The 162807-nt window shown below is 41.7% G+C and carries 150 protein-coding genes, 4 tRNA genes, 2 rRNA genes and 2 pseudogenes; 56 read left to right on the top strand and 102 right to left on the bottom strand.

All coding sequences use genetic code 11. The features are described 5' to 3' along the window. Window positions 1–103 precede the first annotated feature (103 nt). The 6 genes from F909_RS01525 to F909_RS01550 all read right to left on the bottom strand — a co-directional run bounded on the left by F909_RS01525 (window position 104) and on the right by F909_RS01550 (window position 7363). Window positions 104–179: transfer RNA gene (locus F909_RS01525), tRNA-Ala, on the bottom strand. A 36-nt stretch (window positions 180–215) separates the two neighbouring features. After that, window positions 216–292 (bottom strand) — tRNA-Ile (locus F909_RS01530). A 59-nt stretch (window positions 293–351) separates the two neighbouring features. Further along, window positions 352–1889: ribosomal RNA gene (locus tag F909_RS01535) — 16S ribosomal RNA — on the bottom strand. A gap of 704 nt (window positions 1890–2593) precedes the next feature. Further along, on the bottom strand, window positions 2594–4570 hold the full coding sequence (locus F909_RS01540; RefSeq protein WP_005154502.1) for a BCCT family transporter: 1977 nt from the start codon (window positions 4568–4570) through the stop codon (window positions 2594–2596). A 220-nt stretch (window positions 4571–4790) separates the two neighbouring features. Continuing rightward, window positions 4791–6014, bottom strand: a complete 1224-nt coding sequence (locus F909_RS01545; protein WP_005154501.1) for a CaiB/BaiF CoA transferase family protein — start codon at window positions 6012–6014, stop codon at window positions 4791–4793. Window positions 6015–6154: 140 nt separating this feature from the next. Continuing rightward, complete coding sequence (locus tag F909_RS01550) at window positions 6155–7363, bottom strand: acyl-CoA dehydrogenase (protein ID WP_005154498.1); 1209 nt, start codon at window positions 7361–7363, stop codon at window positions 6155–6157. 229 nt (window positions 7364–7592) lie between these two features. Here F909_RS01550 and F909_RS01555 point away from each other — a divergent pair, with 229 nt between their 5' ends. Then, the gene (locus tag F909_RS01555) at window positions 7593–8549 is read left to right on the top strand and encodes a LysR family transcriptional regulator (RefSeq protein WP_005154497.1); all 957 of its coding nucleotides are present in this window, start codon (window positions 7593–7595) and stop codon (window positions 8547–8549) included. On the opposite strand, the gene F909_RS01560 is transcribed toward F909_RS01555, so the two are convergent. Both F909_RS01560 and F909_RS01565 read right to left on the bottom strand, forming a co-directional pair. Further along, the gene (locus F909_RS01560; protein ID WP_005154496.1) at window positions 8543–9226 is read right to left on the bottom strand and encodes an ion channel; all 684 of its coding nucleotides are present in this window, start codon (window positions 9224–9226) and stop codon (window positions 8543–8545) included. The genes F909_RS01555 and F909_RS01560 overlap by 7 nt on opposite strands. A gap of 45 nt (window positions 9227–9271) precedes the next feature. After that, complete coding sequence (locus F909_RS01565) at window positions 9272–9868, bottom strand: TetR/AcrR family transcriptional regulator (protein WP_005154495.1); 597 nt, start codon at window positions 9866–9868, stop codon at window positions 9272–9274. Between the two features lie 85 nt (window positions 9869–9953). On the opposite strand from F909_RS01565, the gene F909_RS01570 reads away from it, so the two are divergent. Then, window positions 9954–11162 (top strand): oxygenase MpaB family protein, encoded by a 1209-nt coding sequence (locus F909_RS01570; protein WP_005154494.1) that lies wholly within the window; start codon window positions 9954–9956, stop codon window positions 11160–11162. 50 nt (window positions 11163–11212) lie between these two features. Here the strand turns inward: F909_RS01570 and F909_RS01575 are convergent, their stop codons facing one another. Together F909_RS01575 and F909_RS01580 are read right to left on the bottom strand one after the other, a co-directional pair. Next, window positions 11213–12928 carry a cation acetate symporter gene (locus F909_RS01575; protein ID WP_032878307.1) on the bottom strand — a complete coding sequence of 572 codons (1716 nt, stop codon included), beginning with the start codon at window positions 12926–12928 and terminating at the stop codon, window positions 11213–11215. A 1-nt stretch (window position 12929) separates the two neighbouring features. Then, a complete protein-coding gene (locus tag F909_RS01580) occupies window positions 12930–13262 on the bottom strand; it encodes a DUF485 domain-containing protein (RefSeq protein WP_004656466.1) in 333 nt (110 codons plus the stop codon). 186 nt (window positions 13263–13448) lie between these two features. Between F909_RS01580 and F909_RS01585 the strand changes: the two genes are divergently transcribed. Next, window positions 13449–16943: a hybrid sensor histidine kinase/response regulator gene (locus tag F909_RS01585; protein WP_171067367.1), complete on the top strand. Its 3495-nt coding sequence runs from the start codon at window positions 13449–13451 to the stop codon at window positions 16941–16943. 315 nt (window positions 16944–17258) lie between these two features. Further along, window positions 17259–18020 (top strand): hypothetical protein, encoded by a 762-nt coding sequence (locus F909_RS01590; protein ID WP_005154491.1) that lies wholly within the window; start codon window positions 17259–17261, stop codon window positions 18018–18020. Between the two features lie 48 nt (window positions 18021–18068). Here the strand turns inward: F909_RS01590 and F909_RS01595 are convergent, their stop codons facing one another. The 3 genes from F909_RS01595 to def all read right to left on the bottom strand — a co-directional run bounded on the left by F909_RS01595 (window position 18069) and on the right by def (window position 21226). After that, the gene (locus tag F909_RS01595; protein WP_005154487.1) at window positions 18069–20165 is read right to left on the bottom strand and encodes a TonB-dependent copper receptor; all 2097 of its coding nucleotides are present in this window, start codon (window positions 20163–20165) and stop codon (window positions 18069–18071) included. A 73-nt stretch (window positions 20166–20238) separates the two neighbouring features. Further along, window positions 20239–20676, bottom strand: a complete 438-nt coding sequence (locus tag F909_RS01600) for a DUF2946 family protein (RefSeq protein ID WP_005154486.1) — start codon at window positions 20674–20676, stop codon at window positions 20239–20241. Window positions 20677–20695: 19 nt separating this feature from the next. After that, the gene (gene def, locus F909_RS01605; protein WP_005154485.1) at window positions 20696–21226 is read right to left on the bottom strand and encodes a peptide deformylase; all 531 of its coding nucleotides are present in this window, start codon (window positions 21224–21226) and stop codon (window positions 20696–20698) included. Window positions 21227–21350: 124 nt separating this feature from the next. Between def and F909_RS01610 the strand changes: the two genes are divergently transcribed. From F909_RS01610 to F909_RS01620, 3 genes are read left to right on the top strand one after another with little or no spacing between them, the layout of a single operon-like run. Beyond that, window positions 21351–22499 (top strand): LysM peptidoglycan-binding domain-containing protein, encoded by a 1149-nt coding sequence (locus tag F909_RS01610; RefSeq protein WP_005154483.1) that lies wholly within the window; start codon window positions 21351–21353, stop codon window positions 22497–22499. 10 nt (window positions 22500–22509) lie between these two features. After that, entirely contained in the window at window positions 22510–23640 is a 1131-nt protein-coding gene (gene dprA / locus F909_RS01615) for a DNA-processing protein DprA (protein WP_005154482.1), read from the top strand. A gap of 36 nt (window positions 23641–23676) precedes the next feature. Beyond that, window positions 23677–24246 (top strand): L-threonylcarbamoyladenylate synthase type 1 TsaC, encoded by a 570-nt coding sequence (locus tag F909_RS01620; protein WP_005154479.1) that lies wholly within the window; start codon window positions 23677–23679, stop codon window positions 24244–24246. 394 nt (window positions 24247–24640) lie between these two features. Here F909_RS01620 and F909_RS01625 read toward each other — a convergent pair whose 3' ends face one another. Together F909_RS01625 and F909_RS01630 are read right to left on the bottom strand one after the other, a co-directional pair. Further along, entirely contained in the window at window positions 24641–25561 is a 921-nt protein-coding gene (locus tag F909_RS01625; RefSeq protein WP_005154477.1) for a DMT family transporter, read from the bottom strand. A 103-nt stretch (window positions 25562–25664) separates the two neighbouring features. Beyond that, the gene (locus F909_RS01630) at window positions 25665–26318 is read right to left on the bottom strand and encodes a TetR/AcrR family transcriptional regulator (RefSeq protein WP_416202071.1); all 654 of its coding nucleotides are present in this window, start codon (window positions 26316–26318) and stop codon (window positions 25665–25667) included. Window positions 26319–26454: 136 nt separating this feature from the next. Here F909_RS01630 and F909_RS01635 point away from each other — a divergent pair, with 136 nt between their 5' ends. The 5 genes and pseudogenes from F909_RS01635 (at window position 26455) to F909_RS01655 (ending at window position 31386) form a co-directional block, all read left to right on the top strand. After that, window positions 26455–27681, top strand: coding sequence for an MFS transporter (locus tag F909_RS01635; protein ID WP_005154473.1), 1227 nt, complete (start codon window positions 26455–26457; stop codon window positions 27679–27681). 260 nt (window positions 27682–27941) lie between these two features. Continuing rightward, window positions 27942–29156 (top strand): MFS transporter, encoded by a 1215-nt coding sequence (locus F909_RS01640; protein WP_005154471.1) that lies wholly within the window; start codon window positions 27942–27944, stop codon window positions 29154–29156. A 14-nt stretch (window positions 29157–29170) separates the two neighbouring features. Beyond that, window positions 29171–29944: pseudogene (locus F909_RS01645) on the top strand (AraC family transcriptional regulator). 118 nt (window positions 29945–30062) lie between these two features. Further along, on the top strand, window positions 30063–30608 hold the full coding sequence (locus tag F909_RS01650) for a glutathione peroxidase (protein WP_004801991.1): 546 nt from the start codon (window positions 30063–30065) through the stop codon (window positions 30606–30608). A gap of 172 nt (window positions 30609–30780) precedes the next feature. Further along, window positions 30781–31386, top strand: coding sequence for a hypothetical protein (locus F909_RS01655; RefSeq protein WP_005154464.1), 606 nt, complete (start codon window positions 30781–30783; stop codon window positions 31384–31386). A 104-nt stretch (window positions 31387–31490) separates the two neighbouring features. Here F909_RS01655 and F909_RS01660 read toward each other — a convergent pair whose 3' ends face one another. The 10 genes from F909_RS01660 to F909_RS01705 form a co-directional block, all read right to left on the bottom strand. Next, window positions 31491–31910: a F0F1 ATP synthase subunit epsilon gene (locus F909_RS01660; RefSeq protein WP_005154462.1), complete on the bottom strand. Its 420-nt coding sequence runs from the start codon at window positions 31908–31910 to the stop codon at window positions 31491–31493. Between the two features lie 27 nt (window positions 31911–31937). After that, a complete protein-coding gene (atpD, locus tag F909_RS01665) occupies window positions 31938–33332 on the bottom strand; it encodes a F0F1 ATP synthase subunit beta (protein ID WP_004801985.1) in 1395 nt (464 codons plus the stop codon). 27 nt (window positions 33333–33359) lie between these two features. Next, entirely contained in the window at window positions 33360–34229 is an 870-nt protein-coding gene (gene atpG, locus F909_RS01670) for a F0F1 ATP synthase subunit gamma (protein WP_005154453.1), read from the bottom strand. An 89-nt stretch (window positions 34230–34318) separates the two neighbouring features. Further along, window positions 34319–35863: a F0F1 ATP synthase subunit alpha gene (atpA, locus tag F909_RS01675; protein WP_004801981.1), complete on the bottom strand. Its 1545-nt coding sequence runs from the start codon at window positions 35861–35863 to the stop codon at window positions 34319–34321. A 42-nt stretch (window positions 35864–35905) separates the two neighbouring features. Continuing rightward, window positions 35906–36442, bottom strand: coding sequence for a F0F1 ATP synthase subunit delta (locus F909_RS01680; protein ID WP_005154452.1), 537 nt, complete (start codon window positions 36440–36442; stop codon window positions 35906–35908). Window positions 36443–36453: 11 nt separating this feature from the next. Beyond that, the gene (locus F909_RS01685) at window positions 36454–36924 is read right to left on the bottom strand and encodes a F0F1 ATP synthase subunit B (protein WP_005154451.1); all 471 of its coding nucleotides are present in this window, start codon (window positions 36922–36924) and stop codon (window positions 36454–36456) included. A gap of 39 nt (window positions 36925–36963) precedes the next feature. Continuing rightward, window positions 36964–37209 (bottom strand): F0F1 ATP synthase subunit C, encoded by a 246-nt coding sequence (gene atpE / locus F909_RS01690; RefSeq protein WP_000424060.1) that lies wholly within the window; start codon window positions 37207–37209, stop codon window positions 36964–36966. An 82-nt stretch (window positions 37210–37291) separates the two neighbouring features. Continuing rightward, window positions 37292–38167, bottom strand: a complete 876-nt coding sequence (gene atpB, locus F909_RS01695; protein ID WP_004801976.1) for a F0F1 ATP synthase subunit A — start codon at window positions 38165–38167, stop codon at window positions 37292–37294. Between the two features lie 99 nt (window positions 38168–38266). After that, the gene (locus tag F909_RS01700; protein ID WP_005154449.1) at window positions 38267–38665 is read right to left on the bottom strand and encodes an ATP synthase subunit I; all 399 of its coding nucleotides are present in this window, start codon (window positions 38663–38665) and stop codon (window positions 38267–38269) included. Between the two features lie 170 nt (window positions 38666–38835). After that, window positions 38836–39675: a metal ABC transporter substrate-binding protein gene (locus tag F909_RS01705; protein ID WP_005154448.1), complete on the bottom strand. Its 840-nt coding sequence runs from the start codon at window positions 39673–39675 to the stop codon at window positions 38836–38838. 220 nt (window positions 39676–39895) lie between these two features. On the opposite strand from F909_RS01705, the gene F909_RS01710 reads away from it, so the two are divergent. The 3 genes from F909_RS01710 to znuB are packed head-to-tail and all read left to right on the top strand — an operon-like array spanning window position 39896 to window position 41967. Then, the gene (locus F909_RS01710; protein WP_004801969.1) at window positions 39896–40393 is read left to right on the top strand and encodes a transcriptional repressor; all 498 of its coding nucleotides are present in this window, start codon (window positions 39896–39898) and stop codon (window positions 40391–40393) included. Continuing rightward, window positions 40366–41154 (top strand): zinc ABC transporter ATP-binding protein ZnuC, encoded by a 789-nt coding sequence (gene znuC / locus F909_RS01715; protein ID WP_005154446.1) that lies wholly within the window; start codon window positions 40366–40368, stop codon window positions 41152–41154. Before F909_RS01710 ends, znuC begins: the two co-directional genes overlap by 28 nt. Window positions 41155–41157: 3 nt before the next feature. Then, window positions 41158–41967 (top strand): zinc ABC transporter permease subunit ZnuB, encoded by an 810-nt coding sequence (gene znuB, locus F909_RS01720; RefSeq protein WP_005154444.1) that lies wholly within the window; start codon window positions 41158–41160, stop codon window positions 41965–41967. A 9-nt stretch (window positions 41968–41976) separates the two neighbouring features. Here the strand turns inward: znuB and F909_RS01725 are convergent, their stop codons facing one another. Continuing rightward, entirely contained in the window at window positions 41977–42600 is a 624-nt protein-coding gene (locus F909_RS01725) for a LysE family transporter (protein WP_005154443.1), read from the bottom strand. 158 nt (window positions 42601–42758) lie between these two features. Between F909_RS01725 and F909_RS01730 the strand changes: the two genes are divergently transcribed. The 3 genes from F909_RS01730 to F909_RS01740 all read left to right on the top strand — a co-directional run bounded on the left by F909_RS01730 (window position 42759) and on the right by F909_RS01740 (window position 46407). Continuing rightward, window positions 42759–43679 carry a Dyp-type peroxidase gene (locus tag F909_RS01730; protein WP_005154442.1) on the top strand — a complete coding sequence of 307 codons (921 nt, stop codon included), beginning with the start codon at window positions 42759–42761 and terminating at the stop codon, window positions 43677–43679. Window positions 43680–43851: 172 nt separating this feature from the next. After that, window positions 43852–45654, top strand: a complete 1803-nt coding sequence (gene argS, locus F909_RS01735; protein ID WP_005154441.1) for an arginine--tRNA ligase — start codon at window positions 43852–43854, stop codon at window positions 45652–45654. A gap of 141 nt (window positions 45655–45795) precedes the next feature. After that, complete coding sequence (locus F909_RS01740; RefSeq protein ID WP_005154440.1) at window positions 45796–46407, top strand: SPOR domain-containing protein; 612 nt, start codon at window positions 45796–45798, stop codon at window positions 46405–46407. 50 nt (window positions 46408–46457) lie between these two features. Here F909_RS01740 and F909_RS01745 read toward each other — a convergent pair whose 3' ends face one another. From F909_RS01745 to guaA, 8 genes are all read right to left on the bottom strand, one after another. Beyond that, a complete protein-coding gene (locus F909_RS01745) occupies window positions 46458–47111 on the bottom strand; it encodes a glutathione S-transferase family protein (RefSeq protein WP_005154439.1) in 654 nt (217 codons plus the stop codon). 97 nt (window positions 47112–47208) lie between these two features. Beyond that, a complete protein-coding gene (locus tag F909_RS01750; RefSeq protein WP_005154438.1) occupies window positions 47209–47607 on the bottom strand; it encodes an OsmC family protein in 399 nt (132 codons plus the stop codon). Further along, window positions 47604–48551 carry a pirin family protein gene (locus tag F909_RS01755; RefSeq protein ID WP_005154435.1) on the bottom strand — a complete coding sequence of 316 codons (948 nt, stop codon included), beginning with the start codon at window positions 48549–48551 and terminating at the stop codon, window positions 47604–47606. The genes F909_RS01750 and F909_RS01755 overlap by 4 nt, the downstream gene beginning before the upstream one ends. A gap of 169 nt (window positions 48552–48720) precedes the next feature. Continuing rightward, window positions 48721–48990: a DUF2798 domain-containing protein gene (locus tag F909_RS01760; protein ID WP_005154426.1), complete on the bottom strand. Its 270-nt coding sequence runs from the start codon at window positions 48988–48990 to the stop codon at window positions 48721–48723. A 51-nt stretch (window positions 48991–49041) separates the two neighbouring features. After that, window positions 49042–49338: a DUF3861 domain-containing protein gene (locus F909_RS01765; protein WP_005154423.1), complete on the bottom strand. Its 297-nt coding sequence runs from the start codon at window positions 49336–49338 to the stop codon at window positions 49042–49044. A gap of 145 nt (window positions 49339–49483) precedes the next feature. Then, entirely contained in the window at window positions 49484–50011 is a 528-nt protein-coding gene (locus F909_RS01770) for a PadR family transcriptional regulator (RefSeq protein WP_005154421.1), read from the bottom strand. A 172-nt stretch (window positions 50012–50183) separates the two neighbouring features. Further along, on the bottom strand, window positions 50184–51101 hold the full coding sequence (locus F909_RS01775) for a restriction endonuclease (RefSeq protein WP_005154417.1): 918 nt from the start codon (window positions 51099–51101) through the stop codon (window positions 50184–50186). Window positions 51102–51346: 245 nt separating this feature from the next. Continuing rightward, window positions 51347–52915, bottom strand: a complete 1569-nt coding sequence (guaA, locus tag F909_RS01780; protein WP_005154414.1) for a glutamine-hydrolyzing GMP synthase — start codon at window positions 52913–52915, stop codon at window positions 51347–51349. 444 nt (window positions 52916–53359) lie between these two features. Between guaA and F909_RS01785 the strand changes: the two genes are divergently transcribed. Then, window positions 53360–54586, top strand: a complete 1227-nt coding sequence (locus tag F909_RS01785) for a DUF445 family protein (RefSeq protein WP_171067187.1) — start codon at window positions 53360–53362, stop codon at window positions 54584–54586. 49 nt (window positions 54587–54635) lie between these two features. On the opposite strand, the gene F909_RS01790 is transcribed toward F909_RS01785, so the two are convergent. Both F909_RS01790 and F909_RS01795 read right to left on the bottom strand, forming a co-directional pair. Continuing rightward, entirely contained in the window at window positions 54636–55007 is a 372-nt protein-coding gene (locus tag F909_RS01790; RefSeq protein WP_005154410.1) for a NirD/YgiW/YdeI family stress tolerance protein, read from the bottom strand. Between the two features lie 145 nt (window positions 55008–55152). Further along, window positions 55153–55569 (bottom strand): DoxX family protein, encoded by a 417-nt coding sequence (locus F909_RS01795; RefSeq protein WP_005154409.1) that lies wholly within the window; start codon window positions 55567–55569, stop codon window positions 55153–55155. Between the two features lie 241 nt (window positions 55570–55810). Between F909_RS01795 and F909_RS01800 the strand changes: the two genes are divergently transcribed. Beyond that, on the top strand, window positions 55811–56449 hold the full coding sequence (locus tag F909_RS01800) for a DedA family protein (RefSeq protein WP_005154407.1): 639 nt from the start codon (window positions 55811–55813) through the stop codon (window positions 56447–56449). 9 nt (window positions 56450–56458) lie between these two features. On the opposite strand, the pseudogene F909_RS0120450 reads toward F909_RS01800, so the two are convergent. The 5 genes and pseudogenes from F909_RS0120450 to F909_RS01820 all read right to left on the bottom strand — a co-directional run bounded on the left by F909_RS0120450 (window position 56459) and on the right by F909_RS01820 (window position 59293). Further along, window positions 56459–57049, bottom strand: a pseudogene (locus F909_RS0120450) (LysE family translocator). A gap of 209 nt (window positions 57050–57258) precedes the next feature. Beyond that, entirely contained in the window at window positions 57259–57648 is a 390-nt protein-coding gene (locus F909_RS01805) for a hypothetical protein (RefSeq protein WP_005154404.1), read from the bottom strand. A 9-nt stretch (window positions 57649–57657) separates the two neighbouring features. Then, a complete protein-coding gene (locus F909_RS01810) occupies window positions 57658–58500 on the bottom strand; it encodes a ParA family protein (protein ID WP_004801912.1) in 843 nt (280 codons plus the stop codon). A gap of 82 nt (window positions 58501–58582) precedes the next feature. Then, on the bottom strand, window positions 58583–58975 hold the full coding sequence (locus F909_RS01815) for a SirB2 family protein (RefSeq protein WP_005154403.1): 393 nt from the start codon (window positions 58973–58975) through the stop codon (window positions 58583–58585). A gap of 9 nt (window positions 58976–58984) precedes the next feature. After that, window positions 58985–59293, bottom strand: a complete 309-nt coding sequence (locus F909_RS01820) for a BolA family protein (RefSeq protein WP_005154402.1) — start codon at window positions 59291–59293, stop codon at window positions 58985–58987. A 190-nt stretch (window positions 59294–59483) separates the two neighbouring features. Here F909_RS01820 and F909_RS01825 point away from each other — a divergent pair. Both F909_RS01825 and F909_RS01830 read left to right on the top strand, forming a co-directional pair. After that, window positions 59484–59556, top strand: a tRNA-Gly gene (locus F909_RS01825). 41 nt (window positions 59557–59597) lie between these two features. After that, window positions 59598–59673: transfer RNA gene (locus tag F909_RS01830), tRNA-Gly, on the top strand. 95 nt (window positions 59674–59768) lie between these two features. On the opposite strand, the gene F909_RS01835 is transcribed toward F909_RS01830, so the two are convergent. The 4 genes from F909_RS01835 to F909_RS01850 all read right to left on the bottom strand — a co-directional run bounded on the left by F909_RS01835 (window position 59769) and on the right by F909_RS01850 (window position 64975). Continuing rightward, on the bottom strand, window positions 59769–60605 hold the full coding sequence (locus F909_RS01835) for a TorF family putative porin (RefSeq protein WP_005154401.1): 837 nt from the start codon (window positions 60603–60605) through the stop codon (window positions 59769–59771). A gap of 200 nt (window positions 60606–60805) precedes the next feature. Then, the gene (locus tag F909_RS01840; protein ID WP_005154400.1) at window positions 60806–62206 is read right to left on the bottom strand and encodes an aminotransferase; all 1401 of its coding nucleotides are present in this window, start codon (window positions 62204–62206) and stop codon (window positions 60806–60808) included. 28 nt (window positions 62207–62234) lie between these two features. After that, window positions 62235–63638: an APC family permease gene (locus F909_RS01845; RefSeq protein WP_005154399.1), complete on the bottom strand. Its 1404-nt coding sequence runs from the start codon at window positions 63636–63638 to the stop codon at window positions 62235–62237. 47 nt (window positions 63639–63685) lie between these two features. Next, window positions 63686–64975, bottom strand: a complete 1290-nt coding sequence (locus F909_RS01850) for a flavin-containing monooxygenase (RefSeq protein WP_005154398.1) — start codon at window positions 64973–64975, stop codon at window positions 63686–63688. 387 nt (window positions 64976–65362) lie between these two features. Between F909_RS01850 and F909_RS01855 the strand changes: the two genes are divergently transcribed. From F909_RS01855 to F909_RS01875, 5 genes are all read left to right on the top strand, one after another. Further along, window positions 65363–65776 (top strand): RidA family protein, encoded by a 414-nt coding sequence (locus tag F909_RS01855; protein WP_005154397.1) that lies wholly within the window; start codon window positions 65363–65365, stop codon window positions 65774–65776. A 14-nt stretch (window positions 65777–65790) separates the two neighbouring features. Then, on the top strand, window positions 65791–66462 hold the full coding sequence (locus F909_RS01860) for a DUF1028 domain-containing protein (RefSeq protein ID WP_005154396.1): 672 nt from the start codon (window positions 65791–65793) through the stop codon (window positions 66460–66462). Between the two features lie 35 nt (window positions 66463–66497). Further along, the gene (locus F909_RS01865) at window positions 66498–67484 is read left to right on the top strand and encodes a LysR family transcriptional regulator (protein ID WP_005154392.1); all 987 of its coding nucleotides are present in this window, start codon (window positions 66498–66500) and stop codon (window positions 67482–67484) included. Further along, window positions 67477–68619 (top strand): acetylornithine deacetylase, encoded by a 1143-nt coding sequence (gene argE / locus F909_RS01870; protein WP_005154391.1) that lies wholly within the window; start codon window positions 67477–67479, stop codon window positions 68617–68619. The genes F909_RS01865 and argE overlap by 8 nt, the downstream gene beginning before the upstream one ends. A 161-nt stretch (window positions 68620–68780) precedes the next feature. Beyond that, window positions 68781–70262, top strand: coding sequence for an aldehyde dehydrogenase (locus F909_RS01875; protein WP_005154389.1), 1482 nt, complete (start codon window positions 68781–68783; stop codon window positions 70260–70262). 127 nt (window positions 70263–70389) lie between these two features. Here F909_RS01875 and F909_RS01880 read toward each other — a convergent pair whose 3' ends face one another. The 7 genes from F909_RS01880 to F909_RS01910 form a co-directional block, all read right to left on the bottom strand. After that, entirely contained in the window at window positions 70390–71751 is a 1362-nt protein-coding gene (locus F909_RS01880; RefSeq protein ID WP_005154386.1) for an MFS transporter, read from the bottom strand. Between the two features lie 117 nt (window positions 71752–71868). Beyond that, window positions 71869–72894 carry an enoyl-CoA hydratase/isomerase family protein gene (locus F909_RS01885; protein ID WP_005154384.1) on the bottom strand — a complete coding sequence of 342 codons (1026 nt, stop codon included), beginning with the start codon at window positions 72892–72894 and terminating at the stop codon, window positions 71869–71871. 12 nt (window positions 72895–72906) lie between these two features. After that, on the bottom strand, window positions 72907–73680 hold the full coding sequence (locus F909_RS01890; RefSeq protein ID WP_005154382.1) for an enoyl-CoA hydratase: 774 nt from the start codon (window positions 73678–73680) through the stop codon (window positions 72907–72909). Between the two features lie 21 nt (window positions 73681–73701). Beyond that, complete coding sequence (locus tag F909_RS01895) at window positions 73702–74829, bottom strand: acyl-CoA dehydrogenase family protein (protein WP_005154380.1); 1128 nt, start codon at window positions 74827–74829, stop codon at window positions 73702–73704. Window positions 74830–74839: 10 nt separating this feature from the next. Next, complete coding sequence (locus F909_RS01900; protein WP_005154379.1) at window positions 74840–76489, bottom strand: AMP-binding protein; 1650 nt, start codon at window positions 76487–76489, stop codon at window positions 74840–74842. 81 nt (window positions 76490–76570) lie between these two features. After that, the gene (gene mmsB / locus F909_RS01905) at window positions 76571–77461 is read right to left on the bottom strand and encodes a 3-hydroxyisobutyrate dehydrogenase (RefSeq protein ID WP_005154377.1); all 891 of its coding nucleotides are present in this window, start codon (window positions 77459–77461) and stop codon (window positions 76571–76573) included. Between the two features lie 11 nt (window positions 77462–77472). Continuing rightward, window positions 77473–78990, bottom strand: a complete 1518-nt coding sequence (locus tag F909_RS01910) for a CoA-acylating methylmalonate-semialdehyde dehydrogenase (RefSeq protein WP_005154371.1) — start codon at window positions 78988–78990, stop codon at window positions 77473–77475. Between the two features lie 165 nt (window positions 78991–79155). Between F909_RS01910 and F909_RS01915 the strand changes: the two genes are divergently transcribed. Further along, the gene (locus F909_RS01915) at window positions 79156–80037 is read left to right on the top strand and encodes a LysR family transcriptional regulator (RefSeq protein ID WP_005154369.1); all 882 of its coding nucleotides are present in this window, start codon (window positions 79156–79158) and stop codon (window positions 80035–80037) included. Window positions 80038–80105: 68 nt separating this feature from the next. Here the strand turns inward: F909_RS01915 and F909_RS01920 are convergent, their stop codons facing one another. The 4 genes from F909_RS01920 to F909_RS01935 all read right to left on the bottom strand — a co-directional run bounded on the left by F909_RS01920 (window position 80106) and on the right by F909_RS01935 (window position 84484). Further along, window positions 80106–81539, bottom strand: coding sequence for an amino acid permease (locus tag F909_RS01920; protein ID WP_005154367.1), 1434 nt, complete (start codon window positions 81537–81539; stop codon window positions 80106–80108). A gap of 190 nt (window positions 81540–81729) precedes the next feature. After that, a complete protein-coding gene (locus tag F909_RS01925) occupies window positions 81730–82089 on the bottom strand; it encodes a RidA family protein (RefSeq protein ID WP_004773310.1) in 360 nt (119 codons plus the stop codon). A 10-nt stretch (window positions 82090–82099) separates the two neighbouring features. Continuing rightward, window positions 82100–83203 (bottom strand): alanine racemase, encoded by a 1104-nt coding sequence (alr, locus tag F909_RS01930; RefSeq protein WP_005154364.1) that lies wholly within the window; start codon window positions 83201–83203, stop codon window positions 82100–82102. 24 nt (window positions 83204–83227) lie between these two features. Next, a complete protein-coding gene (locus tag F909_RS01935) occupies window positions 83228–84484 on the bottom strand; it encodes a D-amino acid dehydrogenase (protein ID WP_005154362.1) in 1257 nt (418 codons plus the stop codon). Window positions 84485–84623: 139 nt separating this feature from the next. Between F909_RS01935 and F909_RS01940 the strand changes: the two genes are divergently transcribed. Beyond that, entirely contained in the window at window positions 84624–85091 is a 468-nt protein-coding gene (locus F909_RS01940) for an Lrp/AsnC ligand binding domain-containing protein (protein WP_005154359.1), read from the top strand. Window positions 85092–85163: 72 nt separating this feature from the next. Here F909_RS01940 and F909_RS01945 read toward each other — a convergent pair whose 3' ends face one another. The 16 genes from F909_RS01945 to F909_RS02015 form a co-directional block, all read right to left on the bottom strand. Further along, on the bottom strand, window positions 85164–85529 hold the full coding sequence (locus F909_RS01945; RefSeq protein ID WP_005154358.1) for a ribonuclease E inhibitor RraB: 366 nt from the start codon (window positions 85527–85529) through the stop codon (window positions 85164–85166). A 136-nt stretch (window positions 85530–85665) separates the two neighbouring features. Continuing rightward, window positions 85666–86139, bottom strand: coding sequence for a GNAT family N-acetyltransferase (locus tag F909_RS01950; protein ID WP_005154356.1), 474 nt, complete (start codon window positions 86137–86139; stop codon window positions 85666–85668). 24 nt (window positions 86140–86163) lie between these two features. Continuing rightward, the gene (locus tag F909_RS01955) at window positions 86164–86829 is read right to left on the bottom strand and encodes an RluA family pseudouridine synthase (RefSeq protein WP_005154354.1); all 666 of its coding nucleotides are present in this window, start codon (window positions 86827–86829) and stop codon (window positions 86164–86166) included. Between the two features lie 98 nt (window positions 86830–86927). Further along, window positions 86928–87380 carry a hypothetical protein gene (locus F909_RS01960; RefSeq protein ID WP_005154353.1) on the bottom strand — a complete coding sequence of 151 codons (453 nt, stop codon included), beginning with the start codon at window positions 87378–87380 and terminating at the stop codon, window positions 86928–86930. 571 nt (window positions 87381–87951) lie between these two features. After that, the gene (locus tag F909_RS01965) at window positions 87952–88839 is read right to left on the bottom strand and encodes a DMT family transporter (protein ID WP_005154351.1); all 888 of its coding nucleotides are present in this window, start codon (window positions 88837–88839) and stop codon (window positions 87952–87954) included. Between the two features lie 142 nt (window positions 88840–88981). Continuing rightward, on the bottom strand, window positions 88982–89686 hold the full coding sequence (locus tag F909_RS01970; protein WP_005154350.1) for a DUF1003 domain-containing protein: 705 nt from the start codon (window positions 89684–89686) through the stop codon (window positions 88982–88984). A 119-nt stretch (window positions 89687–89805) separates the two neighbouring features. Next, complete coding sequence (locus F909_RS01975; RefSeq protein ID WP_005154349.1) at window positions 89806–90045, bottom strand: DUF6868 family protein; 240 nt, start codon at window positions 90043–90045, stop codon at window positions 89806–89808. Between the two features lie 149 nt (window positions 90046–90194). After that, entirely contained in the window at window positions 90195–90893 is a 699-nt protein-coding gene (locus F909_RS01980; protein WP_005154348.1) for a hypothetical protein, read from the bottom strand. Window positions 90894–90965: 72 nt separating this feature from the next. Then, window positions 90966–91475 carry a GNAT family N-acetyltransferase gene (locus F909_RS01985; protein ID WP_005154346.1) on the bottom strand — a complete coding sequence of 170 codons (510 nt, stop codon included), beginning with the start codon at window positions 91473–91475 and terminating at the stop codon, window positions 90966–90968. A 76-nt stretch (window positions 91476–91551) separates the two neighbouring features. Then, window positions 91552–92127, bottom strand: coding sequence for a DUF4126 domain-containing protein (locus F909_RS01990; RefSeq protein ID WP_005154342.1), 576 nt, complete (start codon window positions 92125–92127; stop codon window positions 91552–91554). Window positions 92128–92254: 127 nt separating this feature from the next. Further along, on the bottom strand, window positions 92255–92398 hold the full coding sequence (locus F909_RS20970; RefSeq protein ID WP_004637424.1) for a zinc ribbon-containing protein: 144 nt from the start codon (window positions 92396–92398) through the stop codon (window positions 92255–92257). Between the two features lie 136 nt (window positions 92399–92534). Continuing rightward, window positions 92535–93962, bottom strand: a complete 1428-nt coding sequence (locus tag F909_RS01995) for a hypothetical protein (RefSeq protein ID WP_005154339.1) — start codon at window positions 93960–93962, stop codon at window positions 92535–92537. A 79-nt stretch (window positions 93963–94041) separates the two neighbouring features. Beyond that, complete coding sequence (gene acnD / locus F909_RS02000) at window positions 94042–96660, bottom strand: Fe/S-dependent 2-methylisocitrate dehydratase AcnD (RefSeq protein WP_005154328.1); 2619 nt, start codon at window positions 96658–96660, stop codon at window positions 94042–94044. Then, on the bottom strand, window positions 96660–97817 hold the full coding sequence (gene prpC / locus F909_RS02005) for a bifunctional 2-methylcitrate synthase/citrate synthase (RefSeq protein WP_005154324.1): 1158 nt from the start codon (window positions 97815–97817) through the stop codon (window positions 96660–96662). Before prpC ends, acnD begins: the two co-directional genes overlap by 1 nt. 118 nt (window positions 97818–97935) lie before the next feature. Further along, on the bottom strand, window positions 97936–98820 hold the full coding sequence (prpB, locus tag F909_RS02010; RefSeq protein ID WP_005154322.1) for a methylisocitrate lyase: 885 nt from the start codon (window positions 98818–98820) through the stop codon (window positions 97936–97938). After that, window positions 98813–99523, bottom strand: a complete 711-nt coding sequence (locus tag F909_RS02015; RefSeq protein ID WP_005154320.1) for a GntR family transcriptional regulator — start codon at window positions 99521–99523, stop codon at window positions 98813–98815. The genes prpB and F909_RS02015 overlap by 8 nt, the downstream gene beginning before the upstream one ends. 453 nt (window positions 99524–99976) lie before the next feature. Between F909_RS02015 and F909_RS02020 the strand changes: the two genes are divergently transcribed. After that, the gene (locus tag F909_RS02020) at window positions 99977–101191 is read left to right on the top strand and encodes an amino acid aminotransferase (RefSeq protein WP_005154319.1); all 1215 of its coding nucleotides are present in this window, start codon (window positions 99977–99979) and stop codon (window positions 101189–101191) included. Between the two features lie 202 nt (window positions 101192–101393). Then, window positions 101394–102764: a phosphohexomutase domain-containing protein gene (locus F909_RS02025; protein ID WP_032878315.1), complete on the top strand. Its 1371-nt coding sequence runs from the start codon at window positions 101394–101396 to the stop codon at window positions 102762–102764. Between the two features lie 53 nt (window positions 102765–102817). Here F909_RS02025 and galE read toward each other — a convergent pair whose 3' ends face one another. From galE to wecB, 17 genes are all read right to left on the bottom strand, one after another. Further along, the gene (gene galE, locus F909_RS02030) at window positions 102818–103834 is read right to left on the bottom strand and encodes a UDP-glucose 4-epimerase GalE (RefSeq protein ID WP_005154317.1); all 1017 of its coding nucleotides are present in this window, start codon (window positions 103832–103834) and stop codon (window positions 102818–102820) included. Beyond that, window positions 103827–105500 carry a glucose-6-phosphate isomerase gene (pgi, locus tag F909_RS02035; RefSeq protein ID WP_005154315.1) on the bottom strand — a complete coding sequence of 558 codons (1674 nt, stop codon included), beginning with the start codon at window positions 105498–105500 and terminating at the stop codon, window positions 103827–103829. The genes galE and pgi overlap by 8 nt, the downstream gene beginning before the upstream one ends. Before the next feature lie 3 nt (window positions 105501–105503). Beyond that, window positions 105504–106763, bottom strand: coding sequence for a nucleotide sugar dehydrogenase (locus F909_RS02040; RefSeq protein WP_005154311.1), 1260 nt, complete (start codon window positions 106761–106763; stop codon window positions 105504–105506). Between the two features lie 16 nt (window positions 106764–106779). Then, the gene (gene galU / locus F909_RS02045; RefSeq protein ID WP_005154309.1) at window positions 106780–107655 is read right to left on the bottom strand and encodes a UTP--glucose-1-phosphate uridylyltransferase GalU; all 876 of its coding nucleotides are present in this window, start codon (window positions 107653–107655) and stop codon (window positions 106780–106782) included. Between the two features lie 12 nt (window positions 107656–107667). Further along, window positions 107668–109542 (bottom strand): polysaccharide biosynthesis protein, encoded by a 1875-nt coding sequence (locus F909_RS02050; protein ID WP_005154308.1) that lies wholly within the window; start codon window positions 109540–109542, stop codon window positions 107668–107670. A gap of 136 nt (window positions 109543–109678) precedes the next feature. Then, complete coding sequence (locus F909_RS02055; protein ID WP_005154302.1) at window positions 109679–110857, bottom strand: DegT/DnrJ/EryC1/StrS family aminotransferase; 1179 nt, start codon at window positions 110855–110857, stop codon at window positions 109679–109681. Window positions 110858–110888: 31 nt separating this feature from the next. Beyond that, window positions 110889–111539 (bottom strand): NeuD/PglB/VioB family sugar acetyltransferase, encoded by a 651-nt coding sequence (locus tag F909_RS02060; protein ID WP_005154301.1) that lies wholly within the window; start codon window positions 111537–111539, stop codon window positions 110889–110891. Next, window positions 111536–112147, bottom strand: a complete 612-nt coding sequence (locus tag F909_RS02065) for a sugar transferase (protein ID WP_005154297.1) — start codon at window positions 112145–112147, stop codon at window positions 111536–111538. Before F909_RS02065 ends, F909_RS02060 begins: the two co-directional genes overlap by 4 nt. Before the next feature lies 1 nt (window position 112148). Further along, a complete protein-coding gene (locus F909_RS02070; protein ID WP_005154295.1) occupies window positions 112149–113360 on the bottom strand; it encodes a glycosyltransferase family 4 protein in 1212 nt (403 codons plus the stop codon). Then, window positions 113357–115171, bottom strand: a complete 1815-nt coding sequence (locus F909_RS02075) for a heparinase II/III domain-containing protein (RefSeq protein WP_005154293.1) — start codon at window positions 115169–115171, stop codon at window positions 113357–113359. Before F909_RS02075 ends, F909_RS02070 begins: the two co-directional genes overlap by 4 nt. Next, window positions 115168–117306 carry a bi-domain-containing oxidoreductase gene (locus tag F909_RS02080; protein ID WP_005154292.1) on the bottom strand — a complete coding sequence of 713 codons (2139 nt, stop codon included), beginning with the start codon at window positions 117304–117306 and terminating at the stop codon, window positions 115168–115170. Before F909_RS02080 ends, F909_RS02075 begins: the two co-directional genes overlap by 4 nt. Before the next feature lie 8 nt (window positions 117307–117314). Further along, a complete protein-coding gene (locus tag F909_RS02085) occupies window positions 117315–118439 on the bottom strand; it encodes an O-antigen ligase family protein (RefSeq protein ID WP_005154290.1) in 1125 nt (374 codons plus the stop codon). Beyond that, window positions 118414–119346 carry a glycosyltransferase gene (locus tag F909_RS02090; RefSeq protein WP_005154288.1) on the bottom strand — a complete coding sequence of 311 codons (933 nt, stop codon included), beginning with the start codon at window positions 119344–119346 and terminating at the stop codon, window positions 118414–118416. The genes F909_RS02085 and F909_RS02090 overlap by 26 nt, the downstream gene beginning before the upstream one ends. Window positions 119347–119355: 9 nt before the next feature. Then, window positions 119356–120573, bottom strand: coding sequence for a polysaccharide biosynthesis protein (locus tag F909_RS02095; protein ID WP_005154285.1), 1218 nt, complete (start codon window positions 120571–120573; stop codon window positions 119356–119358). Then, a complete protein-coding gene (locus F909_RS02100) occupies window positions 120570–121136 on the bottom strand; it encodes an acyltransferase (protein ID WP_005154283.1) in 567 nt (188 codons plus the stop codon). Before F909_RS02100 ends, F909_RS02095 begins: the two co-directional genes overlap by 4 nt. Further along, window positions 121137–122390, bottom strand: coding sequence for a UDP-N-acetyl-D-mannosamine dehydrogenase (gene wecC / locus F909_RS02105; RefSeq protein WP_005154281.1), 1254 nt, complete (start codon window positions 122388–122390; stop codon window positions 121137–121139). Window positions 122391–122429: 39 nt separating this feature from the next. Then, on the bottom strand, window positions 122430–123554 hold the full coding sequence (gene wecB, locus F909_RS02110; RefSeq protein ID WP_005154280.1) for a non-hydrolyzing UDP-N-acetylglucosamine 2-epimerase: 1125 nt from the start codon (window positions 123552–123554) through the stop codon (window positions 122430–122432). A 636-nt stretch (window positions 123555–124190) separates the two neighbouring features. Here wecB and F909_RS02115 point away from each other — a divergent pair. From F909_RS02115 to F909_RS02135, 5 genes are all read left to right on the top strand, one after another. Beyond that, on the top strand, window positions 124191–125291 hold the full coding sequence (locus F909_RS02115; RefSeq protein ID WP_005154279.1) for a polysaccharide biosynthesis/export family protein: 1101 nt from the start codon (window positions 124191–124193) through the stop codon (window positions 125289–125291). Window positions 125292–125296: 5 nt separating this feature from the next. Further along, window positions 125297–125725, top strand: coding sequence for a low molecular weight protein-tyrosine-phosphatase (locus F909_RS02120; protein WP_005154275.1), 429 nt, complete (start codon window positions 125297–125299; stop codon window positions 125723–125725). 17 nt (window positions 125726–125742) lie between these two features. After that, window positions 125743–127926 carry a polysaccharide biosynthesis tyrosine autokinase gene (locus F909_RS02125; protein ID WP_005154270.1) on the top strand — a complete coding sequence of 728 codons (2184 nt, stop codon included), beginning with the start codon at window positions 125743–125745 and terminating at the stop codon, window positions 127924–127926. Between the two features lie 177 nt (window positions 127927–128103). After that, a complete protein-coding gene (locus tag F909_RS02130; RefSeq protein WP_005154267.1) occupies window positions 128104–128811 on the top strand; it encodes a BamJ family beta-barrel-assembly machinery protein in 708 nt (235 codons plus the stop codon). 45 nt (window positions 128812–128856) lie between these two features. Beyond that, window positions 128857–129540: a BamJ family beta-barrel-assembly machinery protein gene (locus tag F909_RS02135; RefSeq protein WP_005154265.1), complete on the top strand. Its 684-nt coding sequence runs from the start codon at window positions 128857–128859 to the stop codon at window positions 129538–129540. Between the two features lie 41 nt (window positions 129541–129581). On the opposite strand, the gene murJ is transcribed toward F909_RS02135, so the two are convergent. Further along, the gene (murJ, locus tag F909_RS02140) at window positions 129582–131132 is read right to left on the bottom strand and encodes a murein biosynthesis integral membrane protein MurJ (RefSeq protein ID WP_171067363.1); all 1551 of its coding nucleotides are present in this window, start codon (window positions 131130–131132) and stop codon (window positions 129582–129584) included. A 62-nt stretch (window positions 131133–131194) separates the two neighbouring features. Beyond that, window positions 131195–131788: a 1,6-anhydro-N-acetylmuramyl-L-alanine amidase AmpD gene (gene ampD, locus F909_RS02145; protein ID WP_032878313.1), complete on the bottom strand. Its 594-nt coding sequence runs from the start codon at window positions 131786–131788 to the stop codon at window positions 131195–131197. Between the two features lie 413 nt (window positions 131789–132201). Between ampD and nadC the strand changes: the two genes are divergently transcribed. After that, window positions 132202–133047, top strand: coding sequence for a carboxylating nicotinate-nucleotide diphosphorylase (gene nadC, locus F909_RS02150; RefSeq protein WP_005154258.1), 846 nt, complete (start codon window positions 132202–132204; stop codon window positions 133045–133047). Here nadC and F909_RS02155 read toward each other — a convergent pair. The 5 genes from F909_RS02155 to F909_RS02175 form a co-directional block, all read right to left on the bottom strand. After that, the gene (locus F909_RS02155; protein ID WP_032878311.1) at window positions 133044–133229 is read right to left on the bottom strand and encodes an ABZJ_00068 family colistin stress protein; all 186 of its coding nucleotides are present in this window, start codon (window positions 133227–133229) and stop codon (window positions 133044–133046) included. The genes nadC and F909_RS02155 overlap by 4 nt on opposite strands. Window positions 133230–133467: 238 nt before the next feature. After that, window positions 133468–135648 carry a phosphocholine-specific phospholipase C gene (locus F909_RS02160; protein WP_005154254.1) on the bottom strand — a complete coding sequence of 727 codons (2181 nt, stop codon included), beginning with the start codon at window positions 135646–135648 and terminating at the stop codon, window positions 133468–133470. Window positions 135649–135962: 314 nt separating this feature from the next. After that, complete coding sequence (rph, locus tag F909_RS02165) at window positions 135963–136679, bottom strand: ribonuclease PH (protein ID WP_004801766.1); 717 nt, start codon at window positions 136677–136679, stop codon at window positions 135963–135965. A 108-nt stretch (window positions 136680–136787) separates the two neighbouring features. Further along, window positions 136788–137930 (bottom strand): fatty acid desaturase family protein, encoded by a 1143-nt coding sequence (locus tag F909_RS02170; RefSeq protein ID WP_171067366.1) that lies wholly within the window; start codon window positions 137928–137930, stop codon window positions 136788–136790. Window positions 137931–137963: 33 nt separating this feature from the next. Next, window positions 137964–138989: a ferredoxin reductase gene (locus F909_RS02175; protein ID WP_005154252.1), complete on the bottom strand. Its 1026-nt coding sequence runs from the start codon at window positions 138987–138989 to the stop codon at window positions 137964–137966. Between the two features lie 312 nt (window positions 138990–139301). Here F909_RS02175 and F909_RS02180 point away from each other — a divergent pair, with 312 nt between their 5' ends. Both F909_RS02180 and F909_RS02185 read left to right on the top strand, forming a co-directional pair. Further along, window positions 139302–139952, top strand: coding sequence for a TetR family transcriptional regulator (locus tag F909_RS02180; RefSeq protein WP_004801762.1), 651 nt, complete (start codon window positions 139302–139304; stop codon window positions 139950–139952). A 107-nt stretch (window positions 139953–140059) separates the two neighbouring features. Continuing rightward, complete coding sequence (locus F909_RS02185) at window positions 140060–140695, top strand: TetR/AcrR family transcriptional regulator (RefSeq protein WP_004801761.1); 636 nt, start codon at window positions 140060–140062, stop codon at window positions 140693–140695. Between the two features lie 50 nt (window positions 140696–140745). Here F909_RS02185 and F909_RS02190 read toward each other — a convergent pair whose 3' ends face one another. Next, the gene (locus tag F909_RS02190) at window positions 140746–141366 is read right to left on the bottom strand and encodes a thiol:disulfide interchange protein DsbA/DsbL (protein WP_005154250.1); all 621 of its coding nucleotides are present in this window, start codon (window positions 141364–141366) and stop codon (window positions 140746–140748) included. A gap of 178 nt (window positions 141367–141544) precedes the next feature. On the opposite strand from F909_RS02190, the gene ubiG reads away from it, so the two are divergent. The 12 genes from ubiG (at window position 141545) to F909_RS20550 (ending at window position 152857) form a co-directional block, all read left to right on the top strand. Continuing rightward, window positions 141545–142258, top strand: coding sequence for a bifunctional 2-polyprenyl-6-hydroxyphenol methylase/3-demethylubiquinol 3-O-methyltransferase UbiG (ubiG, locus tag F909_RS02195; protein ID WP_005154249.1), 714 nt, complete (start codon window positions 141545–141547; stop codon window positions 142256–142258). After that, window positions 142258–142956 carry an HAD family hydrolase gene (locus F909_RS02200; RefSeq protein WP_004801757.1) on the top strand — a complete coding sequence of 233 codons (699 nt, stop codon included), beginning with the start codon at window positions 142258–142260 and terminating at the stop codon, window positions 142954–142956. The genes ubiG and F909_RS02200 overlap by 1 nt, the downstream gene beginning before the upstream one ends. Before the next feature lie 30 nt (window positions 142957–142986). Beyond that, entirely contained in the window at window positions 142987–143733 is a 747-nt protein-coding gene (locus tag F909_RS02205) for a YciK family oxidoreductase (protein WP_005154247.1), read from the top strand. Window positions 143734–143913: 180 nt separating this feature from the next. Further along, complete coding sequence (locus F909_RS02210; protein WP_005154243.1) at window positions 143914–144294, top strand: RcnB family protein; 381 nt, start codon at window positions 143914–143916, stop codon at window positions 144292–144294. 112 nt (window positions 144295–144406) lie between these two features. Next, window positions 144407–145762, top strand: a complete 1356-nt coding sequence (gene argA, locus F909_RS02215) for an amino-acid N-acetyltransferase (protein WP_005154242.1) — start codon at window positions 144407–144409, stop codon at window positions 145760–145762. A gap of 315 nt (window positions 145763–146077) precedes the next feature. After that, the gene (locus F909_RS02220; protein WP_005154240.1) at window positions 146078–147070 is read left to right on the top strand and encodes a sulfonate ABC transporter substrate-binding protein; all 993 of its coding nucleotides are present in this window, start codon (window positions 146078–146080) and stop codon (window positions 147068–147070) included. Between the two features lie 11 nt (window positions 147071–147081). Next, complete coding sequence (locus F909_RS02225) at window positions 147082–148068, top strand: aliphatic sulfonate ABC transporter substrate-binding protein (protein ID WP_005154239.1); 987 nt, start codon at window positions 147082–147084, stop codon at window positions 148066–148068. A gap of 33 nt (window positions 148069–148101) precedes the next feature. Further along, entirely contained in the window at window positions 148102–149277 is a 1176-nt protein-coding gene (gene ssuD / locus F909_RS02230) for an FMNH2-dependent alkanesulfonate monooxygenase (protein WP_005154238.1), read from the top strand. Beyond that, window positions 149274–150077, top strand: a complete 804-nt coding sequence (gene ssuC / locus F909_RS02235) for an aliphatic sulfonate ABC transporter permease SsuC (RefSeq protein WP_005154236.1) — start codon at window positions 149274–149276, stop codon at window positions 150075–150077. Before ssuD ends, ssuC begins: the two co-directional genes overlap by 4 nt. Before the next feature lie 13 nt (window positions 150078–150090). Continuing rightward, window positions 150091–150891 (top strand): ABC transporter ATP-binding protein, encoded by an 801-nt coding sequence (locus F909_RS02240; RefSeq protein ID WP_005154235.1) that lies wholly within the window; start codon window positions 150091–150093, stop codon window positions 150889–150891. A gap of 243 nt (window positions 150892–151134) precedes the next feature. Then, complete coding sequence (locus F909_RS02245) at window positions 151135–151746, top strand: TetR/AcrR family transcriptional regulator (protein ID WP_005154234.1); 612 nt, start codon at window positions 151135–151137, stop codon at window positions 151744–151746. Window positions 151747–152026: 280 nt separating this feature from the next. Beyond that, window positions 152027–152857, top strand: a complete 831-nt coding sequence (locus F909_RS20550) for a Hint domain-containing protein (RefSeq protein ID WP_005154233.1) — start codon at window positions 152027–152029, stop codon at window positions 152855–152857. Window positions 152858–153039: 182 nt separating this feature from the next. On the opposite strand, the gene F909_RS02250 is transcribed toward F909_RS20550, so the two are convergent. Then, entirely contained in the window at window positions 153040–153606 is a 567-nt protein-coding gene (locus F909_RS02250) for a phosphorylase family protein (RefSeq protein ID WP_005154232.1), read from the bottom strand. Between the two features lie 334 nt (window positions 153607–153940). Further along, window positions 153941–155074, bottom strand: a complete 1134-nt coding sequence (locus tag F909_RS02255; RefSeq protein ID WP_005154230.1) for a TDT family transporter — start codon at window positions 155072–155074, stop codon at window positions 153941–153943. Between the two features lie 207 nt (window positions 155075–155281). Here F909_RS02255 and ribF point away from each other — a divergent pair, with 207 nt between their 5' ends. The 5 genes from ribF to F909_RS02280 all read left to right on the top strand — a co-directional run bounded on the left by ribF (window position 155282) and on the right by F909_RS02280 (window position 160876). Next, window positions 155282–156283 (top strand): riboflavin biosynthesis protein RibF, encoded by a 1002-nt coding sequence (ribF, locus tag F909_RS02260; protein WP_005154228.1) that lies wholly within the window; start codon window positions 155282–155284, stop codon window positions 156281–156283. An 88-nt stretch (window positions 156284–156371) separates the two neighbouring features. Next, the gene (gene ileS, locus F909_RS02265; protein ID WP_005154226.1) at window positions 156372–159209 is read left to right on the top strand and encodes an isoleucine--tRNA ligase; all 2838 of its coding nucleotides are present in this window, start codon (window positions 156372–156374) and stop codon (window positions 159207–159209) included. A 4-nt stretch (window positions 159210–159213) separates the two neighbouring features. Further along, window positions 159214–159744: a signal peptidase II gene (gene lspA / locus F909_RS02270; protein ID WP_171067365.1), complete on the top strand. Its 531-nt coding sequence runs from the start codon at window positions 159214–159216 to the stop codon at window positions 159742–159744. A 1-nt stretch (window position 159745) separates the two neighbouring features. Next, complete coding sequence (locus F909_RS02275; protein ID WP_005154218.1) at window positions 159746–160228, top strand: FKBP-type peptidyl-prolyl cis-trans isomerase; 483 nt, start codon at window positions 159746–159748, stop codon at window positions 160226–160228. 105 nt (window positions 160229–160333) lie between these two features. Continuing rightward, window positions 160334–160876 (top strand): NADPH-dependent FMN reductase, encoded by a 543-nt coding sequence (locus F909_RS02280; RefSeq protein ID WP_005154215.1) that lies wholly within the window; start codon window positions 160334–160336, stop codon window positions 160874–160876. 201 nt (window positions 160877–161077) lie between these two features. Here F909_RS02280 and F909_RS02285 read toward each other — a convergent pair whose 3' ends face one another. The 3 genes from F909_RS02285 to rrf all read right to left on the bottom strand — a co-directional run. Beyond that, window positions 161078–161803: an AAA family ATPase gene (locus F909_RS02285; protein WP_005154214.1), complete on the bottom strand. Its 726-nt coding sequence runs from the start codon at window positions 161801–161803 to the stop codon at window positions 161078–161080. A 118-nt stretch (window positions 161804–161921) separates the two neighbouring features. Further along, window positions 161922–162605 (bottom strand): dihydrodipicolinate reductase C-terminal domain-containing protein, encoded by a 684-nt coding sequence (locus tag F909_RS02290; RefSeq protein WP_005154206.1) that lies wholly within the window; start codon window positions 162603–162605, stop codon window positions 161922–161924. Window positions 162606–162719: 114 nt separating this feature from the next. After that, window positions 162720–162807: ribosomal RNA gene (rrf, locus tag F909_RS20545) — 5S ribosomal RNA — on the bottom strand; the annotation flags it as partial.

Raw genomic sequence — 162807 nt, 5'->3', positions numbered from 1 at the left:
CACCTCGTCGGTGACTAGTAAACTGTGATAAATCACAGAACTTAATAAGCTTTTAACTTACTAAATTCTATAATCTATTTTAGCTCGTACTCTTTAAAGTACGTGGTGGAGACTAGGAGAGTCGAACTCCTGACCTCCTGCGTGCAAAGCAGGCGCTCTACCAACTAAGCTAAGTCCCCAGCTTATCATTTAATGAACGACATATCTTTCAGATTTGGTGGGTCTGACAAGACTTGAACTTGTGACCCCACGCTTATCAAGCGTGTGCTCTAACCAACTGAGCTACAGACCCTCAGATACATCTTCGAAGAACAACTTGTTGTGGATTCTTACCGATCGTCAATCTTTCGTTAAGGAGGTGATCCAGCCGCAGGTTCCCCTACGGCTACCTTGTTACGACTTCACCCCAGTCATCGGCCACACCGTGGTAAGCGTCCTCCTTGCGGTTAGACTACCTACTTCTGGTGCAACAAACTCCCATGGTGTGACGGGCGGTGTGTACAAGGCCCGGGAACGTATTCACCGCGGCATTCTGATCCGCGATTACTAGCGATTCCGACTTCATGGAGTCGAGTTGCAGACTCCAATCCGGACTACGATCGGCTTTTTGAGATTAGCATCCTATCGCTAGGTAGCAACCCTTTGTACCGACCATTGTAGCACGTGTGTAGCCCTGGCCGTAAGGGCCATGATGACTTGACGTCGTCCCCGCCTTCCTCCAGTTTGTCACTGGCAGTATCCTTAAAGTTCCCGACATTACTCGCTGGCAAATAAGGAAAAGGGTTGCGCTCGTTGCGGGACTTAACCCAACATCTCACGACACGAGCTGACGACAGCCATGCAGCACCTGTATCTAGATTCCCGAAGGCACCAATCCATCTCTGGAAAGTTTCTAGTATGTCAAGGCCAGGTAAGGTTCTTCGCGTTGCATCGAATTAAACCACATGCTCCACCGCTTGTGCGGGCCCCCGTCAATTCATTTGAGTTTTAGTCTTGCGACCGTACTCCCCAGGCGGTCTACTTATCGCGTTAGCTGCGCCACTAAAGCCTCAAAGGCCCCAACGGCTAGTAGACATCGTTTACGGCATGGACTACCAGGGTATCTAATCCTGTTTGCTCCCCATGCTTTCGTACCTCAGCGTCAGTATTAGGCCAGATGGCTGCCTTCGCCATCGGTATTCCTCCAGATCTCTACGCATTTCACCGCTACACCTGGAATTCTACCATCCTCTCCCATACTCTAGCTGACCAGTATCGAATGCAATTCCTAAGTTAAGCTCAGGGATTTCACATCCGACTTAATCAGCCGCCTACGCACGCTTTACGCCCAGTAAATCCGATTAACGCTCGCACCCTCTGTATTACCGCGGCTGCTGGCACAGAGTTAGCCGGTGCTTATTCTGCGAGTAACGTCCACTATCCTAGAGTATTAATCTAGGTAGCCTCCTCCTCGCTTAAAGTGCTTTACAACCAAAAGGCCTTCTTCACACACGCGGCATGGCTGGATCAGGCTTCCGCCCATTGTCCAATATTCCCCACTGCTGCCTCCCGTAGGAGTCTGGGCCGTGTCTCAGTCCCAGTGTGGCGGATCATCCTCTCAGACCCGCTACAGATCGTCGCCTTGGTAGGCCTTTACCCCACCAACTAGCTAATCCGACTTAGGCTCATCATTTAGCGCAAGGTCCGAAGATCCCCTGCTTTCTCCCGTAGGACGTATGCGGTATTAGCATTCCTTTCGGAATGTTGTCCCCCACTAAATGGCAGATTCCTAAGCATTACTCACCCGTCCGCCGCTAAGTGATTGTGCAAGCACAATCACTCCGCTCGACTTGCATGTGTTAAGCCTGCCGCCAGCGTTCAATCTGAGCCATGATCAAACTCTTCAGTTTAAAATCATTAGTAGCTTATGGCTACAAATCTTGGCTCATCAATTTTCTGACTAAAAATTCGCTCAAATAAACTTCGAGAAATTCTTACCATTCAATCAATGAAATATTTTCGATTGATCAACCAGTAAAAATCCACACAAGTTGTTCTTCTATTCTCTTAATGATCTTCTCGATGATTCGTCATCATCAAGCTAGGTCGGCTATATTACTCTAAATTTCTTTAAAGTCAACAGGTAATTTAGATATTTTTAAAACTTATTCTCAAACCCAAAAATTTAACCCTTAAGCCAAATCCTTGTTTCTCAACAAGTTTTTATCTGCATCACCGCCGATGGATGTGCATTCTACAGTATTTCAGTCAGGGTGCAAGCACTTTTAGAAAATTAAAAAATCGGTTGTTTTATTTTTAAACTTTACCTTATCTAATCTACTGATTTATATAATTTAAAATTTATTAATTATCTTAAAAGTGAATTTAAATAAAGTAAGACACTGTAATTTAAGCCTTTTATGTTGAATTTGTTTTAATTATCATCGAAAAAGCAGCTTTATTTTTATATTTACCCCTTATTTTGAGCCAATCATTCGGCTAAAACATCTTTGCTATCTCCTTATCATGCTTAAAATTCAATCATGCAAAATAAAAACAACGGCTTTGATCAAATCAAAGCCGTTGTTTTTATTGTTTGAGTACACTCCTCCAGTTAAGGTGTTGTACCTCGAACAATATTTAAGAAGTAAAGATGACGTTCATATTGATCAATAATATCTTGGATTAAATCTTCTTGGGTCCAATCCATCACATCATAGTTTTGACCACCTTCACGTAAGAATACTTCTGCTTGGAAATAATTCGACTCATCTTCATCTGCACGACCCAACATAAAGCTTGGCGGAACCGTCGCGTGCGAAATCACTTTATAGGTAAAGTTAATCTCATGATGATGATCCACATGCAGTTGTAAGCCATGTTCAATCTCACGGATATCTACTTCCAGATGACGGCGTTTAAACTCACGCTGAATACTTTCAAATGCTTTACGTACCTCAGTATTAATATACTGCTGCACTTCATCCTCAGTATGCGGATAATGCATGATCAACCCTAAACGTTGTTGCCAACTCCGTGGATTATGAATGGCTCTCGGTGTAATTCTTGCTTCCTGAATGGCATTCATCTTGGTTACATCAAGTTTCAAGGCTTTCAATAAGCCCCAACTCATCAACAACATTACCAAGGTAAAAGGCAGAGCACTCATAATGATTGAGGCTTGCAAAGCAGCTAAACCACCCACCAAGAGTAGAATAATCGCCAAAGCGGCCATCAATACTGTCCAGAAAAGTCTTTGCCATGTCGGTGAGTTTTCGGATTTCGCAGTCAGATAATCTGTGACCAATGCGCCTGAATCTGCCGATGTGACAAAGAACAACATCACCAATACGGTCGCAAGTAAACTCATCACACCTGAAAACGGTAAATGGTTCAGAAATTCAAATAAGGCAACCGATGAATCGCTTTGTACAGCTTGAATCAGGGTGACATTATGTTCTTGCATAATGCTGAACAGCGCAGCATTTCCTAAAAAGCCCATCCAGATAATGGTAAAACCTGTTGGGATCAGTAATACACCAACAATAAATTCACGGATGGTCCGTCCTCGTGAAACGCGCGCAATGAACATCCCCACAAATGGTGACCATGAAATCCACCATGCCCAATAGAGAATGGTCCAACCACCGATCCAACCATTTGGTTGATAGGCATATAAGTTAAATGTCATGCTAAACAGGTTAGAAATGTAAGAACCTGTGTTTTGAATGGTCGTTTGCAGTAAATAGATACTCGGACCTGCAATAAACACAAATGCCAATAACACCAAAGCCAAGATCAGATTCAGTTCAGAAAGACGCTTAACGCCCTTATCTAGTCCCAAGAATACAGATAAAGATGCCAAAGTACTGACAAAGATGATCAAAATAACTTGGACATTGCTACTTTGCTCGATACCAAAAAGATAGTGTAAACCAGAGTTGATCTGGGTTACCCCGAAACCAAGTGAAGTTGCAACACCAAAAACGGTACCAATGGTGGCAAAAGTATCAATACTATCGCCCCATGGACCATAAATTTTCTTGCCAATAATAGGATATAAAGCAGAACGGGTTTTTAAAGGTAGATTATGACGATAGGCAAAGTAAGCCAAGGATAGACCAACGAGCGCGTAAATAGCCCAGGCATGTAGGCCCCAGTGGAAAAAGGTAATACGTAAAGCTTGCTGTGCCGACTCTACACTTTCAGGCGCACCACTCGGTGGACTGATATAATGCATGACGGGTTCAGCCACACCAAAGAACATCAACCCGATCCCCATCCCAGCTGTAAACAGCATGGCAAACCATGAGCCATTACTGTATTCAGGCTGGCTATGATCAGGGCCTAATTTTATTTTTCCACTGTCGGAGCAGGCAATGTAAATCAGTATGATCAGGAAGACGGCGACTGATAAAACATAAAACCAGCTAAATGAATCAGTAATCCATTGTTTTAACTGTTGTGTAAGAAGTTCAAATGAACTGGGTGCGATAATAACGATTGCGAGAAAAATCGCAATGATAATCACCGTGCTTAAAAACACGTTTGGATTCACATTCGCAAAATGCGAAGATGGCTTGGAAGGCATAATTCCCTCACGTTATTCTAATGATCATGGATAGGCCATAACGGCCAAAGAAGACATTCACAATGTGAATAAAAGCGAGCTTAAAGCATGTAAAACTCGATACTAATTATAAAAAATGTGAAAAATAAAGCAGTTGTAATGCTGTAACAGAATGAGAAGATAGCTCGCACCCTGCTATAATTTTTTAAAAGCCGATCCTCAATTTAGAATCGGACATTCTTTACAAATGCCCAATCACACCTTGTTCAGCTAACTCAGCCAAGACCTCTGTGGAACAATACTTTGCCAAAACCGTTTGGGTATGTTCCCCCAACCGTGGTGGAGCGAGACGATATTCCACAGGTGTTGCAGACAATTTCAACGGTGAGGCAATCATTTTAAATTGGCGATATTGTGGATGTGGAATAGACACCACCATTTCCCGCGCTTGTACTTGCGGTTCTTGCAAAGTCTCATCCACATTATTGATCATACCTACAGGTACTTTGACCGCATGAATCCGCTCTACCCAATAGTGTGCAGATTGCGTGAGAAAATGCTGATCCATTAAACTGGTCAATTCCCCACGATGCGCAATCCGATCCTGATTCAACTTAAACTTGGCATGCGCTGCCCATTTAGCTTGACCGATGGCCTGACACAAGGCTTTAAACTGGGCATCATTGCCGCAGGCGATAATAAAATCTTTATCTTTTGCCTTAAAGGTTTGATAAGGCACAATATTAGCGTGCGCATTTCCCCAACGCTTCGGTGCCTGACCTGTGATCAGATAGTTCATGCCATGGTTGGCTAAGCCTGCGACCTGTACATCGAGCAATGACAAATCAATATGCTGCCCTTTTCCAGTCGTCTGCCGAGACCAAAGTGCAGCTTGAATCGCCACGGTGGCATATAAACCTGTTTGTAAATCGGCAACGGCTACCCCGACTTTTTGTGGACCGCCACCTGGTAGATCATCTTTTTCACCTGTAATACTCATCAACCCTGCCATGCCTTGAATGACAAAATCATAGCCTGGCTCAGATGCACGAGGTCCTGTTTGTCCAAATCCCGTAATAGAGCAATAAACCAGTCGCGGATTAATTTCATTTAAGCTGGCATAATCCAGTCCGTATTTACCCAGTGAACCGACTTTATAATTTTCAATCAGGACATCACTGTCCTTGACCATTTCCCTGAGCAAGGCTTGGCCTTGTTTTGACGCAATATCAATCGCGACCGAGTATTTATTCCGATTGGCGGATTGATAATAGCCTGCCTCACGTGTGGACTCTCCAGCATCATCTTTCATCCAAGGTGGACCCCACATACGGGTATCATCACCTATTTGAGGTCGTTCAATTTTAATCACCTCAGCGCCTAAGTCGGCCAAGATCTGGCTACACCAAGGTCCTGCCAACACCCGACTGAGATCCAGTACACGTAAACCAGTTAATGCACCCATCCTATTCCCTCCTTCCTTATAATTTTTGTAGATCGTATTGGCGACCCCGTATACTCAGCCTTGGTCAATATTTTTTAGGCATGAATGTGTCTCCAGATGCGCTCGAAAGCGTATCTTTAGATTCAACAAGTGATAGAACTTTAATTAGAAAATGCAGCGATGCCTGTTTGTGCACGACCAAGAATCAAGGCATGCACATCATGGGTACCTTCATAGGTGTTCACCACTTCCAGATTGACCAGATGACGTGCCACGCCAAATTCATCACTGATGCCATTGCCGCCCATCATGTCACGCGCCAGTCGTGCAATCTCTAGGGCTTTACCACAGTTATTGCGTTTGATCAGCGACGTGCCTTCGACTGAAGCAATGCCTGCATCTTTCATTTGCCCAAAACGTAAAGCGACTTGTAGACCCAGAGCAATTTCAGTTTGCATATCCGCCAGCTTTTTCTGGATGAGCTGATTGGCTGCCAACGGGCGACCGAACTGTTTACGATCCATGGTGTATTGATGTGCAGTATGCCAACAGAATTCCGCAGCACCCATTGCACCCCATGCGATACCATAACGAGCACTGTTCAGACAGGTAAAAGGTCCTTTCAGACCGCGTACCTCAGGAAATGCATTTTCTTCTGGAACAAAGACCTGATCCATCACGATTTCACCCGTAATCGATGCACGGAGTCCGACCTTGCCATGAATGGCAGGTGCAGACAGCCCTTCCCAGCCTTTTTCCAAAATAAATCCGCGGATCTCCCCGATATTGCCTGCTTCAGAAACTTCTTTGGCCCAAACCACAAAGACATCTGCGATTGGACTGTTGGTAATCCACATTTTACTGCCACTGAGACGATAACCACCTGCAACTTTTTTGGCACGACACAGCATGCTGCCTGGATCAGAACCGTGGTCAGGCTCAGTCAATCCAAAACAGCCAATGTACTCGCCTGACGCCAATTTAGGCAGGTATTTCTGTTTTTGCGCCTCTGTACCAAATTCATCAATAGGTACCATCACCAACGAACTTTGCACACTGGCCATAGAGCGATAGCCAGAATCTACGCGTTCAATCTCGCGTGCAATCAAACCATAACTGACATAGTTCAATCCTGCTCCACCGTATTGCTCTGAGATGGTTGGGCCTAATAGACCTAGCTCACCCATTTCCCGAAAAATATGTGGATCTGTTTTTTCATGACGAAACTGCTCCAATACGCGTGGCATGAGTTTGTCTTGACAATAGGCCTGAGCGCTCTCCCGAATCATACGTTCTTCTGGACTAAGTTGCTGTTCGAGTAAAAATGGATCTTGCCAATTAAAAGAGACACGCTTTCCTTGATTTGCCATGACTTTTATCTTCCTTTTAAGCAATTTGAATATCAGTGATGCAGTTGATGCTAGGCCAGATTAAAGCTTCAGGCAAACGATGTTTTTTCATACAGCCATGCGTTTTATGCATAGCTCAATTGAAACGGTCTCCATTATTCTGTTAAAAATACAGCAGAGAAGAATGTATAACGCTTAAATTATCTGGACCTCATGGTTCTTTTTTTGCACGTAACACAAGGACGCTGTTATGCGACGTATGATTCCTTCACTCCAATCATTGATTTGCTTTGAAGCCGCTGCCAAACATAAGACCTATACCCATGCAGCACAGGAACTCAGCATGACCCAAAGTGCGGTTTCCAGACAGATTCAACAACTGGAAGAGTTTCTCAATCTGTCCTTGTTTCATCGGGTACGACATGGTGTAGAACTGACCATTGCGGGGGAACAATATCTCAAAAATATCAAGACGCATTTGCTCGGACTGGAACACAGTACGCTCGACCTGATGTCACATCAAGGTTTAGGTGGCACGCTCAAACTCGGGGTGGTGCCAACCTTTGCAACGCGCTGGCTGCTGCCACGTTTACATCGTTTTAATGAAATCTATCCTGAAATTACCATCCATCTTGAGACCAGCACCAAACCCTTTTTATTCAGTGAACAAATTTTTGATGCTGCCATCTATGCAGGTACACCCGCTCAAGTTGAAAACTGGCCCGGAACCACTGCACATTTTTTGATGCAAGAAGAAGTGGTCGCGGTTTGCTCGCCGACGCTAATTAAAAAGTTCTTCCCCGATCTGATTCAAAATGAATCACCAGCGGCGCTGGATCTGACTGCCGCACAACTCTCCCAACTGCCCTTATTACAACAGACCACTCGCCCTGCAATCTGGAAAGAATGGTTCGACAGTCTGGGCTATAACGCCCCCTATGCCATGGAAGGTCAACGGCATGAACTATTTTCCATGCTGGCCGTCGCTGCAACACATCATCTTGGTGTGGCCCTGATTCCACAAATGCTGATTGAAAAAGAACTGAATCGAGGAGAATTGATCATCGTGTCATCACATAAACTCAGCGGTTCGCGTTGCTATTATTTTGTCTATGCTGAACAACCGCATAACCCGATTATGCTGAAATTCATCGAATGGCTGGAACAGGAAACTGCGACCCGTTCAATACCTATATTGGATTACTGATTTTTAGGCAAATGGGCAATATATTGCAATGCAATCAAGCGGGACACCACCACGGCGAGATACATCACTCCACCAAACATTTGTAGCATCGCGAGAACTCTGGCCGCAGGGCTAATGGGGATCAAATCGGACAGACCTGTTGCAGACTGTAGACTGAAACTCAAAAATAATAAATCAAGCCAATGCTGTAAGGCTTGGGGATGATTGGGGTTTTGAAAACTATCGGGCAATATCAACTGACAGATACTATATAAAAAGGCAAAACCCCAAGCGATAAGGGTAAATACCGCCCCTGCAGCAAACAATTCATCTTTGGTTAGATAGCGATCTGCAAACATATAACGGAGCAAACCATAGGCCGCATAAAAATAGGCCAAAGCTTCAAAACTATGTGCAATGATTTGAATGGTCTGGTTGCTATATCCAATAAAAATTAAGATCGAAAATAAGAACGCACCACTGACAAAGACCAATCCCCAAAAGGTAAACACAGGTGTTTGTCGGATCACCTTGGCAATAATCAATAAAGCCAATACCCCCAATGACCACGTCAAAGCACGAAATTCACTATCTCCGTAGGTGAGCATTGCTAAAATCAACAAAGCCAACTGTACCAATAACAACCATGCCGATGGCAGTAAACGAAAGCCGCTCCAAAATTGTTTTAAACTTTGCATGTTGCTGTCCTGAATCTTATTATGCTTTTCATGGTGTTGAGTGCATCATACTGCATCTAAAAAAGAAACAATCATTTTAGACAGTTCTTGTTGTAGCCGTTGTTCTGCGATCAGAAACGTATTTTTACTGGCATAACGCATCATGGTAAATAAAGTACTGTTAATAATCACAAAAGACTTGTGCTTTAAGGTTTCAAAATCCCAGTGCGGATAATAGCGTCCAAATAAATACATGCCGATTTCCAAGAAATGCTGCTCCAGAACTTGTGCTGCTTCCGAATCACTATAGGCATGCCAGTTTTTTAAAATCTCGATGAAAAAGCCTTGATCAGACTTTAGCGATTCAAAGCCAAAGGCAATACTTAATGTGATGATGTCATGAATAGAGGTTTGTTGTTGTAGCATCACCAGTTGCTTTACGGCTTGTCCTAAATTTTCACTTTTACGCAGTAACAGTTCCGCAATGATTTGTTCTTTATTTTCAAAATACTGATAAATCGATCCAACACTCACCCCTGATTTTTCAGAGATTTTAGGTGTGGTCACCTGCAAAACTCCATATTCAGAAATACATTTCTGCGCCCCTTCCAAAATACTTTCGACGATCATTTTGGCGCGTTGCTGCTGTGGTCGTTTTCTCATGCTCAGCCTCAATTAAAATGCGAATTGAATGCGAATAATTATTCATATTAAGCTTTGATTAAATAACAATCAGAGGCTTTATGCAATGCAAAGCATCGTTAAACCTAAACGCTTGGCGGCGTTTGAAGACATGATTCAATCCAATATCAAAACCAAGATTCTCAGCTATATGACCCGACAGGAAGTTCAGCCAAGTTATCAGGAATATCTTGCATTGAATACTGCCCTGCAAAGTGGTGATGAGCCCATGGATCAAGTGCTGCTTTGGGTGTTACAAAACCCTAAATTGCATCGTCAATATTTTGAAACGGCGTTATATGAAGGTTTAGACAAACTACCACATCAAATTCCTGAACTCGCTGCCTTCTTTCAATTCGTTGAACAAAAACCTGCGTGGTATGAGCAAACCAAAGTCGATGAGGCACTTAAATTTACTTATCGTTTAGGCATCAATAACGGCCTGATCCTGCGAGATTTATCGTTAATGGCGGGCTATATGTACCCTGGTTTTAATCAACCTTTAGTTCTGACAGGTGCATTAAAAAAACAGGCGGGAACACGTCTCGCTGAAACCACCAAATGGTGGGTCGACATCACTGAACAAGATGGTTTTGAACGTTTTAGCAAGGGTTTTACCTCCACGATTTTTGTACGTTTCATTCATGCCTTGGTCCGTCATCAACTGCAAAAATCAGAGAAATGGGATGCCGAGACTTGGGGCCTCCCCATCAACCAGTATGATCAGGCCATGACCAATATTGCCTTTAGTGGCGTAGTACTGATTGGCATTCGTGCTCTGGGGATTTTTCCTAGCAAGCAAGAGGTCGATAGCTTTTTACATTTCTGGAAATATGCAGGTTGGTTGATGGGTGTTGAGGAAAAATGGTTAGTCGATCATGAAGCAGATGGCTGGAAACTGATTTACTGGATGCAATTTGCCCATCCGCAATCGGATGCCAGCAGTATCTCGCTCGGCTCCAGCCTTTCCAAAGAACCATTCGAACGAAAGTACCGTTATCTACGTTCTTTCCAACAAAAACTGGCTTATAAACAGCATTTAGAAATTACCCAGTTCTTTATTGGTCGCAAGAAAATGCAGAAGTTAGGTTTAGCTCCGCAATCGGCATCATGGTTTGCTTATTATTTAATTGGTCGAAATTTAGCGCTGTATACCAGTGCCAGACATATTCCAAAATTAAACAGTTTCCTTGAACAAAATGGACGTCATTTGCAACGGATCGGGTTATCGCTGTATCGCAATCAGTCAAAGCAACTGGCCAGTATGCATCAATAAGTTATAAAAAAAGCCCTCAATCAATGAGGGCTTTTTACAATCTATTTTAATTAGTGATCTGACGCGCCAGACGCACCAATACCTGTCATTGAACGAACAAACTGAGCATCAAACGCTTTACGCTCTTTCTCTGCACGTGCTGACTTATCTGTTACAGAGAAGAACCAGCAGCAAAGGAATGATAATGGCATTGCAAATAATGCTGGACCATTGAATGGGTTTGGCGCAGTTTCAGAAATCGCCAACGTATCGACCCAAACCGCTTTAGACAGAATAATCAAGCTCACCGCACCGACTAAACCAACCACACCACCAATCACAGCACCACGAGTGGTTAAACCTTTCCAGAACATAGATAACACTAACACTGGGAAGTTTGCACAACATGCCACCGAGAATGCCAAGCCAACCATGAAGGCAACGTTTTGCTTCTCGAACAAAATACCCAAGATCATGGCGAAGATCGCTAAACCTAAAGTTGCAATTTTTGACATCTTCAACTCAGACTCAGGCGTGGTTTTACCTTTTCTGAACACATTGGCATATAAGTCATGTGAGATTGCCGATGCACCTGAAAGGGTCAAACCAGCCACTACCGCAAGGATGGTTGCAAATGCAACTGCCGAGATAAAGCCCATGAACAAGTCACCGCCAACAGCATCACTTAAGTGAACCGCAGCCATGTTGTTACCACCGACTAACTCTAATTTACCTGTGACCGCTGCTTTCGCCACATCAAGGAATTGAGGGTTGTTTGCAACAAACAGAATCGCACCGAAACCGATAATAAACGTTAATAAATAGAAGTACCCGATAAAACCTGTCGCAACCACGACTGATTTACGTGCTTCTTTCGCATCTTTTACAGTAAAGAAACGCATTAAGATATGAGGTAAACCTGCTGTACCAAACATCAAGGCAAGACCAAGTGATAACGCATCAATTGGATTGGCCGCGAGTTTACCTGGCCCCATGATTTTTGATGCTTCTTCCCAACTCATGCTGTGCGCTTGGCTATACACACCAATGGCTTGGTTAAACATATTGGTAAAGCTAAAGCCAACTGCTTTCATCACCATAAAGGCCATAAAAGTAGCACCACTCAGTAGCATCACCGCTTTGATGATTTGTACCCAAGTCGTTGCCAACATACCACCGAAGATCACATAAGCCATCATCAATAGGCCGACAATCACCACGGCAATGTTGTAGTTCAAACCGAATAACAGTTTGATCAACTGACCTGCACCAACCATCTGTGCGATCAAGTAGAAAGCGACCACGACCAGTGAGCTGAATGCTGCCAAGGTACGCACAGGTTTTTCTTCCAAACGGAATGACACCACGTCTGAAAGATTATATTTTCCTAAGTTACGTAAACGTTCTGCAACAAGGAAAAGTACGATTGGCCAACCGACCATGAAACCCAGTGAATAGAGCAGACCATCGAAGCCCGAACTAAATACTAATGCGGAAATACCCAAAAAAGATGCAGCTGACATATAATCACCCGCAATCGCTAAACCATTTTGGAAACCACTAATCCCGCCACCTGCGGTATAAAAATCTTGCGCAGATTGAGTTTGCTTTGCCGCCCATTTAGTAATGAATAAAGTAAAACCGACAAAGATCGTGAACATAATGATCGCATGCCAGTTGGTTGCTTGCTGCTCTGCTGCACCTAAGTCTGGTCCAGCAAATGCGACACTCGAACAACAGAAACTTAGAAGCGCGAACAGTATCGCTTTGAATGATGTCCCTTTCATCTCAGTGCATCCCTTTTTCATGTGCAATGGCCTCAACTTCTTTGAGGGCTGCTTCATTCAGTTGGTCAAGTTTAGTATTGGCAATATAGGAATACACACCACACAAGATAAATGACAATACGATAATGCCTAAACCAAGAGGAATTCCCCACGTGGTTACACCGCCGCTGAATGAACTTGCTAAAAACTCTTTGTTATAACCAACCAAAAGCATAAAACCAACGTAGATAAACAGCATGATTGCTGTTAATGTCCAACTTAATGTGCGCTTTTTGCTGACCATCTCTTGAAACTTTGGATTTCGTAGAATTCGATCTACCTGTGAATCATCCATAATTGACTCCTTATTTTTGTGTCCAACCGTGGACCCCTTTTTTCACATGGGATTTTTCATTATCCAAAGTAACAAGATTATGCTTGACTCGTAACTTAGACTTTGGTCTCTAAATGACAATCTCTACTCATTGCTATACCTGTGCTTCGGGTATGATAAAAAATGGAAGTTGATCACGTGAGCAATATGAACAGTTGGCTTATTCTTGGGGTACTAGCCCTGTACATTGTGCTGTTATTCGGCTGTGCTTTTTTTGGCGAAAAGCATGCCAGCCGTTTAAGTACACGCGGTCGTATGCTACTGTTTAGTTTGACTTTAGGTGTGTATTGCTCATCATGGACCTTTTACGGTGCAACAGGTGCTGCGGTACGTCAGGGGGTTATTTTTCTACCGATTTATCTCGGTCCCTTGCTGTTCATCTGGTTTGGTTATGACATCTGGAAGCGCTTAGGTCGGATTCGCCAACATCATGCCATTTCTTCAATTGCCGATTTTGTCGCAGCGCGTTATGGCAAAAGTGGTAGCTTGGCAGCACTGGTGACCATTCTTGCCGTGATTGCGATCGTGCCATATCTAGCGTTGCAACTGCGTGCCATTGCCCTCAGTGCATCCGTCATTCTTGAGCAGAACGCCCATATCCATACCACCACCAATAGTGTGTTAGTGCTGACTGCGGTGCTGGCAATTTTGGCGATGATTTTTGGTACCCGTCATATTGCTCATACCGAACAACACGGCGGTTTAATGTTGGCCGTCGCCTTTGAATCCTTTGTTAAACTATTTGCTTTACTCTGTGTCGCTGCTTTTTTCTTATTACAATCACCTGACAATATCAAACAAGTCAGCAGCGACGTTAACCAGCATTTCCATGACCTGCAACAGTTCGGTGTGCCTGAAACCTTTTGGGTACAAACGTTGCTCGCCGGCTTGGCCATGATTTGCTTGCCGCGTCAATTTCATGTGGCGGTGGTGGAATTACGGGATGAAAAGCATATTCGTGGCGCACGACGCTGGTTCGCGGCCTATCTCATTCTCACCGTGATTGCAATCATTCCGATTGCCAGCTGGGCACTCCATTCTTTACCCGAATCGCTAGGGACACCAGACATTGCGGTATTGGCCTTACCGATGAGCTATCAACAGGATTGGTTGGCTTTATTGGCCTTTTTGGGAGGCTTTTCAGCTTCGACTGGCATGCTTTTGGTTGCCTCAGTGGCATTGTCAATTATGCTCAGTAATGACCTGATCATGCCCGCATTATGGCGCTTTAAAATCATTTCTCGGCATGACCAGCATTTACCTCGCGTGCTCAAATTGACACGTCGCATTAGTATCGTCAGTGTGATGCTACTGGGCTTCTTATTCTTCCATTTTTTTAATGATATCAATCAACTGTCTGTATTTGGCTTATTGGCTTTCAGTGCTGTCGCACAATTCTCTCCAGCCTTGATCGGTGGGCTATACTGGCGTGGTGCAAGTCGTCAAGGGGTCTATGTGGGCTTACTGATGGGTTTTGCGATGTGGAGTTATACACTTCTATTTCCAACAGTATTACGTAGCTTGCCTGATCATTATCAAGAATTTGCACAACATCTATTACTGTTTGGACCCTTTGATATTAATGGCCTACGTCCAGAAGCTTTGCTTGGATTTGAATCATTTGCCCCACTTACCCATGGTGTATTGTGGTCACTGGGTCTCAACGTAGTGCTCTATATCTGGGTGTCTCGTTTGTATCGTCCAAGTGTGGCAGAGCAAATTCAAGCGGAGAGCTTTTTCTATTATGAAAGTAAGCCACTGCCATCGGCTCAATCCAATACCGATCTAACTGATCTACACTTGAATGCCGCACGCCTGAAAGTCGGTGACTTATTGGCATTGGCTAAACGTGTGACAGGCGATAAGCCAACCATGCAAGCCTTCCAACAGTTTTGTGAACAAAACCATGTGGTGTTAAATGAAAATCATGTTGCCAATGGTATGTGGTGGCGTTTCACTGAACAGTATCTGGCAGGTATTATTGGTGCCGCTTCTGCCCGCACATTGCTGACCACCGCCATGATTAACAATGGTCTGGCACTCGGACAAGTCGCCAATATTCTCGACCAAGCCTCACAATGGCAGCGTTTTAACCAGAATCTACTCATGACCATGATCGACCATATGACCCAAGGCGTCAGTGTGGTGGATAAAAATATGTGTCTAGTAGCGTGGAATAACCAATATTTAAAACTATTTGATTATCCTAAAGATCTGGTCTACGTCGGCTGTCCGATCGCAGATCTGATTCGCTATAACGCTGAACGTGGCGAGTGTGGTCCCGGCCCTGTCGAAGAACATGTGCGTAAACGACTACACTGGATGAAAGTGGGGAGTGCACATGAATTCGAGCGGATTCGTAAAGATGGTCTGGTCATCCAGATGCGTGGTAATCCGATCGAAGGCGGTGGCTTTGTCACTACTTTCGCCGATATTACCGCCTTCCGTGAAAATGAAGCGGTGTTGGAAGAACGTGTCAGTGATCGAACTCAACAACTTGCCAATGCATTGACCGAGCAACAACTCGCGCTAGAACAAGCCGATAAAGCCAATCAATCGAAAAGCCGCTTCCTTGCTGCAGCCAGTCATGACTTATTACAGCCCATGCATGCTGCCCGTTTATTTAGTACTGCATTAGAGCAAAGTGTGCATTCAACGGAAGATCAACAAACCTTGCAACAATTGGATCGCGCACTCTACGGTGCAGAAAGTATGCTCTCTGCCCTACTCGATATTGCCCGTTTAGAAGGCGGTACCATTCAGCCCAAACGCCAAGCCTATTCACTGCATGATTTATTGAATGATCTGGAGTTACAGTTCAAATCGATTGCTGCTCAACGTAATATTCATCTGTCTGTTCACGATACTAAATTCTGGGTCGATACCGATCCGCAATGGATGCGACGTATTATCCAGAACTTTGTTAGCAATGCATTGCGCTATACGGCACAAGGGCGTGTGGTGGTCGGGGTATTACGTTCTGCACAACGCCCGAACCATATTCGTATCGGGGTATGGGATACTGGACCTGGCATTAATGAACAACAACGCGTTAAACTGTTTCAGGAGTTCGAACGTTGCGGGCATACCTCACCTTGGGGCGAACAAGGACTGGGTTTAGGCCTAGCGATTGTGCAACGTATGACCAGCCTGCTGAACTTTCCTGTGCATGTTTATTCTGAACTGGGCAAAGGCTCTTGCTTCATGATCGAAGTCCCGCTGGCGGAAGCACCTAAAGTTCAAATGACAACACCGCATATCCCCGCACTGCAACATACCGCCTATAAAGTGTTGTGTTTGGACAATGATGAAACCATTTTAGAAGGAATGCGGACCTTATTGAGTAAATGGGGTTATCAGATTTTTACAGCCACCGAGCCTGAACAAGCACTACAACTGATCGAACAAGAAGATATTCAAGTTTGGCTCATCGACCAGCACTTGAACCATGATCAACGTGGTCTAGACTTCATTGAACAACACCGACTGGCCCATATTCCAGTAGCACTGATTACCGCAGATTCCGATCCAGAGTTACCGCAATATCTAAAACAGCAAAATATTGTGTTGTTAAGAAAGCCGCTCAAACCTGCGGGCTTACGTGCTTGGCTATCTGGTTTAAAAATCATGCCAATGCAATAACTAGCAAAATATTTTGCAACATAGGCCAAAATGATCAAAACAATCCCATTTGTTCGATTATGAATTGACCAAAATGCTCAAATCATTATTGGCTATGGCAAAAACGTTCACTTACATTAGTGAACGTTTGTACACTTACTTACAATTTAACAAGCACTTGTTTTTATTGTTAAATTTCACCCTTAAAATTACATATACAACTTTAGTCGTATTCTACTTGTTTTCCTGATACCGCATAAATTGATCAAGTTAATAGAGACCTAGATCGACTCCTTTTAGGTTTCTCATCACAAATTGTCAAAAAGGACATTGATCATGAATAACAGTCATCCCTCAACTGACCATAGCTCACAACAGTTTTATCGCCAATACAGTGCTAATGCCCTCTTACCAGAACTAGACTGGCAAACCATCTTTGTGCACAGCAAACTGGATGAAACACATTTACGCGCACTGAATACACTTTACCAAGCTGCTGTTCCATTGGCACTCAATGTATTTGATCAACTGAATTTTGATGTGTTTGCGCCTGCCGCTTATCACCCACAAGGTCTGGGCTTATTTGAAAAACTGGCAGAGCAAGAAGAGACTTTTTTAAACGCACTCGAAACAGAATCATCCCATCTTGATCATGAAACACGTCATCAAATCTGGAGTATGCTGTTACGTGGCGGTGCGGTATTGGTCTTCAAAGCATGGCTGGCACATGCCAAAGGCGGTGAAAACCAATTAGACAAAACCCAGTTTGATGAACTATCAGATTTACTTTTTATCAAAACACGTCCTGAACAATTGGCACAACGCTTAAAAGTCGATGCCAATGCAGTACTCACCCATATTTTCCTGATGTATGAAAATGATGTGTTCCTAGATCACTTTAATAGCTTGGAAACCGCCGCTTTATTTGTCGATTTAGGCGTTTATGATGCGGCATTTTTGAGTCTACGTGATGATCGCGTGGCAGAATACTTAAAAGCCAAAGGTTATGTCACCCAAGAACAGATTGATGATTTGCAATGCGCTTTAAACCCATTGTATTGCGATAGCTTAATGCCAAAACAAGACTGCTTGGCTTAAACCCAAAATAAAACAAGGTGGATAGATCCACCTTGTTTTATTTATCGCTTAAAACTTCATGCTCATGCGCATCCAGTAGTTTCGTCCAATATTATTAAACTGCTCACTGGCACCATAACCAAACATCGAAGCCCCTGCTTTATTGAGATGCTCAGTATAGGTTTTATCCAAAACATTATCGACACCAACAGAAACATCAACGGCATCTGTTAATTTGTATGTGCCATTCAATGCTAGGGTATTAAATGCTTTACTTTGGTTCATATCATAGCCAACCACATTCCCTTCATTCAGGCTGACACGATTTTGTTTTGCGACCGTACGCCACAATAAACCCAAGCTATATTTTTCTTCGACATAACGGAGATTAATACGTCCTTCTAAGGGTGCAATCTGCGGTAAAGCACGACCATCTGAGGTATTTTTACCCCATGCATACATGGTTGAAACATCTGCTTGAAGATGATCTGTAAATTGATAACCAACGCCTGCTTCTGCACCAGCAATAGTTGCATCCACATTACGCGCCAAAGGATAGCGTTGATTTGATCCACCGTATTGCAACAAGATAAAGTCTTTAATTAAACCTGCATAAGCAGAAGCCCATGTATTCCATGCGCCATGTTCCGCTTGAAAACCTACATCTAACTGCGCAGTACGTTCGTTTTTCAGGTTATCTAAGTTATCAATCATACGATAAGTCGTTTTACCCATCATATCGGTTGAACCCACACCATGATCGGTTGATGTGCTATAGAGTTCCCAAAAATCTGGAGTACGTTCAACATAGCCCAAACCTGCATAGGTTTTTAACCCATGTTCAGGTAAGGTTTTTTCGATACGGATAAAACCGCTTGGGTTGGTATTACGACGACTTTTGCCATTTTCTAGACTATCAATTTTAACTTGATCCACACGCGCACCAGCGACCCATTTTTGATCCGCATCAGTGTTATAAGTCCATTCACTAAACGCACCATAAGACTGGAATTTGAGATCATTGCTAAATGGTGAGTTCATGCTTGGCATGGCATACATGATCATGTTGCCACCATGCTTGTTGTGCTGGGTATCAATCCCAGACACGACGCTGAACTTGTCCCAATCGGTAGTGACCGCTAAACGGGTGTTCAAAGTACGGCGAGCAACTTCCATTTCCATTTTATTCGGTACCGTCATGTCCATGCCATGCATCTTCATGGTTGTCATTGGTGGTGTACGCAAACGGAAATTATCCATGATGTGATTGTTATAGCTATAGTCAACTTGTGCTTCGACTTTCTTAATCACATCCGTCAGATTCTTCTGCTCAGCATGTAGGCCTAAGCTTTCACGTTTAAATTGTGAACCGTCCATACCACGACCGGCATAGGCAGCTTCACCATCACCTTTACCTGCACGGAGCTCCAACCAAGAATCATCTGTCGGCTTCCAGCCCAAAGCCAAATCAGCATTCCAGCGTTTCCAGTTCGAATGTACGGATTGATCATCACCGTCTTTATAATTATCCGCTTCCGAACGATTGGCATTTAAACGCGCATATTTCGTTTCATCACCAACGGCAGCTTCAACATTATGGTCAAGACGCCCATAAGAGCCCATCACCACACTTGCTTGTCCACGATACAGTTTTTCTTGCGTTAATTTTTCAGGTTCACGTTCAAAAATTACTGTTGCGGCTGAACCCGTATTGGCGTATTGAACTGTTTGCGGCCCTTTAATGACGGTGATTTTGTCAAAGCTTTCAGGTTGAATATATGAGGTTGGCGCATCCATTCGAGATGGACATGCCCCAAGGTTTTCACTGCCATCGACCAGCATTTTAATGCGTGAACCAAACATGCCACGGAAGGTGACATCACCATTGGTACCGCCATTTTTAATGGCATTAAAGCCCATAATACTTTGTAAGTAATCTGCCCCATCGGTTGCAGGGACTGGTTGGATCGGTTGTTTAGGATCAGCTTGCACCACCAAACCATTGCTCTCATTGGGTTGCTGTGCTGTCACAACAATTGGTGCAAGTGCAACATGCGCATGTGAGTTGTCTACTGGTACAACTGGATTTGCCCAAACCAGTGCCGTATTTGAGGCAGCAAGGATCGCAACCGTAAGCGGTTGTAATAAAAATTTAGGTTGAGCCATGATTGGTCTCTCTTAAAACATAAGTAAAACTAAGCTAGAGTTTTGAAAACCCTAATGAAATTGACGTTTTAATTTATGCAAAGAGTGGTGGGGCTCGCCCTTGAGGTAATAAGAACAGCCGCTGTAGTGCAAAATAAACATGCTTAAACGCTTGTTGATAAGCAACCAAACGGATTTGGATTCGGACTAACACCTCTTTCACACCCAATTCAGGGGGCAATACCAGATTGGCATAAACCGTACAGTACTGACATTGATGATTGAGATCGTGATGGTCATGTTGTGGCATCGAAACTTGGGTTTGTTCAAGTTGATGGCTATGATGCTGCGACCTGTGTGCGGAGTGACTATGCGCTGTTTCTGCTTGAGGCAAAAGTAACGCCTTAGTAATCGTTTCACATACAGGCGCGATTTGATATTGCTTCGGAAGTAGCGGCTGCAAGAAAACCGCAATCTGTAAACAGACCGCGGTTAACGCAAGTAGCAGGCCACAACGAAACAAAGAAAACATCTTTAAATGATTTTAAAGCTTAACGTTTGACTGCAACTTTTTCTTTTTCGCGTTGGCGAACCAATTTTTCCACTTTTTCACGGGCACGTTGGCGCTTTAATGGCGATAAATAATCAACAAAAAGCTTGCCATTTAAGTGATCCATTTCATGTTGGATACAAACAGCGAGAAGTTCGTCAGCTTCTAACACAAATGCTTGACCTTCAAGGTTAATTGCCTCGATTTTTACGCGTGACGGACGCTCAACTTTATCGTATATTTGAGGCACAGAGAGACAGCCTTCTTCATAAGGCTGAGTATCTTCGGTCAGTGGAGTGACTTTGGGGTTAATGAACACCATCGGTTGGTTTTTCTCTTCAGAGATGTCCATAACAATAAGCTGAATATGATGATCAACCTGAGTTGCCGCTAAACCTATACCCGGTGCCTCGTACATGGTTTCAAACATATCTGCTGCAAGCTGACGAATATCATCAGTGACTTCTTCGACTGGCTTGGCAATGGTACGAAGGCGGGAATCAGGAAAACTTAGAATAGGTAATAAGGCCATACTGTCGTCCTCACTTAAGCCATTGATCAGGAAACCAACTGAAGGGAATGCTTGATCAAAAAAAATTGTGTGTAAAGTCGTTATTATAGCGCAACTACACACATAATTTTTAGGAATTATGATAATGAAAAAGGTTTTAAACGGCATACACTCATTTCATGCCTTGGGGTTAAAAAAACAACTGATTGCCGCTGCGATTTGTGCGGGATTGGGTATGAGCGTGAATTTTGCTCATGCAGCAAGCCCGAATGTCAGCCCACCTTCGGTAAAAGTGGGGGCACCGCATGTCTATGTGGTGAAAAAAGGCGATACGCTTTGGGATATTTCAGGTAAGTTTTTAAATAAGCCTTGGCGCTGGCCAGAAATTTGGGCAAGCAATAAACATGTGAAAAATCCGCATTGGATTTATCCAGGGGATCGCTTACTACTGTGTAGTTTGAACGGTAAACCTTTAATCGGTAAAGATGAAGGTGATGGCTGTGACGGTATCATCCGCCGCTATACAGGCAATACTTCAAACTTACGTCCGCAAGTTCGTGTCGAAGCATTGAATAATAGTGTTCCAGTGATTCCATTGGCTCATATTCAACAATGGCTAGAACGTACTTCAGTTCTGCCAGCAGATGCGATTGCCAATACCCCTTATATTTTGGGTACAGCAGATAACCGCGTACTCGCAGGTAAAGGCCAAAGCGTTTATGTTCGCGGTAAAGGACTTGAAAATGGTCAACGTTACGGTGTATTCCGTGAAGGCGAACCTTATGTTGTCTTGGAAAATGGCAAAAAGCAGATTCTTGGCGTTGAACTAACCCAAGTCGCTTCAGGTGTTGCGATTCGTAACGAAAATGACATCACCACAGTGGAGCTGACAGATAGCTATAATGGCGAGGTTCGTCGTGGCGATCGCGTCATGGCGGAACAAGATGCCATGTTACCGACGTTGTTCTATCCAATTGATGCCAATCAAGTGAAAGATGGTGGCAAAATCATTCGCGTAATGGGATCAATTGGTACAGCAGCTAAAAATGGTGTCGTCACTGTGGATCGTGGTACCGTCGATGGTGTAGAAACGGGACAAGTGTTCAGCATTTACCAAGATGGCGAAGTTGTGCGAGATCCGAAGACCAAAGAGCAGGTAAAACTCCCTGGGCAATATTTGGGTAGTGTCATGATCTTTAAGAGTTTCGACCGAATCAGCTATGCCTATGTACTCGAGAGCGAGCTACCAATCAAGATTGGTTCAGATATTAAACCACCTCGTCTCGATGACTAAGTAATCACCTATGTTGAATCAACTATCGCCTCATCACTATCACACAGTGTTGGTGTGGTACTTGGTTCAACATTCGCTCTCAAGTTTTGCCAAAATTCAGCAACATTTTGGCAATTGTGAACAAGCGACGCTACCACAGCGTCTCTCTGAATGGTCTCAACTTGGCTTACATGCCAATCATTTAAAACGTTTAGCAGAATTCCAAATACCCCAAGGTCAACAACAATTTGAACAACAGATTCAGTTGATTTGCAAACATAGCGACTTTATCTTAACGCCTGATGATATTGGCTACCCGACTCAACTGCTACCTTATGTAGATCGTCCACCGGTTCTATTTGGACAAGGTCAGGCACAAGCATTATTACAACCTCAAATTGCCATGGTGGGCAGCCGTAAACCGAGTCCACATGGCCGACAGGTCGCCTATGACTTTGCTTATTATCTAAGTGAAAAAGGCTTTTATATTAGTAGCGGACTCGCACACGGGATTGATCAAGCCGCACATCAAGGTGGCTTGGCACATCAGCGTACGATTGCCGTTACGGGCACAGGTTTAGATACGGTTTATCCATCACAACATACCCAACTGGCACAACAAATTGTTCAATCTGGTGCGATTGTCACCGAGTTCCTACCTACCACGATGCCCTTACAGCAACATTTTCCAAGGCGTAACCGTATTGTCAGTGGCCTTAGTCTCGGTGTCTTAGTCGTAGAAGCAGCACTCAAAAGTGGTTCATTGATCACGGCCAATGAAGCGGCAACACAAGGTAAAATGGTGTTCGCAATTCCTGGACATATTTATAGTGAGCATCATCAAGGCTGTCATCAACTGATTCGAGAAGGTGCGATTCTGGTCGATCATCCCGAACAAGTCATCGAAGATCTTGCATTACCAACGCAATGGCAAACCCAGCAACAAACCACCGAACAAGCACCCGCCGCCCCTCCAAGCCTGCCCAATCATCTGATTGCACTTTATCAAGTTTTAGATTGGGTCGGACAAGACTTAGATCAGTTAATCCAACGCCACCCGATGCCGATTGCGGAGCTGACTGCACAATTGATGGAATTAGAATTACTCGGTTTATGCATGCAACAAGCAGGACGCTATTTACGTTGCCGCCCAATGCATTAAACTAGTCACACCCTCTCCTGTTTTCACATACATCCCATGATTACTTCCTCTATTTCTGAAGCAGCTCAACTTTTAAAACAAGGACAAGTTCTGGCTTATCCAACAGAAGCCGTTTGGGGATTGGGCTGTGATCCATTTAATGAGCAAGCATTTCAAGACATTTTAGAGCTAAAACATCGTCCCGTTGAAAAAGGGGTGATTTTATTGGCAGGGCATTTAGATCAAGTCGAACATTTACTACAAGGCTTAAACGCTGATCTACGTCAGCAAGTCATCGCCAGCTGGTCAAACCGTCTTCCAACAGAACGGGCCACCACTTGGTTACTCCCCGTTGATCAACATATCCCAACGTGGATTAAAGGCCAGCATCCTTTGGTTGCGGTTCGAGTGACCACGCATCCACTGTGTATGCAACTCTGCCAGCAATTTGGTGGCTTTATCGTCTCTACCAGTGCGAACCCTGCAGGTCTTACTCCAGCCCATAGTCTAGAAGATGCTCAGGGGTATTTTGACAATAAATTAAATTATCTCGAAGGCGATTTAGGATTGAGCCGAGAACCAAGTCGCATTTTGAATGCACTCACAGGTGAAGTTGTTCGCGCTTAATTAGGTGAATAGCAGACAAAAAAAAGCTCAGTTATATAGGGATAACTGAGCATAAAAAGGATGTGTATAATCACATCCAGAGGGTTCGTAAATTTGGTGAGCAACTTATTCATTCTAAAAATGAATCATCTTGCTGTGGTTGGTATTATGAGGGAATCGTCCCATTTATACAAATATATTATTTATCTAACAAAAAGTGTGAAAAGCGTACCAATTTTGTCACTTCCTTATTTCCAATAAAATTATATTGATATTTTTATTCAGCTTTTTTTTGATCATAAATTTAGTAAATCTTAAAAATATATTTGCAAATCATATAGAAAGCACAGTCATGAAAAAATATTTTTGGTGCGTTTGTTGTTATTTTAAACAAACACACCACCCATTTTCACATTTAAGAAGCAGATTCAGCCAATGGAACTGATACTTTAACCGTTTTTTTCTGCGCCATAATAATCCCCATCAAGATCATCAGACCGCCAATGGTATGGTAAATGGTCCAGTGTTCTGACAACCAAAAACTGGCAATAATCGCAGTGAATACAGGCATTAAGTTCATAAAAATACTGGTCCGGTTTGGGCCAATGGCCTGTACTGCCACCATCCATAATAACGGTGCGATCAACGAAGGGAACATGCCGGCATAAAGAACACTCGCTGCATTCTGTGCATTAATTCCATCTAGACCAAACCAGAGTAAGAATGGGACGTGATACAACAACGCAAAACCGATTTGTACATACAAGCTGCTCATTAGAGGAAGCTGCAATTGCCATTTCTTCAAAAACACGCCATAAAATGCATAGAAACCCACAGCCAATACCATGACTGCGTCGCCCCAATGCCCACCTTGATCAAGTAGGTTGGAGAGGTGACCTTGACTCATCACATAAATCAAGCCTGCAAAAGATAAGAGACTACCAAAAATAGCAAAACGATTTGGTGCGTCTTTTAAAATAAAATAAGAAATAAAGATGGTAAAAATTGGCACAAAGGCATTCACAATACCCATATTGGTCGCAGTGGTATAGTGCGCGGCGGTATAAGATAGACCTTGGTACAACACCATACCAAAAGCACTGAGCACTGCTAATTTAGGAATGAATGGACGAATTAAATCACGCTGCTGCCACACTTTCGGCAACATAAACGGCGTTAAAACAAGAAAGGCAACCAACCAGCGATAAAAACTAATACTGACAGGCGAAATATAGTCCGCCACATAACGTGTCACCGCAATATTCAACGACCAAATCAATACCGCAATCAAGGGCAATACGAAGGCCCATTTTTGGTACTTACTCAACTGACCCATCATTTTCTCACCATATCTCAGCAATGAGAGTATTGTGGAAGATGTCCAAAATAATTGAAATATCGTATTTCAGACATTTATATCGCAGTCACGACATCGTGGCTTAGAACAGCTCCCATGCGCGCATCGCGTGTTCAACCACCTTATGCAGTTGCTCAACCGTTGCCCCATCTCGTGCCTGGATGGTCAGACCCTGCACAACCGTTGCATAGAAGTCTGTCATTTCCTGTAAAGGCGCTGTTGCTGACAAATCACCGTTGGCAACTCCCTGCTCTAAACGTTCAAAGAGTTTTTGCTTGGTCTGCAAACGTTTTTCCAGAATATTGTGTTGTACCGCCTGGGCATTGTCCGAGCAGTTCATGGTCGCAACAACCAACATACAACCGGCTGGTTTATTGGGTTGAGCCAAACGTTTAACGTTGTCATATAAATAAAGCTCAAATGCAACTTTGGCGGTTTTGGCTTCTAAAAAAATAGGAACGATCGGACAAGCTTCATGTGCCAAATAATAATCAATGCATTTATAAAACAGCCCAGCTTTATCACCAAAGCTACTATATAAGCTCGGTGCAGTCAGCTCTAGTGCTTGTGTTAAATCACTGATCGATGTGGCTTCATAACCATGCTCCCAAAATAACAACATGGCTTTTTCTAAAGCCTGCTGCTCGTCAAAACACTTTGGACGGCCACGCTTTTTTTTCAAGCTGTCATCACACGGTGTTGGCAGAGGATCAGGTGCATTTGTCATAACAGTCACAGGTATTTTCATAACGATCACTATCAAATTAATTGACGCAGCAACTTTAATCAACTATTTTATTTTATATCGATCGTTATAAAAAATTATTCATTTCAATTTTATTGTTATCTAAATAACAATAAAGGAAATTTTTATGGAACAATCATCTCCGACTGACATCAGCTCTCTGGACTCAAACCTTTCACAAGGTAACTGGCTCGCATTACTCTCTGTTACCTTCAGCGCGTTTGCGTTGGTCACAGGTGAGTTTCTTGCCATTGGTGTGCTCAATGAAATCGCGCAAGACTTTCAAATTTCAGTTGGAACGGCAGGTCTAACGGTCTCTTTAACCGCAATTGTTGGTATGTTTGCCGCCGTATTGATCCCAATTTCGGCTAAAACACTGGATCGGCGTTCACTTTTATTAATATTAACCCTGTTGATGATTGTTGCGAATCTCCTCACGGCATTTGCGCCAAATTTTATTCTACTTTTGGTCGGGCGTATCATCTTGGGTGTTGCTGTTGGAGGATTTTGGGCAACTGCCGTCGCCTTAAGTGGTCGACTCGCCCCCCCACATTTACCCATTGCCAAGGCAACGGCCTGGGTGGCCTTCGGCGTCACCTTGGCCAGTGTATTGGGTGTCCCGATGGGTACATGGTTAGCTCAGTATAATGGCTGGCAGACCTCTTTCACCGCAATTTCTTTGATGGGCGTGTTACTGTTTATATTCCAGTATCTTTATCTACCTCAACTCAAACCCGCCTCTTCATTGCGTTGGAAAGAACTCCCGATCCTGTTACAACATTCTGCAGCGCGTAAAGGTCTCATTATCTTTATTTTTATGGGCTTTGCACATTTTGCGGCTTATAGTTATTTTTCTGCCTTTTTTAAGCATCAACTAGACTTCTCTGATGGTCTGATTAGTCGTTTACTGCTGGTCTATGGTATTGCAGGGATTTTTGGTAATATTTTTGCGGGCTACCTTGGTCAGAAGAATATCCGTTATACCTTTGCAGTCAGTGGTATCACCTTCTTCTTTGCCTTTCTCTGCCTCCCACTGTCTGGAACACATGTCGTCTCTGCAATCATATTGACTGCTTTATGGGGCTTCGCTTATGGAATTATCCCAACAGCGGTCAACATCTGGATGTTTACGCATGCGCCTGAAGCAGTTGAAAAAGGCATGCCAATGGTGACATTGACCTTTTTAATCTTGATTGCGTTGGGCAGTATGTTTGGCGGCATTATCGTTGATTATTTTAATGGTACGATCTTATTTTTCGCCATGCTGCCATTGGTACTCTGCTCTTTAATATTGATTTTTACACTGGCGCGTGGCCTAAACAACCCTAAAATCCATGATCAAAAGCAACAATAGATGCAGAGATAATACTACATTATGACTGGTCGCCTCTACACAACCCGTTAAGGCGACTCTATTGATTTATTTCCTTTTCCGCACGACTTTCCCAAGCTATGCATATTTATCATAAGCCTTACAAATATTTTTATAACGATCACTATTAAATTAATTGACGACTTTGCATTTATCCACTATTTTATTTTATAACGATCGTTATAAAAAATTCATTTATTCTTAACCCTTTTGTCAAATTACTGACAAATAAGGAAATTCACATGGAACAATCCACTTCCTCAGATGCACGACCCATCGAAACCACGCAAGGTAGTTGGTATGCAATTTTAGCTGTCGCGATTGGTGCTTTTGCATTGGTGACCAGCGAATTCTTGCCTGTAGGCGTACTGAATAGTGTCGCAGCGGACTTAAATATTTCTGTCGGGACCGCAGGTTTAATCATTACCTTGCCTGGTGTGATGGCAGCAATTGCTGCACCACTATTACCCATTTGGGTTAAACAGCTTGATCGTCGTTATGTATTGATCTTACTTACTGCAATTATGGTCATTGCCAACACCATTACGGCATTTGCCGATAACTTCAATGTGTTATTACTCAGCCGTCTAGTACTTGGAATTTCAATTGGTGGATTCTGGGCAACAGCAATCGCGCTCAGTGGCAAGCTTGCACCACCACATTTACCTATCGCCAAAGCCACTGCAATTGTGATGGCAGGTGTTACTTTTGCAACCGTCCTAGGCGTTCCAATCGGAACATGGCTCAGTGAATTCTATGGTTGGCGAAGTGCATTCGGCATTACTGCGGTGATTGGACTGCTGGTTTTGGTTCTACAAGTCATTTTCTTACCCAAACTAAAACCTGACTCTGCCATTCATTTACACGATTTACCTGCATTATTGCGTACGCCCAAAGCACGTAGCGGTATGTTGATCGTGTTACTGATTGGTCTTGCTCACTTCTGTGCTTATAGTTACTTGGCGCCATTCTTTAAAAATATTGCAGGTTTTAACGGAACCACCATTAGCTCATTGCTTCTGCTTTATGGTATTGCAGGTATTTTTGGTAATGCCTTTGCAGGCTATAGTGGCAATTTGAATGTACGCTACACTCTTGCCTTTGTCGGGATCTGTTTTGCAATCGTCTTCTTTGGCTTCCCAATCTTTGCAGTTCATGAGTTTGGAGCTATTGTACTGACCGCCTTATGGGGTTTTGCTTTTGGTGCTTTCCCTACCTCAGCCAATATCTGGATGTTTGTGCATGCGCCTCATGCCGTGGAAAAAGGTATGCCTCTGTTCGTCGGCATGTTCCAAGTCATGATCGCGACAGGTTCACTACTCGGTGGTTATGTGGTTGATCATTTCAATGAAAATATCTTAATTTATGGTGTAATTAGTTTTGTTGCCTTAGCTTTGATTAGTATTTTTACTTTAGCCAAAGGTTTAAACAATCCTAAAGTGACCTACGAAAACTAAAACGAGCCCCTCAAATGAAGCATGATGTTGCTGAACAATTTCCCTTTTTACACGGTATAGAAGTGCATGAATTTCTATATCAAAAAGACGATATTGTCACACCTCATTCTTCACTTTAGGGTGATTTCAATTTCAGTTTGAATGGGACTTTAGAGTTTGATATTGAAGGTAAATACTACCTATCGCCACCGAGTTATGGATTGTGGTTGCCGCCACGAACTGAACATCAATCACTCCCTGTTGAGCATGAAATTCATTATATCTGTATCCGCCTACACCCGAAGTTTGGTGATTTTTTAGGGAATACTTGTCGTTGTTTTAGTATCGAGCCTTTCTTCCGGGCATTGGTACTACAAATCTTAGAGCAACAAAAACAAGCTACTGCCCCTGAATATCTCGAACATCTGCTACAAGTGCTGTTCGATCAGCTCAAACAAGCACCGACTTATTCACATTATTTGCCACAAACGACCCATCCAATTTTGTCGCCAATCTTAGAGAAGTTGTCTGATCCTGAATTATTTAATAGCAGTCTACAGCAGGTATTACAGAACTTTACGGTGAGCGAGCGGCATGTTCTACGTCTAAGCCAGCAAGAGTTACAACTATCGCTGTCAGAATGGCGCAATCGCGCCAAGATTATTTTTGCCATCAACCAAATTCGCCAAGGTATGACCATTAAACAGTTGGCCTTTGCTTTGGGTTATCACCACAGCTCCAGCTTTATTGAGTTCTTTAAGCGCTATACTGGACAAACCCCCATTCAACTTAAGAATGCTTCCCTCTGAAATAAAGGCTTGGTTTTTCTAATTATTTGTATGGATTCATATCAAGAGCATTGCACTCTGCTGCAATAGCAGTTAAAACAAACGGGTATTGTTACAACAACAAATTAGGACGTATTCCATGAGCCAATCGGTTTATCACATTCCTGTTAAAGACATTAAAGGTCAAGAAGTCGATCTAGATCAATATCAAGGCAAAGTCCTTTTGATCGTCAACGTTGCATCAAAATGTGGTTTAACACCGCAATACGAAGGTCTGGAAAAACTTTATCAAGCCAAAAAAGATCAAGGCTTAGAAATTCTTGGTTTTCCTGCGAATAACTTCTTAGAACAAGAGCCAGGATCAAATGATGAAATCCAGCAGTTCTGCTCACTGAACTATGATGTGCATTTCCCTCTGTTTGCAAAAATCTCTGTTGCGGGAGAAGATAAACATGCCTTATATCAAACCCTGACCCAAGCAATTCCAGAACGTCAAGGTGAAGGTCCATGGTGGAAAGACTTAGTCGATTATGGTTTAACACCGAATAACCCACCAGAAGTGTTATGGAATTTTGAAAAATTCTTAGTGAATAAGAATGGTGAAATTGTTGCTCGTTTTGCACCAGATATTACTGCGGATGACGAGCGTATTGTCAGCGCAATTGAAGCAGAATTAGCGAAATAAGTTAGAGAAACCAATAGAAAAGAGCAGTTGATCTGCTCTTTTCTATCCAGAACTTAGAACTTTATTCACCCCTCTGCTTTCATCAAACTGTTGCTGAATTGCAAAAATCACTTCTTTCTCCACACTTTCTCATTATAGTGACCATCTTCTTATAATCTGGTGTCGTTCAGCCATGATGGAAAATCTATCTCTCAAAGCCATTCTTTCTGTATCTACACTTGCGGCGGCACTAACGCTCACTGGCTGTGACCAAGTCCCCCAAGATAATGAACAAACTGAGCAAACAACTGCGTTTGAACAGACAAGCACAACTTCTGAAAATGAAGAAAGTGCAACAACCGTCACTCAGGACACCCAAAGCTTAAGTCGTGGCAATATGTTGAACATCGCCCGTGATATCGCTAAATTACAAATCGAGACAGATGACTACGTCACTCTGCTCAAGCAATCACAAACCAACCTTCAACAAGCGATTCAAGATAAAAATGTCCAAACTTTACAAAGTACCACTGCTACATTAAGCCAAGAGTTGAATGGTTTACATGATGCCTTGCTGGCACTCAATTTAAAAAGTACGGAAGTAGATCAAATTCGCCAAAGCTTATTGAGCGCAAATCAACAGTTGCTGAATATGCCGCTATTGCATGGTCAAACCGATCTTTCAAAAATTGATTTTGCCAAGATAGAAAAGCAGTTTAATACGATTCAAATGGATATGGTGAAACTGGCAACTTTAGTGTTGGGAAATAAAGCAGAGACCGAACAACCCGCAAGTTAATTGTGGCAGTTTTTGTCCCAATGATTCAAACTTGATGTTCTATATATTATTGATATAAAAAAAGCCACCTTTCGGTGGCTTTTTTTGAATGTCAAACCTGCAATTTACAGTGCGCGGTTCTTCATCTTACGGATCGTTTCAAGCTGAGCAGCAGTTTCTGCAAGCGCAGCAAGAGCAGCAGCCGAGTCCAAATCACTCTTTTGATTTGCTAACAATTGTTCAGCTTGTTTACGAGCTTCCATAATTGCAGCTTCATCCAAATTGTCAGCACGGATTGCAGTATCTGCAAGAACCGTAACAACGTGAGGTTGAACTTCTAACACACCGCCTGATACATAAACAATTTCTTCTGTACCATTTTCCAACTGAACACGAATCGGTCCTGGTTGGAGCAAAGTTACAAGTGGTGCATGTCCTGGCAAAATACCAAGCTCACCACCCGCGCCTTTAGCGATTAACATCGTTACTGTACCAGAGTAAATTGACTCTTTAACACTTACGACATCACATTGCATAGTCGCCATGAGAACCTCCTAAATTAGAGTTGCTAATTAAAGTTTCTCTGCTTTAGCAATCACTTCGTCAATACCACCAACCATATAGAACGCTTGTTCTGGGATGTGATCGTATTCACCAGCTAATAGACCTTTAAAGCCACGAATCGTTTCTTTAAGCGGTACTAATTTACCAGGAGCACCAGTAAACACTTCAGCTACGTGGAAAGGTTGAGAGAAGAAACGTTGGATTTTACGTGCACGGTAAACAACCAATTTATCTTCTTCTGCTAACTCGTCCATACCCAAGATTGCGATGATGTCTTTAAGCTCTTTATAACGTTGCAATACGTTCTGTACAGAACGCGCAATTTCATAATGCTCAGCACCAACAACCAATGGATCTAACTGGCGTGAAGTTGAGTCAAGTGGATCGATCGCTGGGTAAATACCAGAAGATGCGATATCACGGCTCAATACAACTGTTGCATCTAAGTGAGCAAACGTTGTCGCAGGCGATGGATCTGTTAAGTCATCGGCAGGTACATATACTGCTTGGATCGACGTGATCGAACCAGACTTAGTAGACGTAATACGCTCTTGAAGAACACCCATTTCTTCTGCAAGTGTTGGTTGGTAACCTACTGCAGATGGCATACGACCTAACAATGCTGATACTTCAGTACCTGCAAGTGTATAACGGTAGATGTTGTCGACGAATAATAATACGTCACGACCTTTACCGTTTTCGTCTTTTTGATCACGGAAATATTCAGCCATAGTCAAACCAGTCAACGCTACGCGTAAACGGTTACCTGGTGGCTCATTCATCTGACCGTAGACCATTGCTACTTTGTCAAGAACGTTAGAATCTTTCATTTCGTGATAGAAGTCGTTACCTTCACGAGTACGCTCACCAACACCAGCAAACACAGATAAACCTGAGTGTGCTTTCGCGATGTTGTTGATCAACTCCATCATGTTAACGGTTTTACCAACACCCGCACCACCGAATAAACCAACTTTACCACCTTTCGCAAACGGGCAAAGTAAGTCGATGACTTTGATACCAGTTTCTAAAAGATCAGTAGAAGCTGCTTGTTCAGCATAAGAAGGTGCTTGACGGTGAATCGGCAAACGCTCTTCAGTCGCTACAGGACCCGCTTCATCAATTGGGCGACCCAAAACGTCCATAATACGACCAAGCGTAGCTGGGCCAACTGGAACAGAAATCGGTGCGCCAGTGCTAGTCACGTTAAGACCGCGTTTAAGGCCTTCAGTAGAACCCATTGCGATGGTACGAACTACACCATCACCAAGCTGTTGCTGAACTTCCAAAGTCGTTTCAGTACCATCAACTTGGAGAGCTTCATAGATCTTAGGAACGCTATTACGTTCAAACTCGACGTCGATAACCGCGCCGATGATCTGAATGATACGACCGCTACTCATTGCTGTCTCCTCAATTCAAAAATAATGTTAAACGGCAGCGGCACCACCAACGATCTCGGAAATTTCCTGAGTAATCGCGGCTTGACGCAGCTTGTTATAAATGAGTTGTAGGCTCTTGATGAGATCGCCTGCATTGTCCGTCGCTGCTTTCATAGCGACCATACGTGCAGATTGCTCACAGGCGATGTTTTCAATCACACCTTGATAAACCATAGACTCGATATAGCGGACCAACAAACCATTTAACAATTCTTCTGCTTCTGGTTCATAGAGGTAATCCCAACCATAAGTACGGTTAAGGTCATCACTCTCTTCTGCTGGTGCTAAAGGAACGAGTTGTTCTACTTTAGGCTGTTGTGTCATTGCATTGATGAAGCCATTTGATACGAGGTAGATACGATCTAATTCGCCCTTATCAAATGCATCAAGCATAATTTGCACTGAGCCAGTTAACTGTTCCAAACTTGGTGTATCACCCAACTGAGTGGTCACACCGAGCACTTTACCGCCGTAGCTCTTAAAAAACGAAACCGCTTTTTGACCAATCAAAGCAAATTCAACTTCAATTGACTGCTCTTGTTGTGCTTTGACATGCTGCACAACTTTCTTAAACAAGTTAATGTTTAAGCCACCAGCCAAGCCACGATCTGAAGACACCACAATATAGCCAACGCGCTTAACAGGGCGATCAACCATATAACGGTGTTTGTATTCAGGGTTTGCTTGGACTAAGTGAGCAATTACACGGCGCATATTATCGGCATACGGACGGCCCTGAGCCATGCGCTCTTGCGCACGACGCATTTTAGAAGCAGCTACCATTTGCATCGCGCGAGTAATCTTTTGCGTGCTCTTGATACTAGCTACTTTGGCGCGAATTTCTTTTAAATTTGCCATACGCTTAACCTAGTATTCGAAAGCTCTTGCGAGCTTCCGAAGGTTGATCCGTGAACCAAACTTAACTAAAGTTCTAGCTATTGCTAAAATTAGTAAGTTTGAGTCGCTTTGAAGCTTTCAATACCTGATTTAATTGCTGCTTCGATGTCTTTGTTGTAATCACCAGTTTCATCGATCTGTTGCATTAACGCAGCTTGTTCAGAACGGAAGTAAGAAATTAACGCAGCATCAAAGTCTACGATTTTCTTCACTTCTACGTCAGCCATATAGCCTTCGTTAGATGCATAAACAGAAACAGCTTGGTCAGCAATTGAGTAAGGAGCATATTGCTTTTGCTTCATTAACTCAGTTACACGTTGACCATGCTCAAGTTGCTTACGAGTTGCTTCATCAAGATCAGAAGCGAACTGAGCAAACGCAGCCAATTCACGGTATTGCGCTAAAGCGGTACGGATACCACCAGACAATTTTTTGATGATCTTCGTTTGAGCAGAACCACCAACACGCGATACAGAGATACCCGCGTTCACAGCAGGACGAATACCTGCGTTGAATAATGATGTTTCTAAGAAGATCTGACCGTCAGTAATCGAAATTACGTTGGTTGGTACGAATGCAGATACGTCACCAGCTTGAGTTTCAATGATCGGTAACGCAGTTAAAGAACCAGTTTGACCAGTTACTGCACCGTTCGTGAATTTCTCAACATAGTCAGCTGAAACGCGCGAAGCACGTTCAAGAAGACGCGAGTGAAGATAGAATACGTCACCTGGATATGCTTCACGACCTGGTGGACGACGTAAAAGTAATGAAATTTGACGGTAAGCAACAGCTTGCTTAGACAAATCATCATAAATAATTAACGCGTCTTCACCACGATCACGGAAGTATTCACCCATTGTACAGCCAGAGTACGGAGCCAAATACTGCATTGCTGCAGGATCAGCGGCCGCAGCTGCGACAACAGTTGTATACGCCATAGCGCCAGTTTCTTCTAGCTTACGTACAACGTTTGCAATTGTTGATTGTTTTTGACCAATCGCAACGTATACACATTTAATGCCAGAATTTTTCTGAGCGATGATCGCATCGATCGCCATTGCTGTTTTACCAGTTTGACGGTCACCAATAATCAACTCACGCTGACCACGACCTACAGGGATCATGGTATCAACTGATTTATAACCAGTTTGAACAGGTTCGTCGACAGACTGACGCCAAATTACACCTGGTGCTACTTTTTCAACAGCATCAGTTAATTTTGCATCAATTGGGCCTTTACCATCAATTGGGTTACCCAAAGCATCTACCACACGGCCAAGAAGTTCAGGACCAACCGGAACTTCTAATACACGACCTGTACAACGAGCTTTTTGACCTTCTTGAAGGCTTAGGTAGTTACCTAAAACAACGGCACCCACTGAATCCTGTTCTAGGTTCAGTGCCATACCAAATAAGCCGCCGTCGAATTCGATCATCTCACCGTACATTGCATCTGCAAGACCGTGAATGCGCACGATACCGTCAGATACCATGACGATGGTACCTTCATTCTTCGCGGTCGCGCTGGTGTCCAGATCGCCGATACGCTGTTTAATGAGCGCACTGATCTCGGATGGATTCAGTTGTTGCATTGCGCTATTCCTCAATCTTTTTTAAGTTCAGTCTTTTTGCTATTACGCAAGAAGACGAGTCCGCATTTTTTCAAGCTTGTTAAGCGCAGAGTCATCTATCACTTGGTCGCCTGCACGAATCACAACACCTGCGATCAACGCTGGATTAACGTTAACAGTGACATGAACTGTTCTGTTAAAACGTTTTTCAAGCGCATGAGCTAAAATATGCTCTTGTGTCGCATCGATTGGAAAAGCAGATTCAATCTCTACTTCCAATGTGTTGTTGTTCTGCGATTTAAGTAGTTCGTATTCTGCTGCGATTTCAGGCAATAAAACTAAACGATCGTTATCCGCAAGCAATGTCAAAAAGTTAGACACTGATGCAGTTTGATCTTCACCTAAAACTTTAGCAAAAAGACCTACTTGTTCCGCAGGAGTCAGCTCAGGGCGATTTAAATAAGCGGAAAATGCTTCATCTTGCACCGCAGCACTGAGCACTTGTAATGCATTCGACCAATTGTCAGTTGCACCTTGCTCAGAAGCATAAGCAAATGCTGCTTTGGCATACGGGCGTGCTAACGTCAAGAGTTCAGCCATATTCGCCTCGCTTAAAGTTTAGCAGCCAGCTGATTCAGCATGGCATTATGAGCTTCTGCGTCAACTTGTTGGTTCAGAATTTTCTCTGCACCAGCAACTGCCAAAGCAGCAACTTGTTGACGTAATTCTTCGCGAGCAGCATTGATGTCTTGATCAACAGTTTCTTTCGCCTGTTGACGAATACGCTCACCTTCAGCAGATGCTTGGGTACGCGCTTCTTCGATCAATTGTGCTGAACGACGGTTCGCTTGTTCGATCAATTGAGCCGCTTGTGCTTTCGCTGCGTCTAATTCTGCCTTAACTTGTGCTTGCGCATCAGCAAGGTCAGCTTTTGCTTTTTCAGCAGCGTTTAAGCCATCAGCGATTTTACGCTGACGCTCACTAATCGCATTGATTAGTGGAGGCCAAACAAACTTCATGCAGAATGCGACAAAGATCGCAAATGCAATTGCTTGACCAATCAATGTGAGGTTGATATTCATTTCGCTATTCCTCAATATGTGGATTTAGGAATTAAGCTATTAACCTACAAATGGATTAGCGAAGATGAAGAACAAGCCAATACCAACACCGATCATAGGCACAGCATCAAGAAGACCCGCAATTAAGAACATACGAGTTTGAAGTTGTGGAGCCAATTCTGGTTGACGAGCAACAGCTTCTAAGAAGCGACCGCCTAAAAGACCAAAACCAATCGCAGTACCTAAAGCACCGAAAGCGATCAAGATAGCAGATGCAATTGCAACTAGACCTAAAGTGAGTTCCATGAAAAATTCCTCAGAGGTTAGGTTATTACCAAATTAAACTAAAATTTAAGCCCAACGATCAGGTGATAGTTAGGCAATACCATTAATGCTTTTCGCTTGCCATGCTCAAGTAAACGATGGTCAGCATCATAAAGATAAATGCTTGCAGCGTGATTACAAGAATGTGGAAAATAGCCCAAGGCACAGATAACGCCCACTGGATCCAGAACGGCAATAATGCGATCAAGATGAAGATCAACTCACCCGCATACATGTTACCGAACAGTCGTAGAGCCAACGAAACTGGACGAGCAAGGAAAGTTACTAATTCCAAAATTAAGTTCACTGGAATCAATAACGCTTTTGCAAATTTGTTACTTGGGTTGAATGGGTTAAGTGCCAATTCACCGACGAAACCGCCGATCCCTTTTTCACGAATACTATAGAACAAAATTAAAACAAATACAGACAACGACATACCAAGGGTAATGTTCGGGTCAGTAGATGGAACAACTTTGAAGTAAACGTGGTGAGGGTCCATACCAAATACGTTTGCACCAATCAATTGAGCTGTATACGGGATCCAGTCAACAGGGATTAAGTCCATTGCGTTCATGAGGAAAATCCACACGAAAATGGTTAATGCCAATGGTGCAATTAAACGTGATTTGCCGTGGAAAGTATCACGAACACTTGAGTCCACAAACTCGATAATCATTTCAATCGCTGATTGGAATTTAGTTGGAACACCTGCATTCGCAGCTCTCGCAACTGTCCAAAACAACAAACAGAAAATCACACCAAGTCCGATAGACCAACCCATTGAATCCAAGTGAATTGCAGTGAACCCCATCGAATGAGCTTCTTCAGCAGTCTCAGCCAATTTCCATGTACCGTCAGGCATTTTGCCATAGGTCATATTGGTCAAGTGATGCTTGATATACTCGGTCGAAGTCAGGGCATGTTCTTCAGCAGCCATAAATCACACCTGGTCAATGTCAATCATTAAAAAGAAGAGAAACGAATCATGCGGATGGCAATGATTCCGCCTCTACTTCCAAAAATCTCAAAATGTGTTTTACCCTCGTTTTTGTAGCCGTGCCACCCAAAATGGCGCGACCCACGACATCGCCTGTACGAGAATAAATCCACAAAACAATGCAACCGGTGACAGCGGTTTAACATTGCTCAAAATTAATATAAAACCCACAATCACAATCGCAAACTTACCGAGCATTCCTCGGTACATATTCAGCATGACTTGTTTTGATGCTCTTGCGCCTGCCGTTCTAAACGACTGCCAAGCAAAATAACAATGTGCCAACCAACATACCAAAGCCCCAAGCGCAGCACTCAAAGCAGCAGTTGTATCTTTCATTGCCCATGCAAGCAAAGTTGCAATAGGAATCATACATGCTTGTAAGAAGACCAAAGCTTTTGCTAATCGTCGGTCAATCATGCGACTAGTTTGGCTCATTTTTTACCCACTTACAGCATAACTGCTTGACAAGTTTTAATCATGATCGTTTCGAATCGCAGGCATTATAGAGTTACACCCCTGAACATGCAATCTTTTCTCGACTTAAGTCTGCTTTTTTCGTTACCATATTTTTTGACGCTAGAGTCAATTGATTTTTATTTTTTTGATCAATTTTGTGCACTTATTACGCATTTATCAGTTTTTAAAGCCAATTTTTTCCATGCTGTTACAAAATTGTCTTCCCCCGCCATGCTTTCATCAACCGACTGGAAAACTACTGGGTTCATTTTTTGGTACTGACTGGCACTTGCTGTCGTTTCGGCCAATAAGCACATTTTATTTTGCGGACGATTGTCTCTTAAGTATTTAATTTGAGCTGCCGTCGGCGGAATATGTGGATCATCTGTCAATGCACCTGCAAATTTCAGATTTAATGCTCTTTCTAAATATTGATAGGCATCATGATAAGACCAATAGTTTTTTGCCTTATTTGAGCTTTCATACTGCTGCGACGCTTGTCGCATTTGTTGTGAAAACTCTTTCGCATTGGCCATATATTTAGCTTTATTCTCTGGATATTGCTGTGAACGCAAAGTTGCAATAAAGAAAGCGATACGTACCGCATTATTTGGATCTAACCAAACATGACTATCAACAGTATTCGCCATAGATGCACCACGTAAATTGCGCAGTGGTAAAGTCGTTAAAATACCTGAATCCAACAATGCGATTGCTTTACTGTTCTGATTGAGCATCTTTTCAAGCGGTGCCTCATGCGCTTTCCCAAGCCATATTACCAAAGAGGCATCTTGAACCGCTTTACGGTGTGCTGGTGTGAGTTGTACGTCATGGCCACTTTGATCTTTTAATAACAGAATAGGTTCTTCTACTCCGTCTGTTACTTCTTTGGCAATCAGATAAATTGGGTGTGTTGAAACCACCAAGCTTTGTGTCCAGCCCCATGTGCTTAACATCGAAAACAAGACAAAAACAAATAGGCGATACATCACAACATTACTCAATTCAGCGAAGCATGTTATAATATAACAAAAGTTAAAAAATGCCTATGTCTATTTTTAGATTCGCTGCACTATCCATTGTGCATTTAACTTATATAGATAGTTATCATAAATTGCATGTTATGATAACAGGGCGATTGAAGCACAACTCAGACACTTCATGTCAGTGAAAATTCAATTGGCTCTACAAAAACAATGAGGTCAATCTATGAGTTCTTGTTCACACGAACATGACAATGCTTTACATGGTGTTCACGGTCATCACGATATTAAAGCGCGCCTTGCCGAAGCAGAAATTTTATGTACTGCGACTGGCGCTCGCCTAACGCCTTTACGTAAAGAAGTACTTGAACTCATTTTAAATGCGTCTGCACCGATGGGTGCGTATGATTTATTGGCTAAAATTAAAGGCCAAGCAGACCGCCCTGCTGCTCCTCCTACGGTATACCGTACTTTAGACTTTTTATTAGAAAAGGGCTTAATCCACAGACTGACCTCCATTAATGCCTATATACCTTGCTGCCATCCACGTGAAGGTCATCAAGCTGCGTTCCTGATTTGTACAGAATGTCATTCTGTAAAAGAGGCATCAGCACAAGGTTTGATCCAACAACTCGATCAACTTGCATCATCAGACCAGTTTTTAGCTCAACATAGCATTATCGAAATCTCTGGAAAATGTCATCAGTGCAGCACACGCCAGTAAGTACTCCACTTATTCAACTGGAGAATATTTCGGTTCGTCGTGATGAGCTGGATATTTTAAGAAATGTAGATTTTGCCTTGCAAGCAAAAGAGATAGTGACGCTGATTGGTCCCAATGGCGCAGGCAAATCTACATTAATCAAAGTTCTACTGGGTATCATGCCGCCGAATAAAGGCAAAGTTCATTTTTCTAAAAAATTAAAATTGGCCTATGTTCCCCAGAAGTTCAACCCTTCTGCGAGTCTACCTTTACGTGTGCAAGATTTGCTTGATCTGGAGGTTTGTGAAAAGGCTTTACGCGAAGAGATTATTCGGGACACAGGCATTCAAAAATTACAATCATCTAAAGTACAGCAACTTTCTGGCGGTGAACGACAACGGGTTTTACTGGCGCGAGCTTTGTTACGTCAGCCAGATATTCTAGTACTCGATGAACCCATGCAAGGTCTGGATATTCAGTCTGAGGCTGAACTCTACGAATATGTACGTAGTTTGCCTGAACGCTATGGCTGTGCTGTCTTGATGGTGTCACACGACCTACAATGGGTGATGCAAGGTACACATCGTGTGGTCTGCCTCAACAAACATATTTGTTGCAGTGGTTTACCTGAAAGCATTCAACAACATCCTGAATACCAAGCGATTTTTGGCACCCAACGTATGTTCTATCAACATCATCACAATCACTGTGGCCATAGTGACCATGCGGAACCTTGTTCGCACGATCCACGCCCACATATTCACCCTGAGCCAAAGGTCTAAGCCATGATGGAATGGTTACAACTCCTCCTCCCTGCTTGGATCATGGGGTCATTACTGGTTTTTCTAACGGCTCCTCTCGGCTGCCTGATGCTTTGGCGCAGAATGTCTTTTTTTGCGGACACCATGGCACACGGCACTTTACTCGGTGTGGCCGTCGCAGGGATTCTGAATTTACCTTTTTGGCTGGGTGTTGCTTGTCTTGCGCTGTTGCTGGTGGCTCTTCTTTGGGTTTTGCACGATTCACGCCTACCCAATGATGCATTACTCGCTTTAAGCTCTGCCACCCTACTCTGTTCTGGTCTGCTACTGATTCAGCAAGTACCAAATTTGCGTCCCGAATTGCTTAGCTATTTATTTGGCGACTTACTCAGTATCGAGTGGGCTGATTTACCGATGTTTGCAGTGGTGATTGCAGGTGCATTAATCGTACTCTATCGTTCGTGGTCAGCACAGATCCAAATTGCGATTGATCCAGATATCGCCATGAGTGAAGGCGTGAGTGCCAATTGGCAACGTTTGATCTTCATGTTGTTATTGGCATTATTTACCGTACTGGCTTTACGTGCGGTCGGCTCATTATTGATGGGTGCTTTACTGGTGATTCCAGCCCTGAGCGCACGCTTACTGGCGCATTCACCTAAACAGATGGTAATTTGGGCGTTTGTATTGGCGCAGCTCGGTGTCACAGTCGGTCTATGGTCGAGTGCTGCCCTCAACATTTCTACAGGCTTAAGTATTGTGCTGTGTATGGCACTTTGCTTTGCCGCGATTTTCATCACGCAAAAACTAAAAAGCCAAGCTCAATCTGCCTAATCAGGGCAGTTAGCTTGACTGTTGAATCGCACTTAATAAAAATGCTGCGCCACCAAACATCACCGCAAAACCACGATTTAAATATTTTTGCTGTGTCGGTGAGCGAAGCAGTCTCAATACCTTCGATGCCAGTCCAGTATAACCCGCCATCACAATCAGGTCGATCGTCACCATCGTGACTGCCATGATTAAGTATTGCAGCGATTGCGGTCGACTCAAATCCAGAAATTGCGGCAAAACAGCCAATAAGAAGACAATCGCCTTAGGATTACTCATATTCACCACAAAGCCTTTCAATATTAAGGCGAAAGCGGATTGGGGTTGTTCCTGTCGAATCTCAATCGCCTGAATCGGTGCAGTCCACTGCTTATAGGCCAAATAGACCAAATAAGCGACGCCAAACCATTTGACCACCTGAAAAGCCCAAGGCGTTGTCGCAAACAGCACACCAACCCCTGCTGCCACAATCAGGATTTGTATGAGCAACGCCACTTGCAAACCAATCACATTCCAATAACCATGTCGAAATCCATAGTTTAATCCACTCGACATGGATGCAATTGCGCCTGCGCCTGGCGAGATACTAATCACCCAGCACGCCAACATAAAAGCAAACCAAAGCTGCAAAGACATAACGACAGCGTCAAACAATAAAAGATGAATTATACCGTTTTATTGACCAATCACGATGCATTTTTAGGCAATAAAATTTCACAAATAAGCTACTCAGCCTAACCAACATCAGGCACAATTATTGTTTTTCCCCCTTAAAAATAACTAAGGAGTTTTTAATGACTGCGCAATCTGTCATTCTTCCATTACCTTCTGACCATGCCCGCTTTATTGTTTTACGTTTAAAAGATTTAACCATTGCCGAATTAAAACAACAGATTGAAGCTCTCCTTTCAACACGTGACCGTTTGATCACGCAACACCCCAATGACCAAATTAAAACAGCCATCGCTTTTGGTCCCGAACTTTGGGCGCAACTCAACTCAGAAACACCTGAAGGATTTAAACAACTCGACCCGCAGCAGGGCGCATTTAATATGCCTGTCGTACCTGCCGATGTATTTATTCATCTTGCCAGTGCGCGTGCAGATATTTGTTTTGCCATGAGCCAAGCTTTTTTTAGCGGCATTCAAGACAAAGTCGAGGTCTTGGATGAACGTGCCTGTTTCCGCTTCTTTGACGGCCGTGACATGACCGGCTTTATTGATGGAACAGAGAATCCGCAATTTCCAGATGACCGTGCAGAAGCAGCGTTACTACCAGAAACAGCCGGTGCTTTTGCCGATGGCAGCTTTATCTTTGCGCAGCGTTATATTCATGATCTTGCAAAATGGCAAATGCTGAAAGTCGATGCACAGGAACATGTGTTTGGCCGTACCAAACTTGAGTCGATTGAGCTTGATGACGATGTAAAACCAGAAAACTCGCATGTGGCACGTACAGTTGTTGAAGACGATGAAGGTGAGGAAATGGAAATCTTGCGCCACAGCTTGCCTTATGGTGATGGTAAAGGTGAACAAGGCTTATTCTTTGTCGCATATACCAACAATTTAAGCATTATTGACGAGATGTTAAAACGTATGTTTGGCACCACGGGCGATGGGATTCACGATCGTTTGCTACATTTCACCACTGCCATTGACGGTGCTTATTATTTTGCGCCAAGTGATGAATTATTAGAACAAATTTTAGAAGACTAAAACCATCAGATGCTATGTTTCTCAATGACATAGCATCTGCCTCATCACAGAGACCCGACTCACCCAGAAAAGTTTTTTGCGAATATGTTAATTCCGCACAAATCCCACTCCCCTTAAGTCGACAAAATTTGCTATATTGGTCGTTTTTCCGCGACATTTATTTTCGGTAACTATGAATACGGCAATACAAGCAGCTCTCGATCATGCGGTACAAACCTTGCAACAACAAGGTGTACTTCCTTCCGATTGGACCAACACGAGCCATTTAACCCGTACCAAAGACCGAAGTCACGGAGACTTTGCTTCAAATATCGCCATGATCGGCTCAAAAGTTGCAAGCATGAAACCTCGCGATCTGGCTGAAAAAATCTTGGCAGCATTGCCTGAAGTGGCGGATATCAGCAAAGCAGAAATTGCAGGTCCTGGATTTATTAACTTCTTTTTAAATGCAGACCAACGCTACGCAGTACTTGATCAAATCCAAGCACAAAAAAATGATTATGGTCGTAGCCAAGCCAATGCAGCTAAAAAAATCCAAGTCGAATTTGTCTCTGCCAACCCAACCTCTAGCCTGCATGTCGGCCATGGTCGTGGTGCAGCGTATGGTATGACTGTTGCAAACTTACTCGAAGCAACGGGTGCAAAAGTTGACCGTGAATACTATGTCAATGATGCTGGCCGTCAAATGGATATCTTGGCGACTTCAACTTATTTACGTTATTTAGAATTGACTGGGCAAACACTGGTTTTCCCTAAAAATGCTTATCAAGGCGACTACGTTAAAGAAATCGCACAAAGCATTATTGATAAAGATGGCGATGCACACGTTCGTGCCGTTGCTGACATTTATAAAGATGTACCAGAAGATGTGCAATATGCAGAAGAACTCGATGCTGAAGGCAACAAAGTCGTACTTTCTGGCGATAAAGAAAAGCATATCGATGGTCTAATCGCAAACTCACAACAACACTTAGGCGCAGCTTATCGTGTATTCCATCAAGCAGCTTTACATGCCATCTTGGATGATATTAAAGATGATTTGGCTGACTTTGGTGTAACTTTTGACAAATGGTTTAGCGAAGACTCTTTAACTGACAAAATTGATGAAGCACTTGAGACACTGGATCAACGTGGCTTCCTGTATGAAAAAGATGGCAACATCTGGTTCAAATCCACTGAGTTTGGTGATGAAAAAGACCGTGTAGTGAAACGTCGTAATGGTCAAACCACTTACTTTGCCTCTGACATCGCTTACCATCTAAATAAGCTACAACGTGGCTATACAGATCTAATTGATATCTGGGGCTCAGACCACCACGGTTATATCTCGCGTGTCAAAGCTGCCATTGATGCGATGGGCTATGACTCGAAAAAATTGACTGTACTTTTGGTTCAATTCGTCAGCTTGTGGCGTGGTGGTGAGATGGTACAGATGTCGTCTCGTTCTGGTCAGTTCGTGACTTTACGCGACTTACGTAAGGAAGTCGGCAATGATGCCGCACGTTTCTATTATGTCATGCGTAAATCTGAACAACACATCGACTTTGACTTAGACCTTGCAGTTTCACAAAGTAAAGACAATGCGGTGTATTACATTCAATATGCACATGCGCGTGTCAACCGTATGCTGTCTCGTGCACCAGAGAAAAACATCAATTTTGATGAAAATTTCGCACGAAATCATGCTGCACGGTTAAGCCTACCTGTTGAAATTGAAATTTTGACCAAACTGGCTGCTTACCCTGAAATTATTATTCGCGCTGCCAATGTTTATGAGCCACATCAAATTGGCACTTATTTAAAAGAATTAGCGGCACTGTTTCATGGTTGGTACGATGATAGAACCAATGGACGTGTGTTAGATGAACAAGACATCGAATTATCACAAGCACGTTTATTACTTTCAATCAACGTACAGCAGGTTTTACGCAATGGCTTAGAATTACTTGGTGTATCCGCTCCTGAAACGATGTAATCAGCAAAGCTTAAACACATGTAAACTTAAGCTATAATTGTTAAACAATATGGTAAACAAAGCATTATTTTTAAACATAATGCTTTGTTTTTAAGTAGATTCAAGTTACAACTAATCTAATAGGATCAAGAGGAATTTCTGGTGTTTGGAAAAACGCAACGTGGTGTATCTGAACGACCAAACAAGCCTAAAAAACCACTCATTCCGAAGTGGTTAGGAATGCTTGTCGCAATTCTCGCGATCCTATGTGCTGCCGTGATGCTCATGCTTTGGCAACCATGGCAACCTGTTCCTACAAAAAATCAGGTAACGTCTGAACACTATGAAGAAGAAAACACCAATAAAGACTACCGTTTTTATGACCTACTTCCTCAACAGCAAGTGACGCCAATTCCTGAACAAGCTGTGCCTGAGGCCAAACCTCAAGGCAACGTGGTGATTATTGAATCACCAAAGCCTGAAACCACAACAACAGAAGATCCAGCAAATAGTACATCAGGCGAACAAACGTCTGCTCCTGCACATGCTACCTATATTTTACAAGTACGTAGCTATCCTGACCCTGACAGTGCCGATGCACGTCGTGCAGAAATTATTTTGAATGGTTTATCTGCGGATGTGGTGAAAAGCGTCGAAAATGGTCAAACATGGTATCGCGTTTTCTCAGGACCCTATGATAGCCAAGAATCTGCGCTTGCAGCGCAGCAAACTTTACAACATAGCGGCATTGATTCCATCGTGATTAAACGCTAACAAGATTGCATAAAAAAGGGAACTTCATGTTCCCTTTTTTATGCTCAAAATTATGCACACTGAGAGTGCAAAGTCCGTTGCTCCGCCCGTTGAAACGCTGGACGTTGCTGGACACGTTGTACAAAAGTCTGAATATTTGGATATTTACCATGTAAACGGTTTTGAATGGCAATTAATGGAAATGCCATTTGAATATCGGCAAAAGAAAAATCCCCTGCAAAATAATCATGCTCGGACAAGTATTGCTCCAGATACAGGATATGCTCTTTAACCCGTGGACGAACAAAACTTGCCTTAACACCATCGGCAATTTTTTCTGCAATTGGACGAATCACCCAAGGGACATGTTTACTAACACTATTCATCACCAAAGTCATGACCAATAGAGGCATTAATGAACCTTCGGCATAGTGCATCCAATACGAATATTGACGTTGATCAGATGCTTGTTGAGGTTTAAATTTGTTTTGAAGATCATACTGTTGCTGTAAATAGTCTAGAATCACAGCAGATTCAACAATCACATCATCCCCATCGACCAAAATAGGTGCTTTACCGAGAGGATGGATTTGTTTGAGGCTTTCTGGGGCTGCGTAACTGGCTGACCTTTGATAATACTCAACTTGGCAATCCACACCAAGTTCTTCTAACGCCCACAAGATGCGGAACGAACGTGAGCATTGTAGGTAATGTAAGGTAATCATTTTTGTGCCTGCTTTTTAGCTGCGTAACTATGGTTTTAGTCCCTCTCACAGTTACGCTTAGAATTATGTTTTGCCCAAGCACAATAGCACTTTAGTCTTAAAGAATCATGGTGTGAATGTCTAAACTACGTAACAAAGTTTTAGTGACAGGCGTTTTGCTACACACATTAAGAAGTTTTTCTTGTAAATCTTGTGAAACAGGTTGTTGAAATATTACCCGACGCTCGATACGTTCCTGTTGCTCACGATTAGTATGAAAATCCACTTCAACAGAAAAATCACCTAAATCGATTTCCTTGTGTTTGGCATACATACGCAAGGTAATCATGGTACAGGATGCTAAACTTGCAGTGAGAAAATCATAAGGTGCAGGGCCAGTATCATGTCCACCAAATGCTTCAGGTTTATCAGTTAGAAATTGATGCGTACCACTACTCACCTCACCTTTCCACGGTTCGGGTAAAGTCTGGACTGTTGCGTTGGCGATAATACTCATTTTGACGCCCTCATTTGATCTGGTAATACAGGTGCTTCCAAACGCTTGCCTTGGTAATCTGGAATTTCCCCAAAACGTGCATCATGATTAATCCAGTCTTCGCGCGCCTGCTTTAAACCTTCCATGGTACGACCCACAAAATTCCACCATAACAGGATTGGAGATTCAAACGGTTCACCACCAATTAACAATAAACGATGACCTTGTGTTAATTCGACTTCAATTTCAGTTAAACCTGTTTCTAATACCACCATATTGTCAGCATTAAGTTCATGACCATTGACCCGAGCTGTCCCCTCTAGCGCCATGAAGGCATATTCAAATTTGGGGTTCAATGGAATACGGGTCTTGGTATTAGCTTGTGCAGTGAGATCTACACCGACCAAAGGCGTATGTACTTGAACTGGTGAAGTTGTTTCCAGAAAATCACCGACCAACACGGTAAACTCAACCTGATCCTTACTCACCACAGGCAATTCTGGATAGTGCTCAAATTTAGGGTCTATATTGAGCTTATCATCTGGTAAAGCAATCCAAAGCTGTGCAGCATGCATTTTCGTTTCACTATCTGGTGCAACTTCGGTATGTGAAATTCCTCGCCCTGCAGTCATCAAGTTCACTTGCTTAGGACGAATCAACTGCTTGGAACCCAAGCTATCGGTATGCATCATGGTACCTTCAATCATCCAGGTGAAGGTCTGCAAACCAATGTGTGGATGTGGTCCCACATCTAAGCCATCACCCGCAGGAAAACTGACAGGTCCAGCGTGATCCAGAAAACACCATGCTCCCACCAAACGCTTCTGACGGCTAGGTAAAGCACGCTTAATGATCGTTCCCCTACCAATTTCTGCCGAACGAATGGTGAATTCTTGAATAAATTGATTGATGTAATTTTCGCAGTCTTTTGAATCAGAAATATCGTAGTCGTTATTATTGCTCATGATATTGCTCTCTTTTACCTATGCTATTGCAATGAGTTGATGTATTGATCTTAACAATACAATCATTCTTCAATATAGTCTTTTAGTAATACACAGAGTGTTATCAATGAGACAATCTCAATTCCAGTGAAGTAAAAGCCCCGCCTGGAAAATATGAATCAATAAAAAGTTATTTAGGCTGCATATCAACAATTAAACCTGTTAAACGGCGAACAAATGGCAGTAAAACCAGCACCAACGGATACGCAATCAGCCAAGAGAACATCCATGCCGCCAACCATTTGTGTAAAAATTCTGGAATGAAACCAAGGCTCATCCACATATTCACAAACGACAAGGATCCGCTCATTAAAAAAGATAAAATCAGCGGCAAGATCCAAGCCGCATATTGGGCAGGCAATTTGGTAATAAGGCGTGGTGTTACTTTCAATTCCTGCATGTTAAGCGCATTTCCATAAAATCAGATCGATTGGGTTGTACAATTTCATCTCTACTTCTTCACTTGCTGTTTTAGATTTTTCATAAACTGACCGAACTGAGGGAGAAACTCTTTAAATAGAGGATGATCACGATTCTCCAGCATCACTTCACTAAATAGTTTTAAACCGACTGCAAATGACTTGGTGGTTTGATCATCAAAAAATGCTGCTGTTTTTAAACGTTCCACGATCTCAAAAATATCATCATGGTTGCCTGTATAAAACTCTAAACGCTCGGCATAGGTGGAGACTTGCCCCTTCGCATCTTTTAAATGTTGTACCGTGACATGATATTGATGTTGTTTCATCGCTATGCTCCAGAATGCTTAAGCACTCTCTTTAATTCCGACCTGCATCAGGTCAACTTGATATCAGTTAAATACAACTTTTAATGAACGCAGTAATTGTGCCTGTTTGATTTTCTGTTGTAGCTCTAACATCTTTGCCTCCAACTTATAACCGCCCAATCGCAATCGCCGCTTGATCAATTTTTTCAGCAATTTGATGGATCTGCTCTTGTTGCAAATCAGCGATATTGAGTTTTAGACGTAGTGCTGTTTTTAAATTCTCCATAGCACGATGAATATCAATCAACTGATCATTATTATGAATTTCATGTCTCAATCGCAGCTTTTGCAGGAGCGCTAGCAACATGTCTTGCTGCTCTTTTAAATAAGCTTCGCCATATTCAGTGACTTGATATTGCTTACGCTCAGCGTCTAGCAAAGTAATCAAATTCATTTCTTCTAGGCTGGTCAGCGTTGGGTAAATCGTACCCGCGCTTGGGCTATAACCATCCCCGACTAAATCACTAATTTCTTTAATGATTTCATAACCGTGTTTGGGACTTTGCTGGATTAGATGCAAAACCAATAATTTCATACGGCCTGATTCGAATAAGCGTCCACGGCGGCCTGAACGGTGATGCTCTCGATGCTGGATATCACGTTCGTTTTCATGATGATCTGATGCATGTTTCATCTTTATTTTTCTCATATTGCTCAATTTATGCGTATTAAGATATATCTTAATTGATCTTATAGCAAGTTAAGATATATCTTCAAATTTTAAGATTTTGATATTGAATGGATTATTTATTTTCAAGTAAAAGGTTTAGAAAAATTAAGTAATAAAAAAAGAGCAACTAGTGCTCTTAAAAGTTATCTTCATCAAACCGATCTTGATCTATTTTATAAATATAAAAACTTCGCTCAACTTGCACACCTAAACCAAACTCAATCATTAAAGAAGTCAGTTTTTCCCCATCAATTAAGACAATTCCAGATTTCTTTGCAGATTCGATTGCTTCCTTACTAAAGCTTGAAGTCGTAATAAATACTCCTTTCTTAGCAACTTGATCTGCTAATGCTCCTTTAAACTGTTGAATATCTGGCCGGCCAACTGTATTTTCCCAGCGCTTTGCTTGAATATAAATTTTGTCTAAACCCAAGCGATCTTCACTGATGATCCCATCAATACCACCATCACTTGTCTTCCCTATTGCTTGTGCAGCATCTTGATGTGAACCGCCATAACCCATAGCAACAAGCAAATCTACAACCAATCGTTCAAAGAATGAAGGATGCTTTGCTTTTACAAGATTCAGCAAATCATCTTTCAAGCTGGATAATAAAATTTCATTTATTCTTTGAAGTGACTCTTCTGGTGTTTCTAAATCAGATTTTTCTAACGTAGAAATGATTTGTTTATCGCTTTTAATATTTGGTGGCATTTTAAAATTACGAAAGCTTTCATATTGCATTAAAAAATCATTATCTATTTTATTTAATAATTCTAAATTTAACTTCTTAGCTTCCTCAGATAATTCACATAGCCCCCAATCTGGTTGATGAATTAATCCTGCCTTGACTAGATATGTTTTTGCCCACCCAACACGATCATAAAAAACTGTTCTTTTACCACTAGGAATCATCTTACTTAATTCTTCTGCCGTTAAACTTGACTGTTCAGCCAATAATTTTCCAGCTTGACTAATTTGAATCGGTTGATTTTGTTTTTTTAAGACCTTTAATAACGGTAACATCAATTCTTGATGGTTAGGTAAAGCCATACTTTTTCTCTTAAAATTTAATCTTTATAAATTATAAATCAAAAAAAGAGCACCTAAGCGCTCTTTTTTAAAGGTAATTTTCTATTCTGCCACGGCATCTTGCATTTCATTTTAAAGTTTCACTTTAAAACTCGTTCATAGCGTAATTCAGGCAAGAAGGTTTGCTTCTTGAAATCCCGTACTGCCGCAGGCATAGCCTTTGGCATAAATTTGGCTAAAAGCTATCGCTTTTAGAAAGCCCAAATTTACTCCCACTCAATCGTTGCTGGTGGTTTAGATGACACGTCATAGACGACGCGTGAAACATCTTTAATTTCGTTCATGATACGGGTTGAGATTTTATCCACCAGTTCATATGGTAAGTGTGCAAAACGAGCTGTCATAAAGTCAACGGTTTCAACAGCACGAAGTGCAATCACCCACGCATAACGACGACCATCACCTACAACACCTACTGATTTCACAGGTTGGAATACCGCAAATGCTTGAGCAGTTTTGTCGTACCAACCGCTGTCGCGAAGTTCTTGCATAAAGATGTCATCAGCAAGACGAAGAATATCTGCATATTCTTTTTTCACTTCACCCAAGATACGCACGCCCAAACCTGGACCTGGGAATGGATGACGGTAAATCATGCTATGCGGTAAGCCAATCGTGGTACCCAATTTACGTACTTCATCTTTGAACAAGTCACGTAAAGGTTCAACCAATTCAAATTCTAAATCATCAGGTAAACCACCCACATTGTGGTGTGATTTGATCACGTGCGCTTTACCATTTTTAGTAGCGGCAGATTCGATCACGTCTGGATAAATCGTACCTTGTGCCAAGAATTTCACGCCATCAAGTTTACGTGCTTCTTCTGCAAATACTTCGATAAATTCACGACCAATGATTTTACGCTTTTTCTCAGGATCAACTTCGCCAGCCAATGCAGACAAGAAACGCTGTTCAGCATCGGCACGGATCACACGAATCCCCATGTTTTCTGCAAACATTTGCATCACTTGATCACCTTCGTTTAAACGAAGCAAACCATTGTCTACAAATACGCAAGTCAACTGGTCGCCAATGGCTTTATGCAACAATGCAGCCACAACTGAAGAGTCAACACCACCAGACAAACCTAATAGAACTTTTTCATCACCGATTTGCTCACGTAACTGCTCTACACGTAAATCGATAATGTGTTCAGGTGTCCAAAGACCACGACAACCACAAATCTGATGTACAAAGTTAGACAGTAATTCAGCACCTTTTGCAGTGTGAGTCACTTCTGGATGGAACTGAACACCATAGAAACGACGTGCTTCATCGCTCACAGCAGCGAATGGGCAGCTTGGTGTGCTCGCAGTCACTTGGAAACCTTCTGGAATGGCACTGACTTTATCGCCATGGCTCATCCAAACATGCAGTTGGTTTTCGCGATCTTGTAAATTGCCGATCAATTTATCACGGACCAGAATATCAACTTCTGCATAACCAAACTCATGTACTGTACCTGGCTCTACTTTACCGCCAAGTTGCTCAGACATGGTTTGCAAACCATAACAGATACCCAACACTGGTACGCCCAATTCAAATACAACTTGTGGCGCGCGTGGGCTTCCTTCTTCATGTACGCTCTCAGGGCCACCTGATAAAATAATCCCGTTCGGATTAAACGCACGAATGTCTGCTTCAGACATATCGAATGCATACATTTCAGAATAGACACCCGCTTCACGCACACGACGTGCAATGAGCTGGCTATATTGAGAGCCGAAATCCAAAATAAGGATACGATCTTCAGTAATTTGAGTATTGGTCGTCATGGTTCATCTTAAAGGCAAATGAATTAAGCGCCACATTCTAACATTTTTCATGCTTTGACGCACCGCAATTCATCATCTATCTGATTTTTTAGTTGGACTGGTGAATAAGCGCTGATATTTAAAATAAAATTTCACAATCAAGCTGTGAATAAGGAGAGTTAAATCAACAATAGTTGCCTATTCTGCTCAACACAAAACAAAAATTGGTGCTAAGATAATGAGTCGAAATGAGCATTACCATGGAAAGGTATTCAATCGACAGCATCGCTCCCTTTTTATGCGATTGCGATGTCCTTGATCAAAGGAAAAATAAAAAGGTAACTAAAAAACCTAAAGATATTGGTACATCACCAATACCTTAAAATATTTAACTATCATCTAGCGCTTGCCCGACCACGAGCAACAATTAGGACTTGAAGGACCAATAAAAGAATGTTTCAAGAAATGATTGCGGATTTTCAACAGAATTTCTGGTTATACATCTCAATCCCATTTATCAGTGGCTTTATTGGTTATGTAACCAAAGTCATTGCGATTCAAATGATGTTTTCACCACTTGAATTTAAAGGATTGCGATTATTTGGTCTTCCACTCGGATGGCAAGGGATTGTTCCTCGCAAAGCAGAGAAAATGGCCACCACTGCGGTGGAATTGATGACCTCCAAGCTCATCAAACCTGAAGAAATTTTTGCCCGACTCGACCCCAAACGTATTGCCCAAGAAATTGAAAAACCTTTAATGGCGGCAGCTGAAGACATTACCCGAGAAGTTGCACAGCAATATCAGCCGGGCTTATGGGAAGGCATGCCCGAGTTTGCAAGACAAAAACTGATTAAGCGTGTTCAAGCCAAAGCGCCTGAAATCGTTGAGCACATCATGAGTGAAGTACAAAAGGATGTGACCAAGTACTTCGACATCAAACATATGGTGGTCAACAATCTACTGAAGGACAAACGTCTCCTCAACGAAATTTTTAAGAAAGTTGGCAAACAGGAATTTAAATTCTTTAGTAATGTCGGCTTTGTTTTTGGCTTTGCAATCGGTGTCGTACAAATGCTGTGCTGGATTGTCACCCAAGGTAAATACCCATGGATGCTACCGATGTTTGGTGGCTTTGTCGGCTTCTTTAGCGACTGGATGGCTTTACAGATGATGTTCCGACCGTTATACCCAAAGAAGATCATGGGTTATACCTGGCAAGGTTTATTCATTAAACGCCAAAATGAAGTCGCGGCTGATTATGCAGCGCTCATCTCCAAGCAACTACTCACCTCACGTAACATGATGGAAGAGCTTTTCTCGGGCACACATTCCGATAAAGTCATTGAGCTGGTCAGCCGTCAAGTGAAACAAGAAATTGATTTGCAAGCGGGTATTGTCCGTCCGTTGGTGGTCTATGCGATTGGTGGTGAAAAATATCAAAACCTGAAGGCAGAAGTGGCAGAACGCATTTTAAAACAACTTCCAGATACCATGCGTTATGTTGAATCTTATGCTGAAGATGCGATGAATGTACGTAATACATTGGTTGAACGCATGCAGAAACTGAGCCCTGAAGAGTTTGAAGGCATGCTACGCCCTGCCTTTAAAGAAGATGAGTGGTCATTGATTATTGTCGGTGCTGTGCTCGGTTTTCTGGTTGGAGAAATGCAAATTCATTTCATGCTCTAATCATTTCAACAATAAAAAAGGAAGCCTCGGCTTCCTTTTTTTAATGGCATTATTTATGTAAATGCTTTTCAATTTTAATCACTTCAATATCCGTCGGTTTATAACGATGCGTATCGACTTCACCGACTAAACGTACGTGATCGCCCACTTTAATTCCTGCTTGGCGCCAAATATCATCATCAATTTCAACACCAATGGTGCCACTCTGGTCTTTAAACTCATAATGATCACTTTGTAAATGTTTCGTGATTTGACCTGTCAACGTTACGCCTGTTTCATCTTTCAGTTTGGCAACCTGACTCACCGTCACCACATTCTTAGCAGCCTCTTGCACAATCACATGGTCATCTTTACCTGCCCATGTCACCGTAGACAATCCCGTTAAAACTACCATCCCAAAAGTTGCAATCGTTCTTTTCATTTCATGTCCTATTTTGTTCTAACACCTGATCATCTAAACAGAACTAGCCAATAATGTCGGCTTAAGTTTGTAATCAAGCATAATTTATGTAATAGATACATGCGCTTAACCCCGCCGATTAAAGCGGGGCTCTTCGTTGCAATGATTATTTTTCAATCAAATGATCAAGACTAAAACGGCCTGCACCATAGAGCATCAACGCGAAGAAACCACCAGCCATTGCAAAGTTCTTCATAAAGTTAATGGCATCTGCTGCACCAGCATGGAAGATAAAGGCGGTAATAATACTAAAAAGCCCTAAACCCAAAGAAGCAAAACGTGTTTGGAAACCAAACAATAGCGCCAATCCACCACCAAATTCCATCAGAATCACCAATGGCAATAGAGCTCCAGGAACACCCATTGATTCCATATAGCCTGCGGTGCCCGCATAACCTACGATCTTGCCCCAACCAGCAACAAGAAAGATATAAGCCATTAATAAACGCGCAACTAAAATTACAACATTTGCGATGCCAGATTGGGTTACGATATTTTTTACAACAACATTCGGATTAAACATGGTTGATTCCACACTGTTTGTTTTTTAACTTGTTAACAAGTTTATGTATATTTAATTTTGCAATAAACACTAGTTTAGTTAACACATCGTTCCTTATTTGCAACAATAACTCTCTCTTCCATCCTAAACTATTGTTTCCAATTTACCGTCTCTGAAAGTTACCAATTAATTTGCTTTTTATACTGACAATCTACAGATGCACTGCTAGGATTTAGCTCACATTTATAGTGTTAACATCTTCATGGAACTCATTGATTTTATTCTGCACGTTGACGAACACCTTTTAGAATTTATTACCAATTATGGCGTATGGATCTATGCCATTTTATTCTTAATCATTTTTGTTGAAACTGGTTTAGTGGTGATGCCATTTTTACCAGGCGATAGCTTGTTATTTGCTGCAGGTGCATTAGCTGCTTCAACAGGTGCAATGGATCCATGGGTACTGGGTGTATTGCTGTTTACCGCTGCGGTACTCGGTGACACTTTGAACTACCATATTGGTCGTTATATTGGTCCACGTGTTTTTGAAACCAATTCTCGTTTTATCAATAAACAGCATTTGATTAAAACCCAGCAGTTCTTTGAACGTCACGGCGGTAAGACCATCATTTTTGCCCGCTTCGTTCCTTTTGCCCGTACATTTGCCCCATTCGTTGCAGGTGCAGGGAGCATGAACTATAAATTCTTCCTCACCTATAACGTAGTTGGCGCATTTTGCTGGATTGCATCGTTCATTACGCTTGGTTATTTATTCGGAAATATGCCAATCGTGAAAGATAACTTCACTCATTTAATTTTCGGTATCATTATTATCAGTGTCTTACCGGGTGTGATTGGCTTTATTCGCCAAAAAATGAGTCATCGTAAAGCACAATAGTTTCTGTTTTTAAAACAACCGAAAGATCATTGGCAACATACAAATCAGCAATAACATTGCCGATCCTTTATATAAATGGTCGGCTTTGATTCCAACCAAACTTCCCGCCAATAACGCACGTCCAAACAGCATCCAAAAGATACTCACAGGGATCAGGATTAAGCTAAACACCGCAAAAACCTATGCAGCCTGCTCAATCGAATTCCATGTTTCACTCGGGAAAATTCCTGAAGCCAATAATACGGTTTTAGGGTTTTTTAAGGTCGAGATAAATAGTTGTCTTTTACGAATATGCTGATGATGTTGATCGAGTTTTTGTAGATGTGAGCCTTTCCAAAGATGAAAAGCCATCCAAAGTACATAGAGCAAGCTCAACGTATGTAGAATCGCGCCAATTGCAGGCCAAATCGGGGCAAACAAATGAATGAATAATGCCCATAAACTCACACCATAGAGGTATCCCAACCATTCAATCGGGATAAATGTCATGGTTTTAGCGACACCGTGTTGATGTGTTGCACTGGCAAGCAAAGCATTGGTCGGACCAGGGATCAGTAATACTGCCAACATTGCCAAAACAAAAAACCAACTCTCAATCATACACATACCGAACGACTATACATGGGCGCCACCTTAAACGAATTTAGGGCAAAAACACAAATTTTAGCAGTGTGGGTGAGCGAGATAAATCAATAAGTTGCGGAGTACTTTATTTCAAACCTATGATTTTTATAATTATATTTTGAAACATTTTGCTATAATTTAGTTGCTGACCGTCATCGCGAACCATGACGGTCAGGTTATAAGATTTATGATTTTGGACGTTGCTTCACAATGATTGGGCAACCTTTGAATTTTGCTGCTTGTACAATAGCGTCTTGTTGTCCGAGTACATTTGCAAGCTCAGTATTTTTGGTATTCATCGACTGGCCCATATTGACCGAGATCGATGGACCAAAGCCCCAACCGCCTCTACCCCAGCCGCCACCAAGTCCAAGACCAACCCCGACACCAGTACGTTTTGGCGTTTGTACACCATTTTCGACGTATTGCTGAATACGGTTGTACTCTGCTTGCAACTGCTGGCAGCCGAGTGCTTGATATTGTGTAGGCGACACATAGGTAGGCTTAACCGTTGATGCACATGCACCCAATAACATGCTCGCTGCCAAAACAGGCATCCAATATAAGCGTTTCATAAGATTCTCTTATTTCTTTGATTCAATCTCATTGAACAGGGTCACATAAGCGACGGTCAATTTATGGTCAGATGCCAAATGAATCAAGGGTAAATTCTTTTGATGTGATTCTTTCATCAAGATCGATGGCGGCAACATGCTATCGAGCACAGGCAGGCCTTCATCTTTTAACTGTTGAACCACTTCACGAGGTAATTTTGCTTGAGATTGGAACTGATTGACCACAATTCCCTCAATCTCCAAGCGATCATTATGATCATCTTGGGTTTCGAGCACATTTTCAATCAAAGTTTGTAACGCACGTTTGGAAAAAACATCACAATCGAATGGAATCAGTACTCGATCTGCTGAAATTAATGCAGATAAAGTAAAGAAGTTAAACGCTGGTGGCGTATCAATAAAAATACGGTCATAGCGTGCGCTGAGAGATTGAATCGAATCACGCAATTTATAAATTTTGTGTTTACTTTCTAGTGCATGCTCTAATGCACCAAGGCTTGGGCTTGCAGGAATCACATCAAGATTGTCAAAGGAAGAACGGTGTACATAACTGTCCAATCCTTTGCCACGCGGTGCTTTCAGTATTGAACCAATCGCATTTCCGATCAAACCCTTTTGCTGCGTACTACCTAAAATATCATCAAAGAAATTTTCAATGTTTGGCTCTAATGCTGCCTTGTCGGCAGAATAAGTCGCATCTTCACCCAAAAGGTATTGGCTTGAATTCGCTTGTGGATCAAGATCAATCACCAAGGTTCTGAATCCCTGTTTCGCACTAATCGCAGCGAGATTGACAGTAATACTTGATTTCCCCACACCACCTTTTTGGTTAAACACCACACGCGTTAACATGATTTCCCTCTATAATATTTTTGTAAACTGCACGCAGTTTAACCTAGTGCCAAAACAATTACTCAAACAATGTGTCAAACAATCAGGCAAAAACTGGCTTAATCATCACTAAGCCGAGAATCCCGACCATAGCCACTGTGCCGATGAATAATCCTGCACGGCGTTGTTCCAATAAAATGCTGCTGTCCTTTTTATAGGTTTTGATCAAAGAAGACCACAATACAAAGAACAGAATCACTTTGGCATAAAACCAAGGCTGCACATCAAAGTTGTTCATGCTGAGTAAAACAGCACCCGTCACAATGATTAAGGTCAAAGATAGATGCTGTAAACCAACCAAGCCTTTACGTGCTTTTGGATTCGGTTGCTGATCGTGTACACCCACGAATAATGTTGAACCACGTAATACAAAAGCAATGATCAGTAAGCTCACTGCGGACATATGCACAATCTTAGTGAGTAAATGTAAGTCCATCATTCATCCTCAGCTTTTTGGCGCATGCGCACATTCAGGACTTGCAGGAGCTTCTCCCTGCCATTCACTCGGTACATAGGCATGAATCGCAAGTGCATGAATGCGACCAGGGCTCATCAGCTCCGCTGCAACGGCATAAATTTTTTGATGACGTTGTACTAAACGTAGTCCTTGAAATTCATCACTTACCACGATGACTTTAAAATGTGATTCTTTACCAGGGAAATATCCACCATGCCCTGCCGACTCATTAATCACTTCAAGATGGGTAGGTGCTAGCGTGTTTAAACGTTCAATCAACTGTTGTTCTAAGTTCATCAGTCACTCTGTAAGGTCAGATTGAGATAGCTCATTAGTATACATGAGCGGAATCTGAGAGAAACTTTTGTACAAAAATTTGCTTTTCCCTGCTTTTTTATCCTGAAAGTGCTTTAATTTTATGCAAATAATCAATTTCTTTGCATAAAATTATTGACCCTATTTTTGCATAATGTATTATACACGGCATGCGGGAATAGCTCAGTTGGTAGAGCATAACCTTGCCAAGGTTGGGGTCGGGAGTTCGAGTCTCCTTTCCCGCTCAAATTTTTTAGTGTAAGTTTTAGTAAAAACTGCTCAATTAGCGGGAATAGCTCAGTTGGTAGAGCATAACCTTGCCAAGGTTGGGGTCGGGAGTTCGAGTCTCCTTTCCCGCTCCAGATTCAAAAAAGCCCTAGTCGAAAGATTAGGGCTTTTTTTTGCTGCTTCAATATTTGCAGTATAGCGAAGCTTTTTAAACAAAGGCCAATACACCTTAAAAATTATAACTTACACTAAAAACAGGCATATTCTTCTGCGCTTCTCCAGAGCGATTTTCACCACCAAACATATACTTCATTGATACTAAAGCGTTCTGATCTTTTAAAATTGGACGAGATAACTCAACAGCGCTAAATCTCCACGCAAAGTCTTCAGTCGTATTCAGAAATAAACCACCTTCATATTTCCCATTATCATTAAAATATGAAAATGCACTAGAAAGACCGAGACTAAAATTATTGGGCAAAGGATGGAGATAGCTCAAGGTTAAGTAGGTATCCAATTGATTTGCATAAACAACATCATTTAAATAGGTTTGCAGTGTAAAATTTATGCTATTTCCTATGCTGTCATTCAACAACCGATTCAAAAAAATACCCATCTCGACACTGGTTGTATTTTCCCCACCAGGATATAGATAGGTCGCCAAATTAAAATCTAAATCCCATTTATCTAAGCTAGTTTTATAACCTAAAATAAGATCATGCTCATAGTAATCTGATGATGGCTTTGTTAATGCATCTATACCTGCAGTTTTCTCACGATCAGTTAATTGAGGATCGTTTAAAATTTTATTTTTATGCTGCAACTCAGAAAAAGAATACCCCAACTTAGAACCAAAATAACTCACATAGATATTGTCATAACTCAGTGTTAAAACACCCTGTAAAGTCACATCTGATTTTTCAGGGTAATTCGTTGCACCACGCAGAACATAATCAGAAACGAATGTTAATGAACCAGAGATATTCATTTTTTTATTACTATCTTCTGCATAAACAGAACCAGAAAACAGCAGCATTGCTATCAAGCCTTGATGAAATCTCAGCATGTAAAATTCCTTTTTTAAAAATTTAGAATGTGACTTCCTCTGCCTCTATTAAAAAAAGCAAGTCATTCAATTGCGGTTAACGTTAACTATTCAGGGATATAGAAAATTCGAAACAATAATAGTGATCAAGATAAGAACTTAATTTGAAAAGAAAAAGTAAGATTCAAATACTTCTGCTTTGAATCTTACTTTTTCAAAATCTAAGCAGCTAAATAACCTTCACCTTTTAGATCAGCGATTGTGTTTAAAATTGCTTTCCGCAATGTTCTGATGATGAAATCCACATGTTCTTTATTTAAGATCAAAGGTGGCGACATAATATTCATATGACCCACAGGGCGAATAATAAGACCATCTTTTTGGCAATAATCTGCAATGCGAGATCCGACATTGACTGAGCTCGGAAAAAGCTCTTTAGTTCGCTTATTGGCCAAGTTTTCAATACACATCATAAATTTCTTACCACGTACCTCACCCACAATGTCCAAGTCCACCAAGGTTTTTAATTGATCTTCAAAATATTGACCAACGTCATTCACATGTTGAAGTAAATTTTCGCGTTCGATAATTTCAATATTTTTTAAGGCTGCGGCACAAGAAACGGGATGACCAGAGTAGGTAAAACCATGCGTAAATAGCGCGCCATCTGCCTGAGGCTTACTAATGACGTCATAAATATCATCAGAAATAACGGTTGCACCCAAAGGTAAATAGCCAGAAGATAAGCCTTTGGCACAGGTAATAATATCTGGGACAATCCCAAATTCAGACTCTGACGCGAAAAAGTGTCCTAAGCGACCAAAGGCGGTAACGACTTCATCTGATACATACAGCACACCATACTTACGGCAAACCTCTAAAGTTTTCTTATGGTAGCCAGCAGGCGGTACAATTACCCCACCTGCGCCCATAATTGGTTCCGCAAAAAAAGCAGCAACATTGTCTGGGCCTAATTCCAAGATTTTATTTTCTAATTCCTGAACCTTTTCATCACAGAACTCCTCTAAGCTTTGACCTTCAGCCCTGCGATATGGATTAGGGCAGGAAATGTGATGCACCAATTCACGCTCGATATCAAATCCGATATGGTCAAACTCAACCCCAGTTAATGACATACTGATATATGTACTCCCGTGATAACCATCTTTTCGGGAAATTAATTTTTTCTTCGTTGGTTTACCAAGTTGATTAAAATAAAAGTGAATGAGTCGAACGGCAGTATCATTGGCAACTGAACCACCGCAGCCAAATAGAACATGATTAAGATTCCCAGGTGCCAATTCAGCTATTTTTGCCGATAATTTTGCAGCAGGAATAGAGGTATGATGCCCAAATGCCGAATAATATGGGATTTGCATAATCTGTTCTGAAATAGCATCTGCTATTTCTTGACGCCCATAACCCACATTCACACACCATAAACCACCGATACCATCGAGATATTTATTACCTTCAGCATCAAAAACATAACACCCTTCACTTTGCGCAAGGATCATGGCTCCTTCATCTTTAAATGTTGCAAAGTCAGTCCATGGATGAATATGGTGATATTTATCTTTTTGCCAAATTTCCGTGATTTGTGTTGTTGATAACTGATTCATGTTATTACTCCTTGTTAAAATTCTAATTTCATTTCATCAAGCTTTCGATTGATTCAGGTTGAAAGAGCTGCTTCTTCATTACCAATTTGATCCAAAGAATGCTTATGATTGTGGTTAAGCCAATAACGATGCCAACCCAAGTAAATATTTTGATTCGCAAATCTGGCGTAGGAACGGCATAGAAAATTGTAAGAACCATCCCGATAATTCCAATCATTTGGAGGAATGGGTAAAAAGGTGCTTTATAAGGTCGTATCATATGCGGGTAGCGTTTTCGCAAAACGATCACATTCGTATGTGCAATCACATATGCGATCAACCAAGAGATACACGCTGCGGTAAGAAGGACTTTAATAACTTCTGTTTCGCTGTGTGAGAACAGCATGGGTATCATAATAATGAAGGCAATAAACAGGACACCTACCCAAGGCACATTATTTTTCTTATTGATGCGAGCAAAAACAGATAAAACCTGCTTATTCACTGCCATGCCCTGCAACATACGTGGTAAGGCAGCCAGCGTCGTATTTAAAGTACTTAAGGTTGCAAAAACAGCACCTACAGCAATAAATAATAAGCCTGTCTGCCCAAATACAGCCGTTGCATATTCAATATGGGGAGTCAAAGAATTAACCAATTGCTCTTTTGGTAAGAAATAAAGCGCACCCAGCCCATATAATGAAATCGTTATAAAAATGGTGGTTAACCCGATATACATCGATTTTGGGATATTTTTACTCGCATCTTTGGATTCTTCGATCATCGGAACGACAAATTCTGCGCCCACAAATCCCCAAAAAGCCAAAGCAACCAGCGCCACCGTATTGGTATCAAAAGTAAATTTATAATCAACGACTTGCGTATGTGGATAAAACCAACCGCTAATGGCACAGAGACCAAGTAAAAGCAGCAAAAGGACCATGATGAAAGCCAAGGTATTCTGTACTTTTGAGAAAATATCAATTTTGAGTAGATTTAGACCGACTGACATAAATAGGATAAGAAAACCAATTCCAAAATATGGAACATCAATCTTAAATATTTTTTGTACAACACCATCTATTAAAATAAGCTCAGCAGAAACAGCGAACATCGCGACCACGATATAACCGCAGAAGACTGAAAGCATTGCTGGTAAATGTCCCGTTGCAACCAGACTATAATCACTTATACTGCCATTTTTAGGGATTAATAGTGCTAGCTCCGCAAAAGATGCCGCATAAGTAAGCGCTAAAAGAAATCCAATGATGAGCGGGATAAAGAAGCTTATTCCACTCAATCCAAATCCTTGCAAAATAACAACCATCACACCTTGTGATAGCACTAAGCCAACAGCAATTGCGATTAAATTAAATAAACTTAATTGTTTTTTACTCACCACTTTGACTTGATGAATTGAGCTGCTTCCTTGCTTATTATTTCTTACCGTCATGTGCTCCTCCTCGTGTGGAGATTAAACGCTTAAATTTAAAACTTATCTCATGCAGTTTTTTCTTCTTTATTGATTACTTTTCTTTGGTTTTTATCTTGATATTCCAAATAATTACGTTGAATATCAATGTGTCCTGCAACCCGTTTTGCGTCATGCCAGACGCCCCAAATGAAGCTTGAGCCACGGCCATATAAATAAGGCAGACCAATAAAATAAATGCCAGGTTCGGTTGATATACCAAGTTTATGCTGTGGCTTACCATTCAGATCAAAAGCATTCACATCTAGCCAGCTATAATCAAAACCAAAGCCTGATGCCCAAATGATTGTGGTAATACCCTGTTGAGCTAAATCAAGTTCTAGAATTGGTTGCTGAATACAGTCCGCATCATCTAATACAGTCCAAGCTTCGGGCTCTTCAGGCAAATCAATACCCGTACGTTGCACATAAGCATCCGCAGCATCTAAAAACTCAAAATAGGCCTTATCGCTTTCTTGTAATGTCTTTTGTAAATCACTTTGAAAGCTGACTTTCTCGCCTTCAAACTGTTTCGTCATGCCCAACAGCGTGATGCCTTCTAACGCGAGGCGTCTAAAATCAATAGAGTGCCCACCATGTGCCCCACTGACAGCCAAACCTTTCAAAGGCCCCGTATCTGTCTTACTGCTATCCCAGCCTCCCAATACACCTAACCACCAAACATTGTCACGCTGACGATAAACTCGTGGAGGACGCTCATGTGCCCCTACCGATAAATACACCTTTTTACCTGCACGATTTAACTCATCCGCAATTTGTACACCAGAAGAACCAGAGCCAATGACTAAAACAGCGCCATCAGGTATTTGCTTGGGATTTTTATATTGATCTGAATGGATTTGATATAAACCATCATTTTTAGGGGCAATTGGGGGAATAATTGCTTTTTGAAAAGGTCCCGTTGCCACTACAACACGTTGTGCCGTCAATGTACCTGTAGATGTTTCAACAATAAAACCAGCACCTTGCTTATTTAATTGAACTTTTTTGACTTCAACATTGGTATGAATTGGAGCATTAAATTGTTTTGCATATTTTTCAAAATATTCAGCAACTTGATCATGATGCACAAAAGTATCTGGATCAGTATCAAACTCCATATTAGGAAATCGATCATGCCAACAAGGTCCATTCGCGACCAATGAATCCCAGCGACGTGTACGCCATGCTTCCGCAATACGATTTTTTTCTAGCACTACATGTGGAATTTTTAATTCGGTCAGGTGCTCACTCATCGCTACCCCAGCCTGACCGGCACCAACCACTACCGTATCTATTTCTAACTTATCTAAGTTCATCATTTTTCCTTGTCGAATGGTTTAAGTTGTTCAAAACAACTTTTGTGAACGTTTAAATAGGTTCACTTTCAACTATCGATTTCATGTTGTTTGGGTTTCCTTCATATTCCTGTTTTTAGGAAATGAAATATCAAAACGACACACAACGCTTTTAGGAAAAATATAGGTAGCAGTGAAACAAAGAGAAAATAGGATATTCAGAACAAGTGACTCAAAAAAGCCGAACCAAGACCATAACCACATGAAATAAATAAATTTATTTAGAATATAGTTTAAATATTGTCATTAATGCGGAAAAAGTAAATTAATAGAAAGGAAAACAAAAATTGTGACTACACACGAAATGCGCATACTAGATAAACATAATTATTCACCTAGGATTATGCAGTGAAACATACTCGTATTCGTACATTTAACACCCAAAAAACCTATCCAGAACAGAACTTAGATAATGATCTTTGCCAAGCTGTCGTTGCACGTGGTCGAACTGTTTTTCTGCGCGGACAAATCGGACAGAATCTCGACACATCGGAAAGTGTTGCTCTTGCGGATGTTACTGGCCAAACCGAACAAGCAATGTATAACATTGACATGCTCCTCAAAGAAGCAGGTGGAGAATTGGCCGATATTTGTAAAATTACTATATACATCATAGATCCACGCTATCGTGAAGATGTGTATCGCGTAGTGGGTAAATGGCTCAAAGGTGTTTATCCCGTTTCAACAGGGCTCGTTGTTTCCGCCTTGGCACGTCCTGAATGGCTTGTAGAAGTTGATGCAACAGCAGTTATTCCAGACTAAAAAACGAGAGCAACATGACATTTTCAATCATTGCTAGATGTAGTGAAACAGGACAGTTTGGTGCAGCGATCAGTTCATCCTCTCCTGCTGTCGCATCAAGATGTATACGAGCCAAGGCAGGTGTCGGTGTCGCAGCCAGTCAAAATATAACAGACCCTCAACTGGCCAACATTTTACTTGAAATGGCTAAATATAATATTTCACCCCAAAATGCGATTACTGAGTTAACAAAAAATACTGACTTTATTGAATATCGCCAATTGAGTTTACTTGATACAGTCAATAAACCCTTTGCATTTAGCGGGAAAAATACATTAGGCATCTATGCTCAACACATTGGGACACATGTGGTTTGTGCAGGAAATTTACTTGATAATGATCTGGTTACAAGCGTCATGCTAGAACATTTCGAGCAAAGTAAAGGCACTTTAGCTGAGCGCCTGCTGTATGCACTAAAAGCTGGAGAACAAGCAGGTGGTGAAGCTGGAGATGTACATTCTGCTGGCCTCTTGGTTGTTGACAAATTGGAGTGGCCAATTATCGATTTGCGAGTGGACTGGTCAGATCAACCCATTTCTGAACTTATAGCACTATGGCAAATATATGAACCTCAAGTTGATGATTATGTTTTAAGAGCTTTAGACCCAACAAGTGCTCCTAGCTATGGTGTTCCAGGAAATGAATAAACTTTTTTGGGATATACAATGGAGATGTATCCAAAGTGTTAAATCGAATTTCTTTAAGACAAATGGAATACTTTGTTGCAACTGCTGAATGTGGCAGCATCATTATTGCTTCGGAGAAGATACATGTATCTTCTCCATCTATTTCTGCCGCAATCGCACATATTGAATCAGAATTACAAACCCAATTATTTATTCGTCAACACGCTAAAGGCTTAATTCCAACTGCCGTAGGTAAGAATGTGATGTTGGAGTGTAAACACATTCTAAACCAAGCTTCAGGCTTATACTCTCTCGCCGCAGAATTTTCAGGCTCAATACGCGGACCATTAAAGCTCGGCTGCTTTCCAGCATTTGCTCCTATGGTCTACGCAGATATCATCCATGGATTTTCCAATTTATATAAGCAGGTTTCTTTAGATCTTTATGAAGATGATCAACAAGCGCTTCTGAGTTCCCTAATACGTAATGATCTCGATGTTGCTTTAACTTACGATCTTAATATTGATGAACATCTTATTCATTTTGAGTCTTTAACTAAACTGCCACCACATGCGCTCGTGAGCGAGGAACACCCTTTAGCAGCATCACCAGCAGTTACTTTAGAAGAACTATCACACTATCCAATGATTCTTTTGGATATGCCCTATAGCAATGAATATTTCTTATCATTATTTCGCACTCAAAATCTAAATCCAAACGTTGTACGATCTTCAAAAAATATTGATGTGGTACGCTCAATGGTTGCCAATAATATTGGCTACACAATTTTGAATGTCCGCCCTAAGAACAATTACAGTCTAGATGGTAAACGTCTAATCCGTATTCGTATTGCCGATGAACATCGGCCCATGCATATCGGTATTGCTACACCTAAAAATGTACCAACTAATATTGTTGTGCAAGCTTTTATTAGTCGTTGTAAAAGCTTTATTTCTGATCACTTTATCCCCGGTATGAGTTCTGCTCATTTCTATGATCCACACATTAAAACTCAAACTCACAAGGATTCTTCAGATGTCTAATCTGTCGAGTATTGACTTACTCAAGCAACTTGTTGCATTTGATACAACTTCCTATAAAAGCAATTTAGAGTTAATTCGGTTTGTAAAAGATCTACTTGAACCTGAAGGTATTCGTATTACTTTAAATTTCAATAAAGAGCAGACCAAAGCCAACTTACTGGCAAGCATAGGTCCTCAAGATCAAGCCGGGATATTGCTGTCTGGACATACAGATGTCGTACCCGTTGCAGGTCAAGCTTGGAGTACTGATCCGTTTCAAGCATCTATCAAAGATCATAAAATTTATGGACGCGGCACAGCAGATATGAAAGGTTTTATCGCCTGTGCGATGCATGCCATGCTTAAAGCAGCACAAACCCAACCATTGATTAAACCGCTACATTTGTGCCTTTCATATGATGAAGAGATCGGCTGTATCGGCGTCCGTGGAATTCTAGGTCAACTCTCGGAGTTAATTGTTCAACCAGAACTGTGCATTATTGGCGAACCCACTAGTATGAATATTGCGACAGGTCATAAAGGTAAAGCTGTATTCAAAGCAATTTGTCAGGGGCAAGAAGGCCACTCTGCCTTAGCACCCTTGTATGTAAATGCAATTCACTGCGCGCAAAGCGTTATTGATGCAATTACATCTACTCAAAAACAGCTTTCCGAAGATTCCATTTCAGATCCTGCTTACGATGTCCCTTTTACCACCGTACATATTGGAAAAATTCAGGGCGGGAAAGCATTAAATATCGTCCCCAATGAATGCATTTTAGATTATGAAATTCGTAATATCGCTGAACAGAATACAAACTCGGTTCAAGAGAAAATTTTTAACTATATTGAGCAAAGCCCCCATGCAAAATTTGTGAGCTTTCAGGAGATCAATCAATATCCAGGGTTGAATACGTCAACAACCATACAAGCCGTTAAATTCTTACAAACCCTACTTGATCCGGCAGCAGAGCTTCAGAAAATTTCATTTGGCACTGAGGGTGGGCTGTTTCATCAACAACTGAATTCTGCTGTTTTAGTGTGTGGCCCAGGCTCTATTCAGGTTGCCCATAAACCAGATGAATATATAGAGATCTCGCAAATGCAAGAATGCGATGATTTTTTTGAACGCTTACTCAATGCGATTCGTTGTTAACGTTTAAGTCATATGATGTTCACGAAACAATGAGAGATGTACCCAAACAAATATCTAATTTGTTTTTTCTTAACCTAAGGCTTATATAAAGCGAATTCACAAAATTAGCTAAAAATAATACGGTTAAATATTCTATGTAGCTAGAATTCTAGGGAAATTCAATGAAATTAAAACAGGATTGGTTAAATCAACTTAGTCAGACAAAACTTCCATCTTCCTATTTTATGAATGGAAAATATGTGAAGAGTAAGCATAGCTACAGCGTATCAAATCCTGCTACAGCTGAGCATTTAGTTGATATATCAGCATGTGATGCGAATGAAGTTGATCAGGTCGTTCAATATGCTAGAAATGCTTTTACAAGCGGTGTCTGGTCTGGTTTATCACCTCGCGAACGTAAAGAAAAGCTAAAAAAACTTGCTGACCTTATTCGCGACAATGCCGAAGAGCTCGCATTGCTGGAAACATTAAATGTCGGTAAACCGATTCAAGATTCACTCCATGTTGATATTCCAGGTGCTGCATCCTGCTTTGAATGGTATGCCGAGAGTATTGATAAGGTTTACGATGAAATTGCTCCTACAAGTAAGGATCAACTGGCTATGGTCAGCCGTGAACCTATTGGTGTAGTTGCTGCTGTTGTGCCTTGGAACTTTCCACTTGATTTAGCAAGTTGGAAGCTTGCACCTGCTCTAGCTACAGGGAACTGTGTGGTATTAAAACCAGCAGAGCAATCGCCATTTACAGCATTAAGACTTGCAGAGCTCGCAAAACAAGCAGGCATTCCAGATGGTGTTTTCCAAGTTGTTACAGGATTGGGACATATTACGGGTCAAGCATTAGGACGTCACCCTGATGTAGATTGTCTAGTATTTACTGGTTCAACCGAAACAGCAAAAAAGTTTTTAGCGTATTCAGCAGAATCTAATATGAAACCTGTCTGGCCAGAAACAGGTGGCAAAAGTGCTAACATTATTTTTGCTGATGCTGATTTAGACAAGGCTGTTGATAAAGCGATTTTCGGTGCTTTTTATAATCAAGGGGAAGTTTGTTCTGCCAATTCCCGTATCTTATTAGAAAAAAGTATTGCTCAACAATTTATAGAAAAATTTGTAGAAAAAGCCAAAAATCTCGTAATTGGCGATCCTTTAGACCCGAATACTAATATGGGCTGTTTAATTGATCGTCAACATGCCATGAATGTACGAGCAGCCATTAATGAAGCAAAAACTCAAGGCGCTCAATGCCATAGTATTGAATTACAACTCGATGCACATTTAGATATAGATAGCTATGTCGCACCCACAATTTTGACTGGTATAACTCCTGATTTTAATATCTTTCACAATGAAATTTTTGGCCCTGTAGTCGCAATTACAATGTTTGAAACGAAAGAAGAAGCTGTAAAACTGGCTAATCACTCGACTTATGGATTAGCGGCTTCGATTTGGACAAAAGATCTTCAGAAAGCGATCGTCCTTGCTCAACAACTTTTAGTCGGTACAGTATCTATTAATACCGTGGATGCTTTGGATGTCACTACGCCATTCGGAGGGTATAAACAATCTGGTTATGGACGTGATTTATCTTTGCATGCGATTGATAAATACACTCAACTGAAAACGACTTGGATTCAATTATAGTTTTATAGATTGGTTCATGTCTGTTCGATATCAAAGTGCACTAAACAGGTCAAAATGATTTAGTGCACTTCTTAAGGCGTTAAATATCTTCATGAACAAACTTTATGCTCCACGTGGAACATAAAAATTAAGACTGTTCTGTGATCTTGCCGTTCAAATTTAAATTTTGTTTTTTCATTTCAGTTCCCACTACACCCTGTTTTCGATCTCGTGGCATAAATGTGGTTGCAATAATCGCAACTATAGCCATCGAACCGATGTATAGCATGATCAAATACGGATTGCCTCCACCAACACTCAATAATTTTGTCGCGATCAGCGGTGCGATACCACCACCCAACACCCCAGCCAACTGCACCGAAATAGAAATACCGCTATAGCGAATTTCTGCAGGAAACTGGCGAGCAAACAATTGAGCCTGTGGCGCATACATAATCGGGAAAACCACTCCAATTGCCAGCACAATTGCAGTCCAGACCAAAACAGGATCTTTGGTATTCAGCATGCTAAAGAAAGGATAGCTATATAGTGCCAGCACACATAAGCCAAACATAAACATATTGCGCTGCCCGACTTTATCGGACAAATGTCCACATAACGGCGTCATAAATAAAATCACGGCTGCACCGCAAATCGTCGCAAATAAAATCTCTTGTCTGGCAATACCCAATTGCGTGGTGGTATAGGCCAAGGTAAAAGTTGAGGCAATATAAAACCATGCATTCTCCGCCGCACGCGCCACAATGATGGTGATCAGTTGCTTGGGATGCTTTTTAAACACCTGTAAAGCAGGCACTTTGACTTCATCAGCTTGTTGTTTCACTTTTTCAAAGTCTGGCGACTCTGGGACTTTAACCCGAATGTACCACCCGACTGCCAGTAAAATAATGCTCGCTAGAAAAGGAATTCGCCAACCCCAACTAAATAAAGCCTGTTCTGGCAATAAAGATACGAGTCCGAGTGCGATAGAGGCCAGCATCAAACCGCCACCCGTACTGGCTTGAGGCAGACTGCCCCAAAATCCTTTTTTACCTTCTGGTGCATGTTCTACCGCCATCAGCACTGCACCACCCCACTCACCGCCCATCGCCATTCCTTGAATAAATCGTAGGATCACCAAGCCAATTGCTGCCCAGTAACCAACCGATTCATACGTAGGCAATAGGCCGATCAGCACTGTTGGAATTCCCATCAACATTAGGGTCAGCAATAACATCGATTTTCGGCCAATCTTGTCACCAAAATGGCCAAATACCAGTCCACCGAGTGGTCGTCCAATAAATCCCACAGCATAGGTGGCAAATGCTGCAAGCACACCCATCAGTGGATCTAAATTAGGAAAAAATAATTTATTGAAAATTAAAGCTGCTGCTGCACCGTAGATAAAAAAGTCATACCACTCAATGGTGGTCCCGACCATACTGGAGATACCTGCCAATCGATGGGATGACTTTTTAGGAGATGAACCGTTTCCATGTATTGTTTGCATCATTCTGTTCCTTTCTTGGATTTTCTTGTTTTATATTTTTAGCTGATCATCAATCCTGACCATCAGCATTTCCGCCTATCTGATACTCCTTAAATTCGTGGTGATCAATGTTTTGACTTAACTGAGTTTTTCTAGAATTTGCTCGAGTTCAACATTCCGTTGCTGCCATTGCGGTTGTTTGTCTTTATCAACAATTAAGGCGCGGACACCTTCAATAAAGTCACCATGTTCAAACCAGATATCTTGCAGATCACGCTCCAATTGCATGCATTGAGGCAAGGAAAGACCTCGACCTAAATGTTGGAGTTTCAAGCTGGTTTGTTTGGCAATAAACGAACGTTGCTGCAAAATACTGAGCATCTTGCCCGCCCATGCTTTGAACTGATCATCTTGTTCATGTTCAAGACTCTGCTCAATTTCATCCAAATGCTGAAAACCAAAATGTTTACGAATGCCTTCGGCCAATTGCTGAAGTTCACTTTCAGCAGGACGGGTAATAAAACAGCTGACAATATGCTCAATATTCTGTTTACTCAGATTAGGTTCATTAACCAAAGCCTGTTGCAGGGCATGCAGCTTGTCACTTGGTACGTGATAGTCGATTAAATCTAAATACAGGGCATCACTACTGCTGATCTGCTCGCCAGTGATTGCCAGATAGACCCCAATATCATCGAGTCGAGACAGGAAATGAGTCGCACCGACATCTGGGAAAAAGCCGATCGCAGTTTCAGGCATGGCAAATCTGGACTTTTCGCTACTCACCACAATGTGACACGCCTGTGCCAAGCCAAAACCACCACCCAGCACATAGCCATCCAGTAACACGATGACAGGTTTTTCATATTCGCGCAGTAGATTCAGCATTTTATATTCGGCACTAAAATAACCTTTATAATCAGCGGTATTATTTTTATAACTGTCATAGAGATAGCGAATATCTCCACCTGCACAAAAGGCTTTGGGGCTGTTCGATTTGATTAAGACCGCCTGAATGGCAGCATCATAACGCCACAGTTCCAATTGGCTACAAATGCCCTCAATCATATCGAGAGACAGTGCATTTAAATGCTTCACGCGATCCAAACTGATCAGACCCAATACACCTTTCTGCTCAATCATTAACTGATTTTCGATATTCATTTTATTGGTCTCTTATCGATGATTAAATTTGGCCTGACGTTTTTCCACAAAGGCCTGCATGCCTTCTGTTTGATCCGAAGTCGCAAAAATCGAATGGAACATACGTCGCTCAAAACGCAGTCCTTCTGTGAGATTGACTTCAAAGGCACGATTGATGGTTTCTTTTAGCATCATATTGGCCGTTAAAGAGCGCGCTGCAATTTTTTCTGTGGCTTGTAGGGTCTGTTCCAGTAATTCTTCTTTACTAAACACACGCGCTACCAGCCCACTTTGTTCAGCCTCTACTGCACCCATTTGCCGTGCAGTGAGACACATTTCCATGGCTTTGGCTTTGCCAATTGCGTGAGTTAAACGCTGTGTGCCTCCAATGCCTGGAATCACACCTAAAGTCACTTCAGGTAAACCAAACTTGGCATTGTCTGCACAATAGATAAAGTCACACATCAGTGCCAGTTCACAACCACCACCAAGCGCATAGCCGCTGACCGCAGCAATCAAAGGTTTACGGCGTTGCGCGATACGATCGGCAAGATGAAAAAAATCATCAAAGTAAATATCAGGAAAACGAAGATCAACCATTTCCTTGATGTCTGCACCTGCGGCAAAGGCCTTTTCTGAGCCTGCCAACACCATACAGCCAATCTCACGATCTTTCTCTAACGCATCCAACGCCTGATTGATTTCACTAATCAATTCACTATTCAGCGCATTCAAGGCGTGCGGACGATTGAGGGTAATCAGTCCCACGCCATTGCGTTTTTCTAATAAAATGGTTTGCCATTGCATCATGGATTCCTTGTTCTCTTGTTATAGGCTACGTGCGATCACTAAACGTTGAATATCACTGGTGCCTTCATAAATCTGACAAATTCGAGCATCACGATAGATCCGTTCAATCGGGAAGTCTTTCAGATAGCCATAGCCCCCAAATACCTGTAAGGCGCTTGAACAGACACGTTCGGTCATTTCCGAGGCAAATAGCTTGGCCATTGAAGCTTCATTGAGACAGGGTTGTTCTGCTTCTTTAAGGAGTGCAGCATAGTGCACCAGTTGTCGAGCCGCTTCGATCTCGGTCGCCATACTGGCAAGACGAAAAGCCAATGCCTGATGCTCAAAGATTGGTTTACCAAAAGTCAGCCGCTCTTTGGCATAGCGCGTGGCTTCTTCCAATGCCGCCCGTGCCAGACCCACCGCCTGTGCCGCAATACCGATACGCCCCCCTTCCAGATTGGCAAGGGCAATTTTTAAACCTTCACCCTCTTTACCCAGCATCAGGCTTTTATGAATACGTACATCTGTCAGGGCAATCTGGCAGGTATCCGAAGCATGTAAGCCAAGTTTTTCTTCCACCCGGATTACTTCATAACCCGCTGTCTCGCGTGGCACAAGGAAGGCACTGATGCCCTTTTTACCCGCACTTGGATCAGTCACGGCAAATACAATAATCACACCTGCGTTATCACCTGAGGTAATAAATTGCTTGGCACCATTCAGAATGTAATCATCGCCATCTTTCACTGCACGGGTTTTAATCGCTGCTGCATCTGAACCTGTATGCGGTTCAGTTAAGGCAAAAGCACCGATCATTTCACCCTGTGCCAACGGTTTTAAAAAACGCTCTTTCTGTTCATCACTACCAAATTTTAAAATCGGCACACAGCCCACTGAGTTATGTACACTCATAATGGTTGAGGTCGCACCATCTGCCGCAGCGACTTCTTCAAGTGCCAGCACATAGGCCAAATTACCTGTGTCAGAACCGCCCCAATGTTCGGGAATCAACATACCCATAAAACCGAGCTGCCCCATTTGTGCAAGCGCATCTTTTGGAAATGTGCCATGTCGATCCCAATCACTGGCATTGGGTTTAATCTGTTCTTGGGCGAAACTTTTCGCCATATCACGTATTAAGACTTGTTCTTCGGTCAATTGCATCTTGTGTTCCTTACCCTGCCTTTGCTTGCTGTTTCGCAATTTCCTGATTACGTAATAAAAAGCGCTGAATCTTGCCACTTGGTGTTTTTGGAAGTTCTGTCACGAACTCGACCAATCGTGGATAAGCATGTGCTGATAAGCGTTTTTTCACAAATTGGCTCAATTCTTCCGCCAACTGTTCCAAAGGTTGAATACCCGCAGCCAAAATCACGAAAGCCTTCACCACTTCAGTCCGGTCGGGATCAGGCACACCCACCACGGCTGCCTCTACCACAGCATCATGCTCAAGCAACGCACTTTCCACATCGAAAGGTCCAATCCGATAACCTGAAGTGGTGATCACATCATCACTGCGTCCGACAAAACTCATGCTGCCATCGGCATGTAACTCGGCAGTATCACCGGTGAGGTAGTAGTGCCCGACAAAAGGAGATTTACGACTTTCTTTATAGCCGCCAAACCACATCATCGGAGACTGGCGAATATCCACGGCTAGAATTCCAGGTGTGTCTGCTGGAAGCTCCTCGCCCTGTTCATTGACCACCGCAACGCGATAACCTGCACTCGCAAAACCTGCTGAACCTGCACGGATGTCATGAGTTAAACCATGATGATTACACACCACCATACCAACCTCGGTCTGGCCATAATGATCATAAATCGGGGCATCCAGAACCTGCTTAAACCAGCGAATCACTTCAGGATTCAAAGGCTCACCCGCACTGCTGACCACACGGAACTGGCCTTTTAACGGCGTCATTTGCGTAGGATCAGCGGCCATCATCATGCGATATGCCGTTGGTGCTCCTGCCAAATTGGTAATCTGATAATCCTTTACGATCTGACACAGGCTGTCGGTACTAAAACCGCCTTCATAGAACAAAGTGGCATGGCCCAAAAATAATGGGCCTGTAATGGCGTAATACAAACCATAAGCCCAACCTGGATCGGCAATATTCCAGAATGAATCTTCGTCTCTCAAACCAATGGCATCTTGCATATAACGACCAAAAGCCAGCAAGGCTTTTAACGGCACTTCTAGCGGTTTGGCAGGCCCTGTGGTGCCCGAGGTAAACATCAGTAGAAAAGGATCTTGGATGCTTCGCATCACCAATCCACATTGATCAGACTGCTGTTTGACTTCATCCCAAAAATTAAAATCACCTGGCTTCAGCGACATGCCTTGTGAATCAGTAACCGTCACAACCGCTGGACAATGTTCGATCTCATCCAGTTTGCTGCGGTTCGCCACATCCGTCACCACCAGCTTACTTTGTGCCAGTTGCAGACGATGCTCAATTGCCTTGGGTCCAAATGCGGTAAATAAAGGCTGATAGACAGCGCCAATACGCCAAGCCGCGAAAATCGTCACCAGCAGTTCAGGCGTTCTCGGCAATAGACCTGAAATACGGTCACCGGCCTTTACACCTTGCGACTTTAAAAAGTTGGCAAATTGACTCGACCATTGCTGTAACTGGCGAAAAGTATATTGCGCCTTACGACCATCTTTGCCTTGCCAGTACAACGCGATTTTGTCACCTTGCGCATGGCGATCACAACATTCATAACAGGCATTCAGTGCATCCATTGAACCTGATAGCATTTTTTTTGCAGTGCTTTCCAGATCGAAAGCCTGAACCGTCTCTTTATAATTCAACATCTGTGTTCCCTCAGTCTGGATTGATTGTTCTTCATGACAGGGTTTAATTTTTTGATAAAAGCCATCCTTTGGCTTTAGTTTTTATGCCTCTGGCGACAGGTATTGCTGAATAATGCTGGAAAAATCAAGGTGTGCATTACCACGCATGCACATTTGCTGATATAGCTGCTGCACCATCCCGCCTAACACCACAGGCTGCTTCACCTGTCCTGCGGCTTCAACTGCAAGACCCAAATCTTTCAGCATCAACTGCGTGGCAAAGCCATCCTGATAGCCACGAGAGGCAGGTGCATTTTCATTAATGTGAGGCCATGGGTTACAGACTTCAGAACTCCAACAACGACCACTTGAGGTGTTGATCACACCTGCCAACGCCTGTGGGTCAATGCCAAGTTTCGCACCCAATGCCATCCCTTCAGCTACCGCAGCCATGGAAATTCCAAGGATCAGGTTATTACAGATTTTGGCAATTTGACCTGCGCCGACATCGCCACAATGCACCACGTTTTTGCCCATGTGACCGAGTACAGGTTTCACTTCATCAAAGGTCTGATCATTGGCCCCAACCATAAAGGTCAGCGTACCCGCTTGTGCGCCAATGGTGCCGCCTGAAACAGGCGCATCGCAAATATGGATATTTTTACTTTGGGCAACCACTGCAATGTCTTTAATGGTTTGTGGGTCAATGGTACTGCTATCAATGCATAAGCTGCCTGCTTTCAGCACTTCAAGTACGCCATCTTCGCCCAGATACACCTCTTTGACATGTTTTGCCGCAGGTAACATGCTAATCACAACATCTGCTTGTTTCGCCGCTGCCTGTGGACTGTCGCAAACCACACCACCGGCCTCGGCAAAGTGCTGAATCGCTACTTCGCTCAGGTCATAACCATATACGGTGAGTCCAGCTTTGAGCAGATTTTGGGCCATTCTGCCGCCCATATTACCTAGACCAATAAAGGCGATATTCATCCGTGATCCCCTTAACGTAAACTAATGGTTGTATTTACACCGCTTACTTCGTGACTGTCTTCAAACCAGCGACTGGTAATGGTTTTGGTTTGGGTATAGAACTGCACAGCCTGTTTGCCATAAGGTCCCAAATCACCAAGTTTTGAACCACGGGAACCAGTGAAACTAAAGAATGGTACAGGCACTGGAATCGGAATATTGATCCCCACTTGACCAATATCAATCAAGTTCTGGAAGGTACGCGCAATCGCACCACTTTGCGTGAATAAGCCCACGCCATTACCAAATGGATTGGCATTGATCAACGCAATTGCTTCTTCAAGGGTATCGACACAAATAATCGACAGCACAGGACCAAAGATTTCTTCCTTATAAATACGCATGTTGGTATTCACGTTACTAAAAATTGTCGCCCCGACAAAGTTGCCCGCTTCATAGCCTTGTACCTGAACATCACGACCATCAAGTAGCAGTTCTGCACCTTGCTCTACACCGCTATTAATCAAATCCAACACCCGCGCTTTAGCACGTTTTGAAATGACTGGGCCGATATCAGTATTTGGCTCATGCCCTGCATTCACTTTTAAAGTCTTGGCTTTTTCAACCAATTCTGGAATCCACTGCTTACTGTCACCAACCATGACCGCCACCGATAGCGCCATACAGCGTTGCCCTGCTGCACCAAAAGCCGCACCAACCAAGGCATTCAGGGTTTGTTCTTTATTGGCATCTGGCATCACAGCGACATGGTTTTTGGCACCCATCATCGACTGCACGCGTTTGCCATGTTGCCCTGCAAGGTTATAGACATGCGTACCAACCGCAGTCGAACCAACAAATGAAATGGCTTTAATATCAGGATGCGTACATAGGCGATCCACCACCTCTTTACCACCATGCACGACATTCAGTACACCAGCAGGAATACCAGCCTGAATCGCCAGTTCCACCAGCATCATGGTCGACAGCGGATCTTGTTCAGATGGTTTTAGAACAAAGGTATTGCCACATACGATCGCCATTGGGAACATCCACAACGGGATCATGGCAGGAAAATTAAACGGCGTAATGCCCGCACACACACCCAATGGTTGCTGTAAGGTATAGGTATCGACACCACGCGCAACCCCTTCAACGTACTCCCCCATTTGTAAGGTGCCGACTGAACAGGCATGTTCAACCACTTCCAGACCGCGTTGAATATCACCTTCCGCATCCGCCAAGGTTTTACCTTGTTCCGAAGTCAGTACCTGCGCAATTTCCTTCATATTGGCGCGGATCAGATCTTGCAGCTTCAACATGATACGCATACGTGCCTGAATCGGGGTTTGACGCCAGGAAGCAAACGCTGCTTGCGCAGCTTCAATTGCCGCATCTACCTCCTGAGCTGTAGCAAATGGCACACGACCGATCACCTCCTGCGTTGCAGGATTAATAATGTCTTGCCATTGTTGAGTATCTGATTCGATAAAACTGCCATTAATGAGTAACTTAGCTGTTTCCAATTGAATATTTTGGATTGTGTTCATAACCTCTCCATAGGCTGTATTTTTATTGTGTTCAGTGTTCAGAAAATATCGATCGTCGTATTTTCTTTATTCAGGTTTTATTCGAGACTAACAAAGAAAGCTTTGACCACCAACGCAAATTAATGCACGATCATTGTGCAAATATGCACAAGGAAGACCATAATAATGAAAGTGGATTGGGATCATCTACAGTTTTTTTTAGTGTTGGCGCGGACCAAAACATTAACCAATGCCGCCCGTATTATTGGCGTGGAACATAGTACCGTGGCGCGACGGATTCAGGCTTTAGAACAAGCTTTGGGAATTACCCTGTTTAAACGCGAAGCCTCTGGCTATGAGCTGACCATGGAAGGTTTGGCACTGGTTCCTCGGGTTGAGCAAATGGAATATGCTTTCCTACAAATTGAAAAACCTCATCAACCTTTGCAAGGCCGTGTGCGAATTGGCACACCTGAAGGCTTTGGTACCGCATTTTTGGCACGTTTATTAGCGGAGTTTTCTATCCAATATCCCTCGCTCACCATTGACCTGATTCCAGTACCGAAAATGATCAAGCTGTCGCATCGTGAAGCCGACATTGTGGTCTCTATTGAACGGCCAACCTCAGGTCCCTATATCATTACGCGGCTGTCGGATTATTGTTTAAAAATTTATGGCAGCAAAAAATATCTGGCACTCAACCCAGCCATCCGCGATTTACAGGATTTAACTTCGCATCGCTTCGTCAATTATATTGATGATCTGGTATATAGCCCTGAGCTGTACTGTCTGGAACGCTTGCCTTTAAAACTCAGCGCCAATTTCCGTAGCAGCAGTATTTTGGCGCAGCAAATTGCGGTGAGTTCAGGTGCAGGATTGGCCATTTTGCCCAAGTTTTTAGCTGATGATAAACCTGAACTTGAAACGGTATTAGAACAACAGGTGCGCTACACCCATACCTTTTGGATGCTGACCTTTGTCGATTTGCAGCATGAACCTCGTATCAAGTTGGTCTGGGACTATTTACGCAAACAGGCCGATCAATATCAGCATTTATTGGTGGATTAAACAGAATGACTCGACCATAAAAAACCGATCAATCTAGATCGGTTTTTTACTCATATCGACATAGGCTATTACGCCAATTCACGCCCCAATTTTTTCATGCGGGGTTTATACATCAGCTGATAGGTCACGGCCAAAATAATTAACCACAATGGGCTGACATAAAGTGCCTTTAAGGTATCTGGCTCTAGTGCCAAGATCACCAAAGCAAACAACAAGAAAGCAATAACGATATACGACATCAACACGCCGCCTGGCATTTTGAACTTAGATTGAGCATGCAGTTCTGGACGTAATTTACGGTAGCGGATATAGCACACCATGATCAGACTCCAGACACTAATGAATAGAATCACACAGAGTGAACTCGCCAAAGTGAAAGCCTCAAGGGTATTCGGTACAAAGTATTGCAGCACCGCCCCACCCATGATGAACACACACGAGAAAATCAGACCGTTGGCAGGTACTGCACTTTTCGATAAACGACCAAAAGCATTTGGTGCCTGACCATCTTTAGATAAACCAAACAACATACGGCTGGTTGAGAATACGCCACTGTTCATGGAAGACATCACTGAAGACAGTACCACCAAATTCATAATGATGGCCGATGTTACAATCCCTGCATTCATGAACAATTCCACAAATGGACTCTTGTCCGCACGAATAATATTCCATGGCGTGACCGACATTACCACCAATAAGGCCAACACATAGAATAAGATGATACGAATCGGAATCGCATTGATGGCTTTTGGCAGATTCTTGTGTGGATCTTTGGTTTCAGCCGCAGTGGTTCCAATCAGTTCCACGCCAACGAAGGCAAACACGGCGATCTGGAAACCTGCCAAGAAACCATCTAGGCCTTTTGGAAACATACCACCATGTGACCAGACATTACTGAGCGATGCCACAGCACCATGAGGTGCTTGAAAATGGCTAAAGATCATATAACCGCCAACGCCAATCAGACCAATAATCGCTAAAATCTTGATCAGGGCAAACCAGAACTCAATTTCACCAAACAGACGTACCGTGAGCAGATTTAAGAACAGCACGAATAGTACACAACCCGCACTAATCGCTGCCTGACCAATTGGGGTAAACATAGTGCCTTCAGGCAGCCAAAAGGTGAGATAGTTGATGACAGCAGCCAAATCGGCTATACCGACCAGTACCCAACCTAACCAATAAGTCCAACCCATGTAATAACCTGCCCATGGCCCAATCAGGTCATGCGCCATATCGACAAAAGATTTGTAGTGTAAATTTGCCAGCAACAGCTCACCGAGTGCTCGCATTAAGAAGAAAAACATCCCACCAATAATCATGTAAATAAACAGAATCGATGGGCCTGCCAAGGAGATGGTTTTGCCTGAACCCATAAAGAGGCCAGTACCAATAGCGCCGCCAATTGCAATCAATTGCAAGTGGCGATTTGAAAGTTTTCTTTGTAAGTCTTGGGGCGATTGTTCGCCTTCTGACTGATGCTGTGTAACCGTCATCTTAAGTTCCTTTTACTCTTTCCTAAATGAGTCAGCTTTGATTTATCTGCCATACCCTAGCTGTCTTTTTAAGACAGCTGACTCATCTTCGATTGCAAGAAAATACGTATCTGACTACGTTTTATCTACTGCAAATACGTTACTTTTCTTCTTTTTTTATATTTTTTAAACAAAAATAAAGCGGATCGCTTTATTTTTGTGCTGCAACAACTGCAATTTCGATCAACCATTTCGGATTGACTAAATCGGCCTGAATGGTGGCACGTGAAGGTGCAACATGACCTTTCAACCAATCAATCCAAATGGTATTGACCACAGGGAAGTCTGAAAGATCTTTTAAAAATAATTGTGCTGAGAGTAGACGAGATTTATCCGTCCCTGCTGAAGCAAGTAACTGTTCGATGGTTGCAAGGACTTCGCGGGTTTGCCCTTCAATATCTAGGTCCGCATTTTTAGGCACCTGACCTGACAAATACACCACCTTATTGAATACCGTTACTGCACTCATCACTTCGTTGGTATTGATCTTTTGAATATCTGAATTTGACATGATTATTTCCTTATTCCTGATTGATAAAATTGACACGTGCCGTTACGCCACACATCAGTTCATAACCGATCGTGCCTGAGGTCGCCGCGACCTCGTCAATAGGTAAAATTGTTCCTGTACTTGATTTGCCCCACAGCACCACTTCACTGCCGACTTCAGCATCATGGATCGGGCTGAGGTCCACAGCCAACATGTCCATGCTGACCCGCCCAATGGTTTGGGTCCGAATTCCATTCACCAGAACAGGCGTACCTGTGGCAGAAATCCGTTGATAACCATCGGCATAGCCACATGCCACGATACCGATTCTGATTGGCTGCTCGGCCACATAGCTGGAGCCGTAGCCAACACTTTCATGGGCATTGAGTTCTTGCACGGCAATGATTTCACTGCGTAAGCTCATACTTGGCGCAAGGCCCCAGTCCAGAATACTATGCTTGGGATAATCGGGAGAACTACCGTACAGCATGATGCCACCACGCACATAATCCGATTGCAACTGCGTTTGATATCTTAAAATTGCAGCACTGTTACTGACCGATCGTTCACCCGGCAAGCCCTGAATGGTGGCTTCAAACGCTTTGAGTTGATAGTCAATTCCAGTCTGGCCAAAACGATCACCATCAGCATCAGAGAAATGCATCATATGGGTAATACTGGAGATCTGTTCCAATTGCTTCAATTGCTGCCAAATGTCACGGTATTGCTGTGGTTTAAAACCTAAGCGGTTCATACCACTGTTCATTTTCAGAAAAACATCAAACTGCGCGGGATAGCCATAGTGTTGTATCCATTGCAGCTGTTGCTGATTATGGACAGTAAAACTGAATTGATATTGCGCACAGTCAAACAGGTCCTGCGCTGAAAAAATCCCTTCAAGTAGCAGAATAGGCCCAGTCCAACCTAAAGCACGTAAGCGTTTTGCCTCATCGATATCGAGTAAGGCAAAACCATCTGCACTTTTAAAAGATTCATAGACACGTTCTATCCCATGCCCGTAAGCATTGGCTTTGACCACAGCAAACACTTTGCTGTTGGGCACCGACTGCCTGACGACCGCTAGATTTTGGCGTAAGGCTTGGGCATGGATCACGGCAGTAATCGGACGAGGCATACTAAACTTCCTTGTAAACCGTGATTATGCGGCGTGTGAATAACGCTGAATGGATAAACCATCGGTGCTGATGTCTGGACGATGATTCATGACCAAATCACTGATCAACTTGCCAGAACCACAGGCCATGGTCCAACCTAAAGTGCCATGTCCTGTATTCAGGAACAGGTTCTTGTATTGCGTTGCACCGATAATAGGTGTGCTGTCAGGTGTCATCGGACGTAAACCTGTCCAGAATGATGCTTGTGCAAGATCACCACCCGGAAATAAATCTTGAGTCACCATTTCCAAAGTCGCACGACGGTCCTGATTCAATCCAAGATTAAATCCACTGAGCTCTGCCATACCACCCACACGAATCCGCTGATCAAAACGGGTAATTGCAACTTTATAAGTTTCATCCAATACCGTTGATTGCGGTGCAAATTTTGGTTCCACAATTGGAATCGTGAGTGAATAGCCTTTCACTGGGTAAACAGGCAAATTCAATTCCAGTGGTTTAAGGAAATCACGTGAATAACTACCAAATGCCAGTACAAAACGGTCGGCTGTTAAAATCGCACCATCGACCATAACGCCTTTGATTTCATCACCTTCAACAATCAACTTCTCAACATTTTGATCAAACTTGAATTCCACACCCAAATCTTGGGCCAATTTTGCCAAAGCATTGGTAAACAGATAACAATCGCCTGTTTCATCATTCGGCAGGTGTAAACCACCGACCAATTTATCAGTGTATGCTAATGCAGGTTCTACAGCACCCAACTCCTGAGCATTCAACAAATCAAAATCAACGCCACATTCTTTGAGTACTTGAATATCACGCTGCACAGCTTCAAGTTGTGCTTCGCTACGGAACACTTGTAGCGTTCCCTTGGCACGATTTTCGTAGTTGATCCCTGTTTGTGCTCTTAAATCACGTAGGCAATCACGGCTGTATTCTGCAACACGCATCATGCGTTCTTTATTGACCGCATAGCTTTGTGGATTACAGTTTTTCAACATCTGTGCCATCCACTGCAACTGCCACATACTGCCATCAATGTTAATGGCTAATGGTGCGTGATGCTGGAACATCCATTTTACGGCTTTAAAAGGAATACCGGGTGCTGCCCACGGTGTTGAATATCCTGGGGAGATTTGGCCTGCGTTACCAAAACTGGTTTCTTTTGCAGGTCCTGACTGACGGTCAAGCACCGTCACTTGCGCACCTTGTTGTGCAAGATAATAGGCACTTGCCACACCAATGACGCCACTTCCTAAAACGATTACGCGCATAATAGATCCCTCACGCACACACTAGGTTATTTAACTAGTATATTTTTGGATCAATAGTTTTTTTCACTGATTTTATGACTATAATCTAGGTAATTTAATATTTTTATCGCGAAAAAATTAAAATAAAAGGGAATCTTCTATGCGTAAATTAGACCGGATTGATCGCCTGATTTTAGATATTTTGCAACGTGAAGGTCGAATTGCGATCAGTGAACTGGCATCGCGTGTGAACTTATCCACCACGCCTTGCTCAGAACGAGTGAAGCGCTTGGAGCGTGAAGGCATCATAGTGGGCTACTATGCCCGACTCAACCCCGCTTATGTCGACCGTAGCCTGTTGGTGTTTCTGGAAATCAAACTGTCCGCCAAATCTGGCGATGTATTTGATCAAGTGGCGCGCGATTTGGTGGATATTCCTGAAGTGTTGGAATGCCATCTGATTTCAGGTGAATTTGATTATCTGGTGAAAGCGCGTTTAAAAGAAATGAGTGCTTATCGACGCCTATTAGGCGATTTATTAAAAAAACTGCCTGCATCCGCCTCTTCACATAGCTATATTGTGATGGAAGAAGTCAAAGAGTCTTTATATTTAGATATGGGTGTATAACCTATCATCAGATACCTCATAACAAAAAAGCCCAGATTGAAGGGCTTTTTTATTTGATCAGACTGAGAGGGTTTACTCATCTTCGTCGTAAATATAGCTCATACATCCCCAGCCATCATATTCACCATTGAATTCTTTGGCGATCTTGGTCATCCATTCTTCCAAATCTGCAATATCTTGATATTCCAAAATCATGTTGACATGAATATTCAGCACCCAAAGGTCTGATCCATCGGAATGTACCTCTTCCTGAAAAAGTGAAATTTTTTGTTCTTGATGTAAAAGGTGCAAGGCACATTTTTCAACCTGTTCTTGTTTTTCAAAAACAATCGAAAATTCGACTTCATGTGGCTCGTTGAGTTCATTGCCATCTTCAACCATCTGCCATAGCACGTTGCCATTATCATTGTCTGGGAATTGGTCATAATCGCGAGTCATATAAATATCCTTTGTTGTGTTTTCGACTTGATATTTGGCTATAGATTAGCCGATTTTTATGTCATTTTTTAGACGGATTAATAGCAATATTGTAGTCAAAAAATGATCAAAGTAAATGTCCTGAAACTACTGTGTTTCAGCTTAAAACAATGCCAAGCACCACTTGATCAAGGCAAGCTATTCCATTTTCATAGATGGGTTCTGGGTAGTCTTTAAAGACATCACGTTCAATATGCGACAGACGAAATCCACATTTTTGATAGAGTGCCAATTGATCCAGACTCGAGTTACCCGTCTTCACCCATAAACGATGCAGATTTAACTGTTTGGCATACTCAATCGCATGCTGAATCAAAGCCTTAGCCAAGCCCTGTCCTTGATAGCTTTCGGTCACTGTCAAATTCTTAATTTCAGCTTGATCATCCGTTTCGAGTAAACAAAGCTGAGCAATGATCTGTGCTTGGGCATTCTGCATCACAAAAAGCTTTGCGTTAAATAAATATGTTTCGATCTCCACCCAACTTGGATCAGCCACCAACAACAGTGCCTTTAATTGCAGTTGCTGTATCTCTGAGAGTGCTATCCATTTAGCGTGTTGAATCGAATACATGATCTTGCCTATTTATTGTAGTGCTTAGAACTTTACCTCAGAATGAATTTCAACGTCATGCTGCTTGAGTGGATGCTGAAATGCCAGATAAGCAGCATGCAAGGCCATACGTTTTAAATGAAACTTGGCAGGTTCAGGATGATAGAGCTTATCACCCATGATCGGATGGCCAATATGCATCATATGTACCCGCAATTGATGCGAACGACCTGTGACTGGCTCTAAACGAACACGGCTTTGATCACTTACTGCATCATATGCCATGCATTGAAACAAGGTTTTGGCTTGCTTGCCCAGTTCAAAATGGACGATCTGACGTGGACGGTTTTCCCAATCGGTAATCAATGGCACTTCAACACTGCCTTCGGACTGAATTTGCCCCTGTACCAACGCCACATAGTATTTCTTGACGGTTCGTGCCTGAAACATTTTACTAACGGCGACTTCTGCTTCCCGATGCTTGGCAAACATCAACAGCCCTGAGGTTGCCATATCCAGACGATGGGTGACTTTGGCCGCAGCATATCGTTCCAGTACCCGTAAATAAGCACTGTCCTGATGCTCAGGTAGACGCCCCATCACGGACAACAAACCTGCAGGCTTATTGATCACCAGCAAATCTTCATCTTCATACACAATGTCTAAAGGATCTTGCGGCGGCGCATAAATAAAGTTGTCATTTAAAGGCATAGAGAGCTAAACAAATCAAGCAAAGACAAAACCAGCAGCGATTATAGGCGTCCCAAATAGTTTCGCAAACATTGATTTACCCTATTCCCGTGAACGAGTTAAGATAGGATTTTGAGCGATTTGCTTAACTTTTCTTTGTAGCGTTGTTCCAAGCTTTCAATATCCCGATTGAGAAAGGCAATCAGATAGTCTTTTACCCGAGCAAGGCTGAGCTGTTTAAATGAAATGCTGTCTTTGCTTTTGCGTGTCACCAAACCAAATAGGTCTTTTTTGGGAATGATCACAGCAATATCACTGTCCAGTTTAAACTCCAGTTGTTGCGATTTGGCATAGGCATCGAGGGTAATTGAAATGGTCTGCTCTGTACGATGATCACTGACAATAAAACTGGTGTCCGCGCCATTGAGTTGTAATTGACGAATGAGCTGCTGACGCCAAGCCATTTCGTCAAATTTGCTTAAAATCGTTGCCAAATCAAATGTCCCAATATGATCGATTTCATTTCGATTCATCTGATGCGGATAACGGATTTTAAGCTCGAACTCATTCATACGGGTACTGACCTATTGCTGTAATTTTTTTGATTTTTTAAATATGGAAATAATTATATCATTTTGTTTTTTAATATAAAAATATCGATTTCTATTCAAAATATTAAGATTACAGGATTTATTTCACATTCAATTTTAACTTTCTTGATCTAGTTTTTATTTTTTCGATCTGATTATTCTTTTCTATTTGGTTAAATTTTTTAGGGTATCAAGGGAAAACAGAAGTTGTTTACTTCAACACCTATGACTTTGTAAGCCATAACCTTTGCCTATAAACTTTTGATCTATAGCGTCCTAAGCCGAATCGAGACCTTTTGGGTTGATACACACTTGCTTTGTAAGCATCGGTGCATGCTGCTCTTTTCGATCCCTTTCACACCCTTGAGACATAGTTTAGGCAGATCGCGCTGGGATTGTTTTCCTAAAAACAGCTATTTTTAGCCATCAATGAAATAATTTTGCACACCCTATTAAAAAAGTTAAAATATTTTTCATATCCAGTAAAAAAGCACGATTTATATTCTGATAAATTCAAATTTATATGTGTATTTTTTCAAATACTGCTTTTGGTTTAAGCCCAAATCACCATAATCGCGGCGACAATGACCAGCCACAGACCCAAATGATCGGTTTTGGCAAGCTTTTCTTTAAAGAAGAAGGCCGAGATCAATAGACTGAATAGAATTTCCACCTGACCCAGTGTTTTGACAATCGCCACGGTTTGCATGCTCATCGCACTAAACCAGCCCACCGAAGCGAGAAAACTACAAATACTCACTCTCAAGGTCAGTCCAACACGCTGCCACATTTTATACAGCGTCGATCGGCTAAAAAATCCGAGGTAAACCAGTAATACAATGCATTGAAAACTGATCAGACTGCATAACACCCAAGCCGCCCGATGCAAAAATGGCAACATGCTCAGCTCTAAACTGGCTTCACGAACCAATAAAGAGGTGATGGCAAAGCACAGCCCACTACCCAATCCAATCATCAAAGTTTTTAAGGACAAATCAGATTGTTGCTTACCTTTACTCAGTAAAAATACCGCCAATGCCCCAATCACGACCCCGAACCAGCCCCATGTACTGAGATGTTCCTGTAAGAACAGTACACCGACCAAAGCGGCTAAGATCGCTTCACTTTTAGCCAGTCCCACCCCAATGGCATAGTTCTTTTGTTGAAAAAGTTTCACCATCAAGGCAGTGGCATAGATCTGACTAATACCTGCAATGACGATATAGAACCAGAATTTATCGGAAAAATGCACGGATGCGGTGACAGGTTGATGCAGATAGAGAAAAGCCAAATAGCTAAAGGCAAAGATGGGTGAAAAGATGAATCGGGCCAGTGTGGTGCCGTAGATATCTACGGTGGTACTGAGTTGTTTTTGAAATGCATTGCGCCAAGCCTGCATGAATGCAGCCATCAAGGTAAATAAAATCCAAGTAAGGGTCATAAGCTTGAACGCAATATCAAAAGTGAAGCTAATTTACGCTGTTCTGACTGGTTTTTCGATGACAATCTTCAGAGTCAGTCGTTGTAGCTTAGATTTTTTAAAGGAAATCGCCCAGTAGCATAAGACTGTTTCAATCGACCAGTTATGATTTCTTTTTGCTCATTTCAGTCAGTAAATCGAGCTGTATTTCCTGAATTTTTGCCAGTCTATCCCATAGATGCATGAGTAGATGATCCATTTTCTCATGTAAATTATGGATTTCCAGCTCTGCTTTGAGATTCACCTTATAGTCATTTTCTGAGCGTAAACGGTCTTTGGCTTCCTGACGGTTTTGACTCATCATAATAATTGGGGCTTGCACTGCGGCCAAACAAGACAGAATCAGATTTAACAAAATAAAGGGATAAGGGTCAGCAGGATGTTTCACCATAATCACGGTATTGACCAAGATCCAAATTACCAAGAAAGCTGCAAAACAAATCAGGAATGTCCAGCTCCCACCAAATGATGCAATTTTATCTGCCAGCCGCTCTCCCAACGTCCAGTCTTGATCAAATTTAGTTTCTATATTCTTATTAATTAACTCATGATGTTGCATACTTTGTAGCACGTCATTTTCTAAGTTAGAGACTTCACCCTGTTCTGAATTGAGCAAGGAATGTACATATTGCATCCGATACTTGGTTAAATCAGGCAGGCAAATATAATCCTGCAAACTCCACTCTGGATAATCATGCGCAATTTCTTCTGTAATGACCCGACGAATCGTTCCAAGCGGGATCAGGCTCTTGATGGGTAAGTTTTTTTTACAAACGATGCAGATCCGACATTCTGTTTTTCCATTCATGTTTTATCCCCTCTTTGTAAGATTTATTCATTTATCACATTATTGTTGTTGAATTTTATCCTGCCACCTCGCGCTGCCCCGTGATGCTTTTGTAATCTTCAATCAAAAAAGATCGTCTGTTAGAGCAGCCTTAATGCAAGATAAGGTGCGAGACCGAATAATAAGATGCCAATTTTATAGATTGCCATGCCAGCATAATGAATCGCATCAAATTGCTGCTCAGAAAGGCTGAACCAATGTCCATGTAGGCGTCTGATTGAACCTTTTGCAAAAACAAAGGCCAAGAACCAAATCATTAAAACGATATAATTAAAGATCGTCATATAAAGAAAAAACTGGGTGATCTGGAAAGTATTCATGACGGTTTCCCTCCATTTTTATCATTATTATTTTAAGCGGCTTTTATGATACGAAACTTAAAATGCCCTCCCCTAAAACGCTCTACTTTCACTTGGCATTTTGCATAAATCCAACATACAGCAATAATCATCAAAACAACGGATCCACCTTAAAAGCTCAAATCATCAAAGTCTTTTACTTTGGACAGATAGATCGGTACCTGATTGATTTTGCTCCATGTTTCTTTAAATCTTGGATCTTCTTCTGGGTCTTGGCTTAAATTGTCACGAATGACTTTTTTGCCTGTTAAAAAGTTAATACTGGTTTGGCTTTGAATGAGAGGGCCATGATTGCTTGAATCATCATAGCCAATCAGACGCAGATCATTGCCTTCTAAGCGAAACAGATAACGCCAATAACCATAACGCCCATGCGAATAATAGACACTCAATAGATTATTTTTAATTTCCATCCATAACTCAGGTGGGAAATAGACGCCACCATCTTCATTTTCTGAGCTAAAACAATTGAGGTTGCTGACAATAGGTTTGTATTTGCCTTTTTCATTCAGCAATACAATTACACCACGGCGGTTGCGGTCTAAATGTCCACGATACTCATCATGTACAAAGGCTTTGGGATCAGTGGCTTTGACGATCAGCACGACATCCTTCAAACCATCTTTATTCAGGTCGCCTTCAATGGCTTGAAAGAGTTGATATTTCGCTGGGACATAGGCTTTATAGGTCACTTTATCTTTACGGAGTTTCAGTTCTTCTGCTGTCGGTTGTTCTTGACCAAAGCTGACTTGTGGCAGTATCGCTAAGCCTGAAAATAAGAGTAAGGCGGCAATCAGTTGAGTTTTCATAAGTCCATCATTTTTTAATATCGAATAACATTCACACTAAGCATTTATTTGCTTAGCACCAACTTAGATTTTCTATATTGCTTTATGTAAGACGTATCTTTGAATCACTTGATCTAGGGTAAGTTCAGAATCAAGGCAACCCTTATTTGCTTGAATCACTTTTGCAGACGCCAAATTTGATTTATAGCAATGTATATGCAATTGCGTTAAGCCTAACTCCCACGCTTCCTGAATAGTAAGTTCCAGTAACTTAGTACCTAAATTTTGTCTGCGCCTAGAAGGACGAATCCCTAAACCAATATGTCCACCACAATGTTGAATCTGTGCATTGAGCTTAGGTCGTAGATTCGACACACCGATAACTTCATTATCATCGACTAACCAATACGTAATATTGGCTACATGTCCTTCTTGTAAATACTGCCCTTTTTCATATTGTTCTAATTTATTCAAAAACTTGTCAAAATCTGTGTGATCGAAGTCTAATGTGAGCGGGTAACGTTCTTCATTAGCAAGTTCATCAATATAGTCGTTATAACTCTGTTTAAACTTTGAATGAGGTTTTACCAAACGAAGTGACATCTATTTATGACTCCTAAAGAAGTGTTTTTATTATCCGTATTCACAATATAAAAATGATAGATTTGCAAATATAAGCTTATCGTGCAGGAGTGGCTTGCTCTTGGCGTTTTGCATGAATCCAACGTGCGGCAACAATAATAAGAATAATCACCGCGACTGTAATCACCACAGGCATGATAAAAGCCAGAATCGACAATAAGATCGAGCCAATCAGTTCACCTGTAGCAACCACAAAATTACCCAGTCCACCTGTGGTTGCCGTCGAGACACCTCGTGCTGCTACGGTACTCATTTGCACCACGCCTGCTGTTCCACCACCAACAATCAGTGCCGCGGCCCAAGTGGCAAACTGGGACATTTCTCCACTGCTGACTGCCATCGTGGTTAGCGTACCTGCCACCACAGCCGCAGGGGTAGCAATGGTATCTAACAGGTTATCCACCCACGGCACATAGTAAGCTGCAATTTCACAGAGGGTAGCAAAACCCAGCGCCATACACACCGAAGGAAGTGCCAGCCATTCAAAGCCTTGGGCAGGTTGATACCAACCCATGAGGGTAGCAATGCTCATGGCTAATAGCGGCACAAAGACACGAAAGCCACAGGCTGCGCTGAGTCCAACGCCGATACAGAGTCCTAAAATTGTTTCCATCACGGATTACCTTTCTATGCCTATGACAGGTCTTGTTATTTACATCTTATTTTTAAGGTAACAAAAAGCCCTATCAAGGGATAGGGCTTTTATTCAAACAGTGGGTAACTGTTTGATATTTTGCGGCTTAGGCATTCTTACTGTTGAATTGATTGCCAAGGCATTTGGTACACGGAGGTAAACGATCAGTACCAATTTCTAAATAGGTGCGGTGTCCGCATTGAACACAAAAATAGAAGCCTGTTCCAGGTTTTTCGCCAGCAGTGACCATCTTTGCTCTCCATAGATTTTAGAAATGGTATATATACTATAGCGTGATAGTTTTGATTATTTATTGACCTTTCCGCCGAGTGGTGATGGCGGAAAGGTGAAGAATGAAATTTGGTCATTTTTATCAACAAAATAACTTATTCATCCGCAACACTAGCTGATGCTTTGGGAATTGCATTAACAATTATAACGTCTAAATTTTTTAGTCTCGTATTCTTAACTAATGAATTGAAAGATTCCCAACGCCCCTTCGTAATACCTTCATTATATAAAACTAAATATATGCCTTTTTGACTTTTCTCTGCTTTTTGATAAATAGGGAGCTGTTTTTCATAACCATGAGCTAATTGATTATTCGATGTTAGCTTAACTTCTACCAATACCTTAGTTGATGCACCTGCACTAATTTTAAAGTCAACAGGTCCTCTACCTGCATCGGCCTCAGGAGATAAATCTAAATTATTTGCATAACAATATGCGCTTGCTATTCCAAAAAATAATAATTGTGCTGCTGATTCATGCTTTCTTTTATCCTTATCATCATAAAGTAACTTACTCAGCCCATTATTCTCTATTAATTCCTTAAAATGCATACATATTTTTTTAACTACTGTATACACATCATCCAAAGTTGGGTTTTTCTTTAAAGTTAATTCTAGAGGTTGTTTAGCTAATACGTCTTGAGCTGTTCTATACCAAATCACTTCACCTGTTTTATCTTCATTAAAATCATAATAACTAGGTCTCGAGTTGGAGTAGGCCTCTAATAATTCTTTCAACAAATCAGGGTATTGTATAAATACATTTTTTACATGTTGCTTCTTTTCTTGGGTAGTAACTGATTTATATGCGTTACCCAACAAATCATTAAAGAAAACTCGGAGTTCTTCATTATGGGATTTAATCCAATTAAGATCAGCAAACTCATTTGCAACTGGCAAATCTCTTAAGAACTCTTTAGGTATTAGAATAATCGGTTCTTCGGTATAAGGATTCTCAGGTAAATTTGCTGGTTTATAATATTTTGAGAATCTTAATTCTTTTAGCTCAATCTTAAATTCTGCACAAACTCTTTGTGTATATGCGATCAACTCATCAATTAAAATATTAGTTGTCATATCACTTATTAAATCTGGACCAACACCATCTTCAAAAGCACCAACTAATTCAAAAATGGCTGGATCCTCATTGCCAGCTTCGATAATTGCTTTAATATTCTCCAATATTTGTTGTTTCTTTTTCTCTCCTATCCCACTCCCTTGATTACTAGATGAATAACCAATACTGAAACCTTTAATTTCATTTGTTTTAAATATACTTAAAGCCTTTTTCCAAAATAAATCAGATTTAGATGTTTGTTGGGCTTGCTTCAATAACCTAATAACTTTTTCAAAAAAAATTTGAATTTTAGAATAAGCATTTTTAAATTCAGGTATTTTTGTATCTCGTATTAAACTTGGATCAATAAAAAGCCTTGTATCAACCCCGAGAATAGGATCGAAAGCACCAGTTTCTTCAAATTTCAAACTATCAATTTTATATTCATCTACAAAACTTATAATCATTATATTTTCCAAATAAAAAAACCCCATCATTACGATAGGGTCTTTATTAAACAGAATCAATCACTTTCAGATCAAAGTATTACGCCACTTGACCTTCTAAAAAGTCTTGAGCAAAACGCTGTAATACCCCACCCGCTTCATACACAGAAACTTCTTCTTCTGTATCTAAACGGCAGGTCACAGGCACTTCAATAATCTCTTCCTTACCATCCGCTGTAGCACGCTCAATCACTAAAGTTAAAGTCGAACGTGGCGCAATATTACCAATCACGCTATACAACTCAGTACCATCCAGCTTTAAGGTTTTACGGTTTACACCAGCTTTAAATTCAAGCGGTAAAACACCCATACCCACCAAGTTAGTACGGTGAATACGCTCAAAACCTTCGGCCACAATCGCTTCAACACCTGCAAGACGAACACCTTTTGCCGCCCAGTCACGGCTTGAACCCTGACCATAATCCGCACCCGCCACAATGATCAACGGTTGCTTACGGTTCATGTAGGTTTCTATCGCTTCCCACATCCGCATTACTTCGCCTTCTGGCTCGACACGCGCTTTTGAACCCTGCTTAATGGTGCCGTCTGAACGAATCACCATTTCATTAAATAGTTTCGGATTCGCAAAGGTGGCACGTTGCGTGGTTAAGTGATCACCACGATGGGTAGCATAAGAGTTAAAGTCTTCCTCAGGTACACCCATTTTCGCCAAATATTCACCAGAAGCACTGTCTAGCACAATCGCATTCGATGGAGACAAGTGATCGGTGGTGATGTTGTCACCCAAGATCGCCAACGGACGCATATTGGCTAAAGTACGTGGTGCAGCTAGTGCCCCTTCCCAGTAAGGTGGACGACGAATATAGGTACTCATTGGACGCCAATCATACAATGGGCTTGCAGCTTCTTCATTGACACCCAAATCAAACATCGGAATGTAGATTTTACGGAACTGCTCAGGCTTCACTGCTTCTTTCACAAGCGCATCAATTTCAGCATCCGAAGGCCAGATATCTTTCAGATAAATTGGATTGCCATCTTTGTCATTTCCGAGCGAATCTGTTTCGATGTCAAAGCGAATGGTTCCTGCAATCGCATAGGCCACCACAAGTGGCGGAGATGCCAAGAATGCTTGTTTTGCATAGGGATGGATACGACCATCAAAGTTACGGTTACCCGAAAGTACCGCAGTCGCGTATAAGTCACGCTCAATGATTTCTTGTTGAATCACTGGATCAAGTGCACCCGACATCCCATTACAGGTGGTACATGCATACGCTACGATACCAAAACCAAGTTTCTCAAGGTCTTTGAGTACACCCGCTTCTTCAAGATACAATGCAGCCGCTTTTGAACCTGGTGCAAATGATGATTTCACCCAAGGCTTACGCACTAAACCGAGTTCATTGGCCTTACGTGCCAACAGACCTGCGGCAACGGTATTACGTGGGTTAGAGGTATTGGTACATGAGGTAATTGCAGCAATAATCACAGCACCATCAGGAATTAAACCTTCTGCTTCTTGTGCCTTGGCAATATCCAAATTCCCTGCAATGCCTTTTGCTTTCAAATCAGCTGTAGAAACACGTGCATGCGGGTTTGATGGGCCTGCAATGTTACGAGTCACTGTTGAAAGATCAAAACGAAGTACACGTGGGTACTCAGCTTGGGTCATATCTGATGCCCAAAGACCAATTTCTTTAGCATACTGCTCAACCAAAGCCACTTGAGCATCTTCACGACCGGTCAGGCGTAAATAATCAATCGTGTTCTGATCGATATAGAACATCGCAGCAGTTGCGCCATATTCAGGCGTCATATTTGAGATGGTGGCACGGTCGCCCACAGACATGCTGTCAGCACCTTCACCGAAGAACTCTAAATATGCACCGACCACACGCTCTTTACGCAAGAACTCGGTTAATGCCAAGACGATATCCGTTGCAGTAATACCGGCTTGACGCTGACCGACAAATTCAACACCAATGATGTCTGGAAGACGCATCCAAGACGCGCGACCGAGCATGACGTTTTCAGCTTCTAAACCACCGACACCAACTGAAATGACGCCAAGCGCATCGGTATGTGGCGTATGTGAATCTGTACCGACACAAGTATCTGGGAATGCCAAGCCGTCACGATTTTGAATCACTGGAGACATTTTCTCCAAGTTGATCTGATGCATGATGCCGTTACCCGCAGGGATCACGTCAACATTTTTAAAAGCGGTTTTAGTCCACTCAATAAAGTGGAAACGGTCTTCGTTACGACGGTCTTCGATTGCACGGTTTTTCTCAAATGCGTCTGGGTCAAAGCCACCGAATTCTACTGCCAAAGAGTGATCGACGATCAACTGGGTTGGCACCACAGGATTGACCTTGGAAGGATCACCGCCTTTATCGGCAATCGCATCACGCAAACCTGCAAGATCCACGAGTGCAGTTTGACCCAATATGTCATGACAGACCACACGTGCTGGATACCATGGAAAATCGAGATCCTGACGGCGTTCGATCAACTGGGTTAAATAGGCGGTTAAATTCTCGGCATCAGCTTTACGCACCAGCTGTTCAGCCAACACTTTCGAGGTGTATGGCAACTTTTCGTATGCGCCTGGCTGAATATCTTCAACGGCTTGACGCACGTCATAATATTCGAGCTGGGTACCTGCCAGCGGTTTACGATATGTTGTGTTCATTAACCACGCTCCGCCAATGGTTTAAATTCAAGATTTTCAGGACCGGTATAGTTGGCGCTTGGACGAATGATCTTGCCGTCTTGACGTTGCTCAATCACATGTGCAGACCAACCCGCAGTACGTGCAATCACAAATAATGGGGTGAACATTGCCGTTGGTACACCCATCAAGTGATAGCTCACCGCACTGAACCAGTCGAGGTTCGGGAACATGTTCTTCACTTCTTTCATCACGGCTTCTAAACGCTCAGCAATCAAATACATCTTGGTATTTTCTTGTGCTTCACCAAGTTCACGGGCCACTTTTTTAATCACTTCATTACGTGGATCAGAGATCGTGTAAACAGGATGGCCGAAGCCAATGATCACTTCTTTCTTCTCAACACGACTACGAATGTCAGCTTCAGCTTCATCTGCATTGTCATAACGCTGTTGAATCACGAACGCAACTTCATTGGCACCACCATGTTTAGGGCCACGTAATGCACCGATACCGCCTGTGATTGCTGAGTACATGTCTGAGCCTGTTCCTGCCACCACACGAGAGGTAAAGGTAGATGCGTTGAACTCATGCTCTGCATACAGAATCAAAGACGTGTGCATGGCTTGAATCCATTCTTCCGATGGTGCTTCGCCATGAAGTAAATGCAAAAAATGCGCAGCAATCGAATCATCATTGGTTTCAACTTCAATACGGCGACCGTTGTTGCTGAAGTGATACCAGTACAACAACATTGAACCTAAGCTTGCCATCAATTTATCAGCAATATCTTTTGCACCTGCTTCGTTGTGGTCTTCATGTTCTGGGGTTAAGCAACCGAGCACAGATACACCCGTACGCATCACATCCATTGGGTGTGCCGACGGTGGAAGTTGCTCTAGTGCGGTTTTCAATGCTGCTGGTAAGCCACGAAGTGCTTTTAATTTTGCTTTATAGGCTTTGAGTTCGGCTTTGTTCGGAAGTTTGCCATGTACCAGAAGGTGTGCCACTTCTTCAAATTGGCTACCCACTGCAAGGTCAAGAATGTCATAGCCGCGGTAGTGTAAGTCGTTGCCGCTGCGGCCTACGGTACAGAGTGCGGTGTTGCCTGCAACTTGTCCGCTGAGTGCAACTGATTTTTTTGGTTTGAAGCCTGTTGGTGTTTCATTACTGCTCATAAGATTGTCCTTTTCTGTTCTTTCTATGTGAATTATGAGTTCTAAAATTCCTCCCTAACCCTCCCTTTCCAAAGGGAGGGAAGTCCCCCTTTGAAAAAGGGGGATTTAGGGGGATTCCTTATTTTGCTTTTTCAAACGATGCATCAAGATATTGTTCAAACGTATGGTAGTTAATGCGTTCATACAATTCTTGACGGGTTTGCATGGTCTCAACCACATTCTTTTGTGTGCCTTCTTTACGCAATGTTTCATAGACATTTTCTGCTGCCTTGTTCATGGCACGGAATGCAGAAAGTGGATAGAGCGCAATGCTGACATCGGCAGAAGCCAATTCTTCTGTGGTAAATAATGGGGTTGAACCAAATTCAGTGATATTGGCTAAAACTGGTACTTTGGTCAGATCAGCAAATTGCTTATACATGGCCAATTCAGTGATCGCTTCTGGGAACAGCATGTCTGCACCTGCTTCGATATAAGCACCCGCACGGTCAATCGCTGCTTGTAAGCCTTCAACCGCAAGTGCATCGGTACGTGCCATGATCACAAAGCTGTCATCGGTACGTGCATCGACCGCTGCCTTGATACGGTCTACCATTTCTTGCTGGGTCACGATTGCCTTGTTAGGACGGTGACCACAACGTTTAGCACCGACTTGATCTTCAATATGCATTGCAGCAGCACCGAACTTGATCATCGACTTGGTGGTACGCGCAATATTAAATGCAGAAGCTCCAAAACCAGTGTCCACATCGACCAATAAAGGCAGATCACATACATCGGTAATACGGCGTACATCGGTCAATACATCATCAAGGTTACTGATACCCAAATCAGGTAAGCCCAAAGAACCTGCCGCAACACCACCACCAGACAAGTAGATCGCTTTGTAGCCTGCACGTTTTGCCAATAACGCATGGTTGGCATTGATCGCACCGACCACTTGTAATGGTTTTTCATTTGCGACCGCGTCGCGGAATAGCTGACCAGCAGACTGTTTAGCCATGTTGTTGTTCTCCTTGAGTGTGTAGCAATGTTTGCTCAACAATTTTGTAGGATGCATTAATGTGACGGTGCATCAGCATTTCGGCAAGCTCACCGTCACCTTCAGCAATCGCATCTAAAATGCGGATATGTTCATCCCAAGCTTTGCTCGGGCGATCTGGGGTATTTGAAAACTGGATTCGATACATACGGATGAGGTGATAGAGCTCATCGCATAACATTTTTTCGAGGGTTTTATTGCCACTGCTTTTGATAATGCAGTAATGGAAATCGTCTTGGCCTTCTTGCAGATAATAGCCTTTACCTGCTTTAAAATTTTCATCTTCGGCATGCATTCGCAATACATCACGCAAAGCCAGAATCTGTTTTTTATCAATATGCTGAGCGGCCAGCTTACAGGCCAGACCTTCTAAAGAAGCGCGAATTTGATAGAGTTCTTGAAACTGTTGTAGTGACAGTGACACCACGCGCGCACCGACATGGGCAGTTCGCTCCACCAGTTTCTGCCCTTCCAGACGATGAATCGCCTCACGTAAGGGGCCACGGCTAATGCCATACATCCTTGCCAATTCAGGTTCTGAAATCTTACTGCCCGCAGGGATGTGTCCCAACACAATTGCCGATTGAATTTGCTTAAATACGTGTTCCGTCAGGGTCATTCCCTGACTGGTGCTGAGGGCTTGAGGAACAAGTGTATCTTGCATATTGTCGACAATCTCTACGGTTTTTATGATTTTATAACGAGATAAAAGAAAAAATGCAATAGGATTGTCGACAATAAATCCGACTGATACTGTCAATCCAATTCACTTGACAAGCTTCGACTGTCAGTGGGAATATCACCTGTAAATTCAAATAAAAATAGATAAAACAAAAGCTTAAATACGTCATTATTTGTCATTCAGCAGTGAGCTTTTATACATTTAGCCATCTTATACTTTTAATGCTACGACCATGGTATGACAGCTTGATTGTAGACAATCCTTATAATTGATTCATCCCGACAAATTTTGTAAGTAAATACTGCACCAAAATGTAAATAACAGCGTGCTTCATGCAGTCTTTATTGATACATTATTGGGCATCAAAGGTTCCGCTCCTAAAGCGCCAACCTCCCCAGACATCTATGCACATTGTTGAAGAAAAGGACATTGTTAATGTTTCAACATATCCCACCTTATGCAGGCGATCCAATCCTTTCACTCATGGAACAGTTCAATGCTGATCCACGTGCTGAAAAGGTAAACCTCAGTATTGGTTTGTACTATAACGAAGACAGTATCGTTCCTCAGCTTGATACCATTATCGAAGCACAAAAACGTATTGCCCCTAAAAACACGCAAACCAAGCTTTATTTACCAATGGAAGGTTTCAAACCTTACCGTGATGCGATTCAAGCCTTATTATTTGGTGCAAATAGCCCTGCAATTCAACAAGGTCGTGTTGCAACAATTCAAACGCTTGGTGGTTCTGGTGCATTAAAAGTCGGTGCAGACTTCTTAAAAACCTACTTCCCGAATTCAGAAGTTTGGGTCAGCCAGCCAACTTGGGATAACCACGTTGCGATCTTCAATGGTGCAGGCATCAAGAGCAACTTCTACCCGTACTTCGATGCTGAAACACGTGGCGTTGATTTTGACGGGATGTTGTCTACTTTAAAAACCTTGCCAGAACAAAGCATTGTGTTATTGCACCCATGCTGCCACAACCCAACCGGCGCAGACTTGAACCCAGCACAATGGGATCAAGTGATTGTGGTATTAAAAGAACGTAACCTGATTCCGTTCCTCGATATCGCGTACCAAGGTTTCGGCGATGGTATGGAACAGGATGCCTATGCCATTCGTGCTTTAGACCAAGCTGGTCTAAACTTTATTGTCAGCAACTCGTTCTCAAAAATCTTCTCACTTTACGGTGAGCGTGTTGGCGGTTTGACTTTCGTATGTGACGATGCTGAAGCAGCAAAATGTACATTCGGTCAGTTAAAAGCAACTGTACGTCGTATCTACTCTAGCCCACCAACAACAGGTGCATGGTTGGTTGATCAAGTGTTAAATGATGCTGATTTAAATCAACAATGGCAAGGCGAAGTGAAAGAGATGCGTGAGCGTATTATCAAAATGCGTAGTATCTTGAAAGATGAGTTGACCAAAGCACTTCCTGATCGTGACTTTAGTTATCTTGTGAACCAAAAAGGTATGTTCAGCTATACGGGTTTAACAGGCGAGCAAGTCGATACATTACGTGAAGAATATGCAATCTACTTGGTACGCAGTGGTCGTATCTGTGTTGCAGGCCTCAACATGAATAATATTTACAAAGTTGCGAAAGCAGTGGCTGAAGTTTTAGCAAAATCTGCTGCAACAGCTTAATTTGTAATGCATAAAAAAGGCGCTGCAAGCGCCTTTTTTATTATTCGAAACAAAATTCTAGAATGCAAAAACGCCTTGAACTATCGCTTAAGCAACACAATGAGTCATATTAAACACAGATAAAAAACTATAAATATGACTTCTTGGCGATATCTGTATAATGTGTTCACAACTCAAATCACATCATTATGAATTGAACAATATGACTCAACTGACTTGTTTTAAAGCCTACGATATTCGCGGAAAACTCGGCACAGAACTGAATGAAGAGATTGCCTATAACATTGGTCGTGCCTATGGACAAATCTATCAACCCAAAACCGTCGTGATTGGTTGTGATATCCGTTTAAGTAGTGAAGGTTTAAAACAGGCGACCATTCGTGGCTTAAATGATGCGGGCGTGAATGTGCTTGATTTAGGCATGACAGGCACAGAAGAAGTCTATTTCGCTGCCTTCCATTTAGATGTACAAGGCGGCATTGAAGTGACTGCCAGCCACAATCCAATGGATTATAACGGGATGAAACTGGTACGTGAAAATGCACGTCCCATCAGTGCGGAAACTGGCTTAAAAGAAATTCAGGCCTTGGCTGAATCAGGCCAATTCACTAAAGTTACCAATAAAGGTACAGCTCAACCCTACAATATTTTACCTGAGTTCGTTGATCATCTACTCACTTATATTGACCCACAAAAAATTAAACCACTCAAACTGGTCGTGAATGCAGGCAATGGTGCAGCAGGTCATGTGATTGATGCAATTGAACAAAAATTCCAGCAACTGAATATTCCAGTGGAATTTATTAAAATTCATCATGAAGCTGATGGCAACTTCCCAAATGGTATTCCTAACCCGATCCTGATTGAAAATCGTGACAGCACTCGTGATGCAGTGCTGCAACATCAAGCCGATATGGGTATTGCTTGGGATGGTGACTTTGACCGTTGCTTCCTGTTTGATGAAAAAGGTCAATTCATCGAAGGCTATTATATCGTCGGTTTATTGGCACAGGCCTTCCTGATTAAACAATCAGGTGAGAAAATCGTGCATGATCCACGTTTGGTCTGGAATACCTTTGATATTGTCAATCAATATCAAGGTGTTGCGGTACAGTCCAAGTCTGGGCATGCTTTCATTAAAGATGTGATGCGTGAACATAATGCGGTTTATGGCGGTGAAATGAGTGCCCATCATTATTTCCGTGATTTTGCCTATTGCGACAGCGGCATGATTCCATGGTTACTCACAATTACCCTGCTTTCTGAAACAGGTCAATCGCTTTCAACTTTAGTTGAAAATATGATTGCCAAGTTTCCATGTAGTGGTGAAATCAACTTTAAAGTGGCTGACACACAAGCCACCGTACAAAAAATCTTTGATCATTATGCCAACCAGAATCCTCAAGTTGATCGCACCGACGGCGTTAGCCTCGATTTTGGTGCTTGGCGCTTGAATGTACGTGCATCGAATACAGAGCCATTACTGCGCTTGAATATTGAAAGTCGTGCAGATCAAAATCCGCAACCGATGCAGCACTATATAGATGAATTAACAGCTTTGATTCAAGGCTAATCTATGCAGCAACAAAAAAGGAGCTCAAAGCTCCTTTTTTGTTGGGATTCGATTCAGTTAAAGCCATTTGGATTTTGCTTTTGCCAGTTCCAGCTGTCTGCCAACATGTCTTCCAGCGTATATTGTGGCTGCCAACCGAGCTCAGCTTTAGCCCGCGAAGCATCCGCATAAAATGCGGCTAAATCTCCAGATCTCCGCTCCGCAAATTCTGTTGGAATCTCAACGCCATTCACTTTTTCAAAAGTGTCTTTAATTTGCAGAACTGAAATCGGAGTTCCAGTGCCAATATTCCAAGCTCGGCACCCTTGATTGTTTAAACGATTGGTGACCGCCAAAACATGGGCCTGAGCCAAATCAACAACATGAATAAAGTCTCGTTCACAAGTACCATCTTTAGTTGGATAGTCATTGCCAAAAATCGACAGTTTTTCACGTCGCCCGACTGCTACCTGTGTGACATAAGGCATTAAATTATTTGGAATACCTTGAGGATCTTCACCAATCTGTCCACTTTTATGAGCACCGACTGGATTAAAATAACGTAGCAAAGCAATCGACCATCTTGAGTCTGCAAGTGCCATTTTCTCTAGCATCTGCTCAATAATCAGTTTGGTATAACCATAATTATTATTGGGCAAACTCAATGGCATCTCCTCCTGATATGGAGATGGATTCAACTCCCCATACACCGTCGCGGATGAGCTAAAAGCCAAGGTAAATACACCAGCTTTCTCCATTGACTTGAACAATTGAACACTACCCGCAATATTGTGATCGAAATACACCAATGGAATTTGCTGGCTCTCTCCCACAGCTTTTAAACCTGCAAAATGGATCACAGCATCAATCTGATAATCCTGAAAGACCTGATCTAATTCAACTTGATTGCGAATATCACCATGAACAAAGACCAAAGCTTTATTGGTCAGGTTCTGTACTTGACGCAAGGCTTCTTCAGAACTATTTGATAAGTTATCAAATACAACTACGTCATGATCTGCATTAAGCAACTCTAAACAGGTATGCGAACCAATATAGCCAGCGCCACCGGTCACTAAGATCTTAGCCATTTGTCTTTCCTAACAATATTTTAAGCAGACCTTGCGTTGATGCATCAAATGCTGATAGATCATCTTGCTCACGGTTTAAAACAGGTAACAGTTGATTAGCAATCTCTTTGCCTTTTTCAACACCCCATTGATCAAAAGGGTTGATATTCCACAGTACAGATTGCACAAACACTTTATGCTCATACATGGCAATCAACATCCCTAAGCTATAAGGATTGAGCTCTTTGAGTAAAATGGTTGAGCTCGGTTGATTGCCTTCATATTGTTTATATGCAGGTAAATCTTTAAGTTCATCCGCTGCTAGAGCCTGGTTTCCAAAAGCCAGTAAACGTGACTGTGCCAAACAATTTGATAGGGCTAAATGGTGCTGTTCTACCAGAGCTTCTGCACTTTCCGCATAGGTAAATTGATTCGCGTTATAACGTTTTACGGGTGCAATAAAATCGCAACTGACAGAATGTGTGCCTTGGTGCAGCAATTGATAAAAGGCATGCTGCGCATTGGGTCCCACTTCGCCCCAAACAATTGGACACGTTGCTGACTTTACCTTCTCACCATTACGCTGAATCGACTTACCATTCGATTCCATTTCTAGCTGCTGCAAATAGGCCGCAAAATATTTAAGCCGCCCGTCATAAGGCAAGACTGCATGAGTTTGAATATCCAGAAAATTATTATTCCATGCGCCTAATAGGCCCATCAAGACAGGAATATTCTGCTGAAATGGTGCAGTTTGAAAGTGTTGATCAATGGCATAAGCACCAGCTAATAATTGCTTAAACCCTTCAACTCCGATGGTCAATGCAATCGGTAAACCAATACATGACCAAAGTGAATAACGGCCACCGACCCAATCCCATAACAACAGCTGTTTGTCTTCTGCGATGCCCCATTCCGTCATTTTTTCAGGCTTGGTCGAAACCCCAATAAAATGATTTTTTAGAATTTCCGCATTTGTACCCAAGGCCTTTTCCAACCATTGGCGGACAGTCTGTGCATTCGATAAGGTGTCAATCGTGCCAAATGACTTTGAAGAAATAATAAATAAAGTCGTTTCAGGTCGAAGCTGATGCAACAATTCAGACAGCTGACTGCCATCCATCGTCGAAACGAAATGCACATCTAAAGGCTTTGCAGTTGTCACCTTAAAATCAGACAACGCATGGGTAACCATCACAGGACCTAGGTCCGATCCCCCCACACCAATATTGACCACATCTTGAATGACTTCGCCCGTCGCACCACGGTACTGACCCGCATGAATTTTATCAACCAAGCTATACATACGTTCAAGCTGTTGGTGCACTGCTTGATTAATCTCGGTAAAATCTGAATGAGATTGCGGTAGACGTAATGCCCAATGCATCGCAGCCCGATGCTCAGTATAATTAATCTGTTCAGAAGAAAAGAGTTTTTTGATCCATTGTTTTAAATCTTGTGATTGAGCTAAATCAACCAAGCTATTTAAAACATTCTGATCGAGACGATGCTTACTAAAATCTAAAACAATTTGATCATATTCAACCGAAAAATGTTTAAAGCGTGCAGGATCAGATGCAAATAATTGTTTGAGATGAATATCTTTCAATTGCTGTTGCAAAGATGACAAATGCTCCACCACCGAGCTCTGTTCCTTTAGTGCAAAGGGCTGAATCTGCTTGACCATCTTTTAACGCCCCACTCCCATATATGCAAAACCTTGTGCTTTGACATAATCTGGATCATAAATATTGCGACCATCCAAAATCAAAGGATGTGCCATAAGCTGTTCAAGCTGTTTGAATTCCGGGCTCCAGTATTGTTTCCATGCCGTTAATACACACAAACCATGCACATTTTTCACGGCATCATACTGATCCTGACAAAGGATCAGATCATCGCGTTGCCCGTACATTTGTTTAATTTCATCCAAAGCTTGTGGATCATGGAGATGAACTGTTACACCTTGCGCCCAGAGCGCAGCAAGCATTTGGTGAATAGGCGATTGCTGAATACTCGATGTATTTTCTTTAAAAGAGGCACCCCAGATCGCGACTGATTTACCTTGTAAATCACCATGATAGTAATTCCAAAACTTACGGAACAGGATTTCTTTTTGTTGCTCATTGATGTCCCAAACTTGAGCAAGGAGCTGGCTTTTCACGCCTGTATTTGCAACGGTGTTCGACAAGGTCAAAATATCATGAGAAAAGTTTTCACCACCAAAGCCTGCGCCTGGTGCTAAGTAAGCCGAGCCGATACGGCTATCTGCTGCCATACCCTGACGGACCGAAGCTATATCAATCCCAAGTTTTTCAGCCACAACAGCTAAATCATTAATGTAGCTGATCCGTGTCGCCAACATGCCAGAAATACTCAGTTTGGTAAACTCAGCATCTAAAATCGGCATAAACAAATATTGCTGCTCCAACGGGAAAAATGGTCGCAGCAATTCTTTCACTTTACTTTGAACCGCAACTTGAGTGCATCCAACAATGAGCTGTTTGGCCTGCGTTAAACTATGCAGTGCATTGCCCTCTTGTATCGTATCGGGCAAATACACCCAGTCATCTTCAGACAGGATTTGCTTAAAATGTTCAGTACCTTGTAAACCAAAGGTTGAGGCATTAATCATCAGCTTAGGATGAATGATTGGGCGTCGTTTCAACGACTGCAATAATTGAAAAACTTGCTGTTCTTGTGTTTGGTTAAAACTAAATAAGTAAGCATCAATATCTAAAGGAATACCCTCTAAATTTCGATAATTGAGAAAACCACTATTACGCTGTTTCTCTAATAAACGACTGACATTTTCATCATGAAATGCATATTGCTGATCATCAGAATTATCATCGAGATGGGAACACCAATAAACAAAATGTCCAGATTCAGACAATAATGCAGACATCACGCCTGCATATAAAGTATTACCAAAGATTGCAACTTTCATAACCACATGCCCTGAACTAGAGGGCTAATTCTTGGATTAAGCCCTTAAAATCTGCGCCCAATTTTGGATGCTCAATACCATAGTGTAATACAGCTTTTAAATAGCCCAATTTACTACCACAGTCAAAAGTTTGCCCTTTCATTCTATACGCTTCAACGGCTTCCGACTGTTGTAATGCTGCGATTGCATCAGTGAGCTGAATTTCATTCCCCGCACCACGTGGTGTGTTCTCTAAAAGTGCCATGATTTGAGCGGGTAAGATATAACGCCCAACAACCGAAAGATTTGAAGGCGCTGTACCTACAGCAGGCTTTTCAACAATGCCCTGCATCTGGATACTTTCACCCTCATTCGGTACAACTGCAACATCAACAATACCATATTGATCCACGAGATTGTCAGGCACTGCTTCTACCATAATTTGTGCTGCCTGCGACTGCTCAAAACGCTGAATCATCAATGACAAGTCGTTATCACTGCTTTGATTCTTGACCAACACATCGGGTAATAACACCGCAAATGCCTCATCACCCACAATGTCTTTGGCACAGAGTACCGCGTGCCCAAGTCCAAGTGGTTGTGGTTGGCGAACACTCACGACACTGACATGCTTCGGCAAAATATCAGTAATTTCTTTAAGCAGGTCAAATTTCTTTTTTTGCTCTAAAGTCGTTTCCAATTCAAAGTTGCGATCAAAGTAATTTTCAATCGACGCCTTGGATGAGTGGGTGACCAAAATAATCTGTTCTATACCGGCTTCAACGGCCTCACGCACTACATACTCAATCGCAGGACGATCTACAACCGTCACCATTTCTTTTGGGATTGATTTGCTCGCTGGCAAAAAACGTGTACCTAAACCTGCGACAGGTAAAATTGCTTTTTTGATCATTTCTTTCTCAGATTAATTAACTCTAACTTCACCGCTACGTTTATAGCCATCTACATAATGTTCAAGCTGGGTTAGAGCCCAGTCCACGTCATGATCGATTGCTGTCATTTGGTTGATTTTACCAAATACAATTTGAATTTCGTGTAATGGAAAATGTTTTTCAAACGAACGTAAGATACGGGTATGTTCAGTATATTCGGTATTGTCCTGATCAATCAGCAATTCTTCATAAAGTTTTTCACCTGGACGCAACCCACTATAGGCAATTTCAATATCGCCATCCAGTGAACCAGTTTCTCTCACTTTCAAACCGCTCAGCTTAATCATTTGGCGTGCCAGATCCTGAATTCGGACTGGTTCACCCATATCAAGCAAGAACACATCACCGCCAGAACCTAATGCACCCGCCTGGATCACCAACTGAGAGGCCTCAGGAATGGTCATAAAATAACGGGTAACATCAGGATGCGTCACAGTAATCGGTCCGCCTGTTGCGATCTGTTGTTTAAATAATGGAACAACAGAACCAGAAGAACCTAAAACATTACCAAAACGTACAATACTGATTTGTGTAGCGGGTTTGGTTTCAGCAACCGCTTGGCAATAGAGTTCAGCCATACGTTTTGAGGCACCCATTACATTGGTCGGTCTCACCGCTTTATCGGTTGAAATCAACACAAAAGTTTCAACCCCTTTCGTCACTGCAGCATTTAAACTATTTGCAGTACCAATGGCATTGTTTTTTAAGCCAGCGATTGGATTACATTCCACTAATGGGACATGCTTATAGGCAGCAGCGTGATAAACTGTTTGGATGTGATATTGTTCAATAATACGTTCAAGTTTCTGCTGATCTTGTACCGTCCCTAAAATTGGAACAATCTCGCAGCTTGCGCTTTGTCTTAACTCTTTATCAATATCATATAAAGCAAATTCTGTGAGCTCATAAAGCACCAACATTTTCGGTTGGTTCTTGATAATTTGTCGACACAGTTCCGAACCAATTGAACCACCTGCACCTGTCACCATCACGATTTTATTTTGAATATTTTTAGCAATCAAATGAGCAACTGGCGGAACTGGATCACGGCCTAATAAATCAATAATATCAACTTCTTGTATATCTGAAACTTGTATTTCACCATCAACCAGACGGGTTAAGCCAGGCAGTTCTGTAATTTTTAAGTGCGCAATTTCAAACTGCTGAATAATTTCAGCTTTACGTACTCGCCCAACTGAAGGAAGTGCAAGTAAAATTTCTTCTATACGATCTTTTTTAAAGCGATGTAGTGCCTTTTCAACAGAGTAAACTTTTAAGCCACCGACAGTCTGTCCCTGTAAAGATGCAAAATCATCAATAAAGAAAACTGGTAAGTGGTCATCAGAACGATGTAATGCAGCTGCGATTTGCTGTCCCGCATCTCCCGCTCCATAAATTGCAATTCTTTTTCGCCCAATCTCTGAATAGAAAGAAGCTTTAATAATAAAACGAATAACGGCACGACTCATCCATACCCATGCAAACATCATAAATCCATACATAAATGGAATCGACATTGGGATATAAGCTGGTGTGAGTACATTCAAAATGTACAGGGCTACCATTGTCAGTGAAACAGCAATCGCTAATTTAACAATAAAGACTTCGTTAAAAGTTCGAACAATAAAATGATAAACGCCAGTTAGTCCTAGACTTGCAACCGTAATGAGACTGATCAAGACAATACCATAATCAATCCCAGGAATAACCTCTGCACCTAAATCAAATAAACGAATGACATAGCACAACCATAAAATCACAGGAAAAGCGAAAGCATCCAAAAAAACCAGAAATATCTGTTTAAATAGCCTTGGTGCTGAGGCGAATTGATGAATAATCTTTTTCACAATGCTCTTCTAATCATCCATTTTACAGTTTGATCTTTATACGCATTTCTCATAGAACTAGAAATGACTTTTACATACTGATTACATAATCATAAACGCAAGAGTTTGACCTTAAGTCGCGCTCTTGTCGTTGTTTTCACGCTGACTCAATCGCACTTTTTACGTTTTGAATGGCACGAACTGTTTTGACTATACTGTCTTGGCTTAAGCTTGGGTGTACCAAAAACATCAGACTGGTCTCACCGAGTTGTTGCGCATTCTGCAAACGCTGCTCTGGACGCCATGGTGTCTCATCAAAGGCATGCTCTAAATATACCTCTGAACAAGAACCGCTAAAACAAGGTACATTTTGCGCATTAATTTCTTGCATAATTCGATCGCGCGACCAGCCATCCGGTAATGCAGCTAAATTGACTTGCACATAACATTTATAATGGGCATGCACATAATCACTTGAAGGCAAATGAATCGTAAAATAAGGAGAATCTACAAATGCTTTCAGAATGTGTTCTGCATTCTCAGTTCGCTTTTGTATCCACTCTGTCATACGTGTCAGCTGAATACGGCCAATTACTGCCTGCATTTCCATCATACGCCAGTTGGTACCAAAAGAATCATGTAACCATCGGAATCCTGGCGGATGTTGTTTATTATAAACGCTATCGTAGCTTTTGCCATGATCTTTATAAGACCACATTTTCTTCCAAAGGCCTTCGTTGTTGGTGGTGACCATACCACCTTCACCACCTGTGCTCATAATTTTATCTTGGCAGAAAGACCAAGCCGAAATATGCCCAATTGAACCCGCTGGTTTACCCTTATATTGTGCACCATGCGCTTGCGCACAGTCTTCAATCACATACAGCCCTTTTTCCGCAGCAAGCTGCATAATTGGATCCATATCACACATCCAACCTGCCAAATGCACACAAATAATCGCTTTGGTATTTGGTGTAAGTACTGCTTCAATGGTACGACGTGAAATATTCTGAGAATCCAGCTCAACATCAGCAAAAATAGGATTAGCCCCAGCCGTTACAATTGAACTTGCAGAAGCGAGGAAGGTGCGTGAAGTGACGATCACATCATCACCAGCCCCAATTCCCAAAGCTTTTAAAGCCACATCTAAGGCAACGGTACCGTTGGTTAAAGCCACCGCATACTCAGTACCAGCAAATGTTGCGAACTCTTTTTCAAACTCTCGGCATTCTTGCCCTGTCCAATAATTTACTTTATTTGAAAGTAATACATCTTTAACTGCGTCTGCTTCTTGTTGCGTAAAACTTGGCCATGGCTCGAATGCTGTGTTCAACATTGTAATTTCCTGATCTATAAAATAATACGGCTTACTTCTTTTCTAAAATTCTTGCAGGGTTACCAATTACAGTTACGCCTGCTGGCACACTCTTAGTTACCACTGCACCCATCCCAACTACAGCACCTTTACCAATTACCAATGGCTTGTCTGGTGTTCCTTGTTTGATTACTGCACCTGTACCAATATAGGCATGGTCCTCAATATGAATATTACCATTACATTTTACCCCTGGTGCAAAGGTAACGTAATCACCAATCACACAGTCATGAGCGACATAACTATAAATATTAGCGTGGAAAAACTTGCCAATTTTAATATTTGAGGTCAAACAAGTGAATGGGCAAAGTAGACTCCCTTCACCGATCTCTACCTCATCTAAAACCACTGTATTGTCTGCTTGTATCGCTAAATGTTGAACTCCATCCTCATTTAGACGCACGACTAGTTTTTCACGAACAATACTGTTCGCGATCGCAATCGTTACAGCCTTATGTGTAGCTGTGTTATTAATAAAATCTGTGTAGGTTAAAACTGAATAACCATTCAGGCTTCCACCTGCTTGGCCATCATCAATAAAAACAAATTGTTCTTTTTTCAAAGTTGGAAATTTTTGACGGACTAATGGCATCACTTCTTTACCAAAACCGCTCGCACCGTAAACACCAATAAATTCTGTCACTTATTTAACTCCTTATTATTTGTTCCTGTAAATTTACTCATCGTCGCCTCTCCAGCTTCACTGATATCATCTTTGGCTATGACCTTCTTCACTGTCTGCAACATAATTTTAAAATCTAACCAAAGTGATCTATTTTCCACATACCATGTATCAAGTTTAAATTTTTGTTCCCAACTAATCGCATTACGCCCATTGACCTGTGCATGCCCAGTCATGCCTGGACGTACATCATGACGTTTGGCTTGTTCTTTGTTGTATAGAGGTAAATATTCCATCAGTAATGGACGTGGTCCCACAACACTCATATCCCCCTTAATCACATTCCAAAGCTCGGGCATTTCGTCCAGACTGGTCGAACGTAACATCTTACCAAAAGGTGTTAGGCGGTCACTATCAGGTAAAGGATTGCCCTGTTCATCAAGTGCATCCTTCATGGTGCGAAACTTAATCATTTCAAACGGTTTACCATGCAAGCCTGGACGAACCTGACGGAACAAAACGGGTGAACCTAAGTTCTTCTTTACCTTATGTGCAACATAAAAATATAAAGGTGAAAGCAAAATCAACGCGGTTGAAGCAATAACAATATCCAGTAAACGTTTAAGCATATTACGCTCCCGTAACCCAATCAGAAAACTTCTGTGAAAGAATAGAACGATTAAACTGCTCTTTGGCGACCTGTTGACTATTTCTGCCCATTTCAATCAGTTGCTCTCGCTGATTAGCTGCCTGTTCCAAGGCATTGGCAAACGCTTGAGGATTCTCTGGGGGTACAGCAAAACCACATTGCTCTTTGGTAATTAACTCCGCTAACCAACCCGGATAATTATTTAAAACGGGTAAACCCGCTGAAATGTAATCAAAAAATTTATTCGGTGAGGTTCCATAATAAAAGGCAGGGACATTGGCTAAAATTTGTAACCCCACATCAGCACTCGCCATGAGACCTGCCAACTTTGCTTTATTAACAGGATTATGAAAAATTACATTATCAAGTTTTAGCTCAGTTGCACGTTCAACTAAAGCCTTCTTCTGCATGCCATCACCAACCAGAACCAATTTAATATCCGTTCTTTGACGTTTTTTCAATTCAACTGCCGCGTCTAACACGGCATTAAGACCATTGGCCAAGCCATGTGTGCCAGTAAAAATTGCCATAAGGTCTGTTGGTTGAACGCCCTCAGGCCGCCATGCTTGATGTTCAGATGCAAAAATATCTAAATCACACCCATTCGGAATAGAGGCTACTTTTTCAGGCGCAATCCCACGTTTGATTATACCGTCTACAATACCAGGAGAGAGACCAACCAAACGATCCGCTGAATGGTAAGAAGTCCATTCAAGTACAGACATCAACCATAAAACCACTGGGTTTTTGATCACACCCATCGCTTTAGGCAGCTCTGGCCATAAATCCCGTACCTCAAAGACGAATGGTTTCCGTCTTAGCCATTTAGCAAAAATACCAGGGATACCTGCCGTCAATGGTGTTGTCGTTGCAAATACAACATCATACTGTTCAGTTAAAGCAACTTTAATCGATTTAAAAGCAAAACTTAAAAAAATTAAAATCCGTTTGAGGAAAGACAGCGTATTCGAATAATGCAATTCGAATTCAATAATATTGATACCATCGACTACACCACGACGCATTCCCTTATCAAAAGGCTGAGTTAAACCCGTTTGCCCTGCTCCAAAAGATCCACAAACCATCGTCACCTGATGGCCATTACGAATAAGTGATTGAGCCATAGCATAAGAACGGATTCCTGCTGACCCTTTGGGTGTAGAAAAATGCTGATGGAAATATAAAATTTTCATGTTAAATCTTTAATTACAGTAAAAATTGTAGTCGCTTGTGTAGCAGTCACTTCTAAAACAGGCACTTTGCTCTTTTGATAGTAGTACCTAGACTCCTCTCCTTCACTCCAACGAAGAGTTATCGGATGCTCAGCCTCTAAAATAATCTCTATTTGACCATTGCTTAGAACATTATTCTCAAGAGTCCAATGATCTGGCTGTAAACGCCAACGTAAGATCGCTTGTTGCTTAAAACCAGAAATATTATCTGCTATTTTAATTGCATTATCTGTTAATGAAATTTTACGGTGATGTGTACAACCCCAATGATCTTGATAAGCACAACCAAATTCATTAGTGCTATATGTTAATTCTTTTGGTGTCAGCCATGCACCGAATAAAAAGCGACTTAAACGCGGCATTTGTTGGTGTTGATCAAATTCAACGGTATTGTGACTGGCAACGCCAGAAAAGTAGTTTAAATCTTCTACGGTGGAATTATAACTATAAGTTCCACCATCACGTAAAAGGTTTTGTCCTTTAAACCAAACATCCAGATGCAATGCATCACATTGACTTGGACGAAATTTGAATTTCGGCAATTTGAATGCAATAAAGAAATTATTATTTTGAGAACTAATCAAACCGCTTTCATTAAAAAATTGATTTCGCGAAGGCAGTTCAAAGTTTTCTTGCTTCAATTTTTGTATTTGAAAGAACGTTAGGCTTTCATCATATGAATCTGGTTCTGGATAATAACGATGTTGATGGAATAATGTACTTGCCAACTGAACTGTTGGTCTAAAATCACGATAATCCGTTTGGCTTACAGGAATCAGTCTTGCACCATCATTGGCACCTAAATTAGGAACATCCCCATTAGCTTGGGTTAATACATATAACCAGTCTGTCGCTTTCTGTAGTTGACGATATAACTGTCCTGAAAAAGGCTTTAATTCGAATTTTTGGCGGACGATTTCAGCTAAGCAATAAGAATCCAGCATCACTCGATGGTAATTAATCGAATATTGACTAAAACCACCGTCTTGCATAATGAGCTTGCTTGCACGGTTCAGCAACCATTTTTCACCCAATGCCTGCCACCGCTGATATTGAGGCTTAGGTTTCCAAAGATTTAGAACAGCTCCACCAATATACAATGCCGCTGCCTCAGAGGTCCCATGATTATTATCCTGAGCAATGGCATAATCAATTGTGGGTTCGATACGCTTTAAATGCGCCTCGATAAATGCACAGACATTGTCATGCGGATGTTTCTGTTGCTCTAAACCGATCAGTGCAGTAATGATATGCATGACACGGATGGATGCTTCCTGCCCACATTTCCAATTCGGCCCAAAATAAGCAGGGTTCTTCTTACACCAATCATTCAACCATAAATCAAGCTGAAGCAATGCTTGCCCATCTCTCACTTGACGCTCGTGTAGAACAAGGTCGATTAGCCAGTCAAAACGAGAAGCCTCCCAGATGCCTTTAATATCACCAACATTTCCATCAAAATCTGGAATTTGATACCACGCCTTCGCTGTATTTTGAAAGGTATGCTGGGTTAAAGGGCTATAGAACCAATTCGGAAGCTGTCCAGCCACTGGATACTTGAGGTATCCAAAGGCTGTTAACGTTGAGTTTACGGGCACATTCATTGTGCCAGTGGGTACACTCTGACTAAAGAAGCAACCCGCTGGCAATTGTGCAGACAACTTTTGTACAGGGTTTAGACCTGTTTTTACGCCCACACGATATTTAAACACTCTGAACAAATTAAACAGCCCTAATGCAAGCGCTGTTTGACCTTTCATGACTAAACTCATGTTTGTGCTCTTAAAATTTCGGTAACCTGAATGGTCACTCTAGCAACTTCAAAAATTTCATCGGCAGGAATTGGTGCTTCTTTTCCATCTCGAATACTGTCTACAAAGACTGCAGCACAAGCATCTTGACCTTTATCTTGACGCCACAGATTCATCTTGTTAAAACCAGGCCAGCCAAATGCTTTTAGCTTTCTGAAATTATCTAATTGTAGTACTCGACCTGCTGTAAAGACTTCTACACGCTCTTTAGGGAAGCTTGAAGCGCCATTTGCCAAGTAGAAAATGGTGCCAAATGACCCATCTTCAAAACCAAGCGTAATTGAAGCCTTATCTTCTAGAACCTGTACTGCATCAGTTTCGCCCATACGTCGAGCCTGAATAGAAACAATTTTTGAACCTGCTAGGAAGCGCATCAAGTCGATAAAGTGACATGCTTCTCCAATGATACGCCCACCACCAACTGCATTATCTTGTGTCCAATGATCCGCGGGTATCGCACCTGCATTCATGGTCATGATAAAGCTTTTCGGCTCTTTCACTGTATCTAGCAAAGTTTTCATTTTTTGCACTTGTGGTGAGAAACGACGGTTGAAGCCCACCATGACTCGTGCATATTGATTATTCTGGATATTTTGATTGTAGACCGCTTCAATTTTTTCAATTTCTTCGACAGTCAGAGCCAATGGCTTTTCAACAAAAACATTCTTACCTGCCGATAAAACTCTTTCTACAAAGTATGCATGGCTATTATGGCGGGTCGCGATCGCGACGGTATTGATATCTTTATTATTTAATAAACCATCCAGATCTGTCGAAGCTTCGGCAAATCCTGTTTTTTCGCCATGAATGACTCCATTAATGCCACCAGAGGTTACGATGGTATGTAATTGAGAAGATGCTTTTTTGAAAGCGGGTATCAACACACGTGAAGCATAGTTGCCTGCCCCAATAAAACCAACGACAGCATTCTTTGGCTCAATAGAAATTGGACGTAATACCACTCGCTTTTCTAAACGAGTTTCGACTGGAGAGTTATATTTAAGCAATAAACCCAAACCAGATTTATCTTCCGTCAATGCATCATACGCTTTAGGTGCATCTTCAAATTCAAATCGTTGCGTAATTAATGGTTCTACATTTAAGGTACCCGCAGCCATCATATCTAAAACAGCAACAAAGTTACGTTGCTCAGTCCAGCGAACAAAGCCAAGTGGATAATCATTCCCCTTCTCTTCATATCCAGTATCATAACGACCTGGACCATATGAACAAGAAACTTGGAAACTGAGTTCTTTTTCATAGAAATCAGCGCGGTTTAACTCTAAGCCTGTTACACCGACTAGAATAATACGACCACGTTTTCGGCTCATTCGCGCTGCTTGAATAACTGGATCACTGACCTTGGTTGACGCGGTAATAATGACACCATCGACACCCGCACCACGGCTAAATGCCAGACCCACAGCCACAGGATCTTCACCTTTACCAGGATTACAGATCTCTGCACCAAATTGTTTTGCCAAATCTAATTTACTTTGATCGAAATCAATGGCAAGAACGCGACAGCCATTTGCTCTTAGCATCTGAATGGTGAGTAGACCAATCAGACCCGCACCTGTCACGACAAAGCTTTCGCCCAAAGTTGGTTGAGCAAGTCGAATACCTTGCAAGCCAATACTTGCGACAACAGCAAAGGAAGCCGATTCATCACTGACATTATCTGGAATTTTTGCACAAAGGTTTTTAGGTACTTTCACCATATCCGCATGTGGGCCATTTGACACAACACGATCGCCAACTTGGAAATCATCTACATTGGCACCTACTTCATGCACGATACCCACATTGCAATAACCTAATGCAAGTGGTTGGGCCAACTTAGACTTTACCGCATCGTAAGTTGTTAATAGACCATCTGTTTGTACTTTTTCCAGTACCATTTTCACTTTTTCTGGTTGCTGGCGTGCTTTATCAATTAGAGATGCCTTACCAAATCCAACCAACATACGTTCTGTTCCAGCAGAAATAAGCGAAGTCGTTGTGGAAATCAGTAAATGACCTTTTGAACATTGTGGTACTGGAGCTTCGGTCACAGTGGTACCACCATTTGCCATATCTTGAAGAATTTGTTTCATAAATTACCTTAATCTTTTACTGTGCCTGAAGAAAGTCTAGAGAGTCTTAACTGGTCTAAATAACCGTTTGATAAAAAAGCCCAAAAAAACAATGCAATAGGAAAACTATTGTGTAGTAAAGTAACTTCAAAGAATTCACGGAATAAAAGAGCTACAAATAATAAAAAGGAAAAATAATATCCTTTTTTAAATAATCTAATAATAGAAAATATACTAGCCATGGCAAATAGAAATAGACCAACAATGCCATAAGATGAAATAATATATACATAGCCGGAGTGGGCACTTAATTTACTACCAATTATTGCCTCGTAATCAGTTCCTCCTCCCAGTCCAACTATATAGTTAGAAAAACTCATATTCGAAAAAATGAGATCCCAAATTTCAAAACGGCCTGACTCAAGACGTTTACCTGTTTTATCAATAACCAATTGAGCAAAATCATCAGAGTTTAAATAGTCATAGAGCCCAGATTTAAAGAATAAAATGGCTAGTACAGCAAATCCAATTAGAGATAGGATTCTTAATGAAGTCCTTAAATTAAATATCTTAAATAAGAAATATCCGACCACTAAACCTAATATCGCTGAGCGCGTTCCAGATAAAACAATAAAAACCAAGCACAGCAAAGAGAAAAGATAATATATTTTTGTTTGTTTTGAAAAAAAGACAACAAGGAAAATTAGACCACATACACCGATATAATTGCTATTACCAAAAATAGGAGTTATAAAAAAATGTACAAAAGCCATTAATAGATAAAAGAAAGCACCTATTAGTATTGCTTTATCTACCTTAAAACTAAAATTTAAATTCCTCAAAACAAAGGTACTTAGAAAAAGTAATATTGTTTGCAGCAACAACCCTAAACCGTAAAAATTTTTGGCACGAACACCTACCCAAAATACTAACAAAAGGAAGAAAAAAAGAGATTTTTCTAGTTTTACAACTAAGCCTCCTTTAAACAAATAACATAAAACAAGAAAACCTGCTAATGAATATGTCATCCCTCTTGCTAGCATAACAATAGGTTCATAGTCTAAGCCAACCAATGTTATTGCAATTGTTAGAAAACTTAATATAAGTAGAACTATAACATTTGACGAACTATAGAAATTTGTTTGATAGCTCATAGAATTCCTGATCCGAATTTAACTCATAAGTGTGGACACCTGAGTATCTTTTACAAACATTTGAGGCAATTACTGGTATACCAAACTCTACAGCATCAGCGCATGCTATTCCGAAACTATCTTCTAAGGTTGGTCTTAAATACAAATTTGATTTAGAAAGGTAAAAATTAAAAATATCTTCATCTTTATCTAAGAAAACCACTATCCTAGGATGGTTAAGTTTTAAAAGCTCATCCTTCAGCTCACCTTCGCCATATAGAAAAAGAAATAAAAAAAGGTTCTCGTTTCTACTAACAAGATCAATCAGTAAATGATGCTGATATAAGGGCCTAGGGAAACCCGAACCCACCAGTATTTTATAACCTTGATTTATTTTATCTAACAGAACTTCCTTTTCAACTTTTTCAATGTCTACAAGTGTTGCAGGAACATAAGAAGTTTCTTGAATTATATTGAGATCTGATTTAAATCCCCGATAAAACTCCTCTTGCCTGTGATTTAAAGCATATATTCTATCGAACCTCATTAGAATATTTTTAATTATAAATCTCGGTAATTTACTTGATAAATGACCATGATGTAGCATTAAAGACCACTCATTATTTATCTTTGGTAGAAAAATAAAAAATACTAGGCTATTCCCAGAGGAGAAATTAAAGAAGAAATCCTTATTTCTATATTTTAATTGAGCTAAAAAAACCAGAAAAATAGCGACAATTTTATTTTTAGCTAACTTATAATGACCAGAAAAATTCTTAGGAATTTTTTTATCTTCACTTGGGTACAAATCCAATAGCATTACAACATATTGAGAGTAGGCCTTAATTAATCTACTCAAAAATGTAGTTACTCCACCAATTGGATTTGGTATTCCACCGATAATGATCGTTTCTTTATTAATTTTCATAGACACTCCTCATTTCTCTTCCAAACTTGAATGAAGACTGAAAATCTTATAAAAAATCATCAGATAAACACATAACATAATTAAAATATAGATTGTTAGGAAAGTAACAAAATCGAATTTAAAAATATAAATTAATGCTGGAAGCATAATAACTAACAGGAAAAACCTAAGCCCTTCGTACAACAAAGAAATATTCACTTTATTCCACAATGGCAAAAGTGTTGTGAACGGTTGTAAAAGACTATCAAAAACAAAATAAAATACTAAAGGCAACAGCAAATAAGCGTAAGGTGACCACTGGCTACCTAGAACTAAAACAGTTAACTCATCTTTAAAAAAATAAGTTATTAATAACGAAACAGATAAAACACCTAAAAAGAGAAAAAAGCGAGTTAGAGAAAATACTTTAGAAAAAGCGTGATAAAATTTTTCTTTGGAAGAAAATTCTCCATTAAAATATATAAGTAAGTTTCGTCTTACAACACTTAGAGGTGCACTTATCATTTGGGAAAATACGAAATATGCTCCTATGATTTTTTTATCATAGAACATTCCACCAACAAATACAGGGATAAGGGGAGTACTATACTGCATGAAACTTATTAAAGAGTTCTTTCCAGCTTCAGAAATATTTTCCTTATAAAACCTACGAAGAGATGCTAAATCAACCTCAACCCATTTATTTTTTAAGAGAAAAATGAACCCGATTAAACCTAATAAAAATTGAGACCCACCATAAGCCCACAACAACCCCTTTAATTCATATGGGGAAATGTAAGCTAAAGCAGCAATAATAAATACTGTTATTACCTGTATAAATCTCAAAGCTATAAAGTAATTATATTTTTTTTGTGCCACAAAAAATTGAGTGAGGTTATTAAAAAGACTAAAACCAAAACCAAATAAAAACAAAATGATTAAATTATAATCTAACAATTGAAAGAAATATTGAATAATAAAGAAAATCAACAAAATGATTAAATTAAAAAAAAGACTCGAAATATTAGATAAAAAGTATGCTCCAACTTTATCCAATATACTTTCTTTTAATAAAATATAATCAAAACGCAGCCCCCCTATAATTGCCATTATTGATCCAAAGCTTGCATAGAATGCAAGCTCACCAAAATCATCCACCAAATAAATACGAGAAAAAACTAAAGTCGACAGCAACATCAATACCTGAACAAGAATTCCACTGCTCATCAACTTTATAAAAATTCTCATCTACTAGTCCTTTCCTTAATTTTTTTCAAAGGAAGACCAGCATATACACCATAATTATCTGTTGTTTTGCTTTTGACTATAGAGCTAGCACCAATAACACATCCTGTTTGAATGACAGTATTGAGTAAAATCATACTATTTTTACCAATCCACACATCATCCTTTATTTCTATTTCACCAACCTCTAAACCTTGCTGTGAAATTAACTCTTCCGAGTTTAAGTAATTATGCTGTGAGTCTCTAATTGAAACCCCTTCAGCAATAAGTACATTATTTCCTATTCTTACTTTATTGGACACGGCAATATTTATTGTGTTCGTTAGTTTAAGGTTATCTCCAATTTCGAGTACACCACCTGGCGGTATATCAAATTGTATAAAAGAACCTATATCGCATTTTTTACCAAACTTAATTCCTTTATGTGGAGGGTATTTGAAAATGACATTTTTCCCAACTTTAGGAACTCCTTTACAAATACCACCACATAAATTAATTAACAAAAATAATTTTAGACCACGATAGTAATCACCAATTCTAAAAAAAAATTTGAATAGGCTATACATTTATAAAATGCCTTTCGTATCTACTAAATATGAAAAAGAGAAGTTCATATTTTTAAACTGTTTATGATCTACCAAAATCAAATGGATATCTGCTTGTTGATGCTCCTCAAGAGCAATCAATTTAATATTTGAAGGCAGCTTGGCAGGAAGCTCTTGAATATTCGGTTCTATAGCAAGGATATTAAAACCTTGTTCAGCCAACTTTTTTGTGATTTCGAGTGCTGGGCTCTCACGTAGATCATCAATATCAGGTTTAAAGGCCAAACCGTAGCAAGCGATCGTGACATTTTGAATCGTCTTATTTGGATTTGCTTGTAAGAAATCCGCAATTTTAATTTTAACCTGATCAATAACCCATTCAGGTTTGGCATCATTCACTTCACGCGCAGTACGAATCAAACGAGCTTGTTCTGGTGTCTTTGCCACAATAAACCAAGGATCAACCGCAATACAGTGACCGCCGACCCCTGGTCCTGGCTGTAAAATATTGACGCGCGGATGACGGTTCGCCAGTGAAATCAACTCCCATACATTGATATCTAACTTGTCACAAATAACTGAAAGCTCATTTGCAAAAGCAATATTGACGTCACGGAATGAGTTCTCTGTCAATTTACACATTTCTGCAGTACGAGCATTGGTTTCAATACATGCACCTTTTACAAAGATTTTGTATAAATCACATGCTGCTTTTGAACAACGTGGTGTCATTCCGCCAATAATACGGTCATTACTGATCAACTCTTGTAAAACTTTACCTGGCAACACACGTTCTGGGCAGTGCGCGACTAAAATATCAGCCTCTTCACCCTTTTGTTGCGGGAAGCTTAAATCTGGACGCGCTTCACTTAACCAAGCCGACATTTGTTCAGTCGCTTCCACAGGTGATGTCGACTCTAAAATAACCAAATTACCTGGCTTTAAAAAAGGTGCTAAAGCCTTAGCAGCAGATTCAATATATTTTAGATCTGGCTGATAATCATCTTTAAAAGGTGTCGGAACTGCAACAATATAAGCATCTGCTTCAGTCGGTGCCAATTGAGCAGACAATTTACCCTGAGCAACGACGTCACGGACCAAAGCATCTAAATCAGGTTCAACAATATGAACTTTACCTTGATTAATCATATCGACCGCATGTTGATTCACATCAACACCCGTCACTTTTACCCCATGTGCAGCAAATGTCGCAGCTGTTGGTAAACCAATATAACCTAGTCCTATAACACAGATATGCTTGAATGAATTGCTCATACTCTATACTTTTAAATCAAAATAAATGGAAATTTCGGCTTAGTTCGCTTTAAGAAAATCAATAATTTGCTGACATGAATCACCATCTCCATACGGATTATGGGCTTCTGCCATCTCAGCATAAATATTTGGATTTTCAAGTAACTCTATGACTGAACGCTCAATGGTTTCTGTATCTGTACCAACTAAACGTACCGTTCCTGCATCAACCGCTTCAGGTCTTTCAGTGGTATCTCGCATAACCAGCACGGGCTTACCCAATGATGGTGCTTCTTCTTGAATACCACCAGAGTCGGTCAAAATCAGATAACTGCGATTCATCAAATACACAAAAGGCAAATAATCTTGCGGAGCGATCAGATGAATATTGGCGATACCCGCTAACAGCTCGTTAACAGGTTGTTGTACATTCGGATTTAAATGCACAGGATAAACAATTTGAATATCAGGATATTTTTTAGCCAGATTCGCCAATGCCTTGCAGATATTTAAAAAGCCCTGCCCAAAATTCTCACGACGGTGTCCTGTGACTAAGATGAGTTTTTTATCTGCATCAAGGAATGGAAATTCTTGCTGAAATTGCATGACCAATTGTTGGTCTTGTTCTACTTTTTGTTTGACTTGCAGCAACGCATCAATCACGGTGTTTCCTGTCACGACTATATTTGCAGGATTTACATTTTCTTTAATTAAATTGTTATATGATGATTGAGTCGGAGCAAAATGATAATTTGCAAGTACGCCCGTTAATTTTCGATTGGCTTCTTCTGGCCAAGGGGAATATAGATCACCTGTGCGCAAGCCCGCTTCGACATGACCTACTTTTATTTTGTGATAATACGCGGCCAATGAGGCTGCAAAAGTCGTCGCGGTATCGCCATGCACCAAAACCACATCGGGCGTCCATGCGTCAAAAACCTGTTCTAGTCCTTTAAGTACCCCAGAAGTCACATCTGACAGCGTTTGCCCTGGTTTCATCAAATTCAAATCAAAGTCTGGTGTTAATTCAAATAAACTTAGCACCTGATCCAACATTTGGCGATGTTGACCTGTCACACAGACTTTAGTCTCAAAATTTTCATTAAACTGTTGTAACTTTAAGGCCAAAGGGGCCATTTTTATCGCTTCTGGTCGAGTACCAAATACTAATAAAACTTTTTTCACCCGATTCACCCTTTTTATGTATGACGTTCTATCTATTTATGAGTTTAAATCGAATTAACCCATAAAATTCATTCTATTTGCCCATTTTTGTCGTGTCATATAGTGCGAAACAATGATCGCCGCAAGATGAACTTAAACCAATAAATTCAATCAAACACAAACCTAAAATGGCAACAAATAACAAGTAATTTTGATCTCTTATTTAAAGCAATCCAACATTGTTTTTGCTACTAAAACTCTTTATCACTTCAACATGTCAAAGCAAAACTCTTTAACTTTTCTAATACATTGTAGTAACTCAGATTTAGCCCATCAATGTCACAAATGCTCCATCTTCCAATCCTTTCGAATACCCTCATCGCTTTCATGGGAACTATGCTATCCCTTTACTGCTGCGAAACGGGCGTACTATAGCAGATTTTTAATTTAGCCCCCATTTGAATTGTATGATTGTTTTTAACAACCCAATTCTAAGCATTCCAAATGCTCACTTCCATATTATTCAGATAAACTAAACATACAAACCGAAATGATTCTTTTATGCTTTTTTGATCTTTTTCAGCTAGAATTAGCCCAATTCTAAGTCCAAAGATATGTTGTTGTGTAACAACAGATATAACTATTCAAGGGTCGAGTGTGAAGCATTATCAACTTTTTTCCATTCTTGCGATTAGTCTTAGTGCGACAGCTTGTGCTGTTACTTCTGGCTTACAAACATATGATATTCCAAGTGAAGGCGTTTACACTACAGACCAAGGAACTGATGTCAATGTTATAAAAATTACGCAGGACAATTTACCCGCGATTCAGCCCGCTCAAATCGATTATCGAAATAATTACACAGCACTTTTTAAACAACAGCAACAAACCTATCGCCTGAGTTCTGGGGATGTGCTCTCTATTCAACTTTGGGCATATCCCGAAATTACTCCGCCGGTCAACAACCTAACCAATGATCAATCAATTCAAGCCAATGGCTATCCAATTGATTATAATGGTTTTGTTCAGGTTCCTTTGGTTGGTCGCTATAAAGCTGCAGGCAAAACACTCGCACAACTCAACACAGACCTACGTAGTCAATTTGCACGTTATTTAAAAAACCCTGATGTGATTGTTCGAGTACTGTCTTATCAAGGCCAACGCTATTCAGTTCAAGGTAGTGTCATTAAGGGCGGTCAATTCTTTTTAAATGACCAGCCAATTAGTATCTATACTGCTTTGGGTATGGCTGGAGGTGTCACCGATAAAGGTGATAATACCTTTATTCAGCTGATTCGTAATGGTATTACTTATGACCTGAATACCATTGCGCTAGAAAAGTCTGGCTATTCACTACATAAACTATTGGTACAACCCAATGATACGATTTATGTCAGCTCAAGAGAAAACCAAAAGATTTATGTGATGGGTGAGTCGGGTAAAAACCAAGCCTTGCCAATGCGCGACCAAGGCATGACCTTAAGTGATGCTTTGGGTGAAAGTTTAGGTCTCAACCCACTTTCGGCCAGTGCCAGTCGTATTTATGTACTCCGCACCAATCCGCAAGATCGCCATACTGAACTGTATCATTTGAATTTAGTGAGTTTGGGCGATTTTGGTCTGGCCAACCAATTTAGACTGCGTAGTAATGATATTGTCTATGTCGATGCAACAGGTCTGACACGCTGGCAACGTGTTGTTAACCAAGTTATTCCGTTCTCTAGTGCGCTATACAATTTTGATCGTCTAGGGCAATAATCGAGATGGAGATTAAAACAGTTTTAGTTGTTTGTGTTGGCAATATTTGCCGCAGCCCCATGGCCGAGTATTTACTCAAACAGCAACACCCTGACCTGCAGATTGAATCTGCGGGAATTTCAGGCTTGATTGGACATGCAGCAGATGATAAAGCGCAACTGTGTATGCAGCGTCTAAATATTGATATGAGTATGCATATTGCTCAAAAGCTTAATGCTGGACACCTAAAACAGGCAGACCTGATTTTGGTGATGAGCAATAATCAGCAAAAGCATATTGAGCAAACATGGCCATTTGCGAAAGGGAAAGTTTTCCGTCTAGGACATTGGCAAAACAAAAACGTACCTGATCCTTATCAACATGATCAGACTTTTTTTGATAATACCTGTCAGCTGATTCAACAGTGTGTGACTGACTGGAAAAATTATATTTAACTTTTTAGATTAAGATTATGAGCCAAAATACCAATACTGAAGATACGATTGACCTAAAAGAGCTGTTCTTTGCTTTGATTGCACAATGGAAGCTCATTGCACTGTGTATTATTCTAAGCTTGGTGCTTGCTTTACTCTACCTACGTGCTACGCCTGATACTTATTCAGTCGATGCATTGGTTCAAGTGGAAGACAGTAAAGGTGCTTCTGCCGCTCTACTCGGTGATCTTTCTCAAATGATTGAGCAAAAATCACCAGCACAATCTGAAATCGAGATTTTAAAGTCACGCTTGGTACTTGGCTCAGTGATTCAAGCGCTTCATCTAGATCTTGAAATTGCAAGTTCAGAAGATACTTTTTCACATCGTTTATTCAATAAAGCAGATTTTGCCACTGAATATACCCCTAGAGGTGTCATTTTTAATGATGAGCAAAAAGCTTTTGATATTAAACAATTCGATGTCCCAAATTATTATCTGGATAAAAAACTTAATTTAAGTTTTAAAGATCATAATTTTAGCTTAACTGATCCAAAGACGGATGAAGTACTTTTAACCGCACCACTAAATAAGCTCAATCAACTGAGTACACGAGCTGGCGTTTGGAAAATTGCAATCTATAGCAATGATACTTTTGATACGCATTATTTCGTACAAAAGAATTCTTTACCTGCTGCTGTCCAGGCTATTCTGTCCAACTACTCTGTAGCTGAAAAGGGCAAACTGACTGGAATTTTAGGACTAAATTATCAAGGTCAAGACAAAGAACATATTTCTAAAGTTTTAAATGCGATTTTAGAGGCATATAGTGCACAGAATGTAGAACGTCGTTCTGCTGAAACGGCACAAACCTTAAAGTTCTTGGATGAACAGCTACCAGATCTGAAAAAGCAACTGGATGATGCGGAACGCGAATTCAATAAATTCCGTCAAAAATATAATACTGTTGATGTGACCAAAGAATCTGAACTGTATTTAACTCAGAGCATTACCCTAGAAACCAAAAAGATTGAGTTGCAACAACAACAAGCCGATCTCGCAGCCAAATACACGGCTCAACATCCAGCAATGCGTGAAATTAATGCTCAAATTGGGGCTATTGACAAACAGATTGCCGAGTTAAACAGTACCTTAAAGCAACTACCTGATGTGCAAAGACAATATCTGCAACTTTATCGGGAAGTTGAAGTTAAGGCACAGCTTTATACTGCATTATTAAACTCTTATCAGCAGTTGCGTATTGCTAAAGCAGGTGAGATTGGCAATGTACGTATTGTCGATACAGCGGTGGAACCTGTCGAGCCAATTAAACCGAAAAAATTACAAATCCTGATTCTGTCAATTTTCTTGGGTGCTTTTTTAGGAACTTTAATTGCACTAATACGTAATATGCTTCGTACAGGCGTGAAAGATTCAACACAAATCGAAAATGAGTTCGATCTACCAGTCTACGCTACAGTACCGCGCTCCCCTGTTCAGGAAACTCGTATGAGTATCTTGAAGAAGAAAAAATCTATTCCTATTTTGGCAATTAAACACAATGATGATATTGCAGTAGAAAGCTTACGCAGTATTCGAACCGCGATTCACTTCGCTTTGGCAAATGCCAAGAACAATATCATCATGATTGCAGGTCCTTCACCTGAAGTGGGCAAATCATTTATCTCGACCAACTTAGCCACAATTTTTGCGCAAAGTAATAAAAAAGTACTTATCATCGATGCTGATATGCGTCGTGGCTACCTACATAAATATTTTAATGTCGAAGTCAAACCAGGTTTATCTGAGTTCTTAAGTCACCAAGCAGACCTCAATCAAGTGATTCACCAAACTGATATTTCAGGTCTCAGTATCATTACTCGTGGTAAAAATCCAACCAATCCGTCTGAAATGCTTGGTTCGGATCAGTTTAAATCGTTATTGGAACAACTAAGCCAACAATACGATCACATCATTATCGATACACCACCGATTTTGGCTGTTACCGATGGTATTATTATTTCACAATACGCGGGTGTAAATTTAATCATTGCACGTTATGCCAAATCACAAATGAAAGAACTTGAACTAAGTTTGAATCGTTTTGAACAGGCCAATGTGAAAGTCAACGGTTTTATCTTGAACGATATCCAACGCTCAAGTGCGGGTTATGGCTACGGCTACAATTATTCATATGCTTATAAAGCGCATAAAGATGATTAAACCGAGTGCAATTTAATTGTTCAAAAAACCAGATCAGATGATCTGGTTTTTTATGCTTAAACACATAAATCTTATAAAAAACTCACGCATTTTTGCGGTTTGTTATTCAATGCTTAAGCTCAAGCATGCTAAGATCAATGCCATATTTTTTATTCAAATCTCGCTTTGGGACATCTCATGAGTAAAGCTTTACCTTTCGTTGTCGCAGCTGTTTTAGGCGGTGCAGCGCTCGTTCCTATTTACTACGCTACCAAAAACCCAACCACTGAGCTTGGTGCCAAAGCTGACAAAAATGCAGCACCTGTTGCAAAAATCAGTTATGCATTAGGTTATGAAGTGGCAAAACAAACACCACCCGAATTAGAAACCAGTGCATTTATTACTGGTTTCCGTGATGCACATGCGCAAAAACCTGCTGCCTACACAGAAGAAGAGTTACAGGCAGCTTATGTTGAGTTCCAAAAAGAGCAACAACAAAAACAAGTCGCTGAAACCAAAAAAACTGAAGCAACCAACAACAGCTTTTTAGCAGAAAATGCGAAAAAAGAAGGTGTGAAAACCACAGCTTCAGGCTTGCAATACAAGATCACCAAAGAAGGCACAGGTAAGCAACCTGTCGCAACATCCGTTGTGAAAGTTCATTACAAAGGCCAACTTGCTGATGGTAAAGTGTTTGACAGCTCCTATGACCGTGGTGAGCCAATTGAGTTCCCACTAAATCAAGTGATTCCGGGTTGGACTGAAGGCTTACAGCTGATGAAAGAAGGCGGAAAAGCGACTTTTTATATTCCAGCAAACTTAGGTTATGGTGAACAAGGTGTTCCTGGTTCGATCCCACCGAATAGCACATTAATTTTTGATGTAGAATTAATCGCTGTAAAATAATGATCTAAGGAGAGCCTGTGCTCTCCTTTATTTTTGGAAGAAATAATGAAAAGATTAGGTCTCATTTTAATTGCTTCAACCATCGGAACGGTTCAAGCAGCTCCTATTTCCACAAAAAGTCCACAAAAAGATCAACTCGGATATAGCTACGGTTATCTGATGGGTCGAGGGAATGCCGAAACACTAAAAGATTTAAATATCGAGACCTTTGTACAGGGTTTACAAGAAGCGGTGCAAGGTAAAGCTGCATCATTGACCGATGAGGAAATGGCAACTGTACTCAATCAATATAAAAAGCGCCTAGAAGCCAAACAACTGGTCGAGTTTCAAGAACAAGCACAAAAAAATGATCAAGCAGGCAAAGCCTTTTTAGCTGAAAATGGCAAGAAAGCAGATATCGTGACCACGAAATCAGGCCTACAATACCAAGTGCTAGAACAAGGTAAAGGTAAGTCTCCAAAAGCAAGCTCTACCGTTAAAGTCAATTATGAAGGCCGTCTGCTTGATGGCACCGTATTTGATAGTTCAATTGCACGTAACCATCCGCTTGAGTTCAAACTGAGTCAAGTGATTGCGGGTTGGACTGAAGGGGTTCAAACCATGAAAGAAGGTGGCAAAACACGTTTCTTTATTCCAGCAAATCTCGCCTATGGTGATGTCGGTTCGGGCGATGCGATTGGTCCTAATAGTACGTTGATTTTTGATATTGAATTACTCGAAGTGAAATAATAAAAAACCCTCCAATTGGAGGGTTTAATTTTTCAAAAAGTCTAAGCTTTCAAATGTCTTGGACGGAAGCCCATAACCAACAACCCAACAACATAAGCCACGACGCCAATCACACATAAACCTGTCACTTCAGCAATACGTAGCCATTGAGAAATATCGCCTTGGTACCACGTTAAGCCATACCAAAGCGCAGCAATCATGGCGATATTAGCAACCGCATATTGCAATGCCAGTTTTTTCCAATGTGCGCCAAAACGATAGATATTACGTTTATGTAAATAGAAGTACAGCATACCCGCATTCACCAAAGCCGAGCCTGAAGATGCCAGTGCGAGTGCCATATGCTCGGCATGCCAATCGATTAACTTAAAAAAGCCAATAAAGACTACGTTTAGAATCGCATTGGCTGCGACGGCCATTAAGCCCACACGGACAGGTGTTTTGGTATCTTGTTGTGCATAGAAGCCTGGTGCAAACACTTTAATCAACATAAATGAGATTACCCCTGCACTCATACATTGCAGGGCCAATGCTGTCATTCGCGTATCTTCTACGGTAAATTCACCACGCTGGAACAAGGCCTGAATAATCGGTGTCGACAACATAAATAATGCAATACTTGCGGGAATACCGACCAACATAATAATCTTGGCAGCCCAATCAATCATGCCTCTAAATTTAGCTTGATCTTGTTCCGCATGACGTGCAGAAAGCGAAGGTAAAATTACCGTACCAATCGCGACGCCAATCAATCCCAATGGCAACTCAGTCATACGCTCGGCACTGTATAGCCATGATACCGAGCCATCTTGCATAAATGATGCCCAGATTGTATTGAGCAGTAAGTTAATCTGAGTGACTGACACACCGAACAAAGCTGGCAGCATCAGCTTTAAAATACGATCCACACCTTCATGTTTGAAGTCTACTTTAGGTGGAATCAATAAGTTCTTCTTCCATAATTCAGGAATCTGAATCGCCAGCTGTAAGACACCCGCAGCAACCACGGCCCAACCCAAGGCCATAATTGGCTCGGCCATGTACGGGGTCAGCCACCATGCCCCTGCAATCATTGCCACATTCAGCAATACTGGAGAAAAAGCAGGTGATGCAAATGAACCATAACTGTTGAGGATACTGCTGGCAAAAGCCGTCAAGGACATAAACATCAGGTATGGAATGGTGAGGCGGAACATATCCACAGCGAGATCGAATTTCTCTGGATCGTTATGGAAACCAGGTGCATACAGATAAATAATTGCGGGCGCAGCCACCATTGCCACAAAGGTCAATAAGGACATAGCCGTAAGCAAACAGCCAAACACCCGACTAATGAGAATCTGGACCTCGGCATGTGCACGGCTGGTTTTATATTCTGTTAAGACGGGAATAAAAGCTTGAGAAAATGCCCCTTCTGCAAATAATCGTCTGAAGAAGTTGGGAATACGAAAGGCAACAACAAAAGTATCGAAGTCCTTACCTGCACCAAACACATTGAGCAGTACCACATCACGTACCAAACCCAATACCCGGGATAACATCGTCATTGCACTGACAATTACAGTCGATCGCCACAATGCCATCGCATTCACCTACGGCTTATATTTTAAAAAGCGTTATTGTAATGAAAGTCCGAATAGATTTCGTTGTGAAATTATAAATCCGACGATGTTTTTTGGGCGAATTTTTGTTTGGACAATAAATTCCTAAACAATTGCCAATCAAAATATAAGCCGGGATCGGTTTTCCGTTTTGGCGCAATATCAGAATGGCCTGCAATATGATTTTGAATTTTTGGATATACTTGGCGTAAAGTATTCACAACTTCAGCCAATGCTTGATATTGCTTAGGCTCAAAAGGCAGATCATCACTTCCCTCAAGCTCTATTCCAATCGAATAATCATTACATTCTTTCAATGCCAAATAGCTAGAACGGCCTGCGTGCCACGAACGGTCATTAAAATTCACAAACTGAATCACTTCGCCTGTACGTAAAATCAGTAGATGCGCTGAAACTTTCATCCCCTCAATGGTTTGGAAATAAGGATGTACTGACCAATCCAGCTGATTCTGAAAGAATTGTTGAATATAACCACCACCAAATTGTGAAGGTGGCAAACTAATATTATGAATAACAATCAGTTGAATATCGGTATCAGCAGGTCGGGCATTAAAGTTGGGCGACGCAATTTGTGTTGCGCCTTCCAGTATTCCATCTTGAACTTGAGCAAATTTAGATTGTTGCATGGTGACCCGAATCAGCAATTTAATATTTATCTTGTCCATTCTGACATGCTTTATCACGAATAATCGAGATGAAATACTTATTTTTTATGAGTAGAGTATTAGGGGCTATTGACAGTTCACAGATGCTTGCGACAGAGAATATTTTTAGACGATACAAGGCATGACTTGCAAAATTTAGTCATTCTAAATGAGCAAAGTTATAACGCAGGAGCGGCAAAAAATATTCCTGTCCCGAAGGGTTATGGCTAAAACCTCCATAAACAGCGTTATGAAACTTGACAAGGGTAGCGCCATTGCCTACATTTCATGCCTTGTTTATTTCGTTTTAGCCAATAACGCAATGCATGGTTGAAATGTCAATAGACCCTATTATAACGCACAAGTTTTTTAGTCAAAAATACACTGGAAATGGTATGAGTATCCCTCAATCTTTGCTTGAACAATCTATTCAAATCAATATTCAACAAGCATTACAAGAAGATATCGGGGACGGCGATATTACCGCCATGCTCACACCAGAAGATGAACAGGCCACTGCAACCATTATTACACGTGAAGATATGGTGTTGGCGGGTCAGCCTTGGGTCAATGCGTTAATTCAAGCCTATGACAGCTCTGTTCAAATCACATGGCTCAAACAAGAAGGCGAACATGTTGCGGCAAATGAAGCATTCTTAAAACTTGCTGGTTCTGCACGTAGTTTACTCACCGTAGAGCGCCCTGCTTTAAACTTTGTGCAAACCCTCTCAGCAGTAGCAACCAAAACGGCTAGCTATGTGCAACAGCTCGATGGTTTACATACTAAACTACTCGATACCCGTAAAACCTTACCCGGCTTACGTATTGCACAAAAATATGCGGTTGCTGTCGGCGGTGGTCAAAATCATCGTTTAGGTTTATTTGATGCATTTTTAATTAAAGAAAATCACATCATGGCAGCGGGTGGAATTGCTCAAGCAATTGCCAAGGCACATACGATTGCGCCAGGCAAACCTGTAGAGGTTGAAGTTGAGACATGGGATGAGCTCAATCAAGCACTTGAAGCAGGTGCTGATATTGTGATGTTGGATAACTTTAGCCAGCAACAGATGATTGATGCGGTCAAACATGTAGCAGGTCGTTGTAAATTAGAGGCTTCTGGTAATATTACCATCGACAATTTACGTGAAGTGGCAACCACTGGCGTGGACTACATTTCAATGGGCGTATTGACCAAAGACGTACGTGCAGTTGATTTATCCATGCGTTTTAACGCTTAAGCCTGATCAAGGTCTTTTTCTTGCTTCAGGGGCTTGTGTTCTACTAAAGCCTCTGCTTTATTCAATTGTGTCGTTTCAACTTGCCACGCTGATTTGGCTTCGGTCGAATCCGTTGGACGAGGGTCAGCCGCCATTAATACAAATGTTACTGCAGTGAGTAAGACCAAAAATACTTGTAGCATCATGATTTCCCCTTAAACTTGTTTCTTTCAATTTGACTCAATTTATCAAATTAAAATGAGTCAAATCAGTGGGCTGTGTTATAGGCATGTAAACACTCCGTCATGTTCTTGTTGAAAATGCTGTCATTGCGTTTAATTCTCTTTTCGGTGCTGTAGCAGACCATCCGTTTGATCATGTTCCCCACTAAATAGAAGCAGCCTAAGATTTACTTAGACTGCAGGCCCGTATCAAACAACCTTAATTTCCTGAAAAGCCCATATAAGGATCAGAAATGGAGTCCTCATTGGTTTCAATACGTCCAGCAAAGCGACGGCTATAGCTTGGATCATTTTCAATCGTGACGGTAAAGTCATACCAGCCACCAAATTCAGACATATCCCAGCTCAGTTCTTTTTCCGTCGCAGCCGTTTCAATTTTCCAGCTCTTATTTGGTAAGTAGGCATTGGCTTTGATCACCAGTTTTGCTGTTTGTGTAGCGTCATTGCGGACTTTTAGGAAAATCTTTGGATCACACTCTTCCATACAGACACGAACTTCTGGAAGTGCCTGAATTTGTGCCGTTTGAGTTAGGTTACCCGCAAAACTGCGATGAAAACCATTTGGCCCCAATACCCATAGATCATACTGATTGTCCTTAGTCTGCCACACGTCATCTAGTTGCTTGCCCGCCTCCACCATATAACGGCGTGGAACTACTTCTAAATTCAATTTGTCATAGACATGGAAGACAGCGGCATGTGTGCCCGTATTTGAGAACATTAATTTCACGGTTTTAGCCACAGCATCAACTTTAGCACTGCTATGCAAGACATAAGGCAGTGCACGCGATGGACGAATTCCCATGTCCTGAATTGGATACGTTTGGCTTAAAGGACGACTGACCTGCGCCAACCCCTCTTGTGCTTTACGAATCGCATCAGCTTCTGCTTTACTCTTCTTACCAGATAAATCTGGTACTGGGAGTAAATTAGGCGTTTTAAAATTAAATGCCGAAGTTAAATCACCACATACTGCACGACGATAGGGACTGATATTCGGCTCTTTCACATCAAAACATTGCTCCAAGAATCGGATCACGGAAGAGTGATCAAACACTTGTGAATTGACCCAACCACCGCGACTCCATGGTGAAATGATATACATCGGTACCCGAACCCCTGGTCCATAGACCCCAACGCCATTACTCACTTCAGGATCGGTAAAATTTGGCTGACCGTTCGAAGCCCTGGCATGCGTCGCATATTCATAAGACATCTGTTCTTTACTGAGCGTCGATTTGCCATATACCCTGCCAGATGCATCCATTGAAGGTGCACTTGGTGAAGGTACATGATCAAAGAAACCATCATTTTCGTCAAAATTAATCAAGAAAACAGTTTGGCTCCACAGCTCTGGGCGCTCAGTCAACGCATTGAGAACTTCTTGGATATACCATGCTCCCTGCACTGGGCTTGATGGCCCTGGATGCTCACTGTAGGTCGCTGGTGCAACCAGCCAGCTCACTTGTGGCAACTGCCCTTTGGCAATGTCCTCTTTAAATGTTCCCAGAAAACCACCATCTGGCATGGTATTGGCAATACCTTTATAGAGTGGTTGGGTTGCATCAATTGCTGGATCATAAGCTGGGCAAATGGTGCTGTTATTGACGGGTTTACCTGATAACTCATTGGCACGGCGGTACTTTTTAAATCCTGCCAATGGGTTATCGGTAAAGTTGTCTGGCATGTTTTGATAAACTTTCCAGCTTACGCCTGCTTGCTGTAAACGCTCAGGATAAGTGGTCCAGTCATAACCTGTGGTCGATGGGCCAATCTCATCCAGATCATTGACTACACTGGCAACATTGGCGCCTGTTGGACCATTGGTTCCTGTCCAGATAAACATACGGTTGGAATTGGTACCCGTATGCATCGCGCAGTGATAAGCATCACACAAAGTAAAGGCATTGGCTAAAGCAAACTGAAATTCAACTTCTTGTTGCTTGTAATAGCCCATCGATTGCGGTTGCTTGTATTGCACCCAACTACCCATACGACCATGATCCCAGGCATATTGGCCATCGGTCCATGAGTGCGGTGTGCCACTGACACGCTGTGCATTGCCACGGCTGCTGTCTAAGTGATACGGATAGACCTTATTCTTTTTGGCATCATACTGTTCCCAGACTTTACGACCTTGGCTTAAAGGAATGGTAAAGCGGTCACCGAAACCACGTACACCTTTCAACGTGCCAAAATAATTATCAAAAGAACGATTTTCTTGGGTCAGAATCACCACATGTTTAACGTCTTTGATGGTGCCTGTTTCCACCTTAGCATCAATCGCAAGGGCTTTTTGAATACTCATGGGGAAACTGGTCAGCGCAGCTGTACCAAACAAGGCTTTGGTTGAATTTAATAAAAAATCGCGACGATTCATTGGTTTATTTCCTTATTATTATATTTATGGGGCACAGTGGATTTTGCAGGTAGATGTTGGCGGCTTTGGATTTGGCGTAGGATTATTATTGTTATCGCCATCACTGTCGTTACAGGCACTGAGTAACAAGCAACTGCTGCTAAGCAACGCTAAAAGGAAATTTCGCATTTTACTATCCGTTAAATATCAGTGCAGATAGTCAATACAATATAAATGACAATTGAATGATGATTTGATCGCAATTCGATGACAAAAAATAGATTAAAAAAAAGGCGGTCTAAAAAAACCAGACCGCCCGCACTATCAACTGGTCATTACCAACCGAGTGCCTGCTGTTGCTTCTGAATCAATTCAGCGATTCCTTTTTCTGCAAGCTCTAACATGGCATTGCACTGCTGGCGCGTAAACGGTTTGTCTTCTGCCGTTCCTTGAATTTCAATAAATTCACCAGCCTGCGTCATCACCACGTTTAAATCGGTTTGGCAATTTGAATCTTCTTCGTAGCATAAATCGAGTAAAACTTCGTCTTGATACATCCCGACTGAAATTGCTGCGACTAAGCTTTTTAATGGATCCTGTTTAATTTTCTTGTTGCTAAGTAATACGTTCATCGCATCAACCAAAGCCACTGCTGCGCCTGTAATTGCTGCTGTACGTGTTCCACCATCCGCTTGAATCACATCACAGTCAATCGTAATGGTGTTCTCGCCTAATTTTTTCAAATCCACCATGGCACGTAAACTACGACCAATTAAACGTTGAATTTCCTGCGTACGACCTGTTTGCTTACCGCGTGCCGCTTCACGATCACTGCGAGTATGCGTTGAGCGCGGTAACATGCCATATTCAGCTGTCACCCAGCCTTGTCCCTGACCTTTCAAGAAACGAGGCACTGAGTTCTCAATACTTGCGGTACACAACACTTTAGTATGACCAAACTCAACCAAAACTGAGCCTTCTGCGTAACGAGTAAAGTTACGGGTAATTTTGACCTCACGTAATTGGTCTAATGTTCTTTGGTCAATACGCATAACGATTCCTTAAAACTATGGCACAAATATCATTGCGCCATAGTATAGCTCAATTACACGTCCTTCCAGTTTTACTTATTCGTTACAATTCACAGAATTAGTCATCGCTTAGGCAAACTTAAACTTCGATTTGAAATTCGTCCAAGTTTGAGCCACTTGTGCAGCCATATCATTTGGCAAAGAACATCTTGCTAAACGAACCCAAACCGTCCAGAACTGCTTCATAAAGTTAGCTTCGTTGTAGTTCACGCCATATTCAGCACATAACGCTCTGATTTGTGGTGCAACTTGCTCATAACGATTGGCAGGCATATCTGGGAACAAATGATGCTCAATTTGATGGCTCAAATTACCACTCATAAAGTGCATCCATTTACCGCCGGTAAAGTTACTCGAACCGCGAATCTGACGGAGATACCACTGCGCTTTGGTCTCATTCTCAGTATTGTCTGCTTCAAAGGTTTCCGCATCTTCAGTAAAGTGACCATTAAAAATCACGGCTGACGACCATAAATTACGCATGATGTTTGCAACTGCATTTCCAGCCAATACTGGAATAAAGTTAATCGTTGCAATGGCAGGGAAAAACACATAGTCCTTTAACACCTGACGCGTCGCTTTTTTACGGAAATCAGATGCATCCGCCCAGACCTGTTTCCATGTTTTGGTTTTATAGATCAGCGCATCTTCCAAATGCAGGTTTTGTACCCCGACATACCATTGGAAAAAGAACATCAACTGTAAAGCCAACGGAATATTGGCTATATGACGTACTTCCCATTTTTGATCTTCTGTCACCCGCAAAATGCCATAACCGACATCATGGTCTTTACCAACAATATTGGTATAGGTGTGATGCATATAATTGTGCGTGAAGCGCCAATCATTGCCTGAACAGGTGTTATCCCAATCGTAGTCTTCACCACGTAGGCTTGGGTCATTCAGCCAGTCAAACTGACCATGCATAACATTATGTCCAAGCTCCATATTCTCGACGATTTTAGACACACCCAACATGGCGGTTCCCAGCAACCATACCGGTGGAATCCAACCACCAAACATCAACATGCCACGTGATGCGATTTCGGTATAACGCACGAAATTACGCACTTTGTAGATATATTTTGAATCCTGCTCACCGAGGTTTTGCATCACGTCTTGGCGTATTTGCTCGACACGGCGACCAAACTCTTCGACTTGATCAGGGGTTAAATGCGCTGACTTTGATACGGTTTTAAATTCTAATGCCATATTCATTGTGTTGATCCTCAAATATCTTTGTTTTTATAGGTCAATCGTGACTGGGCTTAAAGCCTGGCTCACACATAACTTGATTGGACGATTCGGTTGATCATCAATTTCGCCTGTGATCACGTTCTGTGTCACACCACTGACTTTGGTACAACTACAACGGTTACACACGCCCATACGGCAACCATGTTGTGGACGTAAACCCGCTTGTTCTGCACTACTTAACAAATTGGTCGTTGCAATAAAATTCTGTTGCGCACGACGGAAACTAATCGGCTGAGCTACACCTGAATGCTCAATCTGGATCGGTTGGAAAAACTCTTGATGAAAATTTCCAGCCGCATCCTGTTGCGTATAAATTTCTTGCGCTTGGCGCATCATGCTGTGGTGACCACACGCATAAGCCTGCACATCTTTAAAATTTGGGACTAATTTCTCTAGCAATGCTGCATCTAAATGCTGTTTTTGCTCTGCCGTATTAAAGAAATGATAGTTCAACTGTGGATATTGCTCTGCCAAAGCCAAGATGTCCTGATGCAACACCTCTGCACGGTTAAAATAAACCACATGAATTTGTTCAAGCTGCTGTTCTATTGCTTGTTTCAATAAAGAATAAATCGCGGTAATTCCTGAACCTGAAGCAATCAGTAATGCAGGTTGCTGACCTTGATGTAACACAAAGTCACCTTGTGCCTGTGAAATCTCGAAGCTGTCCCCAACACGCAAATGTTGTGCTGCTTTAGACACGACACCTTGAACTTTGATCCCAAAGCGGATTTCACCGTGTAGCGTGACATCGATAATTGAATAACTACGTTGTTGATATATCCCATTGATCATCAGGGTAATCAAAACACTTTGACCTGCTTTGACTTGGCTAAAATCAAAATTATGGTTTGGCTTCACAGTCAATAACACCATATCCGAGCTGAGTGGCTGTACGGCGGTCACTTCTGCAAGAATGCGTTTCCAGGCAAAGGTTGGTTTTATTTTCTGCAAAATAAAATCAACAAAATCTTCTCGAATCCAATGTGGCTGATAACTTAACTCTGCGTTCATACGTTCCTCGTTTTGTATCTGGCTATTTATTTTGAGTGAACAAATGTTCGTGTAGTGAACATGTGTACACTATATTTATTTGTGTTCACTGAGTCAACACTTGTTCACTAATTTTTTGAATATTTTTTATACTTTTTAATAAGCCATTTAAAATAAGGAAAAAATTTAAAATTTACGCATGCTTTGAGCTCATACCTAGCAAGCCTTGATCAGTGAAAGATCAAAAACATTGGCATTTAGCAATGGACAAGGACTAAAAAGTTTCTGTTTTTTTTGCTAGACTCTGCTGTACGGTTTCAACGAGTCTTATTCATGTCGATCAGAGATGAACGAAAACAACAGAGTCGGCAGGCTCTACTAGATGCAGCACTTCATCTCAGCACTGCTGGGCGCTCATTTAGTAGTATTAGTTTGCGTGAAGTTGCTCGCGAAGTTGGTTTAGTTCCAACGGCGTTTTATCGTCATTTCCAAGATATGGATACACTGGGCCAAGAACTGGTTGATCAAGTCTCTTTGCATTTAAAAAGCTTGATCCATCAATTAGGACAAAGCTATTTGAAACACAGTGGCAGTGCTAAAACCCGTACCAGTATTGAACTGTTTGTACAGGCAGTGAATCATAGCCCGCAACAATGGCAGTTTATGATTGCAGAACGTTGGGGTGGCTCAGAAACAGTTCGCATTGCAATCGCACGTGAAATTGAGTTCCTGATCGAAGATCTCGCCATTGATCTGTGCAAACTCGAAACCTTCAAACACATTAAAGAAGCCAAAGACTTGCAAGTCTTATCTACGATTTTGATTAATATGTCGTTTACATGGGCAATGACGTGGATCAATTTACCAAAACAATTCACGATTGATCATCTACTCGAACAACAAAACTTATTTATCGACAATGCAGCGACTCAAGTCCGTTTACTCTTCAGTGGCATCTCCAACTGGGAACCACAAAACGCTTGACCTGATCCAAACCAAAGTTTGATATATAAAAGCATTGCTTAGCGTTATGATGCATTAGACACTAATGCAAACGCAGTCTAGAACACTATGAGGAGCTTATAAGCATCATGAATCCTGATCGTCATACTCAGTTCTTAATTCGTAAAGAAAAAATTTTGCAGGTTGCGGAAAAACTATTATTAGAAAACAACCAAGAAATGACCTTAGATGAACTGGTTGCGGAACTGGATATTGCTAAAGGTACGCTATACAAACATTTCCGTAGCAAGAATGAACTATTGCTGGAACTGATTATTCAAAATGAAAAAGAAATTTTAAAAATTTCAGATAAATACAATACCGATGTCAAAGAATACGCACCGCGTTATATGCTTTATCATTTAACGTCACCGAGTCGTACCATTCTGCTGCATCAGTTAGAAGAACATCTGACGATGACTGAGTCGAAACTAAAGCACTTGTTTGATGAACTGTATGCGATTCGTCAGCAACGCATTGTTTCATTGAAAGATATGACTGAAAAATATTTAAAATCACAAAATTACGATATGTCGATTCGTGATTACCTATCTTATATCTGGTCTTTGACCTACGGTGCGGCATTACTGTTGAACTCAAGCTATTACCAGCGCTCAATCGGTTCTCGTGAGAAGTTGATTAATCTCTATGTCAATCAGGCCCTGTCCCTACCAACACAGAAAGTCCAGATCGATTTAAAAGATTTACAGATTGACCAAAACTAAATAAAAAAGGACTGTTTCTACAGTCCTTTTTTATTACTGATCGACGTAAATTATTTTGCTTTACGTTCTTTTTCCAGCAAGTAATCAACCACTTGTGTCACTTTACCGTCTTCACCTTGAACCACATATTTACCATTCACGACCACGGCAGGAACACCCGTCAACTGATACTGCTGCGCCAATTTATTTGACTCAGCAATTTTTGCCGTGATTGGGAATGAATTAAACATGCTGTTAAATTTCTGCTCAGGTACACCATAGCGCGCAAAGAATTTTGCTTGAGAGGCTTGGTCAAAGATTTGCTGACCACCGTCATGAATGGCATGGAATAGTGGAATATGGGTTTTCTTACGCACACCCAGTGCTTCAGAAACATAATATCCACGCGCACCTTGTTCCCATACTTTATTCATTGCTGCAGGCGTACGCAGGAAATAAACGTCTTTTGGAATTTGTTTTAACCACGTTTGCATATGTGGCTCAAGCTTGAAACAGTGCGGGCAACCGTACCAGAAGAACTCACGCACTTCGAGCTGTCCAGCAGGTGCTGATGTCTTACTCGGATTGGCAATCACGGTATAGTCTTTACCCGCCACAAAATCTGCTGCCATTGCATTCATTGAGAATGCCAATGCAGCTACACTCAAACCACTTAATACTAACTTTTTCATTGGCTTTGCTTTTCCTCTAAGCATTTTTCGTAAGTTTATATGCTAAATATAAAACAAACACGAGCAATTCGTTTTGCTTCTGTGAAGTTTTTTATTGGATTTATCGCTTTTTTTGCCAGAATCGCTACACTACCAACAGATTAAACCTAAATAATCATCCTAATATAGAGGTGACACCATGTCGCAATTGAATGTTGACCCACAAGAAATCGCAAAATTTGAAGCATTGGCTGCCAAATGGTGGGATCAACATTCTGAATTCCGCCCGCTACATCAAATCAATCCCTTACGTTTAAACTGGGTGGATGAGCGCGTGGGTGGCTTGGTTGGCAAGAAAGTGCTTGATGTCGGTTGTGGTGGTGGCATCTTGGCTGAAAGCATGGCACGTCGTGGGGCTGATGTACTCGGCATCGATATGGGCGAAGCACCCCTTGCAGTGGGTCGTTTGCATGCAGAACAAGACAATGTACAAAACATTGAATATCGTCAAATCCCCGTTGAACAGTTGGCACTAGAACAAGCAGGTCAATACGATGTGGTGACCTGTATGGAAATGATGGAACACGTCCCAGATCCAGCTTCAATTGTGAAAGCCTGCCAAACCTTGGTGAAACCAGGTGGTCATGTGTTCTTCTCAACGATTAACCGTAATCCTAAGTCTTATTTATTCGCGATTATTGGGGCTGAATACATCCTGCGCTTACTGCCAAAAGGCACCCATGATTATCATAAATTCATTCGTCCTTCTGAAATGGCACATGATATTCGCAATGCTGGCCTTACGCTGAAAGAAATGATTGGTCTGCACTACAATCCAATCACCAAGCACTATTGGTTAGCACCCAATGTTGAAGTGAATTACATGGTTCATACTACAAATACAGGTGCCTAATGAAAGCCGTTTTATTTGATCTCGATGGCACATTGATTGACACCGCTGCAGACTTCATTCGCATCATTCAACAAATGTGTCGTGATGAACAACGCCCTGTGGTTGATGCCGATACTATCCGTACACAAGTCTCGGAAGGTGCGCGTGCCATGGTGAAGCTGGTTTATCCTGAATTAGAGGTCACAGACCCTGTCTTTTTGGCACATCGGCAACGTTTTTTAGATGTATATGGTGACAATATTGTGGTCGATACCGACCTGTTTGTCGGCATGTATCCATTACTTGAAGAGCTGGAAGCACATCAAATTCCATGGGGAATTGTCACCAACAAACCTCGTGGTCTAAGCGAATCTCTATTGGCAAAGCTAGATCTGACTGAACGCTGTGCAGTCTTGGTTTGCCCAGAAGATGTCAGCAAAACCAAACCTGATCCAGAACCAATGTATTTGGCGGCAAAGCAGCTCGAGCTCGATGCCAAAGAGATTATCTATGTCGGTGATCATCCACGAGATATTGACGCAGGTCGTCATGCAGATATGTATACCATCTTGGCTGCTTACGGTTATTTGCCAGTAGAATCACGTGATGATCTTGCTGCTTGGCAAGCCGATGCCATTATTCAAACCATTCCTGAACTGCATCAACTGATCAAACAGAAAATCACTGTATTGTCAGAAAATCAGGGTATGATGAATTAAATTTGTAAGATAAGAATAGGAGGCATAACAATGAAATACTCAGAATATCAACCTCGTCCAGATTTATTGAAAGATCGTATTATTCTGATCACAGGCGCTGGCGATGGAATTGGGCGCGCTGCTGCCATGAGTTATGCCCTTCACGGTGCAACAGTGGTGTTGCACGGTCGTACCCTAAACAAACTTGAAGTCATTTATGATGAAATTGAAGGTCTAGGTGCACCACAACCTGCTATTTTACCATTACAGCTGTCTACAGCATCAAGCCATGACTATGAGCTGTTAGTGAGTACACTGGAGCAACAATTTGGTCGTCTTGATGGCATTTTGCATAATGCAGGCATGTTGGGTGATCGAGTAGAACTGGCTCACTATCCTGTTGATGTCTGGGATGATGTTTTAGCCGTAAATTTACGCGCTCCCTTTGCACTGACTCAAGCCCTCTTACCATTGCTGGAGAAATCTGAGCATGCATCCGTGGTGTTTACCAGTTCAAGCGTGGGTCGTGAAGCGCGTGCGCTTTGGGGTGCTTATTCAGTGTCTAAAGTTGCAACGGAAGCGATGAGCAAAATTTTTGCAGCAGAAAATACTTATCCGAACATCCGCTTCAACTGCATCAACCCAGGTGGTACCCGTACCGCGATGCGCGCCAAAGCCTATCCTGAAGAAGATCCAAAAGTATTACCGACACCAGACAGTATTATGCCTGCTTACCTTTATCTGATGGGTGATGACAGTTTAGATATGAATGGGCAAAGTATTGACGCACAAGCTTAATTTAGTCATTACAATAATTCTAAATAACATTGGACACTGACCTTAAAGCTGCTTTTTTGAGAGAAATGTGTGGCGTATCTTCATTTTTTTAATGGAATAATGAATCGATCTTCACAGTTTCTCTGCATTTTTAAGGTACAGTTTTCACATGAGAGACATCCGAAGTCAATAAGGTGCATCATGAAAAATTTTTTCATTATCTTGGTTTTAGGTTCGACAGTCCTGTTTAGTAGTATGGGGAGTTTTGCGGGCCCGCATGATCGTGATGATGATTCGCGTGGCGGCTGGCAAGGTGGTCGTAACTTTGATCGCCCAGATGGTGAGAATCGTCAACGTGAACGTCGTATGCGTGAAGAACGTGGTGTAGAACGTCTAAAACAACATCGTTGGCAAGAAGGCTACGTCATGCCACAACACTATCGTGGCAACGGTTATAAAGTCGATTATAAAGACAGTAATCTACCTCGGCCTGGTCGTAACGAACAGTGGTATAAAATCAACAATGATTACATTTTAGTCAATTCAGATGACAACAGTATTATCCGAATCATGGGCTTCTAAGCCCTTTTTGATCATTCAGCAACATCAAAGTTGAATGACTGGTTTAGGAATAGATTTATCTTTTGATTTTTTTCGTTAAAATCAGAGCAAGTGCTGCATATCTGAGATCAACATGGCGAAGCAAATGACTGAAAATTCACATAGTACAACAAAAGATTATGTGCATTGGTTTCGCCACTCCGCACCCTATATCAATGCACACCGTGATAAAACCTTTGTTTTGATGTTCTCTGGCGAAGCCGTTCAACATGAAAATTTCCAACATATCATCCACGATATTGCCCTATTACATTCTTTAGGGATTCGGTTAATTTTGGTCTACGGCGCACGTCCGCAAATAAATCAAAATCTGCTCGAACGCAATATCGAAACACCCTTCCATGAAAGTCGTCGCATTACAACACGCGAATCCTTACGCGGTGTCATGAATGCGGTGGGTTCTATTCGGCTAGAAATTGAAGCCCTACTCTCAATGGGTTTGGCCAATTCGCCCATGTATGGTGCTCGCATTGATGTAGTATCGGGTAATTTTGTCACAGCAAAACCTTATGGCATTCGCGATGGCATCGACTTTCAGCTGACTGGTGAAGTCCGTTCTATTGATACTGATGCCATTCAACGCCATTTAGACAATCACAATATTGTTTTGCTTGGACCAACAGGTTATTCAACCACAGGTGAAGTATTTAATTTACTGGCTGAAGACGTGGCCACCAAAACAGCGACTGCCTTAAAAGCAGATAAACTGATCTTCTTGGGTGAAAAACAAGGTTTAATGAATGAACAACAACAGTTATTACGTGAATTAAGTCCGCGTCAGCTTGAACCGTATATTCAACAAAACCAACAACAATATCCAGAATTTGCGTTACACCTCAAACAAGCTCAACAAGCCTCTTTATCTGGCGTACATCGTGTACATTTGATTTCATATGCTTATGACGGCGCACTGATTGAAGAACTATTCACTCGCGATGGTATTGGTACTTTGATCACCGATGCTCACTATGAAGAAGTTCGTATTGCCAATATTCACGATGTCGGTGGCCTGATTAATCTTCTGCGTCCACTGGAACAAGAAGGGATTCTGGTTTATCGCTCTCGCGAACGTCTTGAAAGTGAAATTGAACATTTTGCAGTGATTGAACGCGACGGTATGATTTTAGCTTGTGCAGCACTGTACCCGATTCCCGCAGATTCAGATGAAATTCGTTCTGCTGAAATCGCCTGTGTCGCAGTAGATTCAAGCTATCGTAAATCCAATCGTGGTAGTCAAATTTTGCAATTTTTGGAAAGCAAGGCCAAACAGCAAGGGATTCAACGACTGTTTGTGCTCACCACTCGAACTGCTCATTGGTTCTTAGAGCAAGGCTTTAGTCCTGCCAGCGTGGATGATTTACCCAATGCACGCCAAGCACTGTATAACTATCAGCGTAATTCGCTGGTTTTTAAAAAAGCATTACGCTAATCACAGCTCACGTTAGAGGAGATATTTTTATTTTTGATAAAGATATCTCTACATCATCATGATCCTTGCTTAAGTCAGTGTGAAGAACAAGTTAACCAAGTGACAAATAAAATTAATCCAAATAAAAAACAATATCTTAGTCAAATTAAAGCGATCAACACTTATTCAACCCATAGATAAGATTATGCGATTTTCTGTTTTGCACTTTTCGTCATAAGCAAAGCCCGATTACTTATTTTTTATGCAATAAAAAAAGTTTTAGTTTAGTTGCTCATCTTATTTAAATCTTTTGATTTGTCGGGGAGTACAACCAACATGGCTATTTCAATCAATCGTTCATGGGCAACATATACCATCATCGCGGCAAGTCTTGCCAGCCTGATGGGAATTGCAGGTTGTGCAAAAAAACCAGAGCAGCAAGAGACAACAAAACAAGAAACCACAACATTAAATATCGGCTTTCAAAAGTATGGCATCTTGCCGATTCTCAAAGCAAAAGGTGAATTAGAAAAAAATCTTGCTGCTCAAGGTGTGAATGTTAAATGGGTCGAATTCCCTGCGGGCCCACAGCTGTTAGAAGGGTTAAATGTCGGTAGTGTAGTCTTTGGTGAAGCAGGTGAAGCACCACCTATCTTTGCTCAAGCGGCCAATCCAAACTTAGTTTATGTCGCCAACCAACCACCTGCGCCGACCGCAGAAGCGTTGATTGTACAAAAAGACTCTCCGATTCAATCCATCCAAGATCTCAAAGGCAAACGTGTCGCGCTGAATAAAGGCTCAAATGTTCACTATCTATTGCTCAAACTATTAGAAGCAAACAACCTCAGCTTAAAAGATATTCAACCTGTATATTTACCACCGTCAGATGCACGTGCTGCCTTTGAAAAGGGTGCTGTGGATGCTTGGGTGATTTGGGATCCATTCTTCGCAGCAGCAGAGCATCAAATCCATGCGCGTGTGATCGCTACGGGCGAACATTTGGTCAGCAATCACCAATTCTATTTGGCCGATCGCCAATTTGCTGACAGCCATCCTCAGGTTTTAACCACCTTGGTCACGACACTCAATCAAACTACAGAATGGGTCAAAGCCCATCCTGACGATGCAGCAAAATTATTAGAAAAGCCAACCGCTCTTGAGTTTGATGTCTTAAAAAGTTCGATTTCACGCATGGGTTTTGGGGTTCAACCGATTTCTGAAAAAGTGGCAAAAGAGCAGCAATATGTAGCCGATGCTTTTTTTGCCCAAAAACTGATTCCGAAGCAACTTGTGATCCAAGATGCTGTATTAAAGAAGCAAGTTAAATAATTGAGGATGCCATGAAGTTGTTATCTAAAGTTTCTGTTTTGGGTTTGCTGATCTCTACATTTTCACTCAGTGCTTGCCAGAAGCCCGAACAGAATGCGGAGAAAACAGCTTCAGCAACTGAAAATACGGCTGTCAAAACACTGTCTATCGGTTTCCAGAAATCCTCGCTCAATTTACTGGTTGCTAAACAACAAAAGCTATTTGAGCAAGAGTTTCCGAACGCCAAAATTGAATGGCGCGAATTCCCTGCCGGCCCACAGATGCTTGAAGCACTTGCCGTCGGCGCAGTTGATTTTGGTTATGTCGGCAATACGCCACCGATCTTTGCTCAAGCTGCGGCTAAACCGTTGAGCTATGTGGCTTATGAAGTGGTTCCACCAACAGGACAAGCTGTTCTGGTACATGCCAACGGCAAAATCAGCACCCTTCAAGATTTAAAAGGCAAACGTATCGCAGTACAAAAAGGCTCAAGTGCACATGAATTGCTGGCAAAAACCTTGCAGAAAGCAGGCCTATCTTGGCAAGACATTCAGCCCATCTGGTTACCTCCTGCTGACGCACGCGCAGCATTTGACAAACAGGCTGTTGATGCATGGGCAATTTGGGAGCCCTACTTAGGGACAGCTGAACTCCAAGGCCATACCAAAACCTTGATAGATGGCTCTGCTTTTCCAACCACTTATTCTTTTTATATTGGTAATCCTGACTTTATTAAAAAGCATCCTGATTCTGCACCAAAACTGATCAAGAGCATCAATATTGCAGATCAGTGGATTGTGCAGCATCAAGATCAGTCACTACAGATTTATGCACAAAGTACGGGCTTAAGCCTTCCCGTTGCACAACGTGTTTTAGACAAACGACCAAAACCATCTCCTGTACACACTCTTACACCTGAGGTGATACAGAGTCAGCAAAAAATCGCCGATTTATTTAAACAAGATCAGCTCATTCCTGTGCAAATTGATATTCAGCATAGTGTCTGGTCTGCCCAATAAACATTGATTTCATTTTCATAAAGGAACATCGACATGAATATTTTCTGGTTTATCCCCACTCATGGTGACAGTCGCTATTTAGGCACCAGCAAGGGCGCTCGTCAGGTCGATCATGCTTATATGAAACAAATTGCGGTTGCCGTGGATAATCTGGGTTATGCAGGCGTACTTATTCCAACTGGACGTTCTTGCGAAGACCCTTGGATCACGGCTGCCAGTTTGATTGATGCAACTACACAACTTAAATTTTTAGTGGCACTGCGTCCAGGGCTGACCACACCAGCACTGGCTGCACGCATGGCAGCAACTTTTGATCGCCTCTCCAATGGCCGTATTCTGCTCAACCTTGTCACAGGTGGAGATGAGCAAGAATTGAAAGGTGATGGACTCTATGAGGATCACGGTACCCGTTATCAAACTGCTTCTGAATATGTCAAAATCTGGCGTGAAATTCTCACTCGCTCACATACAGGTGAATCATTTACATTCCACGGCGAACGCCTCAGTGTCGATGATGCCAAACTGCTCTACCCACCCGTACAAAAACCTTATCCACCGCTGTGGTTCGGTGGCTCATCAGAAGCCGCAACTGAGCTTGCAGCTGAGCAAGTCGATACTTATTTGACTTGGGGTGAACCACCTGCAGCAGTGAAAGAAAAGATTGAATATTTACGTGGCAAAGCCGCAGCCAAAGGCCGTACCCTGAATTATGGCATTCGCTTACACGTGATTGTCCGCGAAACCAATGAGCAGGCTTGGGCCGCTGCCGATGAACTGATTCAATACCTAGATGATGCAACGATTGCCGCAGCACAGAAAAAATTTGCACAAATGGACTCAGTGGGTCAGCAACGCATGGCAGCATTACATGGTGGTCGTAAAGATCAACTTGAAGTATCGCCGAACCTATGGGCGGGCATCGGCTTAGTCCGTGGTGGTGCAGGAACTGCTTTAGTAGGTGACCCAGAAACCGTTGCTGCACGAATTCAAGAATATGCAGATTTGGGTATTGATACCTTTATTTTCTCAGGTTACCCACATTTGGAAGAATCAATTCGCTTTGCCGAACTGGTGTTCCCTTTACTCCCACTCAAAACACGGGAAAAACTGGCACAACCGCATTTAACTGGGCCTTTCGGGGAAATCATTGCCAATAATTATGTTCCTGAGACCAAGGAAGCAAAAACCTTGATCAAGGAGACTGTATGAATGTAAAGGTTGTTTTAAATGATGTTTCACGTGGAACACAAAAAATAGGGAAAGGGCTGCTGCCTTGGCTATTTCCAATTCTGCTGGTTCTGATTTGGCAAGCAGCTTCGAGCTCTGGCTTATTGCAAAGCAGAGTATTGCCAGCCCCAACTGCTGTCGTGAGTGCCTTTTGGCACTTACTAATCAGTGGGGAGCTTTGGCAACATGTCAAAGTCAGCGCAGGCCGTGCCTTGCTCGGTTTATTAATTGGTGGTGGCCTAGGTCTGATCTTGGGACTATTGAATGGTTCATCTCGTATTGCCTCGACTTTACTCGATACCACCTTGCAAATGATCCGTAACATCCCTGCACTGGCACTGATTCCACTGGTGATTTTATGGTTTGGGATCGATGAAACTGCCAAACTCTTTTTAGTCGCTGTCGGTGTATTTTTCCCAATCTATATCAACACCTATCATGGTATTCGCTCTGTCGACCCACAATTGATCGAAATGGGAAAAAGTTACGGTCTCAATCGTTGGCAACTGTATAAAGACATTATTTTACCTGGTGCAATGCCCTCTATCCTGGTCGGACTACGTTTCTCTTTAGGTCTGGTTTGGGTGCTGTTAATCGTGGCAGAAACCATTTCTGCACAAGCAGGAATTGGTTATATGACCATGAATGCACGCGAGTTTTTACAAACGGATATCGTCTTGGTGGGTATTTTACTCTATGCCCTACTCGGAAAATTAGCGGATGTATTGGCTCAAGTTCTGGAACGTTATCTACTGCGCTGGCATGCAGGTTATCAAAAATAATAAGGACATCAAGATGAGTAACTTAAATTTAAACTTCTACGATAACAACCTGATTCAGCCTGTTACTGAGGCAGAAACCTCAACCTCGCCAGACAATGGTGCGCATATTCTGATTGAGCAACTGTATAAATTTTATGGTGAAGTGAAAGTCCTCGAAGACCTCGACCTGAATATCCAAGCGGGTGAGTTTGTTGCGATCGTTGGGCGTAGCGGTTGCGGTAAAAGCACCTTGCTCCGTTTAATTGCCCAACTGGAAAAAGCCAGCTACGGTGAAATTAAATTCCAGTCAGCGCGTCATTTCCGTGAAGGCATCACCAACCATGACATTCGTGTCATGTTCCAAGACCCACGCCTACTCCCATGGAAAAGTATTATACAAAATGTACAATTGGGTTTACCCAAAAATCAGCATCAGCTTGCAGAAGCGCTGTTGGAAAAAGTAGGACTCAAAGACAAAGCCACGCAATGGCCAGCTCAGCTCTCAGGTGGACAACGTCAACGCGCTGCACTTGCACGGGCCCTTTCCCATACGCCACGTATTTTGCTGTTAGATGAACCGCTTGGCGCATTGGATGCACTGACCCGTTTAGAAATGCAGAACCTCATTGAGCGCCTTTGGAAAGAACAAGGTTTTACCGCTATCTTGGTCACGCATGATGTCAGTGAAGCAGTCCAACTTGCCGACCGGATTATCCTGTTGGATCAAGGGCATATTGCCCATAGTTTTCAGGTGAACCTACCACGCCCGCGTAAAAAAAGTATCGCGTTCGCCCAACTCGAACAACAAGTTCTCGATGCGGTTTTAGCCACCTAAAGCCGCATCAATGTGAACTAAAATGTGACCAAAATAATAAAAACTTAACGCTCTTTTTCCCTGATCAGAAAAAAATTATTTACAAAATATGTATGCATTTTTTTAGATTTCAATAATTATCAAATACATCGTTAGCACTGGCCTAAAAAGTATATTTTTTTCGATAAAAAAATTGCACAATTGTGCACAAATCCGACAATTTATCTTACAATGTCAATGACATTTTTTGAATCAAGCTCGCAGATGGAACAGAAGAAAAGTACACAAAAGCGCAATCAGCTGCTGAATGCTGCCCTAGATGTTTTTTCCGTCTATGGGTTTAGTGGTGCCAGCCTCGATGAGATTGCGCAACTTGCAAATATGCATAAATCGAATATTTTCTATTACTATGAAAATAAAGAATCGCTTTATGTCGAAGTGCTTACCACTGTGTTGCAAAAGTGGCTTGCACCCTTACAAACCTTAGAGTCTGAGCTTGAGCCAACTGAAGCACTCACTCACTATTTGATTCAAAAAATTGAAAGCTCACGTGATCAGCCAAAAGCCTCACGTTTATTTGCCCTCGAAATTATTCAAGGTGCACCGCATATTTTGCCGATCTTAAAAGGCCCTTTGAAAAAGCTATTTAAGCGTAAAACCAAGGTGATTCAAACTTGGCAAGAACAAGGCAAATTGTCGGCAGAGGTCGATCCAGAATTATTGATTCTCAACATTTGGGCGATCACACAAAACTACGCTGATTTTTCAACACAAATGGAAATGGTGACAGGTAAAACCTTACGCAACCGTAGCATGTATCAACGGACCATCGAACATACTATCCATGTGATGTTATACGGCGTGTTGCCTCGCTAAATTTTCTTCACTAACCTTATTTTAGCGATTGAAATATAATAAAAAAGCGACGTTGTGAGTCGCTTTTTCTGTTAAATAAGTGAGAAAATTATTAAGTTGACCTAAACAAAATTATGGGCATAAGCCATCATAGAAAAACCGTTCTAGTGCTATAAACTATAGAACGGTTTTGAATGAGATATTGATACGAAATACAAAATATCAAGCATTCCGTATAAAGCGTATTATGTTAATTTTAGACAAACTCACTAATTATTAAATTAAAATATAAGAGAGCCTTATGGACACATATCTTAGTTCAGGAACTGGTTTTCCAGCAGGAATATTGGTACATACAGAACAAGGTTGGACACCAATTCAAGACATTAAAGTCGGTGATTTAGTACTGTCCAAACCTGAAAACGGTGTGGGTGAGTCAATATATAAACCTGTAGTCAATACCTTTGTTTATGAAAATAAAGAGTTATGGTTAGTGAAAGTGAAAAAACATTGGAATGATGAAGACATCAACGGAAATATAATTGATAGTAGTACATATCGTTATACTCATAGTTTATCTGAATTTATAGCTACACCGAACCATCCTGTTTTTGTCGTGGGAAGGGGGACTGGGGATGGGAACCAAAGTTTAGAAAGTATCGTTCCTTACGCAAAGCCTGAGTGGAAACGGGTAGATCAATTACAACAATATGAAATTGTTATGAATAAAGATTGTATTTTATTCTATATAGAACAGGCACAACCTTTATATCAATATCAAGATAAAAATTTAGAAACTTTAGATTCTACAATTGCTTGGTATCAACAAAATTATTATGTTTCACAGAATCCAATGGAAACTGAAGACATTGAGTTTTATGATTTTGAAGAAGGGACAGCAATAGATATTGATTATTGTAAGAATGAAAACATTATTAAAGGAAGTAGCCTCACTGATAAGTCGGGTGTAGGGGTTAATAAACGTAATGTTTTAAAAGATGAAAATGGACAATATATTTCATTTACAGACACTGTTTATAATTTGGAGGTAGCAGATCATCATACTTATTTTGTCACTATGTCTGGTGTGTTTGTACATAACACGAGTAGCCCTGAACAGACGGTTTTGTAGCATTAAAACTAATTTTAGCTACTATTGAACTTTATAAATATAATATACAAATATTTAGATAATTTGCTCCATTTAACATAATGGCCGTTATGCGAATCCACCACAAAACAATTATTTTATTTCAATGGTTTATTAACAATATAAAGCTTACCTATACATACCACTGTATTAAATCTTTGCATTTAAAAATGCGCTTGATACAACGCCAATAATTTTTGTGCACCAAGCAGCAGATTCTCTTCCCAATCTAAATGAGCCGTATCATTGGCGCCATCAGTAATATATTTGACCGAAATCAAACGCACACCTAACTTTTGGCACACTTTAGCCAAGGCATAGGCTTCCATATCCACGAGATTACAACTGACTTTAGGAATTCCTGTTTCAAAAGAATCACCTGTGCCGCAGATCCCTTTGGGTAAAAGCTCAAAATGTGGCTGGATATGGATCTCTGCTGGAATTTCATCATCCATCGGTGTCACACCCATAGCAAAACCTAAGGGAGACACATCCATATCACGTTGTACGAAAGTGATGACTTCAACCAAACTGTGCGCATCAAAATATGAACTTCCAGCACTTCCTAAGTTGATGAGTGTCTTACAGCCCGTTTTTTGAATCACCTCAAAGGCTTTAAATGCTGCATTAATTTTGCCGATTCCACTGTAATGAACGTCGATACCAGCTTGCTCAAATAGACCTTTAGATTCATTCGGCAAAGCCATAATCAGAGCAATATCAGCATTCATAAAGGACTCTTTTCAATCAGAATAAACAAACATAGCATGAATTTAACAAAAAATATGATACTCGGAAACGTCGTCCGCAACTGTTCGAGACAGGGCTCCATTTATAAGGAGTTGTTTCTGCGACTCTTTCAGCTAGTTGATGGTAGTCAACGAGTTTTGCGGATGACAATGGTTTTGCTTACTTTTGCCGAAACAAAAGTAAGTCGAACCGAAGGTTTATCCTGAAATTGGATGAGAACAAATAAGATTCCATCAAGATAATTGTTTTTAAAAAACTAAAGATATAAAACGAACTAAGGTCACATAAAAAGGTGTGCTTCATCATACCTCGATATTATTGCATCTTCTGCTGTAAGGCGACCAAACAAGGAGAGAAAAATAATTGACCACTATACGCTCCTACGACTGTTTTCTTCATGACCAAAGCCCATAAAGCAACCAACAGCAGACTTAAAACCACAGCCGCATACTGTAAGAAATCGATGTGCAGCTGATGCGCCAGATTAAAAATCGCCAGAATAAATACACCGAACGGGAAAGTGAGGCCCCACCAACCCAAGTTAAATGGAATGCCTGTACGCATATGACGCAGTGTGGTCAAAATCGCAATCCCAAACCACCATAAGCCAAAACCTAATAACACCAAACTTGCCACAATACCCAAAGCTGGAAGTAATGTCGCTAGGCCTTCAAACCCCATCGCTTGCATGATCCGTGGTGCTTGCTCACCCAATAGTAATAACGCTAATGCACCAGTTCCAATCGGTCCTAAGCATAACCAGCTAGAAATCGCGACCTCTTTCTCAGGCAATTGGTGCAATGCCAAACGTAGCATCAAAATCGTTAAGATCGCAAAAGCAGGTAAAACTGAAATGCCCCACAACACATAACCCGTGATCAAGATATACAGTGCATGTTGATCCGCCGCTAAATGTTGCAATAACAGCCCTGCTGAACTTGCAGCAACCTCACACGCCACAATCGGCAACAACCAAACCGCAGTCATGCGATGTAACTGGTGATCTTGGCAGCTGAACATACAAAATGGCACCACCCACGCGATCAAGACGGCAAGAACGACATCGATGTACCAAAGGTATTCGGCTATTTGAATGGCAATATCACCATATAAATGTGTACCAAAACTGAGAAAACCATTGGCAATTGTAGCAAGCCCCATCGGAATCGCACCGAGAAATAGGCTCATATTAGGGTGCGTAAAAATCTGCTTGGCTTCAGTTGGAAATAAAATCCAGCGTAAGAGATAAAGCACACTAAACGTACTAAATAGCAGAATATTAAATTGCCATAATTTGGTCGCCAGCATAAATAACAGAGATGAGGCGAAAGGTAATTGTGCTAAAATCATGGCAACAACACCCGTTCCCATGGTTGCAGTGAACCAGTTCGGGGTAAAATGGCGAATCACATCTGTGCTCTGTTCTAGCTGGTAAAATGGCTTTTTCATCTCTATTTCTATCTAAAGCGACAATGTTGTTATTTTAATAGAACTCCTAAATAAGAAAAATTGATTTATTTTTATTTAATGAATCAATTAAATTGATATAAAGCGATTAATTATTGAAATTTTTCTGTGTAAAAACACAACAACAAGACGAAACGCCGAGAATATGGCAATATATAGCCTTTGCAAAAATCACTGTATTTAACGCCCATGAAGTTGCTTCGTCTCAACGCATTATCGCCAGATTTTCAGTTACCTCCAACTGCGGTAACGATTGGCAATTTTGATGGTGTCCATCTCGGCCATCAAGCGATGATTGCCCAGCTCAAAACGTTGGCTGAAGCGCAAGGCTTAAAAACATTGGTGATGATTTTTGAGCCACAACCACTTGAATTCTTTAAAGGTTATGATGCTCCACCGCGTATCAGCTCGCTCAGAGAAAAAGTAGAATATTTAACAGAGCTCGGTGTGGACTACATTGCTGTCGCGAAATTCGATCAGTATTTTAGAAGCTTAAATGCCACCGAATTTGCCGACCTACTCAAATTAAAACTCAATGCCCAAAGCTTGGTGCTCGGTGATGATTTCCATTTTGGTAAAGACCGCCAAGGTAATAGCGAATTCTTACGTGATTATGGTTTTGATGTCATCAATTTAAATACCATTGCTTTAAATGGTGAACGTGTCAGTTCAACCCGTATTCGTCAAGTATTACAAGCAGGTGATTTGGCTTTGGCGGCAAAATTATTAGGCCGTCCTTACAGCATCACAGGTCGCGTGCAATATGGCGATCAGATTGGTCGCACCCTTGATTTTCCAACCATTAATGTCCGTTTGAACCGTCATAAACCCTGTTTAAATGGGATTTATGCGGTGGATGTGGTCTGTGAAAATGCCTCACTGACAGCAAAAGTAAAACATGCAGATCCTGCCCTCAACGGCATCACAGGATACCAAGCTGACAGTTTATTTGGCGCAGGCCATGTGGGGACACGCCCAGCCATCAAACAAGACCACCCAGAATGGCGATTAGAGGTACATTTCCCTGATGTTTCTGCTAATCTGTATGGCTTATTGATGCGGGTAACCTTCCTTCACTATTTACATGGTGAACTGAATTACCCTTCGCTTGAAGCCCTCAAAGCTGGAATTCATGATGATGTGCAAAAGTTACGAGACTATCGTACCGACACAACAGAATTTCCTTTTTAAATTTAATTAGTAGGGTTTGTTAATACTTCACAAATCCTAAAGTAATACATGTCAGTTTACAAACTGATCAAACTGGAAGAAAACTTGCATGAGCGATAAGCAAACTCCTGAAAATGCAGTGGATTATAAAGCCACACTCAATTTGCCAGCGACTGATTTTGCCATGAAGGCAAACTTGGCTGTGCGTGAAGCCAAATGGTTAGAAGAGTGGTATGCCGACAACATTTATCAGCAGATTCGTGAATCGCGTATTGGCAAGAAAAAATATGTACTGCATGACGGCCCTCCATATGCCAATGGTCAAATCCATTTAGGCCATGCTGTCAATAAAGTATTAAAAGATATCATTGTTAAAAGCCGTGTCATGGATGGTTTTGACGCACCATATGTGCCAGGCTGGGACTGTCATGGTCTACCAATTGAACTCAAAGTTGAAGAGAAAGTCGGTAAAGTCGGTGTCAAAGTTGATGCATCAACCTTCCGTAAAGCATGCCGTGAATATGCATACACACAAGTTGAATTACAGAAGAAAGATTTCGTGCGTATGGGTGTGTTTGGGGATTGGGATAATCCTTACCTGACCATGAATTTCAAACAAGAAGCAGACATCGTTCGTTCACTGGGTGCCATTGCGAAAGCAGGTCATATTGAACCAGGTTTAAAACCTGTGAACTGGTGTTTGGATTGTGGTTCTGCACTCGCAGAAGCGGAAGTTGAATACGAAGATAAAAAATCAGATGCGATTGATGTTGGTTTCACGGTTGTTGATCTCAAAGATCTCAGCACACGTTTGAATGTTGACGTTCAAGATGCCACGGATATCGTCATTTGGACCACTACACCGTGGACTTTGCCCGCTAACCAAGCGGTTGCACTACACGCTGAAATCGACTATCAATTGGTTCAAGTGACCACTGAACGTGGTACGCAAAACTTTATCCTTGCAAAAGACTTAGTTGCATCTGCAGTTGAACGTTATAAGCTTGAAAATCCAGTGGTTCTTGCTGATTTCACAGGCTCAGCAATCGAAAATCTATTATTACAACATCCACTGCTTACAGACCGCCAAGTCCCAGTAATTTTAGGTGAGCACGTCATTGCCACCAGTGGTACGGGTGCTGTTCATACCGCTCCGGGCCATGGTGTGGATGACTACAAGGTCGGCCTACAATACAACTTAAAAGTTGAAAACCCAGTTGGTGGTAATGGTGTTTATTTACCAACTTCACCGATCTTTGCGGGTGAGCACATCTATAAAGCCAATCCAAAAATCATTGAGGCTTTAGGTGCAGTGGGTCGATTATGGGCACATCAACCGATTAAACATAGCTATCCGCATTGCTGGCGTCACAAAACTCCAATTATCTTCCGTGCGACACCACAATGGTTTATCAGCATGGATGCAAAAGGCTTACGTCAAACCGCATTAAACGCGATTGAAAATGACATCGACTTCGTGCCAGATTGGGGTAAAAACCGTATTCAATCTATGATTGAAGGGCGTCCTGACTGGTGTATCTCACGCCAACGAACTTGGGGCGTGCCAATTCCATTTTTTGTGCACAAAGACACCAATGCATTACACCCACGTACACCTGAATTGATCGAAGAAGTGGCCAAACTGATCGAGCAAGAAGGTATTGACGGTTGGTACAATCGCGAAGCAAGTGAATTTATCGGTGCTGATGCAGAACAATATAATGCAGTACGGGATACTTTAGACGTTTGGTTTGACTCAGGAACTACACACTATGCAGTGCTGCGTGAACGTGATGATCTACAAGATCCAGCAGACTTATATCTTGAAGGTTCAGATCAACACCGTGGCTGGTTCCAATCATCGTTGTTAACCTCAATTGCAATCAATGAACGTGCGCCTTATAAAGGCCTACTCACCCACGGTTTTGTGGTCGATGAGAAAGGTCGTAAGATGTCTAAATCATTAGGCAACATCATTACCCCACAAGACATTATCAAAGATATGGGTGCTGATGGCTTACGCTTCTGGATCGCATCGGCGGACTATCGCTATGAAATGACGGCTGGTAAAGAAATCTTTAGCCGCGCATCAGATGGTTATCGTCGTATCCGTAACACCTTGCGTTTCTTGTTGGCCAACTTGAATGGCTTCAAACCATCAACAGATGCGTTACCAGTCGACCAACTGATTGCATTGGATCAATACATCTTGCAACGTGCTGCTGAGGTTCAAAAAACCATCCAGCAAGCCTATGAAGAGATGAACTTCCATATTGTGACCAATGCATTGACCAGCTTCTGTATCAATGACTTAGGTGGCTTCTATCTCGACATCATCAAAGATCGTCAGTACACCACCAAAGCAGACTCACAGGCACGTCATTCTGCACAAACTGCGTTGTATCATATCGTACAAGCTTTTGTTCGTTGGATGTCACCAATCCTCAGCTTTACCGCACAAGAAGCTTGGCCATTGATTCCAGAACAGACTGGAAAATATGTATTTACCGCTGAATGGTATGACATTCCAACTGCATCAACGGCAAACTTGTTGTCTGAAGCAGATTGGCAAACATTGATTAGCGTAAAATCAGCAGTAAATAAACAGATTGAAGCAGCACGTAACGCTAAACTGATTGGTAGTAACCTGTCTGCTAAAGTTGAACTTTGGGCAGATGAAGCATTACAAACATTGTTAAACCAATTGGCTGATGAATTACGTTTTGTCTTGATTACTTCTCAAGTCATCGTTCACCCATATGCAGAACAAGGCGAAAGCACAGACCTCGAAGGTCTGCGTGTCCAAGTTTCAGCGGCAGACGGTGAAAAATGTGTACGTTGCTGGCATGTATTGCCTGATGTAAATACACACGTTGGTCATGCTGGTTTATGCGCTCGTTGTATTATCAATGTCACTGGCAGTGGCGAAGTGAGAAAATATGCATAATTCTGTGCAAACAAGCCCAGCAAAAAAAGGCTTATTCCAGTTTTACCCACACAACGTACTCTGGCTTGGACTTTCTGTCCTTGCCATTGTGTTGGATCAATGGACCAAATGGATTGCAAGTTCGCATTTAAACTATGCGGACCCTGTTCCCGTTCTGCCTTTCTTAAATTGGACACTGCTGCATAATTATGGCGCAGCATTCAGCTTTTTGTCTGATGCAGGTGGCTGGCAACGCTACTTTTTCACCTCATTAGCAGGCTTTGTTTCGGTGATTTTTGTTTTCTGGCTGATGCGTATGCCTAAGAAAATGATTGTATTACCGATGGCAATTGCATTGATTCTTGGTGGCGCAATTGGCAATCTGATTGACCGTGTCAGTTTAGGCTATGTGGTCGACTTTATTCATGTTTATTATCAAAACAGCCATTTTCCAGCCTTTAATCTTGCAGATAGCTCAATTACCCTAGGCACGATTTTGCTGCTGATCGATACTTTCTTCTTAGAGAAGAAACGCAACCAAAATGCGGATGCATAAGATGAACGAAATTATCCAACCAAACGAAGAAATCCGTATTCAAGAAGGCTCAAAAGTCGACTTACATTTTTCTGTATCGGTTGAAAATGGTGTTGAAATCGACAATACCCGTGGTCGTGAAGAGCCTGTTAGTCTTGTGATTGGTGATGGTAACCTGTTACCTGGGTTTGAAAAGGCTTTATTTGGTTTACGTGCAGGCGACCGTCGTACTGTACATTTACCCCCTGAAGATGCTTTTGGACCTTGGAATGCCGAGAATATCCAAATCTTTGATACGGTTAAATTTGAACAACGCCCAATCGTGGGTCATATGATTGAGTTTGAAGACAAGGCCAAAGCTACACTGTTTGGCGTTGTAAAATCGGTCAATGATGACACCACAGAAATCGATTTTAACCATCCACTTGCAGGCAAAAATATTACCTTTGAAGTGGAAATCTTCAAAGTTACCCCTGCAGGTCAGCAAGGCATCAAATTGATGTAACAAAAAAGCTCTCAAATGAGAGCTTTTTTTATCGCCTAAAAAAAGTATAAGATCATTTAAAGGCATTCATTTTTAAAATCAAAGCAATAACACAGGAATTTCAATATGCTCATTTATATTATTGTTGGTAGTGTTCGCGAAGGCCGAACAGCGATCAAAGTCGCCAATTGGGTACAACAAGCAACGACTGAACTCAGATTAAAAGATATTCAAACAGAAATCGTCGATCTTAAAGAGTGGGACTTACCTTTATTTGCAGGTTCTCATCCCCCAGCGACAGGCATTTATGATCAACCCAAACAACAGCAATGGGCAGATAAAATTGCACAGGCACAAGCATTTATCTTTATTAGTCCTGAGTATAACCATGGCTATAGTCCAGCGCTCAAGAATGCCTTGGATTACGTCGGTAAAGAATGGCAAGGCAAATCTGCGGCTTTTATCGGCTACGGCTCCACTAATGGTTCACGTTCAATCAGCCAAATCCGCCAAGTGACCTCTAGCTTAGGCCTTGTTGATCCAAATGCCGTCATTGAAATTCGAGACATTTTTAAACGCAATAAAGATGAAAACTTTGAAGCCAATGAATTTGAAGTGAAGGGCTTAACAGCGCTGATTAATAAACTACAGAAATATAATATCGCTTAGTTGTAAGCCTAAGCTTACGTTGATCAGGGTGATTTACGTCTGTTCCACTTTCGACTTCATCGCTAATATATCAATCATAGAGAGACAGGAAGTCTCATTGAGAATAATAAAACACACAGGACGTGGTCGTTAATAGGATATCAACGACATAAACTGAATATGAAGAAGCCCCGTCAGGATGATGGAGCTTCTTTTTTATATCTATTCTTTCTCTAACAACTGCTGGATTCTCTTTTGATAATTATTCAGAAAATCCTTTGTTACCCGAAAATGCTCAGTTTCTTCATAAGATATCTCCTTAATCCCCATATCCGAAAACTGATAAATTTTGGCATTTGGATAAGCCAATAAAATAGGAGAATGTGTGGCAATAATAAATTGAGATTGCTCCTGACATAAGCGATCCAAAACCGATAAAGTTGTCATCAACATGGTTGGAGACAAGGCTGCTTCTGGCTCATCCAAAAGATATAAACCCTTGCCTTTGAGTTTCAGCATTAATAACTTTAAGAAGGCCTCTCCATGTGAGCGTAAGTGGATATCTCCTCCATACTCCACCAGATAATCTACTTGCTTCATATAAGTTGCAACGTTATAGAAACTCTCAGCACGCAAGAAGTAATAATCTTGGGGCTTCTTATAGCTTTTTATCGTTCGAATCGCCTGATGCAAATCAGAAGCCGTTGTCGCAGTATTCAATTGAACATTACGCGTTCCACCTTCTTCTGAAAAACCCAAAGCAAGCGCTAAAGCTTCGAGAATGGTCGATTTCCCTGAACCGTTCTCCCCGACAAAGAAAGTAACTTCTGGATGAAACTCGATGCTTTCTAAGTCGTTAACGGCAGGAACAACATAAGGATAACTGGCCCAATCCAAGGACTCAGGTGATTTAAACTTTACCGCTCGAATATAAGGTCTTTCTTGCATAAAACATTGGCACATCTATTTGTTATAGCATGCTAGATTTTAAGTTTGAAAAACACCGTAATTCATTTAGATACGTCTTGAGTTGTCGCTTTCCTCAAATGATCTCTTTAGGCCTTCTCTAAATCCAATGATTATCAATCAATTCCATAACGTCATATAACCGTTTTTCTAAGCGATGTTTCCCTATAGCACAAATAATTTCTTTAACCCCATCAACATACGGTGAATCACCTAAAACCTTTGTCTCAAATACAATTGAACATGATTTATCATCTGATATTTGAATACGATGATATGCATGTCGAGCTAAATTTTGTTCAGGAATCGCAAGCTCAAACTGCTGTCTTTTTACATCACGTACTGATTCGATTGCATCATCCTTCATACTGAGTGACTTGGCCATCGCCACCGCTGTTCCAGGTACAGAGGTTTTATTTGCTTGATGAGATTCAATGATACTTATTTGATATTGGCTGAAATTTTGCCCACTTTTTTGAATCATATTCATAAATTTAAGCATTAATATATTGGTATTTGGGCATAAAACGACTGGAATATCCAAGTAATGTTGCTTGTAATCAATATCCGTGGATAGCTCAATAAGACTAGAACCTGTTTGTTTACAATAAGAAACAGCCTCTTTTAGCTCTCTACCAGAACCTGCATGTACAACAATAGCTATTTCAGCTTCATTATTATTTCGATCAGCCCAAGCGAAGACTTTATAGTCTTTATTAAAATCCAGTCCTTTGAGTAATTCATTCGCTAATTTACCAGAGCCAATAATATATACATTAGTCATAAATTAAGATTTGTAGACGATTTTCTTTATTTTAATCTATTTCCCACCATTTCTTTTCTTCCGAGCAATAAAAAACCCCCCTCCGCTAACGCGGAGGGGGTGTTTAAATTTAAAAGCTGGCGATGACTTACTCTCACATGGCAAGTGCCACACTACCATCAGCGCTAAGAGGTTTCACTTCTGAGTTCGGGAAGGGATCAGG

The organism is Acinetobacter sp. ANC 3929 (genome assembly GCF_000369405.1).
Lineage (GTDB): Bacteria > Pseudomonadota > Gammaproteobacteria > Pseudomonadales > Moraxellaceae > Acinetobacter.
The sequence above is the reverse complement of the archived record's forward strand: the minus strand, read 5'-3'. Positions and strand labels throughout refer to the sequence as shown.

What these genes read in the sequence shown, in the direction of transcription:
- F909_RS01540 (WP_005154502.1), bottom strand. Translation starts at nt 4,570, where the DNA reads ATGCCTTCCAAGCCATCTTCGCATTTTGCGAATGTGAATCCAAACGTG.
- F909_RS01545 (WP_005154501.1), bottom strand. Translation starts at nt 6,014, where the DNA reads ATGGGTGCATTAACTGGTTTACGTGTACTGGATCTCAGTCGGGTGTTG.
- F909_RS01550 (WP_005154498.1), bottom strand. Translation starts at nt 7,363, where the DNA reads ATGGCAAATCAAGGAAAGCGTGTCTCTTTTAATTGGCAAGATCCATTT.
- F909_RS01555 (WP_005154497.1), top strand. Translation starts at nt 7,593, where the DNA reads ATGCGACGTATGATTCCTTCACTCCAATCATTGATTTGCTTTGAAGCC.
- F909_RS01560 (WP_005154496.1), bottom strand. Translation starts at nt 9,226, where the DNA reads ATGCAAAGTTTAAAACAATTTTGGAGCGGCTTTCGTTTACTGCCATCG.
- F909_RS01565 (WP_005154495.1), bottom strand. Translation starts at nt 9,868, where the DNA reads ATGAGAAAACGACCACAGCAGCAACGCGCCAAAATGATCGTCGAAAGT.
- F909_RS01570 (WP_005154494.1), top strand. Translation starts at nt 9,954, where the DNA reads ATGCAAAGCATCGTTAAACCTAAACGCTTGGCGGCGTTTGAAGACATG.
- F909_RS01575 (WP_032878307.1), bottom strand. Translation starts at nt 12,928, where the DNA reads ATGAAAGGGACATCATTCAAAGCGATACTGTTCGCGCTTCTAAGTTTC.
- F909_RS01580 (WP_004656466.1), bottom strand. Translation starts at nt 13,262, where the DNA reads ATGGATGATTCACAGGTAGATCGAATTCTACGAAATCCAAAGTTTCAA.
- F909_RS01585 (WP_171067367.1), top strand. Translation starts at nt 13,449, where the DNA reads ATGAACAGTTGGCTTATTCTTGGGGTACTAGCCCTGTACATTGTGCTG.
- F909_RS01590 (WP_005154491.1), top strand. Translation starts at nt 17,259, where the DNA reads ATGAATAACAGTCATCCCTCAACTGACCATAGCTCACAACAGTTTTAT.
- F909_RS01595 (WP_005154487.1), bottom strand. Translation starts at nt 20,165, where the DNA reads ATGGCTCAACCTAAATTTTTATTACAACCGCTTACGGTTGCGATCCTT.
- F909_RS01600 (WP_005154486.1), bottom strand. Translation starts at nt 20,676, where the DNA reads ATGTTTTCTTTGTTTCGTTGTGGCCTGCTACTTGCGTTAACCGCGGTC.
- def (WP_005154485.1), bottom strand. Translation starts at nt 21,226, where the DNA reads ATGGCCTTATTACCTATTCTAAGTTTTCCTGATTCCCGCCTTCGTACC.
- F909_RS01610 (WP_005154483.1), top strand. Translation starts at nt 21,351, where the DNA reads ATGAAAAAGGTTTTAAACGGCATACACTCATTTCATGCCTTGGGGTTA.
- dprA (WP_005154482.1), top strand. Translation starts at nt 22,510, where the DNA reads ATGTTGAATCAACTATCGCCTCATCACTATCACACAGTGTTGGTGTGG.
- F909_RS01620 (WP_005154479.1), top strand. Translation starts at nt 23,677, where the DNA reads ATGATTACTTCCTCTATTTCTGAAGCAGCTCAACTTTTAAAACAAGGA.
- F909_RS01625 (WP_005154477.1), bottom strand. Translation starts at nt 25,561, where the DNA reads ATGGGTCAGTTGAGTAAGTACCAAAAATGGGCCTTCGTATTGCCCTTG.
- F909_RS01635 (WP_005154473.1), top strand. Translation starts at nt 26,455, where the DNA reads ATGGAACAATCATCTCCGACTGACATCAGCTCTCTGGACTCAAACCTT.
- F909_RS01640 (WP_005154471.1), top strand. Translation starts at nt 27,942, where the DNA reads ATGGAACAATCCACTTCCTCAGATGCACGACCCATCGAAACCACGCAA.
- F909_RS01650 (WP_004801991.1), top strand. Translation starts at nt 30,063, where the DNA reads ATGAGCCAATCGGTTTATCACATTCCTGTTAAAGACATTAAAGGTCAA.
- F909_RS01655 (WP_005154464.1), top strand. Translation starts at nt 30,781, where the DNA reads ATGATGGAAAATCTATCTCTCAAAGCCATTCTTTCTGTATCTACACTT.
- F909_RS01660 (WP_005154462.1), bottom strand. Translation starts at nt 31,910, where the DNA reads ATGGCGACTATGCAATGTGATGTCGTAAGTGTTAAAGAGTCAATTTAC.
- atpD (WP_004801985.1), bottom strand. Translation starts at nt 33,332, where the DNA reads ATGAGTAGCGGTCGTATCATTCAGATCATCGGCGCGGTTATCGACGTC.
- atpG (WP_005154453.1), bottom strand. Translation starts at nt 34,229, where the DNA reads ATGGCAAATTTAAAAGAAATTCGCGCCAAAGTAGCTAGTATCAAGAGC.
- atpA (WP_004801981.1), bottom strand. Translation starts at nt 35,863, where the DNA reads ATGCAACAACTGAATCCATCCGAGATCAGTGCGCTCATTAAACAGCGT.
- F909_RS01680 (WP_005154452.1), bottom strand. Translation starts at nt 36,442, where the DNA reads ATGGCTGAACTCTTGACGTTAGCACGCCCGTATGCCAAAGCAGCATTT.
- F909_RS01685 (WP_005154451.1), bottom strand. Translation starts at nt 36,924, where the DNA reads ATGAATATCAACCTCACATTGATTGGTCAAGCAATTGCATTTGCGATC.
- atpE (WP_000424060.1), bottom strand. Translation starts at nt 37,209, where the DNA reads ATGGAACTCACTTTAGGTCTAGTTGCAATTGCATCTGCTATCTTGATC.
- atpB (WP_004801976.1), bottom strand. Translation starts at nt 38,167, where the DNA reads ATGGCTGCTGAAGAACATGCCCTGACTTCGACCGAGTATATCAAGCAT.
- F909_RS01700 (WP_005154449.1), bottom strand. Translation starts at nt 38,665, where the DNA reads ATGAGCCAAACTAGTCGCATGATTGACCGACGATTAGCAAAAGCTTTG.
- F909_RS01705 (WP_005154448.1), bottom strand. Translation starts at nt 39,675, where the DNA reads ATGTATCGCCTATTTGTTTTTGTCTTGTTTTCGATGTTAAGCACATGG.
- F909_RS01710 (WP_004801969.1), top strand. Translation starts at nt 39,896, where the DNA reads ATGAGTTCTTGTTCACACGAACATGACAATGCTTTACATGGTGTTCAC.
- znuC (WP_005154446.1), top strand. Translation starts at nt 40,366, where the DNA reads ATGTCATCAGTGCAGCACACGCCAGTAAGTACTCCACTTATTCAACTG.
- znuB (WP_005154444.1), top strand. Translation starts at nt 41,158, where the DNA reads ATGATGGAATGGTTACAACTCCTCCTCCCTGCTTGGATCATGGGGTCA.
- F909_RS01725 (WP_005154443.1), bottom strand. Translation starts at nt 42,600, where the DNA reads ATGTCTTTGCAGCTTTGGTTTGCTTTTATGTTGGCGTGCTGGGTGATT.
- F909_RS01730 (WP_005154442.1), top strand. Translation starts at nt 42,759, where the DNA reads ATGACTGCGCAATCTGTCATTCTTCCATTACCTTCTGACCATGCCCGC.
- argS (WP_005154441.1), top strand. Translation starts at nt 43,852, where the DNA reads ATGAATACGGCAATACAAGCAGCTCTCGATCATGCGGTACAAACCTTG.
- F909_RS01745 (WP_005154439.1), bottom strand. Translation starts at nt 47,111, where the DNA reads ATGATTACCTTACATTACCTACAATGCTCACGTTCGTTCCGCATCTTG.
- F909_RS01750 (WP_005154438.1), bottom strand. Translation starts at nt 47,607, where the DNA reads ATGAGTATTATCGCCAACGCAACAGTCCAGACTTTACCCGAACCGTGG.
- F909_RS01755 (WP_005154435.1), bottom strand. Translation starts at nt 48,551, where the DNA reads ATGAGCAATAATAACGACTACGATATTTCTGATTCAAAAGACTGCGAA.
- F909_RS01760 (WP_005154426.1), bottom strand. Translation starts at nt 48,990, where the DNA reads ATGCAGGAATTGAAAGTAACACCACGCCTTATTACCAAATTGCCTGCC.
- F909_RS01765 (WP_005154423.1), bottom strand. Translation starts at nt 49,338, where the DNA reads ATGAAACAACATCAATATCATGTCACGGTACAACATTTAAAAGATGCG.
- F909_RS01770 (WP_005154421.1), bottom strand. Translation starts at nt 50,011, where the DNA reads ATGAAACATGCATCAGATCATCATGAAAACGAACGTGATATCCAGCAT.
- F909_RS01775 (WP_005154417.1), bottom strand. Translation starts at nt 51,101, where the DNA reads ATGGCTTTACCTAACCATCAAGAATTGATGTTACCGTTATTAAAGGTC.
- guaA (WP_005154414.1), bottom strand. Translation starts at nt 52,915, where the DNA reads ATGACGACCAATACTCAAATTACTGAAGATCGTATCCTTATTTTGGAT.
- F909_RS01785 (WP_171067187.1), top strand. Translation starts at nt 53,360, where the DNA reads ATGATTGCGGATTTTCAACAGAATTTCTGGTTATACATCTCAATCCCA.
- F909_RS01790 (WP_005154410.1), bottom strand. Translation starts at nt 55,007, where the DNA reads ATGAAAAGAACGATTGCAACTTTTGGGATGGTAGTTTTAACGGGATTG.
- F909_RS01795 (WP_005154409.1), bottom strand. Translation starts at nt 55,569, where the DNA reads ATGTTTAATCCGAATGTTGTTGTAAAAAATATCGTAACCCAATCTGGC.
- F909_RS01800 (WP_005154407.1), top strand. Translation starts at nt 55,811, where the DNA reads ATGGAACTCATTGATTTTATTCTGCACGTTGACGAACACCTTTTAGAA.
- F909_RS01805 (WP_005154404.1), bottom strand. Translation starts at nt 57,648, where the DNA reads ATGAAACGCTTATATTGGATGCCTGTTTTGGCAGCGAGCATGTTATTG.
- F909_RS01810 (WP_004801912.1), bottom strand. Translation starts at nt 58,500, where the DNA reads ATGTTAACGCGTGTGGTGTTTAACCAAAAAGGTGGTGTGGGGAAATCA.
- F909_RS01815 (WP_005154403.1), bottom strand. Translation starts at nt 58,975, where the DNA reads ATGGACTTACATTTACTCACTAAGATTGTGCATATGTCCGCAGTGAGC.
- F909_RS01820 (WP_005154402.1), bottom strand. Translation starts at nt 59,293, where the DNA reads ATGAACTTAGAACAACAGTTGATTGAACGTTTAAACACGCTAGCACCT.
- F909_RS01835 (WP_005154401.1), bottom strand. Translation starts at nt 60,605, where the DNA reads ATGCTGAGATTTCATCAAGGCTTGATAGCAATGCTGCTGTTTTCTGGT.
- F909_RS01840 (WP_005154400.1), bottom strand. Translation starts at nt 62,206, where the DNA reads ATGAATCAGTTATCAACAACACAAATCACGGAAATTTGGCAAAAAGAT.
- F909_RS01845 (WP_005154399.1), bottom strand. Translation starts at nt 63,638, where the DNA reads ATGACGGTAAGAAATAATAAGCAAGGAAGCAGCTCAATTCATCAAGTC.
- F909_RS01850 (WP_005154398.1), bottom strand. Translation starts at nt 64,975, where the DNA reads ATGAACTTAGATAAGTTAGAAATAGATACGGTAGTGGTTGGTGCCGGT.
- F909_RS01860 (WP_005154396.1), top strand. Translation starts at nt 65,791, where the DNA reads ATGACATTTTCAATCATTGCTAGATGTAGTGAAACAGGACAGTTTGGT.
- argE (WP_005154391.1), top strand. Translation starts at nt 67,477, where the DNA reads ATGTCTAATCTGTCGAGTATTGACTTACTCAAGCAACTTGTTGCATTT.
- F909_RS01875 (WP_005154389.1), top strand. Translation starts at nt 68,781, where the DNA reads ATGAAATTAAAACAGGATTGGTTAAATCAACTTAGTCAGACAAAACTT.
- F909_RS01880 (WP_005154386.1), bottom strand. Translation starts at nt 71,751, where the DNA reads ATGCAAACAATACATGGAAACGGTTCATCTCCTAAAAAGTCATCCCAT.
- F909_RS01885 (WP_005154384.1), bottom strand. Translation starts at nt 72,894, where the DNA reads ATGAATATCGAAAATCAGTTAATGATTGAGCAGAAAGGTGTATTGGGT.
- F909_RS01890 (WP_005154382.1), bottom strand. Translation starts at nt 73,680, where the DNA reads ATGCAATGGCAAACCATTTTATTAGAAAAACGCAATGGCGTGGGACTG.
- F909_RS01895 (WP_005154380.1), bottom strand. Translation starts at nt 74,829, where the DNA reads ATGCAATTGACCGAAGAACAAGTCTTAATACGTGATATGGCGAAAAGT.
- F909_RS01900 (WP_005154379.1), bottom strand. Translation starts at nt 76,489, where the DNA reads ATGTTGAATTATAAAGAGACGGTTCAGGCTTTCGATCTGGAAAGCACT.
- mmsB (WP_005154377.1), bottom strand. Translation starts at nt 77,461, where the DNA reads ATGAATATCGCCTTTATTGGTCTAGGTAATATGGGCGGCAGAATGGCC.
- F909_RS01910 (WP_005154371.1), bottom strand. Translation starts at nt 78,990, where the DNA reads ATGAACACAATCCAAAATATTCAATTGGAAACAGCTAAGTTACTCATT.
- F909_RS01915 (WP_005154369.1), top strand. Translation starts at nt 79,156, where the DNA reads ATGAAAGTGGATTGGGATCATCTACAGTTTTTTTTAGTGTTGGCGCGG.
- F909_RS01920 (WP_005154367.1), bottom strand. Translation starts at nt 81,539, where the DNA reads ATGACGGTTACACAGCATCAGTCAGAAGGCGAACAATCGCCCCAAGAC.
- F909_RS01925 (WP_004773310.1), bottom strand. Translation starts at nt 82,089, where the DNA reads ATGTCAAATTCAGATATTCAAAAGATCAATACCAACGAAGTGATGAGT.
- alr (WP_005154364.1), bottom strand. Translation starts at nt 83,203, where the DNA reads ATGCCTCGTCCGATTACTGCCGTGATCCATGCCCAAGCCTTACGCCAA.
- F909_RS01935 (WP_005154362.1), bottom strand. Translation starts at nt 84,484, where the DNA reads ATGCGCGTAATCGTTTTAGGAAGTGGCGTCATTGGTGTGGCAAGTGCC.
- F909_RS01940 (WP_005154359.1), top strand. Translation starts at nt 84,624, where the DNA reads ATGCGTAAATTAGACCGGATTGATCGCCTGATTTTAGATATTTTGCAA.
- F909_RS01945 (WP_005154358.1), bottom strand. Translation starts at nt 85,529, where the DNA reads ATGACTCGCGATTATGACCAATTCCCAGACAATGATAATGGCAACGTG.
- F909_RS01950 (WP_005154356.1), bottom strand. Translation starts at nt 86,139, where the DNA reads ATGTATTCGATTCAACACGCTAAATGGATAGCACTCTCAGAGATACAG.
- F909_RS01955 (WP_005154354.1), bottom strand. Translation starts at nt 86,829, where the DNA reads ATGCCTTTAAATGACAACTTTATTTATGCGCCGCCGCAAGATCCTTTA.
- F909_RS01960 (WP_005154353.1), bottom strand. Translation starts at nt 87,380, where the DNA reads ATGAATGAGTTCGAGCTTAAAATCCGTTATCCGCATCAGATGAATCGA.
- F909_RS01965 (WP_005154351.1), bottom strand. Translation starts at nt 88,839, where the DNA reads ATGACCCTTACTTGGATTTTATTTACCTTGATGGCTGCATTCATGCAG.
- F909_RS01970 (WP_005154350.1), bottom strand. Translation starts at nt 89,686, where the DNA reads ATGAATGGAAAAACAGAATGTCGGATCTGCATCGTTTGTAAAAAAAAC.
- F909_RS01975 (WP_005154349.1), bottom strand. Translation starts at nt 90,045, where the DNA reads ATGAATACTTTCCAGATCACCCAGTTTTTTCTTTATATGACGATCTTT.
- F909_RS01980 (WP_005154348.1), bottom strand. Translation starts at nt 90,893, where the DNA reads ATGAAAACTCAACTGATTGCCGCCTTACTCTTATTTTCAGGCTTAGCG.
- F909_RS01985 (WP_005154346.1), bottom strand. Translation starts at nt 91,475, where the DNA reads ATGTCACTTCGTTTGGTAAAACCTCATTCAAAGTTTAAACAGAGTTAT.
- F909_RS01990 (WP_005154342.1), bottom strand. Translation starts at nt 92,127, where the DNA reads ATGGAAACAATTTTAGGACTCTGTATCGGCGTTGGACTCAGCGCAGCC.
- F909_RS20970 (WP_004637424.1), bottom strand. Translation starts at nt 92,398, where the DNA reads ATGGTCACTGCTGGCGAAAAACCTGGAACAGGCTTCTATTTTTGTGTT.
- F909_RS01995 (WP_005154339.1), bottom strand. Translation starts at nt 93,962, where the DNA reads ATGATTATAAGTTTTGTAGATGAATATAAAATTGATAGTTTGAAATTT.
- acnD (WP_005154328.1), bottom strand. Translation starts at nt 96,660, where the DNA reads ATGAACACAACATATCGTAAACCGCTGGCAGGTACCCAGCTCGAATAT.
- prpC (WP_005154324.1), bottom strand. Translation starts at nt 97,817, where the DNA reads ATGAGCAGTAATGAAACACCAACAGGCTTCAAACCAAAAAAATCAGTT.
- prpB (WP_005154322.1), bottom strand. Translation starts at nt 98,820, where the DNA reads ATGGCTAAACAGTCTGCTGGTCAGCTATTCCGCGACGCGGTCGCAAAT.
- F909_RS02015 (WP_005154320.1), bottom strand. Translation starts at nt 99,523, where the DNA reads ATGCAAGATACACTTGTTCCTCAAGCCCTCAGCACCAGTCAGGGAATG.
- F909_RS02020 (WP_005154319.1), top strand. Translation starts at nt 99,977, where the DNA reads ATGTTTCAACATATCCCACCTTATGCAGGCGATCCAATCCTTTCACTC.
- F909_RS02025 (WP_032878315.1), top strand. Translation starts at nt 101,394, where the DNA reads ATGACTCAACTGACTTGTTTTAAAGCCTACGATATTCGCGGAAAACTC.
- galE (WP_005154317.1), bottom strand. Translation starts at nt 103,834, where the DNA reads ATGGCTAAGATCTTAGTGACCGGTGGCGCTGGCTATATTGGTTCGCAT.
- pgi (WP_005154315.1), bottom strand. Translation starts at nt 105,500, where the DNA reads ATGGTCAAGCAGATTCAGCCCTTTGCACTAAAGGAACAGAGCTCGGTG.
- F909_RS02040 (WP_005154311.1), bottom strand. Translation starts at nt 106,763, where the DNA reads ATGAAAGTTGCAATCTTTGGTAATACTTTATATGCAGGCGTGATGTCT.
- galU (WP_005154309.1), bottom strand. Translation starts at nt 107,655, where the DNA reads ATGATCAAAAAAGCAATTTTACCTGTCGCAGGTTTAGGTACACGTTTT.
- F909_RS02055 (WP_005154302.1), bottom strand. Translation starts at nt 110,857, where the DNA reads ATGTTGAACACAGCATTCGAGCCATGGCCAAGTTTTACGCAACAAGAA.
- F909_RS02065 (WP_005154297.1), bottom strand. Translation starts at nt 112,147, where the DNA reads ATGCTTAAACGTTTACTGGATATTGTTATTGCTTCAACCGCGTTGATT.
- F909_RS02070 (WP_005154295.1), bottom strand. Translation starts at nt 113,360, where the DNA reads ATGAAAATTTTATATTTCCATCAGCATTTTTCTACACCCAAAGGGTCA.
- F909_RS02075 (WP_005154293.1), bottom strand. Translation starts at nt 115,171, where the DNA reads ATGAGTTTAGTCATGAAAGGTCAAACAGCGCTTGCATTAGGGCTGTTT.
- F909_RS02080 (WP_005154292.1), bottom strand. Translation starts at nt 117,306, where the DNA reads ATGAAACAAATTCTTCAAGATATGGCAAATGGTGGTACCACTGTGACC.
- F909_RS02085 (WP_005154290.1), bottom strand. Translation starts at nt 118,439, where the DNA reads ATGAGCTATCAAACAAATTTCTATAGTTCGTCAAATGTTATAGTTCTA.
- F909_RS02090 (WP_005154288.1), bottom strand. Translation starts at nt 119,346, where the DNA reads ATGAAAATTAATAAAGAAACGATCATTATCGGTGGAATACCAAATCCA.
- F909_RS02095 (WP_005154285.1), bottom strand. Translation starts at nt 120,573, where the DNA reads ATGAGAATTTTTATAAAGTTGATGAGCAGTGGAATTCTTGTTCAGGTA.
- F909_RS02100 (WP_005154283.1), bottom strand. Translation starts at nt 121,136, where the DNA reads ATGTATAGCCTATTCAAATTTTTTTTTAGAATTGGTGATTACTATCGT.
- wecC (WP_005154281.1), bottom strand. Translation starts at nt 122,390, where the DNA reads ATGAGCAATTCATTCAAGCATATCTGTGTTATAGGACTAGGTTATATT.
- F909_RS02120 (WP_005154275.1), top strand. Translation starts at nt 125,297, where the DNA reads ATGGAGATTAAAACAGTTTTAGTTGTTTGTGTTGGCAATATTTGCCGC.
- F909_RS02125 (WP_005154270.1), top strand. Translation starts at nt 125,743, where the DNA reads ATGAGCCAAAATACCAATACTGAAGATACGATTGACCTAAAAGAGCTG.
- F909_RS02130 (WP_005154267.1), top strand. Translation starts at nt 128,104, where the DNA reads ATGAGTAAAGCTTTACCTTTCGTTGTCGCAGCTGTTTTAGGCGGTGCA.
- F909_RS02135 (WP_005154265.1), top strand. Translation starts at nt 128,857, where the DNA reads ATGAAAAGATTAGGTCTCATTTTAATTGCTTCAACCATCGGAACGGTT.
- ampD (WP_032878313.1), bottom strand. Translation starts at nt 131,788, where the DNA reads ATGCAACAATCTAAATTTGCTCAAGTTCAAGATGGAATACTGGAAGGC.
- nadC (WP_005154258.1), top strand. Translation starts at nt 132,202, where the DNA reads ATGAGTATCCCTCAATCTTTGCTTGAACAATCTATTCAAATCAATATT.
- F909_RS02155 (WP_032878311.1), bottom strand. Translation starts at nt 133,229, where the DNA reads ATGCTACAAGTATTTTTGGTCTTACTCACTGCAGTAACATTTGTATTA.
- F909_RS02160 (WP_005154254.1), bottom strand. Translation starts at nt 135,648, where the DNA reads ATGAATCGTCGCGATTTTTTATTAAATTCAACCAAAGCCTTGTTTGGT.
- rph (WP_004801766.1), bottom strand. Translation starts at nt 136,679, where the DNA reads ATGCGTATTGACCAAAGAACATTAGACCAATTACGTGAGGTCAAAATT.
- F909_RS02170 (WP_171067366.1), bottom strand. Translation starts at nt 137,930, where the DNA reads ATGGCATTAGAATTTAAAACCGTATCAAAGTCAGCGCATTTAACCCCT.
- F909_RS02175 (WP_005154252.1), bottom strand. Translation starts at nt 138,989, where the DNA reads ATGAACGCAGAGTTAAGTTATCAGCCACATTGGATTCGAGAAGATTTT.
- F909_RS02180 (WP_004801762.1), top strand. Translation starts at nt 139,302, where the DNA reads ATGTCGATCAGAGATGAACGAAAACAACAGAGTCGGCAGGCTCTACTA.
- F909_RS02185 (WP_004801761.1), top strand. Translation starts at nt 140,060, where the DNA reads ATGAATCCTGATCGTCATACTCAGTTCTTAATTCGTAAAGAAAAAATT.
- F909_RS02190 (WP_005154250.1), bottom strand. Translation starts at nt 141,366, where the DNA reads ATGAAAAAGTTAGTATTAAGTGGTTTGAGTGTAGCTGCATTGGCATTC.
- ubiG (WP_005154249.1), top strand. Translation starts at nt 141,545, where the DNA reads ATGTCGCAATTGAATGTTGACCCACAAGAAATCGCAAAATTTGAAGCA.
- F909_RS02200 (WP_004801757.1), top strand. Translation starts at nt 142,258, where the DNA reads ATGAAAGCCGTTTTATTTGATCTCGATGGCACATTGATTGACACCGCT.
- F909_RS02205 (WP_005154247.1), top strand. Translation starts at nt 142,987, where the DNA reads ATGAAATACTCAGAATATCAACCTCGTCCAGATTTATTGAAAGATCGT.
- F909_RS02210 (WP_005154243.1), top strand. Translation starts at nt 143,914, where the DNA reads ATGAAAAATTTTTTCATTATCTTGGTTTTAGGTTCGACAGTCCTGTTT.
- argA (WP_005154242.1), top strand. Translation starts at nt 144,407, where the DNA reads ATGGCGAAGCAAATGACTGAAAATTCACATAGTACAACAAAAGATTAT.
- F909_RS02220 (WP_005154240.1), top strand. Translation starts at nt 146,078, where the DNA reads ATGGCTATTTCAATCAATCGTTCATGGGCAACATATACCATCATCGCG.
- F909_RS02225 (WP_005154239.1), top strand. Translation starts at nt 147,082, where the DNA reads ATGAAGTTGTTATCTAAAGTTTCTGTTTTGGGTTTGCTGATCTCTACA.
- ssuD (WP_005154238.1), top strand. Translation starts at nt 148,102, where the DNA reads ATGAATATTTTCTGGTTTATCCCCACTCATGGTGACAGTCGCTATTTA.
- ssuC (WP_005154236.1), top strand. Translation starts at nt 149,274, where the DNA reads ATGAATGTAAAGGTTGTTTTAAATGATGTTTCACGTGGAACACAAAAA.
- F909_RS02240 (WP_005154235.1), top strand. Translation starts at nt 150,091, where the DNA reads ATGAGTAACTTAAATTTAAACTTCTACGATAACAACCTGATTCAGCCT.
- F909_RS02245 (WP_005154234.1), top strand. Translation starts at nt 151,135, where the DNA reads ATGGAACAGAAGAAAAGTACACAAAAGCGCAATCAGCTGCTGAATGCT.
- F909_RS20550 (WP_005154233.1), top strand. Translation starts at nt 152,027, where the DNA reads ATGGACACATATCTTAGTTCAGGAACTGGTTTTCCAGCAGGAATATTG.
- F909_RS02250 (WP_005154232.1), bottom strand. Translation starts at nt 153,606, where the DNA reads ATGAATGCTGATATTGCTCTGATTATGGCTTTGCCGAATGAATCTAAA.
- F909_RS02255 (WP_005154230.1), bottom strand. Translation starts at nt 155,074, where the DNA reads ATGAAAAAGCCATTTTACCAGCTAGAACAGAGCACAGATGTGATTCGC.
- ribF (WP_005154228.1), top strand. Translation starts at nt 155,282, where the DNA reads ATGAAGTTGCTTCGTCTCAACGCATTATCGCCAGATTTTCAGTTACCT.
- ileS (WP_005154226.1), top strand. Translation starts at nt 156,372, where the DNA reads ATGAGCGATAAGCAAACTCCTGAAAATGCAGTGGATTATAAAGCCACA.
- F909_RS02275 (WP_005154218.1), top strand. Translation starts at nt 159,746, where the DNA reads ATGAACGAAATTATCCAACCAAACGAAGAAATCCGTATTCAAGAAGGC.
- F909_RS02280 (WP_005154215.1), top strand. Translation starts at nt 160,334, where the DNA reads ATGCTCATTTATATTATTGTTGGTAGTGTTCGCGAAGGCCGAACAGCG.
- F909_RS02285 (WP_005154214.1), bottom strand. Translation starts at nt 161,803, where the DNA reads ATGCAAGAAAGACCTTATATTCGAGCGGTAAAGTTTAAATCACCTGAG.
- F909_RS02290 (WP_005154206.1), bottom strand. Translation starts at nt 162,605, where the DNA reads ATGACTAATGTATATATTATTGGCTCTGGTAAATTAGCGAATGAATTA.